The organism is Aeribacillus sp. SP014 (assembly GCF_054055575.1).
On the sequence record NZ_JBSRXI010000001.1, the window covers coordinates 585,686 to 816,371 of the forward strand.

Consider the following 230,686-nt stretch of genomic DNA (forward strand, 5'->3'; position numbering starts at 1 on the left):
ATGAATAGGAAAGATTTTTATATAATAAAGTGGGTTTGTGAAACAAGAAAGGAAGATTTCGGAAGGAGGAGTAATGTGGCGGGGCTAGGCCAGCAGGCGCTCATTAGCATCATAGTAAATTTAGTATTTATTTTTCTAACTTGGCGGGCTTTACAGGCTCTTCAAATTGAAAAAATCATTCGTAAAGGAAGAGTTGTCGAGACAAGGCTTTTGCTCATTTTATTGACCATCGCCATTGCGTCATCAGTGAGCAATTTTTTCTTGAACTATTTTTTTTGGTCACAGCAGCTGCAATATCTTTTTTAAACATGTCGAGGGACAATGAATACATAAAGGCTGTTGTCTAATCTTGACGACTTTTTCCACGTATGCCAAAACCCTTTCCGGCAACACTTTTAATAAGGAAAGGGTGATGGCGGTGAAAAATTTATATTTTGTCTTTATTTTCATATTTTTATTCGGTTTTCTTTTGTCAGCTTGGCACACAGAACGAACGAATGCTGAAAGACACGATATTCACGTAGAGGAAATCGTGGAGCAATTTCAGCAACAAAACATAGATGTGGCAGAATGGTCAATTTTTGCAAAATTTTCTTTTCCCCAAAATAGCAAAAAAGTGAAACGAATCTACACACAGTTTCGTCAATTTAATTGGTCTTACTTGGAAAACGGTAATTTTGAAAAGTGGACCGGCACTTATTACAACAGCGATAAGCAGATCACTGAAACATTGCAAATTATTAAACCTCATGCAAAAGCAAGCCCGAAAATTCAAGTTATATATGAAGCAACAGGGAAACGTTGGAATGGCCGTGCATGGATGAAGCTGGAGCGCTATTTTAACCGTCACATTTTCGACAAAATTCCAGGAAATCCTACATTTTTCACTTGTGTCAAAGGCTATACAGATGATAAGATGAAAGGTGTTTTGTTTTTTGAGGCAAATAACCTTTTAAAAAGGTTTCATGCAAAACCGGTGGAAAGCTTAAACGAGCAACGCTTCGTTTCCATATCCGGTTTTACAAACGATTGGGATCATTCTATTAAAACGAAAAATGGAAAGATGAACATTCAAATTTCGCTCAGAAGTGCAGGAATGGGCGAAAGAACTACTGTAACAGTAGGAACACCTATTATTACAACTGAATATTAATATAGAGAAAATGGGACGCGGAGGGGAATACCTTGGAAAAAATCATCGTCCGCGGCGGTCGAAAGTTAAACGGTACAGTAAAGATCGAAGGAGCTAAAAATGCCGTTTTACCTGTCATCGCTGCATCTTTATTAGCTAGTGAAGGAAAGAGTGAAATTTGTGATGTTCCTAAGCTCTCCGATGTTTACACGATAAACGAAGTTCTCCGCTATCTCGGAGCAGAGGTTCGTTTTGATGGTAATCAAGTAGTTGTCGATGCATGCGGAGAGCTTTTAACGGAAGCGTCATTTGAATATGTTAGAAAAATGCGTGCATCTGTGCTTGTTATGGGACCTCTTCTTGCCCGCAAAGGCCGTGCACGTGTTGCTTTGCCGGGAGGATGTGCCATCGGATCCCGTCCGATTGATCAGCACTTGAAAGGCTTCGAAGCGATGGGTGCAACGATAAAAGTCGGCAACGGCTTTATTGACGCAGAAGTGAATGGCAGACTTCGCGGAGCCAAAATTTATTTGGATTTCCCAAGTGTCGGCGCAACAGAAAACATTATGATGGCAGCCGCACTTGCAGAAGGAACAACTGTAATCGAAAACTGTGCAAAGGAACCTGAAATTGTCGACCTTGCGAATTTTATAAACAAAATGGGCGGAAATGTCCGCGGCGCAGGCACTGGTACTATCAGAATTGAAGGTGTAGATTCCTTGCACGGTGCAAAGCATTTAATTATTCCAGATCGTATTGAAGCAGGAACATTTATGGTTGCTGCTGCCATTACGAAAGGGAATGTTCTTGTAAAAGGAGCAGTTCCGGAGCATTTGACATCATTAATTGCGAAAATGGAAGAAATGGGCGTAACCATTATCGAGGAAGAAGAAGGCATTCGTGTCATTGGTCCGGAAACATTGAAGGCAGTGGATATTAAAACAATGCCTCATCCAGGTTTTCCTACTGACATGCAGTCTCAGATGATGGCCCTGCTGCTTCAGGCAAACGGAACTAGCGTAATTACCGAAACGGTATTTGAAAACCGCTTTATGCATGTAGAAGAATTTCGTCGTATGAACGGAGATATTAAAATCGAAGGCCGCTCTTGTATCATCAACGGTCCTGTAAAGCTTCAAGGTGCAGAAGTAACGGCAACCGATTTAAGAGCGGCAGCTGCATTAATTTTAGCTGGGCTTGCTGCAGAAGGGTATACACGGGTTACGGAGCTGAAGCATTTAGATCGCGGCTACGTCCGTTTTCATGAGAAGTTAAAAGAGCTTGGCGCAGATATTGAACGCGTCAATGATGAAGCAGACATCCCGGCAATTGAACAACAAGCCGTTGCAACGAATTTAAATGTATAATTTCACAAAAGAAGCTAGCCTCTTTTAGGGAGATGCTAGCTTCTTTTTCGTATTACCCGCTTATTTTTTTCATATTTTTTCGTTTTATACATAAAACTCCCCCTGCAAACAGCATCTCCGATTTCAGTCATAAAAGGTTGTCCTTCCCCATAAACTTTACTAAAGTCAGCGATAAAAGAAATGGGGGCTGTAATATGAAACGAGTGAAACCGTTCTTTCTTTTTTTTGCAGCAATATTTTTCATTATTTTGATGGTGCCAAGTTTGCTGGTAGCCCCGTTTGCCGAAAAGACGAAAGCTACGCTTGGCGAGGAACTAGCCGAGAAGGAAACAACGGATGTGCTACAAAAGGAATCAAAAGTTTCTGTACCAATTTATCGTTCCCAAGAAAAAAAAATTGATGAAGTTCCGCTTGAAGAATATGTGGTCGGTGTTGTCGCCGCCGAGATGCCCGCAGAATTTGAAAAAGAAGCGTTAAAGGCTCAAGCTTTAGCTGCTAGAACGTACATCGTGAAAGAGCTGTTTACGGGCCAAAATGTCGGCTCTCCCGAAGGAGCGGTAGTCACGGATACTGAGCTCCATCAAGTTTATAAAAATGAAGAAGAATTAAGGAGAATTTGGAAAAAAGATTTTGATTGGAAAATAAAAAAGATTAAAGAAGCTGTTGCCGAAACAAGAGGCCAAATTTTAACGTATGACGACAAGCCGATTGATGCTTCTTTTTTTTCAACGAGCAATGGATATACGGAAAATTCGGAGGCCATTTGGCCGAACGCCCTTCCTTATTTAAAAAGGCGTGGAAAGCCCTTGGGATGAGAAATCGGAAAAATTTCTCGCTAGGGAGGTATTCACCGTTCAAGAGTTTGAACAAAAATTAGGGATTAAAATAGGGAAAGGCAATTCAATTGGAAAAATTATCGAAAGGACGCCAGGACACAGGGTCGCTCTAGTCGAAATTAACGGGAAAAAGTTTACTGGAAGGGAAATAAGAGAAAAGCTAGGTCTAAGGTCAACGGATTTTTCGTGGACATTGAAAGGCGACCAAATTATTGTTACGACAAAAGGATACGGACACGGAGTCGGCATGAGTCAGTACGGTGCCAATTTTATGGCGCAGGAAGGGAAAAATTATAAAGAGATTGTCTCACATTACTACCAGGGAATTGAAATTTCACAAGCCAACCCGTTTTTATCAAAATATATGGCGAAAAAATAAAAAATCGGTGCGTTTTGTGAGAAAATCGGTAATCGGTTTTCTCACATTTGTTTCTTTAGGGGAACCGCTGATAGTGCCATTAAGCTGCCAACTTCATTTCGAACTAAATGAAATATTGATCGACTCGATAAATTCTTTTTTAGAGGGGCTGTCCAGAAAGTCAAATCCCCATTGAAAACAAAAAATCATAAACACCGATATATCAACGTTTCTAAAACATTAATGGGGGCGCCAATAAGCCGTAAAAACGACTTATTAGACACCCCCTCTTTCTTACCTCTAGTCAAGTATTTTTTATTAAATAATTTGGTTAATATAGATTTTATTTTGGAAGGAAGGGGGACCCCTTCCTTCCAAAATAAATTTTCGCATGACAAATAGACCTCACGATTTCCATTTTTTTCGTCAGGTCTTTGTGATATAATCTTACTTACGATTACTGATGCATTGTTGCCTTTTCGTAATCGTATTTCAGATTATGTGTGATAAGGTGATAAGCCGATTTCAAGAACTTATTCACGCATGCTATGGACGCAACTTTATGAGGTTTCCTCTGGGGTTGCGTTTTTAATTTATCATAATAATCTACAATATGATTTTGTGTGTTTTTCCGTAGTTGGATCATGGTCTGGATCATGTAAAATAGAATCTTTCTAAGTTTGTTATTTCCTCTTTTATTAATCTTGTCTTTATAAAAGGTATTCCCAGATTGATATCTCATAATATCAATACCGACGTAAGCATTCAGTTGTTTATGGTTTTTGAATCGTCGAATATCTCCTAATTCTCCAATTAAACGAACTGCAGTCGTTTCTCCGATTCCTGGAAATGAAATTAAAATCTGATACTCTTGTTTATCTTTCGATAATTTAACCATCTTTTGGACAAGTTGATCTCTTTTCTCCTTCAAGTCTGCAATCCGTTTGGCATAATCCCGCACTTGTTCACAGCGAATATCATCTTTTGAAATTGCTGGATACGCTTCTTTTGCTGCTTCGATTAAAGCGATCCCTTTTTCTTCAGCACGTGCCAATGATAAGTTTTTTCTTGTGTTGGCTTTTAAACGATTACGAATCACTGTTTTTGAACAAACTAACACATGATCCGGATGAGGGTATAATTGAACGACATTCAAAAATAAAGCAGAACGTTTACTGAATAGCTTTTCTAACTCGGGAAAACTCAATTGTAGAATCGCATGTAAACGACTATATAAATGCGTCATTTCACTACTTAATTCATCATAATATCTCGTCATTGCACGCATTTGTTTATAATATTCCCCTTCTTGATAAGTTTGTTCACGTTCAACTCTAAAGTGAGTTTTCGCAAGTTCATGAGCGTCGCTTTTATCTGTTTTTTGTCTCCTCATTGAAGCCATTTGAATATTCGCTTCGAGTGGGTTAACTCGATAATACATATAACCTTGATCACCTAAGAATCGTTCTAGTGGTTTTGAATATACGCCTGTTGCTTCAAAGACAATATCAGGTGCCTGTGCATCTTTTTGTGTTAAAGATATAAGGGTTTCGTTTAATTTCTCGAAAGAGTAGCGGTTATGGGTTATTTCACCCTCATATTCGCATTGACGATAACGGTCATAAATGACCATTGTACTTTTCCCCATACTGACATCAAATGCCACTACGTGTTTCATATTTTCTGCCTCTCCTTTTTAGCCAAACATAGAAGTTCTTCACATTGCCTTATTGATTCCATTTTCTTATACACGGTCTCTTCGGACCCAACATACTAAACTGATTCAAATAAGGATGTGAAGTTGGTCTGTTTTTAATACGGACTCTATTTGGTCCCAGGGGATGTTCGACCTTCCTTCACTTCTACTATAAAAAAATAGTAGCACAAACCTTGGCCTAGGTCTGTACTACTAATGTTAGTATGTTTTTAATGCTGCTAATTTGCAAAAAAACGTTTTCAGCTTCGATTCGTCTTTTTGGAAATAAAAGATTTTGACGATATAGTAGGATGCGAAAACACCGATTGTATCCTTAATAAGATCAATGATTGTCGCAGATCTTGAGGGAACGAAATATTGATGAATTTCATCACACAGCCCGTAAAAAACAGCGATCATCGCTGAGGCGAAACTTAATTTTTCTATAAGCTTTTCATGGACAGCGAAGGCGAAAATGAAAAGCCAATAAAGAATTCCGAACTCAATGAGATGAAGCGACTCTTTCAAAAAATGGTCGAACGAAAACGGCGTTTTGACGAAAGTGTCAGCTGGATAGCTCGACAAGATCCAAATGACCGCCATATACATAATCGGTAAAATACTGATTACATATACCGCAAACTTCTTCATGATCCAAACTCCTTCAAATATTTTTCAACAATATGCATAGAAAAAAACAAATAGCAAAAAATAAAAGAAAAAATTTTATTTTGATGTATAGATTCTCTCAAACTTGTTCACAATGGTTGCTGAGGTGATGAACAATGAGAGAGGAAGAAAAGAAACGTACTTCTCAAGGCTCGAAGTTCCAACAGTTTTTCAGAAAAAAATGGGTTTTTCCTGCTATTTATTTAGTCAGTGCAGCCGTTATTTTAACAGCCGTTTTATGGTATCAAGCAATCCGCAACAATGATGCAAACGATTTATCAACGGACGATGGTACAGACGTTTCCTATAATGAAGATCAATCGGTGGAAGTAAATCAATCCGTCGAAAACTTCAAAATGCCGGCCATCGATCCTGATGCTGTGAAGGTAGTAACAAACTTTTATGACTTTAATGCTTCAGAAAAAGAACAAGAAACGGCACTTGTCTTCCATAATAACACATACCATCCAAACCAAGGTATCGATATCGCATCAAATGATGGAAAAGCATTTGAAGTCACTGCATCTTTAAGCGGAACGGTTGCAAAAGCTGAAAAAGATTCTCTTTTAGGATATGTCGTAGAAATTGAACATGAAAACGGTGTAAAAACCATTTACCAATCGCTTGCCGATACGAAAGTACAGGCCGGCGACAAAGTTAAACAAGGAGAAATTATCGGACAAGCTGGGAAAAACCAATTCAATAAAGACGCTGGCGTCCATGTTCACTTTGAAATCCGCAAAGACGGTAAAGCCTACAATCCATTAAACTACATGGACGAGCCGTTAACAAGTTTAACTGAAAAATCTGTTGAAGAGCCTTCTGACGGGGCAGCACAAAAAGAAGAAAATAAAGATGGAGAGGAAGCTACTTCAGACGAAACAGCCCCATCAGATGAAACTCAGCCTGATGAAGAACAATCTCAGTCAAAGGAAAATTCAGAACAAGAAAAATCTGATAATTCTACAACTAAACCTTAACTAATACAATCCTACTCAAACGAGTAGGTTTTTTTTTGTCTAAATCATATCTGGTAAAAATTAAATGAGCATAGGCTGCTGAATTCTTCATAAAGAACAGACCGAAAAATTTTTCATAAACGGTACAAGAAACAACGTACGGTAAGGTGCAAGCGAGAAAGCAGGCTTGCCGAAGCATTTTTTAAAAACATAATGTGAAGCGATCGAAAATTCACTTTATTCCATATATAATAGAATCAATCTAAGCAAGAGAAAGGAAGAAGCACGTGGAAAATATTCTCTTTCGAGATGCAACGATACATGACTTGCCTAAAATCGTCTCGATCTACAATTCAACGATCCCAAGCCGGATGGTGACAGCTGATACTGAACCTATTTCAGTGGAAGACCGCATACAGTGGTTTCATGAGCACAATCCAAAAACGAGACCGTTGTGGATGATCGAACAGGATGGAAACGTAGCTGGCTGGCTCAGCTTTCAATCCTTTTATGGAAGGCCTGCTTATAACGGAACTGCGGAAATTAGCATTTACATTGATGAACAGTACCGGGGAAAACAAATCGGCGATTTTGCCTTGAAGACCGCTATAGAAAAGGCTCCAAGCCTCCAAATAAAAAATTTGCTTGGCTTTATTTTCAAGCACAACATCCCGAGCTTAAAGCTGTTTTACAAAAATGGATTCCGAGATTGGGGGCACTTTCCCCGTGTGGCGGTACTGGACGGTGTTGAGCGAGATTTAGTGATAGTGGGGAAACGTGTAGCCGATTGAACGTATTAACAGTGTCTCCGCTCGCAATATAGTATTTTAGCTTCTTTTTCATTCGCCAGTTGAGAAAAAAGCGTCTTTTTAGCCAAACTGCAATCCTTTTTTAGAACATGATTGTTCGACTGTTTAAATTTGTTTGAATCTATAGACTGATGTTGAGTTTTCCTGCGGAAAAGTGTTCGCTGCATGATTATGGGCGATCCTGTTTTCTGGCAGTTTGTGCAGCGAAAGAAATTCAATCAGATCTGCCATCTGCGAGTATGTATATTTTAATTGCGTACCAGAGTATTAAATAAATGTTTGCTTCCATTGAGTGATAGGGGCATTTTATGCCGATTTCTTTTTGATACGAACGCTTCGATTAACGGTTTATGTGGACTGGAAAACTTGCTTAACAGCAGCAATCCACCAGTGCTGAAAAAAACATCCGCAGCAGCCGTTTTGGCCGGATTGACAAGCTTTACGCAGAAGCAGCAAAAGTAAGTGTTTTGCTGCGTAAAAGCACTTTTTCAAAAGGAGGGTGGAAAACGGTGGAATTTTCGATTCAACCGCTTGGTGATACAGGAATCATCATTCAATTCGGTACGGAGATTTCCGAAGCAATTTATCAACAAATCCGTCAATATGTATATTGGCTGGAACAAAGCTGCATTGAAGGAATAGTCGAATGGGTTCCTGCTTACACCACCCTTGCTGTTTTTTATCGACCAAATATTATTTCGTACGATGAACTTTCTCAAAAGCTTTTAAAAATTGGAGAAAAGATAGAAAGCATGCCAGTGCCGGATCCAATAGTCATTGAAATTCCGACATTATATGGCAAGGAGGCAGGGCCAGATATTCAGTTTGTTGCTGAAACGAATGGATTGTCGGAAGAAGAAGTAGTGAAGATTCATTCATCCTCCGATTATTTGATTTATATGATTGGGTTTGTTCCAGGGTTTCCATATTTAGGCGGAATGGACAAAAGAATTGCGGCGCCGAGGAAAAAGACACCCAGATCTAGAATTCCTGCCGGTTCAATCGGAATTGCCGGGGAGCAAACAGGGATTTATCCTTTGGAAACACCGGGAGGCTGGCAAATCATCGGGAGAACGCCTGTCAAATTGTATGATCCGCAGAAACAAGATCCAATATTGCTAAAAGCCGGCGATTACATCCGATTTGTCCCCATTACGGAAAGAGAATATGAAAAAATTGAACAGCAGGTGCTAAAGGGTTCATATAAAGTGGTCAAATATAAAAAGGAGGCGGCAGAAACATGATATCTGTTGACTTAAACAGCGATTTAGGGGAAAGCTTCGGCCATTTTAAAATTGGCAATGATGAAGAACTGCTTCGCTGTATTTCTTCAGCCAACATTGCTTGTGGATTTCATGCCGGCGACCATAATGTCATGATGCGGACTGTAGAGCTTGCGAAAAAGTTTGATGTGGCGATAGGCGCTCATCCAGGGTTGAACGATTTAGCCGGATTCGGACGAAGGGAATTGAAAGTATCTCCTGAGGAAGTCTACAATATGGTCGTTTATCAAATTGGAGCTTTGCAGGCTGTGGCGGCATCAAAAGGGATGAAGCTGAACCATGTGAAGCCCCACGGTGCTCTATACAATATGGCTGAAAAAGACAAGGCGTTAGCGGAGGCGATTGCTCAAGCAGTAAAAGATGTTGACGAGTCGCTTATCCTATATGGACTCTCAGGAGGCGTCCTTTGCCGTGCGGGGGAAAAGATCGGGCTTACGGTCGCGCATGAAGTCTTTGCCGACAGAACGTATCAGCCTGACGGAACATTAACTTCAAGATCAGAAAAAAATGCAATCATACACGATCCAGAGGAAGCGGTAGAAAGAGTTCTCCGTATGGTGAAGGAGGGAAAAGTAGCGGCAATAAACGGGCAAGACATCCCCATTCAAGCTGATACAATCTGCATCCATGGCGACGGTCCGAAGGCATTAGCATTCGCTGAAGCTTTAAAAAGCAGACTGGAAGAAGAAAATATTCGTATTGTCAATCCGGGAGCGAAAAAAGATGAAAGAAATATTGTTAGTTGAAAAGCCTGGTTTGTTAACGACTGTTCAAGATTTAGGAAGAACGGGCTATCAGCAATACGGAGTTGTTGTTGCCGGCGCTATGGATTCGTTTTCCATGCAAATCGCAAATCTTTTAGTCGGCAACCGAAAAGATGAAGCGGTGCTGGAAGCAACAATCGCAGGTCCTTCCTTAAGGGCCGTCCGTGATATTGTGATTGCGATATGCGGAGGCGATCTAGCGGCAAAAATCAATGGGAAAGACGCTCCGTTATGGAAAAGCGTGCTGCTGAAAAAGGGAGATCAACTTTCTTTTACCGGTTTAAAAAGCGGAGCGAGAGCCTATATCGCAATCGCAGGCGGAATTAACGTCCCTAAGGTCATGGGGAGCAAATCAACGTACTTAAAAGCGGGAATAGGAGGATTAAATGGAAGAGCCCTTCAAAAAGGGGATGTAATCATGGGTTCGGATGCTGTAAAAACAAGCACGATTGGCCGAATGTTATCCCCTTCCCTTATCCCGAAATACGAAAAGCACATGACCATTCGCATTGTCCCGGGTCCACATGAAGAGGCGTTTACAAAAGAAGGAATCGATACTTTCTTTTCTTCTGTATATGAAGTCACACCGCAATCGGACAGAATGGGCTATCGGCTGAAAGGGCCGAAAATTTCTCATAGAAAGCCTGCCGACATTTTGTCGGAAGCTGCTCCCCTTGGCGGAATTCAAATACCTGCTGACGGACAGCCGATCATTTTAATGGCTGATCGGCAAACAACGGGCGGATATACGAGAATCGGAACAGTCATTACAGTGGATTTGATGTACGTTGCTCAAGCGGTGCCAGGGGCAAAGATTCGCTTTCAGCCGGTTTCCGTTCAAGAGGCTCAAAAGCTTTATTTTGAGCAGATGCGCATCATGCGCCAAATATCAGTCGGAGCTGGCATATATGATGAATAAACGAAAGTTTGGAAAGTGAACATATATGATCATTGAACGAAATTTTATTAAATAGACCCGATAAGGTCTGAACAATTTCGGTATCTGCGCTAATAAAAGCCTGAACAAGTCAAATATTTTAGGAACATAAAAAAGCAAGAGAGAACTTGTCCACATTGCCGAAGAGCTCATCAAAAATGTTTTTCTGTTTTGTCATAAGAATCAAACCATTCTCCATTTCTCGACATCTGTTCCAAAAAGGAGCAGATGTTTTCTTTTTTTCACTGGAATTATACATATTTCCCGGAAAATGATTGGCATATATCGTCGAAAAACTAATCAATGAAAAGTGTCGAAACATGCCCTCGACTTTAAGTGGAAAATAAATTTTCATAAATCCCTTGTCCTTCTTGACTTTTCAAGAATATATCTTCACCCAAGCTAATAAAATGTTACAAACCTAACAAGAGAGTGTTTGAGGTGAGGGATCGTGGAGATAGATGATCAATACAGCAAAAATGGCAACTTTAGATTCTACATCATGTATATAGCTGTATACACTGTGCATGCGAATCTCATTTCACACTTCTCACATCCACATTAGGGAGGTCGAGTGGTGTGCACGATTACATCAAAGAACGCACAATCAAGATTGGAAAGTATATCGTGGAGACGAAAAAAACTGTTCGTGTAATCGCGAAAGAGTTTGGCGTTTCCAAGAGTACCGTCCATAAAGATTTAACGGAAAGGCTGCCGGAGATAAATCCTGATTTAGCAAACGAAGTAAAGAAAATACTAGATTATCATAAATCGATTCGCCATCTTCGTGGCGGAGAAGCAACAAAATTAAAATATAAAAAAGAAGAACAGCAAAAAGAACCGATAAAACGATGATGATTCTCGACGCCAACCGACAAAACTCTCCGAAAATCTTGTCTTTTTTTACAAAATCATACTTTTTATGCAATTATATGATACAATAAGAAATTAGGATATTAGTTGGAGAGATGATGATTGGCAAGGGAGGATCATAGTAATATGTTTTCAAAAGATGTAGGAATCGACCTAGGAACAGCAAATGTGCTGATTCATGTAAAGGGCAGAGGCATTGTGTTAAATGAGCCTTCTGTTGTGGCACTTGACCGCAACAACGGAAAGGTGTTAGCGGTTGGCGAGGAAGCGAGACGTATGGTTGGCCGTACACCTGGCAATATTGTTGCCATACGCCCGCTGAAGGATGGTGTCATCGCAGATTTTGATATTACAGAAACAATGCTCAAACATTTTTTGAATAAGTTAAATGTCAAAGGCATTATATCAAAGCCGCGGATTTTAGTTTGCTGCCCGACAAACATTACTTCAGTGGAGCGGAAAGCGATCCGAGAGGCAGCTGAAAAATGCGGCGGCAAGCAAGTCTTTTTAGAGGAAGAACCAAAAGTAGCTGCAATTGGCGCTGGGATGGAGATTTTCCAGCCGAGTGGAAACATGGTGGTGGATATTGGCGGCGGGACGACGGACATAGCTGTACTATCCATGGGTGATATCGTTACCGCCTCGTCCTTGAAAGTGGCTGGAGACAAATTTGATCTTGAAATTTTAAATTATATTAAACGGGAGTATAAGCTTCTGATCGGTGAACGAACTGCAGAAGATATTAAAGTGAAAGCGGCAACAGTATTTCCAGGTGCACGCGACGAAGAAATCGATATTCGGGGTCGTGATATGGTCACAGGACTGCCTCGGACGATCACTATTAGGTCGAAAGAAATCGAGCAAGCATTAAAAGAACCTGTCGAAGCCATTATTCAAGCAGCTAAAAATGTGTTGGAGCGCACACCTCCTGAGCTGTCTGCAGACATCATTGACCGCGGTGTTATTTTAACAGGCGGCGGAGCACTCCTGCATGGGCTTGATCTGCTCTTGTCTGAAGAGCTGAAGGTTCCGGTTACCATAGCGGATGATCCGCTACACTGCGTTGCTGTCGGAACAGGAATCATGCTTGAAAACATGGACAAACTGCCAAAAAGAAAGTTTATATAACAAAATCGTAGCAATAAGTTTTTTAGAAATCGGCTTTTACGCCGATTTTTTTACTTTCAAATCTGAAAGACCAATCCTGCTTTTACATACCCATTCAGCTCCCAACATCCAAATGATATTTTTCTTTATGAACAGTTTGGAAAGGAGACGGAAGATAAAAGACCTATCAGAAAATTGTGATCTTTTACCTATAAGATAATAAAAAAATTGTAATGAGAATCATCGAAAAGTCCTTTATAATATAAAATTAGGAGAACATGTCGGATTTGTTGGATGGGGTGAAAAATCATGCTTCGAGGATTCTATACAGCTGCAGCAGGAATGCTCACACAGCAGCGCCATGCGGAAATGCTTTCAAACAATATAGCCAACGCTAACACGCCGGGATATAAATCTGACCGGGCTGCAATACGGGCTTTTCCGGAAATGCTTTTGTCAAGAATTGAAACAAAAAACGGTGTGACAAATATTTCGGAAGTTGGATCTGTCAATACAGGCGTTTATATGCAAGAATTGATTCCACTATTTACCCAAGGGGATATCCGTGCAACTGATTTGCCGACTGATGTAGCTTTAGTGGAAGAAGCGGTTCCAATTCATGAAGAAACGAATTTAAAAGGCACTCTCTTTTTTGCTGTTGAAGCGGGAAATGGTGAAGTGAAATATACGAGAAACGGCCACTTTACGATTGATGAGCAAGGCCGCCTGACAATGGCAGGAAACCCTGTCCTGTCTGTAGCCGGAACGCCGATTATTATTGAAGGAAACGATTTTACTATTACGCCTGAAGGAGAAGTTCTGGAAAACGGACAATACACAGGTCAAACGATCGACATTCGGTTTGAAGATGATGTCCGCAATCTTGTCAATGAAGGGAACGGCTTGTTTCGAACGGCTGACGGAACAGAGCTGCCAAGTGCAATTGGAAACGGCAATGTGCAATATGTGCTGCGCCAAGGATATATTGAACGTTCCAACGTTGATGTTGCAAGGGCTTATACGGATATGCTGACAGCCTATCGTTCTTTTGAAGCAAATCAGAAGGTGCTGCAAGCATATGACAGAAGTATGGACAAAGCAGTCAATGAAATCGGCCGCATCGGCTGACAAAGAGGTGTTGTAAATGCTCCGCTCAATGATTACAGCGACTAATACGATGAATCAGTTACAGCAGCAATTGGATGCAATCGGTCATAACTTAGCGAATATCGATACAAACGGTTATAAAAAAACGAGCACAACCTTTCACGAATTGATGAGACAAGAGCTGAACAATCAGCCGGATCTTCAAAAAGAAACAGGCAGATTGACTGATTACGGCCTTCGTCTTGGCGTCGGCGCCAGACTGGATAAACAGCTTGTCTTTCATCAAGGCGCTATTAAAACGACAGGCAGAGAGTTAGATGTTGCGCTTTTACACAAGGATCAGTTTTTACAAGTGGAAGTAGACGGCGAGGTCCGGTATACAAGAGACGGTGCTCTTTATTTATCTCCTGCAAACGATGGTACGAACCGCCTTATGCTTGTGACGAAAGACGGCTACCGAGTGCTTGATGAAAATCAAAACCCGATTTACTTGGACGGAGATATTCGAGATATTGTCATTTCTGCAAACGGGACGCTTACAGCAGCGTCACGGAATGAAGGAGAACTACCGCAAACGGTTAATCTTGGAGTTGTCAGAGTAGATCGTCCGAGCATGATGATTTCACTCGGCAATAATATATACGGCTTACAGCAATTAGGAAACGTGCCCATCACAGATGTGCTGACGAATTTGGAAGGGGATTTGCGGACGGAAATCGGCATGCGGCAAGGGGCTCTGGAAAGCTCAAATGTCGACCTGACTCAAGAAATTACAGACTTAATGATCGCACAACGCTCCTACCAACTAAATGCTCGGTCAATCACGATCGGCGATCAAATGCTTGGACTAATCAACACGGTGAGGTAATAGGGCGATTTCTGCAATTGTGTTGAACAGTTGAAAATCGGCAAAATGCAATTTAACAAGTTTTACCTCTAGCCTTAAACGGGTGTTAGCGTGAATATAGAAATAGGTCTTTTTGATCTTTGACCTTAAAAGAAGCTGCTGTATCAGCTTTTTAAAACTTGTTATTTTTTTTAAGGGAGTTTTTATGATGGCTGCTCAGGAAAAAGTTGATATTTTAACAAGGGAAGAACGGAAAAAAGCGAAAAAAGAGGACGGAGTCAAGAGAAAAACGCGCACACGAGTCCGGCTTATTCCAATTTGGCTTCGTCTCATTTTACTTGTTTTTGGAATGGTCATCAGCATGGCAATCGGTGCGATGATCGGATATGGAGTGTTGGGGGACGGACGTCCATTAGATGCACTTAAACCGTCTACATGGCAGCACATCATAGATCTTGTTGAAAAGGACGCGTAATTCTAATATACTTGATGAAAGGCTGGGGGAATTTTCCTTCTTGTTAAGATCTTCTGCAAGACTGGTTCTAAGAAACGAGCTGATGCATTGCTCAGATGCCGGAGATCGGGAGACGAAAAAATGGGGCATAAATCGTTCATTAGAGCCATAAAAAGCTGCGGAAACAGACTATCGTTTTAATCCTTAAGGAGGCATCTTCATGTTGGATATTCAGCAAATAAAAGAGATCATACCACATCGATATCCGTTTTTGCTAGTGGATCGAGTTGTTGAATTAGAGGAAGGCAAGCGGGCGGTCGGCATCAAAAATGTCACAATTAACGAACCGTTTTTTAACGGACATTATCCGGATTATCCGGTTATGCCAGGCGTTTTGATCGTTGAAGCACTGGCACAAGTAGGCGGAGTTGCCATGATGAAGAAAGAAGAATATAAAGGGAAGCTCCCTCTTTTTGCTGGCATTGATAAATGCCGTTTTAAAAGACAAGTACGCCCCGGAGATCAACTAAAACTGGAAGTGGAAATTATTGTACAGCGGGGTCCGATCGGAAAAGCAAAAGGAATTGCAAAGGTTGATGACGAAATTGCTTGTGAAGCTGAATTAACGTTTGCTGTGAAATAAACGGGTGCCTTATAATGGCATCTGTTTTTTATTAAAAAGGCAAATTAGACAGCCGTTTTTTTCAAAAGTTTTCAAGGAGGCTGTTGTATTGACCTCGTTTTGAATGTACTTGATCTTAAAAGATCTTCTTTCTGTATTCTCTCCCAAAATTTTCGATGTTCTCCAGTACGGTGTATTCATCTCTATATCTTCATTTTTTATTTCTTCTGATGTTGAAAATATTGCTTTCGTTTGTTTTTCCCCGATTATGACCCTTCTGAGGTGTTTTCTCTTCTTTTTTACATTTGGATATGAAAATGTTGGATTGCAAAAGTTTATTTTCGAAATCGTTCTTTTACGAATATTCCTTCTTATCCTTTCTTCAATCTATGTCATCATATACTGAAGGTTAAAAAATTTAATCTGTGTTTTAGAAAAATTTGTTGAATGTGTTAAAAATACTTGGGCATGTTAAGAACGTATGAACAATAAGAAAGGAGCAATCATATGAAAAAGAAATGGATGTTCATGTTGATTAGCATGCTTATGGCGTTGATGGTGGTGACAGGGTGCAATACAAATAATGAGGTCCCTCCGGATAATAATGACGATACAGAAGAAAATCTAGGTCCAACAGATGAAGACAATAACGGAAATACATTAGATGAAGAATTGCCACCAGATGATGAAGAAGGCGCCGATAACAATCAAGATGATACTACTAACGATAATAACGACGAAAACAACGTAGAACAAGAAAATCAATAATTAAAGAAGGCCGTTCGTGCCTTCTATTTTATTTTTAGGAGTTAAATGAGGTGTCTCATAACTGATTTAAGTTAAAATTGATTAGATGTGGAGCATCTGCGGTTTCATCTAGGCAAATCTGGCCAGGATTTTTGTTGGCTTTCACATTAAAATACGCAAGACTATCCTTTTTCATGGAGGACTATTCAATTTTTTTTAAATCGGCATTTAGTTTTTGGATCATGGATTTTATGGATTGTTTTACTAAATGCCTCCAGCAGCTCTTGTCCGGATAGACCTTTTGAAATTAGTTCTCTGAGGACCATTTCTGCTTCCTGCTTGGAAGTTCGGTTATTATAGATTCTGCCGTCAAAAAGGACAGAAATATGATCCTTTAACATAGTGATCGAACGAATTTTTGCAATGATATGAGCGGGTCTATTATTTTTTTTAGTAATCGTGGCTAAAAGCTTGAGTTCATCATTATTTTGCAAATGGTGTTCAAAATAAGGACGAAACTGTTTAGAAAGAAGCGCCTCAATTAACCACGAATTTTCGCCGTCCTCTTTATTAATGATCAGCCCATCAGCAAGAGGTAAATTTTCGATGCGGTTTTCCTGATCTTTCCTCTCAACTTTCAATTCGACAAGCTTAAAGGTTTTCATGGTTCAAGGCCCCCAACTAGAGTTTATGCTTTATTATAACATAAAATAAAAAAGGCTTGACAAAAGTCAGCCTTTACTCTATTTTCAACAGTTCATGAATCATCGTAGCAACATACTGGGATAATTGCTGTTGATTATGATTTGTTTTCGCTAATTTTTTAATCGCATCGTATAAATTGGGATGTTTTATTAAAAAGTCAATTACTTCCTCCAAATGTTTTTCTGACCGATACGGTTCAAGCACTTCTGCCAACATGCTCGGGGTACCGCCTTGACCAACTAGATGATCAATGCTGATTTCGAGTGCTTCACTAATCGAAACAAGCTGCTCCAGACTAGGCTGCTGCACTCCAGTTTCCAATTTGCTGATTACTGATCTTGTCATATTCAATTTTTCGGCCAGCTGTTTCTGAGTCCATCCTTTTTCTTTTCGGAAAAATTTCATATTCATTTGAAATTTTTGTTGTGCGTCCACGATTCCACCAACTTTTCCATACCATTAAAAATATGGTAAAGGAAAAAGAAGTCATCGTCAGATCGTAATAAGATCAATAAAATAAACGTTCAGTATTAGAACAAAATTAAAAAATGAAGAAAAAACAAGAGATAAGGAGAATTTTCGACAATTTATAGGAAAAATGAACTAAAATACATATATTACAAATATTTCGTAAATATAGATAATTTTTACATTAACGATTATACTTTTTTAAAAAGGCCTAAGGGGGGATTTGATGACGAAATATAAACTCAAAAAAATTCATATTATCCGCGGTCATGAAAATAGAACTAGAAATAAGGAATTCATGATGTTGAGGATTGGCGATTTTTCCGAAAATGAGCTTAGCTATCATTATTTTCAAATCCCGAGCGATGCGGTAATTGATGTATATTTTCAAATGGAGGATAAATTGTCAATATTGCGGGTAATGTTTGGGATGCAAGAAAAGCAGTTTTATGTTCAATTGTTTACATACGACCACACAACTCTTCGCTATAAAGAAGAAATCATCGATGAGCAAATGAAATCTTCTCCAATCTTCTCAAGGCTCTTGCAGAACATACACATCTATGGGTCGAATCATTTTTCCTTCATTGCGACAAAAAATATGAAAAATCCCGAAAATTAATAAATCGTTGTTTATTTTCGAAAAATAGCTATAGGAAAATGAGAAAATCAACGTCGTTAAAGGCGGAAAAATCTAAAAATAGACATTTTTCTATTTTTTTAACTTCAGCTACAATAAGGGTGCACATTACGAGAAGGGAGGGATGATGTGATCAACCATGTGACGCTCGTCGGTCGATTAACGAAAGATCCTGAAATCCGCTATACAAGTGAAGGGGCTCCTGTTGCCAATATTACGCTGGCTGTGAGCCGCAACTTTCGCAATGCGGCAGGGGAAATCGACACAGATTTTGTTCATTGTACACTTTGGAGACGAACAGCTGAAAATACTGCAAATTACTGCCGGAAAGGATCGATCGTTGGCGTAATCGGAAGAATTCAAACGCGCAACTATGAAAACAGCGAGGGCAAAAAAGTGTACGTAGCAGAAGTTGTTGCGGATTCCGTTCGATTTATGGGCACTCCGCCGCAAAGAATGCGGGCAAGAGAGCTTTTCGATCCGGAATCCGCACCTGAACAGTCTGAGGCATAGTAAGTCTGACTTTAGAGGAAAAACAATCCTTTTCGTCTTCAGCAAAATAAGGCATGTTTGATGTAAAGTAAGTTTGCTTTTGATTCCGCAGAAGAAACGAAAATCAATCTTATGAGAAGAAAAGTCCACCTTTTGACTCAAATCGAAAATGGACTTCCGTTAGCTAAGTCGTCCGCTTTTTTCCTTCCAGTGAAAAGAAAAAATCACAAGGCATCCCCTAAAAGCTCCCTCAACCTTTGGCCAGCCGTTTTTTTGAGGCTGGCTGTTTTGTTGAGAGGAAAGGAATTATCAGCTAATGAAAGGCAACAGCCGTTTTTTAGAAATGACGTTTTGATACATTTTGTTCAAATTTTTTAGAGATGAAAATGATGCTTCATTTTATAAAAGCTTCAACCGCTCCATTCTTGGCTTCCTTTTAATGTATTTATGCTGTTTCGTCGAGACTGCTTCCAGCTTCCGGTCTTTTCCTCAGCTCAGCCTCATTAAAATTGATAAGACTCCAAGATCTTTTTTTGTGGTGTATAGACTCCGCTGCTCACTCCCAAAAAGAGTGGTTAAAAGAGTTCTTATTTATTTGCAGCTTTTATTAATTCTTCATAAAGTTTTTCCCATTCCGGGGCATGTGCTTCCGTTTTAGAATCTTTTTTTGCCAAGAAGATTCCCTCCTTTTTTAACAGCTTAAGAATGGAATAATCCCTTTGCTTTCAAACTTTGATAAAAGAAGTCGCTAAAGTAGACACGGTCACTTTTTAAAAAGCTTTACATTAAAAAAAACCTTAACGCTTTATCTCTTTTTTTATTCCTCAGTCGTTTTCGATCGATGCAGACACGCTTTATCGTCTTTCTTCATTTCTGAGTGCAATTAAGTCCTTCAATTCTTCTGTGGAAAGTTCGGTGATCCAGTTGTCGCTTTGGATCAGCTCTTCGTTTAATGCTTGTTTTTTCTCGATCATGTCGTCGATTTTCTCTTCAATTGTGCCGGTAGTAATCAGTTTATGCACGTGGACAAACCGCTTTTGGCCGATGCGGTAGGCGCGGTCGGTTGCCTGGTTTTCAACGGCCGGGTTCCACCAACGGTCAAAATGGATGACGTGGTTGGCGGCTGTCAAATTTAATCCTGTGCCTCCGGCTTTCAGCGACAAAATAAACAAGCGGCTGCCTCCATTTTGAAACGTCTCGACAAGTTTGTCCCTTTCTGTTTTGGATAAGCCTCCGTGCAAAAATAAAACGTCTATTTTAAATGTTTTTTCAAGCAAGTTTTTCAGCATTTTCCCCATTTGAATGTACTGGGTAAAAATTAAACAGCTTTCGTCTTGATTCAAAATAGCTTCAACTAATTCAAGCAGCTTATCGATTTTATGAGATCGGCCTTGAAGAGTAGAAACAGCCTCTTCCTTCAAATAAAGAGCGGGGTGATTGCAAATTTGTTTCAGCTTGCCCAGCATTTTTAAAATGAGTGCTTTCCGTTCGAAGCCGTCCGCTTTCATTACTTCCTCAAGTGTGTCTTTGACAAGCTGTTCATATAATGATGCCTGCTCGACGGTGAGCGGCACGTACTCCTTTTGTTCTTGTTTTTCCGGTAAATTCAATGCGACATGCTCATCGCGTTTTGTTCTTCGAAGCAGAAACGGCCTGATGATGCTGCGCAGTTTTTGAATTTTGTCCGGTTTTTCCCCTTTTTCGATCGGAAGCACATATTGCTTCTGAAATTGGTGAAGGCTTCCTAAAAGACCTTTATTGATAAAATCAAAAATGGCCCAAAGCTCCGTCAAACGGTTTTCTATCGGCGTTCCTGTCAGCGCAATGCGCTGATGGCTGTTCAATTTCCGGATAGATCGCGATTGTTTCGTATGGGCGTTTTTAATATTTTGCGCTTCATCGATGCAGAGGCTGGACCAATGAACAGAAGAAAGTTCGTCAAAATCAACGTGGCTTAAGCCGTATGACGTCAAAACAATATCGGAGCCCAAAACCTTTTTTTGAAATGCTTCGCCTTTTTTCCGGTTTTGGCCGTAATGTAAATAAACGTTTAATTGAGGAGCGAATTTTTCTATTTCCTTTTGCCAATTGCCGAGCACGGACGTCGGCACGATGATCAGTGCGGGCGTTTCCGGCTTCTCCCGTTCCTTTACATATTGAAAATAAGCAATCATCTGCACTGTTTTCCCGAGCCCCATATCGTCTGCCAAACATGCGCCAAAACCGAAACGGCGTAAAAATAACAGCCAATCCACGCCTTGTTTTTGATAAGGTCTGAGGGTGCCGGCGAAATGCTTCGGCATGCTTACGGAAGGGATTTCCGAAAGCTCCCCCAGCTGCTTCACCATTTTTTTTAATGTGCTGTTTAATTTGATTTCGATCCCAGCAAATGGGCGCTCTAGCTCGTCCCCCTCTTCGCGATTTCGCCCAAATTCCTGCTCTAAAATATCAAAAATGTGGAGGCCCTCTTTTTCTGCACGCTTCAGCATTTTTTTCATCTGCTCGATCATTGACGGATCAAGCATGACCCATTTTCCCCGTATGTTGACGAGCCGCCGTTTTTGCTCAACCAGCTGTTCAAATTCTTCTTCGGTCAGCTCCACGCCGTTTGTTGCGATCCGCCAATTAAAGTCGATGAGGGAATTCATCCCGACAAACGATCTTCCTTTCGGGACGGTATTCACATGCGCTTTCAATGCCAGGCTCGATTGCTTCACCGCCTGCCACCAGGATGGCAAAAGAATCTCGACGCCTGATTTGATGAATGTTTCGCTTGCCTCAAATAAAAAACGCCACGCCTCCTGTTCGCTTAATAGAGCTTCTCCATTTTCAAATGCAAGCCATGGGACGATTGCAGTAAGGCGCTGCTGTTCACGCTCAATTGTGTCCGTATATTTCCGCCATTTAGCCGGCAGCGAGCTTTTCCCTTTGTATAGAAGCAAAGAATCTTTCTCTGTTTGATCACGCAAAAACATTTCCAGCTTCCAAATGCCGCCATCCTGTTCAGGTTCATTTAAACGGACGCCGATTTGAAACGGCCGATCGTTTAATCGCCAGCCTATTTTCTCAAGCCAGTCCTGTTCGTCAAGAAAATGCCCTTCAAATGATGTGAGCAAAGGATATGTTTCGACAAGCTGATCCCAAGCACGTTTCGCTCCTGCGCTTCTTTCCAAAAGGTCAGAAACGGCAGCGGAAAACCATGGAAGATCAATTTCCTTAACCGTTTTATCCTTCGGCTTCCAGCCCAGCTTTCCTTTTTGCCAAGATGAATAGTCAGGCATGAAGTTACCGGTTTGAACATGCTGAAAAATCAGTTCAGCTGTTTGCAATGTATAGGCAAGATCGCTGGAAAAGGAAATATTGAGCAAAGAGTTGACAGGTCTTTTGGCAAAAAATTCGACCGCCTGCCACGGCGAAAGCAGAATACAATTGTCTGATACACGCAAATCGGTGCCGTAAAAGGAAGAAGTATGCCAAATAAATGCATATTGCGGCCATTCCTTAAGCGAAAGAAAGGTGCCAACTTCATCTGTACACCAAATGCTGTATTGATGATCTCCGATTTTCTCAGCGCAAATCACAAGACTAGTTGTGGTGAACATGTCCCCACTTCCTTTTCTGTTGAATACTTTTGATCTTTAAGCTGTGTATTACATCAATTTTCCTTTTACGAGCTCTTCTTGAAAAGCGCGAAGGCGTTTATACTCGCTCGTAATATGCTGAAAATAGTGTTCCCAAGTGTCCATATCGCCCGTTTTTTTATAAACGCGTTTCAGCCTTTTTAAATATTTCACAGCGTCTTTGTAGCTCGATCGGTTTTTGGAGGCGATTTTGCCGGCAATTTCTTGATGCAAGAGGGGAAGCAGCACACCGGGTGCTTTTTTTTCAATGACAGTAAGAAGCCGGCTCTCTACATCATCTAGAGAGAAACCGATCGAAAGCTGAAGCTCCGCCCATGTATGAAACAGGCTTTTTTCTATTAAATATTCATGATAAACTGCATAGCTGTACGGAAGAAGCTTTCGGCAAGCGTGTTCGAACGTCTCGTCATCCCCAGTTTGAGCGCGATAATGTTCAAACTCATTTAATAAATAATATATTGTTTCTTGTCGATCGTAAAAATCTTCCACTTGAATATACAAATTGGCTTGATCAAGAATCACCGGGACCCATTTTCGGAACCGTTTAAATTCTTTTCGTTTGTTCATCGATATAATCCAATCAAACAAAAACGGCAAAAGAGGAAGATCAGTTTCATGCAAGTAATGGATGATATGGTCGTCGTTTTTGTCTAAAAAATCAAAATGGAAAATAGCGAGTTCGCATTCAAGAATGAACAAACCGCCTTTTTTCATTTCATCATCTTTTCGATGTTCAAGCATCGTCCGCTCTTCTTCTATCCACTTTTTTCGGTTCAGCAAATGCTCCCAGATGATCCGGTAAATAACGACTCGCTCGTAAAGAAAAGCTTTGCCGCAAAACAAAAGCTCGCGGATGTGATCCGTCATGTTATGTAAAATAGGATCAGCGGAAAAAGGTAAAGGCGTTGTTTTGATTTGCTTTACATGTTCAATAATCGCAAGCTGCAATTCTTCTATCACTTGAGCAGCGTATTGGAAAAGAGCTGGCGAATTTGTATTTGTTTCGTTTTGATGGCAAAAGCGGCAAATTTCAACAAGCAGACTACTTGCCAGCATGATATGGTAGAGAGGTTTTAATTCTCGGTTTTTAGGCTCCTTCTTTTTCAGAAGAGGATACACTTTATACCAAATCGCGTAAATTCTTTGTGTACCGAAGAGTGTTTCAACATTGTCCAATTCGGCTTTAAAAAGCTCCGACCAGTCTTCGGCCGGTTGTTCACTCGGCTTCATTCCTTTTTGAATCAAGCCTTCCTCCTTCAACACGGCCAGCTTTTTATTCGGTTTTTCTTTCCACTTGTTAAAAAAGTCACCGAGATCGTCTGTTAATGCATAAATATATAAAAAAACAGCAATGAGATGACGGCATGGAAACTCATTAGAACAGGAGCAGCTTGACAGCTGAAAATATTCCAAATCAAGCTTGACATGAGCGCGCTTTACGTCCTCAACTGCCGCCGTAATAAATATTCCTTCTTGCTTGACATTAAACACGTTTCCTTGTCTATATAAAAGAAACCCTTTTTTCATCCATTCACGGTGTTCCTCTGTTTCAGAGGAAAGCATGTTCATTACTTGTTCCGAACAATGAAGCACTAATTGTTTATCGAATATATGGGAAGGCATGAGAAGTCCGCTCCTTTGTCGTTTATAGCAACACGTTCCTTACGATTATAGCGCAAAATGCGAAATCGAACACGATTCTTGTCTATTAAACTATTGCAACTTTGATTTGATGTTTGTATAATTGTCATATCTTGCTGTTTAATTTTGTAAAAATTTGAAGAAAGGAAATTTTTCAGAATGAAAGAGACAAAGAAGATCCAGGACGAATTTCTGAAAATTCTCCTTAATGCGTATAAGCAAGGTGAAACAAACGAACATGTCACAACGAAAGAGTTATTAAAACAGCTTGAACACGAGATTAAAAAGGTGTATGTATCATAGCTGTGGGATTGTGGGATTATCCCACATCATACTGAAAGTAGCAGGCATCCGCCAGATACTTTCAAGCAAAAATAGAAATATACGAAATCAAGTAGAGAAAAACGGTTTGTTTTCTCTACTTGATTTATTTTAAGTGACTTATCTGACATCTCCTTTCATTCTGCATGTTTTAAAAGCTAGGGAACGTTTGATTGTTCTATCTCCACCGAACTAAAAATAAGCCTTTTTTCCTGTAAACATCATAAGGCGGCTGACCGATATGGGTATTGTAGTTCTTACTTCATATTATTTTTGTAAGGATTTTTGAAGTTTTTAATGACGCTTTCTTGGTATTTGCTAGGAGAAGCGCGTCAGGGGAAGGGGAGGGTGAAGGGTTGAAAGGTCAATGGTTGACACCGGAAGAAATCGAAGCAAGAAGAAAAATCAAAAAAATGTGCCTTTATATCGCTTTTCCGGTTTTTGCTGTTGCCATTGGGGCGGCTGCCGCAATTTTGCTAAATACGATGTAGGAAGAAAGTGTAAGGAGGTGAATTGAAGCGATTCACCTCCTTACGCTTTTTTCTGAAAAAGGACAAAATTCTCTATAAAAAATGTCGAGTCAACTAGATGTTGGAAGAATTTAATATTATAATAAATTGATAGGTAATGACATATTTTGCAACGGAGGTAAACATGGAAGAAACAATTAGTTTAAAAGAGATATTGGATACATTGAAAAAACGGATCAGCTTAATTATTCTCATTACGGCGATTGCAACAGCGTCAAGCGGCATTGTCAGCTATTTTTTTATTACTCCGATTTATCAAGCTTCCACCCAAATTTTAGTCAACCAAACGAAGGATGACCAAGCCGCTTTTCAATACAACGAAATTCAAACGAATTTGCAGCTCATTAATACATACAATGTCATTATTAAAAGCCCAAGAATTTTAGAGCTGGTGATTGAAGAGCTGGGTTTAAACGAGACGGTCGACGAATTGAATGAAAAAATTACGGTCGGAAGCGAAAAGGACTCGCAGGTCGTCAACATTTCCGTTCAAGATCCTGACCCGCAGCACGCAGCAAATATTGCCAACACGGTTGCAGGCGTTTTTCAAAAGGAAATTAAAAACATTATGAACGTTGACAACGTCAACATTTTGTCGAAAGCGGAAGTGAAAGAAAATGCTTCCCCTGTCAAGCCGAAGCCTGTCTTAAATATGGCAATCGCGTTCGTTGTCGGATTGATGGCCGGCGTCGGGCTTGCGTTTTTGCTTGAATATCTTGACAATACAGTGAAGACGGAGCAGGATATTGAGAAGCTTTTGGAGCTTCCAGTGCTTGGGGCAATTTCTGAAATGGACAATGAAATGAACAGCTCGGCTGTGAATCAAGCTGTCAAAAAATCGAGAGTAAGGGGAGAGACGTATGGCGCCTAGAGCGAAAGGAATGAAGCAAAAACAGCGCACATTGATCACAGCGCTAAACCCGAAGTCGCCGATCTCTGAACAGTACCGGACGATTCGGACAAACATTCAATTTTCATCTGTTGACCATGAAATTCGTTCGATCATGATTACATCAACTGGCCCTGGAGAAGGGAAGTCGACAACGGCGGCAAACTTGGCTGTTGTATTTGCCCAGCAAGGGAAGCAGGTGCTGTTAATTGACGCCGATTTGCGCAAACCGACAGTTCATTATACATTCAGGCTGCAAAACATTCACGGATTGACGAGCGTGCTGTTAAGAAATGCGACTTTACAGGAAGCTGTATCGGTAAGTGAAGTTGATCATTTGGACGTTTTAACGAGCGGACCGATTCCTCCGAATCCAGCCGAGCTTTTGTCATCGAGAAGCATGGTGGAGCTGCTCAAAGAAGCTTATGATCAATACGACATTGTAATTATCGACTCTCCGCCTCTTTTAGCGGTAGCGGATGCGCAAATTTTGGCTAATCAAGTCGATGCGTCGATCATGGTGGTGGCAAGCGGAAAAACGGAGAGAGAAGCAGCGTTAAAAGGAAAGGAATCATTGATAGCGGCGCAAAGCAAGCTGCTAGGAGTTGTATTAAACGGCAAGCCGCAGAAAGACAGCCATTATTACTATTATTACGGCGGGAAAAATTAGGTATTTTCTCCTATTTTCCTTTGAAAAAAACAGTCTACTTGTTTAAAATGAGAAATATCTGATTTTTTTCCGTGATTTGAAGGATGGTGTCGTATGATGATTGATCTGCACTGTCATATATTGCCGGAAGTGGACGATGGAGCGAAGCATTTGACTGAAAGTATCGAAATGGCGCGAGCGGCTGTCCGTCAAGGGATTTCGGTCATTACCGCTACACCGCACCATAAAAACGGGAAGTTTGACAATGAATGGAGTTTCGTTATAGAAAAGACAGAAAAATTGAATGAAACATTGAAACAGGAAGGAATTCCGCTTACAGTTGTTCCCGGCCAAGAGATCCGGCTGTACGGGGAACTGCTTGAAGACTTTTCGGCTGGGAACTGCGGCGGTTTAAATCAGTCAAACTATATTTTAATTGAGTTTCCTTCAAACCATGTGCCAAGATATGCGGAACGGTTGATATTTGATATGATGATGGCCGGGCTGAATCCGATCATTGCCCATCCAGAGAGAAACAGCGAAATTGCTCAAAATCCCGACCTTTTGTACAAGCTTGTAAAGCAGGGAGCGGCAGCCCAGCTGACAGCAGCAAGCATTACGGGAACGTTTGGCAGCAAAATTAAAAAATTTTCTTTCGAGTTGCTAAATTCCAATCTTGTTCATTTTATTGCTTCAGATGCGCACGATTTGAAGTATAGGAGCTTTCACATGCAGGAAGCTTTTGCAGAAGTGGAAGAACAATTTGGCATAGATGCGGTCGAATATTTCAAAGAAAACGCCGACTGCGTCATTCGAAACGAAGCGATTTACAAAGAACCGCCCGAGCGCATCAAAAAAAAGAAGTTTTTTGGAATTTTCTAAATTACAATATATTGAATGGCTATTAGCGCCTTTTCTATATATTGTTTTTTAGAATTTTTTAAAGGTGATGTCTCTTTACCTTTATCAATAGAGGCACTCGGCCGCGCTGTGGGTGCTTCCAAAAGGACACCTTAGACGCTAGTCGTCGATGGTGCGGTGTGAGGGCGGGTTAGATGCCCGGTTTATTAACACGGTATATTGAAAGATATGCCTATAGACCTGTATCTTTTTCACGTGCTTCACCGGTTTATTAACACGATATATTGAAAGAATTCACTGGTGAACGCCCAAAATTGTAGGCAGCTGTAAAGCATTCTTTACTCTGCATGGAAAGGAAAATTATACTATTTTATGAATGATTGGATTGAGTAAAAAAGCAATATTGAACAAACACAAGAAAGTATTGATAAAATTAACAGGAAAACATTGACTTATATAAAAAATCTTAATTGAAATTTGCATCAAACATATTAAGCTTTGTTTATTAAACAGTCTGCAAATTGTCAGTAAATAATTTACCTAAAACAGAGAGAACTAAATAAAGAGTATTTAAACAAAAAATGCTAAAACTAAAAAACAAAACTGGAAAACCACTAGAAACAAAAAGTGGTTATTGTTTTCAAAACCGATATGAATCTACGTATGCTCTATTGATGAATAGATTATACGTAGGTCCGTATAAACAAAAAGTACAAAGGGAAGTGAGTGAGTATATTGAAAAAAGTGAGGAAAGCCATCATACCAGCTGCGGGGCTCGGAACAAGATTTTTGCCTGCAACGAAAGCGATGCCGAAAGAAATGCTGCCGATCGTTGATAAACCGACGATTCAATACATAGTAGAGGAAGCGATCGAATCCGGAATTGAGGACATCATCATCGTCACCGGAAAAGGAAAAAGAGCGATCGAAGACCATTTTGACAACAACTTTGAACTCGAACACAATTTAGTGGAAAAAGAAAAATTTGATCTCTTGGAAAAAGTGCGCCAATCTTCCAAAGTAGATATTCATTACATACGGCAAAAAGAACCAAAAGGGCTTGGACATGCTGTCTGGTGCGCCCGAAAATTCATCGGCGACGAACCGTTTGCGGTGCTTCTTGGAGATGACATCGTGCAGGCGGACAAGCCTTGCTTAAAACAGCTGATGGACGAATATGGAAAAACGGGAGCATCGATCATCGGCGTACAGCCTGTTCCTGAAGAAGAAACACACCGCTACGGCATCATCGAGCCGCTCGAACAAACGGGCCGCCGATACGAAGTCAAAAACTTCGTCGAAAAACCGGCAAAAGGAACAGCGCCATCCAATCTCGCCATCATGGGTCGGTACATACTAACACCTGAAATTTTTCAATTTTTAGAAGAACAAAAAATCGGAGCCGGCGGCGAAATTCAGTTGACTGATGCCATCCAAAAACTAAATGAAATCCAACGTGTCTTCGCCTACAACTTCGAAGGAAAACGGTATGATGTCGGAGAAAAGATCGGATTTATTAAGACGACGATCGAGTTTGCGATGAAAAACGAAGAACTAAAGCAAGAGCTGATTCAGTTTATGGAAGAGTTGATAAAAGAGGAAAGGATAACAAAATAGAGAAAAAGGGTGAGTCGATTTGGCCTTTGTGAAAGCATCTAATCAAGAGGATACAAATCAGCAGCTATTGTTAATTGACAAAACAGCGGTTAATCATAAAAGAGGATATTTGCTTGCGAAACGAATTATGGATTTATTAGGAGCGTTTCTTGGAATTATACTGTTATTACCTGTTTTTATCATTGTAGCTATTTGTATCAAACTTGAAGATCCAAAAGGCCCTGTGTTCTTCAAGCAAATACGCGTCGGCAAAGACGGCAAAAATTTTTATATGTATAAATTCCGATCGATGGTTGTAGATGCGGAAGAACGACTAAATGATTTATTAAAATATAACGAAGTATCCGGTGCGATGTTTAAAATAAAAGAGGATCCAAGAACTACGAAAATAGGGAAATTCATCCGAAAAACAAGTATTGATGAACTTCCGCAGCTTTGGAACGTTATTAAAGGAGATATGAGTTTAGTTGGCCCCCGTCCTCCACTGCCTAGAGAAGTAGAACAATATACAAAGTATGATATGCAAAGACTGCTTGTGACTCCTGGATGCACAGGCCTTTGGCAGGTGAGTGGAAGAAGTAATGTAGGGTTTGAGGAAATGGTGGAGTTGGATATTAAATATATAAATGAGAGATCTATCTTTTTAGATATTAAACTTATATTTAAAACAATAATAGTTATGTTTACTTCAAAAAACGCTTATTAATATGCACAATTAAAATTAATTTAAAAAGAGAGAGGTTTAAGCAATGTATAATTTAAATGGTAAAACTATTCTTGTTACAGGTGGAACAGGATCATTTGGCAAAAAATTTGTTAACAAAATTTTAAAATATGATATAAAAAAAGTGATTGTGTTTAGTAGAGATGAATTAAAACAATATGAAATGGCGCAGGAATATACGGATCCTCGTATTCGCTTTTTTATTGGTGATGTACGGGATAAAGATCGTTTATACCGTGCGTTTGATGGTGTTGATGTTGTTATTCATGCAGCAGCTCTTAAGCACGTTGGTGCATGTGAATACAATCCATTTGAGGCGATCAAAACCAATATACATGGTGCTCAAAACATTGTAGAGGCAGCGATTGACCGAGGGGTTCAAAGAGTTATTGCATTAAGCACAGATAAAGCTTGCAGCCCTGTAAACTTATATGGTGCGACGAAGCTTGCGTCTGACAAACTTTTTGTAGCTGCAAACTCTTACGTAGGTGAAAAAGATACGAGATTTTCAGTGGTTCGTTATGGAAATGTTGTTGGGAGCCGCGGCAGTGTTGTTCCATTCTTTAAGAAAATTCGACATACTGGTAAATTGCCTATTACAGATGAAAGAATGACTCGTTTTTGGATTACACTTGATCAAGGTGTTCAATTTGTCATAGATAATTTACAGCGTATGCGTGGCGGAGAAATTTTTGTACCGAAAATTCCAAGCATGAGAGTAGTAGACTTAGCGGAAGCAATTGCTCCAGAATGTGAAATCGAAATTGTTGGTATTCGCCCAGGTGAAAAACTTCATGAAGCGATGATTTCAGAAGACGATGCCCGCCGCACTTTAGAGTTTGATACATATTATGTGATCCAGCCTGAATTCCCTTGGTGGTCAGAAGAAGCTTTGAAAGGTGGAACTCCTCTTCCAGATGGGTTCAAATATACAAGTGATACAAATTCTGAATGGTTAACTGTGGAAGAGTTGCGAGTATTGGTAGAAGAAATGTAAAACGTTTCTTCTACTTTTTTCTAGTTTAGGAGTGAGATATATGGAGAAAGATAAAATTTTTGAACCTGTCAGACAATCGTATTTACCATATGGAAGGCAATGGATTGATGAAGATGATATTGAAGCTGTTATAGAAGTACTGAAAGGAAGCTATTTAACAACGGGTCCATATCTTGCAAAGTTTGAACAAGCTGTTGCAGAATATGTTGGAGCCAAATATGCTGTTGCTTTTTCGAATGGAACGGCAGCATTACATGGAGCTTGCTTTGCAGCCGGAATAGGCAATGGAGATGAAGTCATTACGACACCAATGACTTTTGCTGCTAGTGCGAACTGTGTGATTTATCAAGGCGGGACACCTATTTTTTCTGATATCGATGAAAAAACATATAATATAGACCCTAATAAAATTGAGGAAAAGATTTCTGATAAAACGAAAGCAATTATTCCGGTTGATTTTACAGGTCAACCTGCTGAATTGGATGTAATATTAGAAATTGCGAAAAAACATAACCTTGTAGTGATTGAGGATGCTGCACATGCCTTAGGGGCTGTATATAAAGGGAAAAAGGTTGGTTCCATTAGTGATATGACGATGTTTAGCTTTCATCCAGTAAAACATATTACTACAGGTGAAGGCGGAATTATTACGACAAACAATAGAGAATACTATGATAAATTACTGCAATTCCGCTCACACGGGATTACACGTGAGAAAGATAAACTAAACGAATTTCATGGTCCTTGGTATTATGAGATGCAGTTTTTAGGATATAATTATCGCATGACGGATATTCAAGCTGCTTTAGGGACAAGTCAGTTGAAGAAGGTTGATAAGTTTGTTGAACTTCGTCGAAAATATGTTGCAATGTATAATGAAGCATTCAAAGATATAGATGAAATTATAACTCCATTCCAACATGAAGATGGACAATCAAGCTGGCATTTATATATTATTCGATTAAAATTAGATAAATTAACAGCGTCAAGGCGCGAAATTTTTGAAGCGCTGCAACAGCAAAATATTGGTGTCAATGTTCATTATATTCCTGTCCATTTACAACCTTATTATCAACAATTGGGTTACAAAAAAGGGATTTGTCCGAATGCTGAAAAATTATATGAAGAAATGATTACATTACCTCTATTCCCTGCAATGAGTGAAAAAGATGTTCATGATGTAATCAAAGCAGTGAAAAGAACGATAGACTATTATAAGAAGTAAGAAGGTGGAAAAATGAAAGTTGCTGCTATTATCCAAGCTCGTATGGGTTCTACGAGACTTCCGGGGAAAATATTAAAAAAAGTATTAGACAAAACATTACTTGAATATCAAATTGAACGAGTAAAAAGAGCAAAAAGTATTGATGAAATCATTATCGCCACAACTACGAAAGAAAGTGATGACCAAATTGTTCAACTTTGTCAGCAACTTTCAATACCTTATTATCGAGGATCAGAGGAAGATGTGCTGTCTCGTTATTTTGAAGCTGCTACACAATTTAATGCAGATGTCATTGTTCGATTAACATCAGACTGCCCAATTATAGACCCAAATGTTATTGATAAGATTGTAACACATTATTTGGAAAATAAAGATCGATACGATTACGTTTCAAACACATTAACTCGCACATATCCAAGAGGACTGGATACAGAAGTGATGTCATATAAAGCGTTAAAAAGAGCTCACGAAGAAGCTAAAGAGTTAATGTATCGTGAGCATGTAACTGCCTATATATATCATCATCCTGATCAATTTAGATTTTTTAGTGTGTCAAATGTAAAGGATGAAAGTAAACATAGATGGACAGTAGATACAGAGGAAGATTTCCACTTAATTAAAAACATATTAGAAGTGTTATATCCGACTAAGCCATTATTTACATTTGAAGATGTTATTCAAATTTTGCGATCAAAGCCTGAGTGGGTGCAGATTAATGCACATATTGAACAAAAGAAACTATAGGTTGTGTTTTTAAAAATGAATGTACTATTTAGGACTGACTCATCGCTAACAATTGGAACTGGTCATGTGATGAGATGTTTAACATTGGCAAATCAACTAAAAAAACAAGTTAATGCCAATGTTTCTTTTATATGCAGAGATCTTGAAGGCAATTTAATTAATTTTATTAAAGACAATGGTTTTCGCGTTTTAGTTCTCCCAAAAATTCAAATAAATAAGGCTGACCATCTTGCCATTTTTCAATGGTATGAAAAAAATTGGAAACAAGATGTATATGAAACTCAATTCTTGTTTAAAAAATATAATTTTTCAATAGATTTATTAGTTGTCGATCATTATGGATTGGATAGTAAATGGGAAAGCAAGATAAAGCCTTTTTCAAAAAAAATAATGGTGATCGATGATTTGGCAAATCGGAAGCATGTTTGTGATTTTCTCCTTGATCAAAACTGGTATTTAAATTATCAAGATAGATATAAAAATTTAGTTCCTCCTGAATGTAAACAATTATTAGGACCCAATTATGTGTTGTTAAGGGAAGAATTTATCGAAGCTTCTCGTCAGAAACGCATTCGTGATGGGAAAATTCATAACATCCTTGTTTTCTTTGGCGGAACAGATCCTACAAATGAAACGATCAAGACACTGAATGCATTGGCTTTATTAGAAAATAACATAAAAGTAAATGTTGTTGTAGGTTCATCTAATAGAAGAAAACATGAAATTCGAGAATATTGTGATCGATATCTCAACTTCTTTTTTCATTGTCAAGTGTCAAACATGGCAGAATTGATGAATGAAGCAGATTTAGCAATCGGAGCTGGCGGAACAACAACATGGGAGAGATGTTATTTAGGGCTTCCATCCATTACAATTATTGTAGCGGATAATCAAATAGAGTTAACGGATTCTGTTAGCAAGTTTGGTGCGACCATTAATCTTGGATGTAGTCATGAAGTTACGTCTGATCAAATATTTGAGGCTGTAAAGGATTTAATCGAGCATCCTAAAAAAGCTCAATTACTATCTGAACGTGCTTCTAAACTTGTCAATCACAAAATTGTAAATACTTATCCAGTTGTTAAGGTAATTATGGAGGAACTAAAATGAACTTATTAGAACGTACAAGACTAGAAGATATGAACTCCTCACATTTAGAAATGGTTTTAAATTGGCGAAATCAGGAACATATTCGATCAGTAATGTTTCATGATCGGGTTATTTCGCTAGAAGAACATAGAAAATGGTTTGACAGAGTTAAAAAAGACAAACGAACCATTGTAAAGATTTTTTACTTAGAAAATGTTCCAGTTGGGGTTGTGAATTTTACTAATATAGATTTGGAAAATGGCAAATGTTCTTGGGGATTTTATGTTGGTGATCAAAGTGCGCCAAAAGGTTCAGGAACTTTAATGGGATACTTAGCCTTAAATTTTGTATTTGAAGAGTTAAACATCCGTAAATTATGTGCCGAGATAATCAGCTTCAATGAAAGAAGCATTCGTTATCATCAGCGGTTAGGTTTTAGAACAGAAGGTGTTTTGAGAGAACACGTCCTTAAAAATAACCAATATGCAGATGTGATATTAATGGCTTTATTTAATAAAGAATGGAAAGAACAAAAAAGTAAAATAAAACATATGATTGAAGGAATGAGAGTATGAACGAAATTATTGTTGAAGGAAGAAAGATTGGACCAAATCATAAACCATTTATTATCGCAGAAATGTCTGGGAATCATAATCAATCCTTAGAACGTGCTTTAGCGATTGTTGAGGCAGCTTCCAAGGCTGGAGCACATGCGTTAAAGATTCAAACATATACAGCGGATACAATGACATTAAATTTGGAAAATCCGGAATTTAAAATTGAAGATAGCGATAGTTTATGGAAGGGACATACGTTATATCAGCTATACCAACAAGCCTATACTCCTTGGGAGTGGCACAAACCTATTTTTGATCGTGCTCGAGAATTAGGGATGATTCCTTTTAGCACCCCTTTCGATGAAACAGCAGTAGACTTTTTAGAAGAATTAGATGTACCGATGTATAAGATTGCATCATTTGAAAATACCGATATTCCACTCATTAAAAAAGTCGCTTCAACAGGGAAACCAATGATCATTTCAACAGGAATGGCAACGGTAGCCGAATTAGATGAAACGGTAAGAGCAGCGAGAGAAGCAGGTTGTAAGGATCTAGTTCTTTTAAAATGTACAAGCACCTATCCAGCTTCTCCTGAAAATACAAATATACTAACCATTCCGCACATGAGAGAATTATTTGACTGTCAAGTTGGTTTATCCGATCACACGATGGGAGTAGGGGTTGCAGTTGCCAGTGTTGCGTTAGGAGCAACAGTAATTGAAAAGCACTTTACCTTATCAAGAGCAGACGGTGGAGTGGATTCTGCTTTTTCAATGGAACCTAATGAATTGAAAACATTGGTAGTTGAAACTGAAAGAGCGTGGCAGGCATTAGGGGAAGTAAAATATGGACCAACGGAGAAAGAAAAGGCGTCGCTAAAATTTAGAAGATCGATTTATGTTGCAAAGGATATTAAAACTGGTGATATTTTCACAAAAGAAAACATTCGTGTTGTTAGACCAGGTTATGGGTTAGAACCAAAATATTATGAAGTGTTGCTGGGAAGAAAAGCAAATAAAGATATTAAGGCAGGTACGCCTCTTAATTGGAATGATCTTAAATGATTCTAGAAATTTATATAAATGGAAGAGATTCGAAAACTGGTATTTATATTGATTTTCAAGAATTTATTAAAGAAATTGACTTGGAGAGTATTGAAGATAGTGCCTATGAATTCAGTTTAGACTGGAATAAAAATATTTCTTCTAAATTTTTAACTTATAAAAATGTTAATTTGGCTCCTGTTAGCCAATTAAGTGTATATTTTTTTATAAAAGATTTATTTGTTTGTCAGTATCTTATTGACCATATTTATAGCCTCAATAGTGGTCTTATTAAAATTAAAATCCCTAAGGAAATTGGTCATCTTTTAAGAAATATACTGAGAGAAAAAAAGTACAAAAATGTTAAAGTAAAAAGAGTATTTACAAAAGATGATTTTTCATTTATTAACTTGACTAAGTTAAGTCAAAATTTCTTTAAAAAATTTCATTTAGATACATTTATAAAACACGTAGTTAACAGTTTATATTTAATGAAGTACATCCAATTTAAGAAAAAAAGCTACGTTGGTGATATTTTAATATATCCAGATGTAAATAATGATCCTACGAATTATACTCTAAAATTACTTTTCGATGAATTGAATAAAGATCCTGAAACTAATAACGTCAAGATTACGTGCACAGATAATAGGGTAATTAAAAAATTTTTTGAAAACATTGCAACACCATTAATTGTTTTTTTGAATTTCAGAGTTTTGTTTAAGTTTATCACCATATGTCCTAGCTTTATTGTTAAAAATTTGTTCTTAATAAAAAAATATAATAATTTTGAGTACAAAATAATTTACCGCTTTTTCAAAAAATTAATCCTTTGTTTCTATAGTACAAATTTCTTTGATTTATTATTAATTAAAGAAATGTTTTTAAAAACTAAACCCTCTATTATTTTATTGGGTACTGATTGTCATCGTATAACAAGGCTAATAACAATATTAGCGAAGGATGAAAATATTAAGACTATTGTTGTGCAACATGGGGCAACAAATGGGAAATTTGGATTCTCACCGCTTTTTGCTGATTATTTTATCGCTTGGGGGAATCTATCTAAAAATATTCTAACTACTTGGGGGGTTTCTGAGAATAAAATAATTACACTTGGTAATCCCAGATATGATATTTTTTTTAAAAAGTTAGAGAAAATAAGAAAAATGGAAAAAAATGAGTATATGACAATAGCTTTATCTGGCTGGAATATGGAAGAATCTAAGTACTTTTTAAAATTAATATATAATTGGTCAAAGACATTAAATAAACATGTTAAATTTTGCATTAAACCTCATCCATCTGAACCTAATTTAGAAGAGTTGCGTACTTTTATAGAGCGTAATTTAAAGGGTTTCATGCTGATTGATAAAAATATAGATGTGTTAACTTTAATTAAGTCGTCTCTTTGCCTTATAAGTTCACAGTCAACAGTCTGTATTGAAGCAATTTCGTTAGGTTGTCCTGTCATAGAAGTTGATTTACCATTTGTTAGAAAAATTATTCCATTTGATAAATTTGATTGTGTATATAATGTAGCTAGTGTTAATGATTTTAAAATAGCAGTAAATTCAATACTCGAGAAAGATGAAAATTTTAAAATAAAAGGAGAAAAAGCTCAGGAATTTCTCTATGAATATATTGGGGTGTTTGATGGTAAAAGTAGTATAAGAATAAAAGAATTTATTAAAGATTTATTAAAGAATGGTGAAAATAATGAAAGTAGAAAATAAACCATACTTACCTATAATTATATTAATAATATGTATATTCTGTTCCGTCTTTTCTATTTATATTTCAAATGCAATAGTGATTAATATTAACTTTTCTGGGATTGTCGGGTTTTCCTTGTTTTTTCTAATTATGATATTGATAATATTTAATTATAAAAACGATATATATTTGTATTATCTTTCGTTACTTTGTTTACCAGGAATATTTGATGATTTAATGCCACAAGTAAAAATAGGTTACGAATATGAAGCTGGATTTACTACATTTCCAATTTTTTCGCTATTCGATTTATTACTGATTATTCTGATCTATAAATATAAAAATAGAGAAATTAGGAAGAATATTATCTGGATATTAATAATAATGATTTTAATATTAGACGTAATAAATTTTACATTTTCCATTTTTAATTATAGAGGAGAATATCTAGGGGTACTGTTTAGAGGAACATTATTATTTGTTAGATTATCACTAATTTATATACTCTTGGTATCCATAAAAATAGATAAATATTATTTTATGAATTTGAGCGCTTATGTTAATATCAGTATTTTAATTTTATCTCTAGGATCGTTTTTCTTATCAATTGGTAAAGAGAGATTTGTTGGTGGGTACTATGGCATGAATATATTCGCTAATTTTTTAGTTATGTTGACACTTATTTCGTTCGGTTTCTTTCTTATATATAAAACAAAGTTAAATGTGTTTTACCTAATTACCACAATTATAGGATTAATAATAATTTTATTAACTCAAACTAGGATGGCGCTCTTATCATTATTATTTGGATTTCTACTCATGATTTTATTGTTAAATGTAAATTACAGAAAAAAATTGTCCTTGTTATTATTAGGCTCTCTCTCTTTGGTTATTATAAGTATATATCTGTTAAATACATCTCAATTTACAAGATTATTAGTTCTTATTAGTCCAATAGATTATTTACAAAATGTTGACCTTTCAACTAATACAACATTAGGCACTAGGCTTTTATTATGGGAAGCAACATTACAAATGGTCAAAGATAACTTATTTTTTGGTATCGGGGCTGGAATGTGGAATTTTGTAAGGTACGAATATGGTGTATCATTTCCAGTTTTACTAGATTCACATAATAGTTATTTAGGGATCATGTCGGAATATGGTATAATTATCTTTATTTTATATATGTTTTTTATAATACTTTGTATTTATAAATCTATACAAAATATCAAAAAAGAATCAGAAGTTCAAACAAAAAATGTCCAAAAAGTTTATTTAATAGCTGTTATATGTTGGCTTTTAACTGAATTAAGTAATGCAGGAATTTATAAAGTATCAATTCATATTTTTGTCTGGACTATTTTGCTATCTTTATATTTATTCAAACCAAATAGAGACATAGGTGAAAATATTGAAAAATAGAGTTTATAGCTTAATATTGAGGATTTTTTCGTTGTTTGCAAAATTTTTGATTGTTTTTTATCTTGCAAAATTTTTCAATTTAGAACAGGTAGGGATTTATAACTTATTCTATACAAGTATAAATGTGGGTATATTTTTGCTAGGGCTTGACTTTTATTGTTATAGTAACAGGAGATTGATTACTGATAAAAATAAAGAGTTTGAAACCCTTACTGATCAATTTATTTTTTATATTTTTATATTTATTATTTCAATACCTCTATTCTGGACATTATTTTTATTGAAAGTTATTCCCTACAAATTTATTTTTTATTTTTATTTAATACTATTATTTGAACATTTTTCTCAAGAACTTTATAGAATATTTATAATCCTAAAGAAAGTAACGGTTGCGAATATTATATTTTTTATTCGAAATGGTCTTTGGATATATATTGCTATAGTTTTATTTTCTGGTTTCCTTTCACCGAATTTAACAAATCTTTTTTTACTATGGTTATCATTTGTTATTATAAGTGTAATTTTAGGCTTTATAATGCTACATAATACAATTAAGTTTAAATATGAATATAAATTTTCTTTAAATAGGATAATTTATGGTATTAAAATATCTTTTCCTTTTTTTTTGTCAACGATTGCATTAAAAATATTAGAGTTTCTTGATAGATATTTGATTAAAGTTTTTCATGGGAATGAAGATGTCGGAATTTACACACTATACTATAGTATAACAAGTATAATAAATATTTTTGTATTTACTTCAGTTATTAGTTTTCTTTATCCGAAATTGATAATTGCTTATCAAAAAGGGTTAAAAAAATTATTTAGACGAATCTTAAAAAAATTACTATTTCAGACAACAATTTTTTCATTCTGTTCCATTATTTTAGTTTTAATTGGGTTATTATTAATGAACCATCTGTTAAAATTTGAATTATCAAATGTAATAATGTTAATGGTTGTTATCCAAATATTTAATTTTATATTGTTGAATATATCTTTAGTGTTTCATTATCAACTATATGCAACAAACAACGATCAGTTTATATTAAAAAGTACCATTTCAGCATCAGTCGTTTCAGTGATTTGTAACTTTATATTAATACCACAATATTCATATTTAGGAGCTAGTATATCTATGTTAATGGCTAACATTACATTATTAATTATAAGATTATATTATTCTAGAAGGGTTGTTTAAAAATGAATATTTTTATAATCGGTTCAAAAGGCATCCCTGCTAAATACGGTGGTTTTGAAACGTTTGTAGAATATTTAACGAAGAGAAAGGTAAGTGAGGACATCACTTACCATGTTTCATGTTTAGGGGAAAATAACAAAGAATTTTTTTATAACAATGTTAGATGTTTTAATATAAAAGTTCCTGATGTGGGAAGTGCAAAAGCGGTTCTTTATGATTTAATGAGTTTAAGAGAATGTATACGATATATTAGAGAAAAAAATCTAACTAACAGCATTGTTTATATTTTGGCTTGTCGAATTGGTCCATTTTTTGCTTTTTATAAGAAACAGCTAGAAAAAATGGAGGTAAAGGTGTTTGTAAATCCTGATGGTCATGAATGGAAACGAAGTAAATGGAATTATTTGATTAAACGATATTGGAAGTTTTCCGAGGGGTTAATGGTAAAACATGCAGATTTATTAGTGTGCGATTCGCGTGGAATTGAGTCATACATTCAAGATGAATATAGACACTATCGTCCTAAAACAACGTTTATTGCTTATGGAGCGGATGTGAAGGAATCTTCACTTGCGGATAATGATTCAAAACTTGTTGAATGGTATCGTCAGCATCAGGTAAAGCCGTTTGAATATTATTTAATTGTCGGTCGTTTTGTTCCTGAAAATAATTATGAATTAATGATTCGGGAATTTATGGCATCTAACACTAAAAAAGACTTAGTGATTATTTCAAATGTCGAACAAAATGCTTTTTATCAACAATTGCTTGAACGAACTAAATTTGATCGTGATCCTCGTATTAAATTTGTTGGAACTGTATATGACCAAGAGCTTTTAAAGAAAATTCGTGAACAAGCTTACGGATATTTACACGGTCATGAAGTTGGAGGCACAAATCCATCCCTTTTGGAAGCCTTAGCATCAACTAAAATCAATTTATTATTAGATGTTATTTTTAATAAAGAAGTTGGAGATGATGGGGCAGTATACTTTACAAAAGAAAAAGGGTCGTTAAGTGAGTTAATTAATACTACTGATCAATACGACCAAGGACAAATAGAATTATTAGGGACAAAAGCAAAAAATCGCATTATTAGCGAGTATTCCTGGGAGAAAATTGTTAGCGACTATGAACAATTATTCTTAAATAGCAATTAAGGGGCTGTTAATAATGAAAGGCATCATTTTAGCCGGCGGAAGCGGCACTCGCCTTTATCCTTTAACAAAAGCAGTATCTAAACAATTATTGCCTGTTTATGATAAGCCAATGATCTATTATCCGTTATCTGTTTTGATGTTGGCTGGTATTCGTGATATTTTAATTATTTCCACTCCTAATGATACTCCTAGGTTTGCAGAGCTATTAGGAGACGGTTCACATTTAGGAATCTCCTTATCTTACACTGTGCAGCCTTCTCCGGATGGTTTGGCACAGGCATTTATTATTGGTGAAGAGTTTATCGGTGATGATAATGTCGCACTTATTTTAGGAGACAATCTGTTCTATGGGCACGGTTTAACTCAGTTGTTGCAGAGAGCGGTTGAGCGTAAAACAGGTGCGACTATTTTTGGCTATTATGTCAATGACCCAGAACGTTTTGGAGTTGTTGAGTTCGATGAAAATGGAAAAGTCATTTCTATTGAAGAAAAACCAAAGAATCCTAAGTCTAATTATGCAGTAACAGGCTTGTATTTTTATGATAATCGTGTTGTTGAAATTGCGAAAAGTATTAAACCATCTGCACGAGGAGAATTAGAGATTACAGATGTGAATAAAAAATATTTGGAGCTTGGTGAGTTGCATGTTGAAATTTTGGGTCGCGGTTTTTCATGGTTAGACTCTGGTACTCATGAGTCACTTCTGGAAGCATCACAATTTATTGAAACTATTGAAAAACGTCAGAGTTTAAAGATTGCTTGTCTTGAAGAAATAGCTTATTTGAAAGGGTATATTGATAGAGAGCAATTATTAAAGCTAGCTGAGCCGTTAAAGAAAAATCAGTACGGTCAATATTTAATTGATATTGCAAACCAGAAAAGACGACCAATCTATTTATAAAATGATGGGGTGTTTATAATGAAAGTGACCGAGACTTCATTACCCGGTGTGTTGTTAATTGAACCAAAAGTGTTCGGCGACCATCGGGGTTTTTTTATGGAAAGCTATAATAAAAAGATTTTTTCGGAATATGGAATTGATTTTGATTTTATTCAAGATAATCATTCGTTGTCACAGCAAGCAGGGACGATACGCGGACTTCATTATCAGTTAAATCCTAAAGCGCAAACGAAATTAGTTCGCGTTACTCGAGGAGCGATTTACGATGTAGTTGTTGATATTCGTAAAGGTTCACCAACATTTGGAAAATGGCAAGGTTTTATATTAACTGAAGATAACAAAAGACAGCTACTTGTGCCTAAAGGTTTTGCCCATGGATTTTGTACATTAGTAGAAAATACAGAAGTACAATACAAAGTGGATGAATATTATGCACCCGAACAGGATCGCGGCATTCTTTGGAATGATCCGGTGTTAGGGATTGATTGGCCGACAGGGAATCCAATTTTATCTGATAAAGATACAAAACATCCATTATTAAAAAATGCCGAAATCAACTTTGAATGGGAGAGACAGTAATGAATCTTTTAGTTACAGGTGGAGCAGGTTTTATTGGAAGTAATTTTGTTCGTTATATGCTTGAGAAATATTCAAATTATAAAGTAGTCAATTATGATTTATTAACCTATGCTGGTAATCTTGAAAACTTAAAAGATGTTGAAAATCATCCTAACTATACTTTTGTAAAAGGTAATATTAATAACCGTGAGTTAGTAGATTATCTTGTGAAAACTCATGAAATTGATGTAATTATCAACTTTGCTGCTGAATCTCATGTCGACCGCAGTATTACAGATCCTGATATTTTCGTGAAAACAAATGTATTAGGCACGCAAGCGTTATTAGATGTGGCGAAAGCCAATAATATTAAAAAATATGTACAAATTTCAACAGATGAAGTGTACGGAACGCTTGGAGAAACGGGATATTTTACAGAACAAACACCATTAGCGCCAAATAGCCCTTATTCGGCAAGCAAAGCTGGCGGAGATTTGCTTGTAAGAGTGTATCATGAAACGTACGGTCTCAATGCGAACATTACGAGATGTTCCAATAACTATGGGCCGTATCACTTCCCTGAAAAACTCATTCCGTTAATGATCACGAACGCGTTGGAAGGAAAAGAGCTTCCGATTTACGGTGACGGCCAAAATATTCGCGACTGGCTGCATGTGAAAGACCATTGTGCGGCGATTGATTTAGTCATTCATAAAGGAAGACCGGGGGAAGTATACAATATCGGGGGTCATAATGAGCGAACAAATAATGAAATTGTTTATTTAATTGTTGAAAAGCTTGGTGTATCAAAAGATTTAATTAAATATGTTGCCGATCGTCCGGGACATGACCGCCGTTATGCGATTGATCCAACAAAGATTATGACAGAACTTGGTTGGAAGCCCCAATATACATTTGAAACAGGTATCCTTGAAACGATCCAATGGTATATTGACAACCAAGAATGGTGGAAAAATATTAAATCCGGTGAATATATGAATTACTATCAAAAACAGTATGGTGACAGATCATGAAAGTGTTGGTGACTGGTGCAAAAGGACAGCTTGGGACTGATCTAGTACTTTTGCTTTCAGACCGTGGTTATGAAGTTTATGGGTACGGGAAGGAAGAATTAGATATTACCAATTTTGATCAAGTTAAAAGAGTTATTCGTGAGATCCATCCAGATGTAGTTATTCATGCTGCTGCCTATACAAAAGTTGACCTAGCAGAATCTAAGCCAGATCAAGCATTTTTAATTAATTCATATGGGACGAGAAATGTTGCAGTCGTATCGGAAGCGGTGGGGGCTAAACTTGTCTATATAAGCACGGATTATGTCTTTGATGGAACAACTACTACACCTTATAATGAATTTGCTTCGACAAACCCACAAAATGTATATGGAAAAAGCAAATTGGCAGGTGAACAATTTGTCCGTGATTTGCACTCTAAATTTTTTATTGTTCGCACTTCTTGGGTGTTTGGAAAGCATGGAAATAACTTTGTTAAAACAATGCTAAAACTAGCTAAAGAACGGGATGAGTTAATGGTCGTTAATGATCAAGTCGGTTGTCCAACATATACGGTTGATCTAGCAAACTGCATATTAGACTTAATTCAAACTGAAAAATATGGGATTTACCATGTTTCAAATACAGGCCAATGTTCTTGGTATGAATTTGCGAAAGCTATTTTTGAAGAAGCAGGAGTAAATGTTAAAGTAAATCCATGTACAACAAAGGACTATCCTAGACCTGCTCCAAGACCGTCTTATTCGGTGTTCGATCATATGGCGTTAAGATTAAATGGATTTAATAATATGAGAGATTGGAAAAAGGCACTAATAGATTATTTTAAAAATTAAAAATATATAGAATGCGTTTCTTTAGAGCACTCTTATTAATTTCTAATGATGCGCATAAAAAGTAAGTGTCCATCTATACTTACTCAAAGAGTTAACCATTGTTCATGTTCTTGACAAGGGATGCCCTTTACAAGCAGAATTTTATTGCGGAAATCCATAAATTTTAAGCCATTTGGTCTTTGGTAATCGACCCTTATAAAGAGTCATTTTTCGTAAGCGTCAAATAATCCCCACCTACAAGTAGATGGGGATTAAGTTATGATTTAAGTCATTCTTTTTACGTTACTCAACGGACTAATGGGATCGTTGATGACCAAAATATCATTGAACCAAGGGATTTCAATCTTGGTGTCCATGTCTGGTAGTTTCCCAAAAAGATAGGCATTGGATTTAAGCCACTCTCTTTTACTGTCTCAATAATTCTGTAAATCGTTGTATTGCTTTGAGCGTCCCCCGTGTGGTGCTGGCAAATAACCAATTTTTGCAACTGATTACAAATGGCTTGATTGATCAGCAACTGTCTAAGTGAAATACTTAAAACGGATTATAAAACCGGCTTCCATCATGGAATGTGATGATTAAGGTGACAATGAACAGAATACTAAACAGAGCGATTGCAAAGTAGTCACTTTTTTGGAAAGGTCTTGCACTATACCATGTGCGTTTTTTGTTTTTGCCAAAGCCGCGCAGTTCCATTGCGTTGCTGATGGTGTCAATTTTGTTTAGGCTTGATAAAATGAGCGGTGCAAGGATGGAGGCAGCATTTTTGATCCGTTTAGGAAGTTTTTCTTTGCGGGACATGTCAAGGCCTCTAGCTTGTTGGGCGCGTGCTATATTCCGAAAATCCCGCTGTACGTCCGGTATATATCTTAATGCCAAAGAAACAGCATACGAAATTCGATAACTCACACCGATGCGATTGAGGGAAGCCGCGAATTCGCTCGGATGAGTCGTCACAATAAAAAGCAAAGCCGCTGGGATCACTGTGAAATATTTTAACGTAATATTCAATTGGTAAAAAAGTTGTTCCAATGTGACGTTATACCTTCCTGATATTTCAAATAACACATGGCTGGAGCCGTAAATTTTTACTCCTTCTTGCGGTGAAAAGACATAAATGGCAACATTGTTTATGAAAAGAAATACTAAAATAAATACAAGAACAAACAATATCTCTTCAAGTTTAATTTTTGAAATAATAAAAATGAGAATACTAATTAAAAATAAAAATAGTAGAATACGAGTGTCGTATGTCAGCATAGCTGCAGTCGACCATAAGATAAAGCATATTAGCTTTGTTACACCTGTCAACTGATGAACAGGAGATTTTCGGTCAATATAAGATAGCATCTCGGCTGCCAACCTGCCTTACCTCCCGATCATATTCTATGAAACGTTCCACAAACTTCCTCGGTTCTGGTATTCCTGTTTTTAATGCCAGATTATAAAGAGACGTTTCCTTTAAATTTGCCTGTTCGATGATGTCAATATCAGAAAGGACATTGACAGCTGAGTCATCGGCAATTTTCCTGCCTTCTGCAAATACAATCGCTCTTTCTGTATACTCCAGCATTAAATGCATATCATGAGTAATCATCATAATCGTGACGCCTTGCCGATTTAATTGAACAAGAAACTCCATAATGTCAGTATAATGGCGAAAATCTTGTCCGGCAGTTGGCTCGTCCAAAATAATGATTTCTGGTTCTAACACTAAAATGGAAGCAATCGTAACCCGCTTTTTTTGACCAAAGCTTAATGCTGAAATCGGCCAATTCCGAAATGGGTATAGCCCGCAAATTTTTAATGTATTGTCGACGCGTTCTTTTATTTCAGCTTCCGCTACTCCGCGAACCTTTAAGCCTAAGGCTACTTCGTCAAAAATCATATGCTTTGAAATCATATGATTTGGATTTTGCATGACCATGCCGATTTTTAACGAGCGTTCTTTAATCGTTTCGTTTGTTATATCCTTGCCGTTAAACAATATGCTCCCTGAAGAAGGCTTTTCAAATCCACAAATTAATTTTGTAATTGTAGATTTCCCTGCTCCATTTTTTCCAACAATGCTCACCATTTCCCCTTTGTTAATTGAAAAAGAAACATCCTTTATCGTTTCGTGACCTGGTGAATAGCTAAACGAAATATTTTTCAGCTCTAAAATTGGTTTTCCATCTTTACTTGGCGTTTTTGGATTTGAATCTTCAAACCATTCCAACAAGTTTTTTCGGCATAAATCCGCTTTAAACTGATTGAAATCAGCAGGATGCATATCCTCAGTTAGCTTGCAACAGGCATATTTGACCGCTTTAATATATAACGGCTCCCGTATATTCGTCTCTTCTAAAATGTTAGTTGTTAAAAGCTGGTCAGGGCTCATATCAGCTACTATTGAGCCGTCATTGACCACAATAATGCGATCGACATGGCGATATAAAACATCTTCTAAACGGTGTTCAATAATGACAACGGTTGTATTCGTTTCTTTTTGGATTTTGTCGATTAAAGCCATTGCATACTTTCCAGTAGCGGGGTCAAGGTTTGCGAGCGGTTCATCAAACAACAGGATATCCACTTTGTCAACCATTACTCAAGTTTGACAGAGTACACTAAAGAAAAGCCCGAAAATACTGGTGTTTTGGACTTTACCCACAACACGTACCACTACACTTGTTAGTGGCACGTGTTTTTTTCTAATACTCTAGGAGGCGCTTGTGTGACAAGTGCTTCAAATGCTAGATTTGCTTGACCTTGTAATTCTGTGCGAACGATTTGCTCTTCACCATTCACGCGTATTTTCGAGGTCTTCATCTGGCTTACATCATGCAAAATATCCTTTACACTTGTTTGGCATCCTATTTCTTTTAGCTTATAGGCCAAAAAGGATTCCATGACAAGCGCAAGGAAACAAACCATGATATGGCCTCGAATACGAGATTCCACTCGATGGTACATCGGGCGAAGTTCTAGATTCGACTTCAGGTTACGAAAGGCTTGTTCCACTCTCCACAACTCTTTATAGGCAAGTGCTGCCTCTTCATCCGTTAATGACGAGTTGGTCCGAATGGCGTACTTTCCGTCAAACTTTTCGTCATTGGATACCTTCTCTTCATCAATTTTGGCCGATGCTTTTTCTATCGTTAAAAACTTGGAATACGCACGGTTTTTGACGAGTCCAGATGGACCGAGTTCATCAAGCTTCGATTGAAGGTTTTCTAACACGACTTGACGACTCGCTCGATCACGTTCTTCAGCGTCCGGATTGTAACAGAGTACATACGTTTCGCCATCGATTTTCTTTGACTTCACTTTTAGATTCGGGAGAACCTTCTTATATGGCCCACGGATGGATAATAGCTCTTGGGCTTTCTTCGACTTTCGTAATTTGACACCCACAATATATTCCATGCCCAGTTCACGAATTTGATCTAAGTTGGCTTCACTAACCATTCCGCGGTCTCCCACTAGAATGACTTTCTGAATAGGATAGCGCTTCTTCAGATCTCCAACCACCATGCCAAATGTCTTCGTATCATGCATGTTTCCAGGGAAGACTTGATGCCCAATCGGAATCCCTGTTTTGGTCATTAATAAGCCAATCACGACTTGTTTTCGATCTCCACGATGATCTTTGGAGTAACCATAGTGAGCCAGCAGTTCGTCTGCTTCCTCTCCTTCGAAATAGGTGCTTGTCGTGTCGTAAAACACGATATCTACTTCTAATGAGGTTAAATCGGTTAAATGTCCATAAAGTTGTTCCTCAATTTTTTCTTTTTGTTCACTTAAGAAGTCTAATGCACGATAGTAGTGATGGAGTTGAATGTCTGAAAGACCTTCTGCATAAATCGTGTCGATCCATTGTTTGAAGATATAATGCTTACTATTGGGATCCATGAGACGGTTTAACACCATGGCAAAAATGGCTTCGTCATACTGAGAAGCAGCCTCGGAATCATCCATGATTTTACGTAATAGCCGACCAAGCCCTAACTTTTCCCATACCTTTCGGAACAGATAAACCGGCCCAAACTCTTTTGTCCAAAGCACGGAGACAGAAGAGGAAGAGCCTTGCCCGTGAATTCGGTCAAAGTAACGCTCTGAAAATTTGGCTAATCCCTCGATTATGTTATCGACAGAGCCATTCTCTAATAAATGTTCTAACCTCCCTAGATTACAAAGCGTTTGTTGCCGAACTTTATTGTCTACGCGAAATGTACGACATATTTGTAGATATTGACGAACAGAACCATTTTTATTTTTTTGCTTATTAATTCGAATATACATAGCACTAATAGTATAACATATATTACATATTATTGGATATACAAAAGTTATCCACATAACACTACACAATGATTATATTTTCGATAAAAAAAGTGGATAACTATTGGTATAATCACCTTTAGTTATCCACATGTAGTGAAATGGTGTCAAACTTGAGCATTACACCAGCGAGGGAAACCCTCTGCTTTTGCCCGCCTGACAAATGATGGACAGAGGCAGGCAAATAATCATCCATTTCGACCATTTTGGAAGCATCTTTTACGATCTCGAACATTTCCTTTTGCGGAGTGCAATCATTCTCCAGTGCAAAAGCTATGTCTTCACCAACAGTTAATCCTATAAACTGGCCATCAGGATCCTGTAAAACAGTACCAACCATTTTTGATAAAGCAAAAATATCTAACTCCTTTGTTTCCTGACCCATTACTTTTAAACTTCCGGTCATTTCTCCTTTATAAGAGAAGGGGATTAGACCATTGATGCAGTGGCCAATGGTGCTCTTCCCAGATCCTGAAGGCCCAACGATTAAAACTTTTTCCCCTTCGTAAATGTTTAAATGAATATTTTTTAATGTTGGATTTTTTTGGCTATAATACTTAAAGCTAAAATTATGAAATTCAATCACTCGTTTTCTCATTCGTAAAAGCTCCTGTAAGTAAATATGTTGTCAAAACTCACAATGTGCTTTTATTCTTTATCAAGACTTCCTTTTTGACTGCGTGTTTTTGCATAGAGTAAAAGAAGAAGTGTTCCAATGACGGCAACTGTTACCATATTGGAAATTCCAACAACTAATCCTTGCAGGAAGACTTTATTTGCTGGCTCAGCATAAATCAGTATATCAAGAGAAGGTGCGACAAGGAACCAGCCGATTGCTTGAACAATCACCTGAACAATATTAAATGTAATAATTTTTTTAGTGCCGAATTCACCAGATTCGATATCGATGCTTTTGGAAGCCAGACCAATTAAAAATCCGACAAGCAAGCTGACAACAACCCAACTCCACCAAATAGATCCATAAAATATTAAGTCTTTTAACGCATGACCGATAAGTCCGATTAAACCGCCTGCGACTGGCCCAAAAATAATTGACATAAGTGCTAAAAATGCATAAGTTGTTTCAATATTGGAATTTGGTATCCCTGTTGGAATGGACGCAAATCTTCCCAGAATAACAAAGACAGCTGCTCCAATTCCAATTGCTACGATTGTTTTGATCGATAGATTGTTTTCTTTCATGAAATTCCTCTCCTTTTTTTATTTTTATGATTATATTGAATTTCCATTATATACGAAATTCGGTACTTTGCAGATAGTGATTTTCCATTTGGCACCTGCTTCAATATGGTAGGCCTTCGCAAATGATCCTTGATTGATTGCCACACCGATTTTGTCGAGCGAATTGACGTAAAGCAAAGGCTCGCCCAAATGACTATCCGCAAATGATCTGCCAAACGTCATAATATTTTTATATACTTGTCTTGTTTCATTTTCAATCGTTACTTCAAAAGAATCTCCGTAATCTACGTCTAACTTCTGAAACAAGCTGCGATCAATATTGGTCCATAAGTTTCCAAAGCGGACATCAAGTATATCAATATTCCCTTTAATCGCACCATTTTGAATATAGGCTTCTAAAACCGGCAGTTCAATTAGCGAATCGATTGGAATTTCCGGCCCCACCTGTTCAAACGTAATCACTTCGGATGCAAGCCGTGCGCCGGTATAAGCGTAAATATCACGTCCATGGAAGGTATAAGAATGCCCGGAATTTGGCAGCCGGTTTACCTTTTCATCGATCAGCCTTGCTTCTTCGATCCCAATATACTTCTTTATATGTGTGATCGTTCCATTGTCGGGTGTCACAATATATTGGTTTGATTTTGTCTTCACAACAATGCTTCTCCGTTCTGAACCGACACCCGGATCAACAACAGAAATAAATACCGTCTCCTTTGGCCAATACGATATCGTTTGGTACAGCCTATAAGACGCTTCCCAAATATTATATTGGGGAATATCGTGGGTCAAATCAAAAATCCTCAGGCTGGGATTAACATTCAAAGCGACTCCATACATTGCACTGACAGCTCCATCGCTTAATCCAAAATCAGTTTGAATAACTAAAAAACGATTCATAAATTTTCCCCCATACATTGTTGTTTTATAAAAAAAACCACGTCTTTATCTATATAGATAAGGACGTGGTTTTGCTCACGTGGTACCACCTTACTTCACTGTTTGCTCGCACAAAACAGCCTCTGCCAGTACTACGGGCTTAATCCCTTCATACTGTGGTATTTGTAACGAGTACCAAACTCGGCGGAACCTACTTGTACCTTCGTGCTTTGTTGGGATAAAACACGAAAATAATACTTTCAGCACGCAACTCAGAGGCCATTGTTCGGGTTCGTATTTTTGCTTCTTCTCAGCTACCGAAGCTCTCTGTGAAAAATAACTGAACCTTACTTTTCCTCTTCATAGTTATTGTAAGAAAATTATTAACAATTTTTTAATTAATTATAATCACCGCCGCGAACATGTCAAGCGTTGGAATACGAAAAGTATGGAATGTGGCGGGGATTTGGTGCGGAGTGCTGGATATTAGGCTTGATGTGGAACTTTTTTAGGTCTGATGTGGAAAAGATTTAGGTCGAATGAAATATGTTTGTGCGTATGTGGAACAAACTTGGTTCGGTTAGTGAACAACCTTTTGCACGGCTGTACTTCACCCGTAGTGGGCTCAAAAACGCAGATATGCTTCGGTATACTGACGGTTATCCCCTTTCCCAACGGTCACCACGGCAGGATTAAACACACCGGTACTTTGCTAATTAAAATGGTAACCTAAGAAAAATGAGGAAGGATTACTCATGTTCCTGTTTTTTGGAAGACAACTAGGATCAATTTCCAAGCAAGGAGGAACTTGGTATAGTTTTTGGCTCTGTTCAAAATTTGTCGAATCATTGGTGATTGAAAGATAAGATAAGGTGTATTACAATAACATTATAAGAACATACGTTCTGAATGTATATGGTGGCAAAGTTTTCATTAAAACGGCTGCTGGTTGAGATTTGTCAAGCAGTGCGTTTTGGAAGGTGATGCGTTTTCTTTTATCTGGAAAATATGTAAATAACTTCTGCTTTTCTTTAGATAAACCTCTACTCTCCCCAAAAATTCTCCTCGAAAGGATGATTCCCGTTATGAAGGAATACCTCGATTTAAAATTGGACTTTATGTTTAAACAATTGTTCGGCCATCCGAGCCGAAAGCAGCTTACAATCGCTTTTTTGAATGCGGTTTTGCATCGGACAGGCCATGATCGTATCATCGATGTGCAGTTTGATAACACAGAGCTGGCAAAAGAGTTCGAAGAAGGGAAAATGAATCGGCTTGACGTGCTCGTGTGGACCGACCGAGGCGAGCGGATTAACGTGGAAATTCAAATCATTGACCAGCACGATATGCCGGAGCGGATTTTGTATAACTGGGCGAGGCTCTTTTCCCAGTCGCTCTTCAAAGGCCAAGGGTACAGCGAACTTCCTCCCACCATTATGATTGCAATTCTCAACTACCCGCTCTTTCCGCATGAAACCGATCGGTTTCACACCATCTTTCATATCCGCGAAGATAAAGAACAATTTCTTTGGAGCGCGCATCTTGAATTTCACGCCATTGATTTATCACAATTTATGGTAAAATGGAAGAAATATAGACGTGATGTGAAGCGATCTTCGGAGTGGCCCTGGTTGATGATGCTGTCAGCGGTGGATGCCCGGAAACAAGAGATTGATGAGACGATTCTCAAGGAACTGGAGGTGTTGGCGATGAACGAGCAAGAAATTCGCGAAGCATTGGAAGAGTGGGAGAAGCTAAGCGTCAGTTCCGAAAATCGCTACGCGTATGAAATGCGGCTGAAATGGCTGCGGGATCAATTGTCCAATCTTCTTGGCGAGCGGCGTGCGGGGATGGAGGAAGGGTTGGAAAAAGGATTAAAACAAGGGTTGAAACAAGGGCTAAAGCAAGGTCGGGAGGAAGAACGGAAGAACATGATCCGGCATATGTCGGCGAAAGGAATGGCAGCGAAAGATATTGCCGATCTCACTGGACTTGCGGAAGAGGAAGTGCGAAAGTGGTTGAAATAGATTGCCTGTCATTTGTCGAAGCCGTTTGACAGTGGTTTAGGCTTATTCATCCGAAGAAGTAGTGGAAACGTTAGAACACCTGCCGCCTAATAAGGCTTTGCTGCGCCATCGAAAAATAAATGTAGCACTCGGTAGGCGAAAAAAATGAAAGTGCTCTTGCATGAAACTGAAGATCGCACTTTCCCTTTAAAGGACTTTTCCATGCAAGAGCTATTTTATATCCCCTAATTTTTGAGCTACGGGTATTATTCAATAGAAACCATGCTGGTCATTCAGCATGTTGGTATCATGGACTCTAGCGATTGGGCAAATCGCCGAATTCCCTCGGGAATGGATTTTGTTTCTACTCGGCCGTAGGTAAAACGTATATATTTAATTAATCATATTGAAAATAAAAAAGAGTCACAATCTGTATCTCAAATATTAAGAGGTATGCCAGTTTGGGGAAACTGGTGCGGACCTGGACATGGTGGCGGTGTACCAAAAGATAAATTAGATTCTTTATGTATGACACATGATCTTTGCTATAAAGTAAAAGGATATTTCAATTGTGGCTGTGATAAAGCTTTAGTAGCTGGGATAACTGCCGCTCTTCCATTTATGAAATCTGACGAAAAAAGAGCTGCCTTAGCAGTAGCAGCTTACTTTAGTATAGCACCTTGTAAAAAATAATAGAGTGGGGAATTAAATGATTTATAAACTTATCATGTTTATAATATTTTGTATTTTAATGTTTATAGGATATTTAATTGAATGGATTACAGGAGGAAGACCTTGAATTTAGGATCATTATCTTAGTCAGTTCTTGAAAAATACAAAACATCAGCTAGTACTTTCGCTTGTTGACAAAGTCTCTGCTTAGACAGTCTACAAGCTTTATTACTATATCTAAAAGTTTGACAGAGTACACTAAAGAAAAGCCCGAAAATACTGGTGTTTTGGACTTTACCCACAACACGCACCACTACACTTGTTAGTGGCACGTGTCTTTTTTTAATACTCTAGGAGGCGCTTGTGTGGCAAGTGCTTCAAATGCTAGATTTGCTTCACCTTGTAATTCTGTACGAACGATTTGCTCTTCACCATTCACGCGTATTTTCGAGGCTTTCATCTTAAATAACCATTCATTTAGCGCAGCGCTGTCAATATCTTCGCCAATTCCATCATCAAATGTTTCTTCGAACCGTTCTTTTTCTTCATCCAATAAGTCATCATAATGTATACCTTCTTCAGGAAATTTTAATTTTGTTTCAATCGTGCGATAATCCACTAAATATCCATCCTGAACAGCTTGATCTCTAATTCATAGGCATAGGTCGGTACTCCGTTTTCTAAATCAAACACTTCGTAACGAAATTTAAGACAATAGCATTACTTTTTTCAATTTCATCCTTGATCAGCGACCAAGGCGCCGGATGCAGCCATTAAGCAATCATTTTGCTTTGGCAACAGCGACGCCTGAAATACTGGAATCTTTATAATTTGCTGATTTATGCTGAATGTTTTAATAATCCTTCCTTCTCTTTCCGGTTTTCCTTTCGCTTTATAACGGTGCTTTTGAAAGTGCCGACAATGCCTTTAGGAAAACCTAAAATAACAATTATATAGAGGAGACCTAAGAAAATCGGCCCATCGTTCAAAAATCGAATACTCGGTCCCAAGCTCCGATAAATAGTGCTGAATAAATTCAACCGCTCCGCTGCCTAAAATTGGCCCAAACAAAGTACCGACGCCGCCGATCATTGTCATAAGAAGCGCATCTAATGTGGTTTCAATGGAGAAGACCGACGGATCCACAAAGCGAAGGGTCACTGCATATAAAGCTCCGCTGTATGCGGCCACCACCCCGGCTATGACGCTTGCGATAATTTTATAATGAAGAACTTTAAAGCCAAGGGCTTCTGTTCGCTTTTGATTTTGCGAAATCGCTTTTAATACTTTTCCAACAGATGAATAAGTGAAAGTACGAAGCAAAATATAGATAAGAACAAGGCTGATTAATGTAAAAAAGTAAAAAGTAAACCGGTCTCTCAAAAATTCCGGCACCTGGAAGGTAAATCCGTCACCCCCCTGCGTCATCGATCTCCATTTTTCTGCAATAATAAGAAATAATTCAGAAAATCCCAAGGTAAGCATGGCATAAAAATGACTTTGCAGCCTTAACGACAGCATTCCGATTAAGAAGCTGATTAACACAGCTGCAATAACAGCAATAGCGATGCCGAGAAGGAAAAATCCTATTGTATTATCATTGGCATTCAGTATAATCGCCGTGCTATAAGCCCCGATGCCAAAGAATAGACAATGACCAAAGGAAACGATACCGGTATAACCTAAAAGAATATCATAACTCATCGCAAAAATAGCAAAGATAAAGATTTGCGTAAATAAAATGAGCATGCTACGGGAATCATTGACGAAAGGGAATATGCTTAAGAAAAGAATTGCGATTATGCCGGCAATGAGCGAAAAACGATTATATTTTGCTAAAGCCACTTTAGACTCCCCCCTTTTCTCCTAAAAGTCCGGACGGCCTGAGCAATAAAATAACAATAAGCAATAACATATTTACAGCAAGGGACAGATCAGGGTAGTAATAAGCGGTATATGCGCCTGCCAAGCCGACAATGATTGAGGCAACGGCTGCCCCCTGAATGCTTCCCAGGCCGCCAATAATAACGACAATAAATGCTAATACCGCATATTGCATTCCCATATCAGCAAAAATCACGCCGGAATATGGCCCCAGCAAAAATCCGCCCAAAGCGGCCATTCCCGCTCCCAGCAAAAAAACAAAGGAGAAAACGCCTTTAATATTTATGCCAAGCGCTTGTACCATTTCTTTGTTGTCCACGCCTGCGCGGATCATAATCCCGATTTTCGTTTTATTTAATAGAAGCAAAATCATAACGTAAATAACCAGCCCGACAAGAATTACAAACAAACGGTATTTGATAAAAATCACACCGCCAACATCTATGCTACCTTCAAGCCATTTGGGCAAGCCAGCGCGAATGGGATTCGAGCCCCAAAACACACGCAGCAACTCAATCAGCACAAGCATTCCGCCTAAGGTTACAAGAAGCTGCCGAATGTGATTGCCATAAACCGGTCGGATTAATATTTTTTCAACAATCCAGCCGAGCACCATGCCGCCTATCACCGTAGCGATAAAGGACAGCAAAAAGTTGCCGGTAACTGTAAAGAGCCATACCCCTAAAAAGGCGCCCCATGCAAAAAAACCGCCATGGGCAAAGTTTAAGACACTCATAAGTCCGAAAATAAGCGTAAGACCCGATGCTAAAAGAAAGATCAGCATACCTGTCGATAGACCGTTGATCAAAAGATTCAGCAATGTATTCAAATTACTTCACCTCACGTGATCAGGATATTCCCAAGTACTTCCTTACCGTTTCTTTATCCTCCCTCAAATCATTCATAAACCCTTGATGGACAATTTTCCCATCGTCCATCATGTAATAGTAATCACCTATGTGGTTGGACATAAAGAAATTTTGTTCAACGAGCAAAATGGTAGTTTTTTCCTTTATTTTCACGATCGATTCCATGAGTTTTTCAACCATCAGCGGGGATAGTCCTTTGCTGGGCTCATCAATTAAAAGCAGGCCGCTGCTGTTAATATACGCCCTAGCAATGGCAAGCATTTGTTTCTGACCTCCGCTTAAATAGCCGCTTTTTTTATGCCAGTATTTCTTTAAATCTGGAAAAATCTCCAGCATCCATTCAGCCTTTGCTTCTCCTTCAGGGTCTTTTTCCTTTTTTGCCAGCGCAAAAGTTTCTTCCACCGTTAAATGTTGAAAAATACCCTGATCTTCCGGTACATAGCCGATTCCTTTCGAGGCAATCACATGAGTTGGGAGACCATTCAGCTTTTCATTTTTATAGTAAACACCCCCCCTCGAAACATGGTAAAATCCCATGATCGTTCGAAGTGTTGTAGACTTTCCTGCCCCGTTTCTCCCGAATAAAACAGTAATGGTTCCTTCTATTACCTCGAAAGTGACACTTTGCAAAATATGAAATTGTTCAATATAGGTTTCAAGATTTTCCACTCGCAGCATGTGAAAGTCCCCCTAAATAAGCATTTTGTACACGTTCATCCTGCATAATTACACCCGGTTCTCCTTCTACCAACAATTCCCCATTGAATATGACTACAAGATAGTCCGACAAAGCAAGCACCATTTCTATTTTGTGTTCAATTAAAACAATGGTATTCTCTGAATCTTTTTTGATATTTTCAATCACTTCCAAAATCACCGGAACTTCTTCCACCGATATTCCTGCTGTCGGTTCATCAAGAAGAAGCAGATTGGGCTTCAAGGCTAAAAGCATGGCAATCTCCAGTTTTCGTTTTTCCCCATGGGTTAAATTTATAGCTAAATAGTCCTCTTTTTCCTTTAAAAACACCATATCAAGCAGCCTTCTTGCTTCTTCAAGCTGTTTGCGGTATTTGGCAGGTTTCGGTAAAATACTGTAAAAATCTTTTCTTTGCGACTGGACAGCAAGTCTGACATTTTCAAGAACCGTCAATTCCGGAAAAATATTTGTTAATTGAAAAGATCTCCCCATCCCCATTCGTGCTCTCTCTGCCGCTGATAAATTGGTAATGTTTTGTCCTTTGAAGTAAATCTCTCCCTTTGTCGGTGAGAGCTGTCCGCTCAGCAGGTTGAATAAAGTAGTTTTTCCTGCCCCGTTCGGCCCGATGATGGACAAAAATTTTCCCTTAGGCGCCTTAAAATTGACATCCCGGATTACTTCCTGTTCGCCAAATGAAATGGAAAGATTGCGAGTCTCCAATAAAGCATCCAAGTCTTGCGCCCCCTTCCTAAATTTTTATAAAGAGGAGAATACAAGATTCTCCTCTCGCTTTATTGATTTCGAATCGGTGGCTCGGTTTCGTTCATATCCAATTCGCGGATCAACACCGGAACCGGATGGTCAACGCCTTCCTGATTTTCCAGAGTTATCGAATAGAGACTTTGTAGAGCCTGATGGTCTTCTTCACGGAATTTCATTTTGCCTTTTGGGGAATCAAATTCCATGCCTTCCATTGTTTCAATCAACAGCTGAGCATCCGTGTCTCCCTCCGTTTTCTTTAAGGCTTCTACAATGGCGATGGCTGCCGTCATGCCTCCGGCAGTAAACAGATCCGGAATTTCGCCGTCAAACCGTTTCTTATGTTCTTCCACCAGCCAGTCATTGATTTCGTTATCCGGAAGTGTATGATAATAAATCGAATAGCCTTCCATGCCGATTAATGCATCCATGGTTTTCAGCGATGCAATATCCTGTACGGCCGTTGAAATTTTTATTCCCTTCTCTTGAACCTTCATATCTTTTAATTGTTTCCACGGCGCGTTGGAGCCTGCCCAGACGATATACAAGTAATCCGGTTTTTCGCTGATGGCACTTTGAATATTGGCCGTAAAATCGGTTGCATTCGGGTCCGCGTAAACTTCAGCCACAATTTCTGCGCTGCGTTCTTTAGCTGCTTCAATAAAGGCTGCGATACCATCCCGCCCATAAGCATTGTCCTGCGCTAACGTTGCAATTCTAACGCCTTCTTTAGCGATCGCAGCTGCACCTGCAACTGCATCTTGAGAAGAGTTTCGTCCTGTCCGGAAAATATATGGGTTAAAATTATCGCCTGTTATGCTGTCGGCAGCTGCTGGCTCCACGATCATGATTCTTTTATATTCTTTTGCCAGCGGCAAAACGGCAAGCGTATCGCTGGAACTGGTTGAGCCGACAAGGAAATCTACTTCATCCTCTTCCAATAGTTTTGTAGCCTTTTTCACAGCAACATCCGGTTTTGTTTCTGTATCTTCCACAATAAATTTGATTTTTTTCCCTACAACTTCACCTGTTCCGTCCGTCGCATAGTCAAGCCCAAGCTCAAAACCTCGAACTGTTTGTTTTCCGTAAGCTTCCAGCGCTCCTGTTAAAGAAGCCAATACACCGATCTTGATTGTATCTTTTTCTTCTTCTGAACTTGAACTGTCGCTGCCGCATGCCGAAGTCAATAGGAGCGACCCGATTACACATGTAATAAGAAAACTTTTTAGTACGGCTTTTTTCTTATTGAACATGTTTCCTATCCTCCCTAATTATTTTGATTTTTATAAAACTGAATGCGGTGAAGCAATCCATCGGCGACTATTATTTCACCATCATTGGTAAAACCAATGCCTTGCGGTGAGAAGAAATCTCCCGCACGTCCGCTGAAACTTCCAAACTGCTCTATAAATCTTCCATTGGTGTCATACACATTCACGCGATTATTTGAAGTATCCATTACATAAACCAGATCATTTTCGTCAATTGCAATACCTGTTGGTAAGAATAGGTCTCCCGGTCCTTCTCCCCAATTTTCCAATGGATCCAGATTGCCGCTGCCGTTATTGGTTCCCCATTTTGCAAGAAAATTGCCGTTGTTATCAAACTTTTGGACTCGGTTGTTGATTCGGTCTACAACATATACATTATCCTGGGAGTCGATGGCAATCTGCATCGGCTGGAAGAATTCTCCGTCACCTGTGCCTTTTTTGCCCCAGCTTTTTTGGAAAATAAAAAGGGAATTGAACTTCTGAATCCGGTTGTTTTCCGAGTCAGCGACAAAAATATTTCCTTTTCTGTCAACCGCTACCCCTGTCGGGAATTGGAAGTATCCATTTAACGTTCCATAAGATCCATAGTAAGCAAGCAGCACTCCAGAATTTGAAAACTTTTGAATCCTGTGATTGACTGAATCCGCAACATAAACGTTGTCATATTTATCGATTGCAATTTGTCTTGGTACGAAAAATTGTCCTGGATAGCTGCCATAGCCAAGCGGACCCCCCGTTCCGTACATGCTGCCCCATTTGCTGACCAGTTCGCCTTCGGAGTCATACTTTAAGATTCTGTGATTAAAGGAGTCAGAGATAAATATGTTTCCTTCCGAATCCACTTCGGCATCGAACGGACCTGCATATTGTTTATCGTGCCAACGGTCATTGCCAACAGACATAATGTAGCTTGCAGAAAGACCCATTTCAAAAAAGTTCACCAGACGATTGTTGCCCGTATCTGTCACATATAGATTTCCATCTCCATAAGGCAATACTTGATTCGGGTAAACAAGTAGCGGAAAAACGCCTGTCTGGTACAAAAATAGATTATCCATGCTAAACTTCATAATGCGGTTGTTGTACGTGTCCGCTACATAGAATGCACCTGTTTCCCGATCAAAATTGATTCCTCTCGGATGGTAAAACTGATAAGGTCCCATGCCCGGTTTAGGTCCGCCAATTTTCCGCTTAAATTGGCCATTTACATCAAAAACCTGTATCCGGTTATTGTAAGTATCCGCTACATAAACTTCGTTGTTATTGCTTATAGCAATTCCTTGCGGCAATGCCAGTTGTCCGTCTCCTTTTCCGTATTCGCCAATAGTTAATAGATATTCGCCATCAGAATTGAATTTCTGTATGCGATGGTTGAATTCATCGGTGATATAGTAATTGTTGTCCTGATCAACGGCTATTTCTCTTGGAAAACCGAATTGATAGTTTTCCTTACCTTTTGTTCCCCAGCTTTTTATAAACTGGAATTGTGCATTAAACTTTTGAATCCGGTAGTTTCCTGTATCGGCAACTAATATATTGCCCTCATTGTCAACGGCAACGCCAAACGGCATATTAAACTCTCCGGGTCCATCACCAAGCTTCCCATATGTAGCCAGTATGTTCCCGTAGGAATCCATTTTTATAATCCGATGGTTGCCCATATCAGACATATAAATATTCCCGCTGCTGTCTTTCGCTAATGCAACAGGGCTTCGAAACAGCTCTTCGCTGTCCTCCTCAGCACCCCAAGACTCTTGATATACTATTTCTGCAGAAGTCTCCGCCCCCAAAAAGCCGAAGCATATAGCGAATATTAGTAAAGATTCCCAGATTTTTTTCATTGGACATCACCCCAGCCATTTAATTACCGTAGCTGCCCAGGTATAGCCGGTGCCAGCGCTTACTGCCACTGCGATATCGCCGTTCTTTAGTTTTCCCTGCTCACTAGCAAAGTGGAGTCCGATACAAGGATCCAAAGCAGACATATGGCCATAATGATCAAGATATATCGCCTTATCATTAGACAAATTTAGCCCGTCCAGTAATTCTCTTAACATGGATCGTTTCGTATGCAGCGGCAGCAACAGCTGTATATCCTCAACCGAAAGCCCGCTTTTTTCCAAAGATTTCTTGATGACTTTGTGAAAGTTTGGAACGGATACCGGATCGAGTTTTTCCTTCATGCTTAAAGGGTCTGTCACATCAATATAATGCTGGCGGTTTTCAACGGTAACGTAGCTGGCAAAATGGACCGATCCACCTGCAGGCACCCGGACATCATTATGGAAAGAACCGTCCGTTATGATAGCGCTTTCAAGAATCTCACTCTTAGATGCCCCCCTCTTTACAAGTGCAGACGCTCCCCCGTCGGCAAAATTGAACATAAATCTAGCCCGTTTATTGCTGTAATCTAGAATTTGCGATTCCTTGCATCCGCCGACCAGCAAGATGTTTTCAATGGAATGATCGGAATTCAGCATGTCCTTGGCAACTTTCAATGCAATCGGAAAGCAGGAGCTTACGTTCATAATTTCAAAGGCATATGCGTTCCTAGTCCCCAATTCATAGCTAATTTTCGGAGCACTGGACCAGACGTAGTAATCTTTATGGGGGCTGCCAAAATAAATCACCACGTCAATGGATAATGGATCAACCTTTGCCAAAATATTTTTTGCTGCTTCAATTGCCATGTCGGATGCATGCATCGTCTGATCCGCCACATGCTTTTCATACAAACCAAATTTTTCAATGATGACCGATTCCGGTATGCCTGTTTTTTCAGCCAATGTGGCTGCGGTTTCCACATCCTTTGGAAAATAAACACTTGTTTCTTCGATTCCGATCCGCTCTGTCATACTTTCTCTCCTTCCTTTGGCACGAGCATAACTGCTGATCCCATTAGCACCAGCTCACCCTTCTGGTTCCGACACTCTGTTAATAGTTTTATAATGTTCTTTTCTTCAATAAACTCCTGAACCGTGGCTGTAGCTGTGATTGTATCCCCGATATATACCGGAGCGGTAAAACGAAGAGTCTGTTCCATATAAATGGCACCTTTTCCCGGTAGATACATGCCTAAAAGCTGTGACAAGAGACTGGAAGTTAACAGGCCATGGGCAATGCGTTCTTTAAATCTAGTATTCTTTGCATACTCTTTATCAATATGGATCGGATTAAAATCACCGCTCAAACCGGCGTACAATACAACGTCAGCTTCCGTAATTGTCTTGCTGCAAGAAGCTGTCTGTCCTTCAGTGAATCTTGTCATTATTGTTTCACCCTTTCCCGCATTTCTGGCAGGTTGCTCTTTTGGATTTTTCCTGTCGCATTTTTCGGAAGTTCATCAATGAAATAAATTTCTTTCGGCACTTTATATTTTGCTAAAAATTTCAAGCAGTAAGTTTTTACATCCTCTTCAGTTATCGAAGCGCCTTCTCTTTTCGCAATAAAAGCAACCGGAACTTCCCCCCAGCGCGGATCTGAAATGCCGACCACCGCCGCCTCCCTGACTTCCGGCAGCTGGTTGATGACTTGTTCCACTTCAAGGGGATAAATATTTTCTCCGCCGGATATGATCATTTCTTTCTTCCTTCCCACAATATAGAAGAAACCTTCGTCATCTGTCCGTGCCAGATCTCCTGTATGGAACCAGCCGTCTTTTATCGCCTCGTTTGTAGCTTCCGGTCTATTCCAATATTCTTTCATAACAATTGGGCCGCGGACAAGCAGATTGCCGACCTCGCCCGGCCTAACCTCATTTCCTTCCTCATCCACCAGCTTCACTTCGCTGAATAAGACCGGTTTTCCAATCGATCCTTTTTTCCTACGGGCATCTTCTCGGCTCAGCATAAAGACTGTCGGAGAAGTTTCAGTCAGTCCGAACCCTTGGCCGAATAAATAGCCTTTATCCGTAAACGCTTGAATCAGTTCGCGAGGACATGGCGCGCCCCCGCTGTAGAACCAGCGCACGGAACTCAGATCAGCTACATTAAACGCCGGGCAGTCCAATAAAGCCTGGTGAATGGATGGCACGCCCATCACAACCGTAGCCTGGTGTTTTTCAATCATCTCGATGGCTTTGTACGGATCAAATTTTCCCGGTATAATGATCGTTCCTCCGACAAAGAGTGTCGGCAAGGCGAATAAGCCAATTCCGCCGATATGAAACAGCGGAAGCAACACCATGGAACGGTCCATGGATGTTAAATCAATGGCAAGAATATTGTTAATCGCATTCCAGTACATGTTGCTTTGTCTGAGCACCGCTCCTTTTGGCTTCCCGGTTGTTCCCGAGGTGTAGCAAATAATGTAAGGGTCATTCTCATCAATTTCTTCATCAGGCAGTTCTGCCTCCTTCTGTTTTATATCATTCAGCTTCTCGATGGAAAACAGCTTAACCCCGGTTTCTTTTTCGATGCTTTTTGCCATTTCAAAAAACGGCTCTTCCGCAGCTAATATAGAAGTTCCGCTGTCTTGCAGCTGAAAAATCAGTTCGTTAATATTCAAACGGATATTTAAAGGAACGGCGATGCATTGAAGCCGTGCAATGGCAAACAGCAAAACGACATACTCGAGACGGTTTTGGGAAATTATTGCAATCCGATCTCCTTTTTTCACTTTCAGTTCATTCAATAGGAATAGGGCTGCATTTTGAATGCTTTCATTTAATTCCTTATAAGTTAATTGTTCCTGATCGGTAATAACTGCAATTCGCCTCGGATTAATGCTTGCTCTTTTTTCAATCCAATAAGCGATTCCCTGCATAAAATCCCCATCTCCTTTATGTTTTTTTGATTCCATTAAAGATCAGCGTCATCGCGGCATCAAAAACTTCCTCCGGCACATCCTGTCCTTCCCAAAACACCCAGCGCATGCCTAAAAATTGTCCGATAGACATTAGGCAATACGCCACGGTTTCCAGATTGATATCTTTAAACTCTCCGTCTTCCACCCCCAATGACAAACTTTTTAAAAAACCGGAAGCAAGTTTGTCATAATACCAGCGATATAAATCCTTGTCGACAACAACTGCTTGCTGAACGATGCTGTATAGCTCAGGGTAGTCTTTCACCCAACGGAAAAATGCCTGGAATCCCTTTCGTTGGGCATCTTCATGATTCTCGGCATCCTTCATTTCCTCTTTTATTTTGAATCTTAATTCTCGGCTGTACATTTGAATCAGTGCATCAAAGACTTCCTTTTTTGATTGAAAGTAATTATAAAAGGTACCCTGGCCAACGCCTGCTTCCTGAGTAATGTTGACGATGGAAGTTTCATAATAACCTTTTTTGCCAAAAACCTTTTCTGCTGCCCTTAATAATTTTTCCCTTGTTTCCATGCCCTTTTTTGTTAGATTAAGAGTTTCTGCTGTAGCATTTTCTGACATATGAATCACCTCTCAGTTTTTATTATATTCAGAATATTTTTTATTGTCAATATCTTTCTTTTTAACTACTTTACAATTGGATGAAGGAGAAAACCAGTTATTCTCCGACGGTTTTTTTAGTCTTTTCAGCCCAAAACGCCCAACTATTCGAAAATGCTTAGGTGGAAGTGCTATAAAAGGGCAAGAAGAAAGGAATAGACTGGTTTCAATTCGATGCGAAGGCCTGAAGCGATAATTTTAGTCAATGAACTAATGTAGACTAACCTTCTTTAACCATAGATTTCATATTATCGATACTTGCACCATCATAACCGTTGATACTGTACGGATCGTCTTCTACAATGGCTATACCAAATTGTGAGCATATTTCAAGAATTCTACACTTTTTTCAAGATCAAGTGTCGCTCCTGTAGGATTTTGGTAAGTGGGATTCAGGAACAACATTTTGAGGCGGTGTTTTTTTGTGCAGTTCGACGATTTGATCTGGGTCAATTCCTCCATTTTGTACGGGTAATAGATGGGTATTTAATCCTTCCGAATGGAAAATCGGGAGCGAATAGGCATACGAAGGATCTTCAATGGCAGCTGCGTCTCCAGGTTTAAGTAAACCTCGAATAATGAGATGAATGGCCTGCTGGGCTCCGGATGTAATCAAAATGGAAGAAGGAGCAGATTCGATACATCAATAAGTTTTCATATGCTTGGAAATGGTTTCGCGCAGTGTAGTATTGCCTTGAATGTGTTCGTACCCTAAATCGTTGCACAATTCTATGGAGCTATTAATATCTTGCATCAATTTTATAGGTGTTGATTGCTTTTTATTCGGCTGTGATGAGCCTTGGAGCGATTATGAAAGTGAGTTTGGAGAATTCAAGGCGCCCGTGTTGTGTTTGAGTGATTACGGTCATCTTCTTCCCCATTCATTGTCAAACGATGCTCATACACAAATGCACATTTATTTGTTAAAATATTAATTATATTCTGACAAAAATGAAACCTATCGTTTTCGGAAGCAAGAGGTATTCTTTCGAAAAATTTACATCCATGAAACAAAATCATTAAATATACAAAGTAATCTATATATGGAATAAACGGTTTGCGGCCGTTTTATCACCGACAGAATGGGGGAGGGTGCAGTGGAGAAGATTGCCTCGCATGCGTATGAAAAGCCGGGCTGGAAACTGTATGTTTCGTTGCCGATTTTATCGTGGGCGTTGTATGATTTTGCGAATACGATTTTTTCCTCGAATGTGAATACGATTTTTTTCCCGCTTTATGTTTCGGAAACGGTGGGAAAAAGCGAGAGCTTGAACCAAATCGCCAGTACATTTATTTCGTATGCAAATGCGTTAGCCTCTTTCTTTTTAGTGATATTTTCACCTTTATACGGCACATGGATTGACCGGACCGGGAGAAGAAAGAAATGGCTTGGGATTTTTACGACTCTTTCGGTTACGGCAACTTTGCTTATGGGTGTTGCCGGATATTCGAATCTTGGGAATGCCATGTTTGGATTGCCGGCGTCTTTTGTCATAATCGTGCTTTTATTTGTCGCAGCAAAGTTTTTTTACCATTCGAGCCTTGTTTTTTACGATTCCATGATTTCCAGTTTGGGGAATAAACAGGAAATACCGCTTATCTCCGGTTTTGGCGTTGCTGTCGGATATGTCGGAACGCTTGTCGGGCTCGCTGTGTATCCGTTTGTTGGAGAAATGGATTACTATCGGGCTTTTATTCCAAGCGCCCTTTTGTTTCTTCTCTTTTCTTTCCCGCTGTTTTTCTTTGTCAAAGAAGAAGCCGAAAAAGCCGATGCCTTAAAGCGAAAGGCCGGATTTTTTGCAGGCTATCGGGATATTTATGCAACATTAAAAGAAATGAAAAAGTATCAAAACATTTTTACTTTCATGATTGCTTATTTCTTTTTGAATGATGCGGTGGCAACGACGATCGCCATCATGTCCGTTTATGCCAAAGTCATTGCCGGGTTTACGGCAGGGGAGTTCATCCTTTTATATTTAGTCTCCACAGTTTCGAGTATTATCGGTTCCTTTCTTTTTGGCTATATTACGAGAAGCAAGGGAGCCAAAAAAGCGGTTTTGTATGTCGGCATCGTGATGTGCATCGCACTGGCGATAGGGGTGCTTGCTTTTTCCAAGCTATCTTTTTGGATTGCTGGGAGTTTGTTCGGCGTCAGTTTAGGAGCGATGTGGGTCACTTCGAGAACATATATAGTCGAACTTTCCCCGCCAGATAAGCAAGGGCAATTTTTCGGACTGTTCGCTTTTTCTGGAAAAGTGTCAGCCATCATTGGTCCAGCGATTTATGGAAGCATTACCCTCCTTTTTCATTCATATGGAAACATTGCCAATCGGTTGGCGATGGGATCGCTTTTGATGATGGTGCTCCTTGGCATTTTCTTTTTGCAGAAGGTAAAGCCACAGAAGCCTGCCGCGCCGAAAAGCTGATGAGAGGTTTTAAGGAGGACATTGCCGAAAGCTATTCCGTCATTGAAATCATGGAAACAGAAATAACTACCAGCCGCCATCTGGGCGCTCTTGTTCGTCTTTCTTGTTGCCTCATCGCTAAAAATTTATGAAGAACTTATTTTAAAAATTGGTTCTAAAATGAATTGACTTAACCGGACAAAAAATTAAGGTCAAGTAGATGAACAACCATATCTGAGCATACTGCTTATTTAGCATAAATGATCCGAATAGAAATTTTACATGGAGTGGCGGACATGTTAGGCTTGATGCCTTGCGAAGCAAGGATTGGCGCTCGCTCCTTTCGCTAGGAAACATGTCCGCAGAAGCTCCGTGTCAAGCGATATAGACCTAAAATTTTATACAGGGAATGGAATATTCGTATTTTGTCATTCATACATTTTTTAATTGCCAAAAACAGATAAATAAAGCAAAAAGGTTGGTGTTTAAACTTTCGGAGCCAGTTCGACAGCGGCGCGAATGGCTTCGAGCATGCTGCGTTCGTCCGCCAGATTTTTTCCTGCGATATCAAAGGCTGTTCCATGGTCGACAGATGTGCGGATGATACCGCCTTTGAGGCCGACGGTGATGTTTACTCCGGCTTCCAGCCCCAGCACTTTAATAGGGGCGTGCCCTTGGTCATGGTAGCAAGCGACAACAATATCAAAATCTCCGCGCACCGCACGGTAAAATAATGTATCTGCCGGATATGGTCCGGTTGCATTGATTCCTTCCACTTGTGCTTTTCGGATGCCGGGAATGAGTTTTTCCTCTTCCTCTCCATTGCCAAACAGTCCGTTTTCTCCAGCGTGAGGGTTGATGCCGCACACGGCGATGCTTGGGTTTTCTTTTCCAGCTCTTGTCAACGTTTCATGAGCCAGTTTAATGACTTTGTAGGTCCGATCGGAGAAGAAAAAAAGGCTTTTAAGAACCTTCCCCATGAGTCATGCCAGATCGAAAAATTTTAAATAAAATTTCTTTTGCTCTTAAATGGGTTGTGCGTATAAAAGCTGATAGTTCTCTTTTAACTACGGACAGATATTATAAGTGAAAGGGAAAAGGTCACAGCGGAAAATAGAAATTGAGCATTCTTAACCAAGATGAATCATTTTAAAACATTATGGCATTGTTCCTAAAGCGGCTATTCGTCCGATGTAAAGTTAATAAATAACAAGGTACAATCTATCTACGGCAACTGGTATGTCTTCATTTTTTATATTGGCAAATCCGATAATCAAAATAATTTTTTTCCCTTCTTCGATATTGCCTAGTAAATTGAATCTCTTCATGGAGTATATTTCAAGTTTTTCTTTTTTTGCTCTTTCTTCAATTTCTTTATACCCTTTATCCGTTTTGAATTCCGCAATGAAATGAAGTCCTGCCGGCACATTTTTAATCTTAATGCCATTTCGAAATTTCCATTTCAATTCCTTAATCAGATTTTCTCTTTTCATCTCATAGTGATTGTTCATGCGCTTGACGTGTTTTGCGTACTCGCCGCTTTCAATAAAATAGTGAAGCGTAAATAAATTCAGTGTATTGCTTCCCTGTATCCAATATGAAAAATGTCTTTTGTACTCTCTTAATAAATCGGGAGGCAAAACGAGATAACTGATTCGGAAACTCGGCATGATCGTTTTGGAGAATGTTCCTGCATAAATCACGCGTTGATTCCGATCTAGGCTTTGCAGCGACGGAATATTGTCCGTTCCGTATTTAAATTCGCTATCGTAATCGTCTTCTACAATATACCTTCCTTCAGAAGCCGAGGCCCAATTCAAAAGTTCAATTCTTCTTGAAATAGGCATAATGATTCCGGTCGGGAATTGGTGTGACGGGGTGATAAAAAGGAAATGTGGATTCAAAGCTTCCACTTTCTTGATGTCTATTCCTTTTTTATCAAGATCGATTGGAAAAACTTCAAAATTCATATCTTTTAATAATTGGTAGATGCGAGAATACCCAGGGTTCTCAATTGCAGCTTTTATATTTTCCCTCTGCATGCCCAACACTTGACGTATCAAGGGCTGTGTCCCGGGGCCGATAATCACTTGTTCTGGTTCGCATTTAACGCCGCGTGTAAGCGCAATCATACGCGAGATGGTTTTTCTCACAAGGTAAGGACCTTGAGGATGAGAAATGTCCGAAAGTTCGTTTTTGTGATTTTTTATTGCTATTTTTTCACACTTCATCCATTCTTTAAACGGGAACATGGAGATGTCAGCCGTCATATGTGATAAGGAAAGCCATCCCTCATCTTTCTTGGAGAATTCTTCTTTTAAATCATCTGGAAAGTTCATTTTAGCCTCTTTTTGATTGTTGAACTGTGTAATATTTTCCACATAGTAGCCTTTTCTTTCAATTGCGTAAATATATCCTTCAGCCAGGAGCTGCTCGTACGCGTTTGAAACCGAATTAATGCTCACTCCTAATTTTTCTGCTAATTTTCTTTTGGAAGGCAATTTCTCATTGGTAGGGATCTTTCTCTCTAAAATCGCTTCTTTTAACGATTTATAAATTTGTTGATAGATATGATTTGACTTATCCTTTTTATCTATTTGAAAAAATATCATGATCTATCTCTCCCTCTGGTACCTGAAAAATCAGAAAACTGGTACTTTTCTTTTAATGTATTTATCGTAATATTATTTATTATCAGTGTAAATTATCAGGATAAATGATGTTAGAAATAGTAACATAAAAAGAAGATAAAATGTAAGGGGATTCAGGATTTTATTTTTCCTTAGAATTGTTTTTAGTCTATGCGATTTCCGTTATTAATGCAAAAGCTGTGGAGATGTTATAGAAATGTGCATTTTCTAATTATGTATTCGTATGTGACGGAACAAAGCTTTTGTTTTCTACAATGTTTTATAATAATACTTTCTTAATAAATTTAAAAGGGAGTGAGAGTAATGAGTAATAAATTTTCAAAATCAATGTCAAGAGCCGATGTTCTATTTCTTTCTGTTGGAGCAATGCTTGGATGGGGATGGGTTGTTCTTTCTGGTGATTGGATAAGTAAAGCAGGTTTTCTAGGAACGGCAATTGCCTTTTTGTTAGGTGGGCTGCTTGTTACTTTTATTGGTCTGACCTATGCAGAGTTAGCAGCTGCAATACCTGAAACTGGCGGTGGATTAGTGTTCGTCCAGCGAGCCTTTAATGATAGGTTGGGATATATTGCTGCATGGAGTGTCTTGTTTGGATATGTATCAGTTATTACCTTTGAGGCAGTTGCATTACCTACCGTCATTGATTATATAATTCCTGTTGATCACCAACTCTTTTTATGGAATCTCGGAGGATGGGATATTTATTTAACTTGGGTTTTGATTGGATCCTTTGGTTCGCTGTTGTTGACATCGATGAATTATTTTGGAATTAAACCGGCTGCTATTTTTCAAAATATTTTAACTATTTCTGTTATTTTAATAGGCTTAGTTTTAGTTTTTGGAGCATTTGCAAATGGAGGTTCGGTGCATACGAATTCAATTCTTGGAGAAGGAGTGGGGGGAGTGATGGTCGTTCTTATCATGATTCCATTCCTATTTGTAGGGTTCGATGTTATTCCGCAAATCGCTTCAGAAGTAAAAGCACCACCAAAAGTAATAGGTAGGATACTTATTTTTTCTATTATACTGGCCATTGTTTTCTACATTTTAATTGCATATGGGGTATCAGTTGGATTAACACCGTCTCAACTCGAGGTTACCCGACTTGCTACTGCTGATGCAATGACGAATCTATTTAGAAGTCCAGTGTTTGGAACAATTCTTGTGATTGGTGGGGTTGCCGGAATCGTGACAAGTTGGAATGCATTCATTATTGGTGGAAGTCGAATTTTATTTGCCATGGCGGAGAGAGGGATGATTCCAAAATGGTTTGCTTACATTCATCCAAAATATAAGACACCGACACATGGCATTATCTTTTTAGGATTACTTGGTTTTTTTGCACCATTTTTAGGGCATTCAGCTTTAAACTGGTTTGTAAATGCTGGTGGCATTGGAATTGTCATCGGTTATATGCTTGTTTCCATCTCATTTATGAAACTTAGAAAAACAGAACCTGATTTAGAACGTCCATATAAGATACGAAATTGGAAATTAACTGGAGTCATCGCCATAATTTTAAGTATTATATTTATTACTTTTTATTTACCTGGAATGCCATCTGCGCTTGTTTGGCCTATGGAATGGTTAATTGTGTTTGGGTGGTATGGAATCGGAACAATCTTGTATCTGTTTGGTTCTAGAAAAGACTCTGTAAAAAAATTTAAAGATGTCTCGTCGACTTAGCTTTTGACGAGAATCCCCTTTGAAGGATTTCTAATTTATATAGAAAGTGAATTGGAAGGTAAATGAGAACAGTGTGCATTTTAAATTTTTACCATACCCCTAGCTTTATAAAGAGTGTTTAACGTTTTAACTGGTACCTGAAAAATCAGAAAACTGGTACTTTTCACTATAACAGAAAATTGACATAATTCGTATATATATTGATTTTGAGGAGGCAATGAAAAAATGGCATCATCGACAACGATGGAAGACTTGCAGGCTAAACGGAAAAAGTATGTTCCTAAAGGGGTGAGCAATGGAAATTTAAGTATTGCGCATCATGCAAAAGGGGCTACCATCGTAGACATTGACCAGAATGAATGGATAGATTTTGCAGGGGCAATCGGAACTTTAAATGTAGGGCATAGTCATCCTAAAGTAACGGCTGCGGTAAAAGAACAGATTGATAAATTTTTGCATCCTGGTTTTAATGTGATCATGTACGAAGGATACATTAAGCTGGCGGAAAAATTATGCAAGATTACTCCAGGCAACTTTGATAAACAAGCAATTCTTTTTAATTCGGGGGCTGAAGCAGTCGAAAATGCAGTTAAAGTGTCCCGTAAATTTACAGGCAGACAAGCGGTCGTTTCATTTGTCAGAGGGTTTCATGGAAGAACGAATCTGACGTTGAGCATGACGAGCAAAGTCAAACCATATAAATTCGGATTTGGTCCTTTTGCTTCAGAAGTGTATCAAGCTCCTTATCCATACTTGTACCGAAAACCGGATCATATGACAGATGAACAATATATTGATTGGACGATTGAAGAATTCAAGAGGTTTTTCGCTGCTACTGTGGCACCTGAAACGGTTGCTTGTATCGTAATGGAACCTGTTCAAGGGGAAGGCGGTTTTATTCTCCCACCGAAGAAATTTGTCAAATTTGTCAGGGACTTCTGTGATGATCACGGTATTGTTTTTGTGGCAGATGAAATTCAAACTGGTTTTGGCCGTACAGGCAAATTATTTGCAATTGAACATTTTGATGTTGTCCCGGATTTGATTACTGTTTCCAAGTCATTGGCTGCCGGGTTGCCTTTAAGCGGTGTAGTAGGCAAGGCGGAAATTTTAAATGCTGCCGATCCGGGTGAACTGGGTGGAACGTATGCTGGGAATCCTGTAGCTTGTGCCGCCGCACTGGCAGTCATTGATATCGTCGAAGAAGAGGATTTGCTCACAAAATCAGAAATACTGGGACAAAAGATTGAGAAAAAACTGCTGGAATTACAAGCGAAACATGAGTTTGTGGGGGAAATTCGCCGCTTAGGTGCTATGGTAGCGGTGGAGATCGTAGATAACCGTCAGAACAAACGACCGAATAAAGAGAAAACGAATCAAATTCTGAAATATGCGAATGAACATGGTCTTTTATTGCTTTCAGCTGGTATTGATGGAAATATTATACGCTTTTTAGCTCCGTTGGTTATTACTGACGAGGAATTAAATAAAGGGTTATCCATATTAGAAAAAGCTTTTGCTCAATGAACTGGGTGAAGAAACTGAGGATAAAATTGCCGGGAATCCATTAACCAGTGGCGTTATATATTATTATATCCCGGCAAAGAAAAACCCAGAGGGAGGTAAACCTTGATGGCAGCGACGATTAAAGTCACGAATCCTGCAACAGGTGAGTTGATCCAGGAAGTAAAGGCAGATACAGAAGAAGAGATTAATCTTGCATTGCGGAGAGGGCATGAAAGTTTCCGAAAGTGGTCCAAAATAAATGCACATGAACGATCGAGACTATTAAAGCTTTGGTCTAAAAAAATCCAAGAACATAAAGATGATCTTGCAAAGATCATGACAATGGAAAGCGGTAAACCTTTGCACGAATCATTGGGTGAAGTTGACTATGCAACTAGTTACATTGATTGGTATGCAGAAGAGGCGAAGCGGCTTTATGGACGAACAATTCCTGCAAATACGGAATCCAAACGTATCATTGTCAGCCGCCAACCGGTAGGATTGGTTGCAGCCATTACTCCTTGGAATTTTCCAGCCGCAATGATGACAAGAAAAGCTGCACCGGCATTGGCAGCTGGATGTACATTCGTTGTGAAACCAGCAGAAGATACCCCGTTAACCACGATGAAATTGATTGAGCTCGCTCATGAAGCCGGAATACCAGCGGATGTAATTCAATGTGTGAATGGCTATGGCAGTGAGGTAGGAAAAATATTTACGGAAAGCAAATATGTCAGAAAAATTACGTTTACCGGATCGACCCCTGTAGGAAAATTATTGATCAGAGACAGTGCCAGTACGGTTAAACATGTTTCAATGGAATTAGGCGGCCACGCACCGGTCATTGTTGCACATGATGCTGATATTGACTTGGCGGTAGAACAAACGATAGCTTCCAAGTTCAGAAATGCCGGTCAAACATGTATTTGTGCAAACAGAGTTCTAGTGCATGAAAGCATTGTAGAGGAATTTGCTGAAAAATTAACAAATGAAGTTAAAAAATTAAAAGTTGGAAATGGTTTGGAAAAAGGCACTCAAATTGGGCCAGTTATTAATGAAAAAGGCTTTCATAAGATTGTCTCGCAGGTCAATGATGCAATCAGTAAAGGTGCTGAAGTTCTATGCGGCAATAAATACAATGCAAATAGGGAAAAAGGCTACTTCTTTGTTTATCCGACGGTTCTCAAAAATGTCAATGAGAACATGAAGATTATGCAAGAGGAAACATTTGGACCCATTTTGCCAATCACAACGTTTCAGGAATTAGAAGAAGCTGTTAATATTGCAAACAGCACGCCTTATGGTCTGGCCGCTTACTTTTTTACAAATGACTATAGAACAGGCATCTATCTGCATGAGCATTTAGATTTCGGAATTATCGGCTGGAATGACGGCTCTCCATCTGCTGCCCACGCTCCTTTTGGAGGAATGAAAGAAAGCGGAATCGGTCGTGAAGGTGGAGTGGAAGGCATTGAACCGTATTTGGAAACGAAATATTTGTCAATAGGGGATATTTATAAATAAAAGACTTTTTGCAGGGAGTTTTTAACATCTGTTAATTTTCAATTTGATAGAAACTAATCGGTTTTTCATAAAGTTGGTTACATCCACCATCCATGATCAGGAATTCGATTTGGAAATTTGTACAATCTGTCACATTTCCGATCAATGTTGGGTCGACTTCTCCATCGTTTACATGAGTTGGAGTTACTTCGATCGCAATCGGTAATTCACTGATGGTATCTACAGAAAGATGCACTTTATGGCCAAACCAAGTGATTTTATTGCTAAAAGAATCAAACTTTGCTCCCTGTTTGTTCACTCTATTTTTTAGGCTTGTTCTTTTCATAGGCGTTAATGCCGGCACTATCGATAGCCTGATGCCCTCCATTGATACGACTTCAGCTTGGCCTATCTGGACAAGATCATATAAAGATTTTTTCTGCTAGATTTTTTTGGGTGTGTTCATGGAAAATACTGTACTAAAAGTAGAGGTAGATGGTTCAGGTCGACCGATATTTAAACCGCATTGATAACGGAATGAATGTCTTAATCCAATCGGTTACGAAGGGCTGTAAACGTATCAAAACCTTCTAATGGAGCAGCAATAAGAGCTCTTAAAATTCCTTTCCTTAGAATGACCTTCAGCCCCCCCCTTGGGGTGAAGAATTGCTTAGCAAAGGGACGTAAATCAAGAGCACTAAAAAAGATTTGGCAATTTTCTTTAGAATCTAAAATTTACAGTTCTTCAAAAAGGAAAATAGACTTTCTTGTAGAATGTACAAAGTGACTTCCCCCTAGCGAATTATTGTGTTTTGGTCACATCAAAAATTCTACAAATGAGGGGTGAAGTCCTTTTTTCTTTCTCTTAGAACAAAAAAATGTAAAATGTTCAAATAAAAAACTTGATTAGAAGTTAAAATTTTTTTATTTTTGTTCTTAATTTCTCTAAATTTCAAATGGTTCAGGTATCAATATTTGGATTTCTACAACCTAAGTTTAGTATCCTTGATAACTGGGCACTTCATAGTACAGCTTCCAGTTCATTAGGGTTCCTGTTTTTTTCCAAAATAAAAGGGCAGAGAATCGAAAAATCCTTATGCAGTGATATGCAAAGGGGCTATACATGGAGAGAGGGCCATCATAACCTTTTTTGGTTTTCCAAAATTATTGAAGCTGACGCTTGACTAAAGAATCATGGCTACAGAGGATCCACGCCAAGCCCTTGATGGATAGATCGCATATATTTATACATAATTTTGATAAGATATACTGAAACACTCTGTATTTTTTCTTGCAGAAAACAGTTTTTTGAGTCGCGAGATTTATTTTCATAGAATGCAAGAGTTTTCCTGATGAATTCATGAAGAAGAATATTTGTTACAGCCTGAATACGTGTTTTGATTTGCCGCAAGTCTTCGTACCCATTCATACACTCTCCCTTTCAATAAGTACATGCAGTCAACGGAATTCGGACTATGATGAAACTTAGTCTAATGCTTCTTCGCATGAAAGGCACGGATCATGCTTGCCTCTTCTCAGATCCTGTCTGCTATTTCGATCGAGTTTTATTTCCGCCTCCATTTAAAAAAAAGAAGGATTACTCATCTAGAAAATAATTAGGATCTATTTTCAAGGGAAAAAGAACTTATCACAATTTATGGTAAAATGGAAGAAATATAGACGTGATGTGAAGCGATCTTCGGTGTGGCCCTGGTTAATGATGCTGTCAGCGGTGGAAGCCCGGAAACAAGAGATCGATGAGACGATTCTCAAGGAACTGGAGGTGTTGGCGATGAACGAGCAAGAAATTCGCGAAGCATTGGAAGAGTGGGAGAAGCTAAGCGTCAGTTCGGAAAATCGCTACGCGTATGAAATGCGGCTGAAATGGCTGCGGGATCAATTGTCCAATCTTCTTGGCGAGCGGCGTGCGGGGATGGAGGAAGGGTTGAAACAAGGGCTAAAGCAAGGTCGGGAGGAAGAACGGAAGAACATGATCCGGCATATGTCGGCGAAAGGAATGACGGTGAAAGATATTGCCGATCTCACTGGACTTGCGGAAGAGGAAGTGCGAAAGTGGTTGAAATAGTTACCTATCGATTCGACTGAAATGAGCTTGTTTGCGAAAAACTTTTGGGTTTTTGTATGTTTTTGCATTCCTAACGGGATCCGCTCCTTTTATCACTTATTCCATATTTTCTCTAGTAAGACGGTTGGTTAATGGTGTTATTTTTCAAACAACTGGTCGGAATCACTTAAACTTTTTTAGCTCGTTTAAGGCTTTTTGCGCTAACATTCCATCAATTAAGCGATAGTCATGGCTAAGGGATAGAGCCATCATTGAAGCGATTTCAATGGAATCATTTACAACAATAGTTTTTCTCGACTCTGCCACCATAGCTTAAATTCCACTTCGTTTTTGTGTTATTAATGGTATCGGTACAAAAGAGAGGATCTGCTTTTAGCGGATAGTGCTCCCCATCATGATCGTAACTATTTTTTATTAAATGGATGCAGTCCACATCTTCATCTAGATTCACAGAGCGAACTTGTTTATTGATGTGAGCTGTTGTGTAAAAGCAGCAATAACTGATCCGTCTTAATGCAAAATTCAGTTCTTGTTTACCTAATCATTTGTGCTGCTTTCATGCTCGTATCACCGTAATCTTTCGCTGGCAGCAATAGCATCATTCACATTTCTTGTTGTGAATAGGCAAGTTTTCCGCGGCAAAATGTCATTACTACTTCAAGGCGGTCATTTAAAACAACTAGGTCAGCATCTTTTCCTTTTGCAATGCTTCCTTTGCGATCATAAACGTTTATTTGTTTGGCAGGGTTAACGGCTGCCATTTGAATAATGTCTTGAAGCGTACATCCGGTGTAAGCCATCATGTTTTTGGCTGCATCATTCAGCTTCAAAATACTTCCTGCCAGCGTCCCATCCCGCAAAACTGCCCGATCTTCATTCACTCGGACTTCTTGGCCTCCAAGTTCATAGATTCCTTTACCGAGACATTTCGCTCTCATTGCATCCGTGATTAAAATAAGCCCGTCATTTCCTTTATTTTGATAAGCAAATTTCACCATTCCCGGACACACATGAATGCCATCTGCGATAATTTCGCACAACACCTCATCATGCATGAGCACTGCTAGAGCAGCTCCCGGCTTGCGATGGTGCAATCCGCTCATTCCATTAAATAAATGGGTTGCATGGGTAATGCCAGCTTGTATGCTTTTAGCAGCTTCAGCATAAGAAGCATCTGAATGCCCGATGGAGGCGACAACTCCTGTTTGTTTTAAATAATCGGTTAATTCTATTCCACCTTTTCTTTCAGGCGCCAATGTCACAAGCTTTATCGCTCCGCCGGACATATGCTGCCATTTTTTAAATAACTGCAAGTTCGGTTCGAGAATATTTTCTGAGTGCTGCGCCCCTGCTCTTTTAGGGGAAATAAACGGACCTTCCAAGTGGACTCCTAACACTTCTGCATATCCGGGTTCATTCGCTGTTTCCATGTACTTTCTTACATTGATCAGAGCTTCTTCAATCCGCTGTTCAGAGCTTGTCATCGTTGTTGCTAAAAAACTCGTCGTTCCTTCCCGGGGGAGTGCCGCTGCCATTTTGCGAATTGCCTCATCGGTTGCATCCATCGTATCGGCGCCTGCTGCTCCATGAATATGCAAATCGATAAAACCAGGAATAACTGCATATTTGTTTTTGCTTTCAATTTTTTCAACCCGTTCGTCTGTAACAGTCAGCTTTTCTTGAGGACCAACTTCGAGAATTTTCCCATTTTCTATTAATACATATCCATTTTTGAAAACTCGTTCTTCAGCATATACCGTCATATTCGATAATAAAATCTTGTTCATAAAGATCTCCTTTTTCTAGTAACAATCTCTATTTAAATTGTATGTATGTGGAACAAAATGTTAAATGACTTTTATGGGATTTTTAAGCACATATATTGGGTCTATCCGGAAAATTGAAAAAATATGAAACTACTGCTTCCAGATAAAGAAAATTTCAATAATTCTTTTTAGCAGCTTTTCCTTTAAACCGCAGTCGTTTCATTATTTTGAAGCAAACATATCGTTCATCTGCATGCCGGAATACACATTATATCACAATCGCTTATTCGTAATGTAAGCTTCCGTTCTGAAAGAAACGTTTTTTCGCTAGTGTGCATAAAGCAGACCGGTCCAATCAGTAAGGATATGTCGTTAAGCGTCGTCTGCAAAGCTCCGAACAATCGAGAGGCTAGCGGCTGGATCTGGATAAAGAGGCTGAATAATTTTTTTGATTTTCGCAAAACTTTTTATATTTATTATTTGCGAATATATAGGTAGTGATAGAAGTTTTGAGCTTTGGGATTGGAAGTGAAGCTTCACGATGGATCAAGAGAAGAAATGGATAAAAGCAATACAGAAGCGGGCAAGTGAAAAAGCGGCAAATAAGCTGATCTCTTATTATTACAAAGAGATTTATGCGTTCGTATTTAAACAAACGTTTGATCAAGAATTAGCGAAAGATTTGACGCAGGAGATTTTCATCAGCATGCTGCGCGGCATTCACCATTATGAGGGGAAAGCGGCGTTCCGGACATGGCTGTATAAAATCGCAAAGGCGAGAATCATCGATTACTATCGCTCGAAAGAATATAAACAGCAGAAGAAAACGGTCAATTTGTTAACAGATCAGCGGGAAAGTGATGATGTGCTTTTTACAATCGAACAAAAGGACGAGGTAAAACAGGTTTTAAACCTGCTTGAACGATTTGATCATGAGAATCGACGAATTGTGCAAATGAAAATTTTTGCAGGCCAAACATTTGCCGAGATTGCCGCAAAGCTCCAGATAAAAGAATCAACCGTAAAAACGAAATATTATTCTACATTGCGAAAAATCAATGAGCAGTTAAAGGAGGATGTCCATGGCCATTGATAACGAAAAAATTCCTTTTCCTAGCGATAAGGAGATCAAACAAGAAATTCAGAAGATTATTGCAAAAGGCATGAACAAAAAGCCTTCCTTTTGGCAATATATGTTCACTATGTATCGCGAAGTCGGTTTCCGCAACGTCTTTCGTGATCTGACGGAAATCGCTTTTACGATTGTTTTAACTATCGCTGTTTTCGCTATGTTTGTTCTTTCAACCGCAGAATATTTTTCATGGACAGCCTTGGATGTATATACATTCATCTTTTGTTTTTCACCAGTTATTTATTTTGTCATCGTTTTTTTCTTTTTTATTTGCCAAAAGCAAAAGCCGGCGTTTGAGGTGGAAATGACTTGTAAATACAATGTGTATCAATTAGCAGCATTCCGTATGTTCATGTTCAGCATTTTCGCTATGCTCGCCAATGGAGTCATCATTTTCTGGCTGGCAACAGAGTTTTCCATTCATTTTCCTTTTGCCTTTTTATTATCTGTTGCATCTTTATTTCTTTTTGCTGCTGCTTTTTTGTATGTATTGCTTTATGTACCGACAAAAAGTGGGAAAATTGCTTTATTTATCAGCTGGATTGCCGCAAACTTGTTTCTTTCTTACATGAACAGCTATGTTTATCAAGCCTTTTTGTTAAACGTTCCGTATTTTATTTACATCATCATCGTGATGGCTGCGATGTATATATATGTTCATCAGCTTAAGCTGTTTTTCGTCAAAACCAATATAAAAGGAGTTTTGTAAAGATGCTAATTGTCGACCATGTTTCCAAATATTACGGCAATTTTATTGCTCTTGAAAATGTTCATTTACAGTTTGACAACGGAATTTACGGACTATTAGCTCCAAATGGCGCTGGGAAGACAACATTGATGAAAATGCTTGTCACACTCATCTTTCCGACAAAAGGAGAAATTCGTTACAACGGAGAAAATATCATCCATCTCGGCAGCAAATACCGCGAGCTTCTCGGTTATTTGCCGCAGCAGTTCGGATATTACAAGCATTACACCCCTGCAAAATATTTGCTTTACCTTTCAGCATTAAAAGGGATTTCAAAGCATGAAGCAAAAGAAAAAATACCGGAGCTTTTAAAGCTCGTTGGACTTGAAGATGTCATGCATAAAAAAATGAGGAAGTTTTCCGGCGGGATGATTCAGCGGGTCGGCATCGCCCAGGCATTGCTGAACGATCCAAAGATTTTGATTCTTGATGAGCCCACTGCAGGTCTTGATCCGACCGAACGCGCCCGTTTCCGCAAGCTTTTAACCCAATTAGCAAACGATCGGATCATTATTTTATCAACGCATATTGTGTCTGATGTCGAATCGATTGCCAATGAAATCATTATGATTAAAGATAAAACGATTTTATATAAAAAGCCGATACGTGAATTATGCCAATTATTGTCCGGCCGCATTTATGAGACCGCAGCTGATTTTCAGGATGCAGAAATCTTTCGGAAGCGATTTGCAACAATTTCGGAAAAGCAAGAAAATGGCCAGATGATCTTTCGGTTTGTTAGCGACGAACAGCCAAATGAAAATTGGAAAAGTGTTGAGCCGACATTAGAGGACGTATTTCTTCATGTATATGGAGAAGGGGCGCTGGCATAATGATCAAATACGAATTAATAAAAGTTGTCAAGTCGCCGATCTTTATCATTTTACTATTATTTTTTGTGACGTTGAATGGTTTGATTATTTTCGACCATAAAAACGAACGGAAAAATTTACCTGTTTTACAAAACATAGTTGAGCAATACGGGACGAAAATTGATGATGAAGCATTGGCAGGTATGAAAAAAGAAATCGATCATGAAATGGTATGGGTGAATGAGCTGAATCCAAAAAGCGGGAAGCAGTATCAGTTTCCATATGAGTTTATAAAAGGCCATGAAGCATTTCTGTACCAACATCTTACGGATCGTGAATTAAACAGGCTATTCAATCTCAACTTGTTCACTCAATATTATGAAACCGCTAAAAGCGTCGATGATATTTACAGCGAGCTGGATGCGACAGAGTTTGCCCGGCAACAAATCAAGAAATACGGATTAAGCGGGGAGGCAGAAGAAACGGTGCTGAACCAAGCCAATCTTTTAGAAAAGCGGCTGAAGCAGCTAGTGAAAAACGGTGAACATCGCCATTTCTTTTATTTAGGATCAGTCTATGAAATGCACTCCTTGCTATTTAAAAAGCTTGGCCGGGCGATCGCTTTTGAAGGAATGATCCTCGTCGTTTTAATCACAGCATTGCTAACTAATTATGAATTTGAGAACCGTACATCCTTTGTTGCATTTACGAGCAAACGCGGGAGAAATTTGCTATGGGACAAGCTTGCTGCAAGTGTAATCGCTAATGTGTGTGCTGTTATGTTGTTAATCGCAGCGACATTGATCATTTACTTTTCTGTCTATGATTATTCTAATCTTCTGTTTGTGCCGATTAGCAGCTATTTTAATAGCGAAACGCCTTTTCCTTACATATCGTGGTGGAATCTATCATTCTTGCAGTATGTTTGTTTATTTGTCGGCTGTTTACTATTAAGCCAGCTGCTGTACATGCTGCTCACCTTCAGCTTATCTATATGGCTGAAAAACAGCTATCTTGTTTTCTTTACATTTGCTCTGTTCGCGGGTGTTAGTTTATGGCTTCCAAGCGTTGTTTCACTGAATAGTAACTTTATCTTGATCATGCATGTGAATCCGTTTTATTTAATTATGAATCCGCATGTATGGTTTATGGGAAACAACATTTTTACGATGTTTCCACATTTTGAAGCTGTAACGATAGCAGCGTGGGCAGTCATATTTGTTCTATTAGGATTCATCAGCATGTACAAATTTAAACGGCAACCATTAAATTAGGGGGAAGAATATTGAGAGTTTTTTTATACGAATTAAGAAAATTGTTCAATTGGAAGGTGCTGCTGCTTATTTTGTTCATCAGTTTTCTGTTTTACAAGCTGTTTTTAAGCTTTTATTTTGAAGTTTTCCCTAATGGACGGCCTGCAAAAGATGAGTTTATGATTACAAAAGAAATGATCAACAAATATGGTCATGAAATGGACGAAAAAGAGTTTCGGCATTTTAAAAGCTGGTATAAGCAAAAAAAAGACGAGGCCAATGCCTATTTAAAATCACAACAAGATGCGGAAAAACTAGGCATTACAACATATGAACAGTTTCGACAATTGGATTTAACAAATAAACAGTATGCAGATTTTCATGAAAAAGTCGTGTTTGCTGATCAAGTAGATGTTTTTTGGGAGCTGCAAGCATTCGAAAATATCATTGAACAATATGAATCGAAAGGGAGGGATATTGAATCTTATACCGATGAAGATCAGCAAGAACGTGTAAAACAAATCATGGCAAACAATGATGTCAATTCTATTCTTCCATATCTTGTCTATGAAAATTACAATGAGCTCATCCGCTTTTGGGCGGTTTTGATTATTATAAGCGTTGTCATGGTAACAAGCCGCGTTCATATTACAGACAGACTAAACAATGCGATCAGTCTGCAATACACGACGAAAACCGGCCGGAATTTGTTTTCTGCAAAACTTCTTGCTGCTTTAGCAGCCACAGCATTGATCACAACTGTGCAGATCGTCATTTTTTGGTTTTTCTATCTTGGGAATGGTACGCAAGCTTTTTTTCCGCTTTCCATCAATTCGTTCTATAATTTTTACTATTTTTGGTTTGACTTTACATTTGAAGGCTATATCATCACAACGGTGATCGCTACTTATATTGTTGCCATTGTTGCGGCGCTCTTTTCAGTATTTCTCTCACGGATCGCACAAAACTACATCACATTGATCGGCTCGCTTGTCCCGATCGTTGTGCTGCTAAGCTATTGTACTTTAAAATACCTTGTTGGCGAACTGTTTGCGATTCTTCATCCGCTTATGCTTACAATCGGCACCTTTCTTGTATTGATCGCGATCAGTACGATATTCATCATTTACAGAATGAAGCAGGAAAAGCTTGTTGATCTTATATAAGCCAAGCGATAGCGGACAAAGCACGATCTTGATGATAGCGGGCTGGAGATCGATGAAGCAGGAATTCACGGGGTTGCTTCCTTCATCTGATTTTCCTTCCTCCAGCCTCGATAAAATAACAGACAGTCTGATACGATTTACATTCATTTTTTAGAGCTTCGGCAAGCAATCAGAAACATCATGCCGCTATACCATCTGATTTTTATCTGCCTATTTTTTGACTGATTTCTATAAATCCCTACCATTTTGAAATTTGATTGATCGAGAGGGGCTCGAAACTTTAAGACAATCAATCTCATTAGAACAATTTTAGTGTCGACTATTCAGTTTATGGGATTCGAAAACTTTAAGACGATGAATCTTAGACTTTGCCAGCGTTCCTTTCTATCTGCTCCGTATGGTTTAAGGTGGACATTTCAGGAGGCTGGCAAGGTCTTTTTTATTGAAGTGCATTACTTTTGGACACCTGTATCAAGCGGAACGATGAAGGTTTCCGTCATTTCTGTTTTTTTCTTAATCTAAATGTTTTTCCTCTTTTATATTCATTATTGTTATATGATGAAGTGAGGCTTTAACGGCATTACTTGAGCGGTTTGTAGTAAAACTAGAAAAAAGTTCCTGTCTCTGCTGTTTTGAATTGTAGCGGGCTGGAAACGTTCAAAAATCTAGTAAAAAACTTCATTATTTAAATTCCTATTAATAAGTTTGAAATTTTAGATTGACATTTCTTATAGGTAGTTTTATATTATTTACAGAACATGTGTTCTGTTTGGTGTGAATATTAATACTTGTCCCTAGTTATTACAATTTTTAATCTTTCCCCCTCTTATGTTTTCCTCTCATTTTTATTCTCCCTCGAAAGGACGATCTCAACTATGAAAGAATACCTCGATTTGAAGATGGATTTCATGTTTAAGCAGCTGTTCGGCAACCCGAACCGAAAGTCACTTACCATTGCTTTTTTGAATGCGATTTTACATCGGAGCGAAGCAGATCGCATTGTCGATGTTCAGTTTGAAAGCACGGAACTGACGAAAGAGACAGAAGATGGAAAAATGAACCGGCTTGATGTACTGGTGCAGACGGATCGAGGCGAGCGCATCAATGTAGAAATTCAAATCGTTAATCAGCATGATTTACCGGAACGAATTTTGTATTACTGGGCGAGGGTTTTCTCCCGGTCATTAGCAAAAGGACAGCCGTACAGCATGCTTCCCCCTACCTTTATGATTACCATCCTTAATTATCGGCTTTTTCCTCATGAAACGGAGAGATTTCATACGGTTTTCCATATACGAGAAGATGAAGAACATTTTCTTTGGTGTCCGCACCTTGAATTTCACGTCATTGATTTACAGCAATTTATGGTAAAATGGAAGAAATATAACAGAGAAATAAAACGATTGCCAGAGTATCCGTGGCTGATGATGCTGTCAGCAGTAGACGCCAAAAAGGGGAAAATCGATGAGTTTATGCTCAGTGAACTGGAGGTGTTTGCGATGAATGAGCAGGAAATTCGTGAAGCGCTGGAAGAATGGGAAAGCTTAAGCGTCAACCCGGTAAACCGTTATGAATACGAAATGCGTTTGAAATGGCTGCGGGACCAATTGTCAAACCTCCAAGGCGAACGGCGGGCAGGATGGGAGGAAGGGTTGAAGCAGGGTCGGGAAGAAGGAGTTCGACAGGTAGCCATAGAAATGCTTCGTTCAGGGCTAGAAGAGGAAGTTATTATGTCGGTTACAAAAATAACTGAAGAAGAGCTAGATGAACTGAAGAAGAAACTATTGGATGAATGACTTTTTTGACAATGAGTAGAATAGTTCATTTTATGTGAAAAGAGGTATGAACTAAAATTTTTTTCATGTCTCCAGTGGATGGCGAAAAGTGAAAAATCGAAACTGGAGGTGTTTGCGATGAATGAGCAGGAAATTCGTGAAGCGCTGGAAGAATGGGAAAGCTTAAGCGTCAACCCGGTAAACTGTTATGAATACGAAATGCGTTTGAAATGGCTGCGGGACCAATTGTCAAACCTTCAAGGCGAACGGCGGGCAGGATGGGAGGAAGGGTTGAAAAAAGGGTTGAAGCAGGGTCGGGAAGAAGGAGTTCGACAGGTAGCTATAGAAATGCTTCGTTCCGAATTAGAACAGGAAGTTATTATGTCAGTTACGAAATTAACTGAAGAAGAGCTAGATGAACTGAAAAAGAAACTATCGCCTCACTCCTTTTAAGCGGGAAGGAACGAGACTCCCATTACATGATCAATTATTGCCTGCTGTTCAAGTCAATTCTGTTAAAAAGGAAGTTACCTGAATTTTGTGGACGAGATAGAGGAGTTATACTTGTTATTCCAGTAAAATGGGAGTGCTGCAAAGCATGTGCCAACATTGAAGACGCCTGCCAGTGCGCACGAACTTGAAAACTTTCCTCTCTTGACCGGGGATTCACGGAATCAGACGTATGCAATCGATGAGCTGACAGGCGGAATGATTTATTGGCTCAGGTTCCAGTAAATGGTTGATAACAAATTATTCATTATTCGTGTGATGCTCCCATTTAGCTTTCTATCCAATCCACTGTTTTGCAGTAGGAATTCTTTTAATGACGAAATAATCCAAAACCCACACTATCAATAGTGATGCGCCCACTAATGGGAAGAAAAGGCCTAAAGCAATGACAATGACGGCTACTCCCTTTAACATTTTAAAGTTTTCTGGCAAAGCCGGAGCACCCAATTTGCCTTTCGGTTTTCGCTTCCACCACATTATAACGCTACTTACAACAATCATTATAATGCCAATAGTTAATGCAAGCATGAACAGCTGGCTAATGAATCCAAATTCTCCTTGATGAAATGCAATGCCTAGTGAAATTAATTTTCCCAATGCACCATAGTCGTTCCATGCAAATTTAGCTAAAACTTTTCCGCTGTATTGATCTATATGCAGCGTTTGTTGTGCCCAAGGCAGTGGGCGGTTAGGATAGACGTCAGCAGGATCTAGAAAGATCGTATATACACCGGTTTCTCCATCAGGAAATGCAATTCTATATCCCGGTTGGACGTTGTTTTTTTCTGCAATTTGCATAACTTTATCAACAGAAATTGTTTTCACCCCATTGGGACTTGATTCGGGCACAGGTAAGTTTTCAGCTGCCCAAGGAACATCTGCTATTTCTTTTGTTGGCATTGTTGATTTAGGAAATGCATATTTTTCCCATGGTTGATCTCCTTCCGGGTTTCCGGAAATGGGATCAACGATACGATGTGCCATGCTTCCCCAAACACCGGACCACATGAGTCCAGAAAACAATTGTACGACGATAAAAAGAGAAAGCCAGATTGCTGTGACGGCATGCATATCGCGCCAAAACGTGCGGTTTCTTTTACTCAGGTTTATTCGCGGAATCAATGTCCCAAAAAGAGATTTTCTATTTCGCGGCCACCATAAGTAAACACCAGTAATAATTAGGATAATGAACCAGCAAGCGGAGAGCTCCACTAACCAGTTTCCAATGGTTCCGCCCCATAATTCACCGTTATGCAAATCTTTCACCCATGCCATGAAGCGTGCATTCTCATTTAACTTTCCAATAATGTCGCCGTTGTATGGATTAACAAACACAGATATACTTTCCCCGTTCACCATTATTTCAACCTCAGAAGACCTGTCCGGCGCAAAGGAAGGTGTAAAACCTGTAATTTTTGCATGTGGATAATTCTTTTTCACTTCATAAATCTGTTCTGTAGATGAAATTTTTTGCTGTCCTTGTTGGACGTAATAAAGATCATGGTACATGTAATTTTCAATTTGCGGTTTAAACAGGTAAATTCCTCCGGTAATAGACAAAAAAATAATCAGCGGTGCGAAAAAAATCCCTGCGTAAAAATGCCATCTCCATACTGTTTTATATAAAGAAGCTTTCGTTTGTTTGAATGCTTTTGAATCCTTTGCTACTGCATCTATTCTTTCAAATTCCATTGTTTCCACCCTTTTTTTAAGCAATGACAAAAACTTTTATAGATCATGTCGATATAACCTCAACAATTGCAATGCGGTTTTTTCCTTATGATTTGTATTTTTCATATGGTCAATAATAGAGCCTTCCTTTATAAACAGAATTTGATCGCCTGCTTCTGCGGCAACATCCATCATATGAGTGGAAAAAATGATGATCGTGCCTTTCATCTTTTGTTCTTTTATCAAATTGACAAACTGATCAATCCAAAATGGGTCTAAACCATTTGTTGGTTCATCTAACAAGAGCAGTTTTGGATTTCCTAACAATGCTTGTCCTAATAATAGTCTTTGCCTCATTCCTTTTGATACATTTTTCACTAGTTCTCTTTTAAATTCTTCCAAACCTATTTTTTTAAAAATGTCTTGTACAGATGATTGATCTTTTTTTCGCAGTTTGGCATAAAATGATAAAAATTCTTGAAGCGTCATGAATTGCTGAGCATGAAAATCATCGGGCATGTAGCCGATCTGCTCGATATAGTTTTTTCTGTTTTTAATTAGACTGATATTGTTTAAAACAATGTCCCCGGAGGACGGTTTTGAAATACCCGCCAAAATGCGAAGAAGCGTGCTTTTTCCGGCTCCGTTTCCGCCGCATAATACGATGCATTCCCCTTTTTTTGCTTCCAGTGACATGGAAGAAAGCACAACTTTTGTTTTATATTTTTTTGAAACGTCGGAGACTTGTAATGTTGTCATTGTCTTTTCTTCCTTTCAAGCTTCCAGACGGAAAATGCAAGCATGATGCTTGAAAAGATGAACATATAACCGACGAACAGCACCCATAACGCTTTTGTTTGCATAAAAGAGATGAGCTCGTCGTATGATTGTCCAAAAACAGCTCCGCCGTCAAGCTGAACAACAAATACTATACGGAGCAATTCCGCCGGATTACAGAATAAAGATGCCTTTAAAAGCGGAGCTATCATCGGATAAGGGACAAAGCTCAAAACGGAAATGACTGCAGTCGGCCATATCATGATAAGAAAGAACCACACGCCGACCGAAAGTATGAGAGCTTGCCATCTCGTTTCTGAAAACGAGCCAATGGTCAAGCCGATGACGAGAAAAAACCATATTAGCGAGATAGAAAAAATATATAAAATGAGCACCCATTTCAAAGATAATGAACTTCCCAATAAAGTGCCGACCAAAAGGCTCAAACTGAAGCTTAAGCTGAAGATGGCAGATTGTGCGGTCAATTGCCCGCAAAGCTTCCCAACCCAATAGGCAATAGTCGGCAACGGATACGTGCATAAAAGACTCCACTGGCCATTTTCCATTTCATTCGCGATGGAAAACGATCCAGCCACCAGCATAAACAGTGGTACGATGTACAGCACAATGTTGGCGATTGTGCCTGTCATGTTTGTATAGCCTGTGAGAGCAGGGTTATTCCGCTCTAACAAAAATAGTAATGATAAAACGAAAATCCATAGAAACACAAACGTGTAAGAAGAACGCTGCCTGATTGTCAAACGCCATTCGGCTTTCCATATGTTCCGCATAACTCCTCCCGCTGTAAAAAAAGGGCACTTATAAATTTGCCCTTCATTCATGTGAATGATCATTGCCCTCATCCATGTGGCTGTGGTCGCCATTCATATCCGTATGACCATCCTGCATATTCTTTTCCATCATTTCTTTATTCATTTTCCATTTATGATCTTGCAATTGATCGAAGTTTAATATTTTTCCGCTATTTTTTGAAATGAAGGCTTCAGCATCTTTTTTATCTTGGAAAGAAATGACGTTGTAGGCCATTGGCGTCCGTATCGATTGATCATACACGTAGGTTGCTTTATCAGATTCAACCCATTCTTTCGAATGATAATCTCTGACGAATTCCGCTTCGATGTTTTCATTTTTATTTTCGCTTTTCCATTTATACATACATCCGATATCATCAAAAACTAATGTTTTGCCATTTTTTAAAATAAGCTGTGTTGCAAACTGATTATCCATTACAGCCATGTTACATTGAGCGCATTTATCGTTTTTTTCATCAATGGCTCTTGGCGACACTTCCTTTTTTCCGCACGCAGCAGTGATAATCAGTAGAGCGCATAACATGAAAATGAAATACATTTTACGCATCCTCTTTTTTCCTCCCTATCCTCCATAAAGTAATGCTTCCTAAAAACAAGAGAAGACTGAAAACAATGATCACTCCAGAAGATGACTTTGATTCATCTTGTATTGGAGCTGTCATAAGCGGCGAGTCATCCGTCATCGCTTCATTGTCTGGACTTTTCCATAATTTTTGCAATACAACCATGCCTGGTGAATGGAAAAACAGCTGGTATTCTGGAATATCCTGCGTCAAACTTAAAAAGAACGGATTCGTTTTATAAGGTATGTCACTATAACCGGATCCATCGGCATCAAGCTTTAGAGAGGCGTCCCAATAATTCCTTTTCACTTCATTGTCCGAGCTGCTCAAAGCTTGAGCTTCATTTACATTGCTAATAAACGTATTGTTTGAAACGATGTTTCCGTTCGCCTCTTTGAATTGAATGCCAATAAAATTCCCACGCATTTCATTGGATAAAATAAGGTTATTGGAGGCGCTTTCGGCAAAAATACCAACTCGATTATAAGAAATATTATTGCGAACCACCTTTGTCTCTGTCGCATCAAATAAAAGAATCCCCTGAGCATGAACATTGCGGTTGTTAAAAATGAATTCATTATTTTCGATTTTTCCACCCTTTGTTTCCATGACCATCGCTCCTGCCACGTTATTTTTGGAAATGTTTTTTTGAATTGTTATGTGGTCAGAATACATAATGTGTATGCCGTAATTTGATTGCTGGATGAGGTTTTGGACGGCCGTTGTATAATCGCTTTGCTCCATATAAATCCCATCTCTCACTTTTTCGATTCTGACTTTTTCAATGACATTTTGTTCTGACTTCCATAAATCAATCCCGTTATGTTGTTTTTCACCTTTTATCGAGCTTTGTGTGATGACGGTGTGATAGGCGTGTTCAAGCTTTAACCCGATCCCCTTTGTGCGAATATGAACGTGTTCAATTCGGTGATGATTTCCTGATACTTGTATAGCGGCAGCGTTTTTCTCTTGGCTGCATTGAACAATTGTTACGTTTTTTACTGAAACGCGTTGACCTTTAATGGAGATGACGGGTTCTTTACGGCAGGATTGAATGGTTACTTGTCCATTTCCTTGTAACGTAACAGGTTTTGAGAGCACAATCGATTCATGATAAATGCCTCTCGGTATTCTCACGATTGAGTGCTCTGGAGCTTGATCAATCAGATATTGCAGTGTGCTTTCGGCATGGATGCTGGATGGATGTGTCCAAAAAAGCATCAAGAAAACGATTAAATACCATAATTTTTTCATGACGGAATCCTTTTTTCAGTGTCATTGTTCTAATTGAAGGTTAGCGTATAATTGTGTGAAAACTATGAAGCCTATTTGGATATTTTTTTACATTTGTTTCCTTTCTTACATTCATTTACTGACCTTTGCTTTTAAAATTGGCAATTTGTCAAATCCAATCGCAGGAGGTCTAAACATGATGGACAGTCATGTGAAACATTTGCTTGCCTTTCTATCGCTCGGAGCTTACTAGGACAAATTTATGAAAAACTTCAAACAAATTTCATAATTTCTGGTTATAATTAATAAATTAGAAAATTCATTTAATAAGTTGAGAGAAGGTGTCAAGTGGCTGATGTCTTTAAAGGTGTTAATCGTTGATGATGAAGAAAAGATGCGAAAGCTGATTAGAACGTATTTGACAAGAGAAGGATATATATGTTTGGAAGCAAAAGACGGGTTTGAAGCACTTGAAAGATTAAAAAAGGAAAACCCGGATATGCTGATCGTTGATGTCATGATGCCTTACATTGATGGTTTTACTTTAGTTGAGGAAATGCGCCAATATCTTCAAATTGATTCTCCAGTCATTTTTTTAACGGCAAAAGGGAATGAGGAAGATAAGGTGAAAGGTTTAAAGATTGGGGGAGATGACTATATAGTAAAACCTTTTCATCCTTCAGAGCTTTTGGCGCGTATGGAAGTGATTTTTCGCAGAACACATCGAATTGCAAGCGATGTAAAAATAGCAGCTATTGGACCGTTGCAATTTGATCTTCAAGGCCGGATTGCCACTGTTGAAGGCCGCAGGCTTGCGCTCACTCAAAAAGAATTTGATCTATTATTCCTTTTAGCCAAAAATAAAGGAAAAGTATTTACACGAGGTCAATTGCTTGACCAAATATGGGATTCCGATTATGCAGGAAGTGAACGAACCGTTGATACTCATATTAAAACGATTCGTCTAAAATTAAAGGAGCACAGTCATCTAATTCAAACCGTTTGGGGAATCGGTTACAAGTTTGAGGTGCCGTCTTGAAAAAAATAAAACATTTTTCAGTTAGTCAGAAAGTATTGCTGCTCTTTTTCGTCAGCATCATTTTTTCCATCTTGTTTTCTTTTCTGTTCATTCACTTCCTATATAAAGAGCTTTACATTCGCAGTGTGAAAGAGCGGCTTATTTTTGAGGGAAAGCAGACAGCTGCTCACTTTCATTACGGTTCGCTAAGTGAAGATATTAAAGAAAAAATTGAATGGTATAATCTCATTTCACCTTATGAAGTAATAGCTGTTGATCAATTAGATGAGCTTCATCAACATTTTCCGTATCAAATTGATTACAAACATCTGATCAGTCAAGAAGATGAGAAAAAGCTCTCATCCGGGCAATACGTAGTTAAAGAGGGCTATGTTCATGAATTGGATCGAAAGATTGTCGGAGCAATATTCCCGCTAACCCACGAACAGAACTTAATAGGTTTTATATATATTTATATTCCTTTAGCCGAAATACCAGAGGTTTTTAGTAAAGGCATTCCGATTTTAATCTTGTTCGGTTTAATCTTTTTCGTATTGATCTATTTTGTTATCACGTACTCAATTCATTCGATCTTTCGTTCGCTGCGAACTATTCAAACGATTGCAAAAGAGATCAGCCGCGGAAATTTTTCTAAAAGAGTTCCTATCCAAACGTCAGATGATATAGGAGAATTGGCGAGCGCCTTCAACAAAATGACGGAATCTCTTGAAAAACAAGACGAGCGCAAGAAAGAATTTTTATCCAACGTGGCTCATGAATTAAGAACCCCTCTCACATATATTGGAGGATACACGCAAATCTTGCTGGATGAAGCTTATTCATCAAAAGAAGAGGCGAAAAATCATCTTCTGCTCATCAATAAAGAAACAACGCGAATGCAGAAGCTCATAAACGACTTATTACAATTAAATGAGCTGGAAAACAAAGATATGACTCTTGAAGCAGAGCCGATCGCCTTTTCCCAATTGATTCTTGATTCATTAGAACTGTTTGCGCCTGCGCTGAAGAAAAGGAATATATCCATCAAAACAGATTTAGATGATGAAATCATCATTATGGGAGATATGAACCGGCTGCATCAAGTTTTTTGTAATGTGATTGACAATGCCATTAAGTATTCCTTCGAAAACGGGATGATCAACATTGCATTGTATCAGAAAGAGAGGCGGGCTGTTGTTATCGTTCGGGATAATGGAATAGGCATACCGAAAAAAGAATTGGATCGTATAGGGGAACGTTTTTACCGGACAGATAAATCGCGTTCAAGAGAAACAGGGGGAACAGGCCTCGGGCTTTCCATCGTCAAACAAATTGTTGCTTTACATAACGGGACGATGAAAATTGAAAGTGAAGAAGGGCGAGGAACATCGGTTATTTTGTCATTTCCGATAGTAGAGTAGATGTTTAAAAAGGCTATACGAAATGTGGCCTTCAGGCAGTACGATAAAAGTTTCCTCTGGTCTGCAAATGCTTTTGATCAATCTTTTTTTGAGGTTTCGCATTTTTTAACCTACTGACGAATATTTCAAGAAATTTTTTAGCTAAACGTCGTTCCTGTTTAAGATTCCTAAACAACCATCATTGAAACTCATCAGTATATTTATCCTTTTATTTCCGTGAAAAATCCCTCTGTGAGACAGGTTAGGTGTTTTTTGCAAAATAAAAGTGCAGAGAATTGCAAAATCCTTATGCAGTGATATGCAATGGGGCTTTACATGGAGGAGGAGCCATGATAACCTTTTTTGGTTTTGCCAAAACTTGCTCCTCTTGCAATTTCATTTCTTGTCGGAGCTTGCATGATAACCTTTTTTGGTTTTGCCAAAACTGTTGAAGCTGGCGCTTGACTAAAGAATCATGGCTACAGAGGATTCACGCCAAGCCCTTGATGGATAGATCACATATACATTTATTCAAAATTTTGATAAAGATATACTGCAACACTCTGTATTTTTTTCTTGCAGAAAACGAAGGTTAAACTTTTTCCTAACTGTCTGCATAAGAGGGATCATAATATAAGCCGGGTTTAATTTGTAAGATTGCTTATATGTTGTTGTTCAACATTTATTTTTATGTTCTTAATGGAAAATCTTTTACCTTCAACATCCTCGCTCTCAGATAATTTGGAAGTGTTGACTGCTACATAATATGTTCCCGTTTTATCTATAGCTATATGAAATTTCTCCTCAAATTTTTGATTAGGCTTGATTTCGTCTTTATATAAAACTCTGTTTGAGGTTTAATCTTTTGAATAAATTACTTCACCTCGCTTATCCTTTATAATGAATGATTCTATTATTGGTTTACTATGAAATAAAGTTGTTTCAGCTCCGTTATTTTTAAAAGCTGGAATGATATCAAATTCTTGTTTGTTTTTAACCGCTTTGGGGACTTTTAATTTCAGCTCAAAATTTCCGTAACTTGCAGTTTTCTCATCTTTCTTTAATTCATTTACATTATTGCAGCCAACCAAAAAAACATAATGAATAATAAAATAATGTTACGCAATCTTTTCACTTCTGAATCTATATTCATTTAAAACTAGTCTAATTTCTAATTGGGCATTAGTAGGTATATAAATGATGACCTCACTTAATATTCCTATAAGTCTATTTTGCCGCTCACAAGTAATTAAGCTTGTCTTATTCCCTTACGTATGATGCCATAATAAACTTTTTTGTAATATTATGTAAATGAAAATCAACAATTTAGAGTAATTCAAAAGCATTAAATCTTGCAAATTCAGTCCACACATTTGATAGTGTAAAAATGAAAACATGAAGACTGCTTCCCGTTAGTGAATACAAGGAGGAATACAATCGTGGTTCTACACCCATTGCCTTTGAAATGATAAGGTTTTTTAACTAAAAATTAGGGATTTATAGTCTAATCCTTCATTTGATAAGAAAGATTATTTTTTCATTTATAATCATAGATTTCCTGTAGTCTAAAATTCATGCAATAAAAATAAAACAATACGATTCATTTATATATTTATCAGCTGCTGAAAGCGTGCGGTTTACACCATTTTGCTTTCATGAACGAATATCGCTTCGTTACGTCGTGCGCTTGCGTTCATTACGGTATTTCCTCTGGAACGCTGAACGTCTTTTTCTCGTTACTCCGTACTTTTATATGTCTTTTGGCTTATAACCCCCATGAAAGCAGGTAAGACTTTCTTTCATTTCTACAGCTCCAATCTGTTTCCACCGTTTTGTCCGCTCATGCACCACTTTTCAATTTTAAGTGAAAAACTGTGTATTAAATAAAAGGTTAAAACATTTTACACTAAAAGCATCTAATGAGCAGAGACTAGATCAAAAGGAGGAGATCGTAATGAGTGACTCATGGCTTGAATTAGAAGGAAAGGTGGCGATTGTAACAGGCGGCGTTTCCGGGATCGGATTACATATCACAAACGAACTGATCCGAAATGGGGCAAAAGTTGTTGTAGCCGATTTAAATGGAGAAAATGGACCGCAAGATAATGGTTCTTATTTTCTAAAATGTGACGTTACAAAAAAAGAAAGCGTTGACAAAATGGTGGCCGAAACCGTGAAATTATTCGGCTCAGTCGATATTTTAGTAAATAATGCCGGAGTCAACCTGCCAAGACTGTTAGTCGATGTCAAAGGTGAAAAACCTGAATACGAGTTGAATGAGAAAGATTTTGACTTTATGGTAGCTGTCAATCAAAAAGGTCCTTACCTTTGTGCACAGGCGTCTGCCAGAGAAATGATTAAGCAAAATAAAGGAGTTATTATCAATATTGCTTCCGAAGCCGGACAGGAAGGATCATCTGGACAAAGCTGCTATGCCGCGACAAAGGGAGCATTAATAGCTTTCACTCGTTCGTGGGCAAAAGAACTCGGCAAATACAATATCCGGGTTGTTGCGGTGGCGCCTGGCATCAACGAACCGACAGGCTTGACGTCAGATGCTTATAATGAAGCGCTTGCCTATACTCGAGGAGTCACAGTTGATCAATTGTCAACGGATTACAGCAATTCCATTCCTCTTGGGCGTCCGGGTAAACTAAAGGAAATAGCCGATTTAGTTTCTTACTTGGCTTCAGACCGTGCAAGTTATATTACTGGTACGACAGTTAATATTTCTGGAGGCAAATCCCGCGGTTAAGATCACAGCAGCCTAAAAAAAGGGCCTATAACGAAATATCACAAAATTCCAATCACTACCTTTGACTGATAGACGAAACTATGTCACTTTATTTTTACGTAAAAGGTGGTGAATATTGTTGGATTTTACAATTGATGGCCGTGTTGTTCAAATGCTAGAAATGTTTCAAAAAAAATCCTATTGTTCTTTGGATTATCTTGCCAACTCATTGGGAGTCAGCACGAGAACAATCCGCAATTATATTAAGCTACTTAACAGTGAACTGAATGGGATTGCAGCCATCAAAAACGAAAAGGGAAAAGGCTACCATTTGTTTATTGAAGATGGCCATATGTTTGATGATTTCATTGAAACCGTTTCTAAGAAGAAAAACATGCTGGATTCATCACAAAGGCGTATCGCTTTTATCATTGATCGATTAATCAACAGCAAAGGAAGGAATACGCTGGATGAGCTCGCTTTTGACATGAATCTGGGGAGAACAACTCTTGTAAATGAAATAAAAAAAGCTGCCGTAGCGTTGGAATCTTACAATTTAGCCATTCATGGAAAACCGAACAGCGGGATGAGCCTAAAAGGAAATGAACTGGATATCCGTTTTTTTATATTAGATAACGTCTATGACTATTTATACGGGGATTACCCGCTGGATGAAGATATTAAAGAAGAAATAATGAAGATTGCCAATCACTACAATTTAGAGTCTACCACCCAAAAAAAGTTAATGCAATTTATTATTGTCATGTTGGATCGTTTTATAAAAAATCATCCTCTTACGGAATTGGATGAAAAATATAACAAACTATTAAATACACAGGACTATTCGATTGCTTCAGAAATCGTTTCCGTAATCGAACGGCATTTGCCGGTTGAAATTTCACAACCTGAAATACTGTTTATAACATTGCCGATCGCGGGAAGAAGAACGCCGACAAACATTCGAACAATTGCAGACATTACAATTTCCGACGATATTAAACGTCTCTTGGACTTAATAATCGAACAAGTAGGGTTTGATAAAAGCATTATTTTCGAAAATGAAACATTTTTCAAAGATATTCTGTATCATTTAACCTTTATGCTGAACCGCTTGATGTTTGATGTGCGTTTGAAAAATCCGCAGCTGGCTGATGTGAAGGAGAAGTATCCTGTCGCCTTTAAATTGGCCGAAATTGCCGGGCAAGTAATTGAGAAAGAGTATGGACTGAAGGTTCCTGAAGATGAGCTTGGCTACCTATCCTTGTATTTCGGAGTATTCATTGCCCAACATGATGAAATAACGAGAGCTTTAAAAAAAGTTGCAGTCATTTGCGGAACCGGGCGGGGATCTGCCAAATTAGTCTCTATTCAACTGCAGCGCATATTAAATCCAAATACTCAAATTGATATTTACTCTGAAATTGAAGTTTCAAAAGAGCTTTTGAATCAATACGATATGGTCTTTTCAACAGTAAAGCTTCATTTTGCAATTGATCCACCTGTCATCATAATCAACGAAATCTTTGACGAAGCGAGTGTTTCTAGGCAAATAGAAAAGATGACCTATCGGAAAAAATTTAAAATGAAAGATTTTGGCAATCACCGTTCAATTTTAAAACTTTTACTCAACAAAGATAAATTCTTCGTCTTAGATACAAATAAAGGCTACCACGAAAATGTGAATGATATGATCGACGTTTTAGTCAAGAAAGGCTATTTGGACGAAGGTTTTAAAGAGAGGCTGAGAGAAAGGGAAGAGAAAGGATCAATGGTTTTTGACCGGTATATATCCTTGCCGCATACAGTTAACTACAAGTCCAATCAGATTGAAATGGCGATCGGTGTTTTTCCTGAAAAAGCAGTGGTTGACGGGAAGGAAATCAAGCTTGTCTTTCTGTTGGGAATACCGGAAAAAGCCGATAATGATGCAAGCCTCCTGATTAAAATTTACGATGAAATCATCAAAATCGCCTCTGATCAGAAACAGGTAGAGGAATTGGCCGATGCAGCCAGCTACGAAGATTTTACAAAATGCCTCGAACAAGCAAGCAGTTCATCATCAATCTTAGGGATGTGATAGGATGCAATTGATCATCATTATGCTTTTTATAGCAGGAGCATTTATGGTGCAATTGGCATTAGGTTATTTTCAAATTAAACATTTTGCCAAAGCGTATATAGAGCTGCGAAAGATTGGAAAAGTGGCAATCGGAAAGCGCCCCGGCAGAATTCGGGCGGGGACCATTGTATTATTTGCAGTTTCCGACAGCGGGAAGATTCTGAAAGCAATGAAAATACAAGGGGTTACAGTTTTAGCGAAAGTTCGGGAATTGAAAGGCTTATACGGGCAAAAATATAAAAACGCTTGGAGAAGCCGATATGGCTCATTGCAACAAGCTATTGAAATCAGCTATTTTGGATGCGGTCAGCAATTATAAGATTATTATGAGCGGCGGGGAAATTCCCGAAAAGCCGAGTATCTTTAAACGAATCATGATGCAGGCAGAAAACATTGTTTCGGTAAAAAAATCATGAAGAGGTGAGGAACGTGGATATTATTGTTACGATTGCTGAAGGTTTTATGAATTTGTTTAAAACTGGTGCAGAAACATTTATTTCGTGGATGCAAAGCATTGTTCCGCTTGTGTTGCTATTGATGGTTTGTATGAATACACTCATTCAGCTTATTGGAGAAAAGCGGGTCAATAAACTTGCGATGGCATCTTCTAAAAACCCGTTGTTAAGATATTTAGTCTTGCCGCTTGTCGGTTCATTTATGCTAGGGAATCCAATGGCGTTGTCATTAGGACGTTTTTTGCCGGAAAGATATAAACCGAGCTATTTCGCTTCAGGTGCATATTTTTGCCATACCAGCAACGGTTTATTTCCACATATAAACCCAGGGGAATTATTTATTTGGCTCGGTATTGCGGCTGGAATTGAGAAACTAGGTTTGAGCACTGCAGAATTGGCTGTCCGTTATTTCCTTGTCGGTCTCGTGATGAACTTCTTCGCAGGCTGGATTACAGATTTTACAACAAGAATAGTAGAAAAACAGCAAAATATTAAATTGAAAACAGAAGTAACGTTACATCATCGTTAGAAAAGGAGGAGGAATGGGAAATGGCTAAATATCGGTCGATAAAAATTGTGAAGGGCAGCGGCGGTTTTGGCGGACCGCTCATCATTACACCGACGGAAAAAAGAAATAAAATTGTTTATATTACCGGAGGAGCAAAGCCTGAAATTGTAGACAAAATTGCTGAACTGACAGGTGCCGAGCCGGTCAACGGTTTTAAAACATCAGTACCGGATGAAGAGATTGCGCTTGCAATTATTGATTGCGGCGGTACATTACGCTGCGGCATCTATCCGCAAAAACGCATTCCAACTGTCAATATTATGCCAACAGGAAAAAGCGGACCGTTGGCCCAATATATTACGGAAGATATTTACGTTTCAGATGTGGGGTTGGATCAAATTCAGCCCGTTGAAGAGAGTGCTAGAGAGGCGGCTCCGGCTGAAGAAAAAATTCCGGAAGAAAAACCTGAAAGAGAGTTTAAATATAGCAGTGATAAAAAGATTTCTGAAACAATGGCAGCAAGCTCCAATAAAAACTTATTAACGAAAATTGGACTTGGCGCAGGAAAAGTCATTAGCACGTTCTATCAAGCAGGACGTGAAGCAGTGCAAACAATGATTAACACGATTATTCCGTTCATGGCTTTTGTATCATTGCTGATTGGAATTATTCAAGGTTCAGGAATCGGAAACGTATTTGCCAAGATCATGTCGCCGCTGGCTGGCGATATATGGGGATTGCTCTTAATCGGGTTTATCTGTTCATTGCCATTTTTATCACCTTTGCTTGGACCTGGAGCAGTAATCGCTCAGATTATCGGGACGCTGATTGGAGTGGAAATTGGCAAAGGGAATATCCCGCCAAACTTGGCGCTGCCAGCATTGTTTGCCATCAATACGCAAAACGCCTGTGACTTTATACCTGTAGGTTTAGGACTTGCAGAAGCAGAACCTGAAACAGTAGAGGTCGGTGTACCGTCCGTCCTTTATTCAAGATTCTTAATCGGGGTTCCAAGGGTGTTTGTCGCTTGGCTGGCAAGCTTCGGACTTTATGATTCGTAAATTTGTAATTATAACATCATGAGTTTTGCAAAAATCTGACATATGGGAGGGAAGGCACAACCGTAACAGGTTTGTGCCGACTTTATGACAATCATTTATAAGAATAAAATAAAAGGAATCGGAACAATGGCCGATCATTTTTTGAAAGAGAAAATGATTATTTTATTTGGCAATGAAGCTCCGCAGGATCTGAAAGATTTTTGTTATGTCATTGATGTCGTAAAGGCGGAAGGAGTCATTCAAGCTGGACAGAAGCTTTATATTAATAATGAAAAATTTGAAATCACGTCTGTCGGCGATGCTGTGCAAAGAAACTTAACAACATTGGGGCATATTACTTTGCGCTTTGACGGATCGACAACACCGGAACTGCCGGGCACTTTGTACTTGGAAAATAAAGATATCCCTGAAATTGGATTGAATACCGAAATAAAGATTGCAAGTGAATAAAAATTTTGATATTTTCCATTCATCATTGGCTATTCATCCGACTTTTTTCAATAGGAGGGAAAAATGAGGCTGAATAGATTCAGTGAATGAAACATATACATAAAAGATTTTTTGCAGCTTTAATGGATAAATGGATAAACTGTGAAAGATTTAAGTGAAACAAGTAAATAAGACAGCAAACCGGGCACCCATTTTTTGCCCGGTTTTTTTGGCTTTTTAATTCTTTCTCTTAACAGCAGTTTGCTTGCCGGCAATAATTTATGATCACTACGCCTTGACAACATTGAAAATAAGAAAAAGTCACGCCAGTTGTCCGGAATCATTTTCTATATGGAAGATTTGAGGCGCAATTAAATTGGCAGAATTAGTAAGAAAAATTCCGAATCTTCTTTGGTTAGATGGGATTTGTTCACTGTCCATTCATGCCAACTCAAAGATTATGATGATCTGTAGGCGGGAGCTTAAGATGAAAGGAAAGATTGGACAAAAAGTCCAGCTGGCACTAGTGGTTGAATACTTATAAGTATGGAACGGTTGAAGGAGAACTTTTGCCTGCTTACTTTATCACTTTAACACAAGAAATGGATGGAGGAATTAGTGAGTGTATCTAATTACAACTTAATTGCGGGCGCCGGAAAATACTCAATACTTGTGAAGGCTCGAGTTATTTAGGAAATATATATTTTCAAAAATTAATGGATTCCGCCGAGAGCTCCCAAATTTTTATAGTAAAGGAGGACTAAGGCAGCCATTCTAAAAACATCAATGCTTCAAATTGAAAAAATAGGCGGGCATTCACCTTCTTTTTGATTCAGTCAAAAGTTTCCAAATTTGTAACTGAGAGCAATTTTTTTGCGTGATAATATTTTTATATTATAATAATTATAACTTAATAATAGATAAAGAGGTGTTTCCCATGTCTATTTATCAATTTGAAGTAGAAAAAGCAAACGGCGAAAAAGTTTCTTTAGCAGAATTTAAAGGAAAAGTGCTCTTAGTGGTGAACACCGCTAGTAAATGTCGATTTACATACCAGTTTGAAGAATTGCAAAAGCTATATAAAAAATTTCATGATCAAGGTTTTGAAATACTAGGATTTCCATGCAACCAGTTTGATCAACAGGAGCCGGGAACAAGCGATGAAGCAGCTTCTTTTTGCCAATTAAATTATGGCGTCACATTCCCGATGTTTGCAAAAATCGACGTGAACGGAAAAAACGCTCATCCATTATTCGAATATTTGAAAAATGAGGCGCCGTTCCGCGGATTTGATGAATCGAATACGGCAGAAAAGCTATTAAAAATCAAACTAACAAATGAATACCCTGAATGGCTGGTTGGCAACGATATTAAATGGAATTTTACAAAATATTTAATTGATGAAAACGGTCAAGTCGTGAATAGATATGAACCATGGGACGAACCGATTGATTTTGAGCAAGATATTCAGAAATTATTGAAAAACTAACTTCCGGTTGAATTGTTTTTTCATTCGACCGGTTTTATTTTTATGTATAAGGATGCTAGCAAGAAGCTGCTAGTTCTTTTGCCTGTTTCACTCATCTTTCAATTACTGCGTCAGCGGCTAGAATGTTGAAAGATATCAAAAAAAAGTGACACCGTTGAAAGCGGTGTCATTTATCATTTTTTTAAACTTTTGTATTCTCGATATTCTCAATAGTAGACAATTTAGTTGATGATTCAGAGCTTTCCAAAGAAGCGGACTGAGGCTGATGCTCGTTTATAAATGATACGCTTATTGCAGCGATTATTCCAGGTATAGCAAAGGCTAAGAAATTTTGGAATGTAGAAAGTTGCATAGATAATAAAACTCCCCCCATTATTGGACCGACAATAGCTCCCAGTCTGCCAATCCCCAATGCCCAGCCGACACCACTTGACCTGATTGTCAACGGATAATAGTTAGATGCGTATGCATTCGAAATTATTTGAGTGCCAATCGTAGCTGCTCCTGCTATTCCAATAAGAAAATATAAAAAGAGAATATGTCCCTTAAAGCCTAACAATGTTAATGAGACGGAGCCTAGGACAAAAAAGAGAATTAAAACTTTCTTTGCACTCCAACGATCAGCCAGCCATCCTCCAAAAATCGCACCAAAAATTGCTCCTAAATTTAGCACCAGTAAAAACATTAAACTAGAATTGATAGGGTAGCCGGATTCCAACATTAATTGCGGCAACCATGTGTTTAGTCCATATATCATTAATAAACACATAAAAAAAGAAATCCATAGTAATATAGTGCTTAATGCACGTTTTTCATGGAATAATTTCATTACTGAAATTCCTTGCTGTTTTTCTTTATTGGAAATTACAAAAGAATCTCCATCTTGAAATTGTAAGCTTGGATTAATACGTTTTAATACTTTTTTAATGTTTTCGGCATTTGATTTTGCTAATAAGAAATTAGAAGATTCCGGTAGCGTCTTGTATAAAATAGGTAAAAAAAGCAAAGGGAGTCCTCCTACAAAAAACAATGATTGCCATCCGAATTTTGGCAAGAGGAGAATGGCAAGACCAGCTGATAACATTCCCCCTAATGAATATCCACTGAACATAATGGATACTAACGTACTTTTCAAAGGTTTAGGGGAGTATTCAGTTGTTAAAGCAACAGCATTTGGCATAACTCCGCCTAACCCAAGTCCTGCAATAAACCGATAAATCCCAAATTGACCGGGTCCATTGGAAAAACCGATTAAAAAGGTAAAAAAGCTAAAAAGCGCTAAAACAAAATAAAATAACATTTTTTCTTCCAATTTTATCAGCAAGCGGGCCAAAAATTAAAGCGCCAAACATCATTCCGATTAATGCATAACTTCCCAACGCCCCCGCTTGAGTAGGTGTTAAAGACCATTCTTTTATTAATATTGGGATAGCTGAACCGTATATAACTAGATCATATCCGTCAAACATAATGATAAAGCCACACCAGAAAACTAAAAGAAAGTGAAAAGAATTAAATTTGGCTTCGTTGACGACCTTTTCGATGTTAATGTGCATACATTTACCTCCCCATATAAAATTTATTATTTTGCCATTACCTTGTCGCATGTCTCATTTTGACTCACGAAATCTTTCCCACTGAATTTACTTTCTAGGAGCAAACGCAGCGTTTGATTGTAAGAGCATACACCCTCCTCAATTTTGTTAACTTATGTTTAACTAAATTAAATAATGTTGTACAATATATTAACAACTATCCAATCTTTTGTAAATAATTTTCTATAAATTTAGAATAGAAATTCTTATCAAAATAATTATTGACAGAAAATGATGAAAGCGTTTAATATTTAATTAAACAATAAACAACATAGTTAAACTATGTTTAACAATTACTATGAGAGGGTGTTTTGCATGAAATTTGGTTTTTTTACTTTGACTGATAATCCCATTGAATACGGTGCTGAAAGGAAAGATCCAAATCAGCTCATTAAAGATGTTGTAGAGCAAGGAGTGTATGCAGAAGAATTAGGTTTTAATTCTGTATGGTTGCCAGAACATCATTTTAGTGTGTTTGGTGTTCTTCCATCTCCTTCCATGGCACTGACATATATTGCAGCGAAAACAAAAAAAGTAAAACTAGCTCCAGCAACAGTCTTATTGCCGGCAAGCCATCCAATTAGAATGGCAGAGGAATATGCGCTTTTAGATTTATTAAGTGATGGAAGAGCCATTTTCTCGGCTGGAAGAGGGTATGACAAGAGGGAATATGACGTATTTCAAGTAGATTTTAATAGAAGTAGAGATATTTTCTTTGAGCAATTAGACATTATTAAAAAAGCATGGACAGAAAAATCTTTTTCATATAATGGAGAGTTTTATCAATTCCCAGAAGTTGAGTTAACGCCAAGACCGGTCCAAGATCCACATCCACCAATTTATGTAGCTGCATTTAGTCGACCATCTATAGAAAAAGCTGCAGAAATGGGGGAAAATGTTATATTTGCACCATTTGCAGCTACGATGGTTTTTGGTAGTGTACAAAATGCTGTAAATGAGTTTAAAAAATTATCTGAATCGAAAGGTTTTAAAGGAAAACAAGCACGTTGTTCATATTTCTTAAATGTAGTAGAAAGCGAAAAAGAAGTAGAGGAAACGAAACAAAGAATGCTGAAATATTTCAATGGATTAGTACCTGCTTTCCCTTCTGATCCGAGCACGGCACCTCCGCATATTCGTTATTTTGTTGATATAGTTTATAAACTTAAGAACATGAAAACATCTGATTTGAGTGAGCAAAGCATTATTGTTGGCGATGCAGAATACTGCGTGGAAGTGTTGAAAAAAGTGGAGGCTGCAGGAATAGAAGAAGTTATTATTTATTTTGATTTTGGAGGTCTATCACACAAAGAAACTTTAAAATCGATGGAGCGATTCTCAAAATATGTAATGCCGCACTTCCAAGATTCAAATATCTCAATTTCCGCTCGGTGATTAATGAAGTAAGAGGGGGCAGTTCCGCAGAAATGTCACCCTCTTTCATTTGAAACAGTCATATTATAATTCTAGTTTCAGGCCATATATACGTGAGGCAAGATAAGCAGGAAAGATGAAAATATGATCCAATGATTTTTTTATTAGTAATATCGTCATTCTTTCACAAAAAAATTTTGAAGGGTGATGATGTTTTTGAATATTGAAAATGCTATACTTGAATATTTAAAAGCACATCCGGGAGCAAGTGCACAAAAAATGCTAAAAAACTTAAATGCAGCAATTAATACCAGATCTACACAAATAAAACAGGATACTTTGCAAACAATCGTTTTTAAAAAACTTAGAGTTTTAAAGAGGAAACAAAAAGTCTTAAATAAAGGAAATTCTTGGTATATATGCAATTAAAATAGCAACTGTATTGTGAAATATTTATTGGTGTAAAGGGGAAAGAATTATGCTGAAAACCGATAAACAACTTTTATTTAAAGAAGTGATGGGAAATTATCCTACGGGTGTAACGATTGTTACGACGACGTCTGAAGATGGAAAGCCCGTTGGACTAACGGTTAACTCATTTGCTTCTGTATCGTTAGATCCTCTAATGGTGCTTTGGTGTATTGATCATAAAGTTTCGTCTTTTAATGATTTTATTAAAAGCGGACAGTTTGCGGTTCACATACTTGCTGGTGAACAGCAGGAGCTATGCAAAACTTTTGCGAGCAAAGGAGTGGATCGCTTTAGCAAATGTCATTGGGCTTTTTCTGACAATAAGTTGCCGATTATTGAAGGAACTTTTGCTGTTTTACAGTGCAAAACATACAAAACTGTAGAAGCTGGAGACCACACTATTTTAATAGGAGAAGTACAGGAAATTCAAATCGATAGCAATAAAGACCCAATGTTGTACCATCGTAGACATTTTGCTTCCATACCGCCGGAGTTTTACACAACTAAAAATTAATGGTTAAGCTTGTAGACGGGAGGAATTCAATAAGTCTACAAGCTTTTTGTTTTTAAGAAAATGTGATCAGCGAACCAATACATTTTAAAGTAATCGTTTTATGTGCAAAGATGTTTCTACAAAAAATTTGAAGATTAAAATAAAATTCAATAAACTCTCCATTTTCCTGAAGTATCGTCAAGAATTTTATGTGCGTTTTGCGTGTGATTATAGTTATTTTATTAACAATCATCACATTAGTTAGGAACCATTCTTTTCTCTAGCCGCAATGCGAGAAAACCTCAGCCTTTTTTTTTCATTATATTTCCTATGTATGAATAAAATGTTTGTTGGAGAAAGATAAGATCCTTTCCGTTAGAAGGAGGAGTTTCTCTTAAAAACTAGGTGGAAAGGCAAGTTAGATGCAAAAAGGACTCTCTTCCTGTATTGTGATAAGTGCACAAATCACACACAAGGAGGAAAGAGAGAAAAGAGAGAACTATGTAGGAGTTTATCACAGGTGGGCAAACATTAAAAGAGATCGAAATGGAATTATAAGATTTTTTCAGTAATCTGAGATTATTGATATGATAAAAGATATAGAAGCGCACTTTAAATAAGGTCGATCAAAATTCCTTATGGTAATATAGATAACAAAAAGTGGAGAATGAGGGGAAACTATATGGAGATGGAAAAAAAGGGAATAAAATCAATTGAGGTAGGATTTTCTATAGTTAAAGCTGTATCCCGTTCCGACGAACCATTAACTATTACAGAGTTATCTAAAATATGCAATATGCCAAAAAGCCAAATTTATCGTTATCTTGTAAGTTTATGCAGAATTGGTTTTTTTAAAAAAAGGTTCTGACTTACGATATGCCCTTGGAGATGAACTCATTTCGATTGGCATTCGTGCCATGGAAAATGTTGATATACATATTAAGGCTCAGCCGTTTATTAAACAATTAAATAAGACATTAGATGAGACTATTGCGTTAGCTATTTGGATTGAAAATGAGGGGCCGATTTTTATCAGTTGGGAAGAAAGCAGCAAACTAATTAAAATTAATGTTCGAGTCGGATCGATCGTTCCTCTAACGACTAGTGCAACTGGAAATATTTTTGCTGCTTTTTATCCAGAAACTAAAACAAAAGATTTAATTGATCGTGAGCTTTCCAAAAATCAAATGAATCAAAAGCAATTAGAGGAAACACTATCAACAATAAAAAAAGAAGGATATGCTTATACTCAATCGTATTTGCCTGGAATCACAGCTATTTCTGCCCCAATTTTCGGACCAAATAAAGAGCTCGTCGCAGCATTAACTGTGATTGGTCTATCCGGTGTTATAGATATATCTGAAAATTCTATATACACCAAGGAATTATTGAAGACAGCAAAAGAAATTTCCCGTGAACTAGGTTATTAAGCTTTAATTTGAAATAAGCTCCATTCGACTTAGAAAACATTGCAGGGTCATGATTTGAAAATATGAATCAGATATGCCTAACTAAAATGTAATCTAATTTTAGATCAACATGTTGAAAAGAATATGAAGCTGTATGATTTTAAGGTTCAAGCTGATTTCCTCCCCTCTCCATTGAATTTTAGGAAAGGGGTTATTTGTTTTTCAATAAAGAGCTTAGATGTTTTTATGTGAAGCGCTTCGATTAACAGCACCTTGTAAGCCAGATTACCTGTGGATTTTTCTCTGAAGCGGCAAAGACAACAGCGTGATCCGTGACCGAACCCCAGGAATAATTGATATTGTGTTGTTTCCCTTACAAGTTGTAAATAAATTGGCAGCCCCTCTTTTACAAACCTTTTTAAAAAAACATATAATATGTTTATACAGTTCTAAATTTTCCAAAGGGTATGGCAAAAATGGGGATTTGGTTAAAGTAAGCGTCTGCACTGCAAGGACTGAAACAAATCACATAACTCTTTTTTTCGCTTTGTATCAAATTTTAAAGTCGGGGGTTTTAAGCGGTTTATTTGGTTCGTCAAAACAAAGGGGGAGTAAAAATATGGAGCTTCGCAAGCAAAATTATGAAATCATCCCGATTATCGTCGATGTTCCGTCTAATTTAAGAACGATCAACTTTTTTTTAGTGAAAGCAAAAGAATCCCTTGCTTTAATAGATGCTGGTTTGGATTATGAGGCTTGTTGGAATGCATTGTTGGAAACGCTGCAAAAAAACGGGTTGGCTTTGCATGACTTAACCGAAATCATTTTAACTCACAACCATATAGATCATGTCGGATTAGTGAATCGAATCATTGCGGATCACCCCATTCAAGTTTATGCCCACAAAAATGCGATCCCGCGCTTAAAGAGAGACCGCCAATTTCTTGAGATGAGGGTGGAGTTTTTTTCTAAATTATATGAGGAAATGGGATGTCATGAAGCAGGGAGAAAGCAGGTCGATTATTTAAAAGAATCGATTGTGAAAAACAGAAAACTTGCTATCCAAGCGGAGATCATTCCAGTCGAGAGCAGCCATTTGGATTTTCAAATTGTCGAGGTGCCCGGACATGCTCCGGATCAAATTGCGCTGTATGATCCAAAGCATCGTTGGATGATTTCAGGTGATTTGCTGATTCAGCATATATCCAGCAACGCACTTGTCGAACCCGATTCTTTTGGACGGCGGATGCCGACTTTACTCCAGCATAAACATTCTTTAGAGAAAGTTTCGGATTTGCCTCTCGATCTCGTATTTCCGGGACACGGCGTATTCATTCAAGACCCGAAAGATTTAATAAATAAAAGATTAAAAGGGATTGAGAAAAAAGCAGAAAAAATTATGAATCTCATTTTAAACGGGGTAACAACCGCGAGCGGTCTAGCCCAAGCCTATTATGGAAATAAGTATTCGGAGCAGTTTTCGCTTGTGATGTCTGAAATTATAGGACATCTAGATTATTTAGAATTCAACGGAAAAATTAGAAAGGAGATGGAAAAAGGAGTTTGGCATTATTCCATTAATAAAGAATAATAGAAGGTTTTTGATTGGCTGTTGACGATGAAAATTTTTTCTTGTATTTCGCAAGCTGCAAAAGTAACAAAGTTTCATTGTTTGCAAGCATGATACTAATTATTGAGGTATGAGGAATGATGGGAAGAAAAAGGAGAAAAGATGCACCTTTAATTAAAAATATTGCAGAGCACAAGGAGTGGCAGAAAAAAGATCGTACTCGGACATCTCTTACTCTTTTGCAGAATCAGGAAAAAATCCGCCAAAACACGAAGTTTTATTATGATCCAGAAAAAGATAAAAAAGATATAGAGCATTATTACAAAAATGTCATCGGAAAAGAAATCAAGGGGCTGAACCTATTTTACCATTATCATAATCTAGTGAAAAAAACACATAAAAATCAGCTGCCGTATTTTATATGCAAAGATCATTATTTGTATACGTGGGTCGATTTGCAGCCGGATGGAACAGTGAAAAGCATCTATTCTGGCGAAAAAAGCGATCCTAGCCGAATCATACAAGAAGATTTCGAAATAATTCAAAAAAGATATGAGCAATTTCAAGCTCTTTTAGAAATAGTCAGCAAAAAGGACATTTCTTTATTGAAAAAGATGAAAAGCATTGACTTGCGTTTAAAATATAATACAGAACATATTGTTCCGCAGTCTTGGTTTCATGCACGGGAACCGATGAAAAGCGATTTGCATCATTTATTTGTTTGTCATCCGGAGTGCAATGTCAAACGATCCAATTATCCTTTTCATGATTTTTCTTTTTATCAGCCGGAATCGCCAAAAGAAAAAATCCGCAATCGCTGCGGAGTTGTCAAAGACGGCCGATTCGAACCGGAACATGGCAAAGGTACTGTTGCGAGAGCAATGATGTATTTTTTATTGCGATACCCGAATGAAATAAAAAAAAGCAGCCTTAAACAAATTAATCTTTCTTTACTGATTCACTGGCATGAATCGTTTCCCGTTTCCATCTATGAAAAGCATCGGAACCAATCGATTTATTATATACAGGGAAACCGCAATCCTTTTATAGACTTTCAAGAGTTAGCGTATAAAATAAAGTTTCCGTTTCATATTGGATCATGTGGCGTCAAGGAATCGTGAAATCATAGACTATAGGAGCATACTTAGAGCACCTCGTTTTGCAAAATAATCACAAGAAGAGCCGTTCTTTCGAAATACCGATTGTAAAGCTCCTGATTTTTCCTGCTTAACTCTGAGCTAAAATTTCAAGATGCTCTTTCCATACAAGATGACGGTCAATGGCAGCTTGCGGTCAGAAACATTTCGGATTTTGTTTGTCTCTGTTTATTTGCAACCTGCTGATCCGTAATGGTTGCTGGTCGGCGATTTATAATGAAGAACAGACGAATGTTCGTTCGTTTGAAAAATTGGCTATATTTCTGTCATTCAGAACTCCCTAGTTTCGAGAAAAACAAGGGAGTTTTTGTTGCATATGCTTATAATGATTGACTTTTTCCCTTAGGCAACGCTTCACTATCTGCTTGCTCTTGTTTGTTCGTAACTAAAGTACGATCATTGATATTATATTTGAAATACGTTACTTTTGATTTTGTCACATCATAAGTGTGAACACCAGAATTCGGACCGAAAGAACAAAGACACATGGTTAATTCCCCCTTGTAAATGCATGAACGGCTTCGCGCTGAATTTCTGATAATCTTCTGCTGAGCTCATCTGATTCACTGCTTCGAAGATTTTGTTCTAATTGCTTTAACAAGTTCATTATTTGATCAACAGATTGTTGATCATGACCACTTCCATTCTTCGGATTACTAATGTTATTGGCATTGTTCATATCTCGGAGCACTTTATAAGGCTCGCGGTTTAACAGAAGACTAGTCACATCAGGTCGTGAATAATGTCCGGTGGCATCGTGCCAATGTGCCATATCAGCAATTAATTTCATATCAACTTCAGCGTACAAAATACCTTCCTTTCCTTTTAAAGGACCGGATAATATCGAACCACCGGGTGCGATAATCGCCGTCCAGCCCCCTCCAGGCTTTATCCACTCTTTTTGATAATCAGTCTGTGTTAACTTTTCCACATTGTCCTTGTCGACTGTACTTTGACAATTGATAACAAAACATCCGCCTACTTGAGCATGATAACGCGCAGATAGTTCAGTAGACATATCAAATAATGTATCCCAACCCGTTATACTTGAAAATCCTACCCATACGGCACAATGCAGCTGGGAGCGTTGTGCGATAAGGGAATGACGTACCAAATCCATAGTATGCTCCCAGCAGACCAGCCCGCTCATTCGTCCCAGCTCTGTGTCATAAACATTTAGATAACTTCCATCTCCCATGCCCCAATGAACACGCTCAACATGAGTCGGCATCAATTTCCTGTGTTTGCCAAAAATTTCCCCTTTATTATCAATAAATAAAATTGTGTTATAGCATGTTTTTCCGTCGCGCTCTGAAATACCAATAACGACATGTATATTATGTTTTCGTGCAGCTTCACATAAAGCATCAGTTGTTTTACTAGGTACTTCTACAGAATTGAGAAACCATTCCTTAAATAGTTCATGATACCACATTGGTGTTCCTAACCAGATGTGATACGGATAGCCAGGAATATAAGACTCAGGCAATACAACTAATTGAGCCCCTTGTTTCGCCGATTCTTCAATTAGCGAAATAGCTTTTTCCAAGCATTTTTCCCTGTCATATAAAATCGAAGAGGCTTGTACGGCAGCAACCGTGAATTTCTCATTTGAAAAATCGCTCATCAGCTAATCCCACCCCATAGAATTTTTAATTATAAGAATAATTAGAATATACAGTAAATTTTATTTGAGTTCAATAAAAAAATTACGTTTTTTATACGAATGAATAATAAGAATTTGTATTATGATTTCATACATCTTTCCTTAATTTATGATAAAATATGAATTTTTTATAATTATATTTTAAAATTTAGATAAAATTTTAAATATTTTCCATTATGTTTCTTTTATGAAATTATAAATAACATTATGTAATTGTGTTAGTATATTAGCTGATTCCTAACAAGACGGTTAAGAAGAGCTCGTACATCCAAGGACATTCGATTTTACAGTAAGTGTCAAACGAATCCCATCTTATCTTTTCCGGATAGACAGGTTTTTCGTCGCTGTTGATTACAAGCGACTGGGCAAGATCTTTGACCTTGTACTTCTTTATATTCTAAATCCTTGTTGGGAAGTCTATAGATAAATTAAATAAGTAATTGGATTTGAATCCATTTACTTGATGCAGCATCCATTTCGGACTGCCTTAATGCCTGAAAATGAGATTTATCAGAAGGAGGATGTCATTCGTTCAGAAGGTGTCCTTAATATTTGATAATAACGAGAACAGATCAGTTCATCCCAAAATTGTAAAGCGAAAATTCAAAAAAAGGAATGAAAGCGTAATCAATTTTAGGAAAAGTGGCCTAAAATTGTGCTTAGAAAGGAGGTACAAATGCTACTAGACATTCGAAGCAATTGTCTTTTGAAAGAAGTAATCAAAAATCCAAACATTAGTAGCAATGAACTTGCTCAAAAATTCAACTTGAGCAAGAGACAGATCAATTATAGTTTTTCCAAGATCAATGATTGGCTTTATGAACAAAATTTCCCTCAGATTGAAAGGACAAATCACGGCTATTTTGTTGTAGATCCGAGTTTACTAAAAGTATTGAGTGAAAAGGAAAATACTCAATCAGTCGATTTTTATGATTTATCGAAACTGCAGCGCGTCCATTTCATTATATTGATGATTTTAACGAGAATGGATGCCTTATCGTTGGCTCATTTCACATCTGAACTAAAAGTAAGCAAGAATACCGTTATTGACGATTTGAAAAAAGTAAAGGATATTGTCGAACAACACGGCCTTGAATACAAGTATTCAAGAAAATATGGATACGTCATTGAGGGAGACGAATTTCAATGCCGGAAACTGTTAATCTCTATCACGAACAGCATCTGGACAGCAGATCAAGGAAAAGAAAAGATCATTCAGATTTCGCAATTATCTGTAGATGAGTTAGAGGAATTTAAAAATCGCCTCGAAAAAGTGGAGGCATCGTTAAATCTGAAATTTACAGACGAAAAACTTGAGTTAATGCCTTATATTTTAATTTTTATTTTAAGAAGAATACGGAAAGGCCATCATATCGGTTCTTTTAACCTTAATTATAATGAGATTTCCGGCACAAAAGAATACTTGGCAACGGAAGAACTTTTGCATGATTTTCCAAATGTTTCAGAGGAAGAACGGCTCTTTATTACTCTGAACTTGCTGACAACGAATGTTTATTGGTCTAAAGAGGAGATTGATAAAGAAATTCCTGAATTAAAAAGCGCGCTAAGTCAAGTGATCGACAACTTTGAAAAAAATACGTTCATTTTTTTGAAGGATAAAGAGCAGCTTCTTCAAAAGCTCGTCCTTCATATGAAGCCCGCCTATTTTCGAATTAAATACAATTTAACTGATACAAATGATGTTCTTGATGATATCAATAAAAATTTCAAGGAATTGCATCATCTTGTTAAAAAATCGGTTAAACCGCTGGAAGATTTAATCGGTTCAGCTATTCCGGAAAGTGAGATTGCTTATTTAACAATTTTAATCGGCGGGTGGCTTTCCAGGCAGGGCGACAATATTAGCCAAAGAATGAAAGCCATAGTTGTCTGCCCAAAAGGAATATCAGTTTCCAGATTGATGTATGGGACGCTAAGAGAACTGTTTCCTGAATTTATTTTTCTTGATTCATTGTCTGTGCGCGAATTCCAACAATATGAAATGGATTATGACATTGTCTTTTCTCCAGTTTATTTGAAAACAAATAAAAAGTTCTTCCTTGTAGATCATTTTATTGGTGCTGAAGAAAAAAGACGATTGCGAAAAGAAGTGATGTCTGACTTATATGGGTTTGTACCTGAAGTAATAAATGTTGAAGAATTAATGGGAATTATTGAAAAGCATGCTGTCATTAAAAATAAAAAAGAGCTTTACAATGCGATTCAAAGCTATATTCACCAAGGCTCTAACAACAAGTTAGAAAATCATTCTATTAAAAATCCGAATTTATGCGATTTAATTACTCCTTCAACGATGATATTCCGCCATTCGGTTCGTAGTTGGGAAGAAGCGATTAAACTGGCGGCACAGCCTTTGCTTAAGGATAAAAGCATTAAAGAACAATATGTTGAAGCAATGATCAGACATTGCCAATCAGATCCTTATTTTGTCATCAGTGAACATGTAGCTATTCCACATGCTTCACCTGATGAAGGAGTAAATCGTTTATCGATGAGCTTATTGAAATTGCGAAAAGGAGTAGCCTTTGAAAACTATCAGTCCATTAAGTTAATCATTGTGATTGCAGCTTTAGATAAAGATCAACATTTAAAAGCATTCATGCAATTAATGAATTTAGTGAGAAATGAACAGGATTTGAATAAAGTATTGAACGCACAAAGCATGAAAGACTTACATGAAGTTCTGAAATTATATGCACAAGAATAAAAGCTCTTTTATTAATGGAGTAGGTGATATACCAGTGATTGATTTGCATTTTGATGAATCTTTGATTTTTTGCGACTTAAAAGCGAAGGATCAGGAAGAAGTTTTGAAAGTAATGGGAAACCATCTTTACGAAAAAAACTTTGTAAAAGAGAGTTTTATAGATGCAATTATTGAGAGGGAAAAAACCTTTCCGACCGGTCTCCCAACTTCCAGTAATATATCTGTCGCCATTCCCCATACGGATTCCGTTCATGTCAATAAAAAGGCGATCAGCTTGGCGATACTAAAAGACGCTGTTGAGTTTGGAATCATGGGGGAGCAGGAGGCAAAAACTCCGGTAAAAATTGTGTTTTTATTAGCGATCGACAAGCAAAATTCTCATTTGAAAATTTTGCAAAAACTGATAAGCATCTTTCAAAACGAGGATGTCATCAAGTTTTTAACAACAGAAAAAAATAAAACATTAATCAAAACAAAAATTATAGAATGTTTAGATTTAAAGGAGATGAATTGAAATGAAGAAAAAACAAGTATTAGTCGCATGTGGTGCTGGAATTGCTACTTCAACTATTGTCAATGATGCGGTGCAACAGCTTTGCAAAGAACATAACATTGAATGTGAAATTATTCAAATAAAAATTACAGAAGTTGGTTCTTATGTGGACACGGCTGACTTATTAATTAGTACAACAATTGTACAGCAGGAGTACCCGTTCCCGGTTATTAATGCACGCGCTTTCTTAACAGGCATTGGACTGGATGAAGTGAAAAAAGAAATTTTGGAAGCGCTGAAAAATTAAACAAACGTTTGATTATTTTGGTAGGGGTTTAAGGAGGGGAAAAATATGCAAGGTTTTGTTGATGCGATACGAGCATTTTTAGATTTAGGTGCAACAGTTATTTTGCCCGTGGCGATTTTTATACTAGGGTTAATTTTCGGACAAAAACCCGGAAAAGCCTTTCGGGCCGGTTTGACGATTGGTGTTGCATTCGTAGGGATTTTCTTAGTAGTTGATCTTTTAGTCAATAATCTAGGGCCGGCAGCTCAAGGAATGGTTGATCGATTTGGAATCGAACTGAATGTTATTGATGTAGGTTGGCCGGCTGCTGCATCGATTTCTTGGGCCTCCCCAATCGCAGCCTTTATCATTCCTCTCGGATTGTTAGTAAATGTTTTGATGCTTGTGACAAAAACGACAAAAACAATGAATGTAGATATTTGGAATTTTTGGCATTACACTTTTACCGGTGCAATTGTATATACGTTATCAGGCAGTATTATTCAAGGCTTAATTGCCGCGGTATTATTCCAAATTGCTTGCTTGAAAATTGCAGATTGGACAGCTCCGATGCTTGATAAATATTTCGGGCTTCCGGGAATTTCTGTTGCAACGGGAAGCACGGTTTCATACGCAGTTCTTGGTATCCCATTGATCCAATTGATTCAAAAAATACCAGGTCTTAAAAATTTAAATGCTGATCCGGAAACGATTCAAAAAAGATTTGGGATCTTTGGTGAACCGATCTTTATGGGGCTAATTTTAGGTGTCGCATTAGGATTATTGGCTGGATATTCTGTCGGAGATACGATCGAAATCGGGATGTCTATGGCAGCAGTTATGGTGTTAATGCCGAGAATGGTGAAAATTTTAATGGAAGGTTTAATGCCGATTTCTGAATCAGCTAGAGAACTGCTTCAAAAGAAATTCGGCGCACAAAATATTTATATCGGGCTAGATGCTGCCGTTGCAATTGGTCACCCGTCCGTAATTTCAACAGCTCTTATTTTAGTACCGATCACAGTAGCAATCGCCATTATTTTACCTGGAAATAACGTTCTTCCGTTTGGGGACTTAGCTACCATTCCTTTCATTGTTGCATTTATTGTCGGTGCTGCAAGAGGAAACATTGTTCATTCGGTAATCGTTGGTACGTTGTTAATCGCCCTGTCACTGTACATGGCGACAGATTTGGCGGCGCTCCATACTGAGATGGCTGTAGAATCTAAATTTAACATGCCTGAAGGAGCGAGCAAAATCTCTAGTATCGACCAAGGTGGAAATCTGATCAATTACGTCATCTATAGAATTTTTGCGCTATTCAATTAATAGTCTCCAATATTGCAGCTTGCTGGAGGGATAAAGAAATGAAAGCTTTAGTAAAAAAAGAACTAGGATTTGGGAACTTGGAAATAGTAGATGTGGAAGAACCGAAAGTCGGACCGGATCAAGTCAAAATTTTAGTGAAATACAGCGGAATATGCGGTACGGACATTCATACGTATGAAGGACATTACAAAGTGAAAGCCCCCGTTACGTTAGGCCATGAATTTTCCGGTGTAGTAGCAGAAGTCGGGGAGAATGTAACTGAATTTCAGGTAGGAGATCGGGTAACCTCTGAAACTACTTATTATATATGCGGAACATGTAAATACTGTCAGTCCGGTGATTACAATTTATGCAGCAACAGAAAAGGGCTGGGCACGCAGCAAGATGGAAGCTTTGCAACCTATTTGATTGCACGTAAAGAAAGTGTTCATAAGCTTCCTGAAAATGTAGATTTTCTATCTGCAGCGATGACGGAGCCGCTTGCATGTGCACATCATGCAGTAAAGAAAGCTACGATTCATCAAGGTGATGTCGTTTTAGTACTCGGCCCCGGTCCGATTGGTTTATTAGTCGCTCAAGTCGTAAAAGATTTAGGAGCTAAAGTTATCATAACCGGATTAAGCAATGACAAGCTGCGGCTGGAAAAGGCAAAAGAGCTTGGACTGGATTATGCCGTAAACATTCAAGAAGAAGACGTCAAACAATTAGTCAATGAATTGACGGATGGCTACGGTGTAGACGCAGTATTTGAATGTACCGGTGCTGTACCTGCTTTGAACATGGGGCTCGATTTATTGAAAAAGAAAGGCCAATTTGTACAGGTTGGCATTTATGCAAAATCTGAAATCCCTATTGATATGGAAAAAATTATTCAAAAAGAAATTGTATTTACCGGATCTCGCAGTCAAAAACCAAGCGATTGGGAGCCGTCTTTAGCCTTGATGAATGAAAATAGAGTAAATACTAAAACACTTGTAACACATCAATTCAACATTTCTGAATGGGATAAAGCATACGAAGCAATTAAAAGCGGCGATGCAATTAAAGTTATTTTAACTCCTGTTCATGAATAATCAGTTGTTCCCCACCGCATAGCAGGTGGGGATATGTCTAATGTAAGTCTTGTCAAAGGGGAAGAAGTAAAGTATTGACAAACATGTCAATAAGAAGGTGAAAAAATGATTGAGAGCATCATAGATTTTATTCTTGGACCGTATGGGAGAATGGTCAGCGATTTTTATATTGAACATCAATTTATCATAAATTCAATCGTGTTGGCGGTTGCATTTTACAAGCTTTTCAAAAATAAATCTAAAGGTGTTCGTTCGGAGCAAGATATGAAGGTTCATAACGAAAATTAAACCATGCGGGAAAGGGAATAGGAAATGAAAGCGCTAAAACTTTACGGAAAACGAGATCTGCGGTTCGAGGATGCTATTGAACCAAGGATAGAAAATGAGAACGACGTGATCATTAAAGTAAAAGCAACAGGCATATGCGGTTCAGACATTTCAAGATATGCAAAACTGGGACCTTACGTACAAGGAATGATTTGGGGACATGAATTTTCCGGTGAAGTGGTAGAAGTTGGTCCTTCTGTCTCTCATGTAAAAGCAGGAGACAGGGTTGTCGGCTGTCCTGCTTTATATTGCGGTAAATGTGAAAGCTGCAAAAAAGGGATTTTGTCCCAATGTGAAAGCTTGCATGTTATTGGAGCCTTACAGCCGGGATCCTTTGCCGAATATGTGAAATTGCCTGGGGAAAATGTGCTTTTCATACCGGACGAGATAAGCTATGACTCCGCCGCTTTGATTGAGCCGTCATCCGTTGTCGTACACGGGCTTTACCGGACATCGTTGCAGCCGGGTGACAGCGTTGCTGTCATGGGATGCGGAACTATCGGGCTTCTAGCAGTCCAATGGGCAAAAATTTTTGGAGCAAGTGAAATTTTTGCGATTGATATCGATGATCAGAAATTAAATATTGCCAAAGAAATGGGAGCGGATTTTACGATTAACCCTCTTGAAAAATCGGCATATGATCAAATCATGGAGCTGACGAATGGAAAAGGAGTAGACATTGCTGTAGAATCAGCGGGATCCCCTGTAACATCCGCCCAAGTTTTTTCATTAGCGAAAAAGAGAGGGCAGGTTGTATTTATGGGAATTCCATACGGAGACGTCCTAGTCGAAAGATTTTACTTTGAAAAAATCGTCCGAAACGAATTAACCGTATTAGGATCTTGGAATGCCATATCGTCTCCGTTTCCGGGAAAAGAATGGAAAACGACAATCGATTGTATGAGAACCGGAAAAATAAACGCTGAGGCGCTGATCACACATCGCATCACGTTAGAGGAAGGACCGAAAATGTTTGAAAAAATTTTAGAAAAAAAAGAGTTCATCGGCAAAGTATTGTTTTATCCGGAAATTAGGCTTTAATTTTCAGCCGCTGTTTGAGCTATGCGGAAAGCCTTATTCTTGCCATTTGAACTATTGTTACCTCCTTGGAGCTTCATTTGCAAAATATACAAATGATAAAAACAGCCGAACAAAGTCTAGCCTTCCTTATTTGGGAGGCATTCAGACTGTCGGCGAATGCTTTCATCCAGCGTCACTGGCCTCGTCCGCTCATGAACTTTTTTGGTTCGATTCGCATCTTCCCTAAAGATCAGTTCCTTGTCTGCCAAGCGTGTTTAAGACAGACTAAGGTGGAAAAAATCGAAATGAATAGACGCTTAAAATGATGGTAGGGCTGTCCAAAAAGTCAGGGTTAACTGACTTTTTGGAGCCATTCATTTGGTACAGTCAAAATATTCCGTTGGAGAGGTGCCCAAGTTAACTGACTTTTTGGAGCCACTTCATTTTAGGGATTTATCGGACAAACCATTTTTTCCTATCTTGTTTAATCCTTCAGAAGTCTTATGAAGGATTTTTCTGATGTTCTCTTTCTGAATTACGTTCTTCAAAAGTTTTATGATGGACATTCAGCACATACAATTGCTTCTTGTTGGACTTCATTGCCTCTATGAAGGACATTTACAAATTTTATTCGATTATTTTTGTCCTTCACAGTAGTATTCCTCCCCAATCCTTCATTTTAGGAACCCATCGGACTGTCATTTTTATATAGAGAATTTTGTTTGAATTTGCTCTGTACACCCCTTGATAACCATCCCTGTCATTATGCAGTATGTCAATCTTTCGTTTGTTTTGTCACCATAAAAATAATGGCTCATCTTTCAATACATAAGTGCTGCGTTTTGCCTTGCCAATCCATTCAAGAGGTGTTTGTGGATTTTTGGACAGTTGGATTTCATGCTTTAACTCTTACCTTTGATTGAAAATTGCCATATCAACCTTGATTTTTATTCTGAATATTTATATTAGCGACGCGGTATAAATGAGATGTTCTTTGGATAGATAATTCAAACGTTGATTATGGATTGTTTAACATTCGATCACAATTGGTAACAGGAATTGAAAAGGGGACATTGAAGAAAAATAATATGGCAATTCAAAAAACTTCCTAGATTTTTTTAAAACAGGAGGCATTGGTTGTGAAAGTTTTTCGTTTTCCAGAAAATCCACTGATTGCTCCGGACGATGTTAAACCTTTTCACCGTGGACATGAAGTAATAGGAGTTTTTAATGCTGGTGTTGCCCAGTTGAACGGCGAAGTGCTTCTATTGCTGCGCGTTGCTGAACGTCCTTGTCTGTACAGATCCAAATGTCGTGAAAATTTCTTATATCGATTTTTCTTCAGGAAAAGGAAAGCTGAAAGAGATGGAATTGCAAAAAAATGACACAAGATATGATTTTTCTGACCCAAGAATGATTTTTTACAGTGATTCCATGCATAGAGCTGCCTATGTCACATCTTTATCTTATTTTCGGCTTGCCCGCAGCAAAGACGGACGGAATTTCACCATTGATGATAAACCTTTCATGTATCCGGAAACTGAACGTGAAGCATGGGGAATTGAAGACCCAAGAATTACTAAGATTGGTGCATCTTTTTACATTCAGTACAGCGCAGTGTCGCCTGAAGGCATTGGAGTGGGGCTTGCCTCAACAACTGATTTTAAAACATGCAGGCGGCTAGGGTTAATTTTTCATCCTGAAAACAAAGATGTGGCCATTTTTCCTGAAAAAATTAATGGCAAGTACTATGCGCTGCATCGACCTGTACCGAAAGGAATCGGCAGACCGGAAATATGGATTGCTGAATCGGACAATCTTTTATATTGGGGAAATCATCGGCATTTGCTTAGTCTTAGCGAAAAAGGATGGGACAGTTGCCGCATTGGCGGGGGAGCAGTTCCGTTTAAAACCGATAGAGGCTGGTTGGCTATTTATCATGGCGCTGATCAAAACGACTGCTATTCTTTAGGTGCTCTGCTTCTAGACTTGAATGATCCTGGGAAAATGTTAGCTAAGACGGAGGAACCCATTTTAAAGCCTGAAGCGGATTATGAAATGAACGGATTCTTCGGTCAAGTTGTATTTACATGCGGAGCTTTGACGGAAAATGGTACAGTTCGGATTTATTATGGTGCATCGGATCAATCGGTTGCAGGTGCGGAAATTTCTATTGAAGAAATAATGGAAAAACTTCACAAACGTTTCATTTGAAATAGGGCAGGGCATATAAATAATTTGCTGATCTTTGTAAATGATATAATTGACGAAATACTTTTGTTATGTAAAATAATTAAAAGAATTCTTTTGAAAAGGTAAATAAAATGATGAATCCATTTGTAAAATATTTTTCCCCCGTTACACATCATTGTCAAGCATCATTGGAATTGAATATGATAAAACATCAGAAAGTCTTTGCTAGAAACAGAAATGCAAAAGTGTGGAGGGAGCTTTTGTGCGGTTGGAGAAAACGGGCATTAAGTCAAGCGCTAAGCTGCTAAAAGAATTTGAAAATGCTCCTCAGCCGATCAATCCACAAAAGTTAATTTTCAAAGGTGTAGGAAATAGGGACGTATATAATATCTCGGCGCCGTTTTTAGATGATGGGGAACTTGTCATAGCAGGTAGAGTAGAGCCTCGAAACAGCGAGCATTCAGAAGTATATTTCTTTGTAAATCGGGATGGAAAGTGGATTCCGAAAGAAGGAGCGCCGAAATTTCAGCTGCAGGATCCGTTCGTGACGAGAATTGGCGGAGATTTAGTTTTTGGCGGAGTTGAAATTTTTCCGCATCCCACTTTTAAAAGCTCACTTTGGTGGAGAACGCTTTTTTATAAAGGGAAGAATATTGCAGATTTAGAAAAATTCGCTAAAGGTCCTGAAGGCATGAAGGATATCAGAGTGATCGAATTAAAAGACGGATCAATTGGAGTGTTGACGAGGCCTCAAGGCGAGAAAGGCGGTCTCGGCAAAATTGGGTTTATCCGAATACCGACTCTTGATGATCTTAATCCCGAAAATCTCGAAAAAGCCACGCTTTTAGAGGGGCAATTCACGGATGAAGAATGGGGAGGAGCAAACGAACTGCATTTGCTTTCAAACGGTCTGATTGGTGTACTCGGACATATAGCAAGCAAAGATGAACAAGGGAACCGCCATTATTATCCGATGGTGTTTGTATTAGATCCTGATACAATGAAATTTTCTGATATGGAACTAATCGCAACGAGATCCCATTTTTTGAAAGGCGCTGCCAAGCGGCCTGACCTTGTCAATGTAGTTTTCAGCGGCGGTTTAATCAGAAAAGGGGATGGAACAGCTGATCTATATGTAGGCACCAGCGATGCAGAAGCGCAAAAAATTACCATTGCTGATCCGTTTGTGAAGTATGAAAAATAAGGAAGATTGCAAAATAAAAGGTTCATCATCAAAAGGCGGGGGTGACAAATTTTCTTCCCGTTTCTAGGCGGATACGAAAGAAAAGATGTGCGTTGTTTCGGTATCCATCCCCCCTTTTTGATGAGTTTTATTTTATTTTTTCCCAAAGCAAATGGGACAAAGAATGCATGGAGGTGCTGCTTGGGTTGGAAAAACAGCAGGCACTTCATCAGAAGGAATAGAAACCATAAAAAAATGGTAATGGCAGAATAGATTTGATAAACTGGTTTGTTTAGTCAACAATTACGATATCAGAGTTTTCGCTTTTTTTATACCTATTAATAGAAAAATTATTCATTTTATATTAACAACCCCAAGTATGGTGAGAAATAAAATAAAACCCAGATTATCCACATGGAATGGAATAATCTGGGTTTTGAGATTTTCTTAAGCTTTTATTTGTACTTTATCATTCAGCTCTCTATTCGCTCCATCTTTTACAGACCAAATAGCTACGAAGCTGATCAATGCAGCGAAAATAATATAAATGGCAACAGGAATGTAGGAATTATTAAATTCCACCAATAAAGCGGTTGCAATTAACGGTGCGGTCCCTCCGGCAACTGCAGCCCCAAGCTGATAGCCTAGAGATATTCCCGTATATCGAACCTTGGCCGAAAAAATTTCTGAAATCATTGTGCCGAGAACTGCATTCACAGATCCCCAAATAATGCCTAGGCCGATCACCGTTGCTAAAATTAATAAAAACACCGAATTTTGTTGAAGCATCCAAAAATATGGGAACGCATATAAAATAGTGAGTATAATTCCGCTAATATAAATCGTTTTTCGTCCGATTCGATCTGATAAGCTTCCGACGAGCGGAATGACGATTGTAGCTACGATAGAGCCTATCAGTACAGCATTTAATGCATCTGTATTATCAAAATTCAAAGTTGAAGTGGCATACGATACAATAAACGTACCGAATATATAAAACGGTGCAGTCTCCACGACTTTTGCACCCATCGCAATTAAAACCTCTTTCCAATGGTAGCGAAGAGTGTCTACCAATGGAATTTTAGCAACCTCTCCTTCTTGTTGAGCTTTTTTAAAGGCAGGCGTCTCATCAATTCCTTTTCTAATCCACAGCCCGAAAATTACAAGCAATGCACTTAACAGAAATGGAACACGCCAGCCCCATGACATAAATTGATCATGCGGCAAAAGTGACATAATTGAAAGGGCAAGGGTGCCTAAAATCAATCCTAAAGAAATTCCCATTTGAGGTACACTTCCAAAAAAACCTCTATTATTTTTTGAAGCATATTCAACAGCTAGTAAAACAGAGCCTCCCCATTCTCCGCCAAGAGCTAAACCTTGTATGAAACGCAACAGAGTCAAAAAGATAGGAGCCCAAATTCCGATCACTTGATACGTAGGCATTACCCCCATGCCAAATGTGGCAATTCCCATTAAGCTAAGGGTTAAAACCAATGTTTTCTTTCTTCCTAACCTGTCGCCAATATGGCTGAAAATAATTCCGCCAACAGGTCTGAGGAAAAACGCTAAAGCAAAAGAAGTATAGGCAATTAATAATCCGACTGTAGGGTCTTCATTAACAAAAAACAATTGGTTAAAAACTAATGATGCAACTGTTCCATAAAGAAAGTAGTCAAACCATTCAATCGCACTTCCTACTAAACTGGCAATCAATATTTTCCATTTACCCTTGACCATGGCTTTCTCCCCTTCTTTAAATTTTTCGTTATAAATCGAATTGTTTAAACGCTTTCATTTTCACGAAGCTTTCAGTTCATTTAGAGCTTTGTCTGCCTCCTTTCATTTTATTAAATTTTCTGACAACAGATAAACAGGTCATCTGATGACCGGAAAATAGAAATATCTTTTTTTATATTAACATAAATGACATTTTTGTAAAAAGTATCTTTTTAAAAAAATTCCATTTCACGAATTATTTAACTAAATACGTAAAAAAAGCAGATCATCCAACGTCCGATCTGCAAATAAAAACTAGCATCCATGACTGCTGAATGCTTTAAGAAAACGATTTGATTATTTCAGCACAATCATCAGCAGTGAATGAAATATAACAGAAAAAGCAGCCCATTGCAAAAAGAGTGGAGCTAAAGGCTGAACTTAGAACGGCTTGAATGAATCAGCATTTATCCCGGTTTTAGCAAGCAGCAGTTTAAGGACTCACATTTTATGTTTTCAAAGAAAAAAAGCGCCTCCGTGGAGAGCGCTTTTTTTCTTTGAAAAGATTTTTTGGAAAGGAGTGTTTCCGATGTTCAGAGGTTTAAAATTAGCAATTCACTTTCGCATCACTTCTTGATTTATTAAATTGGGCGGACATAATCCTTTCAGCCCCTTTATTAAATTTTCCGCCGCCAGTTTTGCCATTGCATACCGCGTTTCATAAGTTGCTGAGCCGATATGCGGTAATGTGACGACATTATTCATTTTTAACAGAGGGTGATCTTTCGGGACAGGTTCTTGTTCAAATACATCAAGCCCGGCACCTAAAATGAGGTTGTTTTGGAGCGCGTAAATAAGGTCTTTTTCGTTGACGGTCTGGCCCCTTGAACCGTTGATGAAAATGGCGCTTCGTTTCATCAATTGAAATTGTTTTAGCCCGATTAAATGCTTTGTTTCTGATGTTAACGGCGTCATGAGGCAGACAAAGTCTGATTGTTTTAGTAAGTCCTCAAGCTCGCAATAGATGGCATGAAATTGTTCCTCTGCCTTTTGATTGCGGGATCGGTTATGATATAAAATGTTCATGCCAAAACCGAAATGTGCTCGTTTGGCAATGGCGGTGCCGATTTTCCCCATGCCGATAATCCCAAGTGTTTTATGGTGAACGTCAACACCAAATAAATTTTCTCCAATCGGAGCTTCCCATTTGCCTTCTTTTACGTAACGATCTAACTCCGCCATTCTTCTAGCTGTTATAAGGAGCAGCCCAAAAATTGCATCAGCCGTTGTTTCATTTAAAACATCAGGTGTATTGGTTGCCATAATGTTTCGTTTCGTTAATTCCTGAATGTCTAAATTGTCATATCCAACGGAAACATTGCTGACAATTCGCAATTTTGGAGCTTGCTTTAAAAAATGCTGATCGATTCGCATTCCTGCGCCAATAATCCCTTCAGCGTCATGTAAGTCATGCAGAAATATAGAATAGTCTTCACTGTCGGGGTAATATTTGATCTCACATACTTGTTTCAAGCTGTTTAAAATATCTTCAGGCAATTTTTTATATACTATCACCTTTGGTTTCATGTTTTTATCCTCCAAAAATATATTTTACATCAAGGCGGAATCTATTATGGAAGAAATTGTGCTGCACGTATTCTAAAGGTGTCTTTTATGTGAGAAAAATGGAAGTAAGCGATTGACCGATCTAAAGTTTGAGCATGGAGATTTTCCCAATTGTTATCTAGGAAAACAAAGAAGGTTATCAAGGCTGCTTGTCCACAAAACCTCTTTTGATTTTGCAATTTACCTCTTAACGGCGCGTTAACAATACAGGCTTGAGAGCTTTCCCGCTTTTGGATCAGTTTCATAACATCTAATACAAGTTTGTCGGAGCACAGTTATAAATGGGCGCAGCGATTCAAACGTCTTGGACGAGTTTGTCTGTTTGCTGAAAGGATGATTTTCTCACTAGGCGATATGTTCTAGTGTCCCTGTCAGCTGAAAAACAACTTAAAACCTAAAAGCGCTCTTCTCCGTAATCAGGACTTCTGGACATTAGCACTATTTCATGCGTTTTTTTCAATACGTTTTCGGCAATTTCATGCCCTTCAATTTTTCCTCCGTGTGTTGATTGAGAAGCAGCAATTTGTCATTCATAGATTGAAAGATACTATTCTTCAAAAATCGGTTCTTTCTACTAAATCATGTTAGTTCATTCGGAGGATGTATTTATGACCCACCCATATTATAATCAATCTGGATATTGATGGGATAGGAGGAATATTCATAATGAAAAAGAACTTCATAATAGGTGCAATAGCTGTTGTCTTAATACTTTTTGGTTTTGCTAGTTTTGGAGCAGCTCCGAAAAAAGCAGCAGGTCTTTCTCTTTTTCAATACAAAAGCGGCTATTTTACCAATTATGTCGAAACGCCAAGCTATCAAGAAAAGTGGACGAGCAGCACAAAAAAAGTCTCCATCTCATACGGACGCATTGAAGCTTCAAGTGCAGCAAAAGGAACATTTAAGCTGTATATACAAATTAAACAAAATAATAAAGGAAGCTGGAAAACGATCAAAACGATCAATGCCAACAAAAACGGCACAACCCGTTTCGATTCACCGAAATTTTCACCAAAAGATCGTTACAGATTCAAGCTCGTTAACGAAGGAACCAAAAAGAAAGTTACGTATAAATTGACATGGGCAACAACAGGATCTAAGAAGTGATGAGGAAATATTTCTTCATCACTTTTTAGTTGATGAAAACTATCCGCCGCCCAATATTTTGCGAACACAACCGTAGAATATTGAGAAAAGAAGCCAGCCTTTTAATCTAGTTAAGCCGAGGTCTTCTCTCGATTTCAATTTTAAGTCCTTGTGCCACTATAATAGACATGAATTCCAAACAAAGATTCTCTTCGGTGTGCATTTATTTATTTGGCTGCGGTGTGCCAAGCTGATCATCAATCGGATATTCAGTTTTTAGTATCTTAATAAAATTCGCTGCACTTTTAGACAGGTACCGATTTTTTTCGAAAATTATCGATGCTTCAGCTGTAATGGATGAATCCTCAATTTCCAGCATTTGAATGTTTGGAATTTGAAAATTGGAAACGGCAGATTTTGGGACAATCGTTGCACCTACACCTTCTGCAACTAATGATAAAAGAATCGTTACATCAGGACACTCGCATAAAATTTTTGGTTCAAATCCATGCCGTGCGCATTCATTCACAACCATTTCATACTGGCCTTTCCCGCTGATTCGGTGTAATAGAAGCAAAGGCATTTCTTTTATATCTTTCATTTGAATAGAATGATGTTTATAATTCCAATGCTGCGGGATGACGGCCACATATGGATCGCTTGGCAGTTTTATTGTTTGATATTCATCGGTATCAATGGGCAATCGTATAATCCCTACCTCTATTTCTCTGCTTTTTAAAAATTCACTGATTAAGAATGTATCTCCTTCTCTTAAATGGAATTTGACATTGGGGAATTTCTCAAGAAGCTTCCGCATTGTTTTGGGTAAATAGGAAAAGCATGATTTCACACATCCTATTGATAATGTGCCTTTCGTTCCATCGTTTATTTCTTGGACTTCCAAAATCATATCATTCAATTGATGAAGGAGCTGTTTCGTTTTTTTGTAGAAAATTTTTCCGGATTCCGTTAATTCAAGTTTTTTTCCGTTCCGTTCTAATAAAATGACTCCAAGCGTTTCCTCCAATTGCTTCAACTGGTGACTTAAAGGCGGCTGCGCCATATGCAGCTTTTTCGCCGCGCGTGTAATTTGTCCTTCCTCGACAATCGCTGCAAAATATTTCAGCTGTTTAATGTCAATCAATCTAATCACCTCATGTGAAGGTGCATATTTTTTTTATATACAAAACCAATTTTTTTTATATTTTTCATATATGATATCATATGTTATATTATTTTTGAAGATTCAAAAAAGTAAATCGAATTGTGGATGAAAAAATCTATTTAAGGGGGAATGAAGATGCCTGCAAAAACTGGCAAAGAGTATATTGAGCGTTTGAAGAAAGCGAAAAGCAGCGTTTACATTCATGGGGAGAAAGTAGATGACGTCACGGAGCATCCTGCATTTAAAAATGTGATTCAATCAATGGCAAAGCTTTACGATCTTCAATACGAAAAAGCTGATAAGATGCTATATACTTCACCAACAACAGGAGAAAAAGTCGGTATAACATTTATGCAGCCTACCACAAAAGAAGAACTGATTGCAAGACGCGAAGCAATACAGGAATGGGCTCGAACTTCCGCCGGAATGATGGGGCGGTCTCCGGATTATTTAAATGCTGAAGTGATGGCAATGGGAATAGCGAATGATCTGTTCGCAGAAGATGATCCAATGTATGCGGAGAACGCAAGAAAATATTATGAATATGCGAGAGAAAACGATATTTCTTTAACACATACCCTTATACATCCGCAGATTAATCGCTCTAAAGCTCAGCATGAGCAAAAGGATGCAAATGTTTCCTTGCATTTAGTCGAGAAAAATAAAGATGGAATTATTGTTGATGGTATTCGTTTGTTGGCTACGCAAGGCGGCATAACGGATGAAATATTAGTTTTTCCTTCAACAGTTAAAAAATCAAGTGAAGGGGATGACCCGTATTCATTAGCTTTTGCAATTCCAAATAATACTCCAGGCGTAAAAATTTATTTGCCGCGAAGCCTTTGACTATGGAAAAAGTCATTGGGATCATCCGCTCGGGTCGCGATTTGAAGAAGGAGATGCTATTGTTTCATTTGAAAACGTTTTCGTTCCTTGGGAACGGGTATTTGTCTGTGGCAATTCTTCCATTTGCAACCGAACCTTCCGTGAGACGAATGCCGTTGTCCACATGTCGCATCAAGTAGTTGCCAAAAATGTAGTGAAAACTGAATTTATCCTTGGAGTTGTCCTTCTAATTATGGAGGCTATTGGAATTGAACAGTTTCAGCATGTAAAAGATAAAGGAACAGAAATTATGCTGACTCTTGAGACAATGCGCAGTCATTTATATCGTGCAGAAAATAATGCAAAGCTTGATAAATGGGGAACAATGACGCCGGATTTTGCTGCGCTTGATGCTGCTCGAAATTGGTATCCAAGAATTTACCCTCGTTTAGTGGAAATCTTAAGGATTCTTGGCGCTTCTGGATTAATGGCCATTCCCGACAGAAGCTGATTTTAATAATGAAGAAATCAGCGATATTGTCAGAAGAGCGATGCAAGGAGCAAATATTGATGGATATGAGCGCGTTCAGTTGTTCCGTTTAGCTTGGGATATTACAATGAGCGCATTTGGAAGCCGTCAAACTCATTATGAATATTATTTCTTTGGAGATCCGGTCCGCATGGGTATGGTCTATTTTGACGGGTACGAAAAAGATTATTTCAAAGACTTGGTTCGTGAATTTTTAGGAACTACAAAAGTAACAACTGTTTAACAAACAATAAATGAAGGTGCCACACGTTAATTGTGAAAGCGATCATGACAGCATAGCGAGTTGAATTTGACTTAATATACAATATCATATATGATTATAGCAAACTATATTTTTCTGAAAATTTTCTATTCTCGGGGGAATTTAATAGGGAGGGACTTTCAAGATGGTAGATTTTAATATTATTCGTTGTGCAAGGGCGGTACTGTTGGTGACAAATTTGGAGGCTTCACGCGATTTTTATGAAAACGCTTTAGGATTCGTTGTGACAGAGGCTGATGAAAACCATTTATATCTCAGAGGGTATGAGGAACATAATCATCACAGCCTGGTGTTGAAAAAAGCAGAGCAGCCTGGTGTGGAAGCGATCAGTTACAAGGTTTATTCCGATGAGGATTTAAACAAATTATATGACTATTTTCAACAAAAAAATATGAATCCAAAATGGATAGAAAATCAGCATGCAGTTGAAAGGGCTTTCCGTGTGCAGGATATTTCAGGTCTTCCAGTTGAGTTTTTTGCCAGAATGGACACGGTTGAAAGGCTGCTGCAAAGATATGACTTATATAAAGGAGCAAGAATACAGAGAATTGACCACTTTAATTGCATGGTGCCGGATGTACAAAAAGCATATGACTTTTACGTAAAAGAGCTGGGGTTTGCGTGCTCTGAGTATACCGAAACAGAAAATAATGAATTATGGGCTGCATGGCTACATCGAAAACCTAATGTGCATGATTTGGCGTTTATGAATGGAAACGGCCCTCGTCTTCACCATATCGGCTTTTGGCTGTCGGATCAACTTAGTCTCATTCATGCCTGTGATGTGTTAGCGGCTATGGGATATGCGAAAAATATAGAAAGAGGCCCTGGACGTCATGGTCTTTCAAACGCATTTTTCCTCTATTTGCGTGATCCAGATGGACATCGAATTGAATTATACAATGGAGATTACTTGACAAGCGATCCGGATTTTCTGCCGATTCGCTGGGATATAAATGATCCAAGACGCCAAACATTTTGGGGGCATGAAGCACCGGACTGCTGGTTTAATGAAGCATCACAAGTATTTGATATTCATAGCGGAGAGTTAGTTGAACTAAAAGAACCAAGTGTGCAAAAGCTAAAACCTGATTTTGTCATTTAATTTTAAGTAAGAAAAGAGAGGTAGCGATGAAAAGAAAATTGTTTATTAATGGAAGTTGGGTAGGAGCAGAGCATTATGCTCCTCTTTCCTCTCCATATAATAAAAAAGTAATTGCAGAAATTCCAATTGCTTCAGAAGCTGACGTTGAAAAAGCGATCGAAGCCGCACATAACGCCTTTCTGAAAATGGCGAAAATGCCAAAGCATGAACGCGGACATATTTTGGAAAAACTGGTGATGCTTTTAGATAAGAGGAAAGAGGAAGCGGCAGAAATTATTGCAAAAGAGGCGGCGAAGCCAATCAAAACAGCATTAGAGGAAGTGCAAAGAACCATTCAAACATACAAATTTTCGGCTGAAGAAGCAAAAAGAATTCATGGGGAGGCACTATCTTTAGATGCGGCGCCCGGAGGGGAAAATCGGACTGCCTATACGGTTCGTGAACCGATCGGTGTAATAGGAGCTATCACTCCGTTTAATTTTCCAATGAATCTAGTTGCGCATAAAGTAGGACCGGCCATTGCCTCCGGAAATACGATTGTCTTAAAGCCGGCCTCCCAAACACCGTTATCTGCTTTCTTTATAGCTGAATTATTGCAGGAAGCAGGACTGCCTGATGGTGCATTGAATGTTGTAACAGGAAGCGGCAGCATCGTTGGCAATAAAATCGTAGAAGATGAGCGGGTTAAAATGATCACGTTTACGGGAAGCCCGCAAGTCGGAAAAGAGATCAGAAATAAAGCAGGCTTGAAACGCGTCACGCTTGAGTTAGGTTCCAACTCGGCTTTGATCGTAGATGAAGGAATCGATGTTAAAAGCATCATTCCAAGATGTGTTAAAGGGGCTTTTTCTAATCAAGGGCAAGTATGCATCTCGCTGCAAAGAATTTACGTACATGAACATGTATATGATGAGTTTGTCAATGCATTTGTGAAAGAAACGGAAAAACTGACAACAGGAGATCCGCTGGATTTTCAAACAGATGTTTCAGCGCTGATTTCCGAACATGATGTAATCCGTGTCATCAGCTGGATCGAAGAAGCTAAAAAAACAGGTGCAATAGTTGCAACAGGGGGAAATGCGAAAGGAAATATTGTCGAACCAACGGTTTTACTCAACACAAAACCTGATATGAAAGTTTCCTGTCAAGAAATTTTCGGCCCTGTAGTGTTAATCGAAAAGGTTTCATCGATTGAACAGGCTGTTGAGTATGTAAATGATTCCCGGTATGGACTGCAGGCAGGGATTTATACAAAAAATATCCACCATGCTTTATATGCGGCTGAAGAGCTAAAAGTAGGCGGTGTAATGATTAATGATATCCCGACGTTCCGAGTCGATCATATGCCATACGGCGGAGTGAAAGAGAGCGGAATGGGGAGAGAAGGAATTAAATATGCGATTGAAGAAATGACGGAGCTAAAATTAATCGTGATAAATCGGCAAGTATAAATAAACGTAGGAAGAGGTGTGTAACATGGATGATCGCACGTTTCGAAATGCGATGGGGAAGTTTGCGACAGGAGTCACTGTCATTACGACTGCCATAAATGGGGAAGTACGCGGAATGACGGCAAATGCATTTATGTCTGTCTCTTTAGATCCTAAACTAATTCTCATTTCAATTGGAGAAAAAGCAAAAATGAATGAAATCATTAAGCAGACAGGAAAATTTACAGTAAATATTTTGTCTGAAGAACAACAAGATTTATCGATGCTTTTTGCCGGTCAATTAAAAGAGAAACAAAATGTTACTTTTGATTGGGTCGGTGATCAACCAGTGCTGCCCAATTCGTTAGCAAATATTTTATGTGACGTATACAATACACATGTTGCCGGCGACCACACTTTATACATTGGAAAAGTGACTGACATTTATATGAAGGAAGGTGCCCCATTGTTATTTTTTGAAGGAAAATATAGAAATTTGGCTAGTCATGCCAACGCGGGGTGAATGGATGGAAGTCGTTTATATTAACAATTCCAAAGTATTAGCGGAATGCAAACCCGAGCCGTGTGTCATGGCAGTCGGCTTCTTTGATGGAGTGCATTTAGGACATAAGAAAATCATTGAAAAAGCGAAAGAAATTGCGCAAGTAAAAAAACTAACATTTGCCGTGATGACATTTTTTCCGCATCCAAGTCAAGTCATTGAAACGGATAGAAAAGTTATCTCCTATCTGTCGCCGCTTCCTTCCAAAATGGAAATCTTTTCACAATTAGGGGTAGAGAAACTGTATATTGTAAAATTCGATAAAAATTTTTCTGAATTATCCGATGAAGATTTTGTTAATCAATACTTAAAAGGCTTGATGTGCAAACATGTCGTTGCCGGCTTCGACTTTACGTATGGTTTTAAAGGAAAAGGGAATATGGAGAAGCTGAAAAACGTTGGAACGGGATTTTTTGATGTGACGACCATACCGAAAATCCAATATAAACAAGAAAAAATAAGCTCCTCCATGATTCGGAAGCTGCTAGAGTCAGGCCTTGTAAGTGAAATACCTCATTATCTTGGAGATTATTATCGTGTTTCATGTTTAGTGAAATCGATGGAACGAGGGGATGCTGACAACAATTTTATTTTTAAAGCGCAAATCGATCAGGATTATTTCCTGCCTAAACCGGGAATTTATAAAATCCAAATAAAATTCAATGAGACATTTTACAACGGTTTATGCAATATAACGAACAAAACATTAAAACCTTACTTATTTGACGGTGTTATTGACGGATTGGATAGAATAGCAGAAAAAAATAATGTCCAATTGAGGTTCATAGAACAATTGCTTGATCAACCAGTTGCTGCTGCTTATGATCTTTTTAGCCGAACAGTCATATAATAATTTATAGTTGAAATCATATATGATTATATATATAATAAAAATAAATTAATGAGATTTGAAATATTCAGATAATAATCATTTTGTTCAGGAGGTTGCTTATATATGTCTTATAACGAAATAAAGCAAAGATTAAGAGGATCGATTGCTCCTGTTGTTACTCCATTTGATGCGGAAGGCAATATTGATTTTGAAACGATGAAAAATTTAATCAACTGGCAAATTGAAAGCGGCAGCCATGGGATTTCAGTGACAGGAACTTCTGGCGAACCCAGTTCATTAACAACGGAGGAACGCAAGCAGGTAATGGAGCTGGCGAAAAAAACAGTGAATGGCCGAGTCCCGTTTGTTCCGGCAACAGGATCGACTAATCATGATGAAACACTTGAACTAACGAAATTTGCACAAGAAATTGGCGCAGATGCTGCGATGGTCATTGTTCCGTATTATAATAGGCCGTCCCAGCATGCGTTGTATAAGCATTTTAAAGCAGTAGCTGATTCTGTAGATATTCCGATCATTATCTACAACATCCCAGGGAGAACAGCTGTAAATTTAGAGGTCAAAACAATGGCTCGTTTAGTGGAGGATTGCCCGAACATTATCGGTGCAAAAGAATCCAATAAAGATTTTGAGCATGTGAATCGGGTGCTGCTTCATTGCGGAAGAGATTTTTTACTATTTTCAGGAATCGAGCTTTTATGCTATCCAATGCTAGCAATCGGGGGAGCAGGTTCTATTAGTGCAACGGCTAATGTGGAACCGGCAAAAGTTGCGGAATTGCATGATGCTTGGTTTGAAGGCGATATAAAGAGAGCTCAGGACCTCCATTTCGAGTTAATGGAATTAAACGATATTTTATTTGCCGAGACAAATCCGGGACCTGTAAAGGCGGCGCTTGGAATGATGGGAAAAATCACGCCGAAATTAAGATTGCCTCTTGATTTGCCTGCGGAGGAGCTTCAAGAAAGAATTCGGCAAACGCTGCAAAAATATGGTCTTTTAGAGAAAGTAAAAAATTAAGGCAAGCTAAAAAGGGCTGATGTATTGCGCCTGCTAAGGAGTGAATTGGATGGGCAATGCAGTAGTGAAAATTTTTGGAATGCCAAATATAACGGAAGCCGAAGTGGATCCAGAAAACAATTCAATTTTTTTAAATGGAACTCAATATCACGTCAATCAGCTTTCTTGGGAGCCTCCGGTTTCAGGTACGATTTACGGTGTCCTTTTGAATTATCAGGGCGCCTTTCATCGATATCGTGAGCAAATGACACATTCACCATATAACGAACCACCGAAAGCGCCAATTTTATATATAAAACCGATTAACACATTAAGTGGCTACAGGAGCCCCATACCATTGCCTGAGGATGCAGACGAATTAGAAGTAGGGGCAGCACTCGGCGTGGTCATTGGGCGTACTGCCACTAAAGTAAAGGAAGAAGAAGCCTTTCAATATGTTGCTGGATATACAGTTGTGAATGATGTAGCAATTCCGCACGAAAACATTTATCGTCCAGCGATTAGGGAGCGGGCAAGAGATGGATTTAATCCGGTTGGTCCGTGGATCATCAAAAAGGAATCGATAGTTGATCCTGATTCATTGGACATTCGCGTTTTTGTCAATGGAAAGCTTGCACAAAAAAATAACACGAAAAATTTCATCCGGCCAGTTGCTCGGCTGCTGGCTGATATAACAGAATTTATGACGCTTTATCCAGGAGATGTGCTGCTGACAGGTGTTCCTGAGCAAGCGCCTTTAGTAAAGGCAGGAGACCATGTTCGCATTGAAATTGAAGGTGTAGGCAGTCTAGAAAATACAATTGTTCATGAAGCGGATTATGTGAAGGGGGCTGTGCGATGAAACGAGCTAGAGTTGCTATGAACGGCACCATTTATGAAGCAATTGAAGATAACGGCTTCCTTCAACTGAATGATCATCGTAAAGTGACAGAAAAGGACGTAGTCTGGCTTCCGCCTGTAAGCCCGCGGACTGTTTTTGCATTAGGTTTGAATTATGCAGATCATGCTAAAGAGCTGTCATTTCATGCACCAACTGAACCGCTTGTGTTTCTAAAGGGACCGAATACGATTGTTGGGCATCGATCTGAAACGAAACGTCCTCCTGATGTAGATTTTATGCACTATGAATGTGAACTGGCAGTGGTAATCGGAAAAATGGCGCGTAATGTCAAGGCTAGTGAAGCGTATGAATACGTCTTAGGATATACGGTTGCAAATGACTACGCTGTCAGGGATTATTTAGAGAACTATTACCGGCCGAATTTGCGCGTGAAAAATCGCGATGCATTCACCCCGATAGGCCCTTGGCTTGTCGATAAAGAAGATATACCAGATCCGATGAACTTGGTCCTTCGTACTTACGTTAATGGAGCGTTAGTGCAGGAAGGAAATACAAAAGATATGATTTTTACAATCCCTATGTTAATCGAGTATTTAACTAGCTTTATGACCTTAAATTACGGGGACATAATTCTCACAGGAACACCTAAAGGAGCGGTCAATGTTAATGTTGGCGATGAAGTGATTACAGAAATAGAAGGGATTGGACGTTTAATTAATCGAATTATATGAAGCTGTCATTCAGAATCTTTTCTCCGTCACCAATACTTTAAAGGAGAGCTGACGTTATGCCGCATTTTATTTTAGAATATACCGACAATATCAAAAAAGAGGCAAAAATTCCAGAGCTGCTGAAAAAAGTTAATGATGTGCTGATTTCCAAAAGCGATATATTTCCAATTGGAGGCGTGAGATCTAGAGCCATTGAATTGAAAGATTATTGTGTGGCTGACGGCTCTGAGGATGATGCCTTTGTCCACGGTACGCTAAAGATTGGCGCTGGGCGTACTGAAGAGGATAAAAAAGCAGTTTGTGATGAGATCTTTGCAGTGATGAAAGATCATTTTTCTATCCTTTTCAAAAGGAGATATCTTGCATTGTCTTTAGAACTATATGAATTTAGTGAATTTGGAACGTACAAATATAATAACATTCATCAGCGCTACAAAAATTAATTGCATACTTGGAGGAATCGAAATGACCACATATAAAGTTGGGAAAGTTCTTCATTATATCAATGGCAAGTTTGTAGAGGGAGTTGCAGGGAAAAGCTTTGAGAATATTAATCCCTTTAATAATGAAGTAATCAATGAGGTAGCGGAAGGATTTGCAGAAGATATTGACTTAGCAGTAAAAGCTGCCAAAAAAGCTTTTGCTGACGGCCCTTGGGGAACAATGTCGGTAGATGAAAGAATGAAGTATATTTTACGAATTGCTGCATTAATTGAAGAAAATGCGGGAGAAATTGCTTATTTGGAATCTCTAGATACAGGATTGCCAATCAGTCAAACGAAAAAGCAAGCATCCCGTGCAGCTGAAAACTTTCGATTTTATGCACAAATGGTTAAAAGCCGCATGGTAGGAGAAGCGTATAAAGTAGACGGAGATTTTATTAATTATACTATTTACAAGCCAATTGGGGTGGCAGGTTTAATTACGCCATGGAACACTCCGTTCATGCTGGAAACATGGAAAGTGGCTCCGGCGTTGGCAACAGGTAATACGGTTGTCTTAAAACCTGCTGAATGGTCGCCGCTGACTGCTAACAAGCTGGCTGAAATTATTCATGAAGCGGGACTGCCAGAGGGAGTTTTTAATATCGTTCACGGCTTTGGGGAAACAGCTGGCGCGTCCCTCGTGAGACATTCTGATGTCCGGCTTATTTCCTTTACGGGCGAGACGACAACAGGTGCCGAAATAATAAAAAATAGCGCAGATACGTTGAAAAAAACCTCTATGGAGCTAGGAGGAAAATCTCCTGCAATTATCTTTGCCGATGCTGATTTGGAAAAAGCCTTGGATGCTGTCGTTTGGGGAGTATTTTCTCTTAACGGGGAGCGCTGTACAGCCAATTCGCGGTTGTTTTTGGAAAAATCGATTTATGATTCCTTTGTTGAACGGCTGAAAGAGCGTGTGCAAAATATCTCGGTAGGGGATCCATTGGATTCTTCGACAGAACTAGGGCCGCTAATTCACAAAAAACATTGGGAAACCGTTTTAAATTACATTGAAATAGCCAAAAAAGAAGGGGCAGAAGTGTTTACAGGAAACGTTCCGCAATCATTGAAAAATGGCAACTTTGTTCCACCGACACTTCTTCTGAATTGCCATAACGGTATGAAAGTTGCTCAAGAGGAAATATTCGGACCTGTCATGGCAGTTATACCATTTGAGACTGAAGAAGAAGTCATAAAAATGGCTAATGATGTAAAATATGGGCTGGCTGCTTATGTATGGACGAACAATTTGAAGCGCGGACACCGAATTGTCCAATCGATTGAAAGCGGAATGGCTTGGGTAAACTCGCAAAACGTCAGGGATTTAAGAATCCCGTTTGGCGGAACGAAATATAGCGGTATTGGCCGAGAGGGCGGACATTATAGTTTTGATTTTTATACAGAGGTTCAAGTAATTCATGTGGCGATTGGAGATCATCACATTCCTCAGTTTGGTAAATCAAAAAAAGCCGAAACGATTTCGGCTCAGCAATAATAGAAAGCTAACTCGTTTTGCTTGTTAGTATATATTCTTTAATATATGATATAAGTATGGAACAGAAGGTAAAAAATAAAACACAAATTGCATATGATTATATTCTTTCACGAATTGAAAATGGTGCTTACGGGCCTGGATATCGAATAGTAATCGATCAAATTGCAAAAGAGCTGAATTTAAGCAGCATCCCTGTCAGAGAAGCGATCCGCCAATTGGAAGCAGAAGGCTTAATTCAATATAAGCCGTATAGCGGAGCAGTTGTAAGCAATATCAACGAAAAAGAGTATTTGCAAACCATTTCGGTTTTGGCGGTGCTAGAAGGCTACGCGACTGTTTTAAGTTCTAATATTATAAAGGAGGAGACGATCAAAAAATTAGAAGAATTAAACGAAAAGATGAAACAGTCGCTGCAAGATTTTGAATTAGAGCAATTCAGTGAATTAAATTATCAGTTCCACACCTTAATATATGAAAACTGCGGCAATAACTTTTTAGAGGAACAGATTAAGCAAATTTGGCAGAGGATGAAGCGGATACGGACTTATGGCTTCACACTCGTTCCGAAGCGCTCTAAAGAGTCCATTAAAGAGCACGAAGAAATTATTCGATTGCTTCGAGAAAAGGCTCCGCCCAACCAAATTGAGGAATTTGTCCGCCAACACAAATTAAATACAGCAGAAGCATTCAGAAATCGGCAAAAATTTTCATAATAAAACAATTTCGAACAAATTCAACTGATCGTACTCCGTACTCAGTTGAATTTGTTCAGGTAAAATAAATATTTATGCAGCCAATATCGTATATAATTTTATATATAGTATTAAAATAAGTATTTTGTGAAAGCGATTTCTAAAATATTTTGAGAAAATGAAATATTAAGGGGGAGAAGCTATGGTAAAAAAGTATCAACTTTTTATTGATGGGAAATGGGTAGACGCTATTTCTGGAAAGACTTTTGAATCAGTTAATCCCGGATCTGGTGAGGTACACGCTATCGTTGCGGAGGCAGGTGCAGATGATGTCAATCGGGCGGTTAGAGCTGCTAGAAAGGCATTTGAATCAGGTCCTTGGACAAAAATGACCCCCAGTGACCGAGGTAGGTTATTGTATAAGGCTGCGCAAAAAATGTGGGAAAAAGCCGATTTTCTTGCTGAAGTGGAATCACAGGACAATGGATTGCCAATAAGTGATACCAAGTCTATTGCAATACCAGCAACGATCGATGTTTTAGAATTTTATGCAGGTTTGGCAAATAAAGTTCAAGGTGAAACACTAGCATCACCTAACAACCGTTTCAATTATACTCTAAGAGAACCATTAGGTGTTATTGGAGCTATAGTACCTTGGAATTTTCCGCTTATGCTTACTATGTGGAAATTGGCTCCTGCTCTTGCAGCTGGAAATACAATTGTGATTAAGCCGGCTGAACAGACACCGGTGAGTATCTTAGAGTTAGTAAAACTATTTCAAGAAGTCGGAATTCCAGATGGAGTAATTAATGTTGTAACAGGTTTTGGAGAAACTGCAGGCCAAGCCTTGGCTTCTCATCCAGATGTAGACAAGATTGCATTTACAGGGTCCACAAAAACAGGTCAACTAATTATGCAAGCAGCCAGCAAAAATTTAAAACCAGTTTCACTTGAGTTGGGTGGAAAATCCCCCGAATATTGTGTTTGATGATGCTAGTCTTGAAAAAGCTGTAAATATGTCTGCTTTTGGAATTTACTTTGCCCAAGGACAAGTATGTGCGGCTGGGTCTCGTTTATTTGTACAGGAGTCAATTTACGAAAAATTCATGGATCTATTCATAAAAAAAGCTAATTCTATTCGTGTAGGAAATCCGCTTGATCAGAGTACGGAAATGGGGCCACAAATTTCAGAAGAACATTTAAAAAAAATAGAACATTATGTTGCTGTTGGATTGGATGAAGGGGCTCGACTGACAATAGGTGGGAAAAGATTAAATAAAGAGGCAAATGGATACTATTTTACTCCAACAGTGTTTGAAAACGTTACAAATGACATGACGATTGCACGTGAGGAAATATTCGGCCCTGTTGTATCAGTCATTAAGTTTAAAGATGAAGAAGATGCATTAATTAAAGCAAATGATACCATTTATGGACTAGCTGCTGGTATTTGGACCAATAATTTAAAACGTGCCCACAGAATGGCTCGCGGTCTTAAAGCAGGAACTGTATGGGTTAATACTTACAGTTTATTAGATAGTGCAGCACCTTTTGGCGGAACAAAACAAAGTGGGTTTGGTCGTGAATTAGGTGTTCAAGCGATGGAAATGTATACGCAAACTAAGCATGTTTGGATTGATTTGAATGAAAATTAAAAATAAATGAATGGAGAGGTGTAGAAGATGAATTTTGAATTTAATATTCCTAGTCAAGTAATCTTTGGTAAGGGTGCCGCTTCAAAGCTTCAGGACGTCCTAGCAGAGTTTCATGTAAAAAGAGTAATGTGTATATATGATCAAGGTGTACAAAAAGCAGGAATTGTTGAAAAAGTATTGTCAAAGATTAAGAAAACTAATGTTGATATTATTGAGTTTAATCAAGTTCTTCCAAATCCTCCTGATACTATTTTAGAAAAAGGAGCTCTTCTAGCCAAAAACGAACAAATTGACGCATTGATCGCAATAGGTGGTGGTAGTTCAATTGATGCAGCTAAAGCAATCAATATACTTATTTCTAACCCTGGTCCAATCGCTAAGTATGAAGGAGTGAATAAAGTTGAACGTCCAACAAAACCTTTAATAGCAATTCCTACTACTGCAGGTACGGGTAGTGAAGTTACTGGGGTAACCGTTATAACTGATACAAAAAGAAAAAAGAAAATGGTAATTGCTGGACGAAATTGTGGTGCAGATGTTGCGCTAGTAGATCCTGAACTTACAATAGCATTGCCACCCAATATTACTGCATCAACAGGTATGGATGCTTTAACTCACGGAATTGAAGCATATGTATCAAAGTTTCATTCTATTCCAACAGATATCAACGCTTTAAAAGCAATTGAACTTATTTATAGCAATCTGGAAAAGGCATTTAATAATGGGAAAAACATCGAAGCACGGACAAACATGTTACTCGGAAGCATGCTTGCTGGATTTGCATTTAACTCTGCATTATTAGGTTTAGTTCATGCAATAGCTCACCCGTTAAGTGTCTATTGTGGATTACCTCATGGGGTAGCAAATGCTTGTACTTTGCCATATGTCATGGATTTTAATGCGAAAGATGAAAATGTACAAAAGAGATTTAAGAATGTCGCAAAGGCAATGGGTTTGCCTGTTGAAGATTTATCGGACTTTAAAGCAACTAAACAAGCTATTGAGGCTGTGAGAAATTTGTCTGAAAAAGTTCAAATACCGTCTCTAAGTAAATTAGGAGTTAAACGAGAGCAGTTTGACATTTTAGCTGATGCTACTTTAAATGAGGAATTAAGCATATTAGCGAATCCAAGAGAAGTAACTAAACAAGATATATTAAAAATTTTAGAAGTTGCTTATTAAAAAAATAAGGCGAATGAATAAATAAAAGATATTTTTAAAAATGTTTATATATTTAAAAATCGATTGATATCAAACTGATTCCAAAATATTTTTAATTCCGTTATAAAAAAACGAATAAAAGCTAGCAAAAAAACAAATAGAAGTAATTTTCGGAATATTTGAAACCATATCTTAAATCATATATAATATTATTGATGATTTGTTGGTCAAAGGAAAGGGGTGGTCCTCTGATTTCACTAATATGAAAGCGTTGTCACTAAGAAAGATAAAGCTTTTAAGGAATTTTGCCAAAAATAAAGGAGGGGGTTACGTTGAAAAAATTTGTTTCGTTGATCATTTTGATGTTATTTCTCTCTATGCTGGCAGCATGCGGAAATTCTGAAAGCGCCGGTGGAAAAAATAATGATTCCGGTGGTTCCGATGTCATTAAAATTGGTGCTATTTATTCAGCTTCGGGCGGCGGTGCTCCTTTAGGAAAATCACAGATGGAAACGGTAAAAATGCTGGTGGAGCAAGTAAATGAAAACGATGGAATAGATGGAAAGAAAATAGAGCTGATTGCCTATGATGATAAGTCCGATCAAAATGAAGCCGTGCTGTCTATGAAAAAATTAATTGAGCAGGATAAAGTATTGGCTGTTGTTGGGGGTACGCTAAGCGGAAATGCTTTAGCAATGGTGCCGCTTGCGGAAAAGTCAAAAACTCCATTCATTGCATCAGCTACAAGTAAACAAATTGTAAAACCTGATGATAATTCTTCACGGGACTGGATCTTCAAAACGACACAAAGTGATGATGTAGTAATTCCTAAAATTTTAGCCTATTTGAAAGAAAAAAATTTAACGAAAATTGCCTGGCTGAATGTTGCCAACCAATACGGCACAAGTGCTCATGAAGAATTTAATCGCCTGAAAGGTGAATACGGCATTGAAGCTGTTATTGAAGAGGAATTTGAAGCAACTGTTGATGATGCGAAAGCGATGCTGACTCGCGTAAAGAAATCAAATCCACAGGCAATTATCGTTTGGGGAACTGCTCAGGAGTCTTCAGTTATTACGAAAAATCTCCATCAATTAGGAATGAAACTTCCCATTATTGAAAGTCAGGGAATTGGTACTAAAGAGTTTATTGAGTTAACCGGAGAAGCAGCGGAAGGAGTTATTTTTCCTGCAGGGCGTTTAATTGTCGCTGAACAATTGCCGGATAATGATCCACAAAAAGAAACACTTATTAAGTATAAAGAGGATTTTAAAGCAAAATTCAACCATGACGCAAATACGTTTGGAGGCCATACTTGGGACGCATTCTATTTATTAGTGAATGCAATTGAAAAAGCCGGAACTGACAAAGAAAAAATTAGAGAACAGCTCGAGGATACGAAAAATTTTGTTGGAATTTCCGGAATATTCAATTTTTCGAAAGATAATCATACTGGCCTTGATGAAAGCAGCTTAGTTATGGTTCAAATCAAAGACGGCAAATTTGTCATTGCAGAATAATGTTGTAAAGGGATCTTCAACGATTAAAAGTACGGGGAAGATCCCTAAAGACCAAAAATAGAAGGGAAGTGTGGGAATGGAACTGACCAGCCAATTTATTCAGTTAATTTTTTCTGGACTGACCATTGGAAGCATCTATGCACTGATTGCTATTGGATTTGTCATTATTTTCAACATAACCGGCCTTTTAAATTTAGCACAAGGCGATTTTGCCATGCTGGGTGCACTTACTTGTATTTCGTTTGTCAATATGGGCTTTCCATTAATTATTGCAATAGCAGTAAGTATTGTCATAGTCACGATTATCGGTGGTTTGTTCGAAAGGTTGGCAATTTATCCTGCAAGAAATTCATCAACCGCAACACTTCTTATTATTACGATAGGTGCAGCTTTTGTATTTCGGGGAATTAGCATTTTAATTTGGGGAACTCAGCCTTTGGCGCTGCGTCCTTTCTCTGGAAATCAGAATATCAATTTTTTTGATGCTACCATTCAGCCGCAAAGCTTATGGGCTATCGGCATTTCCTTATTAAGTTTAGCTGTCCTTTACTACTTTTTTAATAAAACCTACTTAGGAAAAGCGGTAACAGCTTGTGTTGTCAATCGTTTTGCAGCAAGGCTAATGGGAATCAGCCCCCAAAAAATGTCGTTTTGGGCAGTATCCATTAGTGCTGGTCTTGGAGCGCTCGCAGGAATAGTGATTGCCCCCATTTCGGGTGCTTCGTATGATATGGGAATCATGATTGGCTTAAAAGCATTTATTGCTGCAGTAATTGGAGGGTTGTCAAATGCACCTGCTGCTATTGCCGGAGCATTTTTAATCGGAATATTAGAATCTTTTACGGAAGGATATTTATCTTCAGGATATAAAGATGCCATTAGCTTCACTCTTCTTTTAATCGTATTATTCTTCATGCCAAATGGATTGTTCTCGAAAGTATCAGGAAAACGTGTTTAGAGGAGAGGAAAAAATGGATAACAATTTAACGAAAATATACAACAGGAGTTTGAAAGGTCCTCTTATCTTTTTTGTCGTTATTATGCTTCTTCCTTTTATTTTTCAATCAAATAATTATATTTTAAGTACTTTCATTATGATCGGTTTTTACTCATTGGTCACTACTGGACTGACGCTATTAATCGGATATGCAGGGCAAATTTCCCTCGGGCATGCAGCTTTTTACGGTATTGGTGCCTATACCTCTGCATATTTTACGGCTACATTGCAGATGCCTTCCTGGATAGGAATTTTAGTTGGGGCGATTATTGCATCACTCGTTTCTTTAATCATTGGTATTCCAGTATTTAAACTAAAAGGGCATTATTTAGCCTTAGCCACTCTTGGATTTGGAGTGATCATATTTACATTTTTTAAAGAGTGGAAAACAATAACTGGAGGATTAAACGGGTTTTTTGGCATACCTCCTTTAAGCTTATTCGGCATTTCATTTTCAACAGATTTTCAATTTTACTTCTTAATTTGGATCTTTGTCTTTTTAGGAATTTTCTTTGCGCGCAATATTGTTCAATCAAGAGTCGGAAGAGCTTTAATGTCTATCCATGGCAGCGAAATTGCTTCGGAAGCAATTGGTATAAATATTAATAAATATAAATTGCAAATTTTTGTATTAAGCGCCGTTTATGCTTCAATTGCTGGAAGCTTATACGCACACTATGTCACCTTTATAAATCCTCAATTGTTTGAAATGATGACATCTATCTACTTTTTAATAATGGTTGTCATCGGTGGGATAGGGAATATTTGGGGCGGATTGATCGGAGCAGCGATATATGTATTTTTAGGAGAATTGTTGAAAGATATTGTACCGAAAATTATTCCCAATGCTAGCGGGGAATTCGAAATTGTATTTTTCGGCGTGCTGCTTGTAGTTATTTTAATATACATGCCAAATGGAATTTCAAAAGCGATCTTTCATTTTATCAAAAGAATCACTTCAAGCTTTAAAAATAAACCAGTTTCAGCATTTTCAAAGAAGTCAACGGGAAGTGATATTCATGACTGAGGAAACATTATTAAAAGTCGAAAATCTTTCAAAATCATTCGGCGGTGTAAATGCCGTTGAAAATGTTTCGTTTGAAGTGAAAAAAGGGGAAATTGTTGCTGTAATAGGTCCAAATGGCGCCGGCAAAACAACCCTTTTTAATTTAGTGACAGGTGTCATCCCGGCAACAAGCGGAAAAATAACCTTTAAAGGCGTTTCCATCATCGGGAAAAGACCTTATCAAATTGCAAGTCTTGGGATGACAAGAACATTTCAAAATTTGCAAGTATTTAATAATATGACCGTCATCGAAAATGTGATGACAGGAAGTCATATAAGATTAAAAACTGGAATTTTAAGCTCAGGCCTGCGATTGCCGAACGTTTATAAAGAAGAAAAAGAGGTAATGCAACAAGCATTGCAATGCCTTGAACAGGTCGGTATTGCTGATTTAGCTTTTGAACGAGCTGAAACATTGCCTTATGGAAATCAAAGATTATTAGAGATTGCCAGGGCAGTAGCTGCAGAGCCTTCATTTATTTTACTGGATGAACCGATGGCCGGGCTGAATCCGCAGGAATCCCGCAATCTAGTGAATGTACTGAAAAATATGAGAAAACAAGGGATGACATTTTTATTTGTTGAACATGATATGGAAACGGTGATGTCGATTGCAGATAAAATTGTAGTTCTTGACTATGGGAAAAAAATTGCGGAAGGAACGCCTGAAGAAATTTCAAGCAATCCTAAAGTTATTGCAGCCTATTTGGGAGAGGAGGAAGCAATCTAATGTTAGTAGTAGACAACCTTCATACGTACCACGGATATTTGCACGTTTTGAAAGGGATTCACTTTGAAATAAAACAAGGCGAAATCTTTGCGATGGTAGGGTCAAATGGCGCCGGGAAAAGCACCCTTCTTGGAACAATAGCAGGCATTTATAAACCGAGATCAGGAACCATTGTATTTGAAAATGAAGAAATTTCTTATGGTAAAGTAGAAAAGATCGTTGAAAAAGGCATTTGTCTTGTCCCGGAAAGAAGACAAATTTTTGATGATCTTTCTGTTAAGGATAATTTGCTGTTAGGATCTTATCACCGATATAAAAATGACAAAAAAAGTGTTATGGAGGATTTCGAGCAAGTTCTAGACTTTTTCCCTAAATTAAAAACAATGTTGGATCGACCGGGCGGATTGTTGAGCGGCGGCGAGCAGCAAATGGTTGCCATAGGCCGCGGGCTGATGGCGAAGCCAAAACTAATGATGCTGGATGAACCGTCTTTAGGATTGGCTCCGCTTATTGTCAAAGACATTATGAATATTTTAAAGCAAATGAAAAAAACATTTGGAACGACCATTTTGTTAATTGAACAAAACGTCAAAGCAGCTTTGCAAATTGCAGATCACGCTTGTGTATTGGATCGCGGAGAAATTGTCATTCAAGGAAAAGCGAGCGATTTGCTGGAAGATGAAAAAATAAAAGATACGTATTTAGGTATAAGCAAAAAAGAAAGACTAAAGCTTTAGTATAAACAACAGGTCTGTACTAACCTAACTTGCCCAAAAGCCGGGAGTTTGGCGGCATAGAATTCCGAATATTCCAATAACCAAAGGAGGAAGGGAACGGATATGAGAACGATAGATTGGAAGGAAGTTGAGAAAAATATAGAAAACGGCCGATTTCCTCAATGGTTAGTTACAGATCCGGAAATATACGAACTAGAAAAAGAAAGAATTTTCGGCAGAACATGGCAGTTTCTGGCGCACGAATCGGAATTAAAAGAACCAGGAAGCTTTGTTACGAGGATGATGGTCGATGACCCGATTATTTTAGTGAAAAATAAAAATGGAGAAATCAACGCATTTTTGAACTCTTGTTCTCATAGGGGTGTTCGTTTGTGTACAGAAGATTATGGAAATAAAAAAGCATTTTCATGCCCTTATCATGGCTGGACTTATAATTTAAACGGTGAACTGATCGGGGTTGTTGCAGGGAATAAAGTATTTGGGGAATCGATGGATAAAAGCGAGTGGGGACTGCGCCCAGTTCCTCGTGTTGAAAGCTATCAAGGAATGATTTTTGGAAATCTTGATCCTGACGCTATGTCTTTAGAAGATTATTTAGGCGAAATGAAATGGTATTTTGATATAATGCTTGGCCGGAGCGACGGAGGGATGGAAGTGAGGGGAGTCCCTCAACGATGGGTGGCAAAAGCAAATTGGAAAATGACAAGTGAAAATTTCGCGGCAGATCCTTACCATGTTCAAACGACTCATAGATCCGCCGTGGAATTGAAGCTTACACCGAGCGATCCTTTGTATGCATCATATGGACATCAAGTTGTTTTGTCAAACGGACATGGAATTAATGTAATTACATCTGCTACTGGAAGATCGAATAACATATACCAAGGTATGCCTGAATCGATGTGGTCGATGTTTGAGAAAAATTTAAATAAAGAACAATTGGACATTTTTTCTAGAGTTCAAAATTTTGTTGGCGGAGTTTTTCCAAATCTATCATTCTTAAGCTCTTGCAGCGGAACAGAAGGAACAAAGTATAATCATCTTCAATTTAGAGTATGGCGGCCGTTAGGGCCCGATCAAGTTGAAATTTGGGTTTGGTATATGATTGATAAGGCGCTGCCGGAAGATTATAAGGAAAAATCGTACAAAGGCTTTATTGCAACGTTTGGCGCGGCAGGTACTCTTGAACAGGATGATACGGAAAATTGGGCTCGCATTGTTGAGGCCAGCCAAGGGTTAATGGCAAGAGATCGAAATCTCAGCTACAACAATATGCTCAACTACTTAATGGGATTAGATCACTTAGATCCGGATGAGAATTTTCCGGGACCGGGAAAAGCGTACCCAACTTGCTATACAGATCATATTGCAAGAAGTATGCATAAATACTGGCTGGAGCTGATTACGAAAGAGCCAGAGGTGAAATCTCATGAATAGTGATATTCAATATGAAATTTCTCAATTTTTATATTATGAGGCCTATTTGCTTGACCACCGAAAATATCGGGAATGGCTTGAATTGCTTGATGATGATATTCAATACACGATGCCCCTGCGGGTAACCGTTGATAACAAAATGGGAAGCAATTTAAATACTGAAATGACTTATTTTGCAGATTCGAAAAAGGACATAGAGATAAAGGTCGAAAGACTTTATACGAAATCAGCCTGGGTCGAAAACCCGCCTACAAGGCAGAGGCATTTTATAAGCAATGTGGTCGTTGAGCCTGGCTCCCGCTCTAATGAATATAAGGTTAGAAGTTATTTTCTATTTAAGCGCAGCAGAAGTTCAGAAGCAAAAACTGAGGAATTGTTCGGAGAAAGAGAAGATATTATTCGGAAAGTGAATGGAAAATGGAAAATAGCAAAACGAACTGTGCATCCAGATCAGTCCGTATTATCAGTCATGAATGTCAGTATGTTTTTATAAAAAACGTGTATGTGCCAATATATTTTTTTTGCCCATTTCTCGAATTATCAACATATTTAGGCTGTTTGCTGCTTGAAGAAGAAAATGATTGGAAAGGATTTATGAAGCTTCTATATTTTCTGTAAAGGCGGAAATAGCTTAAAGGAAATGATAGATTTGCTGATATTCCAATCGTTTAGTTTATGATTCGAAATGTTTAACGGCTTTTTTTGCTTTGATTACATTGGGCATAAATTTGCCAGCTTGCCATGTTTAGATGCATAAAACGCGAGAGAGTTAAATTAGCTCCCTCGCGTCGGGCATTCATTCATGATGTACTAGACTCAAAAAATGAATGATCGTGTGTTCGTCTTCATGAAAACTCATTTTATCATTTGCCTTCCAGCTGTTGTTTTATAACTTCCAGCGTCCAATATTTCGGCGGTTTTTCTGCTTCTAATTTTGCCAAGCATTCCCGGTGGATTTCGGCAACTCGTTCTGGTGTGATGATGTCAGCAGGATCCACTTCTACAATTTTTACTGTACTTTTATCTTCGTAAAGATGCTCTCCCTTAAGTCTCCCCGTTTCATCATACGGCCATAAAAATACTTGACGGCTTGAGTAATGATAAATTTTGTCCGGATCATCTACTTCAAATCCTAAATCAAGCAATCCTTGGCCTTTAATTAATTGGTGGAAAGTCAGTTCATCTGCAATTCCCCAATCAGCCACAGCTAGCAAGTCATCAGAATGCCAAAGTACTGATTTTGATGCAATATGATAGAAGTTGAGGACTCCTTCTTTTCCTTCAATAACAGTTGGCTCGCTTCCCCAAGTAACACGATAAACGGGGTGATCGACCATCATATCGGAAGAAACAATTTCATTGAACATGCCGGCGCCTTCCAGATGAACGTGTCGGCGGAAGTTTTCAAGAATCGCAATATGCAGTGGATTGGTTGTTTTAGCCAGCAATTCTTCAACGGGTTTCATGCAATTATAAATTTGTTCTTCAAATTTATTCATATTATTCTCCCCCTCTTTTTGTTAACGCTTACATTTTTAACAGAATCAATTCTGTTCATTACTGATATCTTATATAAAATTTCCTGAAAATTTATTAAATATTATGATAATTTTGATAAAAAATGCTAATAGTTTGTGGTGAGGGGGATGGAAATGGGGGAAGTTTTAGACTCCAACGAAATGATGAAATTTTTGCCTGAATCTGGGCAATCTTAAATACTTTGCGAAATCATTTAATTTCAGCTTTAGGTCTCGACAGAGCTAAAGGTTTTTTATTACGGTATGGCTGGGATTGCGGCAATAATTTTTCAAATCATTTAAGAAGGAAAGATGCTTATCATACGCTGACATTGAAAGAACTGTTTATCGCTGGTTCGCATATGCACGGCATAACGGCTGATTTAGGCATTTCAGTTAAAGAGCTGCATATCGACCCTGTAACAAAAGATTATTATTCAGAAGGCTATTGGAAGCATTCACAAGAAGCTGAACACCATATTGCCACCTTTGGATTATCTTCTGATCCAGTATGTTTTACACTAATAGGATTTGCAGGCGGATATGTGAGCAATCAGTTGGGTAGAAAAGTAATTTTTAAAGAAGTTGAGTGTGAAGGAAAGGGTGATCCGCATTGTCATTGGATTGCCAAACCGGTTTTAGGATTGGGGAGAAGAAATCGAAAAAGAGCTGCCTTATTATGAAGAGGAAAATTTAGGACAAGAGCTAGACAAAGCTTTTATAAGGATAGAAAGGCAGAAAGAAATGTTTAAGAAAGCTCTTATGATTATTGAAAAGTTGACAAATTCGCTATTAAATGGGTGTGGACTAAAGGGGATATTGAACACTTTAGCGGTTGAGATGAATTGTGCTCTTCTGCTGGAAAACTCTCACCGTCAGTTGATTGAAGCGAGCGATTCGCTTCGAAAAATTTATTTAAACAGCGCTGATTATGTGAGGGAGAAAGTGGAAACAGTAGATATAAAAGAAAAATGTAATACGAATCGGATAAAAGTTTCTTCAGCAAAAGGCTATACATTTGAAAAATTAATATCTCCTGTTTTTGTAAGAAACAATATTTTTGGTTATGTTTCACTAATTCGTGAATCAGAAGGCTTTTCGGAATTGGACTATATCGTCATTAAAAAGGCGGCATCCATTTGTGTTATGCAAATAATAAATGAAACTTCTGCGTTTGAAAACGAACAACGAATTAAAAAGAGAATTGCTGAACGCCGTTTTTAGGGGGGGAATTTTCAGAAGAGGAGCTTACTTACCGATTAAAATTAATGGGATACAATCTTAATCAACCGCAATATGTGTTTTTGTTTCATCTGGACAGCAGCCAAGAGTTTAATCGAAAAGAGCTTGAAGATTCGCTTAATCATTATAAAACTGCAGCAGCTGAAAGCTTAAATAAATTGATCAAGCAGCAAGGTTTAGCATGCATAATGACAACAAAAGTCAATTAGCTGATTGCTGTTATTCCTGAAGATTTTATCCGTCAATTTTCATCTGAAGTTTCATGCGGGCAATGGCTAATTGATCAGATTTTCTCCGAGATTAAACCTTTTGAAATGAAATTGGGGATCAGCAGTTTATGTCAGCAAGCATCAGATTTGAAAAAAGGATTAAAAGAAGCAGAAAAAACAATTAAGATTATGAAGTTTTCTAAAAGCAATGCGAAAGTCAAAGCATTTAAGGAGTTTTTAGCGGTTGCGGAGTTAATATGCTCTGAAAATTTACCGGAAATGGAAGCCTTTGCACATACAATGCTTCAAAAAATAAAAAACTACGATGACAAGCATGCTCAGATTTATTAGAAACGCTTTATTGGTATGTTGAAAATAACGGACATCTATATAAAACAACCGAAAGAATGCATGTTTCATTAGGGTCTGTTCGTTACCGACTGAAGAGGATGCAAGAAATTGGCGGGTTTGATTTATCGTCGAGCCAAGGCTTCTTTGATGTTCATGCTGCGGTCAATATTTATCTTTTCTTAGGGCTCATTGAAGTCAAAATGAAATAAAGCGCAAGTTTTATAATCATGACAATTTGTCCAATAAACTCTACTCCCTCTTGCACGCTCAGGCTGCTTCAGAGGATTTTCATCAGAAAATACAATCCATTCAGGAAATTTACAAAAATAATTATCCGATTTTTTAAGTGAACGCTATTTTAAAAATTTTACAATGGGTTTATTGTGCTAGGAACGTTTTTTTCTACACGGTGGAGAAAATAAACCCCAATACTTTTTAAATGGGGGAATTTACCCCCTTCTTCCGCAAATTTCTTCAATAAATTACAAATCTTTACATTATTCGTAAGAGTATGGTACTATTAATACTACTAAAACTCGTAAAAAATGGGGTTACTGAAAAATGAATAAAATGAATATTCTATCTATTAAAATAGAAAATGAACGAGCATATATGATTTCATTGGCTGAGAAATATGGATATACATCTGAGGTTGTGTTAAAAATCAGCCAGGAACTTGATAAGCTGATTCATCAATACCAAATCGAGCTCTTAAAAAAAACGAAGTGAACTTGGCAGTATTGATAAAATTATCTCCCATCTTGAATCAAAATGGTATCTACCTTTCAGCTTTCAAATTGGGCAATCGTAAGAATGGCAGCTCTTTTGATTTTCCGACACATATTTTAGATTCCCGGAGTATACCGCTGTTCTTGTTCTATGAGCCCCAAGATAGAATATGAAAACATCATCTTTTCGTTTGTCAATTGGCTCTGCTTTTTTATTTGTAAAGGTTAAATCACAGCGCAGGAAGAAGGTTTAGAAGATGGATAAACAGGCCGTCAGGGAAAAAATATGGACTCAGCTTGAAAAAGAGAAGCTTGGACGCTTTCCGTTTCCGCTGAAAAATAGAATTCCAAATTTCAAAGGAGCTGAACAAGCTGCAAAAATTGTTGCTTCGATGCCTGAATATAAATCGGCAAACGTCGTAAAGGTGAACCCTGATGCTCCGCAGCTTCCAATTCGGACGAAAGTGCTAATTGATGGAAAGACTCTTCTTATGCCAACTCCAAGATTAAAATCCGGTTTTATCATGGTGAAGCCTGAATGGGTGCCAAAAGGAGAAGAGAGAAAAGCCGCCAGCTTGAAACATATGAATACGTTCGGAAGGGAGATCTCTCTCGATCAGCTGCCAACTATTGATTTCATCGTGGTTGGATCGGTTGCAGTCCATAGGGACGGGCGCAGAATTGGAAAAGGCGAAGGATATGCTGATCGCGAATATGCCATTATTCGGGAGCTTGGGCAGCCTTCTGTTCCTGTCGTCACGACTGTTCATAGCATTCAGCTGGTAGAAGACGATTTTCCTATTGATCCGTATGATTTGACGGTTGATTGGATTGCTACAGAAAAAGAATTGATCAAAACGAACACTCCTTATTCAAAGCCGGAAGGAATCATTTGGGAACAAGTAAGTGAAGAAGAGAAAGAACAAATGCCTGTTTTAAAAGAAATTTGGGCAATGCTATACAAGCGTTCTTAACGATCATTCCCTTGCATTTACTTTATTTAGCATGACGTCATCCCATTCATTTAGAAGCAGGAAAACTAGGAATACTCCGCATAAAGTTTGTGAAAATTCTCAATTTTCTACCCCTTATTCTTTTCTCAGAAGAAAACGTAACAATGTACAATAAATTTTAAACAGTTTGAAAACGAATCGTTTTTTTCTGCTATTAGGCAATTGTATAATAGAGTTAGAAGTGCAGATATGATGATTGGGAGGCCTATAAATGCAAGGGGAGACGATGCATCCAAAATTAGAAAAAATTGTCGAAAATGTTGAAAAAGTTATTGTAGGAAAGAGTGAACTGGTCATTTTAAGTTTGTCGGCATTGCTTGCTGGAGGGCATGTGCTTCTCGAAGATGTACCCGGAGTTGGAAAAACGATGATGGTGAAGGCATTGGCAAAGTCTGTTGGGGCTGATTTTAAAAGAATTCAGTTTACACCTGATTTACTGCCTTCAGACGTTACTGGAGTATCGATATATAATCCGAAAACAATTGAATTTGAATACCGACCAGGACCGATTATGGCTAATATTATTTTGGCCGATGAAATAAATCGAAGCTCACCAAAGACCCAATCCGCCTTGCTTGAAGGCATGGAGGAAGGAAGTGTCACCATTGATGGCGTGACAATGCCGCTTGAAAAACCTTTTTTCGTTATGGCGACACAAAATCCCGTTGAGTATGAAGGAACTTATCCGTTGCCGGAGGCTCAATTGGATCGATTTTTACTAAAACTGAAAATGGGCTATCCTTCCGTTACAGAAGAAGTAGAAGTGTTGACAAGAGCTGAAAAAGGACAGCCGCTTGATGAACTAACGTCAGTCATCACCAAAGACGAACTAACGGCACTTCAGGAAGAAATCAAACAAGTATATGTAGATGATACGATTAAACATTATATTGTAGACATCGTAAATAAGACGCGGAACCATGATTCCGTCTATTTAGGAGTCAGTCCCCGTGGTTCTGTTGCACTTATGAAGGCATCTCAGGCGTATGCGTTTATTCATGCCCGAGATTATGTGATCCCCGATGATGTTCAATATTTATCCGTGCATGTCCTGCCCCATCGCATTATTTTGACATCTGAAGCGCGTTATGAAGGGAGAACAGCTGAACAAATCATTGAAGATATTCTTGCCGAAATCCCTGTGCCTGTAGTGAGGTCGCTGTGAAATCAATGAAAGGCTTGCTAAAAGGCACACGGCTGGCGTGGAACCTTGCTTTTTTAATATTGCTCGTGGCGGCTTCCTTTGCATATGCCATGTTTCAAGGAGGGTTTGTCAGCTGGTTTTTATTGTATTCATTGCTGCCGTTTGTTGTTTATTCTGTTGCGTTGGCTCTTTATCCGCTGAAGAAGCTGCGAGTTCGGCGCAAATTAAATAAAACGGAATTTCAAGCAGGCGAACCGCTTGTTTGTACTATCGAAATTGAACAGCCGTTTCCCTTCCCTTTTTTCTTTGGAATCGTTGAGGATGTCCTTCCTGAAAAGCTGAAAAATTTTGGATCAGCGAAGATTGTATTGTTTCCTTGGTGGAAAAAACGTTTTTCATTCCAATATTCGTTATCTAATCTTCCGAGGGGATCCCATCATTTTGAAACAGTGCGATTTAAAACAGGAGATTTGTTTGGAATCATTGAAAGAGAAGGCATTTATTCGGCAAACAATCACATTGTGGTCTATCCGCCATTTTTTGAGTTTCAGTACCGTCCCCAACAACTTTCACTTGAAAAGGATGCAGGTTTTGCAAGAACACGATATATAAAAGATGTTTCGATTGTTGCTGGGGTAAGGGAATATGAACCAGGAGACAAATTATCTTGGATAGACTGGAAGGCGACAGCGAGACGCCATTCGATCATGACAAAGGAATTTGAGCAGCTAAATAGCCAACAAATTGTTTGTTTCATCGATCGAACAAAGTCATCGTCATTTGAAGAGCTTATCTCATTTACAGCTTCGTTCTCTAAAGCAGTGCTCAAAAACGGTTCCAAGCTCGGGGTAGTTTCGGTTGGGAAAACGAAGAAAGTTTTTCCTATATCAAATCATGAGCATCATTGGAAGCATATCCTGTATCATTTAGCAGTAGCGGATTGCGATGGTGAGGACGAGTTTATCAACCAGCTTTTAGAGGAATTGAACAAATGGGGACAGCATTCATCTATCATGATTATGACAAGTCATTTACACTCTTCCTTGATTGACAAGCTTCTAGCGTTTCCGAAGCCGCGTCATGTCACCATTTGGCATGTGACAAAAGCGGTTGAAAAGCGGAGAAGAGATCAAGAACTAATAGATAAATTGCGGCGGCATTCGATAACTGTCCGCACTGTTGACGCCGGCATGTTCCGAGATGCAGCGCAAAGGGTGGGAAGCCGATAATGAAACAGCAAATCGTTAACTTTTGTTTATATTTGCTATCGTTTATTTTGCTGTGGGAATGGCTGCGGCCGCTTGAATATTCGACTGATTCTATCTATACCGTTATTTTCGTTATATTTATCGGAATTTCTCTCTTTTTTACATTTATGCAGCTAAAATGGTATATCTCGTATCCGGTTAAATTATGTTATATTTTCTTTTTTATTCATCAGCTGTTTTACAACGGCTCTGTTTTTGAAATAGGATGGATATTAGAATTTATTCATGATCTTCGCTATAACTTAAACTTGATCACCGAAAGGTATTTCGGCGGAATGACTCCTCCATTCCGGACGTTTCTTTTCTTTGTATTATTGTGGCTGCTTGTCTATTTATTAAACTATTGGATTATTCAGAGAAAAAGAATTTTATTATTTTTAATTTTAACTATTACGTATGTGGCAGTATTAGATACGTTTTCGCCATATGATGCAACTTATGCGATTATACGGTTAGCGGTGGTTGGATTTTTCCTTTTAGGTCTTCTGTATTTTGAAAGGATGATTTTTTCGGAGAAAATTCCGTTTAGGTCTATTTTGTATTGGAAATGGATTGTGCCGCTTTTGGCAATGATTGTTGTTTCTGCTGCGATCGGGTGGCTCGCTCCGAAAGCGGCCCCCCAATGGCCAGACCCTTTACCGTATTTTTCGAAGTATAAACAGGACGGAGAAGGGGAGCATTTGTCAAATTCGGTTGTCAAAAAAATCGGTTATGGTACCAATGATGAGCAATTGGGCGGTCCGTTCATTCCAAACGATGCACCTGCTTTTCGGGCGTATGTAGAAAGACAGCATTATTGGCGAGTTGAAACAAAAGATGTTTATACAGGAAAAGGCTGGATGACAAGCGACAGACAATTTTCCATTGCAAATGGATTTATCGGTCCGTATTTAAACTTGACGAGTAGTCAGGTTCAAACGGAACAGCTTGTTTCGACTGTAGAAATTGAGCGCGAATATCCATATCAGCATATTATTTATCCGCTTGGATTGCAGGAAATTTCCAGTGATGCTGATCAATACCGCATCGAACATGTTACGGAGAATATATTCCCAATGTTTAATGAATCGGGGGAACGGCTTTCCAGTTATTCTTTGAAATATTCTTATCCCTTGTTTGAAATTGAAAAATTGCAGGCTGTTCACTCGAATGAAGGTGCTCCAAAAGAATTGGTCGAACGATATACGCAGCTTCCCGCAAGCCTTCCGGAACGCGTGAAAAATCTCGCTGTGGAGATTACAAAAGATAAAAACAACTTTTATGATAAAGCCAAGGCGGTTGAACAGTATTTTTTGAAAGAACCGTTTGTATATGAAACGAATGATGTGGCTGTCCCGGAATTGGATGAAGATTATGTCGATCAGTTTTTATTTGAAACGAAGAAAGGATATTGCGACAATTTTTCGACATCTATGGTTGTTCTTCTTCGGTCTGTCGGAATTCCGGCGCGCTGGGTAAAGGGATATACCCCAGGGCAGTTTGTGGAAACGACAAGCGAAGGATTGGAAGTGTATGAAGTAACTAGCAACAATGCCCATTCGTGGGTAGAGGTTTATTTTTCTGGAATTGGCTGGGTCCCTTTTGAACCGACGATCGGTTTTTCCAATCCGCAGGAATTTGCACATCAATCAGATGAAAATCAACAAGATTCATCCGCTGCCGAACAAGAACAAAGTCAGCCGCTTGAGGAAGAAAGTCAAGAACAAATCGATACGGATGATACTAAGCAGCCAAAGAAATTCCCTTTTTCGCTATCACCAGCTGTTATTGTCTCCATCGGTTTCATCTTGTTTATAGCGGCATGTGTGTTAATACTTTTCAAAACGAGAAATAAATGGATGACCAGTTGGATGACTAGCTTCTATAAACGGAATCATGATGAGAAAGATTTTTTGAAAGCATACAGGCTTTTGCTTAAATCTCTGGAAAGATGTGGCTACAAACGGGAAAACGGGCAAACGTTAAGAGAATATGCAAAACAGATTGATCAAATGTTTGGAACAAATAGTATGTCGCAATTAACTTACATTTATGAGCGGGCGCTGTATCGGGGCGATGATCCAAGCAAGGAATGGGAGCAATCGAAAGAATTATGGGAAGATTTAATCAAAAAAACAACTTCTTGACCGGGTCTTGATCACTTGGTATGATAAGAAAAAATTCATAGCGGGAAGCTCCTTCGTATATCCTCGATAATATGGTTCGAGAGTCTCTACCGGGTTACCGTAAATAACCCGACTATGAAGGCAGAAGTTAGTAGATGTACTAGAATTCTGCCTTTTTTTCGGTAGAATTCTATTTTTTTGAAGTCAGATGTGAAACAATATATTGATCCATCAAAATAATGAGGTGAACACGTTGGAGAACATCCAAGACATGATCTTAGTGTTAGATTTCGGCAGCCAATACAATCAATTAATTACGCGCAGAATTCGCGAATTTGGTGTTTACAGCGAGCTTCATCCGCATACGCTGTCGATAGAAGATATCAAAAAAATGAATCCGAAAGGAATTATTTTGTCAGGGGGTCCAAACAGCGTATATGACGAAAAGTCTTTTCGCTGCGACGAGCGGATTTTTGAACTCGGGGTTCCAGTGCTCGGAATTTGCTATGGCATGCAATTAATGACCTATTTGCTCGGGGGAAAAGTGGAAAAGGCGAAGCACCGGGAATATGGGAAAGCAGCTTTACAAGTAAAGGAAAAATCGCCGTTGTTTGAAGGCTTGCCTGATGATCAAATCGTTTGGATGAGTCACGGGGATCTTGTGGCCGATATTCCGAACGGCTTTAAAGTAGACGCCACTAGCCCATCATGTCCATTTGCCGCAATCAGCAATGGTGAGCGGAACATGTACGGGGTTCAATTTCATCCCGAAGTGCGCCATACAGAATTTGGAAACGACCTATTGAAAAATTTCGTTTTCCGTATTTGCGGGTGCACAAATTCGTGGACGATGGAAAACTTTATTGAAATGCAAATAGAGAACATCCGCAAAACTGTCGGAAATAAGAAAGTGCTGTGCGCGCTAAGCGGCGGGGTGGACTCATCTGTTGTAGCCGTTTTAATCCATAAAGCGATCGGCAATCAATTAACGTGCATTTTTGTTGACCACGGACTCCTTCGCAAAGGGGAAGCGGAAAGCGTCATGAAGACGTTTAGCGAAGGGTTTAACATGAATGTCATTAAAGTAGATGCAAAAGACCGCTTTTTAGAAAAATTGAAGGGTGTTACTGACCCGGAAAAGAAAAGAAAAATCATCGGCAACGAGTTTATCTATGTTTTTGATGATGAAGCGGCAAAATTGGAGGGCATTGAGTTTCTTGCTCAAGGAACACTTTATACAGACATTATCGAAAGCGGTACGCAGACGGCGCAAACGATCAAATCGCATCACAATGTCGGCGGACTTCCGGAGGATATGAAATTTCAACTGATTGAACCATTGAATACACTCTTTAAAGACGAAGTTCGCGCACTTGGAACAGAGCTTGGTATTCCAGATGAAATCGTTTGGCGCCAGCCGTTCCCGGGACCAGGATTAGCCATTCGGGTTTTAGGAGAAGTAACGGAAGAAAAGCTAGAGATTGTTCGGGAATCCGATGCTATTTTACGAGAAGAAATTAAAAAAGCCGGATTAGAGCGGGACATTTGGCAATATTTCACCGTTTTGCCTAACATCCGCAGCGTAGGTGTGATGGGCGATGCCCGCACGTACGATCATACAATTGGAATCCGTGCTGTCACTTCAATTGACGGCATGACTTCAGATTGGGCTCGTATTCCGTGGGAAGTGCTGGAAGTGATCTCTACGCGGATTGTCAATGAAGTGCCGCACGTGAACCGAGTTGTCTACGATATTACAAGCAAGCCGCCGGCAACAATTGAATGGGAATAAATCTGACCAACTTGTATAAATCGGAATTATCATTTTTATATAATAAATATAAACATTCTCGTATAATTTCGGGAATATGGCCCGAAAGTTTCTACCAAGCTACCGTAAATAGCTTGACTACGAGGTGTTGACGGTTCGATGGCTGAAGGAGGAGAGGATCCTTTTCCTTTCTCACATTGGGCTTTCAGCAACCTCATGGTCAAGCGCATCCTTGGAATGGAGCGCTTATTTTTTTGCTTAAAGTTTTTTATACAGCCAATTGTAGGAGGACTTTATAATGAAAAAATATTTTCAATTTGGATGAACTTGGCACTAATTACCGCAGGGAAATTATTGGCGGAATTACAACATTTCTTTCAATGGCCTATATTTTGTTTGTCAATCCAGCAACGCTTTCATTAAGCTCTGTTGCTGATTTTCCCAATGAATTGAGAATGGATCAAGGAGCTGTCTTCACTGCGACCGCGTTGGCTGCAGCCATCGGGACACTCATCATGGGTATTGTGGCACGGTATCCGGTAGCTCTTGCTCCCGGTATGGGATTGAACGCGTTCTTTGCTTTTACTGTCGTTTTGACGTACGGCATCCCTTGGCAAACAGCCCTTTCAGGTGTTCTTGTTTCAGGTCTCTTTCTTGTCTTGCTGACGCTTAGCGGATTGCGGGAAAAAATTATTGATTCCATTCCGCCGGAGCTGAAGCATGCAGTCGGTGCGGGAATCGGATTGTTTATCACATTTATCGGTTTTCAAAATGCAGGCATAATTGTTAATGATGACGCTGTTCTTGTCGGCTTGGGAGACTTGCGGAATGGAAATACTCTTCTATCTATTTTTGGATTAACTATTACGATTATTTTAATGGTTCGGCAAGTGAAAGGCGGCGTGTTTTACGGCATGGTGATTACGGCCGTTGTCGGAATGATTTTTGGCCTTGTACCAAAACCGGATAAAATTATTGGGGAAATTCCGAGCTTGGCTCCGACGTTTGGAGTAGCTTTAGGACATTTAGGAGATATTTTTTCTTTACAAATGCTTGTCGTAATCTTAACGTTTATGTTTGTTGACTTTTTTGATACGGCAGGAACGCTGGTTGCGGTTGCCAATCAAGCAGGGTTATTGAAAAACAATAAACTTCCGCGAATCGGCAGAGCTTTAGTATCTGATTCAATGGGAACAGTTGTCGGAGCGATTTTAGGAACATCTTCAACCACTTCTTATGTAGAATCGTCAGCAGGGGTTGCGGCAGGCGCGCGGACAGGTTTTGCTTCCATTATAACGGCAGGATGTTTCCTATTAGCTTTATTTTTCTCGCCGCTATTGAGCGTTATTACATCTTCTGTTACGGCTCCAGCGCTCATTATTGTCGGAGTTTTAATGGTATCATCTTTAGGGCAAATAAAATGGGATCAGTTTGAAATTGCTGTTCCGGCGTTTTTAATCTTGATTACAATGCCATTAACGTACAGCATCGCAACCGGTATTGCTATCGGCTTTATTTTCTACCCGATCACGATGCTTTTGAAAGGAAGAGGAAAAGAGATTCATCCGATTTTGTATGGTTTATCTATTGTATTTCTGCTTTATTTCATCTTTCTTGTCAATTAATAAGAAGTCGAAGGATCAGACTGAAATGCTGTCTGATCCTTTTCTTTTGTTTCAAAAGGCAGTGAAACGGCACAGATCATGATCAAGGTTCGTCAAAATCCGAACATTCGGTGTTTAAAGAAAAATAATGTTCGATTTTATCGTTGACATAATGATTTTTCATTGTTAAGATGGAGTCGAAAACAGCATATGAAAACTAAAACCTCATATAATCTTGGGAATATGGCCCAAAAGTTTCTACCCAACAACCGTAAATTGTTGGACTATGAGGGAAAGTAATCGGCAAGATTTTTCAACTGAGCATACATATTGTTTATGCCCGGTTTGTGTTACTTTCCCTTATTGACAGGGAAAATGCAGAAGCGGGCTTTTTTTATGCCTTTCAATTATTGTCAAGATTTTTAACGAAGGTGGCAACCTATTATTAAAAATAAAGAGGGGAGCATCGCCATGAATCCTGTCGTTGGAGTGATAATGGGAAGCACTTCAGATTGGGAAACGATGAAGCATGCCTGTGAAATATTAGATGAGATGAATATTCCTTATGAAAAAAAGGTTGTTTCTGCCCATCGCACACCTGATTGGATGTTTCAATATGCAAGCACTGCCAGGGATCGCGGAATTCAAGTGATCATTGCAGGCGCAGGCGGAGCAGCACACTTGCCGGGAATGGTTGCAGCGAAAACAACTCTCCCTGTCATCGGAGTTCCGGTTAAAACAAACGCGTTAAACGGACTGGATTCGCTGCTCTCGATCGTGCAAATGCCCGGCGGCGTGCCTGTTGCAACAGTGGCGATAGGAAAAGCGGGCGCGGTGAACGCTGGTCTGTTAGCGGCGCAAATTTTGTCAATCAATGATGCTGATGTTCAGCAAAAGCTTGAACAACGGCGAGAATATATAAGAAAAAACGTCATGGAAAGCAGTGATCAGCTTGTATAAAAAACTTTTGCCTCAAAGTACAATTGGAATCATTGGAGGCGGTCAACTAGGCAAATTTATGGCTATCGCTGCCAAAAATATGGGATATCGAGTGGCGGTGCTTGATCCAACACCGAATTCTCCATGCGGCCAAGTGAGCGACATTGAAATCACAGCCCGTTACGATGATTTGGATGCAATCAAAGAGCTTGCGAAGGTGAGCGATTGTATAACGTATGAATTTGAAAATATTGATTACGAGGCGTTAACTTGGCTTGAGCAAAACGCCTACTTGCCTCAAGGAAGCAGACTGCTCGCCATTACACAAGATCGCCAGACGGAAAAGGAAGCAGTGGCGAACGCTGGTGTAAAAGTTGCGCCGTATGAAGTCGTTGAATCAGAAGATGATTTTTATCAAGCCGTATCCAACATAGGCATCCCGAGTGTTTTAAAGACATGCCGCGGAGGATATGATGGGAAAGGCCAATTTGTACTAAAGCAAGAAGAAGATATAGAAGAAGCAAAAGCTTTGTTGAAGAACGGACGCTGTGTATTGGAAAAATGGATCGCATTCGACAAAGAAATTTCGGTTATTGTCACTAGAAGCGTGACAGGTGAAGTCAGCACATTGCCTGTTGCCGAAAACATTCATGTTAACAATATTTTGCACGAAAGCATTGTACCTGCAAGAATTTCTGATTCGTTGAAGGAACAGGCGGAGGAAACAGCAAAAACATTGGCGGCGAAGCTTGGGCTGATTGGAACGCTGGCAGTTGAAATGTTTGTGGCGAACGATGAAATTTATATAAATGAGCTCGCCCCCCGGCCTCATAATTCAGGTCATTATTCATTAAATTTATGTGAAACATCGCAGTTTGAACAGCATATTCGCGCGATTTGCGGATTGCCTCTCGGAAACACGAAGCTTATTCATCAAGGAATTATGGTGAATATACTGGGCCAGCATCTAGAGCCTGTGTTGAAAAACGAAGAGCTGCTGAAAAAAGGGAAATTATTTTTATATGGAAAAGCGGAGGCAAAAATCAACAGAAAAATGGGACATATTACGTTCTTCAGTGATGAAATTGAGGAACTATTGACATATATCGAATCCACTCAAATTTGGAATGTTTGACAAGCTATTCATAAACAAGACGGAGAGATCAATAGGAGGTTGCAGGAATGATTGAACGATACACACGTCCTGAAATGGGCGCGATTTGGACGGAAGAAAACCGCTTTAAAGCTTGGCTTGAAGTGGAGATTTTAGCATGTGAAGCGTGGGCGGAGCTTGGTGTGATCCCGAAGGAAGATGTAAAAAAACTGCGTGAACGTGCTTCATTTGATGTGAACCGAATTAAGCAAATTGAAGAGGAAACAAGGCACGACGTAGTGGCGTTTACCCGTGCTGTATCAGAAACGCTTGGCGACGAACGAAAATGGGTGCATTACGGATTGACCTCCACTGATGTCGTGGATACCGCTTTATCTTATTTGCTAAAGCAAGCGAACGAAATTTTACAAAAAGACTTGGAAAATTTCATCGCTATTTTAAGAGATAAAGCGTTGGAGCATAAATACACCGTCATGATGGGGCGTACGCACGGGGTGCATGCAGAACCGACAACGTTTGGTTTGAAATTGGCGCTATGGTATGAAGAAATGAAGCGAAATCTAGAGCGGTTTAAACGCGCAAGAGAAGAGATTGAAGTCGGCAAAATTTCCGGAGCAGTCGGCACTTATGCCAACATTGATCCGTTTGTGGAGCAGTATGTGTGTGAAAAACTCGGTTTAAAGCCGGCGCCGATTTCGACGCAAACATTGCAGCGTGATCGACATGCCGAGTACATGGCTACGCTTGCTTTAATTGCTACATCGATTGAAAAGTTTGCAGTTGAGATTCGCGGCTTGCAAAAGAGTGAAACCCGCGAGGTGGAGGAGTTTTTTGCCAAAGGACAGAAAGGTTCATCTGCGATGCCGCATAAGCGCAATCCGATCGGATCGGAAAACATGACAGGAATGGCAAGGGTCATTCGCGGAATGATGCTGACGGCTTACGAAAATGTTCCATTGTGGCATGAGCGCGACATCTCTCATTCTTCGGCAGAGCGCATCATTTTGCCAGATGCTACGATCGCGTTGAACTACATGTTAAATCGATTTGGCAATATTGTGAAAAACTTGACGGTCTTCCCTGAAAATATGAAGCGCAATATGGAGAAAACGCTGGGATTGATCTACTCACAGCGGGTTTTGCTTGCGCTAATCAATAAAGGTATGACACGTGAAGAAGCATACGATTTAGTTCAGCCGAAAGCGATGGAAGCGTGGGAGCGCCAAGTTCCGTTTAGAGAGCTGATCGAAGCGGAAAAACAAATTACAACAAAGCTTTCGAAAGAAGAAATCGATGACTGCTTCGATTACAATTACCATTTGAAAAATGTGGATTACATTTTTAAACGCTGCGGGTTAGAACAGTAGATGTCCAAATGGGGCTCGGCAAATCGCAAAAACTGCCCTGCCCCTTGACATAAAATGAAAGGCCAATATTCCGCATTAGGAGGCATGATCATGACCGTTCAAAAGCGCTCATTGCTGTACGAAGGAAAAGCGAAAAAAATTTATGAAACAGACGATCCCAACATTTTTCTTGTTTATTATAAAGATTCCGCTACCGCGTTTAATGGGGAGAAAAAAGCTGAGATTGTGGGCAAAGGACAGCTAAACAATGAAATTTCAAGTTTGCTGTTTGAAAAGTTAAATGAACACGGCATTCCGACCCACTTTGTTCAAAAAATTTCGTCAAATGAACAGCTTGTCAAACGGGTGACAATCATTCCGATTGAAGTAGTTGTACGAAATATTGTGGCAGGAAGCTTGTCCAAAAGATTGGGCATTGCCGAAGGAACTGAGATTAAAAAGCCGATCATTGAGTTCTACTATAAAAATGATGACCTGGGAGACCCTTTAATTAACAGTTTCCATATTGAACTACTAGAGCTTGCGGATAAAGAGCAGCTGGATGAAATAAAAACATTAGCTTTCAAAGTAAACGATATTTTATTGAAGCATTTTCATGAAAGAAACGTGAGACTAGTAGATTTTAAGCTTGAATTTGGCTTGCTAAACGACGGAACGCTTGTTGTTGCAGATGAAATTTCCCCTGATACGTGCCGACTTTGGGACAAACATACAAATGAAAAGCTTGATAAAGATGTGTTCCGCCGGGATATCGGCAATTTGACGGATGCTTATAAAGAAATTTTAAAACGTTTAGGAGGTACAGTTCCATGTACAGAGTAAAAGTATATGTTACATTGCGTGAAAGTGTGCTTGATCCTCAAGGAAATGCGGTGAAAAATGCTTTACATTCAATGAATTTCAACGAAGTGGAAGATGTTCGGATCGGGAAGTACATGGAGCTAGCAATCGGAAAAACGGATCGAAATGTCGAAGAGATTGTCGACGAAATGTGTAAAAAGCTTTTAGCAAATCCTGTGATTGAAGACTACCGTTATGAAATAGAGGAGGTAGCCGTCAAGTGAAATTTGCCGTGATCGTTTTTCCGGGTTCCAATTGTGACGTTGACATGTACCATGCCATTAAAGATGAACTGGGAGAGGAAGTCGAATACGTTTGGCATGACGCTCAAGATTTAAGTGGCTTCGATGGCATTCTCCTTCCCGGCGGCTTCTCATACGGCGATTATTTGCGCAGCGGAGCCATTGCCCGTTTTGCCAATGTCATGAAGGAAGTTGTGAAAGCTGCAGATGAAGGGAAGCCTGTACTTGGCGTTTGCAATGGGTTTCAGATTTTGCTTGAGGCTGGTCTTCTTCCGGGTGCCATGAGACGGAACGAGAAGCTGAAATTTATTTGCCGCCCTGTGAAATTAAAGGTGGAAAACAACGAAACGATGTTTTCGAACAAATATGATAAGGGCGAAATTATCACCATTCCGATCGCACATGGGGAAGGAAATTATTATTGTGATGAAAAAACTCTTGAAGAGTTAATCGCAAACAAGCAAATTGTTTTTACGTATCAAGATAATCCGAACGGAAGCTTAAATAACATTGCAGGCATCGTAAATAAACGCGGCAATGTCCTTGGAATGATGCCGCATCCGGAACGGGCAGTCAGCGAACTTTTAGGAAACACAGACGGGTTGAAATTGTTTCAATCGATTGTAAGAAGTTGGAGGGAAGCTCATGTCACAAATTCTTGAACCAAGTCCAGAAATGATAAAAAACGACAAAATTTATAAGCAAATGGGAGTTAGTGATGAGGAGTTTGCCCTCATTGAAAAAATATTAGGACGATTGCCGAATTACACGGAAATTGGAATTTTTTCTGTTATGTGGTCAGAGCATTGCAGCTACAAAAATTCAAAACCAGTATTAAAAAAGTTTCCAACAAAAGGAGAACGTGTGCTGCAAGGACCTGGTGAAGGAGCAGGGATTGTTGATATCGGCGACAATCAAGCCGTCGTCTTTAAAATAGAAAGCCATAACCACCCTTCTGCAATTGAACCGTATCAAGGTGCAGCAACAGGAGTCGGAGGCATTATTCGCGATGTTTTCTCGATGGGAGCCAGACCAATCGCTCTCCTTAACTCTCTTCGCTTTGGGGAACTTACAAGCCCGCGTGTCAAATATTTGTTTGAAGAAGTTGTCGCTGGCATTGCCGGATACGGTAACTGTATCGGAATTCCAACCGTTGGAGGAGAAGTGCAGTTTGACGCTTCCTATGAAGGAAATCCGCTGGTCAATGCGATGTGTGTCGGACTCATAAACCATGAAGATATCAAAAAAGGGCAAGCAACTGGTGTCGGCAATACAGTGATGTACGTCGGAGCCAAAACCGGAAGAGACGGCATTCACGGTGCTACATTTGCTTCCGAAGAATTGTCGGAAGCTTCCGAAGAAAAGCGTCCGGCTGTTCAAGTTGGAGATCCTTTCATGGAAAAACTGCTTTTGGAAGCTTGCCTTGAAGTAATCAAATCTGATGCACTTGTCGGCATTCAAGATATGGGAGCAGCGGGGCTTACAAGCTCATCGGCAGAAATGGCGAGCAAGGCGGGCTCAGGAATTGAAATGAACTTGGATCTTGTTCCTCAGCGGGAAGCAGGAATGACTCCTTATGAGATGATGTTATCCGAATCGCAAGAAAGAATGCTTCTCGTAATTAAAAAAGGGCGGGAGCAGGAAATCATTGATCTGTTTAAAAAATATGATCTGGAGGCTGCACCGATTGGTAAAGTTACAGATGACAAGATGCTGCGCCTTATTCATAAAGGAGAAATCGTTGCGGAAATTCCTGTTGATGCGCTTGCGGAAGATGCGCCTGTTTACTATAAACCGTCTAAAGAACCTGAATATTATCGCCAGTTTCAAAGCATGCCGCCCTATGTTCCAAAAGTTGACGATTACAAAGAAACGCTTCTTGCATTGCTGAAACAGCCAACGATAGCCAGCAAGGAGTGGGTATATGACCAATACGATTATATGGTGCGGACGAACACTGTTGTAGCGCCCGGTTCTGATGCGGCTGTCCTAAGAATCAGAGGGACGAAAAAAGCTTTGGCGATGACAACCGATTGCAACTCACGCTATTTATATTTAGATCCAGAAGTCGGCGGAAAAATTGCAGTTAGTGAAGCAGCAAGAAACATCGTATGTTCAGGAGCGGTGCCGCTCGCTATTACAGACTGTTTAAACTTCGGCAGCCCGGAGAAACCGGAGATTTTTTGGCAGCTTGAAAAAGCGGTGGACGGCATGAGCGAAGCGTGCTTAGCTTTAAATACACCTGTCATTGGCGGAAATGTTTCCTTGTACAATGAAACGAACGGAACAGCTATTTATCCAACTCCGGTTGTCGGGATGGTCGGACTTATTGAAGATACAGATCATATTACAACGCAATCATTTAAAGAGGCGGGCAGCATCGTTTATTTGCTTGGTGAGACAAAACTGGAATTTTCCGGAAGTGAATTGCAAAAAATGCTTGAAGGCAAGATCTTTGGCAAAGCGCCGGAAATTGACCTGGAAGAAGAGAAGCAACGTTTAGATCAGCTGTTAGCTGCCATTCGCGAAGGGCTTGTCCAGTCGGCTCATGACGTTGCCGAAGGAGGCCTGGCCGTTGCGCTAAGTGAATGCTTAATCGGAACGGGTCTTGGAGCGGAAATTACGATCAACGGTGATGCATTGGCAGGGCTGTTCAGCGAATCCCAGTCCCGCATCGTCGTTTCCGTAAAACCGGAAAACAAAGAGGCGTTTGAAAAGATTGTTCAAGCTGAAGCTATCGGAACGGTCACAAACAGCGGAATTCTTAAAATTGTCAACGGCAATGGAGAAACATTGATTCAAGCATCAGTGGAAGAGTTAGAACAAGCTTGGAAAGGAGCTATCCCATGCTTGCTGAAATAAAGGGGCTAAATGAAGAATGCGGTGTATTCGGCATATGGGGTCATAAGGACGCTGCTCAAATCACTTATTACGGTCTGCACAGCCTTCAGCATCGCGGACAAGAGGGGGCAGGGATTGTCGTAACAGACGGCGAAAAACTGACAGGGTTTAAAGGGGAAGGACTTGTCACAGAAGTGTTTGCCAATGGGGTAGACAATTTAAAAGGAACAGGAGCTATTGGCCATGTTCGCTATGCGACGGCTGGAGGAGGCGGCTATGAAAACGTCCAGCCGTTCCTTTTTCGATCGGAGCAAGGCGGTCTCGCATTAGCTCACAACGGAAATTTAGTGAATGCTTCCGGATTGAAGCATCAGCTTGAAAATCAAGGAAGCATCTTTCAAACAACGTCAGATACAGAAGTTCTTGCTCATTTAATTAAAAGAAGCGGCTATTTAGAGCTAAAAGATAAAGTGAAAAACGCGCTTACGATGATTAAAGGGGCATACGCCTTTTTAATCATGACGGAAACAGAGCTGATGATTGCCCTTGATCCGAACGGACTCCGTCCTTTATCTATCGGACGTCTCGGTGATGCATATGTTGTCGCTTCGGAAACCTGCGCTTTTGATGCTGTTGGAGCTCAGCTCGAAAGGGACGTTGAGCCTGGCGAGCTTATCATCATCAATGGTGAAGGACTGAAAAGCGAACGTTTTTCCAAAACGATTAACCGTGCGATTTGTACGATGGAATACGTTTATTTTTCACGCCCTGACAGTAATGTGGAAGGAATAAATGTTCATACTGCAAGAAAAAATCTTGGCAAACGGCTTGCGATAGAAGCGCCTGTAGAGGCGGACGTAGTGACTGGAGTTCCGGATTCCAGCATATCTGCGGCGATCGGCTATGCCGAGGCATCCGGTATACCGTACGAGCTCGGTTTAATTAAAAACCGATATGTCGGCCGTACGTTTATTCAGCCGTCCCAATCATTGCGGGAGCAAGGAGTGAAAATGAAACTTTCCCCTGTCCGCGGGGTAGTGGAAGGCAAACGGGTTGTCATGGTGGATGACTCAATCGTAAGAGGAACGACATCGAAGCGTATTGTCAAGATGCTGCGGGAAGCAGGGGCAACGGAAGTGCATGTCCGCATCAGTTCACCGCCGATTGCCAACCCTTGCTATTACGGTATTGACACCTCCACTCATGAGGAGCTGATCGCTTCTTCTCATACTGTAGAAGAAATTCGCAGCATCATTGGCGCCGATAGTCTTGCTTTCTTAAGCACAGAAGGGATGCTGGATGCGATCGGAAGGAAATATGAAGGTGAATTTCGCGGGCAATGTATGGCATGTTTTACAGGAAAATATCCGACAGACATTTATGAAGATACGATTCTTCCTCATGAGAAAGGCTAATATGACAGACCAAAGGAGGATAATTCATGTCCAAAGCGTATAGAGAAGCAGGTGTGGACATTCATGCGGGCTATGAAGCAGTTCGCCGCATGAAAAAGCATGTGGAAAAAACGAAGCGTCCCGGTGTTTTAGGAGGGATCGGCAGTTTTGGCGGAATGTTTGATCTGGCAAGCTTAGGATATAAGGAGCCGGTGCTTGTTTCCGGAACAGACGGAGTGGGAACGAAGCTGAAGCTTGCCTTTATGGCGAATAAACACGATACGATTGGAATAGACGCTGTGGCTATGTGTGTAAACGACATTTTGGCACAAGGTGCGGAGCCGCTTTTTTTCCTGGACTATTTGGGGCTCGGGAAAGCAGACCCTGAAAAAATTGAAAAAATTGTTAAAGGTGTTGCCGATGGCTGCCTGCAGGCGGGTTGTGCGCTCATCGGTGGAGAAACAGCGGAAATGCCCGGCGTATATGATGAAGATGAATACGACATTGCCGGCTTTGCTGTCGGTGTTGTCGAGAAAGAAAACATTGTCACAGGCGAACGGATCAAGCCTGGGCACTTTCTCATCGGCCTTTCATCAAACGGCATCCATTCAAACGGTTATTCACTCGTTCGCAAAGTGCTTTTGGAAGAAAATAAGCTTGATTTACATGAAATATACGAGCCTCTAACCGAAACGCTCGGAGAAGAATTGCTAAAGCCGACAAAAATTTATGTTTCTTCCGTCCTGCCGCTTGTGAAAGCATATAAAGTTGACGGCATGGCCCATATTACCGGAGGAGGGTTTATTGAAAACATCCCGAGAATGCTTCCGGAAGGGCTTGGAGCAGAAATCGATTTCGGTTCATGGCCGATTCATCCGATTTTTACCTTTATTCAACAGCAAGGAAATATCGATTTGTCTGAAATGTTTGAAGTGTTCAATATGGGAATCGGCTTTGTTCTGGCGGTCGAAGAAGATGTTGTTCAGCAGTGCCTTAATGAGCTTGAAAAGCTGGGAGAAAAGGCTTTTCTCATCGGCCGGGTAAAAGAAGGAAGCGGAATTCGGCTGAAAGGAGGGCCTTTTTCATGAAGCGGATCGCGGTGTTTGCATCCGGGAGCGGCTCTAATTTCCAAGCGATTGTAGACCATGTAAAGAGCGGGAAGCTAAAAGCAAATGTGATGCTTTTAGTTTGTGATAAACCCGGTGCTAAAGTGGTGGAGCGGGCAGAAAAGGAGCAGATTCCTGCTTTTGTTTTTGATCCGAAGCAATATGAGTCGAAGGAACAGTTTGAAGAAGATATTTTACAGCAATTGAGGCACTATCAAGTGGACTTTATCGTGCTGGCCGGCTACATGCGTTTAATCGGCCACACTCTTCTTGACGCTTTTGCGGGGAGAATTGTGAATATACATCCTTCCTTGCTTCCTGCATTTCCGGGAAAACATGCAATTGAACAAGCGCTCCGTGCCGGCGTAAAAATTACGGGTGTCACCATCCATTATGTTGATGAAGGAATGGATACAGGCCCGATCATCGCTCAGCGTGCGGTTGAAATCAGCGAAGATGATGATGCTAATACACTTGCAGAGAAAATCCATAAAATCGAGCATTCATTTTATCCTGAAACAATAGGAAAAATTTTAGAAAAATTAGAGGTGAAAGCATGACAATCAGACGGGCAATTGTCAGTGTATCTAATAAAGCAAACATCATTCCGTTTGTGCAAGAGCTTGTCAATCTTGGGATCGAAGTAATCTCCACTGGCGGAACGAAAAAGCTTCTTGAGGAAAATGGAATAGATGTCATTGGAATTCAGGAAGTAACCGGTTTTCCGGAAATTATGGACGGAAGAGTTAAAACGCTGCATCCTGTTATTCACGGGGGGCTGCTAGCGGTTCGCAGCAATGATATCCATATGAAGCAGATGGAGGAAAACGGTATTCAACCGATTGACTTAGTCGTTGTGAATTTATATCCGTTTAAAGAGACAATTGCCAAAGATGGCGTGACTTTTGAGGAAGCGATCGAGAACATTGACATCGGCGGGCCGACGATGCTTCGGGCTGCTGCAAAAAATCACCAAGATGTAGTAGTTGTCGTTGATCCTGAAGATTATCCCGTCATTTTAGCCGAACTGAAAGAGAACGGAGAAGTAAGCATAGAAACAAAACGGAAGTTGGCTGCCAAAGTATTCCGTCATACTGCTGCATACGATGCACTGATTGCGGAATATTTAACAGAGCAGGCAGGGGAAGAAGAGCCTGAATCGATTACTGTGACATTTGAAAGGAAGCAATCCCTTCGTTATGGGGAAAATCCTCACCAACAGGCAACGTTCTATAAAAAGCCGATCACGCCTCCATCATCTATTGCCGAAGCCGTCCAGCTCCATGGAAAGGAATTGTCGTATAACAACATTAAAGATGCGGATGCGGCACTTAGCATTGTCAAAGAATTTGATGGACCGGCAGCGGTCGCTGTTAAGCATATGAATCCGTGCGGCGTCGGCGCAGGTGAAACCATTTTTGAAGCTTATAATCGGGCATATGAGGCGGACCCGACTTCAATTTTCGGCGGCATTGTTGCACTGAATCGTGAAGTTGATCAGAAAACGGCTGAAAAAATGAGCGAAATTTTTTTGGAAATTATCATTGCCCCTTCGTTTAGCCAAGAAGCTCTTGAAATATTAACGAAAAAGAAAAATATTCGATTGTTAACGATCGACTTTTCGAAAAAATTCCAACCGGAGAAGCAGCTGACATCTGTTTACGGCGGCCTTCTTGTTCAAGATCAAGATATTTATACGCTCGATGACGCGAACATTTCAATCCCAACAAAAAGACAGCCGACTGAACAAGAATGGAAGGACTTAAAGCTTGGCTGGAAAGTCGTGAAGCACGTCAAGTCAAATGCGATTGTTTTGGCAAAAGATGAAATGACCGTTGGTGTTGGTGCAGGCCAAATGAACCGGGTTGGTGCTGCCAAAATCGCGATTGCACAGGCTGGCGAGAAAGCGAAAGGCAGTGCACTTGCATCAGATGCGTTCTTCCCAATGCCTGACACCGTTGAAGAAGCAGCGAAAGCAGGGGTTACAGCAATCATACAACCAGGCGGATCCATTCGCGATGAAGATTCGATAAAAAAAGCGGATGAATACGGAATTGCAATGGTCTTTACTGGAGTCCGTCATTTCAAACATTAAGAAAGGGGATGACTGATGATGAAAGTACTTGTTATTGGAAAAGGGGGCCGTGAGCATGCGATCGCTTGGAAGGCGGCCAATAGCCCTCTCGTTGAAAAAGTGTATGTCGCGCCTGGCAATGATGGTATGAAAGACGTTGCAATAAGAGTTCCGATTTCAGAAGAACAAACAGACGAATTGATCCAATTTGCCAAAACAAACAACATTGATTTAACCATTGTTGGTCCTGAAATTCCTTTAATGAACGGTATTGTCAACGAATTTGAAGACGCTGGATTAACTGTATTCGGACCGAGGAAAGAAGCGGCAATTATTGAAGGAAGCAAATCATTTGCAAAAAATTTAATGAAAAAATATAACATTCCGACTGCCAATTATGAAACGTTCTCTGATTTTGCCAAAGCGAAGCAATATGTAGAAGAAAAAGGCGCCCCGATTGTGATTAAAGCGGATGGGCTTGCGGCGGGAAAAGGTGTCGTTGTTGCAATGACAAATGAAGAAGCAATTGACACGCTGTCCGGCTATTTAAAGGAAAATAAGCTGGGAGAAGCAGGAAAATCCGTTGTAATTGAAGAATTTTTGACAGGTGAAGAGTTTTCCCTTATGGCTTTCGTAAATGGAGAAAACATTTACCCGATGGTGATTGCGCAGGATCATAAGCGGGCCTTTGACGGAGACAAAGGACCGAATACAGGTGGAATGGGGGCTTATTCTCCTGTCCCGCAGATTTCTGATGATGTTGTTCATGAGTCTGTAGAGAAAATTTTAAAGCCGGTAGCGAAAGCTTTGAAAAATGAAGGAGCGGCATTTACCGGTATTCTTTATGCCGGCCTCATGCTGACAAAAGACGGCCCGAAGGTGATTGAATTCAATGCGCGTTTTGGAGATCCAGAAACACAGGTAGTTCTTCCTCGACTAAAATCAGACCTTATCGATGTGATGTTGAAAGTGTTAAAAGGAGAACCGGTTGAACTTGAATGGACAGATCAAGCGGTGTTGGGAGTCGTTGTGGCGGCGGAAGGCTATCCGGGCAGCTATAAGAAAGGAACACCGATCGGTTTGTTAAAGGTTAGTGCGGATGCCCTTTTATTCCATGCCGGAACAAAAGAGGAAGGCGGCCAATTTGTAACAGACGGGGGTCGTGTATACCTTGTGGCGTCATTTGGAGATAATTTAAAAAATGCGCAAGAAAAAGTGTACAAGCAATTAAAAGAGCTTGAGACGGAAGGTTTGTTTTATCGTAAAGACATCGGCTATCGCGCACTATAACGAATTTGGCTTTCAATATTCCGAACCGATGAATACTAATAAATAAAAGACATATCTACCACATATTTTATAAACCTTTCCAATGGGACAGGAGGTTGTTCCTGTCCTTTTCATTTTATAAAGGAATGTAATCGGCATTTTTGACATAGCTTCTTCTTAAACAACTTCCTATTTTGACCGCTCATTATTAAAAATAAACCAGCGTTTCTTCTATTAGGAAACGATCAATCTAGAAAGCCTCTGCACCGTTATCCCAAGTTCAAAATTTTGTAAGAAACTTTAGTGCTTTAATATTTTTCATATGTTAATATATAAAGTAACAGAGTCATTTTGAGTAATTACTTTTAATTGAGGAGGACTGAGCAGATCATGCGATCTGGTGCTTTTTGGAAAGCCCATGAAATTCGTGAACATCTAGATGTCGTTTCAAATAGATTAGCACCAACCTTGTGGCTGAAAAATGCAGTATTTTTACATCCATATTTAAACCAGTGGGTGAAGTCAAATATTTGGATTTATAAAGACCGCATTATTTATGTCGGCAATGAGGAGCCGGAAAAAACAGCAAATACTGAAATATTTGATTGCAAAGGACTTTATTTAGTTCCTGGCTATATTGAACCGCACGCCCATCCGTTTCAATTATATAATCCTCATTCGCTTGCACAACATGTATCGCAAACGGGAACTACAACACTAATATGCGATAACCTATTTTTGCTATTACAATTCCCAAAAAAGAAAGCGTTTTCTTTTGTTGAAGATATGCAATCTTCTCCAGTTCAGTTTTTTTGGTGGGCCCGCTATGACTTGCAAACGGAATGCAGAGAAGAAGATCAACTCATTCCGCCAGATGTCGTAAAACAATGGATCGAGCATCCAGCCGTTATTCAAGGAGGAGAATTGACAGGCTGGCCAAAGCTTCTTTTAGGGGATGACTTGTTTTTACACTGGATTCATGAGACAAAAAAGGTCGGGAAGCGTGTAGAAGGCCATTTTCCAGGGGCTTCTCGAAAAACATTGACAAAAATGAAATTATTTGGTGTCGATTCCGATCACGAATCTATTAGCGGAGAAGAAGTATACAATCGATTGTTATGCGGATACAGCGTGCCGCTCCGCTATTCTTCAATACGGCCGGATTTGCCGAAATTGTTGGAAGAGCTGCTTGCATTTGGAGTTAATCGTTTTGACGAAATGTTTTTTACAACGGATGGTTCAACGCCTGCTTTTTATGAAAATGGAATGATTAATCAGACCATTCAAATAGCGCTGGAGGCCGGAATTCCAGAGTTTGAGGCTTATAAAATGGCAACGTACAATGTTGCTAGATATTATATGCTTGATTCAAAATTGGGAGTAATCGGTCCTGGTAGGTTAGCCTCCATCAATTTCCTGGAAGCGAAAAATAACCCGAACCCAGTGGCTGTTTTGGCGAAAGGGAAATGGATTCAAAAAGAAGGTCAGGTGTTTGATCATTTCTCTCAAGCAGACTGGAGCAAATACGAAGTTGCACCGCTTGAAATTGATTGGGATTTGACAATGGATGATCTTCAATTTTCTATGCCGATGGGATTAAAAATGAGGAACACGGTTATCATTGAGCCGTATTCCATCACTATTGACAACTTCGTTGATGAACTTCCGCTAGATCATGACGAAAGCTTCCTCGCTGTCATCGATAAAAAAGGGAAATGGCGGATCAATACAATGTTAAAAGGCTTCGCAAAGGGGATAAAAGGCTTTGCAAGCACTTATTCAACGACTGGAGATGTGGTGTTGATAGGGAAAAACAAACAAGATATGATGCATGCATTTTCCAGATTGAAAGAAATCGGCGGGGGAATAGTATTAACGGAAAATGGCCAAGTGATTTATGAAATGCCTCTTAACATTAACGGCACTGCGTCATCGAAAAAATTTAAAGATCTCATTAAGGAGGAAAATGGTTTAGTCCAAATTATGCGAGAAAAGGGCTATAAATATTTAGACCCGATTCACAGCCTGCTCTTTTTATCCTGCACACATTTACCATATATCCGGGTTACACAGGAAGGAATTTATGATGTTATGAAAAAAACAATACTCTTTCCGACAATAATACGTTAAAATATAAAAGGGATAAATTAGTTAAGGTTGTGGATGAATGAAAAGAACATTGATTTTATTTACGATGCTTTTCTTTGTCTTTATAACAGCTTGCACAAATGAAAAAGAAAAAGAGAAAACAAATGACGAATCGTCATCATCTGAAAATCAGCCAGTTGAAAAAGAAACAGCCGTAAGCCCTTTGACAGGAAATGCTGCGACCGAAAGCATTGACAGCCGCCCAATTGCTGTCACGATTAACAACCATCCGAAAGCGAGGCCTCAATCAGGATTAAATAAAGCGGATATTGTTTACGAGGCTTTAGCTGAAGGCACGATCACGCGCTTTTTAGCCATTTATCAAAGCGAGAAGCCAAAAATTATCGGTCCAGTCAGAAGTGCGCGGGAATATTTTGTCGATTTGAGTAAAGGGTATGAAGCAATTTATATCAGCCACGGCTGGAGTCCCACTGCTAAAGAAATGCTAGAGTCAGAGCACCTAGACTATTTAAACGGTCTGTTTTATGATGGTACGCTGTTTTGGCGGGATTCAACCCGGAAAGCTCCTCATAACTCGTATATTTCTTTTGAAAATGTCGTAAAAGGAGCAAAAGAAAACGGGTATTCAATGACAAAGGAAGTTGCCCCGCTGCCTTTTCTTTCAGATGAAGAAATAAGCAGCATTTCTGGAGAAGAAATGTTAGAAGCTGTTGTTTCCTATGGTTCTAAACCGGAATGGCGCATTAAATATGTATTCGATCAGCAGCTAGGCCGCTATAAGCGGTATTCCGGGGACGAACTGACAGTCGATCGCGAAACGGAAGAACCTGTTCTTTTAGACAACATTTTTATTGTCCAAACGGATCATCGTTTTCTTGATGATTACGGTCGCAGAACGATTGATTTAAACTCTGGGGGCGAAGGAATTCTTTTGCAAAAAGGTATGATGAAAAGGGTCGATTGGAAAAATGTGAACGGACGCATCCTTCCTTATGAAAATGAAGAACAAGTAAAATTAGTTCCCGGCCATACTTGGATCAATATCGTGCCAGATTTGGATAAGGCTTTTCAAAATTCAGCTGAGAAAGGAGAATGATGCATGCAAATTGACAAGCTGCGGGGGAGAGAGTTAGACCAATTGTTCCGGGCTATCCTTTCTTTAAGAGATTTGGAAGAATGCTACCGTTTTTTTGATGATCTTTGCACCGTCAATGAAATCCAATCGCTTGCCCAACGGTTTGAAGTTGCAAGAATGCTTCAGGAAGGCTATACGTATCATAAAATTGAAACAGAAACAGGTGCATCGACAGCGACAATCTCCCGGGTAAAGCGGTGCTTGAATTACGGAAATGATGCTTATGCAATGGCGCTTGAAAGAATTAAAGATGACAACGCTTCGTCATAAATTTGGGCTGCTGGGTGAAATCAGCAGCTCTTTTTTAGTTTAGAACTTTTAAAACTCTGAAAGGCTTCTTCAACATAGCTTAAAAAAACCCCTCTCATATTAAAAAACTCTTTCTAAACATCTACAGACTTTCATTGATTCACCATTTTTTTGTCCTATTATAATTTGATATAATAATGAAATGGTATATGAAATGGAGGATTATGTATGTATGATGTGAACGAGTGGAGACATGTGTTTAAGCTCGATCCGGATAAAGTCATTTCCGATGAACAGCTTGAAAAAATTTGTGAATCAAAAACGGACGCTGTTATCATTGGAGGAAGCGACAATGTAACGGAAGATAATGTTCTTTCTTTGCTTTCGCGGGTGCGGCGTTTTCTCGTTCCATGCGTGCTGGAAGTATCGAATTTAGAATCGATTGTTCCAGGATTTGATTTGTATTTTATTCCGACGGTTTTAAACAGCCGAAATACTACATGGATTACGGAGCTGCATCACCAAGCAATGAAAGAGTTTGGTGACATTATGAACTGGAATGATATTTTAATGGAAGGTTATTGCATTTTAAATGGAGAGTGTAAAGCGGCAAAATTGACCGAAGCAAAGACGGAGCTTAATTTGGATGATATTAAAGCGTATGCGAGAATGGCGGAAAACATGTTTCATCTTCCGCTCTTTTATTTAGAATATAGCGGAACGTACGGCAATGTTGAAGCAGTAAAAGCAGCGAAATCGGTTTTAACGAATACTAGGCTTATTTATGGGGGCGGCATTCAAAATGCTGCGCAAGCAAAAGAAATGGCCGAGCACGCTGACATCATCGTTGTCGGGAATGCCATTTATGAAAATTTACAATCAGCGCTTGAAACTGTCCGCGCTGTTAAAGGGTAAAGAAAGTGAAAATGAGGTGAGTGTTGAATGCATTTTTTGACTGAGCAGCTCCTCTCAGGTTTGAATGAACAGCAGCAAAAAGCGACGAAACATACGGAAGGTCCTCTTTTAATCATGGCGGGTGCAGGCAGCGGCAAGACGAGGGTTCTCACCCACCGGATCGCTTATTTAATGGCAGAAAAAGGGGTAGCACCTTGGAATATTCTTGCTATTACCTTCACAAATAAAGCAGCGAGGGAAATGAAAGACCGGATTGAACAACTGCTTGGCCCTGGCGCTGAGGAAATATGGATTTCCACTTTTCACTCGATGTGCGTGCGAATCCTTCGCCGAGATATTGACCGGATCGGCGTCAATCGCAATTTTACGATATTGGATACATCAGACCAATTGTCTGTCATCAAAGGGATTTTAAAAGAACGAAACATTGATCCTAAAAAATATGATCCTCGAGCCATTCTCGGCACTATCAGCAGCGCGAAAAACGATCTCATTTCCCCGGAGGAATTTGCTCGTCAAGCAGGAGATGTGTGGGAGCAAATTGTCAGCGATATATATATCGACTACCAAAAAAAATTGTTGAAAAACCAAGCTCTTGATTTTGATGACCTCATTATGTCAACGATACTGCTTTTTCAACGTGTTCCAGAAGTACTTGAATATTATCAGCGGAAATTTCAATACATTCATGTTGATGAATATCAAGATACAAACCGCGCACAATACACGCTTGTAAAGATGCTGGCATCCCGTTTTCAAAATATTTGTGTTGTCGGCGATTCGGATCAATCGATTTATCGCTGGCGAGGGGCGGACATCGGAAACATTTTATCGTTTGAAAAAGATTATCCGAACGCTAAAGTGATTTTGCTTGAACAAAATTATCGTTCTACCAAGCGTATTTTGCATGCGGCCAATGAAGTCATTAAAAATAATATGAACAGAAAGCCGAAAAATTTATGGACGGAAAACCCTGAAGGGAAAAAAATTGTTTACTACCGGGCCGATCACGAAATTGGGGAGGCCCAGTTTGTCGCCAAGCAAATTCAAGAGCTCGTCCAATCAGGCAAAAGAAAACTTTCCGATATTGCTGTATTGTATCGTACAAATGCACAGTCCCGTGTCATAGAGGAAGTGCTGTTAAAATCGAATATTGATTATAAAATTGTCGGCGGCATTAAGTTCTATGACCGGAAAGAAATCAAGGATATTCTTGCATACATGCGTCTAGTGGCAAACCAGAATGATGATATTAGTTTGGTGCGAATCATCAATGTTCCGAAACGGGGCATCGGTGCATCAACCGTTGAAAAAATAATGAATTATGCAGCCCAGCAAGGTATCTCGATGTTTGCTGCTTTAGAAGAAATGGAACATATCGGGGTCAGCACTCGTGCTATGAAAGTGTTGACGGAATTCCGTGAATTGATCCAGCAGCTGTCACAAATGCAAGACTATGTGTCCGTTACAGAGCTTGTGGAAGAGATTCTTGACAGAACCGGCTACAGGGAGATGCTTAAGCAGGAAAAAACATTGGAAGCCCAAGGTCGTTTAGAGAACATTGATGAATTTTTATCTGTAACTCAAAACTTTGAAAAACAAAATGAGGACAAAAGCCTTGTCGCCTTTTTAACGGATTTGGCCTTGATTGCGGACATTGACCGCATTGATGAAGAGCAATCGGAGCAGAAAGATTCCGTGTTATTGATGACGATCCATTCGGCAAAAGGTTTAGAGTTTCCGGTTGTATTTATGATCGGGATGGAAGAAGGTGTATTTCCCCACAGCCGAGCCTTGATGGAAGAGGCGGAAATGGAGGAAGAGCGCCGGCTGGCATACGTCGGGATAACGCGGGCAGAGGAAGAATTGTATGTAACAAATGCGAAAATGAGGACCCTTTTTGGAAGAACAAACATGAACCCGGAATCTCGTTTTATTGAAGAGATGCCGAAAGAGGTTTTAGAAGACTTAAATGAAAAGAAATCTCCAAAGCCGAAACTAAATAGAACAATCGGAGCGAAATTAACGGGAGGAGATGTAAAGGCTTGGTCAGTAGGTGATAAAGCCGTGCACGGAAAATGGGGTGTCGGTGTTGTCGTCCGAGTGAAAGGCGATGGGGAGGATCAAGAACTTGACGTGGCATTTCCAAGTCCTGTCGGCATAAAACGGTTGCTTGCTAAATTTGCACCAATTGAAAAAGTACAGTAACTATTTGAAGGAAGGAATTGACACATATGGACAAACGTACGGCAGAAAACCGTGTAAAAGAATTGCACAAGCTTTTGAATCAATATAATTATGAATATCACGTTCTTGACAATCCGTCTGTTCCTGACGCAGAGTATGACCGCCTCATGAGAGAACTAATAGAACTTGAAGAAAAATATCCAGAGCTGAAAACCCCTGATTCTCCCTCCCAGCGGGTGGGGGGCGCTGTTTTAGATGCTTTCCGAAAAGTGGCGCACCGCGTGCCGATGCTAAGTTTGGCAAACGCTTTTAATGAGCAGGACTTGCGTGACTTTGACAGGCGAGTCCGCCAAGCAGTTGGGGATGTCGAATATGTAGTGGAGCTGAAAATTGACGGGCTTGCGGTTTCCCTTCGATATGAAAACGGCCTGTTTGTACAAGGATCAACACGAGGAGACGGCACGACGGGGGAAGATATCACGGAAAATTTAAAAACGATCCGCTCGATCCCTTTGAGACTAAAGAAAAATTTATCGATGGAAGTGCGCGGGGAAGCATTTATGCCGAAAGCATCATTTGAGAAATTAAATGAGGAGCGCATTGCAAAAGGGGAAGTTCCGTTTGCCAATCCGAGAAACGCTGCGGCTGGTTCCTTGCGCCAGCTAGACCCAAAAATTGCCGCGAAACGAAATTTAGATATTTTCGTCTATAACATAGCAGAGCTTGGCGATACCGGAGTGTCTTCTCATAGTGAAGCATTGGACTTGCTTGATGAACTCGGCTTTAAAACAAATCGTGAACGCAGAAAATGCAAAAACATCGACGAAGTGATCGAGCTGCTTGATCAATTGTTGGAAAAGCGCTCTCAGCTTCCGTATGATATTGACGGAGTTGTAATTAAGGTTGATAGTTTGCGTCAGCAGGAAGCGCTCGGGGCAACTGCGAAAAGCCCGAGATGGGCGATTGCCTATAAGTTTCCGGCAGAAGAGGTGGTGACGAAGCTGCTGGATATTGAACTCGCTGTCGGACGCACCGGCGTCATTACCCCAACAGCGATCTTAGAGCCTGTAAAGGTTGCCGGGACAACCGTCAAACGAGCTTCCCTTCATAATGAAGATTTGATTCGGGAAAAAGATATTAAGCTTGGAGACTTCGTCGTCGTGAAAAAAGCCGGGGACATCATTCCTGAAATTGTAAATGTTCTTGTTGACAGAAGAACAGGCAATGAACAGGATTTTCGGATGCCTTCGCACTGTCCCGAATGCAATAGCGAGCTGGTCCGGTTAGAAGGAGAAGTTGCGCTTAGATGCATTAATCCAAAATGTCCGGCGCAAATTCGCGAAGGTCTCATCCATTTTGTTTCCCGAAATGCGATGAATATTGAAGGACTAGGGGAGCGCGTCATCACCCAATTGTTTAAAGAAGGCTTGATTCAAGATGTAGCGGATTTATACAAATTAACAAAACCCCAATTGCTTCAGCTCGAACGGATGGGTGAAAAATCAACGGATAATTTGTTGCACGCGATTGAACGGTCGAAGGAAAATTCGCTGGAGCGCCTTTTATTCGGTTTAGGCATTCGCTATGTTGGGGAAAAAGCCGCCAAGATTTTAGCAGAGCATTTTGAAACAATGGAGCGGCTGCAAAGCGCGACAAGAGAACAATTAATCAACATACCGGAAATCGGAGAAAAAATGGCTGATTCCATCGCTACTTTTTTTGAACAGCCTGAAGTAAAAGAATTGATTGAAGAATTAAAGTCGTTCGGCGTCAATATGACGTATAAAGGTCCGAAACGGACAAATTCAGATGAAGGGGATTCGTATTTTGCCGGTAAGACAATCGTTTTAACAGGGAAGCTTGCTGAAATGTCCCGCAATGAAGCAAAAGAACAAATTGAAGCAAGAGGCGGAAAAGTTACTGGCAGTGTGAGCAAAAAAACAGATCTTGTAATCGCTGGTGAAGATGCCGGCAGCAAGCTTGCAAAAGCTCGCGAATTAAACATAGAGGTTTGGGATGAGTCTCGTTTACTTGAAGAACTAAGGAAATAGGAGAGGGAAGGTACCTTGAAAAAACTTTTGATCATAGCGGCAGCGTGCATGGCTGTGCTCAGTGCATGCTCGCAGGACATTGGAGAACCGGAGCAAATTGTACAAGAGACGGAAGAATCAACGGAAGAAAAAGCAATTATTCCGAAATACAGAATTTCGGAAGATTATTATAAGATGCTCGTGCCTTTTAAAACGAGTGAAGCGCGAGGGCTTGTGGCAAGCAATCTCAATACAAGATTTGATGTTGATGAATTTGAAACTGGTCTTATGCGGATGGCCAGCGACAAGTTTCCAACGGATAAATATGTGTTTCAAGAAGGACAATATTTAGACAAAAAAACTGTCCAAAACTGGCTTAGCCGCAAGCTGGAAGGAAAAGATTTGGAAGAAGCGAAAAGAAAGGATAAATCTTTCAAAAATGAAGGTTTAAATCCGCCAGAAAGCTCCGAAAAAAGCCCCATTTATGTAACGCATATACTTGAACATAATTACCTTGTAAAAAAAGATGAAAAAACACTTGAGCTTGGCGGAGTGTCGATCGGTTTGGCCTTGAATTCTGTTTATTATTACCGCACGGAAGACGGCATCCAAAAAGAAAATAAAATAGACAAGGCCACCATTGAAAAGAAAGGGAAGGAAATCGCACAAGTGGTTGTGAAGAGGCTTCGAGATATAGAAGGATTAGAAAAAGTGCCGATTGTTGTTTCCCTTTACGAACAAGCGCCTAAATCTTCGATTGTTCCAGGACATTTTTTTGCAAGAACAATCGTTGATGACGGAAGCGAAAATATCGGAAAGTGGGAAAATATTAACGAAGAGTATTACTTTTTCCCATCTGAAGAGGGAACAAAGAAAAAACCGGATGATGCCAACACATTTAAACGTTTAAAAGGAGATATTGAAGACTTTTTCCCTAACTACACAGGCGTCATTGGGAAGGCTTTTTATCAAGACGGTGAAATGAAGCAAATGAAAATAGAAATACCGGTTCAGTTTTACGGAAAAACAGAGGTCATAGCCTTTACGCAATTTTTAACTGGAAAAGTTGTGGAATATTACAAAGACTATATTTCTCTGGAAGTGACCATCAACTCTTCAAGAGGTCCGGAAGCGCTCATCGTTAGAGAGCCAGGGCAGGACAAACCGACAGTTCATGTTTTTCAATAAAAAAACAGGTGATTTCAAAAAGGGGGGATTTTGAAATCACCTTTATATTGATCGTTTTTTGGCTGGCATTTGGTTAAACGGTGTTTACCACTTTACAAAAGCAGTACCGACAATGATCAACAAAATGAACAATACTACTATAAGGGCAAATCCGCCGCCGTGTCCGAATCCACCACCGTACCCGAATCCGCCGTCATATCCTCCGTAACCGTAGCCTTGACAAGAACCGAATCCAAAACTCATGTTTTTCACCTCCGAATAATGTACCGTACAATATTTTTATATTCACGAATGAATAAAACGTTTGGACGAATGTACCTATATTTGAATTTTTGGTTGAAGTCCTTCGACGTTTTGAAAATTACATGTGAAAAGAAAATCATCTGTAAGAGGGGCTTTTTTCAGCCTGCCTTCGTGCAATATTGTTTCAACATTTCGGGGGTGTTGCTTTATCTGGCTAAAATTTGATATTATCAGAGTATTGCAGTGTGTTCGAAAAAGTGGAGGTGAATTGGGATGTCACGCATTTCGAAAGAACAAGTAAAACATGTTGCTCATCTTGCCCGCTTGGCAATTACGGAAGAGGAAGCAGAGATGTTTACCAATCAGCTTGACGCGATTATAACGTTTGCTGAGCAGTTAAATGAATTGGATACGGAGAACGTTCAACCAACTTCCCACGTTTTGGATATGAAAAATGTCATGCGCGAAGATCAACCTGAGCCGGGTCTTCCACGGGAAGTTGCGTTGAAAAATGCTCCTGACCAAAAAGACGGACAATTCCGCGTACCAGCCATTCTTGAGTAAGGAGGACGAAGCGAACATGGCTCTGTTTGATCATAAAATATCTGAATTAAAACAAATGCTGCACCGAAAAGAAATTTCCGTCTCCGATCTTGTCGACGAGTCTTACAAGCGCATTCAAGAAGTCGACGGAAAGGTAGAAGCTTTCTTAACCCTCGATGAAGAACGAGCCCGAGAAAAAGCAAAACAACTGGATAATGAAATAGGAAAAAAAGATACATACGGTTTATTGTTTGGGATGCCGATAGGAATTAAAGATAACATTGTGACAAAGGATTTACGCACAACCTGTGCAAGCAAAATTCTTGAAAACTTTGACCCAATTTATGATGCAACAGTTATGCGCAAGCTAGAAGAAGCTGAAGCGATTACGATCGGCAAATTAAACATGGATGAGTTTGCGATGGGATCATCCACTGAAACGTCCGCATTTAAAAAGACGAAAAACCCATGGAATTTAGAAGCGGTTCCAGGCGGTTCCAGCGGCGGCAGCGCAGCGGCTGTCAGCGCAGGAGAAGTTCCGTTTGCACTAGGCTCTGATACAGGCGGCTCGATTCGCCAGCCGGCAGCATTCTGCGGGGTTGTTGGCTTGAAGCCTACATATGGACGAGTCTCCCGTTTCGGATTAGTCGCATTCGCGTCTTCATTAGATCAAATCGGACCGATAACAAGAACTGTTGAAGACAACGCTTACCTTCTTCAAGTCATTTCAGGTCTTGATCCAATGGATTCCACAAGTGCAAATGTGGAAGTTCCTGATTATATATCCGCTTTAACTGGAGATATTAAAGGGCTGAAAATTGCGGTTCCGAAAGAGTATTTAGGTGAAGGGGTAAGCCGTGAGTCGCGCGAGTCCGTACTGGCTGCTTTAAAAGTACTCGAAGGATTGGGCGCAGAATGGGAAGAAGTATCTTTGCCGCATTCCAAATACGGTATTGCTACATATTATTTGCTTGCCTCATCCGAAGCATCTGCGAATCTCGCCCGTTTTGACGGAGTCCGCTACGGCTATCGCTCCGACAACGCTGAAACCTTGATCGATATGTATAAACAAACACGCGCGGAAGGCTTTGGAAATGAAGTAAAACGCCGCATTATGCTCGGTACATTTGCATTAAGCTCTGGATATTATGATGCTTATTACAAAAAAGCGCAGCAAGTGCGCACGCTTATTAAAAAAGATTTTGAAGACGTTTTTGAAAAATATGACGTCATCATCGGACCGACAACCCCGACTCCAGCATTTAAAATCGGCGAAAAAATTGACGATCCACTCACGATGTATGCGAACGATATTTTAACAATCAATGTGAACCTTGCCGGAGTTCCTGCAATTTCCGTACCTTGCGGATTTGCCAACGGCCTGCCGCTGGGATTGCAAATCATCGGCAAGCATTTTGACGAGAGCACCGTTTATCGCGTTGCCCATGCATACGAACAAGCAACAGACTTCCATAAACAAAAACCGGAACTGTAAGGGGTGAGAACTAATGAACTTTGAAACGGTCATCGGACTTGAAGTACATGTGGAATTGAAAACGAAATCGAAAATCTTTTCAAGTGCACCAAACGCTTTCGGTGCTGAACCAAATACAAACACAACGGTCATTGACCTCGGATACCCGGGAGTTTTGCCCGTTTTAAATAAAGAAGCCGTTGAATTCGCAATGAAAGCTGCGATGGCATTGAACTGCGAAGTGGCTACTTATACAAAGTTTGACCGGAAAAACTATTTTTATCCGGACAACCCGAAAGCATATCAAATTTCCCAATATGATCAGCCGATCGGTCAAAACGGCTGGATTGAAATTGAAGTGAACGGAAAGAAAAAGAAAATCGGCATTACGCGCCTTCATTTAGAAGAGGATGCTGGCAAATTGACGCATACTGGCGACGGCTATTCTCTTGTAGACTTTAACCGTCAAGGAACACCGCTGATTGAAATTGTATCAGAGCCGGACATCCGCTCACCTGAAGAAGCCTATGCATATTTGGAAAAATTAAAATCGATTATTCAATATACTGGCGTATCCGACTGTAAAATGGAAGAAGGATCTCTTCGCTGTGACGCAAACATTTCGCTCCGCCCGATCGGACAAAAAGAATTTGGCACAAAAACAGAATTGAAAAACTTAAACTCATTTAACTTTGTGCGCAAAGGGCTCGAATATGAAGAAAAACGTCAGGCGGAAGTGCTTTTATCCGGCGGCGTCATTCAACAAGAAACACGCCGTTTTGATGAGGCTACAGGGAAAACGATTTTAATGCGCGTTAAAGAAGGATCAGACGATTATCGTTATTTTCCTGAACCTGATTTAGTCACTCTTTACATTGATGATGAGTGGAAAGAAAGAGTCCGGTCATCGATTCCGGAGCTGCCGGATGCGCGCCAAAAACGATATGTTGAAGAGCTTGGACTCCCAGCGTATGATGCTAAAGTGCTGACAATGACGAAAGAAATGTCTGATTTCTTTGAAGCAACAGTTAAAGCCGGAGCTGATGCGAAACAAGCTTCTAACTGGCTGATGGGAGAAGTATCAGCATATTTAAATGCAGAGCAAAAAGAGTTGTCTGAAGTGGCGCTCACCCCGGAAAGTCTTGCAGGAATGATCAAGCTGATCGAAAATGGAACCATCTCCTCCAAAATCGCGAAAAAAGTGTTCAAAGAGCTGATTGAAAAAGGTGGAGACCCTGAAAAAATCGTGAAAGAAAAAGGGCTTGTTCAAATTTCTGATGAAGGTGCCATCTTAAAGCTTGTAATCGAAACATTGGATGAAAATGAGCAATCGGTTACCGACTTTAAAAACGGAAAAGATAAAGCGATTGGATTTTTAGTCGGTCAAATTATGAAAAAAACGAAGGGGCAAGCCAACCCGCAATTAGTAAACAAATTGTTATTACAAGAAATAAAGAAACGATAATTTTGATAGACGCTCAGCTTAGCAGCTGGGTGTTTTATTTATAGTAAAATGGGAATAAAACCCATCCGTGAATTTTTGAAGCTGGAATTTGAAAAAAGTGTTTAAATGGCGAACAGTTTTATCAAAATAAAAATAGAATAAACGTTTATTGACAAAAGTAGTATAAATGAACACAAATGATAGAAAAAACTTGTTTGTTTTGGCAAAAAGGAATAATCTATTAATGATTCTATTTTTACAATAGAAATGGATAGTATAGGATGATGTGAATGAAACGCGCAAGAATCATTTATAACCCCACATCTGGTCGAGAGGCTTTCAAAAAACAGCTCCCTGAAGTTCTTGCTAAATTTGAAGAGGCTGGCTATGAAACATCGTGCCATGCTACTACCGGTGAAGGAGATGCGACAAACGCAGCGAAACAGGCTGCTGAACGCGGGTTTGACCTCATTATCGCTGCGGGTGGAGACGGTACGGTGAACGAAGTTGTGAACGGGCTCGCAGTCATGGAAAATCGTCCGACGCTCGGAATCATCCCCGTCGGAACTACAAACGATTTTGCCCGTGCAATCGGCATTCCCCGCGACAATATTTTGCACGCAGTCGATACGCTGCTGAACGGCGTAAAAAGGAAAATAGACATTGGAAAAGTGAATAACCAATATTTTATTAATATTGCCGGCGGCGGAAAATTAACAGAGCTTACTTATGACGTTCCAAGCAAATTAAAGACCGTTTTAGGACAGCTTGCTTATTATTTAAAGGGCATTGAAATGCTCCCTTCCATCCATCCGACAGAAGTGGAAATTGAATATGATGGCAAGCTGTTTCAAGGAGAGATCATGCTTTTTTTAATCAGCTTGACAAATTCGGTCGGAGGGTTTGAAAAGCTGGCTCCAGACTCAATTTTAAATGATGGCATGTTTGATTTACTGATTTTGAAAAAAGTCAGCCTCGCGGAGTTTATTCGCCTTGCCAGCCTGGCGTTAAAAGGCGAGCATATTCACAGTGAAAATGTAATTTATACAAAAGCCAATCGGATAAAAGTAAAGACAGAAGACAAAATGCAGTTAAACTTGGACGGCGAATACGGAGGACTCCTGCCTGCTGAATTTGAAAACTTGTATCAATATATTGAGATCATCATGTCAAAAGAAAAAGCGGAAAAAAACGCGCCAATTGAAAAGAGCAGCGAATAGGCTGCTCTTTACCGTTTTTGAATAGATGAAATGCGGCTCCCTGCGCTAATTTCAACGATTTATATGACTTGTCTGCAACATTTTGCTTAAAAAAAACCACTGCAAAAGCTTTGCAGGCAGCTTGTTAAACAAAATGTAATGAAAGAAAGGTGCAGCTGTTTTTACAGCCTTGCTTTCAAGCTGGAAAAACGAAATTTTTATTTTCCAAAATGGTAATGATCGTTTTCAATTTTATTGACAAGTTTTAACAACTCAATGACGTTCAATTCATATAATTGTTGTCCATCTTCCCCTTTGTAAACACCGTTGGCAATAAGCTGTTCGATGAGTGACTCTTTAAAACTTTGATCCATGTAAATTCACTCCTTCAGCTAATATAGACGCTTTTTCATGAACCAATGTTACGTGCCGCCCTTTTATATTTTCATTACAATAGTATTTCCTATTATGACAATAATAAAATCACTTGGGTCATTTTTACGGTTGTGATACAATTTTTTCAGTTCATTCTGATCAAAAAGGAAGAAAACAACATGGAAGCACCAGTGAAGAAAAATGATTATTACGATGTATTGTTTGAAGATTTAACACATGACGGGGCAGGAGTAGCCAAAATCAACGGCTTTCCTTTATTTGTCCCGAATGCTTTGCCTGGAGAAAAGGGAACAGTCAAAGTTGTCAAAGTAAAAAAAGGCTATGGATACGGACGTCTCATGAAATTATCGAAAACAAGCCCCGATCGGGCAGATGCGCTTTGTCCCATATACAAACAATGCGGAGGCTGCCAGCTTCAGCATGTAAGCTATGACGGCCAACTGCGCCATAAGCAAAAAATAGTAAAAGAAACGCTTGCCCGCATCGGAAAAGTGGATGTAGAAAAAGTCACGGTTCATCCAACGATCGGAATGAGCGATCCTTGGAATTATCGAAATAAAGCACAGGTTCCAATCGGGGAGCGGGAAGGCGCCCTGATTGCAGGCTTTTATCAACAAAGAACGCACGAAATTATCGATATGGAGAGATGTCTCATTCAGCAGACGGAAAATGACCGAATTGTCCGAGAAGTTAAAGCGATATTGAACCGCTATCACATCCAAGCTTACAACGAACAAACCCATCAAGGATGGCTGCGCCATATCGTTGTCCGCTACGGGTATCAAACAAAGCAAGCGATGCTTGTTTTCGTTACCCGAACAGCTGATTTTCCACATAAAAAGAAAATTTTAGCTGAAATTACCGCTAAATTTCCAAACATTCGATCGATTGTCCAAAACATAAACCCGAAACGGACAAACGTCATATTTGGCGAAGAAACAAAGCTGCTTTCGGGTTTGGAATATATATATGATTATATCGGATCAATTAAGTTTGCCATTTCCGCACGCTCTTTTTACCAAGTGAACCCTGAACAGACGAAGGCGCTTTACGAAAAAGCGTTAGAATACGCCGAACTTACAGGAGAAGAAACGGTCATCGACGCCTATTGCGGGATCGGAACGATTTCACTCTTCCTTGCGCAAAAAGCTAAAAAAGTGTACGGCGTGGAAATTGTGCCCGATGCCATTGAAGATGCCAAACGAAATGCAAAACTAAACGGCATCGAGAACGTTGAATTTGCCGTCGGTGAAGCAGAGGAGATCATGCCCAAATGGCATGCACAAGGAATTCGCGCAGACGTCATCGTCGTGGATCCTCCTCGAAAAGGCTGCGATCATTCACTGCTTCAAACAATTATAGCAATGAAACCAAAAAAAGTCGTCTACGTCTCCTGCAACCCGGCGACATTAGCGCGCGACATTGCCATCCTAGAACAAGGCGGCTACGAAACAAAAGAAATCCAGCCAGTCGACATGTTCCCGCATACGGCGCATGTGGAGTGCGTTTCGCAGATAGTTTTAAAATGAAAAAATGAGGCAAGATAAGGTTTCTCTCTTGCCTCTATTCAATTTTTGGTGTGGTAAACCGGTAATGAATTATTGGTGTACCGTCCTCTTTTACCTCGATTCGATTAATCAGTCGATGGAGAATATCCTCGGTTAATTCATCGAAATTTAGGAATTGAAGTAATTCCTTTTTAAGCTTTTCAATCGTTTCGATTACATCCTCGCTTTCCATCAATGAAAGAAGTTCATTTTTCAGTTCCATTAATTCAGTTAAATCCTTGTTCGTTGCTTCAATACTCTCTTGATATTCTTCATTGGTAATGATTCCGTCAGCTAACAGGTTGATGAATTTCCTTTTTCGATTTTTTAAAACATCCATTTGTTTGTTAATCTTATTGATTTTCTTTTGAGAATCCGATTTTGTACTTTTCGATTTTCTCTCCATCTTCTTTATATATTTCTCTTTATCAACTTGTTGAATTAAGGTTTGGATGTCATCTAGGATCGTTTCTTTTAGAAAATCCTCTTTTATATCGTGTGGGCGGTACAAGCTTTTTTCCATGACGCGCATAAGCCCCACAAATGTATCCGTCTCGATTGCTTCGGAACCACTGATGTTAGACTAAAAAGTAGACACAGATTATTATAGTAATAATAGACTGAAAAATGAGGTGTCTACATGACAAAAAAACAAAGGCGGTACGAGGAAGACTTTAAGCGTCAAACTGTTCGTTATATTTTGGAGGAAGCGAAATCCGTTGCACAAGTGGCTCGTGAGCTCAAAATTAACGAAAATACTCTTCACGGCTGGATGAAAAAATATAAGCAAGAACCTGAAATATCAGAAACCCAAACGTTTCGATCCGAAGACCACGAAGTTCGTGAACTGAAGAAACGTATTCGGGATCTGGAGGAGGAAAACTCCATCTTAAAAAAGGCGATGCACTTCTTCGCGAAAGACCATCGGTAAAATATTCATTTATCCATAAACATCGCTTCGATTACCGATTGGAGAAGATGTGCGAAGTATTGAAAGTTTCTCGAAGCGGTTATTATAAATGGCGTGATCGTCCCAAAAGTGCTAGACAAGAGCGTCGAGAAGAATTGACGCAGGAAGTGCGTCGTGTGTATATCGAATCCCGCCAACTGTATGGGAGTCCCAAGGTTGCCAAAAAGCTTAATCATGGAGGAATTAAGGTTTCACAGAAGACGGTTTCCCGCATAATGAACAAAGAGGGAATGAAGTCTCGTACCGTGAAAAAGCATAAGGCAACTACTAACTCAAAACATAACCATCCGGTCCACGAAAATGTCTTAAACCAACATTTTACTGTTACGAAACCAAATGAAGTATGGGTAGCTGATATCACCTACATTCCAACGGATGAAGGTTGGCTTTATCTAGCTAGTATGATGGATTTGTATTCAAGGAAAATAGTCGGCTGGCATATAGACTGTTCCATGAAAAAGGAGCTAGTGTTAAGTGCTTTAAAGCAAGCCTATCAGCGTCAACAACCACAGGGTTCTATCCTCCATCATTCTGATCGAGGGAGTCAATATGCTTCAAATGACTATCAAGCTAAGCTAATGGAATACGGAATGAAATGTAGCATGAGCCGCAAAGGAAATTGTTATGACAACGCTTGTATTGAATCATTTCATGGGATAATAAAAAAAGAACTAATCTATCAGACTCGTTATAAAACAAGGGAAGAAACAAAAAAGAGCATATTTGAGTATATAGAAATATTTTACAATAATAAACGTATTCACTCCGCGACAGAGTATTTTTCACCATCTGAATACGAACGTATGTACTATAAAAAGGGAGCTTAATGAACATATTAATAGAATAGTTAGACCCGAAAATTTACCTTTTAAAAATAATTAGGACAACGTCGTAATTACTTTTAAAAGGCCACCAAGCGATAGCGCGGTAGCTGCGAAAAAAAATCTATAAATTTTTGTGTCTACTTTATTGACCTAATATCATATAAGCTAAAAGAAATAGGATGCCAAACAAGTGTAAAGGATATTTTGCATGATGTAAGCCAGATGAAGACCTCGAAAATACGCGTGAATGGTGAAGAGCAAATCGTTCGTACAGAATTACAAGTGCAAGCAAATCTAGCATTTGAAGCACTTGTCACACAAGCACCTCCTAGAGTATTAGAAAAAAACACGTGCCACTAACAAGCGTAGTGGTACGTGTTGTGGGTAAAGTCCAAAACACCAGTATTTTCGGGCTTTTCTTTAGTGTACTCTGTCAAACTTGAGCCAAACAAGAGAAAACGGTTTTGAAATATGATTTTTTAAGCATCTTCTTTGTCGGTGTCTTAGGGACAGTAGGAATTGTGTTTACTTTATTAAACACGACAGGTGTTTTAGAGTTATTTGAACATAAAATGATTCAAGAGGAACGAACCTTTGATTTACCAGTTTTTGAACAACAAATAGGAGAATCGATTGAAAGGGTTGTGATTAATAGTCATTATCCATTATTAGTAGAGAGTACTAAGCATGGGGAAGTAACGATGTTTGAAACGTACAGGGGAACGGTGAGTGATCATCAGCCTTTATTAGAAACTGTCAACGATTATTTACTTGTACAAGAAAAGGGAGATACATTATTTATCGAAATGAAAAAGCTTCCGCAAAAAGCTTATGATTTAGGTGATTCATACTTTATTATGGAAGCAACTATATTAGTTCCTAGCCATGTAAAACTAGAAATTAACGCTAATCATTCAGAGGTTACGATGAAGCCCCGGGACTTAAAAAGTGATTGGATGATAGAAACGGCATATCAAGTAGGGCTTATTATTGAAAAAGAGAGTGATGTCAAAATTTCTATGGAAAATGTAGCTGAAATTGTAGCTGAAGATGAACAAACTTCCCAAATGAAAGAATGGGTTTTCGGTAATGGTAGTTCTGTCATACAAATTTTGAAAGCAAATGAAGTTCGGATGCAAACAAGGAATTAATGAAATTATAAAGGGAAAAAAGTGTAGGGTGGCTCCGTCGTTACTTGCATAATGAAAAAGGAAGGTCGACCCACTATTGCACCCACTATCGCAACTCACACTATTGCAGGGCGACCCCTCCATCTGATTCAAAATGAAAAAATAAGTCTGACCCTCTGTTGCAATGGTTGGAGTTTTTTTTGCTTTTGAGTTATGATAAAATTTAGAGCAATTTTATAAGAGATTCTATTATAGAAAATAGGATGATGGAGTATGAAAAGAGCTAGAGTAATTTATAATCCTTCTTCAGGAAGGGAAGTTTTTAAAAAACATTTACCAGAGGTATTAGATAAACTAGAGATGGCAGGTTATGAAGCATCTTGTCATGCAACCAAAGGTCCTGGTGATGCAACCGAAGCAGCCCGACTTGCCGCCGAAAGAAAATATGACCTCCTCGTCGTTGCTGGAGGAGATGGAACCATTAATGAAGTCGTGAATGGAATTGCAGAACAGCCTTATCGTCCAAAACTTGGGATCATTCCCGCCGGTACGACAAATGATTTTGCAAGGGCCCTTGCGATTCCTCGGGATATTTTAGCGGCAACGGACGTAATTGTAAAAGATGAATCCATTCCAGTCGATATCGGTCGTATGAATGATAAATATTTTATTAATATTGGCGGCGGCGGAAGACTAACAGAACTTACATACGATGTTCCTATTAAGTTAAAACAATGCTTGGGCAACTCGCCTATTACTTAAAAGGAATTGAAATGTTACCTTCATTAAAAGCGACAGATGTAACAATTGAATATGACGGAAAGCTTTTTGAAGGGGAAGTGATGCTCTTTTTAGTCGGACTGACGAACTCAGTTGGTGGTTTTGAAAAATTAGCACCGGATTCATCTGTCAATGATGGCTTGTTTTCTTTATTAATTTTGAAAAAGACAAACTTAGCTGACTTTATTCGCATTGCAACCCTTGCTTTAAAAGGAGAACATATTAACGATCCGAAAGTAATTTACGAATCAGCAAGTCGCATTAAAGTAACATCTAATGAAAAAGTGATGCTCAACCTTGATGGGGAATATGGAGGAGAACAGCCAGCAGAATTCGTGAACCTTTATCGCCATTTAGAAGTTTGTGTGTCATTAGAGGATATAAGGGAACAAGATAGGCCGGATCGATATTAAAAAAAAAGGCTTTGACAAAAGGTTTTCAGCCAATAAAAAACGCGAACTATATTATGAAACTTTACTTCGAAGATTCAATATAGTTCGCTTTTTGTCGTTACTTATAGATGGATTGTTAGATAATTATTCGGTTTTTAGAGACCCCATTTTAGTTCTGTCCCAGCCTCTTTTTTATGGTGTTATATTGATATAAAAATAACCAATAATTTTTAGCTAGGAGAAAGAAAAGGGGTTAGCCGAAAATACAAAATCAATCCCGTTATTTCATCATAAAATCAATATATTATTAAAGTTTTCCAAAAAGTATTATAATATATAGAAATTTCGTTTAGGGGTGATAGATGCTTGTTTAATAAAATTATACCAGCCATCCGTAATATGAAAGACTTTGATTATGTTCTTTCCAAAGACCATGAATTTATTATTTTTCTAGAAACGAGACTATCCCAAGTAGAAAGTATTGTGAAATATGCAAAAAGGCATAATAAAAAAATGTTTTTGCACGTGGACTTGATTCAAGGATTGAAAGCGGATGAATATGGTTTGGAATATTTAGCGAATAATGTGAAGGTAGATGGAATTATCTCAACAAGATCGAATATTATTGCCGCAGCGAAAAAACATAAAGTGATAGCCATTCAACGGGTGTTTGCTTTAGATAGTCAAGCCCTTGAGAATAACTTAAACGTTTGTAAAAAAATTCAGCCAGATTTCATCGAAATTTTACCTGGAGTGATTCCAGAAATTGTAAAGGAAATTAAAGAAGCGACAGGAATTCCCCTCATTTCTGGTGGGCTGATTCGGACAAAAGAGGACGTGAAAAAATCATTAGAAAGCGGCGCTGTCGCGGTTACAACATCAACAAAGGAATTATGGTAGAATATAAAAAAATAACAGAATTATTTAAACGTTGACAACGTTTTCAAAAGATTATAGAATACTTATAAGTTTTATAAGTTAATATTTTGTGAGGAGAACAGGAGACACATTAAATGCTTTGAATGAGTATTCAAAAGTATTTAATGTGTCTTTTTGTATTTTTTTAGTCTCACGATTCTATTTAGATGTTTGGAGGTGGAGAAAAAGGTAGGGTTTCGCCTATATTATATTTTTATTTGTCTTGGGAGAAGTTTATAGAACCCCTTGAAAGAGGGGAACGATTAGTCAAAAAAAGATAGGGGGATATTATGAAAAATCAAAAGAAGCTCGCTATATTATTTATTATTTCTTTATTGCTCATTTTTGTTGGGAGTTTTTCTGCATCGAGATTTAATAACTCAAATGGGAAAGTGGACGTAACGAGGATTTATTTTGAAACACCGAGGGGGGAACTATCAGGTTTACTTTATAAACCTGAAGGAGCGGATGAACAGCCTAGACCAACGATCATTGCCACACACGGGTATTTAAACTCAGCTGAAATGCAAGATGCCCAAGCGATAGAAATGTCAAAACGGGGTTATGTCGTATTAGCCCTCGATCAATATGATCATGGCCATTCTCGTAATACGATGGAAAAACCGAACCCATTCTTCTCATTTTGGCCACATGCCATTTACGATGCGGTTCAATATATGTATGAACAAGACTATGTTTTAAAAGATGAAATGGGTAACGGTATTATTGGGGTAACAGGTCACTCAATGGGAGGTTTCTCATCTACCCATGCTGTAATGTTAGATGAAGTAGATTTTCAGTCTACAGGAATTAGAAAGATTCATAGCTCCCTTACAGTTGGTTCTGACTATCAATGGGTGAAAGCACTTGGCTATACAGAAGAAGATATTAATAGCTCATATGGTCCAAGATGGTCTGGGAAAATTGCTGGACAATATGATGAGTTCTTCTTCGATGAGGAAGCAACGGCTGCTGGCCAACCAGTAGTTAAGAAAAATTATGTAGGTACACCTGAAGGTCAAGCCTTTTTAGGTAATCCAGAAAATGCGGTAGCCGGTCAAGTATACGATGTAGATGGTGGAAAAAGAGTCATTTATCAACCAAATGAAACTCACCCATGGAATCATTTCTCTAAAAAGACAACAGCCTATGCTATCGATTTTTATGATATGGCTTTTGCTGACTATAGTCATCTCGTTCAAGTTGGCGAAGATGGTCAAACCTGGATGTATAAAGAATGGTTCTCTTTTGTAGCCCTCATCGGTTTCTTTATGTTCTTTATTCCAGTGATTATGTATTTATCTAAACTACCATTTTTCAAAAATATTTATTCAACGAAACCAGCACCTCTACCTGAACCACAAACGAATGGTGGAAAGCTTGCTGGCTGGTTAATTTCTGTATTTGCAGGATTATTCCCAGCTCTCTTCTTCACCGCATTATATAGTGGTAATGTTCATACGATGACTTTACTCCGACAAATTATTATGACTATTATTGCTTTATCACTCATCGCTCTTATTTATTCGATGGTGAAGAAGGTAGAAAAATCAATGACCACTTGTTCTGCAATCGTGCTTTTAATATCGGTCATTCAATATATATTCTTACGGTCACAAAGCAAATTCTTCGCCACAACGGAGCTGTTTGGCGGACCAACGGTGAACCCTATTTTATTCTGGGCTATCAATGTGTCAATGGTTATGCTAATGATCATGGTTACTTATCACTATGTTTCTAGAAAACCACAAGGGGCAACAATAGAGAATTATGGTGTGAAAGTTCGTCTTTCATCTGCAGTAGCTTCCTTAGTAACAGCCTTCGTTGCAGTAGTGATGGGCTATGCTGTTCTTTATATAGTCGATGCCTTATTTAAAACAGACTTCCGACTTTGGACGTTTGCGGTAAAAACATTTGAACCTCACCATGTGTTTGCTATTTTGAAATATGCCCCATTATTCTTTATTTACTACTTTATTGTAGGTTTATCGGTTAATATGAGCACAGCGGGTGAAAAGTATAATGGATGGAAAGGTTATGTGATTTCTAGTCTTCACTTTATCGGGGGCCTACTCCTTTATCTTGGCTACCATTACGGATTATTATTTATAACAGGGACGGCAGGATATCCATCTGAATCCCTTTCTTCCATTATCGTCATTGGTTTAGTACCAGCACTTCTCGTAGCGTCTATTTTTAACCGTTATTTCTTTAGAAGAACAGGAAATGTTTATGTCGGTGCCTTCCTAAATACATTGTTAATGACAACGATTACGGTTGCTAATACAGCTATTTATACAATTTTCTAAAGGAAGAGGAAAATTTAATAGAAAAGGAGAATGTTAAATAAGCTCCTTAATAGTGGGTGCTGATTGAAAGTTTTCTATCTAGCACCCTCCCATTTTTTTCAATCAACAGGGAGGGAATCGGTATGGGAAAATATATTTTAGCCCTTGATCAAGGAACGACTAGTTCCCGGGCCATTTTATTTAATAAACAGGGAGAAATCGTGGCGGCAGCCCAACAAGAATTTGAACAATTTTTTCCAAAGCCAGGTTGGGTTGAGCATGATGCGGATGAAATTTGGAACTCCATTCACACTTGTATAGCGGAAGTGTTGCGGAAAGCAAAAGTAGAAGCATACGCTGTAGCGGGAATTGGTATTACAAATCAGAGGGAGACGGCTGTTATATGGGATAAACAAACAGGGAAGCCAATTTACCGAGCCATTGTTTGTCAATCTCGACAGACGGAAGATATTTGCCGAATGTTAAGGGAGAAAGGATATAACGACTTATTTCGTGAAAAAACAGGACTTCTCCTTGACCCTTATTTTTCCGGAACAAAAGTAAAATGGATATTAGACAATGTAGAAGGGGCTAGGGAAAAGGCGGAGAAGGGAGAATTACTTTTCGGAACGATTGATACTTGGCTCGTTTATAAATTATCTGGTGGAAAGATCCATGTCACCGATTATTCTAATGCTTCTCGCACTTTGATGTTTAATATTTATGATTTGAAATGGGATGAGGAACTATTAGAAATTTTAACTGTTCCAAAAAGTATGTTACCAGAAGTTCGCCCATCTTCAGAAATATATGGGTATACAGATGAATATCAGTTTTTTGGAACAAATGTACCGATTGCAGGTATTGCTGGTGACCAACAAGCAGCTTTATTTGGACAAACTTGTTTTGAAAAAGGGATGGCAAAAAATACGTATGGAACCGGTTGTTTTATGTTAATGAATACAGGGGAGAAGGCTGTTAAGTCAAATCACGGCTTATTAACAACGATCGCTTGGGGAATTGATGGGAAAGTAGAATATGCTTTAGAAGGAAGTATTTTTGTTGCCGGTTCAGCTATCCAATGGTTACGGGATGGTTTGAGAATGATTAAAGAGGCTCCAGATAGTGAAGGGTATGCAACTAAAGTTGAATCAACAGATGGAGTTTATGTCGTACCAGCTTTTGTCGGCTTAGGTACTCCTTATTGGGATAGCGATGCTCGGGGAGCAGTTTTTGGCTTAAGTCGGGGAACGACGAAGGAACATTTTATCCGTGCCACATTAGAAGCCCTCGCTTATCAAACGAGGGATGTGATCGAGGCGATGGCCCAAGCATTCTGGGATACATTTAAAATCCCTTCGAGTCGATGGTGGAGCTGTTAAAAATAATTTCTTAATGCAGTTCCAGAGTGATATTTTAAACGTTCCAGTCATTAGACCTGTAGTGAATGAAACGACTGCCTTAGGAGCTGCCTTTTTAGCAGGACTTGCTGTTCAATTTTGGTCAGGTAAAGAAGAAATAACGGAGACATGGCAAGTAGATAGAACATTTACGAGTGAAATGGATGGGGAAACGAGGGAGAAGTTGTATACTGGATGGAAAAAAGCGATAGCAGCCACCCGTGCCTTCAAATAATCGGATAATCAGAACAATATTTACAGTTTTTCCCCTCCCTCTATAAATGTTGATATATCAATGGTTGTAGCCATTTCAGGGGTGTCAAAAAAATATTTTTCGACACGTTTTCTAACTTTGTTTCTCAAATCTGTATATATATGACATTGGATGGGTGCGCTTCGCTGCCTCTACTGGTTAAATTTGGTTGTAGTGGGGGAAGCGTATGGGATGCACCGTGGATCTCTGCATCGCTGATGATGACGAACCCTCCCATGTCTCTTGGCATCCTTGTGCCTACATTCCTTCGTTCGGTCTAGTCATCAGGCAGAGGCCGGCTAAGCTCCTTTAGGGACTCAAGGTCGAATGGATGATATCGTGCCAGCTTCTCCGTGTCATCCTTGTTGTCTAGGGAATCACAAGGCATGCAGGCATCAAGCCGCCGTTTCGAGACCAAAGATGTCCTGCATCATTCGCTTCGCATCGAACGCCTGGTGCTTCGTACACACAGCGTGCAGTACCTTCAGTAATTTCCCGCATAACACCACAATGGATTGCTTCTTGCGCAACGGATTATCGGGCCGTGTCGTGTAATATTCATGTAACTGTCGAAACGCTTCGTTGTGGCGGATCATCGGCATCATCACGCGGAAGAGGAGGGCGCGCAACCGCCTTCTTCCACGCTTCGAGATCCGTTTTTGCCCTTTGTGTTGGCCGGAGGAATGCTCCCGCAGTGTCAGGCCCGCAAGTTTCAATAATTGGCGCGGATCCTGATAGTGGGAAAAACTCCCGATTTCCGATAACAGTTCCACGATAGTCGCATCCCCTAAGCCCGGAACCGTTTTGAGCCATTCGTACTGGGAATACCTTTTATAAAGACAAGATTAATAAAAGAGGAAATAACAAACTTAGAAAGATTCTATTTTACATGATCCAGACCATGATCCAACTACGGAAAAATACCCAAAATCATATTGTAGATTATTATGATAAATTAAAAACGCAACCCCAGAGGAAACCACATAAAGTTGCGTCCATAGCATGCATGAATAAGTTCTTGAAATCAGCTTATCACCTTATCACACATAATCTGAAATACGATTACGAAAAGGCAACAATGCATCAGTAATCGTAAGTAAGATTATATCACAAAGACCTGACGAAAAAAATGGAAATCGTGAGGTCTATTTGTCATGCGAAAATTTATTTTGGAAGGAAGGGGTACCCCTTCCTTCCAAAATAAAATCTATATTAACCAAATTATTTACTAAAAAATACTTGACTAGAGGTAAGAAGGGGCTGTCTTAGAAAGTCAAAATCCACTGAAAACGAAACATCATAAGCATTGATATATCAACGTTTCTAAAACTCAAGTTTGACAGAGTACACTAAAGAAAAGCCCGAAAATACTGGTGTTTTGGACTTTACCCACAACACGTACCACTACACTTGTTAGTGGCACGTGTTTTTTTCTAATACTCTAGGAGGCGCTTGTGTGACAAGTGCTTCAAATGCTAGATTTGCTTGACCTTGTAATTCTGTGCGAACGATTTGCTCTTCACCATTCACGCGTATTTTCGAGGTCTTCATCTGGCTTACATCATGCAAAATATCCTTTACACTTGTTTGGCATCCTATTTCTTTTAGCTTATAGGCCAAAAAGGATTCCATGACAAGCGCAAGGAAACAAACCATGATATGGCCTCGAATACGAGATTCCACTCGATGGTACATCGGGCGAAGTTCTAGATTCGACTTCAGGTTACGAAAGGCTTGTTCCACTCTCCACAACTCTTTATAGGCAAGTGCTGCCTCTTCATCCGTTAATGACGAGTTGGTCCGAATGGCGTACTTTCCGTCAAACTTTTCGTCATTGGATACCTTCTCTTCATCAATTTTGGCCGATGCTTTTTCTATCGTTAAAAACTTGGAATACGCACGGTTTTTGACGAGTCCAGATGGACCGAGTTCATCAAGCTTCGATTGAAGGTTTTCTAACACGACTTGACGACTCGCTCGATCACGTTCTTCAGCGTCCGGATTGTAACAGAGTACATACGTTTCGCCATCGATTTTCTTTGACTTCACTTTTAGATTCGGGAGAACCTTCTTATATGGCCCACGGATGGATAATAGCTCTTGGGCTTTCTTCGACTTTCGTAATTTGACACCCACAATATATTCCATGCCCAGTTCACGAATTTGATCTAAGTTGGCTTCACTAACCATTCCGCGGTCTCCCACTAGAATGACTTTCTGAATAGGATAGCGCTTCTTCAGATCTCCAACCACCATGCCAAATGTCTTCGTATCATGCATGTTTCCAGGGAAGACTTGATGCCCAATCGGAATCCCTGTTTTGGTCATTAATAAGCCAATCACGACTTGTTTTCGATCTCCACGATGATCTTTGGAGTAACCATAGTGAGCCAGCAGTTCGTCTGCTTCCTCTCCTTCGAAATAGGTGCTTGTCGTGTCGTAAAACACGATATCTACTTCTAATGAGGTTAAATCGGTTAAATGTCCATAAAGTTGTTCCTCAATTTTTTCTTTTTGTTCACTTAAGAAGTCTAATGCACGATAGTAGTGATGGAGTTGAATGTCTGAAAGACCTTCTGCATAAATCGTGTCGATCCATTGTTTGAAGATATAATGCTTACTATTGGGATCCATGAGACGGTTTAACACCATGGCAAAAATGGCTTCGTCATACTGAGAAGCAGCCTCGGAATCATCCATGATTTTACGTAATAGCCGACCAAGCCCTAACTTTTCCCATACCTTTCGGAACAGATAAACCGGCCCAAACTCTTTTGTCCAAAGCACGGAGACAGAAGAGGAAGAGCCTTGCCCGTGAATTCGGTCAAAGTAACGCTCTGAAAATTTGGCTAATCCCTCGATTATGTTATCGACAGAGCCATTCTCTAATAAATGTTCTAACCTCCCTAGATTACAAAGCGTTTGTTGCCGAACTTTATTGTCTACGCGAAATGTACGACATATTTGTAGATATTGACGAACAGAACCATTTTTATTTTTTTGCTTATTAATTCGAATATACATAGCACTAATAGTATAACATATATTACATATTATTGGATATACAAAAGTTATCCACATAACACTACACAATGATTATATTTTCGATAAAAAAAGTGGATAACTATTGGTATAATCACCTTTAGTTATCCACATGTAGTGAAATGGTGTCAAACTTGAGTAAAACATTAAAGGGGCGTCTATAAGCAGGAAAATCGACTTATTAGACAGCCAGTTTTGTATGTCTTGTTTAACGATTGTCCCAGCGTTAGTTGAAGATGACACAACGAAAAAACAGTTATCAGTTATCTAGCTTTTAAAAAATAGTATAGGAACCAAACTGCGTGATTTTGCTCATCTGCTGCTGCTCTGCGAAATACTTCTTTAATGTATTGATTAGTCGTTTCATCTGCAATTTCTAAGTAAAAATCAACTGTTCGTTGCTCATCTTGTAGAGCAAATTCCAATCCATTTAAATAAACATCAGGACATTCTTCGGTGATTTTGGGTTGAGGTTGTTTCCCAGTTAGACTGACATAAATCTGTCCAAATTGTTGAAAATGCCTTATTTCATCCTGTCGAATTTCAAGGATTTGTTTCCGTTCATTCTCGTTTGAAGTCAAATTAGCTAACTTGGCATAACAATTTATTGCACTATACTCTCTGTAATGCACCCCTTTGTCAAGACACAAATTGATAATATTTAAGTTATCCATTCTCTCCTTTCGCTATGAATGTGGTGCGTGTGCAAAAAAGGCTTGACATGGAGCCTCTACGGGCACGATTTTTTGCGCTGGAGCGATGGACAGATAACATCGCATGGCTAAAACAGCCTATCATGCCCGTCTCTCCATATAAAGCCTCTCATCACGTTCGATGGTTAGGATGCTTGAACCATCTTAGGTTGCTTGTACACTGTTGCTGCGTCAAATAGTCCAAGGATTGGTGAGGTCGGTCTGTATTATAGAACGTAACATAGCGTCGAATGCCTTTTCGCAACTCTTTAGGATTCTCGAATTCATTGAGATAGATACATTCATACTTTAAAGCTCTAAAGAATCGTTCCGTACGACTATTGTCTGTTGCTCGTCCTTTGCCATCCATTGATACCTGGATGCCATACTCTTTCAACAGCCCGAGATAGTCAGCGTTTGTAAAATGGCTGTCCTGGTCACTATTGATGATGGCCGGCTTACCATGACGCAATGCCCGCTTCAGACAGTCGATGACAAATCCTTTCTCCAGCGTACTAGATAACTCGTAATCGATCACTTTGCGGCTGAACCAGTCGATGATGGTAAACAGGTACATAAAGCCCCGTCCCATACGAAGGTAGGTGATATCCACTCCCCACACATGGTTCGGATGGGTGATCTCCCATCCACGGAGCAGGTAAGGTCGGCAGTACTTGGCATGTAGCCTCTTACTAAGGTTGGGTTTAGGGTAAATAGCTTGTATACCCATAAGGCGCATGAGACGGCGTACGCGTTTACGATTCACATCAAATCCTTTCTCACGAAGTTTCGCAGTCATGCGCCTGTAGCCAAAGTAGGGATGAGCTGTATAAAGCATATCCATTTCGTGCATGAGCATGATGTTTTCTGAGCTTTCTGTTTGTCCCTTTGATTGGCGATACACGCTAGTACGATGAATACCTAATAACTGTGCCTGACGCTTGATTTTGATCGATGGGTGATTGAATTCGACCATAGCCTTTCGTTCGTCAACAGACTTATTTGAGCCCAGATTTTTTTCAGCCAGTCAACTTCAACCGTTAACTGACCTACCAATTTCTCTAAATTTTCTTGTTTGGCCTCATATTCTTTACGGATTTTATCCACTTCGCTTGAGCCTTTTTCAAAGACCATCGAGGATCGTTCTAGAAATTCTGCTTTCCAACGACTGACCATGACTGGGCTTAATTCATATTTGGCGGCTATTTCATTGACGGTTTGCTCTTCACGCAACACCTCAAGAACCACCTTAGCTTTAAATTCTGCGGTATATCGGTTTCTTTTTTTCATGGTATCATTATAACTTATTTATCACGCTCATGTGTCTCACCTTATGGGAGCATTATACTCCATTAATTGCCTTTTCAATGTCACTAATCAATTTTTCATTTTGTCTGTACACCAAATTGTAATTATTTAAATAAGAATACATATTAGAATACATACCAGAACCTCCCAGTTATACTCAGTCGTAGTATTATACGGGTAATTAAAGTACTGGGTGCATATCGTTTAGAATGTTCTTTGGAAAAGGTCAAATTTTTCTTCAACTATCCTGCTCGTTAGCTTAATAAGAAAATCAACAATGAACTATAAAAGTCAATAAATTTTTTGGGTTCATGTTCAGTAGCGTTGCATAAAAAATAAAAACAGTTTATGCAGAATTTTCTGAATAAAAATATTTTATGATAAACGAAAAACAAGGCAGTAACCAACTAAAGGTGATCACTATCCATTTGGTAATAAATGTATTTGTTTTATTGTTACAATTTGAAAATTATTTAAGAAGAAAATTTGCGTGATAATGTCAAAGAAATACTATAAGTATGTGTCTTAATCTATAAAATCATTTTTAATGTCTTGTTATGTATAAAATACCTATTGCAAATCTAATAGGAATTGCTTATAATTTACTGTACAGAATATAGTATATTGTTTTTTAAGGAAGATAGAGTATGTGGGAAAAATTTTATTCTAAAAATGGTTTAGCAGCAAAAAACATTGCCAAAGAATTGATAAAATTAAAAGTTGGAGATAAAATTCCTCGTATCTCTGACTACTGCGCCCAACTATCAATTGGCAGGGGAACTGTACAAAGTGCATTAAATTTATTGGTGGAAATGAAAGCGATTAAATTGGAAGCCAGAGGCCATTTAGGCACGTATCTAATTAGCAAGGACAACAATTTATTGCTTGAGATTGCCGGTATCGCCCCATTAATTGGCTCTATGCCGCTTCCATATTCAAGGAAATATGAAGGATTAGCGACAGGAATAGTGGAAGCATTTGAATCAACCGGAAAAACAATAAACTTAATTTATATGCGCGGCGGGTTGAATCGAATTGAGGCGGTTCGGACAAAGAGAAGTGATTTTGCAATTGTTTCTAAGATGACAGCAGATAATATCATTTCAGAATATCCAAATTTAAAAATTTTCAAGAAATTTGGAGCCAACAGTTATGTATCCGCGCATAAGATTTTCTTAGCTGATTCAGATAATCATGTAACTAATGATAAATTAAGAGTTGGCGTGGATATGGAGTCTCCAGATCAAATGCAGCTGACATTTGCTGAATTTGAAAACAGGAATGTCGAATATGTCAATGTCAATTATATGCAGTTATTCGATATGCTTAATTCAAAACAAATTGATGTAGCTGTTTGGAATGTCGATGACAAAAGAATGAATCAAACATTTCAAGCAATCGATTTTCAATCAGCGAAAGCGAAGAAAATTTCCCGAGACACAACAGAAGCTGTTATTGTGATTGATGGTGATAGAGAACAAGAAATAGCAGAAAAGTGGGATTCAGTTGATATTCAAAAAATACTGGACATACAAAAAAGTGTTGAAAAGGGGGAAAAAATACCACGCTATTAAAACATTAATTTATCATTTACGGGATCCGAAAGTCATAAAGTATAAGATACTATTAAAATTTGCGTTTTATACAAGACACAAAATTTATTAAAACAAAATACTAAATACAGTATATTGGAGGTTAAAGTAATAGTGAATAGCAATCAAGTGAAAGAAAAGTTAACTATTTTATTAACAAGCAGTGTTATTACACAAAAAGCTTTTCATGTAACTTTAAATACATTTGATTACTTATCAAAAAAATTCAAAAAGGAGGTAATTGAAAACTCGGAAATGTTTTGGACACATATGTCAATGGCTTTAACTAGAATGGAAAGGGGTGAATGCGAAGATGGTCCTTCCAATACAATCATGAATGAAGTGAATGAGACGCCTTATAAAGAGGATATAGAAGAAATTATAAACCATATAAATTCACTGGTTGGCCAAGAACTCCCTGAAGGAGAGCGTGTCTATTTTTATCTGCATCTTCATCGAGTTATTGAATCAAATAAATAGGAGGAGTTTTCCTATGGTGAGAATTGTAATAGGTGGACAGTTGAATAAACAAGCAATTGAAAAGCAAGTGAAAGAAATCGGAGGAAATAATGTAGAAGTATCCGTTAAAAGTGATTTGGAAGCAGTTATGGCTGTCAAAAACAAAAAAGCTGACTATTATATTGGTGCCTGTGAAACCGGATCAGGTGGAGCGCTTGCAATGGCAATTGCATTATTAGGCAAAGATAAATGCGTTACTTTGGCATCTCCAAGTACCATAAAAACCAAGGAAGAAATCGAAAAGGAAGTGAATGATGGCAAAATTGCATTTGGATTTACGGCATCATCTTCAAAAAATATATTGAATATACTAATTCCTGCTTTATTAAAATAATCAGCTTTCGCAGTTTTATATTTTCTAAACATTTGATGGAATTCACTTCAATCCCTGTAAAAATGCAAATTGTTTTTTTGGAACATGTGATTAATAAAAAGAAAGACACCTTTTTCTTTTGGGGAAAATAGGGTGACGAAACTTTTAACAAAAGAAAAAAGGTGTCATTTAAATGGTAATGAAAGAAACCTGCTTTACGCAATTACCAAAAGAAATTTCATAGTTAAATATATCATCTAAGAGAGGCTAATATCAAGAAATATATAGGCTATTCCTGTTTGTAAATCGATTTTTTCCAGTGTTTCAAAATAAAAATCAGTGAATCTGCGTAAAAAAGATACTATTTATCGTTTTTTACGTTCACTAACATTCTTTTTGTCTGCAGTTCTGTGAACGCAGTGAATGGCTTGCACTTTTAAGTGCTGATACAGCCTTGCCCAAATCATCCAATATGAAGTATTTTTTAAATCCGTATCCCTTAAAACCTAGGCAAGCAGTTTCAAGGCCGCTTTTATGACAGGTTGATGATTGATACAATCACTGTTTTTACATGATTTTGATGGATGATATCGGAAGAAGATCCGTTGGCAAACCTTTTGATAGTTTTGCGAAGATGTGCGAGACAAGGATGACATCACCGTTTTACATACACCGAACGATCCTTGTCAAGCACTTGCCAACAAGAAGTTTTTTGGATTGGGGCATTTTGAAAAATCAAATGAAGAAAAGGGTGGCATTTTCCACCTAATTATATCGGGCAATGTCTAACAATGTGCGAAAGTTGAGTATAAAAAATGAATAAACAGAGGTGAGTAGAATGGATTTGAATCTCATTCAATGTATTGTCATAGTTGCTGTCGGTGCGTTAGGTTCTATTCTCGTAAACCGCGGGGTAGCGGTGTTTAATGACGGGTTGCGTCCCATTATGCCTGAATACCTTGAAAATCGAATGACAAGAGGAGAACTGGCTGCAACCAGTTTTGCATTGAGTTTTGGATTAATAGTCGGCTTCGGCATCCCTCTTTCTATAGGAGCTACGATTATTATTGGCCATAGTATTTTATTAGCGTGCGACATAATTGGTATTTGGACTCCAGATAATAAAATAGGAATGGTTACAGCCGGAGTTCTCGGTGCTGTTTATAGTATAGGAATAGTGTTAGGTTTGCAATTTGTCGTAGATTTATTTAACATGCTTCCAGTAAATTTCATAGATTCTTTAAGTCTTATCGGTAATCCGATTATTATTGCATTTACAGTATTTCCTGCTATTGCCGTTGGGTATCAGCACGGTTTAAAAAAAGCTGCTGTCACGGCGATTGTCACTTTAGCCTCCTTTTTGTTATTCGAAAAGTTTGGAACATTTAAAGTCGCAGGATACGATATTTCCCTTAGCCCTGAAGGAATGGCGTTATTAATAGGAATGTTAATGATGGTTTATTATGCCTCTAGAGTTAAAGGCGGAGAGGATACTACAAATGCCGATTTAGTAAATATTTTTAATGAACGTGTAAATCGAATTAAGAAGAATCGCTGGTTATTAGCTTTAATGGGTGGACTTGTTTCTTTAACATCTTCCATGTTGATTTTAGCAGTTGATGCAATGCCTCAAGCATTGATTAATAAAGGTCTTTATACAGAGGCAGCCATTGCTACATTTGCACGTGCGATCGGATTTATTCCTTTAGTTTTTTCAACTGCCATTGTAACGGGGGTTTATGGTTTAGCTGGTACGACATTAGTATTTGCAGTCGGTCTTATTTTCAGAGATATACCGATTTTGGCATTTGTGTTGGGTGCTTTAGTCATGTACTTGGAGGTCATATCATTATCAGCAGTATCAAAAAGTATGGATAAATTGCCTGGCATACGCGAGATGGGAGAGCATATTCGAACTTCGCTGGCAGATGTTCTCGGAATTGCGATATTAATCGGCAGTGCAATGGCAGCGGAAAAAATTGCTCCAGGAATCGGGTTCTTTTGGGTCATTGGATTTTATTTAATCAACCGGATGGCATCAAAACCACTTGTTGAATTGGCTGTTGGGCCAATAGCGGTCATATTATTGGGGATCATCGTTAATCTTCTTTACGTAGTTGGTTTATGGCAGGTTGGTTAAATACAATGGCATCTCTCCAATCTCATTTTGGGATTGGAGAGATGTTCAGTTGAAATTATTAAAAAAAGGGGAAAGTATCTAATGTTGAAAAACGGGATTACCTATATGCATGAGCATACAACCATTGACCTTTCTGAAGTAAAAAATAATGAGGATTGCCGGTTGGATGTATTTCCTGAAACTGTAAAAGAATTTAAAAAATTATATGAAAAGGGTGTACGTAATATTATTGATGTAACCAATATCGGAATGGGGAGAAGTATTACATACGTCCAAAAGGTTTCAGAAGAAAGCGGGATTAATATTATTTTCGCTACTGGTTTCTATCAAGATTCTTTTTACCCGATTCAAGTATTTCGGGAAACAAAAGAAAAGCTGGCAGAAAGAATGATAAAGGAAATTGTCGAAGGAATAAAAGGAACAGATGCAAAAGCTGAAATTATTGGTGAAATTGGAACAAGTTATAATAAATGGACAGAAGCTGAGAAAAAAGTGTTTGAAGCAGTTGTCATCGCCCATAAAGAAACGAAAAAACCAATTTCTACACATACATCTATCGGAACGTTAGGACATGAGCAAGTGGAATTCTTTAAAAAGCATGAAGTAGATTTAAATCGAGTGGTCATAGGACATGTTGATTTAACAGGAGACGCCGATTATGTATTAAAAATGCTAAGAGAAGGAGTATATGTAGAATTTGACACAATAGGAAAAGAAAGTTACATGCCGGATCGCGTTCGAGCAGAAATGTTGAAAAAAATACAGGATAAAGGGTATATCGACAAAGTACTATTATCTATGGATATTACTAGAAAATCACATCTCGAATATAAAGGTGGATTAGGGTATTCCTATTTACTGGACACATTTGTCCCCCTTTTGCAATCTTATGGGATTACAAGTGAATCGATCGATAAAATGTTGATTCATAACCCACGTGCTTTTATGGAAGGGTAAGGTGAATGATTATGGAAACTTATCCGCTAAAGAGTATTTCTATTGAAGAAGCTAAGCGCAGACAGTTTAAGCTCGTTGATGTCATTACAAGGCATTTTCGCGGAGATGAAATGATTTCGCTTGGTGATCTAGGTGTTGTAAGAGGCATTAATAAACCAAAATTTACAAAAAAAGTAGAAGAAACATTAGCTGACTTCTTTGGCGTAGAGAAAGCATTATTGGTGCGCGGCGCTGGAACAGGTGCATTGAGGTTTGGTTTTATGAGTTTTTTGCAGCCGGGTGATCAGCTCCTTGTACATGATGCACCTATATATCCAACAAGCAAAACAACTTTAGAATCAATGGGGATAATGCCGATATATGCGGATTTTCACAATCATGAAGAAATCAAAAATACAATCAGGCAAAATCCAAAACTAAAAGGCGCATTGATTCAGCATACTAGGCAAAAAATTGATGATCATTATGATTTGGCTGAAACAATAAAAATAATACGTTCGGCTGATCCGGCTCTAATTATAATAACAGATGACAATTATGCTGCAATGAAAGTAGAAAATATTGGGGTGCAAGTCGGAGCGGATTTGTCCACCTTCTCAATGTTCAAGCTATTAGGTCCAGAAGGTGTTGGAATCATATTAGGGAAAAAGGATTTAATCAAGGAAATAGAAAAAATGAATTATTCCGGAGGAAGCCAAGTTCAAGGCTATGAAGCTTTGGAAGCATTAAGAGGTCTTGTATATGCTCCCGTTATGTTGGCTATACAAGCAAGCGTGAATGATCAATTAGTCCATGCCCTTAATAATGGAGCAGTAAAGGGTGTGAAAAGGGCTTATTTAGCCAATGCACAATCAAAAGTTTTACTTGTGGAATTTACTGAACCAATCGCAGAAGAAGTACTTTATCATGCCAATGAATTAGGGGCGGCACCCAATCCGGTCGGCGCCGAATCAAAATACGAAGTTGTGCCAATGTTTTATAGAGTTTCCGGCACTTTCTTATCGTCAGATCCAACATTAGCCAAAAAAATGATACGTATTAATCCATTAAGAAGCGGAGCGGAAACAATTTTAAGAATACTAGAGGAATCCATTCATCGGGCAACCGAAAATCATAAGGAAATATAGTAAAGGGGGATCAAAAATGAACAAAAGAGTCATTATTATTATATTGGACAGCTTAGGTGTCGGTTATATGGAAGATGCCAAAGACTATCACCCTTTAGATGTCGGCGCCAATACTTTTTATCATATTATTGATGTAGTGCCATCATTGAAAATTCCAAACTTTGAAAGATTAGGCATCAACAAAATTTTACATCATCCGAAATTAAAAAATGTTGATAATATTGCCAGTTACGGTGTTTTGAACCTTATGCATCAAGGAGCAGACAGTTTTGAAGGGCATAATGAAATTATGGGAACAAAACCAAAAAAAGCGTATTTAGCTCCTTTTGTTGAAAATATGGATCAAGTAAAACGTGCTCTAGAAAAAGAAGGATATAAAGTAACGATCCCAAATCCTGAATTGCCGTATCTATTAGTCAATGATTTAGTCATCGTCGCTGATAATATCGAAACTGATTACGGCCAAATTTATAATGTGAGTGCTCCGCTAGATTATATTCCGTTTGAAGAAGTATTAAAAATAGGGCAATGTGTGCGCAAAAATGTTAAAGTCAATCGTGTGATTGTCCTTGGTGGCGAAAATGTAACACCCGAACACTTGCAACGATCAGTAGAAAGACGGGAAGATGGATTAGTAGGGGTGAATTCACCTAAATCAAATGTATATAAACAAGGGTATCAAGTACGTCATTTAGGTTTTGGCATCTCTCCTGAATTTCAGCTGCCAACATTGGCGAAAAAAAGCGGAATGGAAGTTTCTCTTATTGGAAAAATGCAGGATGTCATTTATTGTGAAGGCGCCAATAGATTTCCGGGTGTCGATACGGAACAAGTAATGAAGGATATTTTACATGAAATGGACAATGTAAAACATGGAGTAATTGCTGCAACAGTACAAGAAACAGATTTGGCCGGACATGCACAGAATCCAGCCCGCTATGCGGATCGTATTGAAGTGGTCGATAGATATTTGCCGGAAATACTGGAAAAAATGACAGAACAGGACCTGTTGATTATGAGTGCGGATCATGGGAATGATCCTACGATTGGCCATAATCAACATACAAGAGAGAAAACGTATCTGTTAGTTTATCATAAACAAATATCCCCCGTTAAAATTGGAGAAAGAAAGACGCTATCAGATATCGCTGCAACTTCTGCAGAGTATCTTGGACTTAATAAAACTGAAAACGGAACTTCATTCCTTCAAATATTGCAAAAAGGAAAGAGGAGACTGACGGATGTTTTTACAATCGACAATAATGCATAACAAAAAATTAATAGAAGCTGCATTGGACTTTCATCAGCAAGGAATTATCCCACCCAATACTTATGTAATAGATCTTGATACAGTAAAGAGGAATGCTAAAGCTTTATCTGAAAAAGCCAAAAAACAGGATATTGAACTATTTTTTATGACAAAACAATTTGGCCGCAATCCGTTGGTGGCGCAAGCTATTGTTGAATCAGGGATTGAGAAGGCAGTCGCCGTAGATCCATGGGAGGCCATGACTCTTAGTAAAAATGGCATTCAGATTGGCCATGTTGGACACCTCGTTCAAATACCTGTCCATATGATATCAACAATATTAAATCTTAATCCTGATTATGTTACAGTTTTTAGTTATGAAAATGCTCGAAATATAAGCAGAATTGCTCAACAGATGGGAAAAAAACAAAAAGTCTTTTTGCGCATTGCAAACAAAGACGATTATATATATAACGGTCAAGAAGGTGGATTCACATTTGAACAGTTAGTGAAAGATATTGAATCTATGGAAAAATTGGAAGGCATTGAAATAGCCGGTTTAACAAGTTTTCCTTGTATATTGATTCAAGATGATGTTCCAACCATTACCCCGAATGTCAAATCCATGCAGACTGCAAAATTGTTTTTAATGAATAGAGGATATGAAAAGCTAGAGATGAATATGCCAAGTGCCACTTCTACCGCAACAATGAAATTATTAAAGGAAAATGGTGCAACACAAGGAGAACCCGGTCATGCATTAATTGGAACGACTCCATTGCATGCTTCACAAAACTTGGAAGAAAAACCTGCGATGGTATATGTATCGGAGGTATCCCATTTATATAATAATCATGCATATGTTTTTGGCGGCGGATTTTATCCGCGTTCACATATGAAGGAAGCATTAGTTGGAACAAATAGACAAAATCTAAAGCGGGTTCCTACAATTGATAATGCTCCGACTAATATTGATTATTACGGCTCATTGGCGACAGACGGAGTACGAGTGGGAGATACGGTCATATATGCCTTTCGCACACAAGTATTTGTTACCAATGCCCATGTTGCCGTCTTAAAGAATATTTCCGCCAACCCTGAACTTGTAGGAATTTATGATTCTATGGGGAATTTAATCAATTGATCCAATAAAAATGATCATTTTTACTGCAAGAGCATGGTTGTTAATGGGAATTTTGGAGGAGATTTTAAATGTATCGAGCTGTCTTTCTGGATATAGACGGGACAATTTTGAATTCTAAAAATCAGCTTGAAGATGAAACCATAGAATCTATTCATAAAGTGCAAAAGAAGGGGATTATCGTTGGTTTGGCTTCAGGCAGGTCTTTAGAAGCCTCAAAAATTTATGGTGATAAATTACAGTGTTCGCTTTATGCTACTTATAACGGCAGCCTTGTATTTTTAAATAATAAGATCATTCATGATGTAAAAATATCAGCAAAAGTTGCCTATGATCTTTGCAGCCAAACTTATCAATATGGCGGCAAGTATATTCACTTTTCGTACAGTACCTCACGATCTAATCAGCCTTTATATGAAGAACATTTACTGCCATTTGCAAAAAAGGCAAATTTAGAGGATACGGATTGCGAAGCGCACCGATTAACTTTATATATAAATTCTGAACAACGTAAAGTTCTTAAAGAGAAAGTGCTGGAGGATTATGTTTTTGAAGAAGGAGATCGACTCGAGGTATATCCAAAAGGTTCTAAATGGACCGGTATTCAATCTGCCATTCAACAATTGAATATATTGCCTGAAGAAGTGATTGCAATCGGTAATGGGATAAATGATGTCGAAATGTTGGAATCATCTGGATTAGGAATTGCGATGGGAAATGCAACTGATTATGTAAAAAGTAAAGCGAACATGATTGTTGAAGATAATGATCATTATGGAGTGGCAAGAGCACTAAGAACGATTTTTAAAATCTAACATATTTTATTTCAGATTAAGGATTTCCATAATGATTTTGTAGAAAGGTGAAATGACATGGAAATTATTAAAGTAAAAGATTATGAAGAAATGAGTGAGAAAGCAGCTAATATAGTCATAGAGCATATGAAAAGTTTGAAAAGACCAGTCATTGGTTTTGCAACAGGTTCAACTCCAATTGGTTTATATAATTGTTTGGTCAAAAAGTATCAGCAAAAGGAAGTTTCATTTAAACATGCAACTACTTTTAATTTAGATGAATACGTTGGGCTGCCTAAAGAAAATAAGAATAGTTACCACTATTATATGCATGAAAATTTATTCCAACATATTGATATTCAACCGGAAAATGTTCATATTCCTAATGGAATGGCTGAAGATTTGGAACAAGAGTGTATGACTTATGACAGACTAATTTCTAAAAATAAAATTGATATACAAATATTAGGACTGGGATTAAACGGCCATATTGGTTTTAATGAGCCAGGGACCAGCTTTAAAAGCAGAACGCATATTGTTAAACTGGATCAATCAACGCGAAAAGCAAATGCTAGATTCTTTCAGTCGATTGACGAAGTACCAACGAAAGCAATTACGATGGGAATTGAAACGATCATGGAAAGTAAGAAAATCTTGCTGCTTGTTTCTGGTAAAAAGAAAGCGGACGCGCTTGCAAGGCTATTGGGTAACAGTGATATTTCTGAAGAGTTTCCGGCTTCAATTTTAAGACAGCATAATGATGTGACAGTGATCGCAGATAAAGAGGCCTTGAAAAAAATAAATGAATAATATTTATTGACTATTTTTAAGCTCCTTTTTTGTGAAAATAAATTCATGAGTAGACTGCGACTTTTGGGTTTCAAATCAAGGCGTAAGAGAAAAGATATAATTGAAACAAACTGCCGAAAATACGGCTTCACGCATAAACATTTTGTTCGTGTATTTACATGTAATTCTTTGTAAGGCTCTTTATTGAATAAGCAATCGATAAACAATGGAAAGCATTCATCGTCCAATAGCGATGAGTGCTTTTTTTCCCTTTTGAGCTATCCATGACAATATTTGCAAATACATGATATTTCCAATTTCTTGATTCTTACCAAGTTGTTGATCATAATGGATTGCCTTTTTACTGATCGAATACTCTAGCTACAATAAGATTTTTTTCTTCGCGGATTCGTATAAAAGTAAAAAAAGAAAAAGGGGATGGATTATCTTGAAGCTATATATTCAAATGAGGAAAGCAGATTGAAGACATATTTGCAAGACTATGAAGTAAACGAGTAAATACAAGGCCAAAGTCTTGTTGTATTGGGAGGTATTCATGAATAAACTAAATTTTTGCTTGCAAGCTGTTATTCCAAAAGTGGATGGATTAACCGAAAAGATAAAATCGGAAGAACCCCTCTATCCACGGCATGCTATTTCGGATATGTGGATATATCGAGGGTTTTAGGGTTTTGTTGAATAACGGTGCAAAAATAAATGAAATATGTATGGATCAAGCATATAACGGATGGGATGGTCATATACAGATTGGTACATTGAACCTCTCCGAGAGTATGGTTGGATCAATCTATATTTGGATGATTTATCGGACATTCCGATTGGCTTAATAGGTGTGGGAACAATGAAGCCATTTCATAGATCGAGAAACAACATGTGCATATTCTTTCGTTGGATCATGATTTGGGAACAGATGAAAAAGGAAATTTGCGAAGAATCGGTTATGATTTGGTTAAATATATTTGTGAAAAAGATATAAGACCTACAAACAGAATTTACATTCATACCGATAATGTCGTGGAAAAGGAAAACATGTATCAAACCTTACTGGCCGCACAAAGAAGAGGGTTCATTGACAAGGATATTGAAATTTATCATTATCAGTTTGTTAGGAACAGGACTCGCGAAGAGAATGAAACATATTTTATGTTGCTTTGTATATTTTAAGCATATAAATGTGTTGTTTTTTGTGTAGAATTACGTGTATAATATAGATTAATAATGCATATATTAAAGGAAAGGGGGATGGAAGGTGGGTGTTCATACATTGAAAAAAGAACAACATCCTATTGCTAACACGAATACATTGCATTTTTTGAAAACAAATGTTTTAAGCGTAACGGACATTTCGAGAACAAAAAAATTATCAGAAATACTGGACCTTTTTTCCAATGGTTTCACAGATGAAGTATTTGTTATTCAAAATGCAAAAAAGAAAAATGCACAAGCTGTAGTCGTCAATATAGATTATTTTGAAACATTGCTTCAAATGAAAGAAGTTTTAGAAGAAGCACTTGATCAAGTCGTTATGGAAGAAGCCTATGCACGTAAAGATAAACCTGCAAATCAAACCTTATCAGATATTTTTGATGAAGACGATATGAATGTAAATGAATTAATGAAATTATTAGAGGAAGATGGATGTGAAGACACTTGAAGATTTGCAGGCATTGGTTTTAGAAAAATATAATGTCGATCTGAGATTTGTTGAAGATGTTAAACAAGATATTAAAGCGATTAACAAAGGACATAGGCAAACCGTTTTATTAGAAATATTAAAAAGAGCTAAGCAAGGCCCCCTATTCAAGCCTGACGGAGTTGCTGAATCTTTACATGGGGACTTACATGGTTTTGCAAGGATTAAATCAAAGTCATTAAATATTAGGGTTATTTATCGGCCAGTTGAAGGACGGCCGATAAGAATGGAAGTTATTGCAATTGGTCCTCGTGATAGGAAAAAGGCATATCGAATGGCTGCTGAACGTTTACAAAAATTCTTTATGGAAATGGATTAGCAGTTTTCTACCGCGGTGGAACCTCACACCACTCACTAAAGTGGCGTGCTTCTCCATGTTTCTATGAGAATTTCCTGCTTCATCACCTCGCAGCCTATCTCTACAGGCTTCGATCCACTCCTGCATTGATTGCGTAAAATATGCTTCGAGAATTCTCTACTGGCTGTACAATCTTTTTTAGAAAAATACTCTGTCAAACAATGACAAACACAATTCCTGCTCCTATGAGTCAGGAGTTTCTTTGTTGTATTTTCTCCCTTTTTGTGACAAAAACGGATTTGCCGAAACATAGGCCCTATATATAGAAGTTAGTAGTTTTTTTTTCGACATAGGGTGGAAAACCAACGTCCAGAAATGACAGACATCATACCACTGCTGGCGAGAAAACAAAACAAAGGAACAAATCCAAAAAACAATTTTGTGTTTTGGGAGGCAGATTATTGAAAAAAAAGCACATCGTTTAACTGATATGTCTTTTGCGAATAGGTTTCTATAAAATGCAATAGGCTTTCCCTGTTGCGATCCTCTCTTATTTTTCTTCTCCTCTATGAAAAAAGAGATGGTGATTTTTTCTGGTTTACGGTTTTTGAGTGATAGAACCGATCTTTTTATCTATTATTAACGTTTTCAATAGGAAATTGAAATTGGAATTATCCAATAGTTTAGAAGGAGAAGAAAATGATGAATGAGGAAAAAATGAAAATGATCGAGTTGGCTGTGAAAGATTTGGTTTTGTGATGCACAAATTCAGGACACAAAACGGTCTGCTTTAATTGGATTATGTCAAAAATTATTTGAATAAAGCTCATCGACCGGGATTCGATTCATCCTCAGTATCTAACGGGAGATAGTAACCTTCTGCACAGCACAGCAAGCACGGCAACATTTTTAAGGAAAAACAGGAAAGTGGGAGTATTTTTCACAAGAAAATATGCATCCAGTCCCATCATTAGACAAGAATGCTGGAACGATCATGTTCCTAATTGGAACAATAAAAAGGGAACCATTTTCAAAACACCCGGGATACCGTCAATCCCGTCAAACGGAGAAGGAACAAAAAAGGATTAAAAGCAAATGATAGTTTTTGATAAACTTAAAAAAACCCATCCCAAGAATGCTGGCGTCATAACAGCATTCTTGGGATTTGTTTGTAAAACATAGAATATTGGGAAAATTTTTGTTTTGGGACAACTGAAACTTTAAAACAGCAGAAATCCGATGGAGATCGGGATAAAACTGAAAATTAGAATCATGACGCAAAATCCCATAATATCTCGGATGTGGAGGCCTGCGATCGCTAAAATGGGTAGCGCCCAAAACGGCTGGATCATATTTGTCCAAGCATCTCCCCAGGCTACCCCCATTGCTGTTTTGGCCGGATCTGCTCCCAATTCCATTGCTGCCTGAATCATAATCGGTCCTTGAACCGCCCATTGCCCGCCCCCGGATGGAACAAAGGTATTGATTAAGCCAGCGCTAAGAAAGGAGAGGTAAGGCAAGGTTTGTTCGGTCGAAACACTGACGAACCATAATGCGATTTGCTCAGACAATCCTGAATGAATCATCATTCCCATAATTCCAGCATAAAAGGGAAACTGGATGATAATCCCACTGGCGTTTTTAACGCCGTTCGCTACCGTATCCAGAAACCTTTTCGGTGTTTGATGAAGCAAAATTCCAAGGAAAAGGAAAATAAAATTGACGATATTAATGTTTAGGTTAAATCCGTTTACAACAAAATGATAAACAATAAATGCAATTCCCATAATGCCGATGATCAGGGATATTGTCCGACTGTTTTCCAATTTTTCTGCTGGTGTCATAGGTGTCACATGTTCTACTGCTGCTGCTTCTTCATTTGGAATCACCCATTTCGTTCGATCTTCGAACTGGCTCTCTGCATTTTTTAACAAATAACGGTTAAACAGCGGCAAGGCGATCAAAAGGGCAATAACAATAAATAAATTTGTCGGGCTAAAAAGGGTTTTCGTCACTGGGATCACGCCCATGGATTCCTCCAAAAAGTGGCCCGGAGTTGCAATGGTAAGCGGGATCGAACCGGAAAATCCCCCGTGCCAAATGAGGAATCCGCTGTATGCACTGGCAATTAAAATACGGTAGTCGACGGATGGAACATGCTTGGCAACATGTATGGCAAACAGAGCACCGATCACCAGCCCGAAACCGTAATTAATCAGGCAGGCGATTAATGAAACAATGGTTACAAGCATGACGGCATGGACAGGGGTGCGTGCAAAGGTGCTTACTTTCGCCAAAAACCTTTTAATGACGGGAGTGTTTGCTAATATATAGCCGGTTACAACCACAAGGGTCATCTGCATGGTAAATTCCAGTAAATCCCAAAAACCTAAACCCCAATGGGTGACCATGTCCACTGGACTGTTGTCTGTAAAGAAAACACCTAATAAATATACTAAAAACGTTAAAATAATGGCGAACAGCAAGGCATCAGGCAAATAACGCTGCACCACCCGGTTGAAAAAGGATGTAAGTGTCTTCAATGGTTTCTCCTCCCTTTAGCAAATAATAAATTCTGTTTGTTTTTTCCGCCGGTTCCGTTAAAAAATAAGAACAAGTAAATGAGTGCATGATGGAACCGCTTTCAAAATTCTTTTTTTTGCATCCGCTTACATAAAAGTTTACACAGGGACAAACATTAAAGTAAAATAAATAAAATGAATCTTATTTATTACATTTGGGAATAAAAAGGGGGATTCGATGGAACTTCGGGACATTCAATCCTTTATTGAGGTGGCCAATCATCAGAGTTTTACAAAGGCTGCGGAGCACTCCTATTTATCCCAGCCGTCATTAAGTAAAGCCGTGAAAAAGCTGGAAGAGGAATTTCATATGGAACTATTGGAACGGTCCACGAGGCATATTCAATTGACGGATGCAGGAAAAGTTGTTTATGAACAGGGAAAAAAGTTAATGAGTATTTTGGAAGAAACGAAAATGCTGCTGGATGAACTGGCAAACGTCGCCATTGGAGAAATTAAAATCGGCATTCCTCCCCTTATTGGAACGTTGTTTTTCCCTTCCATTGCCGGAAACTTCCATCAACAATACCCGAATGTCAAATTGGAGTTGGTGGAGGTTGGCGCAAGGGTGGTAGAGCAGCTGGTGGAAGAGGGGGAAATTGATGTCGGCATTGTGGTTCTGCCGGTGGATGAATCCATTTTTCACATTTCTTCTTTTTTTACGGATGAATTCGTCCTTTTTATCCACAAGGATCATTCTCTGGCCTGCAAACAAAGGGTGTCCGTCAAAGAATTGGAGAAGGAAAGCTTTATATTATTTGCAAAAAACTTTACGTTGCATGAATTTATTATTAACACCTGCAAAAATTCTGGTTTTACCCCGAATATCGCCTATGAAAGTTCCCAATGGGATTTAATTTTGGAGCTTGTTTCATCAAAAATGGGGATCACATTGCTGCCGAAAGTGATAGGCGGAAAACAAAATAATCCGGATATTGTTATTATTCCCTTGAAAGAAAAGGTTCTTTGGCATCTTGGTATTATCACGAAAAAGGGTCGGTACCGCTCCTTTGCTTTGAAAAAATTGCTGGAGATGCTTACGGAACAAGAGAAGTGATATCTATACATTCCATTTCGAGTAACATTGTATTTCAATGAATAAATAAACCGTTTCCTAATGATGGAAAGTACCTTAGGACGGAAATTCCTTGACTGCAGTCTTTCATTTTTTGTACAAAATAAACATATAAATTGGTGGTGAATGAAAAAGTTATCCGTACGACGAACATTGATAACCGCCTTTAAAAGATTCTCTGTCAGGGGGACCAGCCGATTCAGCGGAACTAACTGTATCCACTCTGAGCCGCCAACTCAAGAGCGGATTACTTTTTTTAAAAAAGACAGTATTGGTCCAATCCACCCCCAGAGGAAATAGCGAGCATGAGAGATTCAAATAATCAAGTTATCCCCTTTCCTTCAGGGAGTGGCTCCACCCTTGAGTTTTTCGTTTCTAGCAACTGCGTAAGAGGCATTCACACCATAATTAGGTCCCACACATAGATATACCAAAGGAGTTTTATTTAAAAATGAAAACAGGGTAACCTCATTCAATAATTTTATGGTACCCCGTGGAAGGATAGAAATCTTATTTTACCTTACATTTTTATGCTGAAATTATTTTCAGTTGTTTCAATATGATGATCGTATAACGAACGCTTTCTCGTATCCGGAACTAACAGACTTAAAATAAGGGATAATATAATGCCTCCCATCATAAATCCGCCAAAGACCCATGGGGAAGGTCCAAAGGATTCGGCCATTGTTGTCCAAATCATTGGACCGAAACCAACAATGGCGGCTGCCACTTGATACCCGAAGGATAAACCTGTGTAGCGAACCTTTGCCGGAAATAATTCGGAGAATAAGGTGCCCTGTGTTGCGAAAATCGATGCCCAGATGATTCCCAGCATCACGCCTTGCATGATGTATAACCAGGAAGCGCCCTCGTTAACCAATGAAAAATAAGGGATAGATAAGATAAACAATAAAATTAATCCGACAATATAAATGAGTTTTCGGCCAATATAATCAGACAAGTATCCTACAACCGGAATGGTGATAATCATAGTCGCGCAGCCAATGGTAAGGGCTGTTAGTGCCACTTGGTTGGAATACCCCAAGTACACCGTAGAATAAGAAAGAATAAATGACATTAAGAATACATTGAAAAATCCGTCCCCAATTTTTAAACCGATAGCATGCAAAACACTTTTCCAATTCGTTTTGAACGTTTCCAAAAATGGTATTTTCGCAATTGCTCCAGCTTCCTTTTGTTGTTTGAAGGCAGGAGTCTCTTCAATTCCGCTTCGGATCCAGAGCGCGAGTCCAATCAGAACGACACTAAATAAAAACGGAATCCGCCATCCCCATGCCAAAAATTGTGTATCAGAAGTAAAATAACTAATAACCGTTAAGCTTAATGAACCGAGAACTAAACCGATGGGTACACCTAGCTGGGGAATGGAGCCATACAGTCCGCGAAGGCCTTTCGGGGCATATTCGGTGGCCAACAGAACAGCTCCACCCCATTCACCCCCAAGGGAAATACCTTGGATGAGCCTTAAAAGGACGAGTATAATCGGCGCCCAAATACCAATTTGCTCATAAGTAGGAAGAAGACCAATCAAAAATGAACTTCCGCCCATTCCAATAAGTGTAAATATTAAAGCGGCCTTTCTTCCCATCTTATCACCAAAATGACCGATGATAATGCTGCCGATAGGTCTGGCTGCATAGCCGATGCCAAAGGTTGCAAAAGAAAGTAATAGTCCTACAGCCGGATCATGACTTGGAAAGAATAGAAATGAAAACACAAGTCCCGTAGCAGTACCATATAGGTAAAAATCATACCATTCAATGACAGACCCTGATAAGCTGGCAAACAAGATACGGATTTTGTTCATAAAAATACACCCCTCATCTCACATATCTAATAATCAAATTCAAATTCTCTTTTTGAGGGAATTCACGGTTATTTCATTATCGCTTGCACTGGAACGGCGGAATTTCATTAACGACATTCCGAGGTTTAACATGTTGGAAAAGCAGGTTCATAAAGGTAAATTGAATGATTTTAAAGTACATTTTCGGATTTCCTCAACAAATGTTTTTGAATTTTTCCGACAGACGTTCTAGGAAAGTCCTTCACAAACTCGATGGTATTCGGGATTTTAAATTTTGAAAGACGGTTCCGGCAATGTTCAATCAGCTCCTGTTCCGTCGTTTGTCTGCCTTCTTTTAAAACTACAAACGCTTTAATGGCCTCATCCCGCATCTCATCAGGCACACCGATGACAGCAGCTTCATACACGTCCGGATGTTCCATGATGACATTTTCTACTTCCATTGCCGCTACGTTTTCTCCAGCACGTTTGATCATATCCTTTTTCCGATCAACGAAGTAAAAATAACCGTTTTCTGTCATAATGGCGTTGTCCCCTGTATACACCCAGCCGTCTTGAATAGTTTCGTTGGTTGCCTTTTCATTTTTGAAATACCCTTTCATAATAGTGCGCCCCGGAATGCCTTTTACAATGATCTGACCGGGTTTGTTGACCGGTACTTCTTTTCCCGCTTCATCCACAAGTTTGACTTCGGCGCTGAGGATGGGCTTTCCGATTCCAGTATTATCCTTTTGTCCGTATAATGGATTCATTAATGGCGGTGCTACAGTTTCTGTCATTCCGTATAGCTGCAACAGCGGTACATTGTATTTTTGTTCAAATTCCTGCAGTTGTTCAGGCGTGACTGATTGGGCAAAGATGATTAAGCGGAGAGGATTTTCTTTGTCTGCCTCATCAAAACGCTGTGCTAAAATCATGCGGATGGGAGCTGCAAACAATGAACCGACCGTTGCATGCAGCCTTTTTGCCTGCTTAAAATATTGGGAAGCACTGAACCGTTCCGTGATGGCAACACTTGCTCCAACGGTTAAGGCAGGCATAAACAGATAGTATTGGCCATTGCCATGAAAAAGGGGAAGTACGATCAAAGCCCTGTCTTCTGGGGTAAAGTTCAGGGTCTTCGAAACAGCCTCGCCAGTATAAAGATAATTGGCATGAGTAATCATGCATCCCTTCGGCTTAGAAGTTGTTCCCGAAGTATACATGATGGAGACAATATCATCGCTTTTGAGGGATATAGGAGGAATGTCTCCCTCTGCTTTTTCAATTAAATGATCCATGCTTATTTCTTTGTATAGATCATTTTTGCAGCGGCTTAACAATATTTTTTTAAGATTTGGCAATTTGCTTTGAATTGATTGAAATTTTTCTAAATACTCCTCTTCTGTAATTAGGAGAACCGATTCCGAATGGGCTATTGTATATTCCATTTCATTTGCAGTCGAGAGGATGTTTGTTGGTACCATAACCGCACCGACTCTAGCCAATGAAAACCAGCAGACAATGAAGTCAGAACCATTTGGAAGATGGAGAGTAACCCGGTCGCCTTTTTGAATCCCTAAATCCAAAAGTACTCGGCTGAATTTATTCACTTTTTGCAAAAACGTCTGATAAGTATACATGGTGGTTTTTTTGTTATTATCTTCAAAGACAAGAAATGGTTTATCTCCGTGTAACCTGCATTTTTCATGAAGCAAATCGATAATCGTTCTTTCTCCAATAATATCCATCGATTTCACCCCCTATAGTAAACGCTTACACTGAAAATAGACTGTAGTCTTTATAGACCATAGTTTATTTCAATATATTGGATTTGTCAATAATATTTTGTTAATTTAGAATATTTTGTATAATAGGTTTTCCAAGACCGTTAGATATAATAAAAGACAAGTTGAGTTAGGAAAAAAGGGGATTTTTTTATGACATTAAATGCAAAGCAAAAAAAAGCGCTTAAAACCAAAAAAAGAATTTTGGAAACAGCTTTGGAGCTGTTTAGTCAAAAAGGATATAACCAAGTCACTGTGGATGAAATCGTCGAGAAAAGCAAAACGTCGAAGGGAGCCTTTTATGGGCATTTTGCTTCGAAGTCAGAAATTTTTTTGGAAAAGTTTAAGGAAATTGATAACTTTTATGATGAATTTTGCAAAACATTGCCGAATGATTTATCTGCTAAGGAAAAGATTATACGTCTTTCCATCACACAAATGAAGTATTTGAAAAACGATTTAGGGAAAGAGTTAATGCAAACGATTTATATGAATCCCCAAAGCGCAAAATTTCTGGCGGATACGAATCGAAGATTATATCACATTCTTGAAAATTACTTACAAGAGGGACAGGAAAAAGGGGAGTTCACCAAAGATTTTTCAATACAAGAGCTGGCCATGATCATTTCCAGGTGCATGCGGGGAACTTTATATGATTGGTTTATTTTCGAAAAGGAACTAGATCCGGTCATCGAGATTGAAAAGATGCTTCAAGCGGTTTTTCAAGGAATTGAAAAATATTGATTTAAAAAATTACTAGAGCTTCAGGATCATAGAAAATTACTTATCCTTGATATGATGAAATTGAGCCATACTGATCATCCTTTTCTTCCTCTCTTATGTTTGAATGTTCTGACACCTCCAAGCATAAGAGAGGTTTTGAAAATTGGGAAATCAAGTGGCTCATTTTTTTATGTGGTCGATCCTCTGTAAAGTGACTTAATATTAAATGATCAAATTCAAACATACATCCTATATGTAAAAATTTGTGTTTTTTTGCATAGAGTGAAATCCACGCCAAAAAATGACAGAACATCATCGCTGCTGGCAAGATAAGCAAACAAAGGGATAAATCCTAAAAAACAATTGGAACTGTTTGTTAAAATTATCTATTTTGGGAGGCAGAATAAGTGACTGATTTTATAATTGAGTGACATGTTCATCATCTGTTGTTTGAAGAGGTGATTTATCTGTTTTATTTTGTGTAACTGTTCGTGTTTGCATCAACGTAAAAATTTTCGATATCCCCCTTTAACCAAGATATATCTCATAAAGAGCTCTCTTTGGCTGCTTATGGATTCTTTTTTGATCTTCTTTATCGGTAGAAACTCTTATTTAAACAGCACATCTCATTCGTTCAGGTGATATCTGGCGATTGGTAAATAATAGGATATGTTTATGGAGTAAAATGATTCATTTTCAAGAAAAAATTAATTTTAGCGGTCTGGTTGTATAAAGTTGATATAGAATCTGTAAATCTATAAATAATCGTGATGGACTTTAATTAGAAATACTAATAATGAACTATACTTAAATAATGATATACTATAATTAAGATATAATTGTTGTAGAAAAGGCGTGTGGCGAAAGCCATGTAGAGCTTTGAATTAGGCAGGTCGCCTGCATCCTTTCTACAAATATTGGGGGATAAGGATGGGGAAAAATGAGTAGCAGACAAACTAACACAGACGTTATTTTAATTGGTGCCGGAATTATGAGTGCGACTTTAGGGACACTGTTGAAAGAATTAGCGCCGGAATGGGAAATTAAAGTGTTTGAAAAGCTCAACAAACCAGGAGAAGAAAGCTCTAATGAATGGAATAATGCAGGAACGGGGCATGCTGCACTATGTGAGCTTAACTACACACCCGAGAAACCGGATGGATCTATTGATATTAGCAAAGCTATAAAAATTAATGAACAGTTCCAAGTTTCCAGACAGTTTTGGTCTTACCTTGTAAAAAACAATCTAATACAAAATCCGCAGGAATTCATCAGACCGCTGCCCCACATGAGTTTAGTCCAAGGAGAAAATAATGTGAGATATTTAAAGAAACGTTTTGAAGCGCTATCAAACAATCCATTATTCCAAGGAATGGAATTTTCTGATGACCCGGAAAAACTGAAAGAATGGATTCCGCTTATAATGGAAGGACGTACATCGAATGAACCGATCGCAGCAACCAAAATCGACTCAGGTACGGATGTTAACTTTGGAGCTTTAACACGCATGTTATTTGACTACTTAAAAGAGAAAGAGGTCGAAATATACTACAAGCATAGTGTTAAGGATATTAAACGCACAAGCGACGGTTTGTGGGAATTGAAAGTGAAGGATCTCAATAGCGGTTCAGTTGAAATCCATAAGGCTAAATTCGTATTTATTGGAGCCGGCGGGGGAAGTCTGCACTTGCTTCAAAAATCTGGTATTCCAGAAGGTAAACATATTGGTGGTTTTCCTGTAAGCGGATTATTTATGGTATGTAATAATCCAGAAGTTGTAGAGCAGCATCATGCAAAAGTTTACAGTAAGGCTAAAATTGGTGCACCTCCTATGTCAGTTCCGCACCTTGATACACGGTATATCGACAACAAAAAAACATTGCTCTTTGGACCGTTTGCAGGCTTCTCGCCTAAGTTCTTAAAAACTGGTTCAAATTTGGATTTGTTTGCTTCCGTAAAACCGCACAATTTCGTAACTTTGTTGGCATCAGCCTTTAAAAACTTTTCTTTGGAAAAATACTTGATCGAGCAGCTTCTGTTAACGAAAGAAAAGCGCATGAATGAGTTGCGTGAATTTATCCCGACGGCTAAATCAGAGGATTGGGATATAGTCGTCGCAGGCCAACGTGTGCAAATTATCAAAGATACTGAAGCTGGCGGTAAAGGAACGATTCAATTTGGTACAGAAGTTGTTACGGCTGCAGATGGCTCGATCGCTGCATTGCTCGGTGCTTCTCCTGGAGCTTCTACTGCCGTACACGTAATGCTTGAAGTAATTAAAAAATGCTTTCCTCAACATTTGAATAAATGGGAACCGAAAATTAAAGAAATGATTCCTTCTTATGGTGTGTCACTAGTGGAAAACCCGGATCTTTTCCATGAACTTCATACTTCAACAGCAGAGACGCTCGGTCTAAACGGACAAGAACCGATCTCTGGTGTAAACGAAAAAGAACCGGTTTATAGCTAATTTCTTGGATGAGAAACAAAGGTGTGGAATGAATAAAGTTTAAAACAGCCACTTTTCATCAGTGGATAATTGTTTCTATAATAAAGAAAAGAGACTGATAAGTCAATGATTTTAAAGCAGAGCTAATATAAAAAAATTGCAGAATAATAGAATATAATTGAAAATAATCCGTTTTTAAAAATTTTTTGTCACGACGAAAAAAACATACTAACATTAGTAGTACAGACCTAGGCCAAGGTTTGTGCTACTATTTTTTTATAGTAGAAGTGAAGGAAGGTCGAACATCCCCTGGGACCAAATAGAGTCCGTATTAAAAACAGACCAACTTCACATCCTTATTTGAATCAGTTTAGTATGTTGGGTCCGAAGAGACCGTGTATAAGAAAATGGAATCAATAAGGCAATGTGAAGAACTTCTATGTTTGGCTAAAAAGGAGAGGCAGAAAATATGAAACACGTAGTGGCATTTGATGTCAGTATGGGGAAAAGTACAATGGTCATTTATGACCGTTATCGTCAATGCGAATATGAGGGTGAAATAACCCATAACCGCTACTCTTTCGAGAAATTAAACGAAACCCTTATATCTTTAACACAAAAAGATGCACAGGCACCTGATATTGTCTTTGAAGCAACAGGCGTATATTCAAAACCACTAGAACGATTCTTAGGTGATCAAGGTTATATGTATTATCGAGTTAACCCACTCGAAGCGAATATTCAAATGGCTTCAATGAGGAGACAAAAAACAGATAAAAGCGACGCTCATGAACTTGCGAAAACTCACTTTAGAGTTGAACGTGAACAAACTTATCAAGAAGGGGAATATTATAAACAAATGCGTGCAATGACGAGATATTATGATGAATTAAGTAGTGAAATGACGCATTTATATAGTCGTTTACATGCGATTCTACAATTGAGTTTTCCCGAGTTAGAAAAGCTATTCAGTAAACGTTCTGCTTTATTTTTGAATGTCGTTCAATTATACCCTCATCCGGATCATGTGTTAGTTTGTTCAAAAACAGTGATTCGTAATCGTTTAAAAGCCAACACAAGAAAAAACTTATCATTGGCACGTGCTGAAGAAAAAGGGATCGCTTTAATCGAAGCAGCAAAAGAAGCGTATCCAGCAATTTCAAAAGATGATATTCGCTGTGAACAAGTGCGGGATTATGCCAAACGGATTGCAGACTTGAAGGAGAAAAGAGATCAACTTGTCCAAAAGATGGTTAAATTATCGAAAGATAAACAAGAGTATCAGATTTTAATTTCATTTCCAGGAATCGGAGAAAACGACTGCAGTTCGTTTAATTGGAGAATTAGGAGATATTCGACGATTCAAAAACCATAAACAACTGAATGCTTACGTCGGTATTGATATTATGAGATATCAATCTGGGAATACCTTTTATAAAGACAAGATTAATAAAAGAGGAAATAACAAACTTAGAAAGATTCTATTTTACATGATCCAGACCATGATCCAACTACGGAAAAACACACAAAATCATATTGTAGATTATTATGATAAATTAAAAACGCAACCCCAGAGGAAACCTCATAAAGTTGCGTCCATAGCATGCGTGAATAAGTTCTTGAAATCGGCTTATCACCTTATCACACATAATCTGAAATACGATTACGAAAAGGCAACAATGCATCAGTAATCGTAAGTAAGATTATATCACAAAGACCTGACGAAAAAAATGGAAATCGTGAGGTCTATTTGTCATGCGAAAATTTATTTTGGGGCTGTCCGATAAGTCCCTAAAATGAAGCAAGTGGAGAAAAACAATTCGTTTCTCTCCACTTGCTTTTATATTTTTTCGATTTTTATCTGAAAGTAGCTGGCGGATGCCGGCTACTTTCAGTATGTTGTGGGCTAATGCCACAATCCCAAACTCAACATGTACCTTGTCGAGGCCCCGCAAAGAAAATCTGCGGAACGACCGATTGCCCTTGATGTGACCGAACACACTTTCTGCCTCGACTTTGCGTCGAGCGTAGATTGCGGCTTTCTCTTCACATTCAAGGGCTGTTTTGGCCTTTGCTTTCATTTCTTCGAAGATGGGATTCCAGTGAACTTGACGATTTCCCTTCGCTTTTGTGCATTTCGCTTTCAATGGGCAATCGGTACAATCTTCACATTCGTATATTTTGAAGCTTTGTTCATAGCCAGATGGATTCTTTTTGTTTTGGTATTTTTTAAACGTTACTCTCCTTCCATTCGGGCAAATAAAACAATCATCCTCTTCACAATAGGTCCAGTTTTTGGCATTTTTAATGTCTTTTTTGTATGTACGTGTTTGTTCTTTTACATAGCTCCCATAAGGAATTAGAAACTCAAAACGGGGCTCTTTCTCATCACCAACTGCATATACATAGTTTTCTTCACTACCATAGCCTGCATCCGCAATGACCGTTTTGGGCATCGGTAATGAACTGGAGGCTAGCTTCTCCATATGTGGGATAAAGCAACGTGTATCGGTCGGTCGTTGATGAATGGTATAAAACAAGATAAACTGATTCTCTGTCCCCATTTGCACGTTGTATCCGGGCTTGAGCTGACCGTTTTTCATATGGTCTTCTTTCATGCGCATGAAGGTTGCGTCTTTGTCTGTTTTCGAGTAGCTGTTACGGTCACCGAACATTTCCTTTTGTTCCTTGTATCTTGCCATTCGGGGCAGGAAATCTTCACGAATTTGTTTCACCGATTTCTTTAATTGACTGCGTTTTTTTCGCTTCTCTTTCCGAATGGATGTATCGGTCTCCTTTTCGATTTCTTCCGTTAGCGTTTCAACTTTTTCTTCTATTTCTTTTGCGATTTCCTCCATGTTTTGTTCGGTGATCTCTGTATGTTGATCGCTTTCCTTTTGCCCTGTTCCGGCTTCTAATTGGGTTAATTCATGAATGTGCTTTAGTGTTTCTTGGATTTTTTCTTTTAATTTCTCTTCGAATTTCAAAGTGGATTTTTTCCACACAAAAGAATACTTATTGGCATTGGCTTCGATCTTAGTGCCATCCAAAAAGTAGTTTTCCATCGTGATGTAATGTTCTTTTATCAATTTGAGAATCATGACTTCAAAGAGCTCATCCATGAAAGCTTTCATCCGTTCCCCTCGGAACTCATTAATGGTGCGAAAATCTGGTTGTTGCATCGCTGAAAGCCACATGGCAGGAATATTTT

The 230,686-nt window shown here is 38.8% G+C and carries 198 protein-coding genes, 18 pseudogenes, 3 riboswitches and 1 other annotated feature (1 of these 220 only partly in view); of the genes and pseudogenes, 161 read left to right on the top strand and 55 right to left on the bottom strand.

Annotation, left to right across the window (positions count from 1 at the left end):
• Window positions 1-75: 75 nt before the first annotated feature.
• The 4 genes and pseudogenes from ACVIJU_RS03015 (at window position 76) to spoIID (ending at window position 3,714) form a co-directional block, all read left to right on the top strand.
• Window positions 76-306, top strand: a complete 231-nt coding sequence (locus ACVIJU_RS03015; protein WP_162877012.1) for a DUF1146 family protein — start codon at window positions 76-78, stop codon at window positions 304-306.
• A 112-nt stretch (window positions 307-418) separates the two neighbouring features.
• On the top strand, window positions 419-1,153 hold the full coding sequence (locus ACVIJU_RS03020) for a YwmB family TATA-box binding protein (RefSeq protein WP_339193580.1): 735 nt from the start codon (window positions 419-421) through the stop codon (window positions 1,151-1,153).
• A gap of 32 nt (window positions 1,154-1,185) precedes the next feature.
• Window positions 1,186-2,499 (top strand): UDP-N-acetylglucosamine 1-carboxyvinyltransferase, encoded by a 1,314-nt coding sequence (gene murA, locus ACVIJU_RS03025; protein ID WP_311066654.1) that lies wholly within the window; start codon window positions 1,186-1,188, stop codon window positions 2,497-2,499.
• Window positions 2,500-2,702: 203 nt separating this feature from the next.
• Window positions 2,703-3,714: pseudogene (gene spoIID, locus ACVIJU_RS03030) on the top strand (stage II sporulation protein D).
• Between the two features lie 436 nt (window positions 3,715-4,150).
• Here spoIID and ACVIJU_RS03035 read toward each other — a convergent pair.
• Both ACVIJU_RS03035 and ACVIJU_RS03040 read right to left on the bottom strand, forming a co-directional pair.
• Complete coding sequence (locus ACVIJU_RS03035; RefSeq protein WP_063388609.1) at window positions 4,151-5,371, bottom strand: IS110 family RNA-guided transposase; 1,221 nt, start codon at window positions 5,369-5,371, stop codon at window positions 4,151-4,153.
• Window positions 5,372-5,608: 237 nt separating this feature from the next.
• A complete protein-coding gene (locus ACVIJU_RS03040; RefSeq protein WP_456687222.1) occupies window positions 5,609-6,040 on the bottom strand; it encodes a VanZ family protein in 432 nt (143 codons plus the stop codon).
• A gap of 134 nt (window positions 6,041-6,174) precedes the next feature.
• Here ACVIJU_RS03040 and ACVIJU_RS03045 point away from each other — a divergent pair, with 134 nt between their 5' ends.
• The 13 genes from ACVIJU_RS03045 (at window position 6,175) to ACVIJU_RS03105 (ending at window position 16,588) form a co-directional block, all read left to right on the top strand.
• The gene (locus ACVIJU_RS03045) at window positions 6,175-7,038 is read left to right on the top strand and encodes a M23 family metallopeptidase (RefSeq protein WP_063389005.1); all 864 of its coding nucleotides are present in this window, start codon (window positions 6,175-6,177) and stop codon (window positions 7,036-7,038) included.
• Between the two features lie 266 nt (window positions 7,039-7,304).
• Complete coding sequence (locus ACVIJU_RS03050; protein WP_063389004.1) at window positions 7,305-7,808, top strand: GNAT family N-acetyltransferase; 504 nt, start codon at window positions 7,305-7,307, stop codon at window positions 7,806-7,808.
• Window positions 7,809-8,114: 306 nt separating this feature from the next.
• The gene (locus tag ACVIJU_RS03055; RefSeq protein ID WP_161939830.1) at window positions 8,115-8,288 is read left to right on the top strand and encodes a hypothetical protein; all 174 of its coding nucleotides are present in this window, start codon (window positions 8,115-8,117) and stop codon (window positions 8,286-8,288) included.
• 47 nt (window positions 8,289-8,335) lie between these two features.
• Window positions 8,336-9,070 (top strand): 5-oxoprolinase subunit PxpB, encoded by a 735-nt coding sequence (pxpB, locus tag ACVIJU_RS03060; RefSeq protein WP_117017303.1) that lies wholly within the window; start codon window positions 8,336-8,338, stop codon window positions 9,068-9,070.
• Window positions 9,067-9,855, top strand: a complete 789-nt coding sequence (locus tag ACVIJU_RS03065) for a LamB/YcsF family protein (protein WP_456687223.1) — start codon at window positions 9,067-9,069, stop codon at window positions 9,853-9,855. Before pxpB ends, ACVIJU_RS03065 begins: the two co-directional genes overlap by 4 nt.
• Window positions 9,833-10,792, top strand: a complete 960-nt coding sequence (locus ACVIJU_RS03070) for a 5-oxoprolinase subunit C family protein (RefSeq protein ID WP_063389001.1) — start codon at window positions 9,833-9,835, stop codon at window positions 10,790-10,792. The genes ACVIJU_RS03065 and ACVIJU_RS03070 overlap by 23 nt, the downstream gene beginning before the upstream one ends.
• Before the next feature lie 597 nt (window positions 10,793-11,389).
• The gene (gene spoIIID, locus ACVIJU_RS03075) at window positions 11,390-11,665 is read left to right on the top strand and encodes a sporulation transcriptional regulator SpoIIID (RefSeq protein WP_063388999.1); all 276 of its coding nucleotides are present in this window, start codon (window positions 11,390-11,392) and stop codon (window positions 11,663-11,665) included.
• Window positions 11,666-11,809: 144 nt separating this feature from the next.
• Entirely contained in the window at window positions 11,810-12,811 is a 1,002-nt protein-coding gene (gene mreB, locus ACVIJU_RS03080; protein WP_456687224.1) for a rod shape-determining protein MreB, read from the top strand.
• A 288-nt stretch (window positions 12,812-13,099) separates the two neighbouring features.
• Entirely contained in the window at window positions 13,100-13,918 is an 819-nt protein-coding gene (locus ACVIJU_RS03085; protein ID WP_456687225.1) for a flagellar hook-basal body protein, read from the top strand.
• A gap of 16 nt (window positions 13,919-13,934) precedes the next feature.
• Window positions 13,935-14,765, top strand: coding sequence for a flagellar hook-basal body protein (locus ACVIJU_RS03090; RefSeq protein ID WP_063388996.1), 831 nt, complete (start codon window positions 13,935-13,937; stop codon window positions 14,763-14,765).
• Window positions 14,766-14,952: 187 nt separating this feature from the next.
• A complete protein-coding gene (locus ACVIJU_RS03095; RefSeq protein ID WP_066248025.1) occupies window positions 14,953-15,219 on the top strand; it encodes a DNA-directed RNA polymerase subunit beta in 267 nt (88 codons plus the stop codon).
• Window positions 15,220-15,418: 199 nt separating this feature from the next.
• Window positions 15,419-15,841 carry a 3-hydroxyacyl-ACP dehydratase FabZ gene (fabZ, locus tag ACVIJU_RS03100; RefSeq protein ID WP_063388994.1) on the top strand — a complete coding sequence of 141 codons (423 nt, stop codon included), beginning with the start codon at window positions 15,419-15,421 and terminating at the stop codon, window positions 15,839-15,841.
• 486 nt (window positions 15,842-16,327) lie between these two features.
• On the top strand, window positions 16,328-16,588 hold the full coding sequence (locus tag ACVIJU_RS03105; protein ID WP_063388993.1) for a hypothetical protein: 261 nt from the start codon (window positions 16,328-16,330) through the stop codon (window positions 16,586-16,588).
• Between the two features lie 185 nt (window positions 16,589-16,773).
• Here ACVIJU_RS03105 and ACVIJU_RS03110 read toward each other — a convergent pair whose 3' ends face one another.
• Both ACVIJU_RS03110 and ACVIJU_RS03115 read right to left on the bottom strand, forming a co-directional pair.
• Window positions 16,774-17,232, bottom strand: a complete 459-nt coding sequence (locus tag ACVIJU_RS03110) for a YwpF-like family protein (protein WP_063388992.1) — start codon at window positions 17,230-17,232, stop codon at window positions 16,774-16,776.
• Between the two features lie 73 nt (window positions 17,233-17,305).
• Complete coding sequence (locus tag ACVIJU_RS03115; protein ID WP_063388991.1) at window positions 17,306-17,707, bottom strand: helix-turn-helix domain-containing protein; 402 nt, start codon at window positions 17,705-17,707, stop codon at window positions 17,306-17,308.
• A 259-nt stretch (window positions 17,708-17,966) separates the two neighbouring features.
• On the opposite strand from ACVIJU_RS03115, the gene ACVIJU_RS03120 reads away from it, so the two are divergent.
• Entirely contained in the window at window positions 17,967-18,362 is a 396-nt protein-coding gene (locus tag ACVIJU_RS03120; protein WP_063388990.1) for a hypothetical protein, read from the top strand.
• A gap of 147 nt (window positions 18,363-18,509) precedes the next feature.
• The gene (locus ACVIJU_RS03125; RefSeq protein WP_339193564.1) at window positions 18,510-18,893 is read left to right on the top strand and encodes a single-stranded DNA-binding protein; all 384 of its coding nucleotides are present in this window, start codon (window positions 18,510-18,512) and stop codon (window positions 18,891-18,893) included.
• Window positions 18,894-19,726: 833 nt separating this feature from the next.
• Here the strand turns inward: ACVIJU_RS03125 and ACVIJU_RS03130 are convergent.
• On the bottom strand, window positions 19,727-22,474 hold the full coding sequence (locus tag ACVIJU_RS03130; protein ID WP_456687226.1) for a DEAD/DEAH box helicase: 2,748 nt from the start codon (window positions 22,472-22,474) through the stop codon (window positions 19,727-19,729).
• A gap of 48 nt (window positions 22,475-22,522) precedes the next feature.
• Entirely contained in the window at window positions 22,523-24,136 is a 1,614-nt protein-coding gene (locus tag ACVIJU_RS03135) for an SWIM zinc finger family protein (protein WP_456687227.1), read from the bottom strand.
• Between the two features lie 177 nt (window positions 24,137-24,313).
• On the opposite strand from ACVIJU_RS03135, the gene ACVIJU_RS03140 reads away from it, so the two are divergent.
• The 21 genes from ACVIJU_RS03140 to rfbD all read left to right on the top strand — a co-directional run bounded on the left by ACVIJU_RS03140 (window position 24,314) and on the right by rfbD (window position 44,231).
• On the top strand, window positions 24,314-24,457 hold the full coding sequence (locus tag ACVIJU_RS03140; protein WP_186439282.1) for a hypothetical protein: 144 nt from the start codon (window positions 24,314-24,316) through the stop codon (window positions 24,455-24,457).
• Between the two features lie 374 nt (window positions 24,458-24,831).
• Entirely contained in the window at window positions 24,832-24,966 is a 135-nt protein-coding gene (locus ACVIJU_RS03145; protein ID WP_268753482.1) for a hypothetical protein, read from the top strand.
• A 163-nt stretch (window positions 24,967-25,129) separates the two neighbouring features.
• On the top strand, window positions 25,130-25,876 hold the full coding sequence (locus ACVIJU_RS03150) for a YveK family protein (RefSeq protein WP_063388985.1): 747 nt from the start codon (window positions 25,130-25,132) through the stop codon (window positions 25,874-25,876).
• Entirely contained in the window at window positions 25,866-26,564 is a 699-nt protein-coding gene (locus ACVIJU_RS03155) for a CpsD/CapB family tyrosine-protein kinase (RefSeq protein WP_063388984.1), read from the top strand. The genes ACVIJU_RS03150 and ACVIJU_RS03155 overlap by 11 nt, the downstream gene beginning before the upstream one ends.
• Window positions 26,565-26,660: 96 nt before the next feature.
• Window positions 26,661-27,425, top strand: a complete 765-nt coding sequence (locus tag ACVIJU_RS03160; protein WP_063389125.1) for a tyrosine-protein phosphatase — start codon at window positions 26,661-26,663, stop codon at window positions 27,423-27,425.
• A 714-nt stretch (window positions 27,426-28,139) separates the two neighbouring features.
• Entirely contained in the window at window positions 28,140-29,021 is an 882-nt protein-coding gene (galU, locus tag ACVIJU_RS03165; protein ID WP_327856193.1) for a UTP--glucose-1-phosphate uridylyltransferase GalU, read from the top strand.
• A 67-nt stretch (window positions 29,022-29,088) separates the two neighbouring features.
• Window positions 29,089-29,727 (top strand): sugar transferase, encoded by a 639-nt coding sequence (locus ACVIJU_RS03170; protein ID WP_240326809.1) that lies wholly within the window; start codon window positions 29,089-29,091, stop codon window positions 29,725-29,727.
• 43 nt (window positions 29,728-29,770) lie between these two features.
• Entirely contained in the window at window positions 29,771-30,742 is a 972-nt protein-coding gene (gene pseB / locus ACVIJU_RS03175; protein ID WP_063388981.1) for a UDP-N-acetylglucosamine 4,6-dehydratase (inverting), read from the top strand.
• Window positions 30,743-30,782: 40 nt separating this feature from the next.
• The gene (gene pseC / locus ACVIJU_RS03180; protein WP_456687228.1) at window positions 30,783-31,967 is read left to right on the top strand and encodes a UDP-4-amino-4,6-dideoxy-N-acetyl-beta-L-altrosamine transaminase; all 1,185 of its coding nucleotides are present in this window, start codon (window positions 30,783-30,785) and stop codon (window positions 31,965-31,967) included.
• 12 nt (window positions 31,968-31,979) lie between these two features.
• Window positions 31,980-32,711: a glycosyltransferase family protein gene (locus tag ACVIJU_RS03185; RefSeq protein WP_339193558.1), complete on the top strand. Its 732-nt coding sequence runs from the start codon at window positions 31,980-31,982 to the stop codon at window positions 32,709-32,711.
• A gap of 15 nt (window positions 32,712-32,726) precedes the next feature.
• Entirely contained in the window at window positions 32,727-33,821 is a 1,095-nt protein-coding gene (gene pseG / locus ACVIJU_RS03190) for a UDP-2,4-diacetamido-2,4,6-trideoxy-beta-L-altropyranose hydrolase (RefSeq protein ID WP_339193557.1), read from the top strand.
• The gene (gene pseH / locus ACVIJU_RS03195) at window positions 33,818-34,375 is read left to right on the top strand and encodes a UDP-4-amino-4,6-dideoxy-N-acetyl-beta-L-altrosamine N-acetyltransferase (RefSeq protein ID WP_063388977.1); all 558 of its coding nucleotides are present in this window, start codon (window positions 33,818-33,820) and stop codon (window positions 34,373-34,375) included. The genes pseG and pseH overlap by 4 nt, the downstream gene beginning before the upstream one ends.
• On the top strand, window positions 34,372-35,424 hold the full coding sequence (pseI, locus tag ACVIJU_RS03200; RefSeq protein ID WP_456687229.1) for a pseudaminic acid synthase: 1,053 nt from the start codon (window positions 34,372-34,374) through the stop codon (window positions 35,422-35,424). Before pseH ends, pseI begins: the two co-directional genes overlap by 4 nt.
• Window positions 35,421-37,139 (top strand): glycosyltransferase, encoded by a 1,719-nt coding sequence (locus ACVIJU_RS03205; protein WP_456687230.1) that lies wholly within the window; start codon window positions 35,421-35,423, stop codon window positions 37,137-37,139. Before pseI ends, ACVIJU_RS03205 begins: the two co-directional genes overlap by 4 nt.
• Window positions 37,123-38,544: an O-antigen ligase family protein gene (locus ACVIJU_RS03210; RefSeq protein WP_456687231.1), complete on the top strand. Its 1,422-nt coding sequence runs from the start codon at window positions 37,123-37,125 to the stop codon at window positions 38,542-38,544. Before ACVIJU_RS03205 ends, ACVIJU_RS03210 begins: the two co-directional genes overlap by 17 nt.
• Before the next feature lie 31 nt (window positions 38,545-38,575).
• Window positions 38,576-39,745, top strand: a complete 1,170-nt coding sequence (locus ACVIJU_RS03215) for an oligosaccharide flippase family protein (RefSeq protein ID WP_235600484.1) — start codon at window positions 38,576-38,578, stop codon at window positions 39,743-39,745.
• Window positions 39,746-39,747: 2 nt separating this feature from the next.
• The gene (cps2T, locus tag ACVIJU_RS03220) at window positions 39,748-40,905 is read left to right on the top strand and encodes a beta 1-4 rhamnosyltransferase Cps2T (protein ID WP_063388972.1); all 1,158 of its coding nucleotides are present in this window, start codon (window positions 39,748-39,750) and stop codon (window positions 40,903-40,905) included.
• A gap of 13 nt (window positions 40,906-40,918) precedes the next feature.
• Complete coding sequence (gene rfbA / locus ACVIJU_RS03225; RefSeq protein ID WP_456687232.1) at window positions 40,919-41,806, top strand: glucose-1-phosphate thymidylyltransferase RfbA; 888 nt, start codon at window positions 40,919-40,921, stop codon at window positions 41,804-41,806.
• Window positions 41,807-41,824: 18 nt separating this feature from the next.
• Entirely contained in the window at window positions 41,825-42,385 is a 561-nt protein-coding gene (gene rfbC / locus ACVIJU_RS03230) for a dTDP-4-dehydrorhamnose 3,5-epimerase (RefSeq protein WP_063388970.1), read from the top strand.
• Window positions 42,385-43,398 carry a dTDP-glucose 4,6-dehydratase gene (gene rfbB, locus ACVIJU_RS03235; RefSeq protein ID WP_063388969.1) on the top strand — a complete coding sequence of 338 codons (1,014 nt, stop codon included), beginning with the start codon at window positions 42,385-42,387 and terminating at the stop codon, window positions 43,396-43,398. The genes rfbC and rfbB overlap by 1 nt, the downstream gene beginning before the upstream one ends.
• Window positions 43,395-44,231, top strand: a complete 837-nt coding sequence (rfbD, locus tag ACVIJU_RS03240) for a dTDP-4-dehydrorhamnose reductase (protein ID WP_456687233.1) — start codon at window positions 43,395-43,397, stop codon at window positions 44,229-44,231. Before rfbB ends, rfbD begins: the two co-directional genes overlap by 4 nt.
• A gap of 534 nt (window positions 44,232-44,765) precedes the next feature.
• Here rfbD and ACVIJU_RS03245 read toward each other — a convergent pair.
• From ACVIJU_RS03245 to ACVIJU_RS03270, 6 genes and pseudogenes are all read right to left on the bottom strand, one after another.
• On the bottom strand, window positions 44,766-45,593 hold the full coding sequence (locus ACVIJU_RS03245; RefSeq protein WP_066249377.1) for an energy-coupling factor transporter transmembrane component T family protein: 828 nt from the start codon (window positions 45,591-45,593) through the stop codon (window positions 44,766-44,768).
• Window positions 45,565-46,821: pseudogene (locus tag ACVIJU_RS03250) on the bottom strand (ABC transporter ATP-binding protein); the annotation flags it as partial. The gene ACVIJU_RS03245 and the pseudogene ACVIJU_RS03250, both read right to left, overlap by 29 nt.
• Before the next feature lie 83 nt (window positions 46,822-46,904).
• Window positions 46,905-48,515: an IS1634 family transposase gene (locus ACVIJU_RS03255; RefSeq protein WP_456687234.1), complete on the bottom strand. Its 1,611-nt coding sequence runs from the start codon at window positions 48,513-48,515 to the stop codon at window positions 46,905-46,907.
• Between the two features lie 154 nt (window positions 48,516-48,669).
• Window positions 48,670-49,152 (bottom strand): annotated as a pseudogene (locus ACVIJU_RS03260) (ABC transporter ATP-binding protein); the annotation flags it as partial.
• 50 nt (window positions 49,153-49,202) lie between these two features.
• Window positions 49,203-49,757 (bottom strand): ECF-type riboflavin transporter substrate-binding protein, encoded by a 555-nt coding sequence (locus tag ACVIJU_RS03265; RefSeq protein ID WP_144597802.1) that lies wholly within the window; start codon window positions 49,755-49,757, stop codon window positions 49,203-49,205.
• Window positions 49,758-49,787: 30 nt separating this feature from the next.
• On the bottom strand, window positions 49,788-50,657 hold the full coding sequence (locus ACVIJU_RS03270) for an SAM hydrolase/SAM-dependent halogenase family protein (RefSeq protein ID WP_094244298.1): 870 nt from the start codon (window positions 50,655-50,657) through the stop codon (window positions 49,788-49,790).
• A gap of 56 nt (window positions 50,658-50,713) precedes the next feature.
• Window positions 50,714-51,009 (bottom strand) — a binding site (T-box leader).
• Between the two features lie 712 nt (window positions 51,010-51,721).
• Between ACVIJU_RS03270 and ACVIJU_RS03275 the strand changes: the two genes are divergently transcribed.
• Both ACVIJU_RS03275 and ACVIJU_RS03280 read left to right on the top strand, forming a co-directional pair.
• On the top strand, window positions 51,722-52,663 hold the full coding sequence (locus tag ACVIJU_RS03275) for an Rpn family recombination-promoting nuclease/putative transposase (protein WP_456687235.1): 942 nt from the start codon (window positions 51,722-51,724) through the stop codon (window positions 52,661-52,663).
• A 432-nt stretch (window positions 52,664-53,095) separates the two neighbouring features.
• Window positions 53,096-53,335 (top strand): phospholipase, encoded by a 240-nt coding sequence (locus tag ACVIJU_RS03280; protein WP_117017427.1) that lies wholly within the window; start codon window positions 53,096-53,098, stop codon window positions 53,333-53,335.
• Between the two features lie 301 nt (window positions 53,336-53,636).
• Here ACVIJU_RS03280 and ACVIJU_RS03285 read toward each other — a convergent pair whose 3' ends face one another.
• The 12 genes and pseudogenes from ACVIJU_RS03285 to ACVIJU_RS03340 form a co-directional block, all read right to left on the bottom strand.
• Entirely contained in the window at window positions 53,637-53,933 is a 297-nt protein-coding gene (locus ACVIJU_RS03285; protein ID WP_456687958.1) for a hypothetical protein, read from the bottom strand.
• A gap of 220 nt (window positions 53,934-54,153) precedes the next feature.
• Window positions 54,154-55,063: pseudogene (locus ACVIJU_RS03290) on the bottom strand (branched-chain amino acid ABC transporter permease).
• A 97-nt stretch (window positions 55,064-55,160) separates the two neighbouring features.
• Window positions 55,161-56,027, bottom strand: a complete 867-nt coding sequence (locus tag ACVIJU_RS03295) for a branched-chain amino acid ABC transporter permease (RefSeq protein WP_063388915.1) — start codon at window positions 56,025-56,027, stop codon at window positions 55,161-55,163.
• 19 nt (window positions 56,028-56,046) lie between these two features.
• Complete coding sequence (locus ACVIJU_RS03300; protein ID WP_340788869.1) at window positions 56,047-56,745, bottom strand: ABC transporter ATP-binding protein; 699 nt, start codon at window positions 56,743-56,745, stop codon at window positions 56,047-56,049.
• Window positions 56,723-57,496, bottom strand: a complete 774-nt coding sequence (locus tag ACVIJU_RS03305) for an ABC transporter ATP-binding protein (protein WP_063388913.1) — start codon at window positions 57,494-57,496, stop codon at window positions 56,723-56,725. Before ACVIJU_RS03305 ends, ACVIJU_RS03300 begins: the two co-directional genes overlap by 23 nt.
• Window positions 57,497-57,555: 59 nt before the next feature.
• Window positions 57,556-58,776, bottom strand: a complete 1,221-nt coding sequence (locus ACVIJU_RS03310) for a substrate-binding domain-containing protein (protein WP_063388912.1) — start codon at window positions 58,774-58,776, stop codon at window positions 57,556-57,558.
• A gap of 14 nt (window positions 58,777-58,790) precedes the next feature.
• Complete coding sequence (locus tag ACVIJU_RS03315; protein WP_456687236.1) at window positions 58,791-60,635, bottom strand: 6-bladed beta-propeller; 1,845 nt, start codon at window positions 60,633-60,635, stop codon at window positions 58,791-58,793.
• A 6-nt stretch (window positions 60,636-60,641) separates the two neighbouring features.
• Complete coding sequence (locus tag ACVIJU_RS03320) at window positions 60,642-61,649, bottom strand: 3-oxoacyl-ACP synthase (RefSeq protein ID WP_066248782.1); 1,008 nt, start codon at window positions 61,647-61,649, stop codon at window positions 60,642-60,644.
• Window positions 61,646-62,062, bottom strand: a complete 417-nt coding sequence (locus tag ACVIJU_RS03325) for a MaoC family dehydratase (protein ID WP_063388910.1) — start codon at window positions 62,060-62,062, stop codon at window positions 61,646-61,648. The genes ACVIJU_RS03320 and ACVIJU_RS03325 overlap by 4 nt, the downstream gene beginning before the upstream one ends.
• Window positions 62,062-63,558, bottom strand: a complete 1,497-nt coding sequence (locus ACVIJU_RS03330; protein ID WP_456687237.1) for an o-succinylbenzoate--CoA ligase — start codon at window positions 63,556-63,558, stop codon at window positions 62,062-62,064. Before ACVIJU_RS03330 ends, ACVIJU_RS03325 begins: the two co-directional genes overlap by 1 nt.
• 16 nt (window positions 63,559-63,574) lie before the next feature.
• The gene (locus tag ACVIJU_RS03335; protein WP_063388909.1) at window positions 63,575-64,180 is read right to left on the bottom strand and encodes a TetR/AcrR family transcriptional regulator; all 606 of its coding nucleotides are present in this window, start codon (window positions 64,178-64,180) and stop codon (window positions 63,575-63,577) included.
• 394 nt (window positions 64,181-64,574) lie between these two features.
• Window positions 64,575-64,835, bottom strand: a complete 261-nt coding sequence (locus ACVIJU_RS03340; protein ID WP_242513810.1) for an aminotransferase class I/II-fold pyridoxal phosphate-dependent enzyme — start codon at window positions 64,833-64,835, stop codon at window positions 64,575-64,577.
• A gap of 466 nt (window positions 64,836-65,301) precedes the next feature.
• Between ACVIJU_RS03340 and ACVIJU_RS03345 the strand changes: the two genes are divergently transcribed.
• Entirely contained in the window at window positions 65,302-66,645 is a 1,344-nt protein-coding gene (locus ACVIJU_RS03345) for an MFS transporter (RefSeq protein ID WP_339193525.1), read from the top strand.
• A gap of 464 nt (window positions 66,646-67,109) precedes the next feature.
• On the opposite strand, the pseudogene ACVIJU_RS03350 reads toward ACVIJU_RS03345, so the two are convergent.
• Both ACVIJU_RS03350 and gabR read right to left on the bottom strand, forming a co-directional pair.
• Window positions 67,110-67,568 (bottom strand): annotated as a pseudogene (locus ACVIJU_RS03350) (4-hydroxythreonine-4-phosphate dehydrogenase PdxA); the annotation flags it as partial.
• A gap of 255 nt (window positions 67,569-67,823) precedes the next feature.
• Entirely contained in the window at window positions 67,824-69,239 is a 1,416-nt protein-coding gene (gene gabR / locus ACVIJU_RS03355; protein ID WP_456687912.1) for a MocR-like transcriptional regulator GabR, read from the bottom strand.
• 339 nt (window positions 69,240-69,578) lie between these two features.
• Between gabR and ACVIJU_RS03360 the strand changes: the two genes are divergently transcribed.
• From ACVIJU_RS03360 to ACVIJU_RS03370, 3 genes are all read left to right on the top strand, one after another.
• Entirely contained in the window at window positions 69,579-70,961 is a 1,383-nt protein-coding gene (locus ACVIJU_RS03360) for an APC family permease (protein WP_456687238.1), read from the top strand.
• Between the two features lie 225 nt (window positions 70,962-71,186).
• A complete protein-coding gene (gene gabT / locus ACVIJU_RS03365; protein WP_456687239.1) occupies window positions 71,187-72,488 on the top strand; it encodes a 4-aminobutyrate--2-oxoglutarate transaminase in 1,302 nt (433 codons plus the stop codon).
• A gap of 105 nt (window positions 72,489-72,593) precedes the next feature.
• Window positions 72,594-73,991, top strand: a complete 1,398-nt coding sequence (locus ACVIJU_RS03370) for an NAD-dependent succinate-semialdehyde dehydrogenase (RefSeq protein ID WP_311066611.1) — start codon at window positions 72,594-72,596, stop codon at window positions 73,989-73,991.
• 31 nt (window positions 73,992-74,022) lie between these two features.
• On the opposite strand, the gene ACVIJU_RS03375 is transcribed toward ACVIJU_RS03370, so the two are convergent.
• Entirely contained in the window at window positions 74,023-74,358 is a 336-nt protein-coding gene (locus tag ACVIJU_RS03375; RefSeq protein WP_456687240.1) for a hypothetical protein, read from the bottom strand.
• A gap of 1,314 nt (window positions 74,359-75,672) precedes the next feature.
• Between ACVIJU_RS03375 and ACVIJU_RS03380 the strand changes: the two genes are divergently transcribed.
• Complete coding sequence (locus ACVIJU_RS03380; RefSeq protein WP_456687241.1) at window positions 75,673-76,056, top strand: Rpn family recombination-promoting nuclease/putative transposase; 384 nt, start codon at window positions 75,673-75,675, stop codon at window positions 76,054-76,056.
• 162 nt (window positions 76,057-76,218) lie between these two features.
• Here ACVIJU_RS03380 and ACVIJU_RS03385 read toward each other — a convergent pair whose 3' ends face one another.
• Together ACVIJU_RS03385 and nagA are read right to left on the bottom strand one after the other, a co-directional pair.
• Window positions 76,219-76,365, bottom strand: a complete 147-nt coding sequence (locus ACVIJU_RS03385; RefSeq protein ID WP_094244319.1) for a 2-oxo acid dehydrogenase subunit E2 — start codon at window positions 76,363-76,365, stop codon at window positions 76,219-76,221.
• A 293-nt stretch (window positions 76,366-76,658) separates the two neighbouring features.
• On the bottom strand, window positions 76,659-77,843 hold the full coding sequence (nagA, locus tag ACVIJU_RS03390; RefSeq protein ID WP_456687242.1) for an N-acetylglucosamine-6-phosphate deacetylase: 1,185 nt from the start codon (window positions 77,841-77,843) through the stop codon (window positions 76,659-76,661).
• Window positions 77,844-78,363: 520 nt separating this feature from the next.
• On the opposite strand from nagA, the gene ACVIJU_RS03395 reads away from it, so the two are divergent.
• From ACVIJU_RS03395 to ACVIJU_RS03425, 7 genes are all read left to right on the top strand, one after another.
• Window positions 78,364-78,915, top strand: coding sequence for an RNA polymerase sigma factor (locus tag ACVIJU_RS03395; RefSeq protein ID WP_063388899.1), 552 nt, complete (start codon window positions 78,364-78,366; stop codon window positions 78,913-78,915).
• On the top strand, window positions 78,905-79,663 hold the full coding sequence (locus ACVIJU_RS03400; protein ID WP_456687243.1) for a hypothetical protein: 759 nt from the start codon (window positions 78,905-78,907) through the stop codon (window positions 79,661-79,663). The genes ACVIJU_RS03395 and ACVIJU_RS03400 overlap by 11 nt, the downstream gene beginning before the upstream one ends.
• 2 nt (window positions 79,664-79,665) lie before the next feature.
• Window positions 79,666-80,535 (top strand): ABC transporter ATP-binding protein, encoded by an 870-nt coding sequence (locus ACVIJU_RS03405; protein ID WP_063388897.1) that lies wholly within the window; start codon window positions 79,666-79,668, stop codon window positions 80,533-80,535.
• On the top strand, window positions 80,535-81,788 hold the full coding sequence (locus tag ACVIJU_RS03410) for a hypothetical protein (protein WP_456687244.1): 1,254 nt from the start codon (window positions 80,535-80,537) through the stop codon (window positions 81,786-81,788). The genes ACVIJU_RS03405 and ACVIJU_RS03410 overlap by 1 nt, the downstream gene beginning before the upstream one ends.
• Window positions 81,789-81,799: 11 nt before the next feature.
• Window positions 81,800-82,933 carry a hypothetical protein gene (locus tag ACVIJU_RS03415; protein WP_456687245.1) on the top strand — a complete coding sequence of 378 codons (1,134 nt, stop codon included), beginning with the start codon at window positions 81,800-81,802 and terminating at the stop codon, window positions 82,931-82,933.
• Between the two features lie 875 nt (window positions 82,934-83,808).
• Window positions 83,809-84,729 carry an Rpn family recombination-promoting nuclease/putative transposase gene (locus ACVIJU_RS03420; protein WP_456687246.1) on the top strand — a complete coding sequence of 307 codons (921 nt, stop codon included), beginning with the start codon at window positions 83,809-83,811 and terminating at the stop codon, window positions 84,727-84,729.
• Window positions 84,730-84,846: 117 nt separating this feature from the next.
• Window positions 84,847-85,161 carry a hypothetical protein gene (locus tag ACVIJU_RS03425; RefSeq protein WP_456687247.1) on the top strand — a complete coding sequence of 105 codons (315 nt, stop codon included), beginning with the start codon at window positions 84,847-84,849 and terminating at the stop codon, window positions 85,159-85,161.
• A 333-nt stretch (window positions 85,162-85,494) separates the two neighbouring features.
• Here ACVIJU_RS03425 and ACVIJU_RS03430 read toward each other — a convergent pair whose 3' ends face one another.
• From ACVIJU_RS03430 to ACVIJU_RS03450, 5 genes are read right to left on the bottom strand one after another with little or no spacing between them, the layout of a single operon-like run.
• On the bottom strand, window positions 85,495-86,910 hold the full coding sequence (locus ACVIJU_RS03430) for a PepSY-associated TM helix domain-containing protein (RefSeq protein WP_094244325.1): 1,416 nt from the start codon (window positions 86,908-86,910) through the stop codon (window positions 85,495-85,497).
• Window positions 86,911-86,946: 36 nt separating this feature from the next.
• Window positions 86,947-87,648, bottom strand: coding sequence for an ABC transporter ATP-binding protein (locus tag ACVIJU_RS03435; protein ID WP_094244326.1), 702 nt, complete (start codon window positions 87,646-87,648; stop codon window positions 86,947-86,949).
• Window positions 87,645-88,457, bottom strand: coding sequence for an ABC transporter permease (locus tag ACVIJU_RS03440; protein WP_144597383.1), 813 nt, complete (start codon window positions 88,455-88,457; stop codon window positions 87,645-87,647). The genes ACVIJU_RS03435 and ACVIJU_RS03440 overlap by 4 nt, the downstream gene beginning before the upstream one ends.
• A 43-nt stretch (window positions 88,458-88,500) precedes the next feature.
• Window positions 88,501-89,046: a nitrous oxide reductase accessory protein NosL gene (locus ACVIJU_RS03445; RefSeq protein ID WP_327848122.1), complete on the bottom strand. Its 546-nt coding sequence runs from the start codon at window positions 89,044-89,046 to the stop codon at window positions 88,501-88,503.
• On the bottom strand, window positions 89,039-90,316 hold the full coding sequence (locus ACVIJU_RS03450; RefSeq protein ID WP_456687248.1) for a right-handed parallel beta-helix repeat-containing protein: 1,278 nt from the start codon (window positions 90,314-90,316) through the stop codon (window positions 89,039-89,041). Before ACVIJU_RS03450 ends, ACVIJU_RS03445 begins: the two co-directional genes overlap by 8 nt.
• A 334-nt stretch (window positions 90,317-90,650) precedes the next feature.
• Here ACVIJU_RS03450 and ACVIJU_RS03455 point away from each other — a divergent pair, with 334 nt between their 5' ends.
• Together ACVIJU_RS03455 and ACVIJU_RS03460 are read left to right on the top strand one after the other, a co-directional pair.
• Window positions 90,651-91,334 (top strand): response regulator transcription factor, encoded by a 684-nt coding sequence (locus tag ACVIJU_RS03455; RefSeq protein WP_063388886.1) that lies wholly within the window; start codon window positions 90,651-90,653, stop codon window positions 91,332-91,334.
• Complete coding sequence (locus tag ACVIJU_RS03460) at window positions 91,331-92,734, top strand: sensor histidine kinase (protein ID WP_456687249.1); 1,404 nt, start codon at window positions 91,331-91,333, stop codon at window positions 92,732-92,734. The genes ACVIJU_RS03455 and ACVIJU_RS03460 overlap by 4 nt, the downstream gene beginning before the upstream one ends.
• Before the next feature lie 836 nt (window positions 92,735-93,570).
• On the opposite strand, the gene ACVIJU_RS03465 is transcribed toward ACVIJU_RS03460, so the two are convergent.
• The gene (locus tag ACVIJU_RS03465) at window positions 93,571-93,804 is read right to left on the bottom strand and encodes a hypothetical protein (protein WP_456687250.1); all 234 of its coding nucleotides are present in this window, start codon (window positions 93,802-93,804) and stop codon (window positions 93,571-93,573) included.
• Between the two features lie 863 nt (window positions 93,805-94,667).
• On the opposite strand from ACVIJU_RS03465, the gene ACVIJU_RS03470 reads away from it, so the two are divergent.
• From ACVIJU_RS03470 to ACVIJU_RS03500, 7 genes are all read left to right on the top strand, one after another.
• Window positions 94,668-95,468 carry an SDR family oxidoreductase gene (locus tag ACVIJU_RS03470; RefSeq protein WP_456687251.1) on the top strand — a complete coding sequence of 267 codons (801 nt, stop codon included), beginning with the start codon at window positions 94,668-94,670 and terminating at the stop codon, window positions 95,466-95,468.
• 118 nt (window positions 95,469-95,586) lie between these two features.
• Window positions 95,587-97,524 (top strand): BglG family transcription antiterminator, encoded by a 1,938-nt coding sequence (locus ACVIJU_RS03475; RefSeq protein ID WP_456687252.1) that lies wholly within the window; start codon window positions 95,587-95,589, stop codon window positions 97,522-97,524.
• Window positions 97,525-97,528: 4 nt separating this feature from the next.
• Complete coding sequence (locus tag ACVIJU_RS03480; protein ID WP_456687253.1) at window positions 97,529-97,885, top strand: transcriptional regulator GutM; 357 nt, start codon at window positions 97,529-97,531, stop codon at window positions 97,883-97,885.
• Between the two features lie 110 nt (window positions 97,886-97,995).
• The gene (srlA, locus tag ACVIJU_RS03485) at window positions 97,996-98,550 is read left to right on the top strand and encodes a PTS glucitol/sorbitol transporter subunit IIC (protein ID WP_063388883.1); all 555 of its coding nucleotides are present in this window, start codon (window positions 97,996-97,998) and stop codon (window positions 98,548-98,550) included.
• Between the two features lie 20 nt (window positions 98,551-98,570).
• Window positions 98,571-99,590, top strand: a complete 1,020-nt coding sequence (srlE, locus tag ACVIJU_RS03490) for a PTS glucitol/sorbitol transporter subunit IIB (protein ID WP_063388882.1) — start codon at window positions 98,571-98,573, stop codon at window positions 99,588-99,590.
• 84 nt (window positions 99,591-99,674) lie between these two features.
• On the top strand, window positions 99,675-100,040 hold the full coding sequence (locus tag ACVIJU_RS03495; protein ID WP_063388881.1) for a PTS glucitol/sorbitol transporter subunit IIA: 366 nt from the start codon (window positions 99,675-99,677) through the stop codon (window positions 100,038-100,040).
• A gap of 916 nt (window positions 100,041-100,956) precedes the next feature.
• Entirely contained in the window at window positions 100,957-101,508 is a 552-nt protein-coding gene (locus ACVIJU_RS03500) for a glutathione peroxidase (protein WP_339197787.1), read from the top strand.
• A gap of 181 nt (window positions 101,509-101,689) precedes the next feature.
• Here the strand turns inward: ACVIJU_RS03500 and ACVIJU_RS03505 are convergent, their stop codons facing one another.
• Window positions 101,690-102,841, bottom strand: coding sequence for an MFS transporter (locus ACVIJU_RS03505; protein ID WP_456687254.1), 1,152 nt, complete (start codon window positions 102,839-102,841; stop codon window positions 101,690-101,692).
• Complete coding sequence (locus ACVIJU_RS03510; protein ID WP_456687255.1) at window positions 102,777-103,064, bottom strand: MFS transporter; 288 nt, start codon at window positions 103,062-103,064, stop codon at window positions 102,777-102,779. Before ACVIJU_RS03510 ends, ACVIJU_RS03505 begins: the two co-directional genes overlap by 65 nt.
• Before the next feature lie 354 nt (window positions 103,065-103,418).
• Here ACVIJU_RS03510 and ACVIJU_RS03515 point away from each other — a divergent pair, with 354 nt between their 5' ends.
• The 7 genes from ACVIJU_RS03515 to ACVIJU_RS03545 all read left to right on the top strand — a co-directional run bounded on the left by ACVIJU_RS03515 (window position 103,419) and on the right by ACVIJU_RS03545 (window position 109,541).
• Window positions 103,419-104,498 carry an LLM class flavin-dependent oxidoreductase gene (locus tag ACVIJU_RS03515; RefSeq protein ID WP_456687256.1) on the top strand — a complete coding sequence of 360 codons (1,080 nt, stop codon included), beginning with the start codon at window positions 103,419-103,421 and terminating at the stop codon, window positions 104,496-104,498.
• Window positions 104,499-104,693: 195 nt separating this feature from the next.
• Window positions 104,694-104,906, top strand: a complete 213-nt coding sequence (locus tag ACVIJU_RS03520) for a hypothetical protein (protein ID WP_144597393.1) — start codon at window positions 104,694-104,696, stop codon at window positions 104,904-104,906.
• Window positions 104,907-104,955: 49 nt separating this feature from the next.
• Entirely contained in the window at window positions 104,956-105,462 is a 507-nt protein-coding gene (locus ACVIJU_RS03525; RefSeq protein WP_063388873.1) for a flavin reductase family protein, read from the top strand.
• Between the two features lie 667 nt (window positions 105,463-106,129).
• Window positions 106,130-106,309 (top strand): helix-turn-helix domain-containing protein, encoded by a 180-nt coding sequence (locus tag ACVIJU_RS03530; RefSeq protein ID WP_456687913.1) that lies wholly within the window; start codon window positions 106,130-106,132, stop codon window positions 106,307-106,309.
• Window positions 106,284-106,871 (top strand): IclR family transcriptional regulator, encoded by a 588-nt coding sequence (locus tag ACVIJU_RS03535; RefSeq protein WP_456687257.1) that lies wholly within the window; start codon window positions 106,284-106,286, stop codon window positions 106,869-106,871. Before ACVIJU_RS03530 ends, ACVIJU_RS03535 begins: the two co-directional genes overlap by 26 nt.
• 598 nt (window positions 106,872-107,469) lie before the next feature.
• Entirely contained in the window at window positions 107,470-108,441 is a 972-nt protein-coding gene (locus ACVIJU_RS03540) for an MBL fold metallo-hydrolase (protein ID WP_456687258.1), read from the top strand.
• A gap of 116 nt (window positions 108,442-108,557) precedes the next feature.
• Window positions 108,558-109,541: an endonuclease I family protein gene (locus ACVIJU_RS03545; protein WP_327856623.1), complete on the top strand. Its 984-nt coding sequence runs from the start codon at window positions 108,558-108,560 to the stop codon at window positions 109,539-109,541.
• A 356-nt stretch (window positions 109,542-109,897) separates the two neighbouring features.
• Here the strand turns inward: ACVIJU_RS03545 and ACVIJU_RS03550 are convergent, their stop codons facing one another.
• A complete protein-coding gene (locus ACVIJU_RS03550) occupies window positions 109,898-110,065 on the bottom strand; it encodes a hypothetical protein (protein WP_157727840.1) in 168 nt (55 codons plus the stop codon).
• Between the two features lie 2 nt (window positions 110,066-110,067).
• Window positions 110,068-111,204, bottom strand: coding sequence for a carbon-nitrogen hydrolase family protein (locus ACVIJU_RS03555; protein WP_456687259.1), 1,137 nt, complete (start codon window positions 111,202-111,204; stop codon window positions 110,068-110,070).
• 715 nt (window positions 111,205-111,919) lie between these two features.
• On the opposite strand from ACVIJU_RS03555, the gene ACVIJU_RS03560 reads away from it, so the two are divergent.
• The 9 genes and pseudogenes from ACVIJU_RS03560 (at window position 111,920) to ACVIJU_RS03600 (ending at window position 121,896) form a co-directional block, all read left to right on the top strand.
• Window positions 111,920-113,971 carry a BglG family transcription antiterminator gene (locus ACVIJU_RS03560; protein WP_130157678.1) on the top strand — a complete coding sequence of 684 codons (2,052 nt, stop codon included), beginning with the start codon at window positions 111,920-111,922 and terminating at the stop codon, window positions 113,969-113,971.
• A 34-nt stretch (window positions 113,972-114,005) separates the two neighbouring features.
• The gene (locus ACVIJU_RS03565) at window positions 114,006-114,485 is read left to right on the top strand and encodes a PTS sugar transporter subunit IIA (RefSeq protein WP_082829602.1); all 480 of its coding nucleotides are present in this window, start codon (window positions 114,006-114,008) and stop codon (window positions 114,483-114,485) included.
• A gap of 1 nt (window position 114,486) precedes the next feature.
• Window positions 114,487-114,771, top strand: a complete 285-nt coding sequence (locus tag ACVIJU_RS03570; protein ID WP_063388867.1) for a PTS sugar transporter subunit IIB — start codon at window positions 114,487-114,489, stop codon at window positions 114,769-114,771.
• Between the two features lie 45 nt (window positions 114,772-114,816).
• Entirely contained in the window at window positions 114,817-116,079 is a 1,263-nt protein-coding gene (locus ACVIJU_RS03575) for a PTS galactitol transporter subunit IIC (protein ID WP_063388866.1), read from the top strand.
• A 38-nt stretch (window positions 116,080-116,117) separates the two neighbouring features.
• On the top strand, window positions 116,118-117,152 hold the full coding sequence (locus tag ACVIJU_RS03580) for a zinc-binding dehydrogenase (protein ID WP_063388865.1): 1,035 nt from the start codon (window positions 116,118-116,120) through the stop codon (window positions 117,150-117,152).
• Between the two features lie 105 nt (window positions 117,153-117,257).
• Window positions 117,258-117,440, top strand: coding sequence for a hypothetical protein (locus ACVIJU_RS03585; RefSeq protein ID WP_066251194.1), 183 nt, complete (start codon window positions 117,258-117,260; stop codon window positions 117,438-117,440).
• Window positions 117,441-117,464: 24 nt separating this feature from the next.
• Window positions 117,465-118,520, top strand: a complete 1,056-nt coding sequence (locus ACVIJU_RS03590) for a galactitol-1-phosphate 5-dehydrogenase (protein ID WP_063388863.1) — start codon at window positions 117,465-117,467, stop codon at window positions 118,518-118,520.
• Window positions 118,521-119,638: 1,118 nt separating this feature from the next.
• Window positions 119,639-120,713, top strand: a pseudogene (locus ACVIJU_RS03595) (BtaManbiosPhlase).
• Between the two features lie 241 nt (window positions 120,714-120,954).
• A complete protein-coding gene (locus ACVIJU_RS03600; protein WP_063388861.1) occupies window positions 120,955-121,896 on the top strand; it encodes an MTP-1 family protein in 942 nt (313 codons plus the stop codon).
• A 426-nt stretch (window positions 121,897-122,322) separates the two neighbouring features.
• Here ACVIJU_RS03600 and ACVIJU_RS03605 read toward each other — a convergent pair whose 3' ends face one another.
• Both ACVIJU_RS03605 and ACVIJU_RS03610 read right to left on the bottom strand, forming a co-directional pair.
• Window positions 122,323-123,615, bottom strand: coding sequence for an MFS transporter (locus ACVIJU_RS03605; RefSeq protein ID WP_456687260.1), 1,293 nt, complete (start codon window positions 123,613-123,615; stop codon window positions 122,323-122,325).
• Window positions 123,616-124,209: 594 nt separating this feature from the next.
• Window positions 124,210-125,181, bottom strand: a complete 972-nt coding sequence (locus tag ACVIJU_RS03610) for a 2-hydroxyacid dehydrogenase (RefSeq protein ID WP_456687261.1) — start codon at window positions 125,179-125,181, stop codon at window positions 124,210-124,212.
• Window positions 125,182-125,886: 705 nt separating this feature from the next.
• On the opposite strand from ACVIJU_RS03610, the gene ACVIJU_RS03615 reads away from it, so the two are divergent.
• Complete coding sequence (locus tag ACVIJU_RS03615; protein WP_339193471.1) at window positions 125,887-126,327, top strand: hypothetical protein; 441 nt, start codon at window positions 125,887-125,889, stop codon at window positions 126,325-126,327.
• A 202-nt stretch (window positions 126,328-126,529) separates the two neighbouring features.
• Here ACVIJU_RS03615 and ACVIJU_RS03620 read toward each other — a convergent pair whose 3' ends face one another.
• A complete protein-coding gene (locus ACVIJU_RS03620) occupies window positions 126,530-127,450 on the bottom strand; it encodes a LysR family transcriptional regulator (protein ID WP_456687262.1) in 921 nt (306 codons plus the stop codon).
• Window positions 127,451-127,606: 156 nt separating this feature from the next.
• Here ACVIJU_RS03620 and hpaB point away from each other — a divergent pair.
• The 20 genes and pseudogenes from hpaB (at window position 127,607) to ACVIJU_RS03720 (ending at window position 148,118) form a co-directional block, all read left to right on the top strand.
• A pseudogene (gene hpaB, locus ACVIJU_RS03625) lies at window positions 127,607-129,069 on the top strand (4-hydroxyphenylacetate 3-monooxygenase, oxygenase component).
• A 163-nt stretch (window positions 129,070-129,232) separates the two neighbouring features.
• A complete protein-coding gene (gene hpaD / locus ACVIJU_RS03630; RefSeq protein WP_063388855.1) occupies window positions 129,233-130,213 on the top strand; it encodes a 3,4-dihydroxyphenylacetate 2,3-dioxygenase in 981 nt (326 codons plus the stop codon).
• Window positions 130,214-130,239: 26 nt separating this feature from the next.
• Window positions 130,240-131,664: an aldehyde dehydrogenase family protein gene (locus ACVIJU_RS03635; protein ID WP_456687263.1), complete on the top strand. Its 1,425-nt coding sequence runs from the start codon at window positions 130,240-130,242 to the stop codon at window positions 131,662-131,664.
• Between the two features lie 25 nt (window positions 131,665-131,689).
• Complete coding sequence (locus tag ACVIJU_RS03640; protein ID WP_456687264.1) at window positions 131,690-132,166, top strand: flavin reductase family protein; 477 nt, start codon at window positions 131,690-131,692, stop codon at window positions 132,164-132,166.
• 4 nt (window positions 132,167-132,170) lie between these two features.
• Window positions 132,171-133,055, top strand: a complete 885-nt coding sequence (locus tag ACVIJU_RS03645; RefSeq protein ID WP_456687265.1) for an adenylyltransferase/cytidyltransferase family protein — start codon at window positions 132,171-132,173, stop codon at window positions 133,053-133,055.
• A gap of 105 nt (window positions 133,056-133,160) precedes the next feature.
• Window positions 133,161-134,078 (top strand): 2,4-dihydroxyhept-2-ene-1,7-dioic acid aldolase, encoded by a 918-nt coding sequence (hpaI, locus tag ACVIJU_RS03650; RefSeq protein WP_130156668.1) that lies wholly within the window; start codon window positions 133,161-133,163, stop codon window positions 134,076-134,078.
• A gap of 49 nt (window positions 134,079-134,127) precedes the next feature.
• The gene (locus ACVIJU_RS03655) at window positions 134,128-134,919 is read left to right on the top strand and encodes a fumarylacetoacetate hydrolase family protein (protein ID WP_066252147.1); all 792 of its coding nucleotides are present in this window, start codon (window positions 134,128-134,130) and stop codon (window positions 134,917-134,919) included.
• Window positions 134,916-135,650: a fumarylacetoacetate hydrolase family protein gene (locus ACVIJU_RS03660; RefSeq protein ID WP_066252144.1), complete on the top strand. Its 735-nt coding sequence runs from the start codon at window positions 134,916-134,918 to the stop codon at window positions 135,648-135,650. The genes ACVIJU_RS03655 and ACVIJU_RS03660 overlap by 4 nt, the downstream gene beginning before the upstream one ends.
• 56 nt (window positions 135,651-135,706) lie before the next feature.
• Window positions 135,707-136,093 carry a 5-carboxymethyl-2-hydroxymuconate Delta-isomerase gene (locus ACVIJU_RS03665; protein ID WP_063388848.1) on the top strand — a complete coding sequence of 129 codons (387 nt, stop codon included), beginning with the start codon at window positions 135,707-135,709 and terminating at the stop codon, window positions 136,091-136,093.
• A gap of 22 nt (window positions 136,094-136,115) precedes the next feature.
• On the top strand, window positions 136,116-137,630 hold the full coding sequence (gene hpaE / locus ACVIJU_RS03670; protein ID WP_456687266.1) for a 5-carboxymethyl-2-hydroxymuconate semialdehyde dehydrogenase: 1,515 nt from the start codon (window positions 136,116-136,118) through the stop codon (window positions 137,628-137,630).
• A 56-nt stretch (window positions 137,631-137,686) separates the two neighbouring features.
• Window positions 137,687-138,343 (top strand): GntR family transcriptional regulator, encoded by a 657-nt coding sequence (locus ACVIJU_RS03675; protein WP_063388846.1) that lies wholly within the window; start codon window positions 137,687-137,689, stop codon window positions 138,341-138,343.
• 181 nt (window positions 138,344-138,524) lie between these two features.
• Window positions 138,525-139,977 (top strand): annotated as a pseudogene (locus tag ACVIJU_RS03680) (aldehyde dehydrogenase family protein).
• Window positions 139,978-140,004: 27 nt separating this feature from the next.
• Entirely contained in the window at window positions 140,005-141,159 is a 1,155-nt protein-coding gene (locus tag ACVIJU_RS03685; RefSeq protein WP_144597423.1) for an iron-containing alcohol dehydrogenase, read from the top strand.
• 311 nt (window positions 141,160-141,470) lie between these two features.
• Window positions 141,471-142,658 carry an ABC transporter substrate-binding protein gene (locus ACVIJU_RS03690; RefSeq protein WP_456687267.1) on the top strand — a complete coding sequence of 396 codons (1,188 nt, stop codon included), beginning with the start codon at window positions 141,471-141,473 and terminating at the stop codon, window positions 142,656-142,658.
• Window positions 142,659-142,734: 76 nt separating this feature from the next.
• On the top strand, window positions 142,735-143,616 hold the full coding sequence (locus ACVIJU_RS03695) for a branched-chain amino acid ABC transporter permease (RefSeq protein WP_117017175.1): 882 nt from the start codon (window positions 142,735-142,737) through the stop codon (window positions 143,614-143,616).
• A 13-nt stretch (window positions 143,617-143,629) separates the two neighbouring features.
• Window positions 143,630-144,682 (top strand): branched-chain amino acid ABC transporter permease, encoded by a 1,053-nt coding sequence (locus tag ACVIJU_RS03700; RefSeq protein ID WP_066252130.1) that lies wholly within the window; start codon window positions 143,630-143,632, stop codon window positions 144,680-144,682.
• Window positions 144,675-145,451, top strand: coding sequence for an ABC transporter ATP-binding protein (locus ACVIJU_RS03705; RefSeq protein ID WP_456687268.1), 777 nt, complete (start codon window positions 144,675-144,677; stop codon window positions 145,449-145,451). The genes ACVIJU_RS03700 and ACVIJU_RS03705 overlap by 8 nt, the downstream gene beginning before the upstream one ends.
• Window positions 145,451-146,188 (top strand): ABC transporter ATP-binding protein, encoded by a 738-nt coding sequence (locus ACVIJU_RS03710; protein WP_066252126.1) that lies wholly within the window; start codon window positions 145,451-145,453, stop codon window positions 146,186-146,188. Before ACVIJU_RS03705 ends, ACVIJU_RS03710 begins: the two co-directional genes overlap by 1 nt.
• 102 nt (window positions 146,189-146,290) lie before the next feature.
• Window positions 146,291-147,625 carry an aromatic ring-hydroxylating oxygenase subunit alpha gene (locus tag ACVIJU_RS03715; protein ID WP_117017176.1) on the top strand — a complete coding sequence of 445 codons (1,335 nt, stop codon included), beginning with the start codon at window positions 146,291-146,293 and terminating at the stop codon, window positions 147,623-147,625.
• Window positions 147,618-148,118, top strand: coding sequence for a 3-phenylpropionate/cinnamic acid dioxygenase subunit beta (locus tag ACVIJU_RS03720; protein WP_456687269.1), 501 nt, complete (start codon window positions 147,618-147,620; stop codon window positions 148,116-148,118). The genes ACVIJU_RS03715 and ACVIJU_RS03720 overlap by 8 nt, the downstream gene beginning before the upstream one ends.
• 370 nt (window positions 148,119-148,488) lie before the next feature.
• On the opposite strand, the gene ACVIJU_RS03725 is transcribed toward ACVIJU_RS03720, so the two are convergent.
• Window positions 148,489-149,124 carry a hypothetical protein gene (locus ACVIJU_RS03725; protein ID WP_456687270.1) on the bottom strand — a complete coding sequence of 212 codons (636 nt, stop codon included), beginning with the start codon at window positions 149,122-149,124 and terminating at the stop codon, window positions 148,489-148,491.
• Between the two features lie 221 nt (window positions 149,125-149,345).
• Here ACVIJU_RS03725 and ACVIJU_RS03730 point away from each other — a divergent pair, with 221 nt between their 5' ends.
• From ACVIJU_RS03730 to ACVIJU_RS03880, 31 genes and pseudogenes are all read left to right on the top strand, one after another.
• Window positions 149,346-149,825 carry a V4R domain-containing protein gene (locus ACVIJU_RS03730; protein WP_144597435.1) on the top strand — a complete coding sequence of 160 codons (480 nt, stop codon included), beginning with the start codon at window positions 149,346-149,348 and terminating at the stop codon, window positions 149,823-149,825.
• A gap of 61 nt (window positions 149,826-149,886) precedes the next feature.
• A complete protein-coding gene (locus ACVIJU_RS03735; RefSeq protein ID WP_144597436.1) occupies window positions 149,887-150,366 on the top strand; it encodes a hypothetical protein in 480 nt (159 codons plus the stop codon).
• A gap of 44 nt (window positions 150,367-150,410) precedes the next feature.
• Window positions 150,411-150,593: a hypothetical protein gene (locus ACVIJU_RS03740; protein ID WP_144597438.1), complete on the top strand. Its 183-nt coding sequence runs from the start codon at window positions 150,411-150,413 to the stop codon at window positions 150,591-150,593.
• A 147-nt stretch (window positions 150,594-150,740) separates the two neighbouring features.
• Window positions 150,741-150,944 carry a hypothetical protein gene (locus tag ACVIJU_RS03745; RefSeq protein WP_144597440.1) on the top strand — a complete coding sequence of 68 codons (204 nt, stop codon included), beginning with the start codon at window positions 150,741-150,743 and terminating at the stop codon, window positions 150,942-150,944.
• A gap of 53 nt (window positions 150,945-150,997) precedes the next feature.
• Window positions 150,998-151,153, top strand: a pseudogene (locus tag ACVIJU_RS03750) (helix-turn-helix domain-containing protein); the annotation flags it as partial.
• 352 nt (window positions 151,154-151,505) lie between these two features.
• Complete coding sequence (locus ACVIJU_RS03755; protein ID WP_082829641.1) at window positions 151,506-151,673, top strand: aspartyl-phosphate phosphatase Spo0E family protein; 168 nt, start codon at window positions 151,506-151,508, stop codon at window positions 151,671-151,673.
• A gap of 256 nt (window positions 151,674-151,929) precedes the next feature.
• On the top strand, window positions 151,930-152,646 hold the full coding sequence (locus tag ACVIJU_RS03760; protein ID WP_144597442.1) for a 5-formyltetrahydrofolate cyclo-ligase: 717 nt from the start codon (window positions 151,930-151,932) through the stop codon (window positions 152,644-152,646).
• A gap of 250 nt (window positions 152,647-152,896) precedes the next feature.
• A complete protein-coding gene (locus ACVIJU_RS03765) occupies window positions 152,897-153,850 on the top strand; it encodes an AAA family ATPase (RefSeq protein ID WP_144597444.1) in 954 nt (317 codons plus the stop codon).
• Window positions 153,851-153,855: 5 nt separating this feature from the next.
• Window positions 153,856-155,058: a DUF58 domain-containing protein gene (locus ACVIJU_RS03770; protein ID WP_456687914.1), complete on the top strand. Its 1,203-nt coding sequence runs from the start codon at window positions 153,856-153,858 to the stop codon at window positions 155,056-155,058.
• Window positions 155,058-157,223 carry a DUF4129 domain-containing transglutaminase family protein gene (locus ACVIJU_RS03775; protein ID WP_456687271.1) on the top strand — a complete coding sequence of 722 codons (2,166 nt, stop codon included), beginning with the start codon at window positions 155,058-155,060 and terminating at the stop codon, window positions 157,221-157,223. The genes ACVIJU_RS03770 and ACVIJU_RS03775 overlap by 1 nt, the downstream gene beginning before the upstream one ends.
• Before the next feature lie 33 nt (window positions 157,224-157,256).
• Window positions 157,257-157,358: riboswitch (purine riboswitch) on the top strand.
• 115 nt (window positions 157,359-157,473) lie between these two features.
• The gene (guaA, locus tag ACVIJU_RS03780) at window positions 157,474-158,994 is read left to right on the top strand and encodes a glutamine-hydrolyzing GMP synthase (protein ID WP_456687915.1); all 1,521 of its coding nucleotides are present in this window, start codon (window positions 157,474-157,476) and stop codon (window positions 158,992-158,994) included.
• Window positions 158,995-159,032: 38 nt separating this feature from the next.
• Window positions 159,033-159,134, top strand: a riboswitch (purine riboswitch).
• A gap of 137 nt (window positions 159,135-159,271) precedes the next feature.
• Window positions 159,272-160,598: pseudogene (locus tag ACVIJU_RS03785) on the top strand (NCS2 family permease).
• Window positions 160,599-160,782: 184 nt separating this feature from the next.
• A riboswitch (purine riboswitch) is annotated at window positions 160,783-160,884 on the top strand.
• Window positions 160,885-161,048: 164 nt separating this feature from the next.
• Window positions 161,049-161,537 (top strand): 5-(carboxyamino)imidazole ribonucleotide mutase, encoded by a 489-nt coding sequence (gene purE / locus ACVIJU_RS03790; protein WP_063388830.1) that lies wholly within the window; start codon window positions 161,049-161,051, stop codon window positions 161,535-161,537.
• On the top strand, window positions 161,524-162,651 hold the full coding sequence (purK, locus tag ACVIJU_RS03795; protein ID WP_198318573.1) for a 5-(carboxyamino)imidazole ribonucleotide synthase: 1,128 nt from the start codon (window positions 161,524-161,526) through the stop codon (window positions 162,649-162,651). Before purE ends, purK begins: the two co-directional genes overlap by 14 nt.
• Window positions 162,652-162,698: 47 nt before the next feature.
• On the top strand, window positions 162,699-163,997 hold the full coding sequence (purB, locus tag ACVIJU_RS03800; protein WP_063388828.1) for an adenylosuccinate lyase: 1,299 nt from the start codon (window positions 162,699-162,701) through the stop codon (window positions 163,995-163,997).
• A 90-nt stretch (window positions 163,998-164,087) separates the two neighbouring features.
• Window positions 164,088-164,819, top strand: coding sequence for a phosphoribosylaminoimidazolesuccinocarboxamide synthase (gene purC / locus ACVIJU_RS03805; protein ID WP_094244364.1), 732 nt, complete (start codon window positions 164,088-164,090; stop codon window positions 164,817-164,819).
• Window positions 164,807-165,061 carry a phosphoribosylformylglycinamidine synthase subunit PurS gene (purS, locus tag ACVIJU_RS03810; RefSeq protein WP_063388826.1) on the top strand — a complete coding sequence of 85 codons (255 nt, stop codon included), beginning with the start codon at window positions 164,807-164,809 and terminating at the stop codon, window positions 165,059-165,061. Before purC ends, purS begins: the two co-directional genes overlap by 13 nt.
• Window positions 165,058-165,741, top strand: coding sequence for a phosphoribosylformylglycinamidine synthase subunit PurQ (gene purQ, locus ACVIJU_RS03815; RefSeq protein ID WP_063388825.1), 684 nt, complete (start codon window positions 165,058-165,060; stop codon window positions 165,739-165,741). Before purS ends, purQ begins: the two co-directional genes overlap by 4 nt.
• Window positions 165,725-167,941, top strand: coding sequence for a phosphoribosylformylglycinamidine synthase subunit PurL (purL, locus tag ACVIJU_RS03820; protein ID WP_066252092.1), 2,217 nt, complete (start codon window positions 165,725-165,727; stop codon window positions 167,939-167,941). Before purQ ends, purL begins: the two co-directional genes overlap by 17 nt.
• Window positions 167,926-169,335, top strand: a complete 1,410-nt coding sequence (gene purF / locus ACVIJU_RS03825) for an amidophosphoribosyltransferase (protein WP_063388823.1) — start codon at window positions 167,926-167,928, stop codon at window positions 169,333-169,335. Before purL ends, purF begins: the two co-directional genes overlap by 16 nt.
• 26 nt (window positions 169,336-169,361) lie before the next feature.
• Entirely contained in the window at window positions 169,362-170,402 is a 1,041-nt protein-coding gene (gene purM / locus ACVIJU_RS03830; RefSeq protein ID WP_311066580.1) for a phosphoribosylformylglycinamidine cyclo-ligase, read from the top strand.
• The gene (purN, locus tag ACVIJU_RS03835; RefSeq protein ID WP_066252087.1) at window positions 170,399-170,980 is read left to right on the top strand and encodes a phosphoribosylglycinamide formyltransferase; all 582 of its coding nucleotides are present in this window, start codon (window positions 170,399-170,401) and stop codon (window positions 170,978-170,980) included. The genes purM and purN overlap by 4 nt, the downstream gene beginning before the upstream one ends.
• Window positions 170,977-172,515, top strand: a complete 1,539-nt coding sequence (purH, locus tag ACVIJU_RS03840; RefSeq protein ID WP_311066579.1) for a bifunctional phosphoribosylaminoimidazolecarboxamide formyltransferase/IMP cyclohydrolase — start codon at window positions 170,977-170,979, stop codon at window positions 172,513-172,515. Before purN ends, purH begins: the two co-directional genes overlap by 4 nt.
• A gap of 18 nt (window positions 172,516-172,533) precedes the next feature.
• Window positions 172,534-173,784, top strand: coding sequence for a phosphoribosylamine--glycine ligase (gene purD / locus ACVIJU_RS03845; RefSeq protein ID WP_456687916.1), 1,251 nt, complete (start codon window positions 172,534-172,536; stop codon window positions 173,782-173,784).
• 369 nt (window positions 173,785-174,153) lie between these two features.
• Window positions 174,154-175,893 carry an adenine deaminase C-terminal domain-containing protein gene (locus ACVIJU_RS03850; RefSeq protein WP_456687272.1) on the top strand — a complete coding sequence of 580 codons (1,740 nt, stop codon included), beginning with the start codon at window positions 174,154-174,156 and terminating at the stop codon, window positions 175,891-175,893.
• Window positions 175,894-175,930: 37 nt separating this feature from the next.
• Window positions 175,931-176,968 (top strand): DUF3048 domain-containing protein, encoded by a 1,038-nt coding sequence (locus ACVIJU_RS03855; RefSeq protein WP_456687273.1) that lies wholly within the window; start codon window positions 175,931-175,933, stop codon window positions 176,966-176,968.
• Between the two features lie 3 nt (window positions 176,969-176,971).
• Window positions 176,972-177,277: a YerC/YecD family TrpR-related protein gene (locus tag ACVIJU_RS03860; protein WP_063388817.1), complete on the top strand. Its 306-nt coding sequence runs from the start codon at window positions 176,972-176,974 to the stop codon at window positions 177,275-177,277.
• A gap of 207 nt (window positions 177,278-177,484) precedes the next feature.
• Window positions 177,485-178,171: a heptaprenylglyceryl phosphate synthase gene (gene pcrB / locus ACVIJU_RS03865; protein WP_063388812.1), complete on the top strand. Its 687-nt coding sequence runs from the start codon at window positions 177,485-177,487 to the stop codon at window positions 178,169-178,171.
• A 27-nt stretch (window positions 178,172-178,198) separates the two neighbouring features.
• Entirely contained in the window at window positions 178,199-180,379 is a 2,181-nt protein-coding gene (gene pcrA, locus ACVIJU_RS03870; RefSeq protein WP_456687274.1) for a DNA helicase PcrA, read from the top strand.
• Between the two features lie 26 nt (window positions 180,380-180,405).
• Window positions 180,406-182,409, top strand: coding sequence for an NAD-dependent DNA ligase LigA (gene ligA / locus ACVIJU_RS03875; RefSeq protein WP_066250775.1), 2,004 nt, complete (start codon window positions 180,406-180,408; stop codon window positions 182,407-182,409).
• A gap of 15 nt (window positions 182,410-182,424) precedes the next feature.
• Window positions 182,425-183,576 carry a CamS family sex pheromone protein gene (locus tag ACVIJU_RS03880; protein WP_456687275.1) on the top strand — a complete coding sequence of 384 codons (1,152 nt, stop codon included), beginning with the start codon at window positions 182,425-182,427 and terminating at the stop codon, window positions 183,574-183,576.
• 84 nt (window positions 183,577-183,660) lie between these two features.
• Here the strand turns inward: ACVIJU_RS03880 and ACVIJU_RS03885 are convergent, their stop codons facing one another.
• Window positions 183,661-183,819, bottom strand: coding sequence for a YjcZ family sporulation protein (locus tag ACVIJU_RS03885; RefSeq protein WP_082829587.1), 159 nt, complete (start codon window positions 183,817-183,819; stop codon window positions 183,661-183,663).
• A 273-nt stretch (window positions 183,820-184,092) separates the two neighbouring features.
• Here ACVIJU_RS03885 and gatC point away from each other — a divergent pair, with 273 nt between their 5' ends.
• The 4 genes from gatC (at window position 184,093) to ACVIJU_RS03905 (ending at window position 188,500) form a co-directional block, all read left to right on the top strand.
• The gene (gatC, locus tag ACVIJU_RS03890; RefSeq protein ID WP_063388808.1) at window positions 184,093-184,383 is read left to right on the top strand and encodes an Asp-tRNA(Asn)/Glu-tRNA(Gln) amidotransferase subunit GatC; all 291 of its coding nucleotides are present in this window, start codon (window positions 184,093-184,095) and stop codon (window positions 184,381-184,383) included.
• A 16-nt stretch (window positions 184,384-184,399) separates the two neighbouring features.
• Window positions 184,400-185,857, top strand: a complete 1,458-nt coding sequence (gene gatA / locus ACVIJU_RS03895) for an Asp-tRNA(Asn)/Glu-tRNA(Gln) amidotransferase subunit GatA (protein ID WP_066250781.1) — start codon at window positions 184,400-184,402, stop codon at window positions 185,855-185,857.
• 13 nt (window positions 185,858-185,870) lie between these two features.
• The gene (gatB, locus tag ACVIJU_RS03900) at window positions 185,871-187,301 is read left to right on the top strand and encodes an Asp-tRNA(Asn)/Glu-tRNA(Gln) amidotransferase subunit GatB (protein ID WP_063388806.1); all 1,431 of its coding nucleotides are present in this window, start codon (window positions 185,871-185,873) and stop codon (window positions 187,299-187,301) included.
• Window positions 187,302-187,570: 269 nt separating this feature from the next.
• A complete protein-coding gene (locus ACVIJU_RS03905) occupies window positions 187,571-188,500 on the top strand; it encodes a diacylglycerol kinase (RefSeq protein WP_063388805.1) in 930 nt (309 codons plus the stop codon).
• Window positions 188,501-188,697: 197 nt separating this feature from the next.
• Here ACVIJU_RS03905 and ACVIJU_RS03910 read toward each other — a convergent pair whose 3' ends face one another.
• Window positions 188,698-188,853: a Fur-regulated basic protein FbpA gene (locus ACVIJU_RS03910; RefSeq protein ID WP_327848227.1), complete on the bottom strand. Its 156-nt coding sequence runs from the start codon at window positions 188,851-188,853 to the stop codon at window positions 188,698-188,700.
• A 180-nt stretch (window positions 188,854-189,033) separates the two neighbouring features.
• Here ACVIJU_RS03910 and rlmD point away from each other — a divergent pair, with 180 nt between their 5' ends.
• Window positions 189,034-190,404, top strand: a complete 1,371-nt coding sequence (gene rlmD, locus ACVIJU_RS03915; RefSeq protein ID WP_456687276.1) for a 23S rRNA (uracil(1939)-C(5))-methyltransferase RlmD — start codon at window positions 189,034-189,036, stop codon at window positions 190,402-190,404.
• Window positions 190,405-190,438: 34 nt separating this feature from the next.
• On the opposite strand, the gene ACVIJU_RS03920 is transcribed toward rlmD, so the two are convergent.
• On the bottom strand, window positions 190,439-190,945 hold the full coding sequence (locus tag ACVIJU_RS03920; RefSeq protein ID WP_456687277.1) for a hypothetical protein: 507 nt from the start codon (window positions 190,943-190,945) through the stop codon (window positions 190,439-190,441).
• A gap of 117 nt (window positions 190,946-191,062) precedes the next feature.
• Here ACVIJU_RS03920 and ACVIJU_RS03925 point away from each other — a divergent pair.
• The 7 genes and pseudogenes from ACVIJU_RS03925 (at window position 191,063) to glpK (ending at window position 199,359) form a co-directional block, all read left to right on the top strand.
• Window positions 191,063-192,219 (top strand): IS3 family transposase gene (locus ACVIJU_RS03925; protein WP_456687278.1). Its coding sequence is split into 2 segments (ribosomal slippage): window positions 191,063-191,324 and window positions 191,324-192,219, totalling 1,158 coding nucleotides; the frame shifts between segments, so codons are not numbered across the junction.
• 150 nt (window positions 192,220-192,369) lie between these two features.
• Window positions 192,370-192,576 (top strand): annotated as a pseudogene (locus tag ACVIJU_RS03930) (IS1634 family transposase); the annotation flags it as partial.
• 104 nt (window positions 192,577-192,680) lie between these two features.
• Window positions 192,681-193,367, top strand: coding sequence for a hypothetical protein (locus tag ACVIJU_RS03935; RefSeq protein WP_456687279.1), 687 nt, complete (start codon window positions 192,681-192,683; stop codon window positions 193,365-193,367).
• A gap of 252 nt (window positions 193,368-193,619) precedes the next feature.
• Window positions 193,620-194,539: pseudogene (locus ACVIJU_RS03940) on the top strand (diacylglycerol kinase).
• Between the two features lie 345 nt (window positions 194,540-194,884).
• Window positions 194,885-195,418 carry a glycerol-3-phosphate responsive antiterminator gene (locus ACVIJU_RS03945; RefSeq protein WP_456687280.1) on the top strand — a complete coding sequence of 178 codons (534 nt, stop codon included), beginning with the start codon at window positions 194,885-194,887 and terminating at the stop codon, window positions 195,416-195,418.
• A 308-nt stretch (window positions 195,419-195,726) separates the two neighbouring features.
• Window positions 195,727-197,745 carry an alpha/beta hydrolase family protein gene (locus ACVIJU_RS03950; RefSeq protein ID WP_456687281.1) on the top strand — a complete coding sequence of 673 codons (2,019 nt, stop codon included), beginning with the start codon at window positions 195,727-195,729 and terminating at the stop codon, window positions 197,743-197,745.
• Between the two features lie 122 nt (window positions 197,746-197,867).
• Window positions 197,868-199,359 (top strand): annotated as a pseudogene (glpK, locus tag ACVIJU_RS03955) (glycerol kinase GlpK).
• A gap of 413 nt (window positions 199,360-199,772) precedes the next feature.
• Here glpK and ACVIJU_RS03960 read toward each other — a convergent pair.
• Window positions 199,773-200,198: pseudogene (locus ACVIJU_RS03960) on the bottom strand (transposase); the annotation flags it as partial.
• Between ACVIJU_RS03960 and ACVIJU_RS03965 the strand changes: the two are divergent.
• Window positions 200,192-200,467 (top strand): annotated as a pseudogene (locus ACVIJU_RS03965) (IS110 family transposase); the annotation flags it as partial. The pseudogenes ACVIJU_RS03960 and ACVIJU_RS03965 overlap by 7 nt on opposite strands.
• A gap of 323 nt (window positions 200,468-200,790) precedes the next feature.
• Here the strand turns inward: ACVIJU_RS03965 and ACVIJU_RS03970 are convergent.
• From ACVIJU_RS03970 to ACVIJU_RS03985, 4 genes and pseudogenes are all read right to left on the bottom strand, one after another.
• A complete protein-coding gene (locus ACVIJU_RS03970) occupies window positions 200,791-202,401 on the bottom strand; it encodes an IS1634 family transposase (protein ID WP_456687234.1) in 1,611 nt (536 codons plus the stop codon).
• Window positions 202,402-202,682: 281 nt separating this feature from the next.
• A complete protein-coding gene (locus tag ACVIJU_RS03975; RefSeq protein WP_456687282.1) occupies window positions 202,683-203,093 on the bottom strand; it encodes a ferritin-like domain-containing protein in 411 nt (136 codons plus the stop codon).
• Between the two features lie 151 nt (window positions 203,094-203,244).
• Window positions 203,245-204,401: pseudogene (locus ACVIJU_RS03980) on the bottom strand (IS3 family transposase).
• A gap of 58 nt (window positions 204,402-204,459) precedes the next feature.
• Window positions 204,460-204,543 (bottom strand): annotated as a pseudogene (locus tag ACVIJU_RS03985) (ferritin-like domain-containing protein); the annotation flags it as partial.
• Between the two features lie 523 nt (window positions 204,544-205,066).
• Here ACVIJU_RS03985 and yhfZ point away from each other — a divergent pair.
• From yhfZ to ACVIJU_RS04050, 13 genes are all read left to right on the top strand, one after another.
• Window positions 205,067-205,993, top strand: coding sequence for a GntR family transcriptional regulator YhfZ (gene yhfZ, locus ACVIJU_RS03990; protein WP_066250160.1), 927 nt, complete (start codon window positions 205,067-205,069; stop codon window positions 205,991-205,993).
• A gap of 132 nt (window positions 205,994-206,125) precedes the next feature.
• Complete coding sequence (locus ACVIJU_RS03995; protein ID WP_456687283.1) at window positions 206,126-206,491, top strand: PRD domain-containing protein; 366 nt, start codon at window positions 206,126-206,128, stop codon at window positions 206,489-206,491.
• Between the two features lie 13 nt (window positions 206,492-206,504).
• Window positions 206,505-206,864 carry a DUF2620 domain-containing protein gene (locus tag ACVIJU_RS04000; protein ID WP_063388786.1) on the top strand — a complete coding sequence of 120 codons (360 nt, stop codon included), beginning with the start codon at window positions 206,505-206,507 and terminating at the stop codon, window positions 206,862-206,864.
• 817 nt (window positions 206,865-207,681) lie between these two features.
• Entirely contained in the window at window positions 207,682-208,983 is a 1,302-nt protein-coding gene (locus ACVIJU_RS04005; RefSeq protein WP_066250158.1) for a YhfT family protein, read from the top strand.
• 81 nt (window positions 208,984-209,064) lie between these two features.
• A complete protein-coding gene (locus tag ACVIJU_RS04010) occupies window positions 209,065-209,940 on the top strand; it encodes a phosphotriesterase family protein (protein WP_066250155.1) in 876 nt (291 codons plus the stop codon).
• Between the two features lie 5 nt (window positions 209,941-209,945).
• Entirely contained in the window at window positions 209,946-211,067 is a 1,122-nt protein-coding gene (locus ACVIJU_RS04015; protein WP_063388783.1) for an aminotransferase class V-fold PLP-dependent enzyme, read from the top strand.
• 16 nt (window positions 211,068-211,083) lie between these two features.
• Window positions 211,084-212,337: a phosphopentomutase gene (locus ACVIJU_RS04020; protein ID WP_066250152.1), complete on the top strand. Its 1,254-nt coding sequence runs from the start codon at window positions 211,084-211,086 to the stop codon at window positions 212,335-212,337.
• Complete coding sequence (locus ACVIJU_RS04025; RefSeq protein ID WP_066250150.1) at window positions 212,309-213,460, top strand: YhfX family PLP-dependent enzyme; 1,152 nt, start codon at window positions 212,309-212,311, stop codon at window positions 213,458-213,460. The genes ACVIJU_RS04020 and ACVIJU_RS04025 overlap by 29 nt, the downstream gene beginning before the upstream one ends.
• Before the next feature lie 68 nt (window positions 213,461-213,528).
• Window positions 213,529-214,272, top strand: coding sequence for an HAD-IIB family hydrolase (locus ACVIJU_RS04030; protein ID WP_456687284.1), 744 nt, complete (start codon window positions 213,529-213,531; stop codon window positions 214,270-214,272).
• A 57-nt stretch (window positions 214,273-214,329) separates the two neighbouring features.
• Entirely contained in the window at window positions 214,330-215,061 is a 732-nt protein-coding gene (nagB, locus tag ACVIJU_RS04035; RefSeq protein WP_456687285.1) for a glucosamine-6-phosphate deaminase, read from the top strand.
• Between the two features lie 873 nt (window positions 215,062-215,934).
• A complete protein-coding gene (locus ACVIJU_RS04040) occupies window positions 215,935-216,225 on the top strand; it encodes a cyclic-phosphate processing receiver domain-containing protein (RefSeq protein WP_327019720.1) in 291 nt (96 codons plus the stop codon).
• Window positions 216,226-216,325: 100 nt separating this feature from the next.
• Entirely contained in the window at window positions 216,326-216,715 is a 390-nt protein-coding gene (locus tag ACVIJU_RS04045; RefSeq protein ID WP_235600474.1) for a hypothetical protein, read from the top strand.
• Window positions 216,696-217,073: a type II toxin-antitoxin system RelE family toxin gene (locus ACVIJU_RS04050; protein ID WP_456687286.1), complete on the top strand. Its 378-nt coding sequence runs from the start codon at window positions 216,696-216,698 to the stop codon at window positions 217,071-217,073. Before ACVIJU_RS04045 ends, ACVIJU_RS04050 begins: the two co-directional genes overlap by 20 nt.
• A gap of 1,199 nt (window positions 217,074-218,272) precedes the next feature.
• Here ACVIJU_RS04050 and ACVIJU_RS04055 read toward each other — a convergent pair.
• Complete coding sequence (locus tag ACVIJU_RS04055) at window positions 218,273-219,595, bottom strand: short-chain fatty acid transporter (RefSeq protein ID WP_456687287.1); 1,323 nt, start codon at window positions 219,593-219,595, stop codon at window positions 218,273-218,275.
• Window positions 219,596-219,812: 217 nt separating this feature from the next.
• Here ACVIJU_RS04055 and ACVIJU_RS04060 point away from each other — a divergent pair, with 217 nt between their 5' ends.
• Window positions 219,813-220,691, top strand: coding sequence for a LysR family transcriptional regulator (locus ACVIJU_RS04060; RefSeq protein ID WP_063388774.1), 879 nt, complete (start codon window positions 219,813-219,815; stop codon window positions 220,689-220,691).
• Between the two features lie 538 nt (window positions 220,692-221,229).
• On the opposite strand, the gene ACVIJU_RS04065 is transcribed toward ACVIJU_RS04060, so the two are convergent.
• Window positions 221,230-222,537, bottom strand: coding sequence for an MFS transporter (locus ACVIJU_RS04065; protein ID WP_456687288.1), 1,308 nt, complete (start codon window positions 222,535-222,537; stop codon window positions 221,230-221,232).
• Window positions 222,538-222,707: 170 nt separating this feature from the next.
• Window positions 222,708-224,267, bottom strand: a complete 1,560-nt coding sequence (locus tag ACVIJU_RS04070; protein ID WP_456687289.1) for an AMP-binding protein — start codon at window positions 224,265-224,267, stop codon at window positions 222,708-222,710.
• A gap of 189 nt (window positions 224,268-224,456) precedes the next feature.
• Between ACVIJU_RS04070 and ACVIJU_RS04075 the strand changes: the two genes are divergently transcribed.
• From ACVIJU_RS04075 to ACVIJU_RS04085, 3 genes and pseudogenes are all read left to right on the top strand, one after another.
• Window positions 224,457-225,047, top strand: coding sequence for a TetR/AcrR family transcriptional regulator (locus ACVIJU_RS04075; protein WP_311066564.1), 591 nt, complete (start codon window positions 224,457-224,459; stop codon window positions 225,045-225,047).
• A gap of 919 nt (window positions 225,048-225,966) precedes the next feature.
• The gene (locus ACVIJU_RS04080) at window positions 225,967-227,496 is read left to right on the top strand and encodes a malate:quinone oxidoreductase (RefSeq protein WP_339193401.1); all 1,530 of its coding nucleotides are present in this window, start codon (window positions 225,967-225,969) and stop codon (window positions 227,494-227,496) included.
• Window positions 227,497-227,944: 448 nt separating this feature from the next.
• A pseudogene (locus tag ACVIJU_RS04085) lies at window positions 227,945-229,166 on the top strand (IS110 family RNA-guided transposase).
• Between the two features lie 12 nt (window positions 229,167-229,178).
• Here the strand turns inward: ACVIJU_RS04085 and ACVIJU_RS04090 are convergent.
• Window positions 229,179-230,686, bottom strand: partial view of an IS1182 family transposase gene (locus tag ACVIJU_RS04090; protein WP_456687290.1) — the 3' portion only. It continues 346 nt past the right edge of the window; only the last 1,508 of its 1,854 coding nucleotides appear in the window; the start codon falls outside the window, past its right edge — the gene reads right to left on this strand; its stop codon occupies window positions 229,179-229,181.

Excerpts from the sequence above, each read along its gene's own strand:
- rfbD (WP_456687233.1), top strand. The coding sequence starts at position 43,395 with ATGAAAGTGTTGGTGACTGGTGCAAAAGGACAGCTTGGGACTGATCTA.
- ACVIJU_RS03320 (WP_066248782.1), bottom strand. The coding sequence starts at position 61,649 with ATGACAGAGCGGATCGGAATCGAAGAAACAAGTGTTTATTTTCCAAAG.
- ACVIJU_RS03885 (WP_082829587.1), bottom strand. The coding sequence starts at position 183,819 with ATGAGTTTTGGATTCGGTTCTTGTCAAGGCTACGGTTACGGAGGATAT.
- ACVIJU_RS03500 (WP_339197787.1), top strand. The coding sequence starts at position 100,957 with ATGTCTATTTATCAATTTGAAGTAGAAAAAGCAAACGGCGAAAAAGTT.
- ACVIJU_RS04010 (WP_066250155.1), top strand. The coding sequence starts at position 209,065 with ATGTTGAAAAACGGGATTACCTATATGCATGAGCATACAACCATTGAC.
- mreB (WP_456687224.1), top strand. The coding sequence starts at position 11,810 with ATGTTTTCAAAAGATGTAGGAATCGACCTAGGAACAGCAAATGTGCTG.
- ACVIJU_RS03405 (WP_063388897.1), top strand. The coding sequence starts at position 79,666 with ATGCTAATTGTCGACCATGTTTCCAAATATTACGGCAATTTTATTGCT.
- pseC (WP_456687228.1), top strand. The coding sequence starts at position 30,783 with ATGGAGAAAGATAAAATTTTTGAACCTGTCAGACAATCGTATTTACCA.
- ACVIJU_RS03480 (WP_456687253.1), top strand. The coding sequence starts at position 97,529 with ATGCAATTGATCATCATTATGCTTTTTATAGCAGGAGCATTTATGGTG.
- purS (WP_063388826.1), top strand. The coding sequence starts at position 164,807 with ATGTACAGAGTAAAAGTATATGTTACATTGCGTGAAAGTGTGCTTGAT.
- ACVIJU_RS03325 (WP_063388910.1), bottom strand. The coding sequence starts at position 62,062 with ATGACAAGATTCACTGAAGGACAGACAGCTTCTTGCAGCAAGACAATT.
- ACVIJU_RS03085 (WP_456687225.1), top strand. The coding sequence starts at position 13,100 with ATGCTTCGAGGATTCTATACAGCTGCAGCAGGAATGCTCACACAGCAG.
- ligA (WP_066250775.1), top strand. The coding sequence starts at position 180,406 with ATGGACAAACGTACGGCAGAAAACCGTGTAAAAGAATTGCACAAGCTT.
- ACVIJU_RS04080 (WP_339193401.1), top strand. The coding sequence starts at position 225,967 with ATGAGTAGCAGACAAACTAACACAGACGTTATTTTAATTGGTGCCGGA.
- ACVIJU_RS03400 (WP_456687243.1), top strand. The coding sequence starts at position 78,905 with ATGGCCATTGATAACGAAAAAATTCCTTTTCCTAGCGATAAGGAGATC.
- ACVIJU_RS03740 (WP_144597438.1), top strand. The coding sequence starts at position 150,411 with ATGGGATACAATCTTAATCAACCGCAATATGTGTTTTTGTTTCATCTG.
- gabT (WP_456687239.1), top strand. The coding sequence starts at position 71,187 with ATGGCATCATCGACAACGATGGAAGACTTGCAGGCTAAACGGAAAAAG.
- hpaI (WP_130156668.1), top strand. The coding sequence starts at position 133,161 with ATGTCTTATAACGAAATAAAGCAAAGATTAAGAGGATCGATTGCTCCT.
- ACVIJU_RS03775 (WP_456687271.1), top strand. The coding sequence starts at position 155,058 with ATGAAACAGCAAATCGTTAACTTTTGTTTATATTTGCTATCGTTTATT.
- ACVIJU_RS03555 (WP_456687259.1), bottom strand. The coding sequence starts at position 111,204 with ATGAGCGATTTTTCAAATGAGAAATTCACGGTTGCTGCCGTACAAGCC.
- ACVIJU_RS03580 (WP_063388865.1), top strand. The coding sequence starts at position 116,118 with ATGAAAGCTTTAGTAAAAAAAGAACTAGGATTTGGGAACTTGGAAATA.
- ACVIJU_RS03735 (WP_144597436.1), top strand. The coding sequence starts at position 149,887 with ATGTTTAAGAAAGCTCTTATGATTATTGAAAAGTTGACAAATTCGCTA.
- ACVIJU_RS03550 (WP_157727840.1), bottom strand. The coding sequence starts at position 110,065 with ATGTGTCTTTGTTCTTTCGGTCCGAATTCTGGTGTTCACACTTATGAT.
- ACVIJU_RS03035 (WP_063388609.1), bottom strand. The coding sequence starts at position 5,371 with ATGAAACACGTAGTGGCATTTGATGTCAGTATGGGGAAAAGTACAATG.
- ACVIJU_RS03255 (WP_456687234.1), bottom strand. The coding sequence starts at position 48,515 with ATGTATATTCGAATTAATAAGCAAAAAAATAAAAATGGTTCTGTTCGT.
- gatB (WP_063388806.1), top strand. The coding sequence starts at position 185,871 with ATGAACTTTGAAACGGTCATCGGACTTGAAGTACATGTGGAATTGAAA.
- ACVIJU_RS03210 (WP_456687231.1), top strand. The coding sequence starts at position 37,123 with ATGAAAGTAGAAAATAAACCATACTTACCTATAATTATATTAATAATA.
- ACVIJU_RS03070 (WP_063389001.1), top strand. The coding sequence starts at position 9,833 with ATGAAAGAAATATTGTTAGTTGAAAAGCCTGGTTTGTTAACGACTGTT.
- cps2T (WP_063388972.1), top strand. The coding sequence starts at position 39,748 with ATGAATATTTTTATAATCGGTTCAAAAGGCATCCCTGCTAAATACGGT.
- ACVIJU_RS03280 (WP_117017427.1), top strand. The coding sequence starts at position 53,096 with ATGCCAGTTTGGGGAAACTGGTGCGGACCTGGACATGGTGGCGGTGTA.
- ACVIJU_RS03855 (WP_456687273.1), top strand. The coding sequence starts at position 175,931 with ATGAAAAGAACATTGATTTTATTTACGATGCTTTTCTTTGTCTTTATA.
- purH (WP_311066579.1), top strand. The coding sequence starts at position 170,977 with ATGACAATCAGACGGGCAATTGTCAGTGTATCTAATAAAGCAAACATC.
- ACVIJU_RS03265 (WP_144597802.1), bottom strand. The coding sequence starts at position 49,757 with ATGAAAGAAAACAATCTATCGATCAAAACAATCGTAGCAATTGGAATT.
- ACVIJU_RS03110 (WP_063388992.1), bottom strand. The coding sequence starts at position 17,232 with ATGAAAACCTTTAAGCTTGTCGAATTGAAAGTTGAGAGGAAAGATCAG.
- ACVIJU_RS03045 (WP_063389005.1), top strand. The coding sequence starts at position 6,175 with ATGAGAGAGGAAGAAAAGAAACGTACTTCTCAAGGCTCGAAGTTCCAA.
- ACVIJU_RS03920 (WP_456687277.1), bottom strand. The coding sequence starts at position 190,945 with ATGGAAAAAAGCTTGTACCGCCCACACGATATAAAAGAGGATTTTCTA.
- ACVIJU_RS03665 (WP_063388848.1), top strand. The coding sequence starts at position 135,707 with ATGCCGCATTTTATTTTAGAATATACCGACAATATCAAAAAAGAGGCA.
- ACVIJU_RS03090 (WP_063388996.1), top strand. The coding sequence starts at position 13,935 with ATGCTCCGCTCAATGATTACAGCGACTAATACGATGAATCAGTTACAG.
- ACVIJU_RS03605 (WP_456687260.1), bottom strand. The coding sequence starts at position 123,615 with ATGGTCAAGGGTAAATGGAAAATATTGATTGCCAGTTTAGTAGGAAGT.
- ACVIJU_RS03420 (WP_456687246.1), top strand. The coding sequence starts at position 83,809 with ATGAAAGAATACCTCGATTTGAAGATGGATTTCATGTTTAAGCAGCTG.
- ACVIJU_RS03545 (WP_327856623.1), top strand. The coding sequence starts at position 108,558 with ATGATGGGAAGAAAAAGGAGAAAAGATGCACCTTTAATTAAAAATATT.
- ACVIJU_RS03850 (WP_456687272.1), top strand. The coding sequence starts at position 174,154 with ATGCGATCTGGTGCTTTTTGGAAAGCCCATGAAATTCGTGAACATCTA.
- ACVIJU_RS03410 (WP_456687244.1), top strand. The coding sequence starts at position 80,535 with ATGATCAAATACGAATTAATAAAAGTTGTCAAGTCGCCGATCTTTATC.
- ACVIJU_RS03755 (WP_082829641.1), top strand. The coding sequence starts at position 151,506 with ATGAATAAAATGAATATTCTATCTATTAAAATAGAAAATGAACGAGCA.
- srlE (WP_063388882.1), top strand. The coding sequence starts at position 98,571 with ATGGCTAAATATCGGTCGATAAAAATTGTGAAGGGCAGCGGCGGTTTT.
- ACVIJU_RS03275 (WP_456687235.1), top strand. The coding sequence starts at position 51,722 with ATGAAGGAATACCTCGATTTAAAATTGGACTTTATGTTTAAACAATTG.
- ACVIJU_RS04005 (WP_066250158.1), top strand. The coding sequence starts at position 207,682 with ATGGATTTGAATCTCATTCAATGTATTGTCATAGTTGCTGTCGGTGCG.
- ACVIJU_RS03510 (WP_456687255.1), bottom strand. The coding sequence starts at position 103,064 with ATGCACATTAACATCGAAAAGGTCGTCAACGAAGCCAAATTTAATTCT.
- ACVIJU_RS03715 (WP_117017176.1), top strand. The coding sequence starts at position 146,291 with ATGAGAACGATAGATTGGAAGGAAGTTGAGAAAAATATAGAAAACGGC.
- ACVIJU_RS03725 (WP_456687270.1), bottom strand. The coding sequence starts at position 149,124 with ATGAATAAATTTGAAGAACAAATTTATAATTGCATGAAACCCGTTGAA.
- guaA (WP_456687915.1), top strand. The coding sequence starts at position 157,474 with ATGATCTTAGTGTTAGATTTCGGCAGCCAATACAATCAATTAATTACG.
- ACVIJU_RS03495 (WP_063388881.1), top strand. The coding sequence starts at position 99,675 with ATGACAATCATTTATAAGAATAAAATAAAAGGAATCGGAACAATGGCC.
- pseG (WP_339193557.1), top strand. The coding sequence starts at position 32,727 with ATGAATGTACTATTTAGGACTGACTCATCGCTAACAATTGGAACTGGT.
- ACVIJU_RS03315 (WP_456687236.1), bottom strand. The coding sequence starts at position 60,635 with ATGAAAAAAATCTGGGAATCTTTACTAATATTCGCTATATGCTTCGGC.
- ACVIJU_RS03270 (WP_094244298.1), bottom strand. The coding sequence starts at position 50,657 with ATGAATCGTTTTTTAGTTATTCAAACTGATTTTGGATTAAGCGATGGA.
- purF (WP_063388823.1), top strand. The coding sequence starts at position 167,926 with ATGCTTGCTGAAATAAAGGGGCTAAATGAAGAATGCGGTGTATTCGGC.
- ACVIJU_RS03155 (WP_063388984.1), top strand. The coding sequence starts at position 25,866 with ATGGCGCCTAGAGCGAAAGGAATGAAGCAAAAACAGCGCACATTGATC.
- ACVIJU_RS04015 (WP_063388783.1), top strand. The coding sequence starts at position 209,946 with ATGATTATGGAAACTTATCCGCTAAAGAGTATTTCTATTGAAGAAGCT.
- ACVIJU_RS03575 (WP_063388866.1), top strand. The coding sequence starts at position 114,817 with ATGCAAGGTTTTGTTGATGCGATACGAGCATTTTTAGATTTAGGTGCA.
- yhfZ (WP_066250160.1), top strand. The coding sequence starts at position 205,067 with ATGTGGGAAAAATTTTATTCTAAAAATGGTTTAGCAGCAAAAAACATT.
- gatA (WP_066250781.1), top strand. The coding sequence starts at position 184,400 with ATGGCTCTGTTTGATCATAAAATATCTGAATTAAAACAAATGCTGCAC.
- ACVIJU_RS04075 (WP_311066564.1), top strand. The coding sequence starts at position 224,457 with ATGACATTAAATGCAAAGCAAAAAAAAGCGCTTAAAACCAAAAAAAGA.
- ACVIJU_RS03525 (WP_063388873.1), top strand. The coding sequence starts at position 104,956 with ATGCTGAAAACCGATAAACAACTTTTATTTAAAGAAGTGATGGGAAAT.
- fabZ (WP_063388994.1), top strand. The coding sequence starts at position 15,419 with ATGTTGGATATTCAGCAAATAAAAGAGATCATACCACATCGATATCCG.
- ACVIJU_RS03430 (WP_094244325.1), bottom strand. The coding sequence starts at position 86,910 with ATGGAATTTGAAAGAATAGATGCAGTAGCAAAGGATTCAAAAGCATTC.
- ACVIJU_RS03335 (WP_063388909.1), bottom strand. The coding sequence starts at position 64,180 with ATGTCAGAAAATGCTACAGCAGAAACTCTTAATCTAACAAAAAAGGGC.
- rlmD (WP_456687276.1), top strand. The coding sequence starts at position 189,034 with ATGGAAGCACCAGTGAAGAAAAATGATTATTACGATGTATTGTTTGAA.
- pseI (WP_456687229.1), top strand. The coding sequence starts at position 34,372 with ATGAACGAAATTATTGTTGAAGGAAGAAAGATTGGACCAAATCATAAA.
- purC (WP_094244364.1), top strand. The coding sequence starts at position 164,088 with ATGACCGTTCAAAAGCGCTCATTGCTGTACGAAGGAAAAGCGAAAAAA.
- ACVIJU_RS03395 (WP_063388899.1), top strand. The coding sequence starts at position 78,364 with ATGGATCAAGAGAAGAAATGGATAAAAGCAATACAGAAGCGGGCAAGT.
- rfbB (WP_063388969.1), top strand. The coding sequence starts at position 42,385 with ATGAATCTTTTAGTTACAGGTGGAGCAGGTTTTATTGGAAGTAATTTT.
- ACVIJU_RS03470 (WP_456687251.1), top strand. The coding sequence starts at position 94,668 with ATGAGTGACTCATGGCTTGAATTAGAAGGAAAGGTGGCGATTGTAACA.
- ACVIJU_RS03450 (WP_456687248.1), bottom strand. The coding sequence starts at position 90,316 with ATGAAAAAATTATGGTATTTAATCGTTTTCTTGATGCTTTTTTGGACA.
- purN (WP_066252087.1), top strand. The coding sequence starts at position 170,399 with ATGAAGCGGATCGCGGTGTTTGCATCCGGGAGCGGCTCTAATTTCCAA.
- ACVIJU_RS03975 (WP_456687282.1), bottom strand. The coding sequence starts at position 203,093 with ATGGATAACTTAAATATTATCAATTTGTGTCTTGACAAAGGGGTGCAT.
- ACVIJU_RS03540 (WP_456687258.1), top strand. The coding sequence starts at position 107,470 with ATGGAGCTTCGCAAGCAAAATTATGAAATCATCCCGATTATCGTCGAT.
- ACVIJU_RS03310 (WP_063388912.1), bottom strand. The coding sequence starts at position 58,776 with ATGTTCAATAAGAAAAAAGCCGTACTAAAAAGTTTTCTTATTACATGT.
- ACVIJU_RS03360 (WP_456687238.1), top strand. The coding sequence starts at position 69,579 with ATGAGTAATAAATTTTCAAAATCAATGTCAAGAGCCGATGTTCTATTT.
- ACVIJU_RS03685 (WP_144597423.1), top strand. The coding sequence starts at position 140,005 with ATGAATTTTGAATTTAATATTCCTAGTCAAGTAATCTTTGGTAAGGGT.
- ACVIJU_RS03615 (WP_339193471.1), top strand. The coding sequence starts at position 125,887 with ATGAAAAAGAACTTCATAATAGGTGCAATAGCTGTTGTCTTAATACTT.
- hpaE (WP_456687266.1), top strand. The coding sequence starts at position 136,116 with ATGACCACATATAAAGTTGGGAAAGTTCTTCATTATATCAATGGCAAG.
- ACVIJU_RS03205 (WP_456687230.1), top strand. The coding sequence starts at position 35,421 with ATGATTCTAGAAATTTATATAAATGGAAGAGATTCGAAAACTGGTATT.
- ACVIJU_RS04000 (WP_063388786.1), top strand. The coding sequence starts at position 206,505 with ATGGTGAGAATTGTAATAGGTGGACAGTTGAATAAACAAGCAATTGAA.
- ACVIJU_RS03140 (WP_186439282.1), top strand. The coding sequence starts at position 24,314 with ATGAAAGAGACAAAGAAGATCCAGGACGAATTTCTGAAAATTCTCCTT.
- ACVIJU_RS03710 (WP_066252126.1), top strand. The coding sequence starts at position 145,451 with ATGTTAGTAGTAGACAACCTTCATACGTACCACGGATATTTGCACGTT.
- hpaD (WP_063388855.1), top strand. The coding sequence starts at position 129,233 with ATGGTAGATTTTAATATTATTCGTTGTGCAAGGGCGGTACTGTTGGTG.
- ACVIJU_RS03590 (WP_063388863.1), top strand. The coding sequence starts at position 117,465 with ATGAAAGCGCTAAAACTTTACGGAAAACGAGATCTGCGGTTCGAGGAT.
- pseH (WP_063388977.1), top strand. The coding sequence starts at position 33,818 with ATGAACTTATTAGAACGTACAAGACTAGAAGATATGAACTCCTCACAT.
- ACVIJU_RS03040 (WP_456687222.1), bottom strand. The coding sequence starts at position 6,040 with ATGAAGAAGTTTGCGGTATATGTAATCAGTATTTTACCGATTATGTAT.
- ACVIJU_RS03695 (WP_117017175.1), top strand. The coding sequence starts at position 142,735 with ATGGAACTGACCAGCCAATTTATTCAGTTAATTTTTTCTGGACTGACC.
- ACVIJU_RS03515 (WP_456687256.1), top strand. The coding sequence starts at position 103,419 with ATGAAATTTGGTTTTTTTACTTTGACTGATAATCCCATTGAATACGGT.
- ACVIJU_RS03970 (WP_456687234.1), bottom strand. The coding sequence starts at position 202,401 with ATGTATATTCGAATTAATAAGCAAAAAAATAAAAATGGTTCTGTTCGT.
- ACVIJU_RS04065 (WP_456687288.1), bottom strand. The coding sequence starts at position 222,537 with ATGAACAAAATCCGTATCTTGTTTGCCAGCTTATCAGGGTCTGTCATT.
- ACVIJU_RS03720 (WP_456687269.1), top strand. The coding sequence starts at position 147,618 with ATGAATAGTGATATTCAATATGAAATTTCTCAATTTTTATATTATGAG.
- ACVIJU_RS04030 (WP_456687284.1), top strand. The coding sequence starts at position 213,529 with ATGTATCGAGCTGTCTTTCTGGATATAGACGGGACAATTTTGAATTCT.
- ACVIJU_RS03860 (WP_063388817.1), top strand. The coding sequence starts at position 176,972 with ATGCAAATTGACAAGCTGCGGGGGAGAGAGTTAGACCAATTGTTCCGG.
- ACVIJU_RS03425 (WP_456687247.1), top strand. The coding sequence starts at position 84,847 with ATGAATGAGCAGGAAATTCGTGAAGCGCTGGAAGAATGGGAAAGCTTA.
- ACVIJU_RS03585 (WP_066251194.1), top strand. The coding sequence starts at position 117,258 with ATGATTGAGAGCATCATAGATTTTATTCTTGGACCGTATGGGAGAATG.
- ACVIJU_RS03645 (WP_456687265.1), top strand. The coding sequence starts at position 132,171 with ATGGAAGTCGTTTATATTAACAATTCCAAAGTATTAGCGGAATGCAAA.
- ACVIJU_RS03375 (WP_456687240.1), bottom strand. The coding sequence starts at position 74,358 with ATGGAGGGCATCAGGCTATCGATAGTGCCGGCATTAACGCCTATGAAA.
- ACVIJU_RS03560 (WP_130157678.1), top strand. The coding sequence starts at position 111,920 with ATGCTACTAGACATTCGAAGCAATTGTCTTTTGAAAGAAGTAATCAAA.
- purE (WP_063388830.1), top strand. The coding sequence starts at position 161,049 with ATGAATCCTGTCGTTGGAGTGATAATGGGAAGCACTTCAGATTGGGAA.
- ACVIJU_RS03635 (WP_456687263.1), top strand. The coding sequence starts at position 130,240 with ATGAAAAGAAAATTGTTTATTAATGGAAGTTGGGTAGGAGCAGAGCAT.
- ACVIJU_RS03330 (WP_456687237.1), bottom strand. The coding sequence starts at position 63,558 with ATGCAGGGAATCGCTTATTGGATTGAAAAAAGAGCAAGCATTAATCCG.
- ACVIJU_RS03300 (WP_340788869.1), bottom strand. The coding sequence starts at position 56,745 with ATGCTGCGAGTGGAAAATCTTGAAACCTATATTGAACAATTTCATATT.
- gatC (WP_063388808.1), top strand. The coding sequence starts at position 184,093 with ATGTCACGCATTTCGAAAGAACAAGTAAAACATGTTGCTCATCTTGCC.
- nagB (WP_456687285.1), top strand. The coding sequence starts at position 214,330 with ATGGAAATTATTAAAGTAAAAGATTATGAAGAAATGAGTGAGAAAGCA.
- ACVIJU_RS03760 (WP_144597442.1), top strand. The coding sequence starts at position 151,930 with ATGGATAAACAGGCCGTCAGGGAAAAAATATGGACTCAGCTTGAAAAA.
- ACVIJU_RS04060 (WP_063388774.1), top strand. The coding sequence starts at position 219,813 with ATGGAACTTCGGGACATTCAATCCTTTATTGAGGTGGCCAATCATCAG.
- rfbC (WP_063388970.1), top strand. The coding sequence starts at position 41,825 with ATGAAAGTGACCGAGACTTCATTACCCGGTGTGTTGTTAATTGAACCA.
- nagA (WP_456687242.1), bottom strand. The coding sequence starts at position 77,843 with ATGAACAAGATTTTATTATCGAATATGACGGTATATGCTGAAGAACGA.
- ACVIJU_RS03385 (WP_094244319.1), bottom strand. The coding sequence starts at position 76,365 with ATGGTGGCAGAGTCGAGAAAAACTATTGTTGTAAATGATTCCATTGAA.
- ACVIJU_RS03705 (WP_456687268.1), top strand. The coding sequence starts at position 144,675 with ATGACTGAGGAAACATTATTAAAAGTCGAAAATCTTTCAAAATCATTC.
- ACVIJU_RS03950 (WP_456687281.1), top strand. The coding sequence starts at position 195,727 with ATGAAAAATCAAAAGAAGCTCGCTATATTATTTATTATTTCTTTATTG.
- ACVIJU_RS03530 (WP_456687913.1), top strand. The coding sequence starts at position 106,130 with ATGGAAAAAAAGGGAATAAAATCAATTGAGGTAGGATTTTCTATAGTT.
- ACVIJU_RS03440 (WP_144597383.1), bottom strand. The coding sequence starts at position 88,457 with ATGCGGAACATATGGAAAGCCGAATGGCGTTTGACAATCAGGCAGCGT.
- rfbA (WP_456687232.1), top strand. The coding sequence starts at position 40,919 with ATGAAAGGCATCATTTTAGCCGGCGGAAGCGGCACTCGCCTTTATCCT.
- ACVIJU_RS03150 (WP_063388985.1), top strand. The coding sequence starts at position 25,130 with ATGGAAGAAACAATTAGTTTAAAAGAGATATTGGATACATTGAAAAAA.
- ACVIJU_RS03675 (WP_063388846.1), top strand. The coding sequence starts at position 137,687 with ATGGAACAGAAGGTAAAAAATAAAACACAAATTGCATATGATTATATT.
- purB (WP_063388828.1), top strand. The coding sequence starts at position 162,699 with ATGATTGAACGATACACACGTCCTGAAATGGGCGCGATTTGGACGGAA.
- ACVIJU_RS03370 (WP_311066611.1), top strand. The coding sequence starts at position 72,594 with ATGGCAGCGACGATTAAAGTCACGAATCCTGCAACAGGTGAGTTGATC.
- ACVIJU_RS03660 (WP_066252144.1), top strand. The coding sequence starts at position 134,916 with ATGAAACGAGCTAGAGTTGCTATGAACGGCACCATTTATGAAGCAATT.
- ACVIJU_RS04050 (WP_456687286.1), top strand. The coding sequence starts at position 216,696 with ATGGATGTGAAGACACTTGAAGATTTGCAGGCATTGGTTTTAGAAAAA.
- ACVIJU_RS03105 (WP_063388993.1), top strand. The coding sequence starts at position 16,328 with ATGAAAAAGAAATGGATGTTCATGTTGATTAGCATGCTTATGGCGTTG.
- ACVIJU_RS03130 (WP_456687226.1), bottom strand. The coding sequence starts at position 22,474 with ATGTTCACCACAACTAGTCTTGTGATTTGCGCTGAGAAAATCGGAGAT.
- purL (WP_066252092.1), top strand. The coding sequence starts at position 165,725 with ATGTCACAAATTCTTGAACCAAGTCCAGAAATGATAAAAAACGACAAA.
- ACVIJU_RS03765 (WP_144597444.1), top strand. The coding sequence starts at position 152,897 with ATGCAAGGGGAGACGATGCATCCAAAATTAGAAAAAATTGTCGAAAAT.
- ACVIJU_RS04025 (WP_066250150.1), top strand. The coding sequence starts at position 212,309 with ATGTTTTTACAATCGACAATAATGCATAACAAAAAATTAATAGAAGCT.
- pcrB (WP_063388812.1), top strand. The coding sequence starts at position 177,485 with ATGTATGATGTGAACGAGTGGAGACATGTGTTTAAGCTCGATCCGGAT.
- ACVIJU_RS03120 (WP_063388990.1), top strand. The coding sequence starts at position 17,967 with ATGACGAAATATAAACTCAAAAAAATTCATATTATCCGCGGTCATGAA.
- ACVIJU_RS03700 (WP_066252130.1), top strand. The coding sequence starts at position 143,630 with ATGGATAACAATTTAACGAAAATATACAACAGGAGTTTGAAAGGTCCT.
- ACVIJU_RS03640 (WP_456687264.1), top strand. The coding sequence starts at position 131,690 with ATGGATGATCGCACGTTTCGAAATGCGATGGGGAAGTTTGCGACAGGA.
- ACVIJU_RS03185 (WP_339193558.1), top strand. The coding sequence starts at position 31,980 with ATGAAAGTTGCTGCTATTATCCAAGCTCGTATGGGTTCTACGAGACTT.
- ACVIJU_RS03160 (WP_063389125.1), top strand. The coding sequence starts at position 26,661 with ATGATTGATCTGCACTGTCATATATTGCCGGAAGTGGACGATGGAGCG.
- ACVIJU_RS03610 (WP_456687261.1), bottom strand. The coding sequence starts at position 125,181 with ATGAAACCAAAGGTGATAGTATATAAAAAATTGCCTGAAGATATTTTA.
- ACVIJU_RS03910 (WP_327848227.1), bottom strand. The coding sequence starts at position 188,853 with ATGGATCAAAGTTTTAAAGAGTCACTCATCGAACAGCTTATTGCCAAC.
- ACVIJU_RS03905 (WP_063388805.1), top strand. The coding sequence starts at position 187,571 with ATGAAACGCGCAAGAATCATTTATAACCCCACATCTGGTCGAGAGGCT.
- ACVIJU_RS03770 (WP_456687914.1), top strand. The coding sequence starts at position 153,856 with ATGAAAGGCTTGCTAAAAGGCACACGGCTGGCGTGGAACCTTGCTTTT.
- ACVIJU_RS03435 (WP_094244326.1), bottom strand. The coding sequence starts at position 87,648 with ATGACAACATTACAAGTCTCCGACGTTTCAAAAAAATATAAAACAAAA.
- ACVIJU_RS04020 (WP_066250152.1), top strand. The coding sequence starts at position 211,084 with ATGAACAAAAGAGTCATTATTATTATATTGGACAGCTTAGGTGTCGGT.
- ACVIJU_RS03345 (WP_339193525.1), top strand. The coding sequence starts at position 65,302 with ATGGGGGAGGGTGCAGTGGAGAAGATTGCCTCGCATGCGTATGAAAAG.
- purM (WP_311066580.1), top strand. The coding sequence starts at position 169,362 with ATGTCCAAAGCGTATAGAGAAGCAGGTGTGGACATTCATGCGGGCTAT.
- pcrA (WP_456687274.1), top strand. The coding sequence starts at position 178,199 with ATGCATTTTTTGACTGAGCAGCTCCTCTCAGGTTTGAATGAACAGCAG.
- ACVIJU_RS04070 (WP_456687289.1), bottom strand. The coding sequence starts at position 224,267 with ATGGATATTATTGGAGAAAGAACGATTATCGATTTGCTTCATGAAAAA.
- ACVIJU_RS03445 (WP_327848122.1), bottom strand. The coding sequence starts at position 89,046 with ATGCGTAAAATGTATTTCATTTTCATGTTATGCGCTCTACTGATTATC.
- ACVIJU_RS03455 (WP_063388886.1), top strand. The coding sequence starts at position 90,651 with ATGTCTTTAAAGGTGTTAATCGTTGATGATGAAGAAAAGATGCGAAAG.
- ACVIJU_RS03570 (WP_063388867.1), top strand. The coding sequence starts at position 114,487 with ATGAAGAAAAAACAAGTATTAGTCGCATGTGGTGCTGGAATTGCTACT.
- ACVIJU_RS03135 (WP_456687227.1), bottom strand. The coding sequence starts at position 24,136 with ATGCCTTCCCATATATTCGATAAACAATTAGTGCTTCATTGTTCGGAA.
- ACVIJU_RS03065 (WP_456687223.1), top strand. The coding sequence starts at position 9,067 with ATGATATCTGTTGACTTAAACAGCGATTTAGGGGAAAGCTTCGGCCAT.
- ACVIJU_RS03095 (WP_066248025.1), top strand. The coding sequence starts at position 14,953 with ATGGCTGCTCAGGAAAAAGTTGATATTTTAACAAGGGAAGAACGGAAA.
- purD (WP_456687916.1), top strand. The coding sequence starts at position 172,534 with ATGAAAGTACTTGTTATTGGAAAAGGGGGCCGTGAGCATGCGATCGCT.
- ACVIJU_RS03655 (WP_066252147.1), top strand. The coding sequence starts at position 134,128 with ATGGGCAATGCAGTAGTGAAAATTTTTGGAATGCCAAATATAACGGAA.
- pseB (WP_063388981.1), top strand. The coding sequence starts at position 29,771 with ATGTATAATTTAAATGGTAAAACTATTCTTGTTACAGGTGGAACAGGA.